Source organism: Agrobacterium sp. 20P9.1.2, assembly GCF_057799395.1.
The window spans coordinates 625458-846573 of sequence record NZ_JBYOKI010000001.1; the positions used below are offsets into that span (position 1 = coordinate 625458).

Genomic DNA, 221116 nt, shown 5'->3' on the forward strand with positions numbered 1-221116 from the left:
TTTTGATCAGACCAAGAGCCGTTTCCAGATTTTCATCCGTGCTTTCGCCCTGCTCGATGGCGCGTTTCCAGAACTCGCGCTCTTCCGCCGTGCCACGACGATAGGACAGAATGACCGGAAGCGTGATCTTGCCTTCGCGGAAATCGTCCCCGGTGTTCTTGCCGAGATCAGCGGATTTTCCGCCGTAATCCAGCACGTCGTCCACCAGCTGGAAGGCAAGGCCAAGATTCATGCCATAGGATTTCAGTGCGCTGCGGGTCGCCTTGTCTGTCTTGGCAACGATGGGGCCGACTTCGGCGGCGGCGGCAAACAGCGCAGCCGTCTTGGCGCGGATGACCTGCAGGTAATCATCCTCGGTCGTTTCCATGTTCTTGGCAACGGACAGCTGAAGAACCTCGCCTTCGGCAATGACGGAAGCGGCGGTGGACAGCACATCCAGCGCATCCAGCGAACCGACATCCACCATCATGCGGAAGGCCTGACCGAGCAGGAAATCGCCGACCAGAACGCTGGCCTGGTTGCCCCAGATGGTGCGGGCGGTGGACTTGCCACGTCGCAGATCGCTTTCATCAACCACGTCATCATGCAAAAGCGTTGCCGTGTGCATGAACTCGACGCTGGTCGCCAGCTTGATGTGGTGGTCGCCCTGGTAATCGAACATGGCAGCGGATGCGAGAGTCAGCATCGGGCGCAGGCGCTTTCCACCCGAGGAGATCAGATGGTTGGCCACTTCGGGTATCATCTGGACATCGGACCCGGCTTTGGAGAGGATAAGCTGATTAACCCTTTCCATGTCTGGACGGGTCAGGTCGACAAGCGGCTTGACGGATGCGAGTTTGTTTTTGCTTTCTTCAAGCGGTATGACGACGCCCAACGGACCGGACTCCTGTTCGATATTGGGGCCGACAATAGAAAGCGGCGGTGCAAGCGGCAAGGGGCGATTTGCCTCACACCGTTCAAAAAGATGGGATTTGGGGTGGAAACTGACCTATGCGTGAACTGATCCGTACCAACGACGCCGTTCTGCTCTCCTTTGCGCAGAGCCTGATGAAGGATGCCGGCATCCACAGCCTCATTGCCGATCAGGGAATGAGCATTCTTGAGGGCTCGCTGGGGCTGCTGCCACGCCGTTTTCTGGTGGAGGAGGAACGCGGCGACGAGGCCCGCCGCATCCTGACCGATGCCGGACTGGCCGACGAGCTGCGCGAAGACAAGGCCTGAAACGCCATGGCCTCGACCGTTTCCGAAACCGTCGATGCGTTTCATCGCGGCCGCTTCGAGATTTTGCAGCCGAAGGGCAGGGGCCACAGGGCGGGCATGGACGCCATGCTGCTTGCCTCTCTGGTCGTGGACGACACCGCCTGCCGCATCGCCGATCTGGGAGCAGGTGCGGGGGCTGCAGGTATGGCGGTGGCATCGCGCCTGGAAAAGGCTGAGGTCACGCTGTTCGAGTTTTCACCCGAAATGGCGGATTTCGCTGAACGTAGCCTGCAACTTCCCGCCAATAAGGCTTTTGCGGGTCGCATTCACGTCAAACAGGCGGATGTCACCCTGCGTGCGGATGCCCGCAGGCAGGCAGGGCTGCTGGACAACCATTTCCACCACGTCATCATGAACCCGCCCTATAATGACGCGGGCGACCGCAAAACCCCGGATGCGCTGAAAGCCACCGCCCACGCCATGACGGACGATCTCTTCGACCATTGGCTGAGAACCGCGTCCGCGATCCTGATCCCCGGCGGCCAACTCTCCCTCATCGCCCGCCCGCAATCCATCGCCGACATCATAACCGCCTGCGGCCGCCGCTTCGGCGGCCTGGAAATTACGCTGATCCACCCGAGATCAGGCGAGGATGCCGTCCGCATGCTGGTCACCGCCATCAAAGGTTCCCGCGCAAGATTGACGTTTCGCGCGCCGTTGACGATGCATGAAGATGGAAGTCATGCGTTTTTGCCGATGGTGGATGATTTGAGCAATGGGCGGATGGGGTATGGGAGGAATGACGCAAATACGCCGGGCAAGAGATAGTAACCCTCATCCTGAGTTACGTAGCCCAACTGCGGAATCGCCTCAGCAGTTGTGGACCGAGAGCTAGGGCTCAACGGTAGCAGCCCTCATCCTGAGGTGCCCCGCAGGGGCCTCGAAGGACGAGGGTTGCGGGATTTCTGCTACGAAGGGCAAAAATCCCATAGTTTTCAGTGTTGAAATGTTTTTGCGGGCACAGCAAAATTCCCGCCATGGAAGTAACCGTCTATATCGTTCGTTGCTGTGATGGATCATATTATACCGGACTGACCAAGCAGTCCGTTGAAGCCCGTGTATGGGAACACAACGCCGGTGTCTATGATGGCTACACCTCCAAACGACGCCCGGTGGAACTGGTGTTTACTGAGACGTACGACCGCATTGTCGACGCCATCGAGCGGGAGCGCCAAATCAAGGGCTGGTCCCGGCGCAAGAAGGAAGCTTTGATCGCGATGGCCTATGAAATGCTGCCGGAGCTTTCGCGCAGGGGACCAGCGGTCGCTAAGCAATCAGCTTGAACCAGTGGCCGCCCCCGATGGTTCGAGGCTCCGCCCTTCGGGCTGCGCACCTCACCATGAGGGCGGGGAGACGCTGCGGCACCGTCACTCCGGGCCGGCCTAAGAAAAGGTGTTCTCTGAGCCGGGCACACCGCAGCAACCCTCATCCTGAGGTGCGGAGGCGAAGCCGGAGCCTCGAAGGACGAGGGTTGCGGGCAGATGGCATGATGTCGTTCAAGGGCTCACCCAACCACCCCTCACCAAATTATCACCACCCCCACCATTGTCTTTGCCCCGGCCATACCCACATCGGTTCACACGAACGAATGAATGACGATGAGGACGACATGGCTGGATTTTTGAAGCGACTGGTGCCCAAGCGGTTTCGCAAGACGGAGCTGATCATTCCCGTGGTGCGCATGCATGGCGCGATCATGGCGGGCGGTAGTCAGTTTCGTCCGGCACTGAATCTCGCATCCTACGCGCCGTTGCTGGACAAGGCGTTCGGCATGAAGGAAGCACCCGTCGTTGCCATTACACTCAACTCCCCCGGCGGTTCGCCGGTTCAGTCGCGGATGATCTATAACCGCATCCGCCAGCTGGCCGAGGAAAAGAACAAGAAGGTGCTGATCTTCGTGGAAGATGTGGCAGCATCCGGCGGGTACATGATTGCGCTTGCGGGCGATGAGATCATTGCTGACCCGACCTCTATCGTCGGCTCCATCGGCGTTGTTTCGGGCGGCTTCGGTTTTCCGGAAATGCTCAAAAAGATCGGCGTCGAGCGGCGCGTCTACACGGCAGGTCAGAACAAGGCGATTCTCGATCCCTTCCAGCCTGAGAAGGAAGGCGATATCAATTATCTGAAATCGCTTCAGCTCGAAATCCACAATGTTTTCATCGATATGGTCAAGCTGCGTCGTGGCGGCAAGCTGAAGGACGATCCGGCGATTTTCTCCGGCCTGTTCTGGACGGGCATGCGCGGCCTCGACCTTGGCCTCATCGATGGTCTGGGCGATATGCGCGACGTCCTGCGCCGCCGTTACGGCGACAAGGTCAAGCTGCAACTGGTCAGCGGTGCGCGCAATTTCTTCGGCAAGAAACTGCCGGGTGTCGATCTCCATGCGCAGTCGATTGCCGCATCCGCCGCCTCGGGGCTTGCGGAAGTGGCGGAAGAAAAGGCATTGTGGGCGCGTTACGGATTTTGATGGACAAACGATAGATGGCCCAATTGATAACCATCGCCCTGCTCGTTTTCGGGGCGATCATTCTTTACAAACGTTTCGTGAATGATGCCGAAAAACTGTCCGCCAAATCCAAACGGCAGGAAAAAGAGCGCGAAACCGGTGCCACCGGCACGCTGATCAAAGACCCTGAGACGGGTGAATATCGCGTCAAAAAGGAAGACGAGGTCTAAAAGACCCAGCGGCTGGCCTACCAGCCGCCCCCTCCGCCACCACCGCCGCCAGACCCCGAAAAACCGCCGCCACCGGAAAAGCTCGATGAAGACGAGCTGACCGGTGCCGGAATCGTCGAGGCGATGGTGGAGGCCATGGAGGAAGAGAAGCCGCCGATGCGGCCTCCGAAATTGTGGTAATCTCCCATATACCAACCCGGTGCATAGGCCGCAGCAGCAGCGCCCGCCGCAGCACTCGCCAGCCATGTCTCGAATGTTGCGCTCCAGGGCTTTTCAACACCAAGCGCCACGGCATAGGGCAACAGCGTTTCGAAATGCTGTGGCGACATGTCAGGTGCGCCCTGCATGTTCATCCGGTCTTTTTCGGCCACGGTCAGGTAGAGGCGCAGCCCTTCGATTCCGTCCATCAGTTTGCGGCCCAGCGGTGTGGGAGCGCCCATCAGGAACAGGAACAGCACGTTGATGAGAACGATCAGCCCGATAGAGGCAACGGCAAGCGAGCCGCTATCGTGGGCATGGTCGAGAAACAGCGTCGCCATTAACCCAGCAATCACGCTGAATCCTACAAAGCCCGCAACCGCCATGAAGAAAATACTGCCGATGCGCGACAGCAGGGATTTGCCGCTCCTGCGCATCTTGCCGAAGGTCGTCGCGCCGATGGCAAAAAAGACAGCCGTTATCACCAGTGTAATGATGCCGCCAATCTCGTTCTCATCGAAATTGCCGGTAATCAGCGTCGCCATGATGATGGTGATGCTCATCATCAGACCGCCAACGATATAGCCGAAATTGCTGCGATAATACTTGCCGCGATGTTCTTTTTCGATGGCTGCGCGAAAAGCATCACCCGCCTTCTGAACCTTGACACCATTCGCCTTGTCGATGGTCAGGCTGTCGCCCGGAGCGCCGATCGAGGAGAGCAGCATACGCTGGCCGACGGGCAAGCTGTCCTCGATCTTTCTATCCGTGCGGCGGATGACGATGGAATTTTTCAAGTCCTCCAGCACCACATAACCATTGACGGCCAGATCCAGAGCCGTGGCGGAAATGGCCGTCCAGCCTGCGCCGGAAAAACCTCTGTTGTCGATATAGTTGACCAGCGCTGGCGAAACGCCCTCCGGCGGGTCCCAGCGCGGCACGATGACACCTGCTGCCGGATCGCGCCCAACCGCCGCCCAGGCCTTGTAGTAATAAGCAAAGACCAGCAGCAGACCGATGCCGGAAATCAGCAGGCCGAGATTGTCGCGAAACCACCAGCTTCGCTCCTGCGCCGCTGTCGGCGAGTCGATGGTACCCTTCGGCAGTTTCACAGCAACCGTCATGCCTTCGCCCTGATAGAAGGGGCGCGTCGAGGCGAAGAAGACTTCGTTGCCCTCCGTCATCATGCGCGCGTCTTTCCCCTTCGCACCGAGAGGTCCGGTGAAAACGGCGGTGTCTGTCGGCTTCACACCTTGCGGGAGGGAAATGGTGGCGGAGATATCGCGCATGGGAAACTGCCAGCCATTGCCGGTCACGTTCCAGGTCAGCTCATCATAGGTGTCGAAAAAGCGGATTTGCCGGTCGGTGGTGTAGGTGATCTGGAAGACGTGATCGCCGGTGGGCAGGAACCGGTCGGCATTGCCGGTATAGATGCGAATGCCGCCATCGATGTTTTCGGTGCGCCAGTCCTCCGGCGAACCATCCCGCTCCACCGAGAGAACCTTGAAGCCGACGTTGGTGCGGTTGCCATTCTTGTCGAGCGCATAGAGCGGGAAGTCGCGAAAAATACCGCGCTTGATCTGGTTGCCTTCGGCCCGCGCGGTGATGGTCTCGGTGACCGTCAGCTCACCGCTTCTGGCAACATCCACGACTGAATGATAGGAGTTGATAAACTCCTCAGCTGCAGCTGGCAGAGCCGCAAGCATGAAGACGAAAAGTGCGAGACATCTTGCAGCAATGGTCTTCACGGGCGGTCCTTTCTGACGTTTCAGTCCTGTCCGGTTTCGCTATAGCCAACACCAAGCGAGGCCAGCGCCTTCCAGTAGCCGGGGTAGGTCTTGCCCACGCAAGCCGGGTTTTGAATGGCAATGCCACCGGTCTTCAGACCCGCCAGCGCAAAGCTCATGGCAATGCGGTGGTCGTGGAACGTATCGATGGAGGCAGACATCGTCTGCCCCGCCAGGGCTGGATCGGCATGTACGATCAGATCGTCGCCGTCCTCTTCCGCCAGTCCCTCGCGAATACCGTTGAGGCCGAGCGATAGCGCCCTGATACGGTCGCACTCCTTCACCCGCAGATTGGAAATGCCGACGAAGCGCACCAGCGTGGTGTTGTAAGCCGCTAGCACCGCAATCGTCGGAATGGCGTCCTGCATCTGGCTGCCATCGATTTCAGCGGGCAGGTTGGGAAATTGCGCCATCACGGCATAGGCCTTGGCATCCGGCTGGGTGAAGGCATCCGCAGGCGTGCCGATATCGATCTTGCCGCCGGTCAGCAGCTCCGCACCCCAGAGATAGGTGGCGGCGGACGCATCCGGCTCAATGTGAAAATCGGTGGCCTTGTAGCCGGTTGGGTGCACGCGCCAGATGGCGTTGCTCACCCGCTCTACCTTTGCTCCGAATGCTTCCATGGCAGACACAGTGAGGTCGATATAGCCCTTGGCGCCAATGTCTTCACCCGCCAGAATGATATCCAGCGGCTTTGCACCGCAAGGTGCTGCCATCAGCAGCGCCGAGACATACTGGCTGGAAAGATTGGCGTCGATGGTGACGCTCTCCTTGGTAAAACCCTGCCCATTGCCCCTCACCGTTACCGGCGGGCAGCCCGTTGCCGCTTCCGCCTCGATGCCGAGCGCGTTCAGCGCTTCCACCAGCGGCTGGATAGGGCGCTTGCGCATATGCTCATCGCCATCCACCACGACAGTGCCATCCACGGAGGCAACCGCTGCCGTCAGAAATCGCGTCGCCGTGCCTGCATTGCCGAGGAAAAGCGGCTTGTCCGGTGCGGCAAGCACGCCATTGCTTTCCACCACGAAACTCGTCGCATCCGGCTCGGTCACTGTCACGCCCATGGCGCGCAGGGCCTCTGCCATATACAGCGTGTCATCGCTTTTCAGCGCGCCCGTTAGCACGCTGCGGCCCTTGGCAAGACCCGCCAGCAACAACACGCGGTTGGTGATGGATTTGGAACCGGGCGGCTCCACCTTGCCGGACAGCGGATGGTTTGGCGGGGTGATGGTCAGTTCGATCATGGCTTTATCGTTTCTCAACCAGCCGGGGCCGGTTCTTTGGCTCAGAATTTCACGGAAGGAACGGCGCGGTCCGCCTCGTTGGTGATCTCGAAAAACGGCGCTTTGGTAAAGCCGAAATTGCGGGCCACGAGGTTGGAAGGGAAGCTCTCCACCTTCACATTCAGGTCGCGTGCCGAACCATTGTAATAGCGCCGCGACATCTGGATTTCACCCTCTAGCGTCTCCAGCGACGCCTGCAATTCCAGAAAGCCCTGATTAGCCTTGAGGTCGGGATAGGCTTCCGCCAGCGCAAACAGCTTGCCCAGTGCCTGGCTCAGCAACCCTTCCGCCTGCGCACGTCCCTCGACATCACCCGCAGGCACGGCCTGCGCGCGGTTGCGCATGGCCACCACCTCTTCAAAGGTGCTTTTCTCGTGCGCCGCATAACCTTTGACGGTTTCGATCAGGTTGGGAATGAGGTCGGCGCGGCGCTTAAGCTGCACGTCGATACCGGACCACGCCTCTTCCTTCATCTGCCGCGCGGTAACGAGGCCGTTATAGATGAAGACGACATAGACGGCGATTGCCGCGATGATTGCCAGTGCGATATACATGTCCCAGTCCCCCTCATGAAACCTTATGGTCAGGCCGGACGATAGTCGTTCCGGCCCGCCCTGTCATCGCCCGTCAAAACAACGCGTCAGGCCGCGTCCTTATTCCAGTTCGCGCCACCAGCATCCGTCATCAGGAAGGCCTCGCCGCAGGCCTTGGACAGCGTGCGAACACGCAGGATATAGCTCTGCCGCTCGGTCACGGAAATCACGCCGCGCGCATCCAGCAGGTTGAAGACGTGGGATGCCTTGATGCACTGGTCATAGGCCGGAAACACGCATTTGTGCAGCATCTGGTTGGCGTTATCACCCGGTGCACCGGCATCCAGCAGTGCCTTGCATTCTTTTTCCGCATCGATAAAGTGGCGGTGCAGCATGGCGGTGTCGGCATATTCGAAGTTATGGCGCGAATATTCCTGCTCGGCTTGCAGAAAAACATCGCCATAGGAAATCTTCTCTTCGCCTTCGCGGCCATTGAAGTTCAGGTCGTAAACATTGTCCACGCCCTGCACATACATGGCCAGTCGCTCAAGACCATAGGTCAACTCACCGGCAACCGGCGAGCATTCGATACCGCAGACCTGCTGGAAATAGGTGAACTGCGACACTTCCATGCCGTCGCACCAGCATTCCCAACCCAAACCCCAGGCGCCCAGCGTCGGGCTTTCCCAGTCGTCTTCCACGAAGCGGACATCGTGCAGAAGCGGATCAAGCCCGATGGCCTTCAGCGAGCCGAGATAGAGTTCCTGCAAGTTGGAAGGGTTCGGCTTCAGGATGACCTGATACTGGTAATAATGCTGCAACCGGTTCGGGTTTTCACCATAGCGACCATCAGAAGGGCGGCGCGATGGCTGTACATAGGCAGCCTTCCACGGCTTCGGCCCCAGCGCGCGCAGCGTCGTTGCCGGGTGGAACGTGCCCGCGCCCACTTCCATGTCATAAGGCTGCAACACCGCACAGCCCTTGTCCGCCCAGTAATTATGCAGCGTCAGGATCAGCGCCTGAAAGGAACGCTTCGGGTTCATATGGTCTGGAACGTCGGTCATTGCAGTCATCACGGCCATCGATTGTTGTCAGTAAGTGCTTGCGCACTTTGGATGCGGACAGGTGCCATGGGTAGGGGCTGCGGGTCAAGGCTTCTGTGCGGGAGAGGTTGCCTTGCGCGGATGCGACGGTAGCTACCCTCATCCTGAGGTGCCCCGTAGGGGCCTCGAAGGACGAGGTAGCGGGATGAGACCACAGAGTGTGCGGCGGATGCTTCGAGGGCGCTACGCGCCACCTCAGCATGAGGGCGGAGGGTGAGGCGCCCTTCGCCACGCGCGCCCAAGATGACGCAACTGATATTACCATTGTGCACCCACCGCAAATTTTGCTAGCAGAGGCCAATGAAAATCCATGACACCGGAAAATAGATATGCCTGATCTTCTGCTCGAACTTCGCTCCGAGGAAATCCCCGCCCGTATGCAGCGCAAGGCGGCTGGTGATTTGAAGAAGCTTGTCACTGATGCGCTGGTGGAACGAGGGTTGACCTATGAGGGTGCGCGCGAATATTGGACGCCGCGCCGCCTGACGCTGGATATTCGCGGGCTGAATGCGCGCTCTGCCGATGTGCGCGAAGAAAAGAAAGGCCCCCGCACGGATGCCAATGAAAAGGCCATCGAGGGCTTTTTGCGTGGCGCGGGTCTCAGCGATATTTCGCAGGCGCAGGTCGTGTCCGACCCGAAGAAGGGTGATTTCTATATCGCCATCGTCAACAAGCCCGGTCGTGCGGCAGAAGAGATCATTGCCGAAGTGATGCCCGGCATCATCAGGGGCTTTGCATGGCCAAAATCCATGCGCTCCGGCCCGGCCTCCATGCCGAAGGGTTCGAGCTATGGCGGCATCGAGGGCAAGGGTTCGGAGAGCCTTCGCTGGGTGCGCCCGCTGCAATCCATCGTCTGCCTGTTCGGCCCCGAACATGACGAAACGCAGGTCATTCCCTTCGAGATCGATGGCATCGTGGCCGGCAATGTGACCTATGGTCACCGTTTCCACGCGCCTGAGGCCATCACCGTGCGCCGCTTCGAGGACTATGTATCGAGCCTCGAAAAGGCCAAGGTCATCTTGGATGCGGAGCGCCGCAAGGACATCATTCTGCACGATGCCAAGGACTTGGCTTTCGCCAACGGCCTCGACCTTGTGGAAGACGAAGGCCTTCTGGAAGAGGTCTCCGGCCTCGTGGAATGGCCGCAGGTGCTGATCGGCACGTTTGAGGAAGATTACCTCGAAATCCCCGCCGAAATCATCCGCCTGACAATCAAGACCAACCAGAAATGTTTCGTTACCCGCCCTCAAGGCGCGACGGAAGGCCTGTCCAATCGCTTCATTCTGGTCTCCAACATCGAAGCCAAGGATGGCGGCAAGGAAATCATGCACGGCAACGGCAAGGTCGTGCGCGCCCGCCTGTCGGATGCCAAGCATTTCTGGACCCGTGATCAGGGCGATCTGCCGGACCTTGAGACGCTGAAAGATTCCGCCGCAAAGTTCGACCTTGATCTGAAAAAGCCGCTAGATCAGCGCATGGCCAAGCTCGATGCGCTGAACGTCACATTCCACGCCAAGCTTGGGACGCAGGGCGAACGCGTCGCCCGCATCCGCGAACTGGCCAAGCAGCTTGCCCCGGTGATCGGTGCCGATGCAGCCCTCGTAGATCGCGCTGTGGTTCTGGCCAAGGCCGACCTGCGCACCGAAGCCGTCGGAGAATTCCCTGAATTGCAGGGTCTTATGGGCCGCAAATACGCAGCGCGTCAGGGTGAACCATCATCAGTCGCCGCCGCGATCGAAGATCATTGGAAGCCCAATGGTCCTTCTGACCGCCTGCCCGAAGATAAGGTTGGCCTCACCGTGGCACTCGCCGACAAGCTCGACACCCTCGTCGGCTTCTGGGCCATCGATGAAAAGCCTACGGGTTCGAAAGACCCGTTTGCGCTGCGCCGCGCGGCTTTAGGTGTGGTGCGGATGATTTTGGAGCGGAATATTCGGCTGCCTATTTTAGCAATGATCTACCTATCTCAAAAAGAGATATTTAAGAAAATTCAAGCTGAGGCCGTTTTTGTTCGTGAAGACAATAAAATTACTTCGGAGCCTTTCGAGTTCGCCGATGAGAATGCTTTTTCCTTAACTCGACGTCAGGACACCGGTAAAGAAACAGCACTTGCGGGGAATTATGAGTCATTCGCTGATCAAAGAAGGGCTCTCCTCTCCTTCTTCCACGATCGCCTGAAAGTCTACCTCCGCGATCTCGGCGCCCGCTACGATCTCATCGAAGCCGTGCTCACGCCTGAGACCGACGATCTCCTCATGGTCGCCCGTCGGGTCGAAGCGCTGACGGCTTTCGTGACGGATCAGGATGGCATCAACCTTCTGGCCGGCACCAAACGCGCCACCCAGCTTCTGGCTGCGGAAGAAAAGAAGGGCACCGTGGTAGCGAACAGCGTTTCGGAGGAGCTGCTGAAGCTCGACGCCGAAAAGGCGCTCTTTGCTGCCATCAAGACCGCCTCTGCCGATGCCGCCAAGGCAGTCGAGGCGGAAGACTTCCGTGCCGCCATGCAGGCGCTCTCGACGCTGCGCGCACCGGTCGATAAGTTCTTCGAGGACGTGCTGGTCAACGACGAAGACAACTCCATCCGCGCCAATCGCCTTGCCCTGCTCAAGGCCATCCGCGAAGCGACGGGGACGGTTGCGGACTTCTCGAAGATCAGTGGATGAGTTGGATAAAGGGGGCGTTGTGCGTGTGGCTCACCCCCCTCTGTCCTGCCGGACATCTCCCCCACAAGGAGGGAGATTGGCTGGGCGGACGCTCTGCGGTTCATCCGCACCGACACCACGAAACGCGTTCGCAACGTGCGAGATGGTCGAACGCTATCCGCGGTCGATCTCCCCACCTGTGGGGGAGATGCCCGGCAGGGCAGAGGGGGGCTAGCCGCACGTGAAAACATCTAACGATCAGCCTACTAAAATTCTCATCAGCGCCTGCCTCCTCGGCCATGCCGTACGTTACGACGGCAAGGGCAAGCCTCTTTCGCATCCGGCCATCGAGCGATGGAAAAACGAGGGCAGGCTGGTGACCATCTGTCCGGAGATGGCGGGTGGCATGCCGGTGCCGCGTCCGCCTGCGGAAATCGAGGGTGGGGCCTCCGGGCTCGATGTGCTGGAGGGCCGCGCCCGGGTGATCGAAATCACCGGCGGTGATGTGACGGCGCAGTTCATTGCGGGAGCGGAAAAGGCGCTGGCTTTCGCCAAGGACAATGGCTGCCAATACGCGTTGTTGATCGATGGCAGTCCGTCCTGCGGGTCAGTCGCGGTATATGACGGCTCTTTTTCGGGCCGCAAACATGCGGGCAATGGCGTCACCGCTGCATTGTTTCAGCAGGCGGGCATCGCAGTTTTTTCGGACACGGACATCGATGCGCTTGTCGCAGCGACAGAGCGGTCTTCGCCATCTGACTAGGAACGTCGCCGTTTCTGCTGCATAATCTGCCTGCCATATAAAATTCAGGGAGGGATGCACGATGGCCAAGAATACGATTTGCGTCTGGTATGACAAGGATGCGGAAGCTGCTGCCCGCTTTTATGCGCAGGTGTTTCCAGATAGCGCAGTGACGGCCGTGCATCGCGCGCCGGGTGATTACCCCGCTGGCAAGGAAGGCAATGTGCTGACCGTGGAGTTCACCGTCGCCGGTGTCGCCTGCATCGGCCTGAACGGCGGCCCTATGTTCAAGCACACCGAAGCTTTTTCCTTCCAGATTTCAACGGAAGATCAGGAAGAAACCGACCGCTACTGGAACGCCATCGTCGGCAATGGCGGGCAGGAGAGTGATTGCGGCTGGTGCAAGGACAAATGGGGCATTTCCTGGCAGATCACCCCGCGTGTGCTGATGGAGGCAATAGCCGCGGGTGGCGAGGAGGCGAAGCGGGCTTTCGAGGCCATGATGACGATGAAGAAGATCGATGTGGCGAAGATCGAAGCGGCGCGGCGGGGGTAAGTGAGGGCGGACCTGTGCCGAGAAGTGGTAGCTCGTGCGGTCACCTTAAGTTCCGTCTTCCCGCACTTGATGCGGGATCCAGGCGACCCAAGTCATTGGGTTGAAAGAGTCTTTCGCACCGCAGACGCGGCGCTGCTGGGTACCGGGTCAAGCCCGGTATGACGGAAGATAGGGTTGTGCTCCATAGGTCGGCCGCCCAGCACCTACCCATGAAAAAACGCCGAGGATCTCTCCCCGGCGTCCATTTAAAAATATCCCGCTAAGCGATCAGCTTGCCATCCGCATCTGCTGCGCCATGCCGTGCAGGCTGCCATTCTGCGAGCTGGAGACGCGGAAGGTGCGGATGAGGTTCAGCAGTTCCTCCGTGTCGGCGGCCAGTGCCTCGGCAGAGGCCGTGGTTTCTTCGGCCATCGCGGCATTGTGCTGGGTGGCGGCATCCAGCTGGTTGAGCGACGACGAGATGGAGCGCAGTGTGCTGTCCTGCTCGGCAGCCGAATGGGCAATCTTGCTAACGATTTCGCTCGAAGATTTGATCTGGTTGGAGATGCGTTTCAGCGCATCGCCTGCCTCGCCCACCAGACGAACGCCATTTTCCACCTGCGTCGAGGAGCGGGCGATCTGCGTCTTGATTTCCTTGGCTGCTGCTGCGGATTTCTGGGCCAGTTCGCGCACTTCCTGGGCAACGACGGCAAAGCCCTTGCCTGCTTCGCCCGCACGGGCGGCTTCCACGCCCGCATTCAGAGCCAGAAGGTTGGTCTGGAAGGCGATGTCATCAATGACGCCGATGATTTTGGAAATCTCTTCGGCTGATTGTTCGATGCCGCTCATCGCGCCGATGGCTTCTTCCACGATCTGGTCGCTGCGGTTCGCATCTGTGCTGATCGAGGTTACGCGCTTTGATGCTTCCGATGCGCCATCTGCGGTCTGGCGCACGGCAACCGTAAGCTCGTCCAGCGCCGCCGACGTTTCCTCAAGGCTTGCAGCCTGCCGCTCCGTGCGCTGCGAAAGTTCGTTGGAGGCCTTGCGGATTTCATCCTTGGAACCGCCGATATCGATGCTCTTGGCGTTGACCTTGGCCATGGCCGCATCCAGCTGCGAGAGCGCTTCGTTGAAATTGTCGCGCAGGTCGGCGTAGCGGGAGCCCAGATCGTGGCAGCGAACCGTCAGGTCGCCTTGCGCCAGCTGTTCCAGTGCAGAGCCGATGGTTGCGACGACGCGGGCCTGAAGGGCTGCTTCGTCGCGCTGCATGTCGAGATTGGTCTGGCGCTCGCTGTCCAGCTGCAATTGCTGCTCTTCCTGACGCTGCTGCATCATGTGGCGCTCGCGCACCTTCTGTTGCAGCGCCTGGGTTGCTTTGGCCATCAGGCCGATTTCGTTCTTCATGCCGGTGTGGGGAATGGCCAGATCGACATTCTCGTTCGCGACTTCGCCCAGCGCCTTGTGCAGGTCATCAAGCGGTCTGGAGATGCCGCGAATAACCACCCAGGCAGCGGCAAGGCCCAGCAGAAACACGCCGACGCCAACCGAGATGGCGTTGATGATGGTGGAGCGAACCTGTGCCTGAAGGTCATCGACGTAAACGCCTGTCACGACCACGACCTGCCAAGGCTCGAACGCCATGGCGTAAGAGCTTTTCAGAAAATTGTCGCCTTCCGCGCCTGGCTTGGGACCATAGAAGCTGGTTTCGCCGCCGCCCGCGCGGCCCAGACGAACCAGTTCGTCGCGGTAGTTGAAGCCCTGGCTGTCCGGTTTGCCCTTGTAGCTTTGCCCGACGCGCTTGGCTTCCGGGTGAAACAGCATCTTCACATCGTAATCATAGCCGAACATGTAGCCGTCAGGCGTGTATTTCATGGCGGTGACGATTGCGAAGGCCTGTGCCATGGCCTGCTCGCGGGTCAACGTGCCAGCCTTTTCCTTGTCGTAGAAGGATTGCAGGATGGAGATGGAGGACTGCACCTGCGTGCGCAGCATTCCATAGCGCTCTTCATAAATGGCGTTGACGGACGATCTGATCTGGAAGTAGGTCGCAAGGGTAAATGCCGCCATCAGCGCCACCACAAGCAGGATCAATTGTCGGGAAATCGGCAAATTTTTCATAAGAGCTCACAGGGCTACAGCGCCGCTGCAAGGGTGCAGCAGGACGATTTTGAAATCTTCTAGGAATAAGCGCCTGATGCGCAATACAGGTGCATATCATCGCACCATCTGCGACAGATGAAGCTTTAGAAATTTGAATAAATATTTAAGTTTTACCCGACAACGAAGGGTCTGGAGAAAATAATTTGCGTTTTGTCAGAAATATGACAAATTTCTTCCATCGTTAGTTGCCGATAATATTCGAACGTGACTCTGGATGGTTGCTTTCGCATTTATTGTTGAGACTGGCGCAAAGTCAGGCCATCCAGCGATAATGGCGTGGTCGTGTCTGCGGCCACGGGAATGACGGCCTCATTGTTGATGACGTTTTCCACGGCGGAAGTCTTGACCAGCGCATCGATGGTCGTTGGCTGTTCGGCGGCCACGGCATTGGCATCTTCGGATGGAAGCCATGCGGGATTGTTGCTGACATAGGTCACGGGCGAACCGCCAAGCCAAGCTTCGCGGCGCACGATCTGCTTCTTTCCATGGACATCACGAATGGAAATATCCTGCGTGCCAGGTGCCAGTGTGGGGGCGGTTTCCGCGCGCGGCTTAACCTTGGCCGGTGGGCAGGCTTCGCATTGAACGGAAATGACGCTGTGGTTTGCAGCGCGGTTTCCGCGGATGACTTCGATGGAGGAAGCCATGGCAGAACTGCTTGCCAGCACGATTGTCACTGTCAGCAAAATCTTGCGCATAAAAACCCCCGTTTCCCACAGCCATTCTGCTGCGTTGACGGGTGGGATTTTACCGGAACTTCCTTTCCATAGGGTCAGGAATTTTGGTAAATATTGAACGAAATCCGGTGCTATCGATCTTGTTTTTCGCGGGCCACGGCCTGCCAGCCAATGTCGCTGCGGTTGAAACCATTGTCCCATTTTACCTCTTTGGCGAGGGCGTAGGCACGGGCTTGGGCTTCCGTTACGGTCTTGCCGAAGGCCGTCACGTTCAAAACGCGACCGCCGGTGGCAACCAATTGGCCGTCTTTCAGCGCCGTGCCAGCATGAAACACCTTGGCGCCTTCGCGTGCATCTGGGACATGGTCAATCGGCGTGTTCTTGTCATAAGACGCAGGGTAGCCCTTGGAGGCGAGAACGATGGTCAGCGCCGCATCGTCGCGCCATTCTGCGGTCACCCGATCCAGCGTGCCGGTGGCCGTGGCATAGAGGATGGGCAGCAGGTCGCTCTTCAGGCGCATCATCAGCACCTGACACTCAGGGTCGCCGAAACGGACATTGTATTCGATCAGTTCAGGGCCTTTGGCGGTGATCATCAGGCCCGCAAAAAAAACGCCGGAAAACGGGTTGCCATCCTGCGCCATGCCTTTGATCGTCGGTTCGATGATCTCCTTCATCGTTCGCTCGACCATTTCGGGTGTCATGACCGGGGCAGGGGAGTAAGCGCCCATGCCGCCGGTGTTGGGGCCGGTATCGCCATCGCCCACGCGCTTGTGGTCCTGCGCAGTGGCCAGCGCCAGAGCGGTTTTGCCATCGGAAAGGCAAAAGAAGCTTGCTTCTTCGCCATCCAGGAAGGCTTCGACAACGACTTCCGCACCGGCGGCGCCAAACGCGCCGTCAAAGCATTCGTCAATCGCGGCAAGCGCCTCGGCTTCCGTCATCGCAACCGTCACGCCCTTGCCAGCCGCCAGACCATCCGCCTTGATGACGATGGGTGCACCCTGTTCGCGCACATAGGCCTTAGCCGGTTCGGCAGACTTGAAGCGCTGGTAGGCGCCGGTTGGGATGTCATAACGGGCGCATAAATCCTTGGTGAAGCCCTTGGAGCCCTCAAGCTGTGCTGCGGCCTTGGACGGGCCGAAGGTGGCTATGCCAGCGGCGCGCAGATCATCCGCAAGTCCGGCGACCAGTGGTGCTTCCGGTCCGACGACCACGAAGTCGATGGAATTCTCCTGACAGAAGGCGATGACCGCAGGATGATCTTCCACGTTGAAGTTAACCAGCGTCGCATGGTCGGCAATGCCGGGGTTGCCGGGGGCGGCATAGAGCTTCGTCAGCAGGGGAGACTGGGCGATTTTCCATGCCAGCGCATGTTCGCGTCCGCCGGAACCGATCAACAGAACATTCATGGTCGACACCCCTGTCATCTCGCGTTTTCTCGTGATGCTGGGGCGTTAAGGGCCAAGGGCTGAAAGGTCAAGCGCAACCCATGCTTTTCTGTGGAATCGCGGAAGCTTCTTGTTGTCATGCCATAATCAGCATCTATGTTCGGGCAGATTTTTAAAACAGTTCAGAGAACCATATGTCCGCAGATAATGCCCGCATCGCCCCGACAATCGCTTCCGAGATCAATGCCCGCGCCGAACAGGTCAAGGCGGCGATTGCGCTGCTGGATGAAGGTGCGACCGTTCCCTTCATCGCCCGCTATCGTAAGGAAGTGACCGGCGGGCTTGATGATACCCAGCTTCGCACGCTGGCGGAACGGCTGTCCTATCTGCGCGAACTCAACGCCCGCCGCGCCTCGATTGTCGATTCCATCACCGGTCAGGACAAGATGACCGATGAGCTGATGGTCAAGATCGTCTCGGCCACGACGAAGGCGGAACTCGAAGACCTTTACCTTCCCTACAAGCCCAAGCGCCGCACCCGTGCCGAGATTGCCCGTGAGCGAGGACTCGGGCCGCTGGCACAGGCCATCTGGGATGATCACGCCGCCGATCCGGCCAAGCTGGCGCAGGCCTATGTTCAGGGCGAGGTCGCGGATGTGAAGGCGGCGCTCGAAGGCGCACGCGACATTGTGGCCGAAACCATGACTGAGAATGCCGATCTCTTGAAGCGGCTGCGTGATTACATGCGCCACAACGCCACCTTCCGCGCCAAGGTCGTGGACGGCAAGCAAGCGGCGGGCGAGAAATTTTCCGATTACTTCGAGCACTCCGAAAAATGGGCCACCGTGCCGGGCCACCGCGCGCTCGCCATGCTGCGCGGCTGGAATGAGGAAGTGCTGACGCTGACGATCGATGTCGATGCGGATGATCCATCACCCGTCAAACCGGCGCAGCGCACCATTGCCAGCGCCTTCGATATCCGCAGCGCTGGTCCGGCTGATGTGTGGCTGATGGAAGTCGCGGGCTGGACATGGCGCGTGAAGCTTTCCATGTCGCTTTCGCTCGACCTGATGCGCGAATTGCGCGAGCGGGCGGAAGAAGAGGCCATCCACGTCTTTGCCCGTAACTTGAAGGATTTGCTGCTGGCAGCCCCCGCCGGTTCGCGCGCCACCATGGGTCTCGATCCGGGCATCCGCACCGGCGTCAAGGTGGCGATTGTGGATGGCACCGGCAAGCTGCTGGAGACCACCACTGTCTACCCATTCCCGCCCAAAAACGATATTCGCGGCACGCAGGCGGAACTCGCAAGCCTGATCCGCAAGCACAATGTCGAGCTGATTTCCATCGGCAACGGCACTGGCAGCCGTGAAACGGAACGTCTGGTGGCGGACATGCTGGGCCAACTGACCGGCGCAAAGCCCACCAAGGTTATCGTCTCGGAAGCCGGTGCGTCGATTTATTCCGCCTCGGCCAGTGCCGCTGCCGAATTCCCCAATCTGGACGTTTCGTTGCGCGGTGCCGTCTCCATCGCCCGCCGTCTGCAAGACCCGCTGGCGGAACTGGTGAAGATCGAGCCCAAGTCCATCGGTGTTGGCCAGTACCAGCACGATGTCGATCAGGGCAAGCTTTCGCGCTCGCTGGACGCTGTCGTGGAAGATGCGGTGAACGCTGTCGGCGTCGATCTCAACACGGCGTCGGCTCCGCTTCTGTCGCGGGTTTCCGGCCTTGGCGCATCGATTGCCGACGCCATCGTTCTGCACCGCGACCAGACAGGGCCCTTCGCTAGCCGCAAGGAACTGCTGAAGGTTCCGCGTCTGGGACAGCGCACATTCGAACAATGCGCGGGCTTCCTGCGCATTCCCAATGGCAAGGAGCCGCTGGATTCGTCCTCCGTGCACCCGGAAGCCTATGGTGTTGCCAAGAAGATCGTCGCCGCCTGTGGCCGTGACTTGCGTTCGGTGATGGGTGATAGCGCGGCGTTGAAGTCGTTGGACCCGAAACAGTTCATCGATGAGCAGTTCGGTCTGCCGACCGTCAAGGACATCATTGCCGAACTGGAAAAGCCGGGCCGCGACCCGCGCCCGAGCTTCAAGACTGCGACCTTTGCCGATGGTGTGGATGAAATCACCGACCTGAAACCCGGCATGGTGCTGGAAGGCACGGTGACGAATGTCGCCGCCTTCGGCGCTTTCGTGGATATCGGCGTGCATCAGGACGGCCTCGTTCACGTCTCGCAGCTTGCAGACCGCTTCATCAAAGACCCGCATGAGGTGGTGAAGGCTGGCGACGTTGTGAAGGTCCGCGTGGTGGAAGTGGACGTGAAGCGCAAGCGCATCGGGCTGACCATGCGCAAGGATGGTGGGGAGGCGGCTCCGCAGCCGATGCGCGAAAAGGGCAACGCTAACGCCATGCGGCATGCTAGTGCAAAGCCGCAGACGCGCAACGATACGTCGCAACCCGGTGGGGCATTGGCGGCGGCTTTGGCTGAGGCGATGAAGAAGCGGTGAGGGGTGAAACGCCTTCTTTCAGGGTGTGCGGGACGCGGATTGAGAGGGAAGTGGGTGTGGCTTACCCCCCTCTGCCCTGCCGGGCATCTCCCCCACAAGGAGGGAGATTGGCTGGGCGCACGGCCCCCACTCAGCCGCAGCGTTCGAGATGGCCGCGAACTATCCACGAGTCGATCTCCCCACCTGTGGGGGAGATGCCCGGCAGGGCAGAGGGGGGTAAGCCACACCCACCACCCTTTCCATCCTTCAACCCCAAAACAACCCAAAAAACCAATCTGAAATCATTCAATATTTTTGAAAATACCCCCGCTTGAAACTTTGCATGAAAGCGGTAGCTTAGCATTCAATTGATAAGTGAGACTTAGCTTATTGGGGGTGAAATGGCCTCGTCTTTGCATGCTCTGCTTGGAAAAATAGTCAAGACCGGCAATCTGGTCGTTACCGGCCCGGGAGGGCTGCAGGTTTACGGTGATGGCACGGGAAAACGGGTCGGCCTCAACTTTACCGATGATGCGGCGATGGACGAGATTGCCGCCGATCCCGCGCTGAAGTTAGCGGAAATGTTCATGGAAGGGCGCATGGCTGTCGTTGAAGGCGACATCTATGACTTTCTGGCGCTGATCAAAAGCAACACGCTGAGCGAAGCCCTGACTTTCGGCATGATCTGGCGCGGCATGGCGCGCATTATCGCGGCCCGCATCAAGATGCATCTGCCGGTCAATCACAACAAGGACAATGTCGCACACCATTACGATCTCAGTGCCAAGCTGTTCGATCTGTTTCTGGACGAGGACTGGCAATATTCCTGCGCCTATTTCAACCCGCCGGGCATCAGCCTGTACGAAGCGCAGGTCGCCAAGAAGCGGCACATCGCGGCCAAGCTGATGCCGGAACCAGGCCAGCGCATTCTCGAAATCGGCTCCGGCTGGGGCGGTATGGCCATGTATCTGGCCGAAAGCTCCGATGTGGATGTGACAGGTATTACGCTGAGCGAAGAGCAGTTGCGGGTCTCACGCGACCGGGCGCAGAAACGCGGGCTGGCGGATAAGCTGCGTTTCGAATTGCAGGATTACCGCTATCTGTCTGCCGCGCAACCTTTTGACCGCATCGTTTCGGTTGGCATGTTCGAACATGTCGGGCCAACCCATTACCGCGAATATTTCAGCAAGGCGGCGGAATTGCTGGATGAAAACGGCGTGATGGTGGTGCATTCCATCGGTCAGCCCTATCCGGCGCTAGCGACCAATCCCTTCATCGAAAAATATATTTTCCCCGGCGGCTATATCCCCTCGCTGGCAGAGGTTTTGCCAGCGGTGGAAAAATCGGGCCTGCTGGTGCGGGATATCGAAATCCTGCCGATGCATTACGCCCATACGCTGCGCAAATGGCGCGAACGGTTCGTGGCGAACAAGGCAGAGGCGGTTGCCATTTATGACGAACGTTTCTTCCGCATGTGGGAGTTCTATCTGGCCGGGTCAGAAATGGCCTTCACGCATGAGAACTTCCACATTTTCCAGATTCAGTTGGCCAAACGCGGAGATGTGGTGCCTGATAATCGCGACTATATTGCCAAAAACGAGGCGCGATTGCTGGAATTCGAGAAGACGCGACCACCGCTGGAAAAGGTGAGCTTTTAAAAAGCCGCAAAGGCGTCCAGATTTCGCCCTGCTGGTTAACAGGATGGAAACGGAATCTCTCTAATTCTACAGACCTCCAATGTATTGCGTTTTTCGGGGTCTTGTTATGGTCAGTTCAAAGACGGTGATTGCCGCCTGTGTGTTTTCGCTTTTTGCCGCTGGCCAAGCCTCGGCTGATGGCTGGTTTTCCGGCGACTGGTATTTGAAGCTGGGTGGAAAAGGGTTTTCCGCACCGAAATATCAGGGTGATAACAAGAACGAATTCCGTTTCGCACCCATCATCGCTCTCGGTCGTGCAGGGCAGGGTGCCCGTTTCACCTCGCAGAACGACAGTGCGTCGGTCGCCCTTCTCGACAATGGCCCGATCAGCATGGGTATTGCAGGCCGGTTCGTGCCATCGCGCGATTCAGGCGATTCCCGTGATCTGACCGGCATGCGCTCCATCAAATGGGGCGCGGAAGTCGGCGGTTTTGCCGAAGCCTATCCCACTGACTGGCTGCGCATTCGCGGTGAAGCGCGCCAGGGCATTCGCAGCCACACGGGTATCGTGGCCGATCTGTCTGCCGACGTCTTTACCGATCTGACGCCGGATATTCAGATTTCGGCTGGCCCGCGTGCCACATGGGTCACCAAAAAATACAATGAGCGCTATTACGGCGTCGATTCCGCGCAGTTCGCAGCCGGTGCACCTTCGCCCTATTCGCCGGATGGCGGCCTGCATTCGGTGGGCGTCGGTGCGGCCATCAACTGGAAAGTCACCGAGAAGGCAGAGATCGGTTCCTTTGCCGAATATCGCCGCCTGATGGGTGATGCGGGCGACAGCACGCTGGTCAGCGAGCGCGGCTCCAAAAACCAGTTCGTGGTCGGCGTTCAGGCCAGCTACAAGTTCGGCTTCGGCCTCTGAGAGCCGTCTGATCGCTTTTGCTTGACGCTTCGTAAATGCCAAGCGTAGAACGCTGGCATGGTTGACCAAAGCGATCTTTCCGGCCGCGTCTCTGACGCGCCATCCAACAATTGGGTCTATCGGATGTTGCCGAGGACCCTTTGGCCCTATGCGCAACTGGCCCGCTGGGACCGCCCCATCGGCTGGGAATTGCTGATGTGGCCGTGCTTTTGGTCGGCGGCGATGGCGGCCAATGCCGCGATGCATCTCGGCACCTTCTCATGGAGCCTTCTGCTCTTTCATCTCTTCCTGTTTTTTGCCGGTTCGGTCGCCATGCGCGGTGCGGGCTGCACCTATAATGATCTGGTCGATCACAAGATCGATATGGCGGTGGCGCGCACCCGCTCACGGCCCCTGCCATCCGGCCGGGTCAGCCGTGAACAGGCGAAGATTTTCATTGTCATTCAGGCGCTGGTCGGGCTTGCGGTGCTGTTGTGCTTCAACAGTTTTGCCATTCTCGTCGGCCTGTCGTCGCTGGTCTTCGTGGCGATCTATCCCTTCGCCAAGCGCTTCACCAACTGGCCGCAGTTTTTTCTCGGCCTTGCCTTTTCCTGGGGCGCGCTCATGGGCTGGGCGGGTCAATTCGGGTCGCTATCCGTCTCGCCGGTTCTGCTGTACGTCGGTGCTATCGCCTGGACGATCGGTTATGACACAATCTACGCCCATCAGGATCGAGAAGACGACACGGCAGCCGGCATCGGTTCCACCGCGCTTTTGTTCGGAGACAGGACACATGGCTGGCTGATCGGTCTTTATGGCACAGCCTTGGTCTTCATCTTTCTGGCGTTCCTGATGGCGGGTGTTAACTGGATCGGCTATCTTGGCCTCTTCGTTTCCGCCTTCCTGCTGTTTCGGCAGGTAAAGGTGCTGGATATCAATAATGTCGAACAATGCCTGGCGCTGTTCAAATCCAACAACCGTGTTGGGCTGTTGATTTTTGCCGGTCTGCTTTTGCCGCTGGTGATTGGCTGATACGAAAAACCCGGCTGCGTCTTTCAACGCGCCGGGTTTTTCTTTTATCCGCAGCATGGTGGATCAGCTGCGGGCGATGATTTCCTTGCCCTGAATGCGCATGGTCATGCCCAGCGAACCGGTGCTGCGGCGCACAAGGAAGCGCGGGCGGCGGTCTGCGAAATAGGAATGACGGCGGCGCGGGCGGGTGGTCTCGGTGCGGACATTGCCGAGATGATCTTCCAGCGGACGGGCAACGCCATCTGCTTCGACCATCAGCATGGGAATGCGATACTTTTCCGACCAGCTGCGCCAATCGGCAGCGATGTCGCACAGGTCGTGCGCCACCAGCAGCGGAATGCAGAGGTCTGGATCGTCGTGGTGAAGTTCGAGCGTCACGGTGACCTGTCCGTCACCATGGTCGATGGCGCGGGCAGCAACACCCTTGAAGGCGCGTGCCGGAAGCGCGAAAGAAAGCGGAAGGCCGCTGGAGTTCAAAACTTTGCGAAGGACTGCGCCGCGCTCGTCGAGCGTGATAGCGACATCGGCTGAACCCTTGTCCTTACCGTAGGTGAGCTGCTGCGGAAACCGCGTTGGGTCTAACCGGAGAGTAGCGCCTGCCCATTCGGGCTTCAGAACAGTGTTGGTCATATCATGCTATCCTTGTTTTACCTGAGAGCCGTTTCATGGTCTCGTCCGGGACTTTTCGTCCTCTGATAGGGAGAAGATAGCGGGCGCTTGTTCGATACAGCTTAAAAATCGAGGTTAAGAAAACTTTGCATTCCCAAATGGTTAGCAAAACGCAGCCTGATAGGGTTTCGAATTCCTGAATTGATACGCAGGCCTTTGAGCCAGCGCGCACAGCAATATTGCCCATCCCCGTCACCCCGTTTGGTTGCGGTGCACGGCATTGCTGCCGCGCAACCCCTGCGTTTGAACTACGTTGCGCAGGGGAAGTCGGTTTCGACAATTGCCAAAAAGCTGAAAGCCAAAAATGAGCGGGGATTAGGTGGTCAGCGGGGAATTTGTGATCGGATGCGCAGCGGCGCTCAATCTCTTCCGTGATACCGGCCTTTGAGCCAATATGATGCAGCACAGGGTTTGCGACGCGGAAGAGTCTTTTGCGATCAGAGACTTGATCGCACTGGATACCGGGTCGAGCCCGGTATGACGGTTTTGGTGTTGAGTCCTATATTTTAACAACCTTGCCGGGGTTCATGACACCCGCCGGGTCGAAGGCTATCTTGATTCGGCGCATCAGGTCCATTTCGATACCGGGGCGGATATCGGCAAGCTCGTCACGTTTTAACTGACCGATGCCGTGTTCGGCAGATATCGAACCGCCGTGGGAAAGCACGATCCCGTGGACGATGTGGTTGATCTCGCGCCAGCGGGCGATGAACTCGGCCTTGTCCGCACCAACTGGCTGGGAGATGTTGTAATGGATATTGCCATCGCCCAGATGACCGAAGGCGCAGATGCGCGCGCCGGGAATGGCCTGCAACACGCCAGCTTCGGCTTCCGCCATGAAGTCAGGGATTTTCGAAACAGGCACGGACACGTCATGCTTGATGGAGCCGCCTTCCGGCTTTTGCGCATCGGACATGCTCTCGCGCATGTGCCACAGTGCCTGACGCTGCGCTTCGGAGGCGGCAATCACCGCATCCTGCACGATACCGGCTTCAAAACCTTGCTCCAGCAGGGTTTCGATCATTGTCTGCGCCGTTTCTGCGGTGTCAGAGGTCGAGACGTCGATCAGCGCATACCACGGATGCGGCGTTTCCAAGGGATCGCGCACGCCGGGAATGTGCTTTGCGGTGAACTCGATGCCAATGCGCGGCATCAGTTCGAAGCCGGTCAGCGCCGCACCGCACAGCGTCGAGGCGCGATCGAACAGGGTAAGGGCATCTGCTGGCGAGTTGAGACCGGCAAAGGCCACTTGATGGCCTTTAGGCTTCGGGAAGAGTTTCAGCACGGCACCGGTGATAACACCGAGCGTGCCCTCCGAGCCGATGAAAAGATCGCGCAGATCGTAACCCGTATTGTCTTTCTTCAGGCGGCGAAGGCCGTTCCAGATTTCACCGGTCGGCAGAACGACCTCAAGGCCGAGGCACAATTGCCGCATATTGCCATAGGCCAGAACGGCGGTGCCGCCCGCATTGGTCGCGAGGTTTCCGCCGATGCGGCAGGAGCCTTGCGAACCGAGCGAAAGCGGGAACATCCGCTCTACCTTGTCAGCAGCCTGATGGACCGTATCCAGAATGCAGCCGCCATCCACGACGATGACATTGGCGACGGGGTCGATGTCGCGAACGCGGCTCATGCGCTCCAGTGACAGGATGACGTCGCTGGCATCGCTGCGGGGCGTCTGCCCGCCAACAAGACCGGTGTTACCCGTTTGCGGAACGATGGCCGTGCCGGTTTCACTGGCAAGTTTCATGATGGCGGCGACTTCTTCCGTCGTGGCCGGTTTCAGCAGCAGCGGCGAGGCACCTTTATAAAGGCCGCGATTTTCCACCAGATGCGGGGCGAGATCGGCCTGATCGCGCACGGCATTCTTCTCACCGACGATGGTCACGAAACGCTGGATCAGATCATCGGGCAGAGCAATCGTCGTCATGAGGTCCTCACGGGGATTTGTCAGGGGCGGGGGGCTGCGGCACGGGCCAGCCGGTCGTTGATGGCTTCGCCAAGCCCTGTCTCAGGAATGGGCGTAATCGCGATGCTACCAGCACCGCTGGCATCGGCGGTTTTGAGGTGATCAAAGAGATTGGTCGCCGCTTCCGCAAGATCGCCGCTGGCGCTGAGATCGAGAACGATTGCGGCACTTTCTTCCCCGGCAATAGGCTTGCCACCGAAACGGATCAGCGCCTCGCCTTTTTCGACGGAGACGGCGTTCAGCCGCACGGATGCGCCGGGCGCGTAATGTGAGGCCAGCATGCCGGGGGCTTCGATGGTTGCGGATGCCTTTTCCGGGCGGATGAGCGTGAGGCCGATGACCCGTTCGATCTCCCCTGCGACGAGCCCACCGGGCCGCAACAGCCTCACGGTGCCGTTGGCCTCTACCTTGACGATGGTGGATTCCACGCCAACCGGTGCCGAGCCGCCATCCAGGATTAGGCTGACCTTCTCGCCCAGATCCGCCTCCACATGGGCGGCACTGGTGGAGCTGATCTTGCCGGAACTGTTGGCGCTGGGAGCCGCCAGCGGCTTGCCGAAGGCGGCGATCAGGTCACTGGCGAAACCCTTGGGAATGCGGATACCGACCGTATCAAGTCCCGCCGTCGCTAGCGCATGGATCATGCTTTCCGGTTTCAGCGGCAGGATGAGTGTCAGCGGTCCCGGCCAGAACGCTTCCGCCAGCTTGCGCGAGATCGGATCGAAGATCGCATAGTTTTCTGCCATGGCGATGTTGGCCATATGGCAGATCAGCGGGTTGAACTGCGGGCGGCCCTTGGTTTCGTAGATGCGGGTAATGGCGACGGGGTTGGTTGCATCGGCGGCAAGGCCATAGACCGTCTCTGTCGGAATGGCGACCGGATGGCCGGACGACAGCACATCGACGGCGTCGCGAAGCGCCGTCTGCCTGTCCTGCTCGATGTGAATATGACGCGCCATAAATGCTGCACCCAATGATGCGCGTCGCTGACAAGCTCCGCACGGTTTTGCGCGGCATGCTTTAGAGGTTTTCAACCGGCTTGGAAAGCCGTTTGCGGCGCAGGCTTAGAGTGTGCGGATGAACTTGCGCATTTCGTTGGAGCGCGTACCCAGCATCAGCACGTTCTTCAGTGCGATTTTCGGGTCGCTGGTGCGAAACAGCAGACCATCGCGGTGCACGGATTTGTTGATCTGCACCGTTTTGTCACCGGCCATATCCATGGCGATGGCGAAATACATGCGCGACTGGCGCGGATCGATATTTTCGAAGAATTGCTCGTCGCCGCACAGTTCGGAAAAGAAATTGGCAAAGTAGAAGGAAAACAGCACCGGTGTCTTCGCATCGAAACTGGTGCGGGATGCCGTTACATGGCAATAGCCCAGATGCGGGAGTTCTTCGATGGTGCGGTGAAACACCATTTTGGGAAAGCGGATCGAACTGTGAAAGGAATCAAGCCGGGAATGAGTCATTTCTCCGGCAGCCTGAAGCTTGCGACCGGTGATTTCCGCAACCTGATCATGCGTCAGATAGCGTGGTTCGCGGGGAACCCACTTTTCTTCGTAGCGGGCGATCTTGCCAGTGCGCAGGAAATCCGAATGAGCGGTTTTCGAACGTGTCGGAGCCGCCTTGCCTGCGTTCGCATCGAAGTAGCGGATTTGCGTTCCCTTCTCCATCGGGAGAACTCCTGTTGCCTGTCCCCATGTTTTTACGGGAAGGGGGTTAAAAATCCCTTGTTGCGGCATGGTAGATGTTAAGGATTGGCACCGGCGGCTTTCGTGTCATATTGCGACGGATTTTTCCGGTAAACGGAGAATAAGCCGCTGTTTTCCTAACGAAATTACGGGCTATTGCCTTTATGCGACATGTCGCAAATTGTCGCCAATGCGGAAGCCGATGTCGCTGTATGTGGTGCTGAAACGCGGTGCGAATGGTTAGATAATTCCGTGTGAAGCGGCATAGGACTGGAAGCTCGCCGCGACTTTTCGAGGACATGGCCATGGATTTGCGTGAAACCGTATTGCGCCAACTGAAAAACCGTCGTGAGGGCTTCACGCTGGAGCAGCCTTTCTACGTGGATCAGGACTATTTTCAGCTGGACATGGAAAACATCTGGTACCGCGACTGGCTCTTCGTGGCACATGATTGCGAAGTGCCGAAGGCTGGCACCTATCTAACCGTGCAGATCGGCGAATATGCCGTCGTCATCGTCCGCGGCAAGGATGGCACCATCCGCGCCTTTCACAATTCCTGCCGTCACCGCGGTTCGCGCGTCTGCACCAGCCAGAAAGGCCAGTCCGCCCGCCTCGTCTGTCCATATCACCAGTGGACCTATGATCTGGATGGCAAGCTTCTGTTTGCCCGCCACATGGGCGAGGATTTCAACAAGGAAAACTTCGGTCTGAAGCCAATCGCCTGCGAGACCGTCGCCGGTTACGTCTTCATCTGTCTGGCAAATGAGCCGATGGATTTTGCGCCGGTGCGCGCCGAAGTCGAAGCCTATATGGCGCCGCACCGCATCTGGGAGGCCAAGGTCGCCCATGAAAGCACCATCATCGAAAAGGGTAACTGGAAGCTGGTGTGGGAAAACAACCGCGAGTGCTACCATTGTGCCGCAAACCACCCGGAACTCTGCCGCACCTACCCTGAAAACCCCAGCGTTACCGGCACAGATGGCGGCGCGAGCGACCCGGAAATCGGCGGCCACTGGGCGCGCTGCGAAGCCGCCGGTCTGCCCAGCCGCTTCAAGATTGACCCCAAGGGCCAGTTCCGCGTGGCCCGCATGCCGCTGATCGGCGAGGCCGAGAGCTACACCATGTCCGGCAAGCGCGCCGTGCGCCGCCCGCTGTCTGACGATGTGACCATCGACCATATCGGTGCACTGCTTCTGTTCCACTACCCCACGACCTGGAACCACTTCCTGGGCGACCACCTGATTTCCTTCCGCGTGTTGCCGCTGGGGCCGCAGGAAACGCAGGTCACGACCAAATGGCTGGTGCACAAGGATGCCGTAGAGGGGGTGGATTACGATCTGGAAGACCTGACGCATGTCTGGAACGAGACCAACGATCAGGACCGCCGCATCGTCGAAGAGAACGCCTTCGGCATCCGCTCGCCTGCCTATGAGCCCGGCCCCTATTCGATGGAAGACGAAGGTGGCGTCATGCAGTTCGTCAACTGGTATTCCGATTTCATGATCGACCGTCTGTCGGGCGATAAGCAAAAACTCTCGGCTGTCGCATGACCGCGATCAACATGAAGACGACATACAAGCATATCGATGAAATGAAGCCGTGGAGCGACAAGCTCCATATGCTGGAATGCATTTCGGTGACGCCGGAAACGCCTGACGTGATGACCTTCCTGTTTCGCTCCGAAGGCCCGAACTGGTTCCGCTATCTGCCGGGCCAGTTCGTGACGCTGGAACTGCCGGTGGGGCCGGAGCCGTTGTTTCGCACCTATACGCTGTCGTCCAGTCCGTCGCGTCCTTATGCGCTGGCCGTCACCGTCAAGGCGCAGGCCACCAGCATCGGTACGCGCTGGATGTTCAATAACCTCAAACCCGGCATGCGCATTCGCGCGCTCGGGCCGCTGGGGGACTTTTCCTATGTGCGCCATCCGGGCGACAAGTATCTGTTCATCTCGGCAGGCTCGGGCGTCACGCCGATGATGTCGATGGTGCGCGATATGAGCGACCGCGCGCCGCAAAGCGATATCTCCTTCATCAACTGCTCGCGCTCCCCATCCGACATCGTGTTCCGACATGAGCTGGAATATCTCGCCCGCTTCATGCCCAACCTGTCGCTGGGCTTCATTGTCGAGAACTGCGGACGTACCGATCTCTGGTCGGGGCTGAAGGGTATGGTGGATAAGGCAAAGATCGCGCTGCTGTCGCATGATTTCATGGACCGCACCGTGTTCTGCTGCGGACCTGAGCCCTTCATGGCCGCTATTCGCTCCATGCTGGAAGCCTCCGGCTTCGATATGGCGCGCTATCATCAGGAAAGCTTCTCCCCGGCCATGCCATTTGCGGTTGGCGAAAGCGATCTGCCTGACGATGGCGAAGTGCTGGCCAAAATCGGCTTCACCCTGTCCGGCAAGGATGTTCCATGCCAGCCGGGCCAGACCATTCTGATGACGGCGCGTGCTGCTGGCGTGCGCATCGGAGCTGCCTGCGAATCCGGCATATGCGGCACTTGCCGGGTACTGAAGCTCTCGGGCGAAGTCGAGATGAGCCACAATGGCGGCATTCTCGATGAAGACATCGAGGAAGGTTATATCCTCGCCTGCTGCTCGCGCCCGCTGACGGATGTGCAAGTAGAAGCGTGATTATACTTGGTTCGATTTTGCACAATGGAACCAATAACGAATTTTCCCGTTAGTTGATCATCGAAGCGCGGTTTCAACGCGTAGTGTCATAACACGGAGGAAATTCATGCTGAATTTGCGCAAGACGAGCGTTGCTACAGCTCTTATCATGGTTTTGACGAGCTTTACGCCGTCTCAGGCATTCCAGGTCCCGCTTCCCATGCCGAAGCCTGTTCAGGCATCGACTGAGAATGTCGTGCAGGTGCAGTATCGCGACGGCGAACGCCGCTTCTATCGCGACCGTTCCTACCGTCACCGCGACCGTGACTTCCGCCGTCCTTCGCGTGAAGGCTATTACAACGGACATCGTGGCTACCGCGAATACCGCCGTGGCTACCGTCAGCATAATGGCTTCTGGTTCCCGCTCGCAGCATTCGCCACAGGCGCGATCATCGGTGGCGCAGCATCGCAGGCCCGTCCGTCTTACGGCAGCAGCCACCAGCAATGGTGTGCGAGCCGCTACCGTTCTTACCGCGCGTCTGACAATACGTTCCAGCCGAACAATGGCCCACGCAGACAGTGCGTTTCCCCATAAACTGAACGATTTCAAAGAAAGCCCGGCATATGTCGGGCTTTCTCTATTTTATTTATTGTGAGCCATCAAGTTAGTGTGAACACGTTGTTAATGCTGGGTTCAGATAGCCATTTATAATCTAATAACATATAAATAATCCCGCATTTCGTGGGAACCAATACACAAGAAGAACGTCGTTATTCACAATGTGCCGGCAGAGTATCCGGCCGTGGATGGAGGAAATCAGATGCAGAATTATATGAAAACTATTTGGGCTGCCGGCTTCTCGGTTCTCGCTGCTGCGGGCTCCGTCGTGCCTGCACAGGCCATGCCCATTTCCGTCACTCCGCCTGCGGTTGATAAGGCCGACACTGGCGTGGTGAATGTTCAGTACTGGCGTGATCGCGGTTACCGTCGTGACTATCGTCCGGGCTATTACGGTGGCCACCGTGGCTATCGCGAATATCGCCCTGGCTATCGCCACCACAATGGTTATTGGTTCCCACTGGCGGCCTTCGGTGCCGGTGCGATCATTGGCGGTGCGCTTGCCCAGCCGCGTGAAGTCTACCGCCCAGTGCCGGAATATCGCCCACGTCCGGTCTACCGTGCGGCTCCCCGCGCTGGCCTCAGCCAGAGCCATGTGAACTGGTGCTTCGGTCGCTACCGCTCTTACGATGCCTATAGCAACACGTTCCAGCCTTACAACGGCCCGCGTCAGACCTGCTATTCGCCCTACGGCTGATTGATTGATTACCTGAAGCGAGAAACGCCGTCCGGCTCCATCCGGGCGGCGTTTTGCATTTAGAGGATGCCGACCCGCCGCAGGATGACCCAGGCAAACAGGATCGAAGCCACGATAAAGCTCGCCGCATAGATCGTACCGCTTGTGCCTTCGGTAAAGGGCAGGGCGCCGGTGTTCATGCCGAAGAAGCCGGTGACCAGTGTCGGCGGCAGAAGAAACGCCGTCATTAGAGAGAGAATATAGAGATGTCGGTTGGTTTCGGAGGAGAGCTTCGAATCCACTTCTTCATGCAACAGTCTCGCCCGCTCCTGAAGCGCATAGACATCGTGATCGATGGATTCCAGCCGGCCGGTCAGCCGCGCAGCAATCTCTTCAAAGCCGAAAGGCATTTCCTCGTCATCCGCCGCGGACGCCCTGCGCATCAGGGTCAGCACCGTGCGCAAATGCCGGTGCAGGCGCACGACCGTACGGCGCACTGGCGCAAGCCTGCGGCGTTCATCGCGCGGGGTGCTGTCATAGACGAAGTCCTCGATGGCATTCAGCTCTTCTGTCGTTTCCATGACGAGCGCAATCAGGCTGCGCTGAAATTCCGCCACCAGCCCCTCAAAGACATGGGACGGCGTGGAGTAGCGCTTCGGGTTCTTATCGATGGCGGCTCGCAGCCGATCCACGGAGCGAAGCGGTTGAAGGCGCGTGGTGATGATGTAGCGTTCACCCAGCGCAAAATGCAGCCAGCCGATATCGCGGGTTTCCTGATCGAACTCGCGCTGGAAATCCACCAACGTTCCATAAAGCGCACCATCATCTACCACGATGGAGGGGTGGGTCTCATGGGTCGTCAGATTGCCTTTGATGCTCTCATCCAGCCCCTGCATGTTCTCCAGAAAGCTGGCAACCCGGCTATCTGCGAGATTGAGGTGTAGCCAGAAAAAACCGTCTTCCGTCTGAAGCTCGGCCAGTTGCACATCCGGCGCAAGCCGGGTGCAGGGCTCTATGCCGGGGCGAAAGCGATAGGCCCAGACGAGACCGGGAATGGCGGGATGCGGAATATCCATGGGCGTTATCCTGAACGGGCAATCGCGGCGGGCAGCGGTAAAATATCCCGCTTTTGCGACGATATCATGCAGACCAGAGTTTTGTGACAGTTTGATTACAAGTGCAGCGAATGCTGTGCGCAGTGGCCGCCGATGAATACGCGATGACAGGGAAGTTGATCGCAGTGCAACTTTTTCAAATTGACGTTTACGTAAAAATCATTTAGCCCCGAAGGCTATCGTATTGCAGGCAGACGCTTCGGGAGGAGGCAGGATGTATACCGCACCGGTCGACGATATCGCTTTTACGCTCAAACATGTGGCAGGTCTCAAATCAGCACTGGATGACGGCGCGTTCGGTGATCTCGACGAAGATACCGTCGATGCCATTCTTTATGAAGCCGGTCGTTTCGCCACGGATGAGGTCGCACCCCTTGCCGAGATTGGCGACAAACAAGGCTCCAAGCTGGTGGATAGCGCTGTGCGCACGCCGGATGGCTGGGCCGATCTCTACCGCCGCTGGGCAGAAGGCGGCTGGAACGGCCTGACCGCGCCGGAAGAATTCGGCGGGCAGGCGCTGCCGCATCTGCTGAATGTTGCTGCGCTGGAAATGTGGAACTCCGGTTCCATGGCCTTTGCTCTGTGCCCGACGCTCACCATGGGGGCAGTGGAAGCCATCGCGACCCACGGCAGCGACGATCTCAAGGCAACCTATTTGGAAAAGCTGGTGTCCGGCGTCTGGACCGGCACCATGAACCTGACCGAGCCGCATGCCGGCTCTGATCTCGCCGCGCTGAAATCGCGGGCAGAACGCGTCGGTGACGGCAGCTACCGCATCTTCGGTCAGAAGATTTTCATCACCTGGGGTGAACACGACGCAGCCGACAACATCATTCATCTGGTGCTGGCACGCCTGCCGGACGCGCCAGCGGGAACGCGCGGTATCTCGCTCTTCCTCGTGCCGAAATTTCTTCCCGATGCGGCGGGCAATCCGGGTGAACGCAACGACCTGTTCTGCCATGCGCTGGAACACAAGCTCGGCATTCACGGGTCTCCCACCTGCACGATGATTTTCGGCGATGGTCGCTACGGCGCTGAAAAGGGTGCCATCGGCTGGATTGTCGGTGAAGAGAACAAGGGCCTCGCCTGCATGTTCACCATGATGAACAATGCGCGTCTGGCTGTCGGCATGCAGGGTGTTGCCATCTGCGAAGCGGCGACGCAAAAGGCCATCGCCTATGCCAAGGATCGCACGCAGGGCAAGGCACCCGGCACCAAGGCGACCGGCATGAGCCCTATTATCGAACATCCCGATATTGCCAGAACATTGTTGACCATGAAGGCGCTAACTCAAGGGTCTCGCGCCATCTCGTTCTCCTGCGCCCACGCCATCGACATGAGCCACGCCAAGACGGATGCGACGGAGCGGAAATTCTGGCAGGAGCGTGCAGCCCTTCTTACGCCGATTGCAAAATCCTTCTCCACCGATGCCGGTGTGGACGTGGCATCGCTTGGCATTCAGGTCCATGGCGGCATGGGCTTCATCGAGGAGACGGGTGCTGCCCGTTACCTGCGCGACGCCCGCATTGCGCCGATTTACGAAGGCACCAACGGCATTCAGGCCATCGACCTCGTCATGCGCAAGTTGCCGCTTTCCGAGGGCGCGCAGGTTCGTGGTTTCATCGCGGAACTGAAGGAACAGGCGCAGGCCGTTCACGCCTCCAACACGCCAGAGCTTGGCGAGACGGGGCGTTATCTCGACCAGAGCATCACCGATCTGGAAGACGCAACCGAGTGGCTGCTGGATGCGGTCGCGAAGGGCGAAACATCGGCGGCGCTCGCCGGTGCCACGCCGTATCAGCGTCTGTTTGGACTTGCGCTGACGGGAGCCTATCTCGCCAAGGGTGTGCTGGCGTCGGTTGCTGACGGGCAGGGGGCGAGCCGCACAGCGCTGTGCCGCTTCACCGCCGAAAACCTGCTGGCGGAAACGTCTGCGCTGAAAGACCGCGTGATTTCGGGTGCCGCGAGCCTTGAAGCGGCTCGTGCCGTGCTGGGTTAAGGAGTTCCCATGTCTGCCGACCATATTCTTGTCGAACGTCCTGCAACCGCACCCGGCGTGATGGTCATCCGCTTCAACCGCCCGGACAAGAAGAACGCCATCACGGATGCGATGTATCGCAGCATGATCGAGGCCTTGGAGGCGGCAGATGCCGATGCGGACATCCGTGCCATCGCTTTCCTCGGCTCGGAGGGCTGCTTTACAGCGGGCAACGACATGGCTGATTTCATGGCCTTTGCCATGTCCGGCGGCAAGGGTCGGCTGGCAGCGGGGGATTTCCTGCATGCGCTGGTCAGCGTCGGCAAACCTATCGTCTCCGGCGTCGATGGGCTGGCCATCGGCATCGGCACGACGCTCAATCTGCATTGCGACCTGACCGTTGCTTCCAGTCGCAGCCTGTTCAAGACGCCGTTCGTCGATCTTGCGTTGGTGCCGGAAGCGGCGTCCAGCCTGCTCGTACCGCGCATCATGGGCCATCAACGTGCCTTTGCGCTGCTGGCGGCGGGCGAAGGCTTTTCGGCAGATGAGGCATTGCAGGCCGGTTTGATCTGGAAAGTCGTGTCGGAAGCTGAGGTCGAAGTGGAAACTTTGAAGATCGCCGCAAAGCTTGCCGCAAAACCACCGCAGGCACTGAAGATCGCTCGTGATCTGCTGCGCGGCGATGGCGCGGAGGTGCGGGCAAGGATCGATGCGGAAATCGTGCATTTTGCGGCGCAATTGCAGAGCGCCGAAGCCAGAGCGGCGTTCGAGGCATTCATGCGTCGTTAAGCGTGGCTGGTGAAAATTGGCATCTCTTATGGAATTGCAAAACAAGGCTGTTTAGTCTTTGCGCAACAACGCCCGCCTTTCAAGAAAGCCGCCACCATGCGCAATATCGTTTTCGCAACGCTCGCCCTCGTCTCACTTTCCAGCCTCGCGGAAGCGGCCAGCTTTCAGCCGCCGCTGATGTCGCAGCCAGCGCAGAGCGATGTCATTCAGGTGCAGAATTTTAACAGCCAGGCCGGGCAATCCAACCGCAACAACAATGACCGCCGCCGTCCGCGCTTCGTTTGCGTGATCACACCGCCCGATAGCGCCAATCGTTCCCGCCCCTACGTTTGCCCCATTCAGCAGGGCCGCGTCGGCGGTCGCTGCCGTTGTGATGGCGTGGTGGGGAATGGCAATATCGATACAGCTTGGTGATGAGGGAAAAGTAGCTTACTTCTCCAGCGTCGCAACCGCTTCCACATGCGGCGACCACAGGAACTGGTCGATAGGCGTTACCTTGGTCAGGCGGTAGCCACCCTCGACCAGAATGGCCAGATCGCGGGCCAGCGATAGCGGGTTGCAACTGACGGCAACGATCTTCTTGACGCTACTCTTCGCCAGTTCCTTGCATTGGGCTTCGGCCCCCGCGCGCGGCGGATCGAAAACCACGGCGTCGTAGTTCTTCAGTTCCTTGGTGGTCAGCGCATGGCGAAACAGGTCACGCTTTTCAATCGTTACGGGCTTCAGGCCTTGCGTATTGCGTGCTGCGAGATCCAGCGCCTTCAGCGCCTTGTCTTCTGTTTCCACCGCATGCACCTTGCCAAGACGGGCAAGCCGCAGCGCGAATGTGCCGGAGCCGCAGAAAAGGTCGGCGATGCGCTTGGATTTGCCGACATGCGCCAGCACCAGTTCCGCCATCGCATCTTCTGCTTGCTTGGTGGCCTGCGCAAAGCCGCCAGACGGTGGCGAAATCATAACGCCGTCGAAATCGATCATCGGCTTTTGCGGTTCGATCAGGATTTCACCAGCAATCGAAACGCGCGCAATGCCGCGTGTGGCCAGCGTTATTTCCGTTGCCGTTCTGCGCTGCTTGTCGTTTGGCGCCTTGATGCCTTCAAAGGAAATATCGAGCCCGGTCCGCGTTTCCATAACGGTGATGCGGAACGGCTCCGCGCTTGACGCTAGCGGCAGACCAATGGCCCGGATGGTGTCTAGACGCGAGATGATACCATTCGACGCGATGGGGCATTCTTCGATGGCAACGATGTGATGGCTGCCTGCCTGGCTGAAACCCAGAAGCAGACCTTTTTCCGTTTTGCGGGCGGTAAAGACGACGCGGCGTCTCTCGCCCGGACGACAGTGCACCAGCGCATCGACTTCGGCCTCTAGCCCCTTGGACTTCAGCGCGGCAACCACAAGGCTGCGCTTGAAGACATGGTAGGGCTCATCGGCCATATGCTGCAACGAACAGCCGCCACAGGTGCCGTTCTTGCCATCTGGTCCAAAGTGACGGCAGGCAGGCTCACGCCGTTCCGGGGCGGCCTCGGCAATGGACATGACCATGCCCTGGTCCTTGACGCGGGCAATGGCTACCGTTTCACCCGGCAATGCAAAGGGCACGTAGACCGTGCCATCGGGACAGTGCGCGATACCATCGCCCTGCGCGCCCAGACTTTGTATCTTCACAGTCTGTGTGCTCATGGCTTTTTGCCTCCGAGAAGGAATTCGACATTGCCATCACCGCCTGCAATGGGTGACGGGATAAGGCCAAGACTGACCCAGCCCATGTCCTCCACCAGCCAGCGCTCAAGCTCTGCGGCAACATCGGGCGCGGTTTCCGGCTCCTTCAAAAGACCCGCCTTGCTGATCGCATCACGACCGGCCTCGAATTGCGGCTTCACCAGCAACACGGCAAGCGCGCCGGGCTCTGCCAGTTCAAGGGCAGGGGCGAGCGCCAGCTTCAGCGAGATGAAGGACACGTCCGACACGATGAAGCTGATCGGTCGATTGTCGATATCGTCGCGGGTCAGAAAACGGGCGTTGAAACCTTCGATGCTGGTCACGCGCCGGTCGTTTTCGATACGCGGATGAATCTGGCCGTGGCCGACATCGATGGAGGTCACGTGGGACGCGCCGCGTTTCAGCAGAACTTCCGTGAAGCCGCCCGTGGACGCGCCGACGTCAAGACATTCGAGATTACGGGGCTCCAGCTGGAAATGGTCGAGCGCGGCGACCAGTTTCAAGGCCGCGCGCGAGACATAATCCTGCGCGGGATCGCTGACTTCGAAGACGACATTTCCGGGAAATGTCAGGCTGGGCTTGGTGACGATCTTGCCGTTGACGCGCACTGTACCGCGCTCCACTGCATCGCGTGCGCGGGAGCGGCTGGCAAACAGGCCGCGGGATACCAGAAGCTGGTCCAGCCGGTGATTTTCAGATGAATTAGACATGGCCGTGTCAATGACTGTCAAATGCCCGCAAGGCAAGCATTTTATGCGTGTGAGCCCTGAGACAAAGGGCAGACTGCCATGTGAATATGCAGCATCCATAACTGATGTCCGCAAGTTTAAGCGAAAATAAACGGCTTTATTGCAGTCTAGGGCTAAGCTGAGTTGATCTCATCACGTCTGCCATGAAGGCGGCCTCCAGAAAAAATACAGTTCCCCATAGGCTGATTTGAAACAGCCTCACCGAAGCGTGTCGAAAGAGCACTCGATGTCTTTGAAAAATCTACCCATTAACCTCAAGCTGGTCGCCACTTTCATTGCACTGATGGGTGTCTGCCTTGTGGCCTCCGCGTTCGTCTTCCTGCAAACGATCGATGCCAAGCGCATCTCCGACCAGCAGACCAACACCGGCAAGATCATGTCGAGCATCGATGACGCAAAAGCTGCCATGCTGGAGCAGGCTGTCAATCAGCGTGGCTATCTGCTGTTTCGCAGCGACAGCACCTATAATGACGTGTTTGCTCAGCGCGATTTGATGTTGAAGAAGCTGGATGAGGCACGCGGCTATGCCGCTGGTCAGCCGGAAATCCTGAAATCCATCGATGACATGCAGGCAACCGCCACCGTGTTCTACACGCAGCTTGCCGAGCCGCAGATGGCCGCGCGCAAGACCACGGAAGCACCGATTTCCGAAGTCATCGAGATTGGCCGCAATCAGGCAAAAGGTCAGCTGGATGGTTTCCGTGCCGCTGCCGCTAAGATCAAGGAGCAGCTGTCGGTTGCTTCGACAAGCCAGATCGCCGCGCAGTCCAGTGCACACAGCAATCTCGAACTCGCGCTCCTGGGTGGCGGTGCTGCCGCGGGCGTCGTCGCCGTGCTGCTCATCTGGGCCCTGTCGCGCGCCATCGTTTCCCCAATCGTCGGTATGACGAATGCCATGAGCCGCCTGGCCGATGGTGATACGTCCGTGGAAGTCCCCGCACTCGACCGCGGCGATGAAGTCGGCAAGATGGCCAAGGCCGTGCTGGTCTTCAAGGAAGCCGGTATTGAAAAATCCCGCCTGTCCGATGAAAGCGACCGTCTGCGCACTTCAACGGAAGCCGACCGCCGCCGCAACGAAGCCGACAAGGCCCGCGCCGAAGCCGAACAGATGTTTGCTCGCGAAGAGCTTGCCAAAGGTCTGCAGGCGCTGGCCGATGGCAATCTGGTCTACCGCATCGAAACGCCATTCGTAGAATTCATCGAGCCGCTACGTCTCAACTTCAACAGCTCTCTGGAGAAGCTTCAGGAAGCGCTGCGCAACGTTGGCGAAAATGCTTCGGCCATCAATGCCGGTGCATCTGAAATGCTGGCATCGGCAGATGATCTCTCCCGCCGTACCGAGCAGCAGGCAGCCTCCATCGAAGAAACCGCAGCTGCGCTGGAAGAAGTCACCACCACCGTGCGTGACAGCGCCCGTGGTGCGGAAGAGGCGAGCGCACTGGTTCAGCGCGCACGGGCAGGGGCTGAAAACTCCGGCACCGTCGTTCGCAAGGCCGTGGCCGCCATGCAGGAAATCGAAAAATCCTCAGGCGAGATCACCAACATCATCGGTGTTATCGACGACATCGCCTTCCAGACCAACCTTCTGGCGCTGAACGCCGGTGTGGAAGCGGCGCGTGCCGGTGAAGCAGGCAAGGGCTTCGCGGTCGTGGCGCAGGAAGTGCGTGAACTCGCACAGCGTTCTGCCAATGCCGCCAAGGAAATCAAGGCCCTGATTGGTGCGTCCAGCCAGCAGGTCGAAAACGGCGTGAACCTCGTCGGCGAAACCGGCAAGGCTTTGCAGGCGATCATTTCCGAAGTCGAGGAAATCAACTCTCACGTCAGCACCATCGTCACCGCTGCCCGCGAACAGGCAACCGGCCTTCAGGAAATCAACACCGCCGTCAACACGATGGATCAGGGCACGCAGCAAAACGCCGCCATGGTGGAACAGCAGACCGCTGCAAGCCATGCTCTGGCCCGCGAAGCCGAAGCCCTGAACGGACTGATCGGCCAGTTCAATCTCGGTGGCGGCGTGCGTGGCACGACGGTCTTCGCACCATCGGCTGCACCACGCTCGTCTTCTGCACCGGCACCGAAGCCAGCCTTCTCGGTAAAGCCACGCCCTGCTGCCAAGATTGCCCAGCCAACCGCCCGTCCGGTTTCTTCGCCCGCTCGCGCTCTCGGACAGAGCCTTGCCAAGGCCTTCGCGCCACAGGCAGATACGGCGGCCAAGCCATCCGCACAGGATTGGGAAGAGTTCTGAGAAGAACAAACCTCTGAAACACAAAACCCGCCGGAGCAATCCGGCGGGTTTTGTTTATGGGGATATCGTTGTCAGCTTGATCAGACGGCGTAACCGACGCCTGCCTGCTTCTGGCCCAGAGCATTGAACACGGTGGAGACGATGCCAGCGCGGTCCAGCCCTGCATTGGCATACATGATTTCCGGCTTGGCCTGCTCGACCCATTGATCGGGAAGCGTCAATGTGCGGACCTTGAGGCCCGTATCCAGAAGACCGGCGCTGGCCATGAAATGCAGCACATGTGCGCCGAAGCCGCCCGCCGAACCTTCTTCAATGGTAATGAGAACTTCATGGTGGCTGGCGAGCTGGCGAATGAGATCGAGGTCCAGCGGCTTGGCAAAGCGCGCATCCGCCACGGTCGTGGAAAGGCCAGCGGCATCCAGATCTTCCGCCGCCGCCAGGCATTCCGCAAGACGCGTGCCGAAGGAAAGCAGCGCGATCTTCGTGCCTTCCTTGACAATGCGGCCCTTGCCGATTTCCAGAATTTCACCACGCACAGGCATCTCTATGCCAACGCCTTCGCCGCGCGGATAGCGGAAGGAAATCGGGCCTTCGTCATAGGCAGCAGCCGTGCGCACCATATGTTTCAGTTCCGCCTCATCCGAAGCCGCCATCACCACCATGCCAGGGAGGGTGGCGAGGAAGGTCGTATCGAACGAACCGGAATGGGTGGGGCCGTCAGCCCCGACGAAACCGGCGCGGTCTATCGGGAAGCGGACGGGAAGCCCTTGGATGGCCACGTCATGCACCAGCTGGTCGTAACCGCGTTGCAAGAAGGTGGAATAGAGGGCGCAGAACGGCTTATAGCCATCCGCAGCAAGGCCCGCCGCAAAGGTCACCGCATGTTGCTCGGCAATGCCGACATCGAAGCTGCGTGTTGGGAAGAGTTCGGCCAGCTTGTCCAGACCGGTGCCGTTCGGCATGGCGGCGCTGACGCCGACGATCTTGTCGTCCAGCGTGGCTTCCTGGATCAGCGCTTCGGCAAAGACGCTAGTATAGCTCGGTGCATTCGGCTTGGCCTTGGCCTGCGCGCCGGTAATGACATCGAATTTGTTGACGCCGTGATACTTGTCGGCAGCAGCTTCGGCAGGCGCGTAACCTTTGCCCTTCTGCGTTACGACATGGATCAGCACTGGGCCCTTCTGGTTGTCGCGGACGTTGCGCAAAACGGGCAGCAGATGTTCGAAGGAATGACCATCGATGGGGCCGATGTGGTAGAAACCAAGCTCTTCGAACAGCGTGCCGCCGGTGACATATCCACGCGCATGGGTCACGGCGCGGGTAATGGCGCGGTCGATGGTCTTGCCGAGATAGGCCGTCAGTTTCTTGCCGAAATCGCGGAAGCCCATATAGGTGCGGCCAGACGCCAGACGCGCCAGATAGGCGCTCATGGCACCCGTCGGCGGGGCAATCGACATGTCGTTATCATTGAGAATGACGATCAAGCGCGCATCCAGCGCACCGGCATTGTTCAGCGCTTCGAATGCCATGCCTGCCGACATGGAGCCATCGCCAATGACGGAGATGACCTTGCGGTTGCTGCCATCCAGCTCAGCCGCCACGGCCATGCCGAGACCGGCGGAAATGGAGGTTGAGGAATGGCCAGCGCCGAAATCGTCATATTCACTTTCCGCACGGCGGGTGAAGCCGGAAAGGCCGCCTTCCTGCCGCAGGGTGCGGATGCGATCACGACGACCGGTCAGAATCTTGTGAGGGTAACATTGGTGACCGACATCGAAGATCAGCCGATCCTCGGGCGTGTTGAACACCTTGTGAATGGCAATGGTCAGTTCGACGACGCCCAGCCCTGCACCCAGATGCCCGCCTGTCGTTGAGACGGCATCGATCATCTCATCGCGCAATTCCCTAGCCAGTTGTGGCAGGTCGCGATCTTCGATGGACTTGAGATCGGATGGGAATTTCACCCGGTCAAGCAATGGTGTCTCTGGCATTCCGGTCAATCGTTCGGCCTTCGTATCTGGTGTTCGATCTGCCGCTTCCAGATGGTGTGCATTCTGGTCTCCGACAAGACTAAAATCGTTTTAACGAATTTCAACCCTGCGGCAAAGGGACAAACTCTTCCTCATCCCCCGGTACGATGTCGAAGCGCCCGGTTCTCCACTCTTCCTTGGCTTTTTCTATGCGTTCTTTTGATGACGAAACGAAATTCCACCAGATATATCGCCTGGAATTCAGCGCCGCGCCGCCAAAAATCATGATGTGGCAACCAGCAATGCCGCCTTTCAGTGTAATGTCATCGCCCGCGCGAAACACGATTAGCTGATCTGCCGCAAACACATCTCCGGCCACTTCCAGGCAGCCAGAGAGAATATAGATCGCCCGCTCCTCATGATCGGCAGGGAAGGGGAATTTCACACCAGCCTCCAGCGTCAGATCGACATAGAGCGTATCGGTAAAGGTTTTGACCGGCGACGACGACCCAGCAAAGGAGCCGATGACGACGCGGCCCGATGCCCCTTTCGTGTCGATGACAGGCATGGCTTCGCGCCCGGTGTGGGAAAAATCCGGCGCGATCTCTTCCTTGTTGTCGGGCAGGGCAAGCCATGTTTGCAGCCCGGACATGGAGAGCGGATGGCCACGCAGATTTTCCGGTGTCCGCTCCGAATGCACGATACCGCGCCCCGCCGTCATCAGGTTGATGTCGCCCGGACGAATGGTGAGTTCGGTACCGAGACTGTCTCGATGCTTGATCTCGCCATCGAACAGATAGGTGACGGTGGAGAGCCCGATATGTGGATGCGGCTTCACATCAAGCGCTTCCCCCGCTTTGAGAATGGCCGGACCCATGCGGTCGAAAAAGATGAAGGGACCAACCAGCCTGCGCTCCCGCGTCGGCAGGGCGCGCCGCACGGCAAAGCCACCAATATCGCTGGAACGCGGAATGATCAGGTTTTCGATGGCATCGCAGGCAAAGGCATCACCTGCTGCGGGGTCATTTCCGGGAAAAAACGACATGGCAAATCTCCTGCGTGACTGGCGGATAGATTACCATGATTTGGGACGTTGGTTGAGGGTCTGATGCTGAACGCTGTGTTCTTATGTCGCGGGAGGGTGGGCGACGTATGTTGACGACGTTCCCTCTCTCTCTCCGCCGTCATGCTCGGGCTTGTCCCGGGCATCTAACGAACCCCAACGTTAAACGTGGTTAGACCCTCGGGACAAGCCCGAGGGTGACGGATATGTATGTGGGTGCCGCTCTGAGTAAAAACCTCAGCGCTTATTCGCCGTCCAGCGGCTCTACGCCAACCGGCTTACCCGCACGGTCCAGACGAATTTTCTCGATGCGCTTTTCAGCAGCCGTCAGCAGGGTTTCGCAATGTTTCTTCAGGGCTTCGCCGCGCTCGTAAATGGCGATGGATTCGTCCAGCGCCACATCGCCGCGTTCCAGACGGGCGACAATGCTTTCCAGCTCGGCGACAGCCTTTTCGAAAGAATAACCGCTGACATCGGCTGTGTTGGCATTTTCCGTCATGTTCAACCCTTCATCATTCTCAAAATATGCATGGCTGCCGATTCCGCCAGCCCTTCCAGATCATAACCGCCTTCAAGCAGGCTGACGACCCGGTTGGCGGCAAATTTGTCGGCCATGTCAAGAATTCGGCCCGTTGCCCAGTCGAAATCGTCCCCCACCAGATTGATCTGTGCCAAGGGATCGCGGTGATGCGCATCGAAACCCGCCGAGATGATGATGAGATCGGGCGAGAAATCGGCAAGCGCTGGCAGCACGCGGGATTTGAACGCCTCGCGAAAATGGTCGCTGCCGGTGTTGGGTGACAGCGGTGCGTTCACCACGTTGTTCTTGATGCCGGTTTCTTTTTTATCGCCGCTCCATGGGTAAAGCGGCATCTGGTGCGTGGAGCAGAACAGAACCGAGGTGTCGTTCCAGAAAATGTCCTGCGTGCCATTGCCGTGGTGCACGTCCCAATCGACGATGGCGACGCGTTCCGCACCATGGACCTTCTGCGCATGGCGGGCGGCGATGGCGGCATTGTTGAACAGGCAAAAGCCCATGGCTTTTTCGGTTTCGGCGTGATGTCCGGGCGGACGGCTGGCCACGAAGACATTGTCGGCGGCACCGCTGAACACATCATCCACCGCCGCCATGGCGGCACCGATGCCGGTGAGCGCCGCTTGCAGGCTTTTGGGCGAGGCATAGGTATCGGCCTCGATGCGGTTGATCTCGCCATCCTCTTCCGGGATTTGCCGCATGATCGAGATCAGATGGCTCTCGGGGTGGGCAAGTAACACGGCATCTTCATTCGCCTGCGGTGCTTCTTTCCGCTCCAGCCGCTCGAAATTCGGATGCTCCAGCGCAATGTTGAGCGAACGCAGCCGATCGGGCCGCTCCGGGTGGCCCGCAGGTGTAATGTGTTCCAGGAATATCGGGTGCTCGTAAAGCCGTGTGGCCATGGCGGTGACTCCTGAACGTGGGCAGTTGGAAGACTTATGCGCGTTGCGGCAGCAGCGGATACCCGGCCATCACGGCGCGGCCAGCGAGAGCTGCGAGAACGGCCTTGAGAACATCGCCAGGAATGAAGGCCATGGAGCCGACAAAGGCCTTCTGAAAACCGATGCCCGCTGCAAAGCCGAGATAGGTGATGCCGAACGCATACAGCACGATGACGCCACCGGCGACGCTGGCCAGAAAGAAGCCAACACCCTGCACGATTGCAGACTGATCCCGATTGACCAGACGCTCGGACAGATAACCGGTGGTGAAGACAGCAGCGATCCAGCCGATCAGAAAGCCGGTTGTCGGCGTGTAGAAGATCGAAAGCCCACCGCGACCGCCAGACAGAACCGGCAGGCCAATGGCGGCGATGAGAATGGTGAGCAGAACGGCCAGCGTGCCGCGCTTCGCCCCCAGTACCACACCAGCCAGCATGACGCCAAGCGACTGCGCGGTAATGGGCACGGGAATGAAGCCAAGCGGAAGCGGCGGCAACAGGCCAAGCGCGATGATGATGGCTGAAAACAGCGAGATCAGAACGAGGTCACGGGTTTTCATTCTCAAGAGGCTCCCATCTCTAAATATCAGGAGACGAGGTTTGGCCTCTGAAACCGCGCGCGTCAATGGCATCCGCAATCGCATCGGCATCCTTCAACGTCATAATGATGAGCGGAACAAGGATCGTATGCAGCCTCACCTTCATTCCGCGCGCACGGTGAGCATCGCGCAGCGTCTCGTAGCGATTGATGACTTCAGGCACGAAACGCACGACAAGCCCAACTGCCAGACCCACATCGGCAGCCTTGGCAAGGCCCAGTCTTTCCAGCGGACGCAGGGCAAAGGTGATTTCATCCATGAACTGCGAAATGCTGACACTCGCTGTAATCGCCGTCGCCAAAAGCGTCAGGGCAGTCAGCCGCAAGAGGGCCACCATCGCATCCAGCGCGGAAATCAGCAGGAAGCTGAAAACGGCGATGATGGCGATGGTCAGCAGAACGGGCCGCGCCCGTGCCACGGTTTCTCGAAACCCCAAATGCGCCTGCCACAGCACCAACCCTGCAATCAAAACGGCAGCGAAGAGGAGGAGGGGATCACGCGTGAGAAACAGGGCGATGCTGAACAGCGCAAGGCCCGCCAGCTTGATGCGTGGCGAGAGGCTGTAAAGCCACCCTGCGCCTTCGACATGGAGGCTTTTCATGTCAGTGCCACTTCGCGGTAAAGCCGGATGGCGTCAGCAGGAGATGCATCGGTATGAAGCCTGTTTTGATGAAACAGCAAAACGCGGTCGAAACTCTCCAGCAGCGGCAGATCGTGGGTAATGACGATCAAATCCTGCTCCAGCCCCGCCATGGTCCGCTCCACCAAGGCGCGGTTCTTGAGGTCGAGCTGGTTGGTCGGCTCGTCCATGATGAGGATTTTTGGGTTCGTGATGGTCAGCGCTGCCAAGGCCGAAAGCTGCAATTCGCCGCCGGAAAGCTCGTGCGCGCGCCGTTTGGCCAGATGCTGGATATCGAAGCGCTGCAAGGTCGCATCCACCGCCGCATCGATGGCGGCCTTGTCCAGCCCCTTGTTTTTCAGGCCAAAGGCGACGTCGTCTCTGATAATGGGCAGGATGATCTGGTTTTGCGGGTTCTGGAAGATGAAGCCGACATCCTTCAAGACATCGGACGCATCCTTGATAGTATCCAGCCCGTTGACGCTGACATGGCCGCTGGTCGGTTTCGTCAGACCATTGATCATCCGTGCAAACGTCGTCTTGCCGGAACCGTTAAGGCCGATGATGCCGATGCGCCGCTCGGTGAGGGCAAGCGTCAAGGGCTCGACCGCCGCTCTGCCTTCAAAGGCCACACCCGCATCGTGAAAACGAATATCCAACTGCCAGTCCCCAAAATGCTGTCGACGTTTCTATAAACGTTGGAGACACCAAACAAAACAAGGAACAAAAAAAGAACATTGATTTTTCAGCTGCGCAACCATAGGCTTTTGCCATGGCGATTCTGATTTCAAGCGAAGCAGCACGACGTATCTTTCTGGCGCGACAGGGGCTGTCCGGATCGCCCAGCCGCGCCATGGGCAAGGCCGATCTGTTGAAGCTGATCACCGATATCGGCTTCGTGCAGGTGGACAGTATCGCTACGGTGGAGCGGGCGCATCACCAGATCATCTTTTCCCGCAACCAGACCTACAAGCGCCATCACCTGACGGAACTGCTGGAAAAAGATCGCGCGCTGTTCGAACACTGGACGCATGACGCCTCCATTCTGCCCGCGAGCTTCTACCCCTATTGGAAACACCGCTTCCGCCGCCGCGAACCGATCATTCAGGAGCGCTGGCGCAACTGGCACGGGGAGGGCTTCGATTCTGCCTTCGAGGAAACCTATCGCCGCATTGCCGAAAACGGCCCCACCATGTCGCGCGATATGAAGGCGGAGGGGCACCAATCCGGCGGTTGGTGGAACTGGCATCCGTCGAAGACGGCGCTCGAATATCTCTGGCACACCGGCAAGCTGGCGGTGGCAGGGCGCGTCAACTTCCAGAAGGTTTATGATCTGGCGGAACGGGTGATCCCATCCGAGCATCACGACCTGGATGTGCATCATGACGACTTCGTAGACTGGGCCTGCCGTGAAGCGCTAACGAGGCTTGGCTTTGCAACATCAGGCGAAATCTCCGCCTTCTTCGACATCGTCACGCCGCAGGAAGCCAAGCAGTGGGTAACAGATCACCGCGATGAACTCTGCGAAGTCTCGCTCGCTTCTTCCGATGGTGCAAAGGAGCGTATTTCCTACGCCTTCGAAGGCTTCACAGGCGAGGCGGAAGCCAACATCGAGCCGCCTAATCGCATCCGCGTGCTCAGCCCCTTCGATCCGCTGCTGCGCAACCGCGCCCGCACCGAGAGGCTATTCGGCTTCTATTACCGCATCGAAGTCTTCGTGCCGGAGCCGAAGCGGCAATACGGCTATTATGTCTTCCCGCTTCTGGAAGGGGACAGGCTGATCGGTCGCATCGACATGAAGGCGGAGCGTAAAGGTGGGGCGCTGGATGTAAAGCGCCTGTGGCTCGAAAAGGGCGTGCGTCCGTCTTCGGGCCGGTTGGCGAAGCTGGATGCGGAACTGAACCGGCTGGCGAAGTTTACCGGTGTTGAGAGTGTGCGGTATCTGGATGGCTGGTTGGGGTGAATTGCCGATGTTGCGCCACGGTCTTCCTCATTCCTGTGCTTGTCACAGGAATCCAGCCGACGCGCGTCTGCGCGGCGGAAAGACGCCTTTCAGTCCGAGGACTCGGGCTGGCTGGATTCCTGTCACAAGGACAGGAATGAGGGGCCAGGGGGATACTCTAAACTCACCCAATATCCGTCGAGCTGATCTTGATGCCAAAACCCTCTAGCCCGACATAGTGTCGCTCGCGTGAGGTGAGCAGCTTGATGGAGCTAATGCCAAGCTCTTTCAGGATTTGTGCGCCGAGACCGATTTCCAGCCATTCGTCGTCGCGGGTGCGGGCCTGTTCGTGGGCTTCATCCGGGTCGCGGGATTTGCGGCGTCCGGCGACTTGTCCCACGCCGACCGAGCCTTCACGCAGATAGATGATAACGCCACGGCCTTCGGCTGCGATCTTTTCCATGTAATGCTGCACGGGCTGTTTTTTGCCGAAAATATCGTCAGCCACGTTTTCCGGGTGAAGGCGCACGGGAATATCGACGCCATCGCGAATATCGCCGAAGATCACGGCCATATGCTGCATCGGGTCCCAGGGCAGGGAATAGGTCTGGGCTTTGGCGGGGCCGAACGGCGTGTCGAGGGTGAATTCCGATTCTTTTTCGACCAGCGTTTCCTTGCGCTGGCGATAGGCGATGAGATCGGCAACAGACACCTGCTTCATGCCATGCGTTTCGGCAAAGGCGGAGACCTGCGGCCCGCGCATGACGGTGCCGTCATCATTGACGAGTTCGCTGATGACGCCGATGAGCGGCAGGCCTGCGAGTTTGCAAAGATCGACTGCCGCTTCCGTATGGCCGGAGCGCATGAGAACGCCGCCTTCGCGCGATACCAGCGGAAAGATATGGCCGGGGCGGGTAAAATCGGCAGCACCCGCATTGGGGTTGGCCAGGTTGCGAACCGTCACATTGCGGTCGCTGGCGGAAATGCCCGTCGTGGTGCCGTGCTTGAAATCTACCGAAACAGTGAAAGCGGTCGTATGCGCGCTGTCGTTTTCCGCGACCATGGCGTTGAGGTTGAGGCGTTTCGCCTCTTCCCGCGGCATGGGGGCGCAGACGATGCCGGAAGTGTGGCGCACGATGAAGGCCATCTTTTCCGGCGTGCAATGCACGGCGGCAACGATGAGATCGCCTTCGTTTTCGCGGTCGTCGTCATCCATGACAACAACGATCTCGCCTGCCTCGAAGGCGCGGATAGCTTCAACGACACGCTTTTGATCGTAGGTCATGGTGGTTCGCGTTCCTATTTCAGGCGGCCGGTCTGGCCACGGTCTCTCAGGTAATGATCGGCAACCGTGCAGGCCACCATGGCTTCGCCAATCGGCACGGCGCGAATGCCGACGCAGGGATCATGACGGCCCTTGGTGCGCACATCGACATTGTTGCCATCGGCATCGATGGATTGACGCTCGGTCAGAATAGAGGAGGTCGGCTTGATGGCGAAGCGCGCAACGACAGGCTGACCGGTGGCGATGCCGCCCAGAATGCCGCCTGCATGGTTGGACAGGAAAAGCGGCTTGCCGTCATTGCCCATGCGCATTTCGTCGGCATTTTCCTCGCCGGTCAGTTCCGCAGCGGCGAAACCTTCACCGATTTCCACGCCCTTGACGGCATTGATGGACATGAGGTTGGAGGCGATATCCTGATCGAGCTTTGCATAGATCGGCGCACCGATACCGGCGGGAACGCCGTCAGCCACGACTTCGACCACCGCACCGATGGAGGAACCGGCCTTGCGGATGCCATCCAGATATTCTTCCCACACAGGCACCATTTCGGCATCCGGGCAGAAGAAGGGATTCTGGTCCACCTGGTTCCAGTCCCAGTTGTCGCGATTGATCTTGTGCTTGCCGATCTGCACCAGCGCACCGCGCACGTCGAGGCTGGGCACCACCTTGCGGGCCAGCGCACCGGCAGCCACACGTGCAGCGGTTTCCCGCGCAGATGAGCGACCGCCGCCGCGATAATCGCGAATGCCGTATTTCAGATCATAGGTAAAGTCGGCATGGCCGGGGCGGAAACTTCTGGCGATCTCACCGTAATCCTTGGAGCGCTGGTCGGTGTTTTCGATCATCATCGACACCGGCGTTCCGGTCGTGATCATCGTCTCGCCGTCTGCATCCATCATCACGCCGGAGAGAACCTTGACGATATCGTCTTCCCGACGCTGGGTCACGAAACGGCTCTGGCCGGGCTTGCGCTTGTCCATCCACGCCTGCACCTCGGAAAGCGTGAAGCGGATGCCCGGAGGGCAGCCATCGATGACGCAGCCAAGTGCCGGGCCGTGGCTTTCGCCCCAGGTGGAAACGCGGAAGAGATAACCGAATGTATTATGCGACATATGATCAGACCGAGACAGCGGCATTCCGCTGGCGGAACGCATTTCTAAAAAGAGGCGGGTTTTTCATAGTGCAAAAGGCACGGAAGGCAAAAGCCTTTCTTTTGCCAAATCGGTTCCCTCCGCGGCGTGCCTCCCGGCGTCAGGACACCTTGCGCCATTGTTCGCCGGTTGCGAAAGCCGAGAAATCTTCCGGCGGCAGCGGTTTGGCGAAGGCGTAACCCTGAACCATGTCGCAGCCCAGTTGCCGCAGCAGCAGCGCATGGTCCTGCGTTTCCACGCCCTCGGCAATGGTTTCCACACCCAGCGAATGGGCGATGTCGATGATGGAGCGTACCAGCGACCGTTCCTGCGGAGAGGTGAGAATGGGCATGACCAGCTGCCGGTCTATCTTCAGCCGCTTGGGCTTAAGCCGCAGAAGGCTGATGATGGAGGTGTGGCCCGTGCCGAAATCATCGATTTCGATGTCGATACCCAGCGCCTTGATCCGCTCAATATTGCTGGCGGCAACATCCTCGTTCTCATCAAGGAAGATCGATTCCACCAGCTCGAAGGTTATTTCGCCCGGCCGGATGGAAAGTTCCTTGAGGCTATCGATGAGGTGATCGTCATGCAGGCGGCGCACGGAGACGTTGACGGAGACGCGCGGCACATGAATGCCCTTGATGCGCCAGATTTCCTTATCTTGCAGCGCCTGTTGCAGAACGACCTGATCGATCGTCGAGACGACGTTGATTTCCTCGGCAATCTTCAGGAACTTATCCGGGGTCAGAATGCCTCTGACAGGATGGCGCCAGCGAACCAGTGCTTCGACGCCGGTCAGGGCATGCGTGTTGGCGCAGAATTGCGGCTGGTACCAGGCTTCAAATTCCCCTCTTTCCAGCCCGGTCAGGATCTCGTCAGCCGTCCGCTTGTGGTTGACGATTTCGGCCTGAAGGTTCTGGGTGAAGAATTCGTAACGGTTTCGCCCCGTTGCCTTGGCGCGGTAAAGCGCAAGGTCGGCATTGATCAGGGTGCGGCGGGCGTCTGTGGAACTGGTCTCACCGAAGGCGATGCCGATGGACACGCCGCAGCGGCAGGTGAAACCATCGAAATCGAAGGGCTTGCTGAGCGCGGCAATGATCTTCGCGGCAACCGCCTTGATGTTGTCCTTGTCATGCAGCTGGCGCATGAGAATAACGAATTCGTCGCCGCCGATGCGGGCGACCACATCGGTCTCGCGTACATTGGCGGTCAGTATCTTCGCTGCGTGAACAAGCACCGCATCGCCAGCTGCATGGCCCAGCGTATCGTTGATCTGCTTGAAGCGGTCGAGATCGAGATGCAGGATCGCAAAGCGCTTCCGCTCCAGAGGGAAGGGTGACGACAGGGCGTCCAGCTCGTGGTCCAGCTTGCGGCGGTTGGCGAGGCCTGTGAGGGGATCGTGCAGCGCATTGTGCTCGATACGGGTTTTGGCCTGCTCCAGCTCGGCGTTCTTGGCCTCCGCCTCGTTCTTGGCATTTTTCAGCTGTTCCGACAGCAGGACATCCGCCGTAACATCGAAGGCGATGCCGACGATCTTCTTGTGGCCATGGCGGTTGACGTGAAGACGACCAACGGCTTTGACATAGTGCAGACTACCATCGGGTAGGATCACGCGCTGCGTCGAAGCCCGGTAGGGATCGTCTTCGCTTCGCGAGCCATCGCCAAAGGCGTTCTCCAACTCGTCCGGGTGCAGGCAACGGAGGAAGTCTTCCCGCGTCACATGCCGCTCCGGCTGCGGCGGCAGGCCGTATAGCTCGCACATACGCTCGTTCCAGATCGCGTGCGAATAGTCATGCGTCGCTTCCCAGATGCCGCAGTTGTAGGATTCGAGCGCAAGTCGCAGGCGACCGGACAGTTCTTCTAGCTCGTGCTCACGGCTGGAAAGCTCGTGCAGCGCAAGTTCAAGCTCGGCATTCTTGATGTCGGTGGTGTCCTTTGCCTCACGCAGCTTGTGCGCCATCAGCATATCGGAGGTAACATCCCAGAGAATGCCGGTGGTCTGGTGCGATCCATCCGGCTTGATATAGCTCGAACCGGCAGAGCGCAGATAGCGCACGGTGCCATCAGCCACGGGAACGCGGTAAACCTCGGAAGATGTCTGTTGGCCGGAGGAGCAGTTGAAGAAGAAACGCGCCGCTTTCGACCGATCCTCAACAACCAGCGCCGTCAGCCATTCCGTCAGCAGCAGGCGCTGTTCCAGCATCGGAAATCCGTGCAGGCTTGCGGCCCGGTCATCCAGATAACAGCGCGACGTATCGTTTTCGATTTCCCAAATGCCGATATTGGAGGAATCCATCGCCAGCTTGAAGCGCTGGGAAAGCTCCAGCAGCCGGGTTTCGCGCAGGCGAAGCGTCTGGATATTGCGGTTGCGCTCGGACAACAACAGCGCAGCAACAATGATCGGCAGCAGCATGGAAATCGCCGCAATGGCCAGCGTGGTGCGCAGCGACCGGTAATATGGCTTGACCGCATCCCATCCGGACGCGGGTGTTGCGCGGATTTCCCAGCTCGAGCCCGGCAAATTCACGGACCGGACGACGGGGTCTTCGTGAAGCGGCTCAAGAACCTTGCTTACGATTTCATTGGTGACGGTGTCCCTGATTTCGAAGCGGATGTCGCGCGATGTTTCATCCAGCGGGGCCTGCGTGTCGTAACCGATGGAGTGGAGAAGCTTGCGGCGATCGACGACGGCCAGAACCAGATCGTCCTTCGAGGCGTTGCCCGCACTTGCCGGCGGCATGGTGACGATGACCATGATAGTGCCGCCTTCGGCAGCTTCGAAGACCTGCGTTTCCGGCAGGCGATCTTTCTCAGGCATGGCGGCCAGTTTCGCCAGCCGGTCGCTCAGCATCGCGCTGATCTGGTCGGCGGGGAAATCAGTGGGCGTTTCGGAAGCGTAGAGCTTTTGCAGCTGGAAATCGCGCGCAAAGCCCAAGGCAATGAAATGATAGGAATGCTGGAGCTGATAGTCGGCAATCTTGTCCAGTTCCGGCGAAGGATTGCTTGCAGATAATCTTGCGTAATGCCCAAACGACGTCAGCGTCGCGACATCCGTCTTCAGCCGCATCACCAGACTGTCATGCAGCATATCCAGCGCATAACGGGCGTGCATTTCCAGATCTTCGCGAATGGACGCGGCGCTCCGGTGGTCGATAAGGTTGAACGCACTCATCACAATACCGGCCATGGCCAAAGCCATGAGGGCTGCCATGATCCGTTTTTTTATGACTTCATTAAGGCGTTTCCCAATATTGGCCCAAACATTCACGCTGCATTATCCTTTGGAGGCACGTATTCCGCCTCTGCTATACAGCGTAAAACACAATATATTCTGAATCACTTGGTGTAACTTTGTGTATCTGTTATCGCTAAATTAACAATTATGGAACAAGTGGACACACGCGTCCTTCGCGCCGACGCCTTGCCTAAAGGCTTGATTAAAGGTTAAATTCCATTCATCAATTGGACTGAAAATGTCATGCTTGCGGGCGAATTCCGCCACATTCGGGAGGCAAATCTTGTCGCAGACGAAGTTTTTCAGCAGCCTTAAGAAAGCTATAGCGATGCGTTTCATGATTGCCGCACTTATGGCCACAGCAAGTCTGTTTGCACCCTTCAATGCGTTCTCGCAAAGCGTGGATGTTGAATCGACCATCAGCAAGGTCGATGTAAAGGGCCTCACCATCACGCTTGCCGATGGCAAGAGCTACAAAGTGCCGGAAGAGTTCAATTTCGATGGTTTGCAGGCCGGTGTGAAGGTCGTCGTGTTCTACACCGAAGTCGATGGCAAGCGCGTCGTGGACGACCTCGAAGTCGTCCAGTAAGTCGCCTTACGCTTCAATCGGCGCATCGATCCATTCGGCGATCCGCTTGTCCGTTTCCACGCGCAATATCCGGTCCTGCGGAATAGGAATTTCCGCAGCCTCATCCTTGTCCATGCCAGAGACGAGGCGGAACATGGAGCGAATGACGCCGCCGTGGCAGACACAGACCGTCCGGCGCTCCACCGAAGACAGCCACGCGCCGATCCGCCATGACAGGATTTCGTAGCTTTCCGCATCTTCGCCCGGTGGAATGAAGTCCCACTTGGCGGCCTTGCGGGCTCTTACTTTTTCAGGATGGGCAATTTTCAGTTCGGGAAGCGTGTGGCCTTCCCAATCCCCGAAGGAGACTTCGACAAGCCGCTCATCGGTGCGGTAGGCCTGCGGGTCTAGCCCCATGGCTCTTCGCACCAGTTCCATCGTCTCGCGCGTGCGACCAAGCGGGCTGGCGACATAGTCGAAATCCTCGGCAGTGTTTCCGAGAACGCGGGAGAGCGTCTTGCCGTTTTCGACCGCCTGTGAGCGACCGAAATCATTGAGGGGAATATCTTTTTGGCCTTGCAGCCTGCGGATCGCATTCCAGTCTGTTTGTCCGTGACGGATAACATAGACCAGCAAAGCGGCACTCCTGTCTTACTCTGTCATTCAAGGACGTTGCGCCGCGCTGGAAAATCCGGCGGCGCAATCGCTTTAGTCCTTTACGACAGAGATGTCGGGTGCGTCTACCGCTTTCATGCCGATTGTGTGGTAACCGGAATCCACATGGTGAACTTCACCCGTGACGCCGGTGGACAGATCAGACAGGAGATAGAGCGCCGACTTGCCGACTTCCTCGATGGAAACCGTGCGCTTCAGCGGTGCGTTATATTCGTTCCACTTCAGAATATAGCGGAAATCACCAATGCCGGAGGCAGCGAGCGTCTTGATCGGGCCAGCCGAAACGGCGTTGACGCGAATGCCGCGACCGCCGAGATCGACCGCGAGATAGCGAACGCTGGCTTCGAGAGCAGCCTTGGCAACGCCCATGACGTTGTAGTTCGGCATGACTTTTTCAGCGCCGTAATAGGTCAGCGTCAGCAGCGAACCGCCATCATTCATGATCGGGTCGGCGCGCTTGGCAACGGCTGCCAGCGAATAGACCGAGATGTCCATGGTGCGGTTGAAGTTATCGCGGCTGGTGTCGAGGTAACGGCCCGTCAATTCATCCTTGTCGGAGAAGGCGATGGCGTGAACGACGAAATCGATCTTGCCCCAATGGGCTTCGAGATTGGAAAAAACGGCATCGATGGTTTCAAGATCGGTCACATCGCAGTGTCCGGCCATAAACGCGCCCAGTTCCTGCGCCAGTGGTTCAACGCGCTTCTTCAGCGCATCGCCCTGCCAGGTGAAAGCCAGCTCCGCGCCGGCATCAGCGCATGCCTTGGCAATGCCCCAGGCGATGGAACGATTGTTTGCGACGCCCATGATGAGGCCGCGCTTGCCAGCCATGAGGCCGGATGTCTGAGCCATTGGATGCTCCCTATACTTAAATCGAACTTGCCTATGGCATAGGCCGAACGCCGGTTCAAGCAGGGCTCAGATCATCTCATGTGACGGAATGCAATAAAGGCGCGTTGTTCACGCCTTTCGGCACAATTGCGCTTTGTTAAGCGAATTTGTCATGGTGAAAGACGGAAAAACCGTGCCGAAAGCCGGTAATCGGCTCTACGGCACTAGTCACAGCCTAGAGATAAAGTCCTTCGCGCATGTGGCGCATCAGGTCCATGACCTTAGCATCCGGCGTATCCAGAAGCACGATGCGCAGTTCGACGACAAAATCGCCGTGACCGCCTGCGCCATCTGCCAGTCCCTTGCCTTCCACGCGAATGGCGCGGTCGGAGCCGGACCATGCCGGAACCGCCACCTTCAATTCGCCATGCGGCGATTGAACGGCGGCCTCACAACCCAGTACGGCGTCTGCTAACGAGATTGGCAAAGTCGTGTGGATATCGAAATTCTGAATGGAGAAGGGGCCTTCGCGGGAAGCAAGAAGCGTCACCACCAGATCGCCACGCGCGGCTTCGGGCAGTTTCAGGCCCTGACCCTTCAGCCGTGCGACGTAACCATCGGTCATGCCGGGTTCCAGCTGGAAGCGAACCTCCCGGTCCTCAGGCATGTTGATCGTCATCCATTTCTGCTCAATCAGATCGGTGACGGAAACAGTGGCTTCTGCGGTAATATCAGGCGCCTTTTCGGGAACAGCGGGTGCGCGGCGAATGCGGCGCAGCAGGGCTGCGAAGAAGCTGGTGGAGCTGGCCGATCCGCTATCCGTCTTGTCGCCATGCGTTGCCGAGCCGTCTTCAGCTGCAGTCTCGGATGCGTCAGCGCCAGTCTTGGTGGACGCCGCTTTCACCTTTGCTTCTGCGCCGAAAATGCGCTCCAGCATGTCCTCAGCCGATTCAGGCTTGGCATTGGTGTCTGTCGTTGCCTCGGCCTTGGTGGTGCGAGCCTGGGCTCTGGCCAGTTCTTCCATCAGCTTTTCAGCGGCTTTGGCACGCGCTGCTGCCTGTTTGGCCGCTTCGCGCTGCTGAATGATGGTCTGGTCGCGTTTCTTGTTTTCGGCTGCACGTCTGGCCTGATCGTAAAGACCGCGCTTCTTGGGGTCTTTCAACAAATCATAGGCCTGACCGACTTCTGCAAAGCGGGCGGTGGCATCGGGGTCTGTCTGGTTGTGATCGGGATGCACGGCTTTCGCCTGCGACCGCCAGGCCGCTTTGATTTCATCCGATCCGGCGTCTCTTTGAACGCCGAGAATAGAGTAAGGATCACGCATCCGAACCACCAATTACGCTTGTCGGCTGAGGCCCAATATTTTCATCATGAAAAGCCTGCAACACGAAGTACACCCGCCTTGAACGTGCGCAGCTTCAATTGCGTTGCATCGTTCGTTTTCAATTCGGATTGACTGTGGCAAGAAGTTGCTAATCAGACCTTTACGGGACCGCCCACAGCGGGGCTTGACCGGCCTGTTCTGAAAGACAGGGTAAACGCTTTATTTCTGGTTGAAGCGGGTCATTAGCCATTCACCCGTTTCGGAAAGACATGCCTGGCCGCTATAGCTGGCAACGCCCTCGAAAGAATGGCGGGTGGTGTCGAATTCGCGGCAGACGAAGCCGCTGGTGCGGTCTTCGCGAATGGCGGTGACGACACCGGCACTGCCGGTAGCCGCGTTGGCCCAAGGCAGGGGGGAATCCGAAATCTTGGCGAGATCGGCAGAGGTCACGGCGTTGCGGATGGTCGTGTCGTCGGACTGTGTCTGGGTATTCTGCTGGTTGGGAACGGAAGCCGTGGACAGGGATCGATCGACCTTCTCGCCACCGAACAGATCGAGGCTGACGCAGCTGGTCAACATGGCAGCCATGCAAGCAGTTGCGGAAACACCCACGACTGAAGACAAGAAGCTCTTTGTTCGACTGTTCGACTTTGCTATGACGTTCACCATCTATAAACCAGAATCCATCTCTGGTGTGCAAATCAGCTCAGGAGCATTTTATTCAATATGTCGGAAAGCGGGTTAACATCCAGTGACTTTACTGAGGAAAATGAACCTTTCTCACTTTTTGCGGACTGGTTGCGCGATGCAACAGCCGAGGAAATAAACGATCCGAACGCCGTCGCGCTCGCATCCGTGGATGAGGAAGGCATGCCCAGCGTGCGTATGGTTCTGTTGAAACATGCCGATGATCGGGGCTTCGTTTTCTATACCAACTTCGAAAGCCGCAAAGGCCACGAACTGCTTGGCCAAAAAAAGGCGGCCATGTGTTTTCACTGGAAAAGCCTGCGCAGACAGGTGCGCGTGCGCGGTCTGGTGGAGGTGGTGAGCGATGCGGAAGCGGATGAATATTACGCGTCGCGCCCACGCGGCAGCCGCATCGGTGCATGGGCGTCCAAACAGTCGCGTCCGCTGGAAAGCCGTTTCGCGCTGGAAAAGGCCGTAGCCGAATACACCGCCAAATATGCCATCGGCGATATTCCCCGCCCGCCACACTGGTCCGGCTTTCGCATTCAGCCGCTGACCATCGAATTCTGGCACGACCGCAAATTCCGCCTGCACGACCGCGTCGAATTCCGACGCGATACGGCGGAAGGACCATGGTCGAAGGTGCGGATGTATCCGTGATTGATCAACACGCGGCATGCTGAAAAAGTCGTGCCGCATGATCCTTATCGACACGACCAGAGAATCGTGATCAATAATGCTGCATGAACAAAGGAGGAACATATGCTTTCTCAACTCATGCAGCAATTCGAGTGGGCCTCGGAAGAATATGCGCGTGCCAATGATATCGAGCGAGACCCGGACTGGTTTCTTCTGAAATTGCAGGAGGAGGTCGGCGAGGTGACGCAGGCGTGGAACCGGCTAAGCGGTCGCGGGCGCAGCAAAGGCAAGACGCGGGAAGAAATGCATCAGGATTTGTCGGACGAAACCGCCGATCTGCTCGGCCACGTGCTGCTTCTCGCCCACAGCAGCGGGCTTGATCTCGAGGCATCCATCAAACGCAAATGGCGTTTCGAGCCCGGTGCTCTCTAGTTCCGTGTGGATTTCAGAAGCGTCGCAACGTCGAAGAGACTGTCGCAGATCGCCACGCATTTCTCGCGCATCGCTTCCGTTGCGGGCGCGACATCCGGCACCATGATCGTTTGCGTCCCAGCGCTCCATGCGGACTGAACGCCGTGATAGGAATCCTCAAGCGCTATGCAATCCTTGGGATCGATGCCGAGACGTTCGGCGGCGGTTAGATAGGGCAGGGGCGATGGTTTCGGCTCGGCGTAATCGCCACGCGCGAGAACGTGGTCGAAGCGACGCAAAACATCGAAAGGGCCGAGGTGACGATTGACGGATTCGTGGCCGGACGAGGTGGCAATGGCGCGCGGCAGGCCGAGTTCATCCAAGAGATCGAGGATTTCGAGGACACCGGCTTTCAGTGCCACACCATCCGCCATCTGGATCGCCAGATGCCGAAGCCAGGCATCGCGAAAGGCATCCATTGGAAAATCCTCACCATATTCGGTGCGAATGGTCTTGGTGATCACATCCCACGGACTGCCGCAGACCCGTTGATAGACATCGACAGCCATGCCATGTCCGCCCTCGTCGGAAGCGGCCAGAAATGAATCCCGGTAGTGCTTCTCGCTTTCGATCAGCAGCCCGTCCATGTCGAAAATGACCGCTTTTGGTCTGCGCAACATCCCCGCCATCGTTTAGCCGAACCGGAATGGGCGCTCGCCCAGGCTTTCGAATGGCCGGATGAGGTAACCGTCCGGGTCGGCGACGACGAATTGCCGGTTGCCGACTTCGGTCTCACCGCGCCGATACCACTTCTCTTCCAGCGGCAGAAACAGCGAAATCTCCGCGCGCTCCAGCCGCTCGAGAATGGCCTCCAGCGATGGCACCACCAATTGCAGGTTCATGCCTTGCCCCAGTGGATATGTCATCGGTCTGGTTTCGTCTTCGAAGGTACGCCCGGCACCGATCTGGTCGATCATCAGCTGCGCATCGCCCAGCGCCAGATAGGTGAAACCTTCTTCAGGTCTTTCATAAACGACATGAAAACCAATGAGATCGCAATAAAAAGACCGGCTTCTCGGCCAATCACTCACGGCCAGTTCAGGAACAAGGGCATTATCTGTAAAAGTCATTTTTGGGCCATGTCACCTTTAAAAACACAATTGCTATAGCGCTTATGCGCAGCAAAGGTAACTCCGTTGCGGCGGAAACGTTGCAGTTGCGAAGAGACTGGCAGCAATGTCTTTCTGCACAGAAGGCTTTCCTTAAGCCTTCGTCCCGCCCACGGTAATCTGGTCCATGCGCAGATGCGGCTGGCCGACGCCGACGGGCACCCATTGGCCTGCCTTGCCGCAATTGCCGATGCCGGTGTCGAGCTTCATGTCGTTGCCGATCATCGTTACGCGCTTCATCGCATCCGGCCCGTTGCCGATCAGCATGGCGCCCTTGACCGGTGCGCCGATCTTGCCGTTTTCGATGAGATAGGCTTCCGTGCAGCCGAAGACGAATTTGCCCGAGGTGATATCCACCTGGCCACCGCCGAAGGACACGGCATAGATGCCCTTCTTGACCGATGCGATGATTTCTTCCGGTGTCTTGTCGCCGCCCAGCATGTAGGTGTTGGTCATGCGCGGCATGGGCACGTGCGAGTAACCCTGACGACGGCCATTGCCGGTGGCTTTCATGCCCATCAGGCGAGCATTCTGCCGGTCCTGCATGTAACCGACCAGCTTGCCGTTTTCGATCAGGACATTGTAACCTGAAGGCGTGCCTTCGTCGTCGATGGTCAGAGAGCCGCGACGATTGTCGATGGTGCCGTCATCCACCACGGTCACACCGGGTGCTGCCACCATTTCTCCCAGCAGGCCCGCGAAAGCTGAGGTTTTCTTGCGGTTGAAATCACCCTCCAGACCGTGGCCAACGGCCTCATGCAACATCACGCCCGGCCAGCCGGAGCCCAGCACCACATCCATGGTGCCCGCGGGCGCATCGATGGCGGTGAGGTTCACCAAAGCCTGCCGCAGGGCTTCATCCGCGCCGCGCTGCCAGTTTTCGGTTGTTATGAAATCGCCGAAGCCAACGCGACCGCCGATGCCATAAGAGCCGCTTTCCTGCCGGTCGCCTTCGCCAGCCACAACGGAAATATTGATGCGGGTCATGGGGCGGATATCGCTGACGCGATGGCCATCGGCGCGCAGAATATCCACCACCTGCCAGCTGGCGGAAACGCTGGCCGTCACTTGGCGGACCTTGGGGTCCTTGTCGCGCAGATAGGCATCGATTTCGGTGAGAAGCTTGACCTTTTCCTCAAAGCTCGGCGCGCCAATCGGGTTCTCGTCGCCGTAGAGCTTCTTGTTGGTGCGCTGCGGGGCTGCGGCATAGGAGCCGGAATAGCCTTTGGTCACCGCGCCAACAGCGTCGGATGCACGCTTCAGCGCACCCAACGATAGCTCGCCCGCATGCGCATAACCCACGGTCTCGCCAGCCACGGCGCGAAGCCCGAAGCCTTGGTCCGTGTTGAAGCTGCCGCCCTTGAGGCGACCATTGTCGAAGGTCAGCGATTCCGACTGGGCGTGTTCCACGAACAATTCGCCGTCGTCAGCACCGGAAAGCGCATCGGCGATCTGGGCGCGCAACTGTCCTTCATCGCAATCGAACAGGGTCAAAAGGTCTTGGGTCATCGCAGGCTCCAGTCGTGGCTGTTAACAGCGCATTTAAGTGCTGGAGCCGCAAGGCGCAAGATTGCTTATGGCAGTGCGTCGTAGCCTTCGGCAAAGCCGCGAAGTTCGATGGGAATGCCGACGCGGTCCTGATCGACGGATTCACGCAGCGCAAACACGGCATTCTTGCCAGCGCGCAGAACCTTCAGCAACTCGTCATCGATATCGACTTCCACATAGCAGCCTTCGGAGAAGCAGCGGGTGAAATAGGCGCGACCGATATTATTGTTATCGATGTAAAGCTCCATCCCGTCCTTCAGCAGCACGCCGAGCGGTGCGAGAATGCGTAGGATGCGGGATTTGCGATCCGCCGTTTTCAGAATGACGACGGATAGGCCGACTTCCGGCCGGTCGTCCGCGATCACGTTCTGCATCAGCGCGCATTGTTCTTCGGATGCGCCAGCGGGCTTGTCGCAAATGACAGACCAGGCGCCATGCGTCGATTTTGGCGTACCCGGCTGCTGTTGGGCAAAACCCGCAGCGGGAACGATAATGGAAAGACCGGCGGCGATAAGAAAAGCGCGCGCAATCGGAGACAGACGCATGGATACCTCTGGAATTCGAATCAGTGCGGCTATTTTGACTTGCCGTTCGGGAAAGGAAAGAGCCGCCGTCCTCAATTCCAAGGGAGTGCGGCCAAAATAGGACTTCGCCGTGCTCTGTATGTCCCGGTTTGGCAACCGGCGGTGGTTTTGAGTGCCCATTTGCCGGGCTTCGGCGCATTTAACACAGAGAACGTATAGCGTTAAAAATGCGTGGCCTGCCAACCAAGGCGATATTGCGGCGAAGGGCAAACTATGATTTGAAGTCTACTCTATAAGCATGGATTCTGCGTTTGAGATTGATCATGATCAAACGCGTGAGGGAGAGGTACCGTGACTAACAGAATTTACGCAAGCTTGGTGGGCAGTATCTGTCTGCTCACGGTTGCCAGCGCGCACGCTGACCAGCCGAGAGAGTGGCAGATGGGGTTGCAGGAGGCGGCAACGCCCATCATGCATGAGATTCGCTGGTTCGAACAATATACGCTGTGGTTTATCGTTCCGGTCACGCTGTTCGTGCTCGCTCTGTTGATTGTCGTTGCGGTCAAGTTCCGCGCCCGCGCCAATCCGGTTCCTTCAAAAACCAGCCACAACACGGCCATCGAGATTGTCTGGACGCTGGCGCCGGTTCTCATCCTGATGTTCCTGGCATTCCCGTCCTTCAACCTGCTCAATGCGCAGCTGACGCAGCCGGAAAACCCGGACCTGACGCTGAAGGCCACCGCGACGCAGTGGCAGTGGAACTATGAATATGCTGCCGTTGAAGGCGGCGAGGCGCTGGCTTTCGACAGCTACCTTCTGAAGGAAGTCGACCGTGCCGCCGCTGGCAAGGAAGACAAGGCCCGTTATCCGCGTCTTCTCGCCGTCGATAATGAAATGGTCGTTCCTGTCGGCAAGACGGTTCGCCTGCTGGTTACCGCAGCGCCGACCGATGTCATTCACGCTTTCGCCATGCCTGCATTCGGCGTCAAGATCGATGCCGTGCCGGGTCGTCTCAACGAAACATGGTTCAAGCCTGAAAAGGAAGGCCTTTATTACGGGCAGTGTTCCGAGCTTTGCGGCAAGGATCACGCCTTCATGCCAATCGCCATACGTGTGGTTTCCGAAGAGCAATACAAAACCTGGCACGATGCCGCCGCTTCCGATCTGAGCGGTGCCAACCGGGCGCTCATGGCTTCTGTGGATGGTGCGCCAAGCGCCGTTCAGGTCGCCAAAAACGAAACCAAGTAACGTAAGGAGTGAGGACAATGGCTGGACCTTCCACACACGACGATCACTCACACGACCATGCGCATGGGCACGACGCGCATCACGATGATCACGCGCACCATGCACACAAGCCGAGCTTTGCTCAGCGCTGGTTGTTTTCAACCAACCACAAGGACATCGGAACGCTCTATCTGATCTTCGCGATCATCGCCGGCATCATCGGCGGCGGCCTTTCGGTCGTCATGCGTATGGAGCTGCAGGAGCCGGGCATTCAGATTTTCCATGGTCTTGCTTCCATGGTTTACGGTTTCGAAGGCGACGCTGCCATTGATGGCGGCAAGCACATGTTCAACGTGTTCACCACCGCACATGCGCTGATCATGATCTTCTTCATGGTCATGCCTGCCATGATCGGCGGTTTTGCCAACTGGATGGTGCCGATCATGATCGGTGCGCCGGATATGGCTTTCCCGCGTCTGAATAACATTTCTTTCTGGCTCATCGTGCCAGCCTTCATCCTGCTGCTTCTGTCGCTCTTCGTTGAAGGACCGGCGGGTGCTTACGGTGTCGGTGGCGGCTGGACCATGTATCCGCCGCTCTCGACCAGCGGCATGCCGGGGCCGGCGGTGGATCTTGCGATCTTTGCGCTGCACGTTGCCGGTGCATCCTCCATTCTCGGTGCCATCAACTTCATCACCACCATCCTCAACATGCGTGCGCCGGGCATGACCCTGCACAAGATGCCGCTGTTTGCCTGGTCTGTGCTGGTCACTGCGTTCCTGTTGCTGCTGTCTCTACCGGTTCTCGCCGGTGGCATCACCATGCTTCTGACGGACCGCAACTTCGGCACGACGTTCTTCTCTCCGGAAGGCGGCGGTGATCCGATCCTGTATCAGCACCTGTTTTGGTTCTTCGGCCACCCTGAAGTCTACATTCTGATCTTGCCCGGCTTCGGCATCATCAGCCATATCGTTTCGACCTTCTCCAAGAAGCCGATCTTCGGTTATCTCGGCATGGCTTACGCCATGGTCGCCATCGGTGCCGTCGGCTTCATCGTGTGGGCGCACCACATGTATACGGTCGGCCTGTCGCTGGAAGCACAGCGTTACTTCGTCTTCGCAACCATGGTCATCGCGGTTCCGACGGGTATCAAGATCTTCTCGTGGATCGCGACGATGTGGGGCGGTTCGCTGACCTTCACCACGCCGATGATCTGGGCCATCGGCTTCATCTTCCTCTTCACGGTGGGTGGCGTCACGGGTGTTCAGCTGGCCAATGCCGGTCTCGACCGTTCGCTGCATGACACCTATTACGTGGTGGCGCACTTCCATTATGTGCTGTCGCTGGGTGCCGTGTTTGCTATCTTTGCTGGCTGGTACTACTGGTTCCCAAAGATTACCGGCTACATGTATAGCCAGAAGATCGGTAATTTGCACTTCTGGGTCATGTTCGTCGGCGTCAACCTCATCTTCTTCCCGCAGCACTTCCTAGGTCTGGCCGGCATGCCGCGCCGTTACATCGACTATCCGGATGCCTATGCGGGCTGGAACATGGTATCGTCCTACGGTTCCTATATCTCGGCGGTTGCCGTCGGTATCTTCCTCTTCGGCGTCTGGGAAGCCTTCGCCAAGAAGCGGGTGGCCGGTGACAATCCTTGGGGTGAAGGTGCGACCACGCTGGAATGGCAGCTGTCTTCGCCGCCGCCATATCACCAGTGGGAACAGCTTCCCCGTATCCGCTGAGGCATTTTGTCCAAGCGTGTATCCCGACTGAACATGATAAATGCCAGTTTCACGCTGAGACAAAACACAATGGAGCGCCGCAAATATGCGCGGCGTTTCCCATGAAGGCAGGAAAAATGACCGTTATCGACAATCGCGACACGCTGGGAATGGAAAGCCTCGAGCTTTCCGAAGCGGGTGCGCGCGATTATTTCGAATTGCTGAAACCCCGCGTCATGTCGCTGGTGGTCTTCACCGGTTTTGCGGGGCTCGTTCTCGCACCGGGGACGATCAATCCCGTGCTGGCCGTGGTTGCCATTCTCTGTATTGCCGTGGGTGCTGGGGCGTCCGGCGCCCTGAACATGTGGTATGACGCCGATATCGATGCCGTCATGACCCGCACCGCCAAGCGCCCGATACCATCTGGTCGGGTTGCGCCGGGCGAAGCGCTGGCTTTCGGTTTGACGCTGTCGGTCTTCTCGGTCGCCATCCTCGGCCTTGCGGTCAACTGGTTCGCGGCTGGCCTGCTTGCGTTTACAATCTTCTTCTATGCCGTCGTCTACACCATGTGGCTGAAGCGCTCTACGCCGCAGAACATCGTCATCGGCGGTGCTGCCGGTGCATTCCCGCCCATGCTGGGCTGGGCCTGCGTTACCGGCGGCGTGTCCATCGACAGCACCATTCTGTTTCTCATCATCTTCCTCTGGACGCCTGCGCATTTCTGGGCGCTCGCTCTGTTCAAGATGCGTGACTACGGCTCTGTCGGCATTCCGATGATGCCGAATGTTGCAGGCGAACGCTCCACCAAGAACCAGATGATCGCCTATGCCGTTCTGACGGCAGTTGCGGCGGTTGCGCCTTACTTCACCGGTCTTGCTGGTGCGGGCTACGGAATATTCGCGGCGGTTCTCAGCGCCATTTTCATATACTGTTCCATCTCGGTCAGACGCATGCCTGACGGTGATGAGCGTATGGTGCAGGCGAAGAAGATGTTTGCCTATTCGGTATTTTACCTGTTCGCGATTTTCTCCGGCCTGCTGGCAGATCATCTCGCACCGTCATTTCTGACGTTGTTCGGAGGAGCGGCATAATGGAAACCATCAAGCTGAACGAAGCACAAAAGCGGTCGAGACGCGGGCGCAACATTGCGCTCGGCCTCCTGCTGGCGGCGCTGGTCGTGCTTTTCTACATCATCACCATCATAAAAATCGGCGGTTTCTGACCGCAGGACGAAAAGAGGGGGAGGAGACATGGCAACAACAGGAACGACGGGCAAGAAGACGAGCAACAGCTCGATTCTCGTGCTGTGTCTGGTTTTTGTCTGCGGCATGGTCGGCATGGCCTATGCCTCGGTGCCGCTCTATCGCCTGTTCTGTCAGGTGACCGGCTATAACGGCACCACCCAGCGCGTCGAACAATATTCGGATGTCATTCTCGACAAGACGATGAAGGTGACCTTCGACGCCAACACCTCCACCGGTCTCAACTGGGATTTCCGTCCGGTCGATAAAATGGTTGAGCCACGCATTGGCGAAACCGTGCAAGTGACCTTCAAGGCGACGAATCGCTCGCCAGTCGCCACAACGGGCAGCGCAGTGTTCAACGTGACGCCCATGGAAGCCGGTGCCTATTTCAACAAGGTGCAGTGTTTCTGCTTTACCGAAACAACCTTGCAGCCGGGTGAAACACTGGAAATGCCGGTGGTATTCTTCATCGATCCGGAGATCGTAAAGGCTCGGGAAACCAAGGGCATCCATACTTTGACGCTGTCCTACACTTTTTATCCGTCCAAGACGGAAAAACCGGTTGCGTCCTTGCCGGCAAAGATCGAACGTGACGAGACGAAACTTTGAGAGAGGGAGGTGCGGCCGGTTTCGGTCGTGCTGCATGAGGTGGGCTTTTAACGAAGACCACTGTATCGAGTGAGACTAGGGAAGAGCCTGCGGGGATCGATCACATGGCAGACACACATCAGAAAAACCACGACTACCATATCATAGACCCCAGCCCCTGGCCGCTTCTGGCCTCGATTGGTGCTTTTTTTCTAACTTTCGGTGGCGTCTGTTACATGCGCTATCTGCATGGCGGCTCCTTAAAGCTGTTCGGTCTGGAATGGGCTCATCCATGGCTATTCTTTATCGGTCTCGCTATCGTGCTCTACACCATGTATGCGTGGTGGGCAGATACTGTGAAAGAGGGCAATGAGGGGCACCATACCCGCGTTGTGTCGCTGCATCTGCGCTACGGCATGATCATGTTCATCGCGTCCGAAGTCATGTTCTTCGTGGCGTGGTTCTGGGCCTATTTCGATGCCAGCCTCTATCCGCATGAAGCCATTCAGGCGTCACGCGTAGAGTTCACCGGTGGTCAGTGGCCGCCAAAGGGTATCGAGGTTCTCGACCCATGGCATCTGCCGCTCTACAACACCGTCATCCTGCTTCTGTCCGGTACCTGCGTGACCTGGGCGCACCATGCGCTGCTGCACAATGATCGCAAGGGCCTCATCACCGGGCTTGCGCTGACGGTTGCGCTCGGCGTCTTCTTCTCCACGGTGCAGGTATACGAATACATACACGCGCCATTCGACTTCAAAAATTCCATCTATGGCGCGACGTTCTTCATGTCCACGGGCTTCCATGGTTTCCACGTCTTCGTGGGCACCATCTTCCTGCTGGTTTGCCTGTTCCGCGCCATCGCGGGCGGTTTCACGCCGAAACAACATTTTGGCTTCGAAGCCGCTGCTTGGTACTGGCACTTCGTGGACGTGGTCTGGCTGTTCCTCTTCTTCGCCATCTACGTCTGGGGTGGCTGGGGCGCACCGCTGGCACATTGATGTGAAACGACGGATTGAGCAAAGGGCGGCGCGTGCCGCCCTTTGTTTTTCTGCGGCCTGATGGTTCGCAAACGGGGAGGGTATGATGACGCAGGAAAACGAGGCGCTCTATCCGCCTGTTGACCCGGTAAAAGTGGGCCTGCGCGGCTGCTGTCCGCGTTGCGGCCATGGCAGGTTGTTTCAGGGGTTTCTGACGCTGAAACCCAAATGCAGTGCCTGCGGCCTGAATTATGCTTTCGCGGATGCGGGCGAGGGGCCTGCGGTCTTCGTCATGCTCATCGTCGGCTTTCTCATCATCGGCATGGCGCTGTGGTTCGATGCGCGCTTCGCGCCACCCGTCTGGCTGCACGCCTTGATCTGGATTCCGACCGCCATTATCCTTTCGCTCGTTCTGCTCAAGAAAATGAAGGGCATCATGATCGCTCTGCAATATCGCAACAATGCCAGTGAAGGCAGGCTTGATCGTGACTGATAGCGTCAGCGCCAAACCATCGCACCGGGGCCTGTGGTTCGCCGCACCGCTTGTCCTGCTTGCCCTGATCATTCTGGTTGCGCTCGGCACATGGCAGGTTAAGCGCATGTACTGGAAAGAGGGCTTGCTGGCCGATATCCAGCAGCGCATCCACGCCGCGCCCGCACCGCTTTCGGATATTGAAGCGCTGGCGGCATCGGGTGGCGATATCGAATATCGCACCGTTGCGCTATCAGGCACCTTCGATCACACCAAGGAGCAGCACTTCTTCGCGACCTTCGAGGGGCAGACCGGATATTACATATATACCCCGCTTCGCCTTTCCGATGGCCGGGCGATTTTTATCAATCGCGGCTTTGTACCTTACGAGATGAAAGAGCCTTCGAAACGGGAGGCAGGCGAAGTGGCCGGTGTCGTTTCGGTGGAAGGGCTGGCGCGTGCCCGGCTCGCTGCAAAACCCTCCAGCCTGCTGCCGGAAAACGATCTGGCGAAGAACATCTATTACTGGAAAGACTGGTCGGCCATGGCCAGCCGCGCTGGTATTCCGCCTACCCAACTCGTTCCGTTTTTCGTGGATGCCAATGCCGCGGCCAATCCCGGTGGCTGGCCGAAGGGCGGCGTGACGCTGATCGATCTGCCGAATAATCACCTTCAATATGCGATTACATGGTACGGATTGGCACTCGCCCTTGTCATCGTGGTCGGTTTTGCCTATGTCCGGGGCGTAAGAAATTCCAGAGAATGACGCACGGGAGGCTGAAGGAGAAGGAATGAATATTGCCGTTTCCAAACCGCCTCTGACGATCAGGCTTTGCGGCCCGCGTGGCTTTTGCGCCGGTGTCGATCGCGCCATCCAGATCGTCGTTCTGGCCTTGAAGGCCTATGGCGCCCCCGTCTATGTGCGCCACGAGATCGTCCATAACCGCTATGTGGTCGAAGGGCTGGAAGCCAAGGGCGCGATTTTCGTTGAAGAACTGAACGAAATCCCCGCGGAACATCGCCAGCAGCCGGTGGTGTTTTCCGCGCATGGCGTGCCGAAATCGGTGCCAGAAGATGCGCAGGCCAGAAACCTGTTTTATCTGGATGCGACCTGCCCGCTGGTGTCGAAAGTTCACAAGCAGGCCATGCGCCACCAGCGCCTCGGCCGCCATGTCATCCTCATTGGCCATGCTGGTCACCCGGAAGTCATTGGCACCATGGGGCAGTTGCCGGAAGGGTCAGTTTCACTGGTCGAAACCATCGAAGATGCCGCACGCTATCAGCCCGTCGATAAGGAAAATCTCGGTTTCGTAACGCAGACGACGCTGTCTGTGGATGATACGGCAGGCGTGATCGCCAAGCTTCAGGAACGTTTTCCGGCCATGCAGGCGCCTGCGGCAGACAGCATCTGCTACGCCACCACCAACCGTCAGGATGCGGTCAAGCAGGCGGCTCCCGGCTGCGATCTGTTCATCGTCGTCGGTGCGCCGAACTCCTCCAACTCCAAGCGACTGGTGGAAGTGGCGCTCCGCGCCGGTGCCAAGCGCTCCGTGCTGGTACAGCGTGCCGCCGAAATCGACTGGAATGAGATTGGTGATGTGCAGACGGTTGGCCTGTCTGCAGGTGCGTCTGCCCCAGAGGTCATCGTTGATGAGATCATTCAGGCCTTCAAGGCACGTTATGAGACCACACTTGATCTGGCCGTGACGGTTGAGGAAACCGAGCATTTTTTGGTCAATCGCGAGCTGCGCGATATTGAGTTGACTGTGCAGGACATGGCCTTCGTCAATGGCACCGCAAGAGATGCCCTGCCGCCAAAACCGGCCACTGGCGCCTGATCTTTTCCATCTCCGCCCTTTCAGCACCGCAAGAGATCATAAATTGGCAGTTTACACCGATATCAGCGAAGACGATCTGAAGAATTTTCTCGGCCAATATGATGTCGGCGCGCTGACCTCCTATAAGGGTATTGCCGAAGGTGTCGAAAACACCAATTTTCTGCTGCACACCACCAAAGACCCGCTGATCCTGACGCTTTACGAAAAGCGCGTGGAAAAATCCGATCTGCCATTCTTTCTGGGTCTGAAACAGCATTTGTTTGCAAAAGGCCTGTCGTGCCCCCTGCCATTGCCGCGCCACGATGGCGAACTTCTGGGTGAATTATCTGGCCGCCCCGCCGCGCTGATCTCGTTTCTGGAAGGCATGTGGCTGCGCAAGCCCGAGGCCCGTCATTGCCGCGAAGTGGGCAAGGCGCTCGCCGCCATGCATCTGGCCGGGGAGGGTTTTGAACTCAAACGCCCGAACGCTCTATCCGTCGAAGGCTGGAAGGTGCTCTGGGACAAATCCGAAGCCCGCGCCGACGAGGTCGAAAAGGGTTTGCAGCAGGAAATCCGTGCCGATCTCGATGATCTCGCTGCCCATTGGCCGAAGAATTTGCCCGCCGGCGTCATCCATGCCGATCTGTTTCAGGACAATGTCTTTTTCCTTGGCGATGAGCTGTCCGGCCTGATCGACTTCTATTTCGCCTGCAATGATTTCCTGGCCTATGACGTCTCGATCTGCCTCAATGCGTGGTGCTTTGAGAAAGACGGTTCCTACAATGTCACCAAGGGCAAGGCGCTGCTGGAAGGCTACCAGTCCGTGCGGCCTCTAAGTGAGGCGGAGCTTGATGCGCTGCCGCTTCTGGCACGCGGTTCGGCGCTGCGCTTCTTCCTCACCCGTCTCTATGACTGGTTGACGACACCGGAGGGTGCGCTGGTGGTGAAGAAAGACCCGCTGGAATATCTGCGCAAGCTGCGCTTCCACCGTGCGGTTTCCAACGTTGCGGAATACGGGCTGGCAGTCGCATGAAGCATGTCGATATTTTCACCGATGGCGCCTGCTCGGGCAATCCGGGCCCGGGTGGCTGGGGCGCGGTTCTTCGCTACGGCGAAACCGAAAAGGAACTCTGCGGCGGCGAGGCGGAGACCACCAACAACCGCATGGAGTTGATGGCTGCCATCCAGTCGCTGAACGCGCTGAAAGCGCCCTGCGAGGTCGATCTTTACACCGACAGCGCCTATGTGAAGGACGGCATTACCAAGTGGATTTTCGGCTGGAAGAAAAAGGGCTGGAAGACTGCTGACAATAAGCCCGTCAAGAATGTCGAGCTTTGGCAGGCGCTGGAAACGGCGCGGGAGCGTCACAAGGTAACCCTGCACTGGGTCAAGGGCCACGCCGGCCACCCGGAAAACGAACGTGCCGATGAACTGGCCCGCAAAGGCATGGAGCCGTTCAAACGGCGGTGATGAATAGGTGCTTTACTGGGGTTGCGCATCGCCATTAGCGACCTATCTTCCCTAAGCCTTGTTATTCCAAAGGCTATAAAAGCATAAAGCCTGTGTAGTCAGGCATGAGAGGGACACCCCATGATCTTGCATTGCGTTTTCGTGCGCTTCAAATCTGCCGCAACGACTTCCGAAAAGCAGGCGATCTACGAAGCGATCACCGCCCTCAAGGATGTCATTCCGGGTATTGTCGAGGTGAAATGCGGACAGAACGTCTCGTCCGAAGGGCTGAATGGCGGCTTTCTGGATGGCTTCATCATCAAGCTGGAAAGCATCGAGGCCCGCGACGAATATCTCGCCCATCCCCAGCATATCGATGTCGGCGAACGCCTGATCGGCCTGACCGATGGCGGCGCAGCGGGATTGCTGGTTTTCGATATGGCGGAGTGAGTCGGCAAACTACCCTCACCATCACTTGATCCTCGCCACAAGGGCGAGGATAACGGGTGCAGGGGCGCTGGCGCGCCCCTGCTATTCCCGACACGGTCTGACCGCGCCGCCGTTATCAGCTGGACTTGTTCATTGCCGTCGCGATCTGCTCGACATTATAGCGGAACATCTTCTCATAGGTCGGCGCAGGGCCCTTGGCCTTGGAAAGCGATTCCACGTAAAGTTCGCCGCCCGGCTGCGCACCGGTTGCCTTGGCCACCTGCTTGACCAGACGTGGATCGTTGGAATTTTCGAAGAAATAGGTCTTCACATGCTCGGCCTTGATCTGCTCGATCAGCTTGGCCACGTCTCCGGCAGAGGCTTCGGTTTCGGTTGAAACGCCCAGAGGCGACAGGAACGTCACCTTGTATTCGCGCCCGAAATAGCCGAAGGCATCGTGGCTGGTCAGCACCTTGCGGCGATCTTCCGGGATGCTGTCGAATTTCGCATGGGCAAAGGTGTTCAGCTCATCCAGTTTCTTCAAGTAGGCCTCGGCGTTGGCCTTGAAATCCGCCTTGTCTGCCGGGTCGGCGGCAGAGAGGGTGGTTTCGATGTTCTGTACCCAGATTTTGACATTGACCGGGCTGTTCCAGACATGCGGATCGGTCACGGTCTTGCCGTCCTCTTCCATGCTGCGCGTCTTGATGCCTTCGGAGACATTGACCGGCGTTCCCTTGTAACCGGAGGCGGAGATCAGCCGGTCCATCCAGCCTTCAAGGCCAAGACCGCTGACGAAGACGACGTCGGCGGCTTTCAGGCTTTTGGCATCGGATGGAGAGGGCTCGAATTCATGCGGGTCGCCATCCGGCTTGACGAGGCTGGTGACGGTGACGTGGTTGCCGCCCACCTGCTTGACCACATCAGCCAGCACGGTGAAGGAGGCGACGGCCTTCAGTTCCGCCGCAGAAAGCGGGGAGGCGAAGGCAATGAAGGCGGGTATTGCGGCAGTCAGCAGAAGATTACGGGACAACATTGGCAGGTCTCCAGTTAGCCCTTCAAATGCGGGCGGGTGAAAAAACGTCCTGCAAGACCCGCCGGCGCTGCCAGAATGGACAGCCCGTAAAGGCAGGTTGCAGCCATGATGATGGTGGGGCCAGAGGCCAGTTCGAAATGGTAGGACACGACAAGGCCGACATAGCCGGAGATGGCAGCACTCAAGGCGGCAAGGATCAGCATGGCGGGCAGGCTGCGGGTCCAGAGTTGGGCGATAGCCGCAGGCAGCATCATCAGCCCCACCGCCATCAAGGTGCCGAGCGCCTGAAAGCTCGCGACCAGATTGATGACCACCAGTACCAGAAAAATGACGTGATAGACCGGCCCACGTCCACCGACGGCCCGCAGGAAACCGGGGTCGAAACATTCGCTGACCAGAGGACGGTAAATGATGGCGAGAACGATCAGCGTCAGGGAGGTGATGGCGCCGATCTGGTAGAGCGCTGGCGCATCGATAGCGAGAATGGTGCCGAACAGCACATGCAGAAGATCGACATTCGACCCATGCAGGGACACGATCAGCACGCCGAGCGCCAGAGAGGCCAGATAGAAGCTCGCAAAGCTCGCATCCTCCTGCAATGGGGTGATGCGACTGACGATGCCGGATAGGAGCGCGACGGAGAGACCGGCAATCAAGCCGCCGAAGCCCATGGCCGTCAGCGAGAGCGACCCGGCGATGAGGTAGCCGATGGCGGCTCCCGGCAAAATGGCGTGGCTCAGCGCATCGCCCATCAGGCTCATACGGCGCAGCATCAGAAACACGCCGATTGGGCTCGCCCCAGCAGCAAGACAGAAACAGGCCACGAGCGCGCGGCGCATGAAGCCGTAATCCTGAAACGGCGCGAGGAAAATGTCATAGGCCGTCATGCTGCTGGCTCGCAAATCTCGCTATTGTCATCCCAGCGTTCAGCCATGATGCGGGCGCGCATGAGATTGACCGGCGACATAACCTGCTGGGTCTGGCCCCAGGCGATCAGCTCGCGAGCAATCAGCAATGTCTCTGGGAAATGCGCCCGCACCTGATCGAAATCATGCAGCACCGCAACCACGGTGCGGCCTTCGCCATGCCAGCGGGCAACGATGTCCAGAAGGTCACGCGTGGTGCGCGCATCGATAGCGGTGAAGGGCTCGTCCAGCAAAATGACGCTGGCATCCTGCATCAGAAGCCGGGCAAACAGCACGCGCTGAAACTGACCGGCAGACAGCGCGCCAATCGACCGGCGCTCGAAGCCCGCAAGACCGACGGTGGCGAGAGCCTCTTGCGCACGCGCCTCCTGCTGCTTGCTGATAGAGCCGAAGGCGCCTGCGGTTTTCCATGTGCCCAGCAACACGGTTTCCAGAACCGAAATCGGAAAGCGCCGGTTGATATCGGCTGCCTGCGGCAGATAGCCAAAGTCGGTTCGCTTCAGCGCATGGGTAATGGTGCCTTCGGACAGCTTGATGTCCCCGATGATGGCCCTCAGCAGCGTGGATTTCCCCGCCCCATTAGGCCCGGCAATGGCCGTCAGGCTGCCCTTGGTAAAGCTGCCGGAGACGTGATGCACCGCCGGATGTCGGTCATAGGCCACAGTCAGATTGTCGATGGACAGAACCGCAGCGCCACTCATGACAACAGCACCGCCCAGTGAATGGCAAGCCAGAGCGGGAGGAGGATGACGAGAGCGATGAGAAGGCGAGTGACGGCGGACTGCCGCAACAGGTGCCGTGGAGAGAAATGATGCAGCATGGAATGCTCACAATAATGTTATATAATTACTGTAATGATATAACAATTACGGCGAAAGCATGGCGTGTTTTGCGGGGAGGTGGGGGTAGTGATGTCGCGTGTTTCTCTGACGTCATCCTCGGGCTTGACCCGAGGATCTAACCACATTTGACGTCGGGATTCGTTAGATCCTCGGGACGAGCCCGAGGATGACGAAAAGCACTGCAGCGGCATTGGAATTCACCTGGCACCGCCGAGCATAGGCCGAGGCGAGGGTGCGTTAAAGTTGGGAAATCCCAAGCGCGAGCCCAGGGTAAACCCAGAAAAATCAGATCAAAGCTGCTCGATCATCGTCGCAGCCGAAGAAACCGTGGCCTGGCCAGGATTTTCTTCGACATTCAGAGACTTCACCACGCCGTCTTCTACCAGCATGGAGTAACGCTTAGAGCGCACGCCGAGGCTGCCTGCGGAGAGGTCGGCGTCGAGGCCGAGTGCCTTGGTGAAGGATGCGTCCCAGTCTGCGAGGAAGTGGATTTTGCCCTGTCCGCCAGAAGACTGCGCCCATGCGCCCATGACGTGCCAGTCGTTGACCGAGATCACGGCAATATCATCCACGCCACGCGACAGGATGGTGTCGCGGTTTTCGAGATAGCCGGGCAGGTGGTTAAGCGAGCAGGTGGGGGTAAATGCGCCGGGAACGGCGAAGACGACGACTTTTTTGCCGCCGAAAAGGGCGTCCGTGGTGGTTTCAACCGGGCCGTCTGCGGTCTTTTCCTTGAATGTCGCGGATGGAAGTTTGTCGCCAATCTTGATGGTCATAATATCGCTCCTGTGGCAATGATGCGGCGCGACTATAGAGGATGAAATCGCCAACTTGCCAGCGATTTTCCGCATGTCTTATTGCGGAAAATCAAGCGGGGCTTCCATCACTCGCTCACCGGATTTGACCAGAATGGTCCAGCGCTGACCCTTTGGATTATAGGATTTCGGCAGACCCTTGATGTTCATGTAAAAGGTCAGCTTGCGCTTGTCGCGCACCATGTTCTGCGGCTCGAAATAGGCATAGCCGGATGGGCCAGCGACGAAAATATCCGTTTCTTTCGGCGCATCTTCGGGCAAGCGCAACTCTACACCCAGCAGGGTCTTGTCAGGCGTGATGTGGAAGCTTTGCACCTTGAAGTCATCCGTCGCCTCTTCCGGCAAGGTAGCCTTTGCGGTCTGCACGGCTTCGGTCTCTTCTGCCGTCGCCATCTTTCCATGGTCCTTGCGGATTTCGAAGCTGGCTTCGAAAGGAATGCAGATGTTCAGGCACACACCGATGAAGGCTGTCATACGCGCATTGGCATCATCCGAGCCGGGTTGTGCCTGAAGCACGAACGGCAGGCTGACGGAGCGGTCGTAGCCGATATCCTTGAGGTCGCCATTCTCTATGAGCTTGGGGACCGGGAAGGAGAGGGAGGACAGGGTCGCGCCGCTTTCCGGATCGAGCGTGATCTTGGGCGGAATGCCCGCTTCGCCCGGCTCTCGCCAATAGGTGATCCAGCCGGGTTTGAGGTCGATCTGCAATGCCGCTTCGATGCGGCCATTGGCATCAGCGGGAAGGCTGACGACGCGCATGCGCCCGCCTTCGCTTTGCTCCCAGTCGGTTATATCGGCATGAGCCAACCGGGGTGTGGATGCCGTTGCAAGCATGAGAGCAAGCGCTGACAGGGATGCACGTATGGAGATAGAGACCTTGGCGTTCATGTTTTCGGTCTAGCCTAACATCCGCCCCCGGACCAGTTACGATTTTAACTCATTCATCATTTTCGGTTGATTGATTGGCATCTATGCCGCATCCTTGGCCGATGACCAACCACTATGCCGTACCTGTGTCACGCCAGAGTACCGCAGACCGGAGGCGCCAGTGACCTTTTCTACCCTGATGGACAAGAGAGAAAGAGGCTTCCTGGACGGCCATTTTCTCATCGCTATGCCGGGACTGGAAGGCGGCGCGTTCGAGCGGTCCGTGGTCTATATCTGCGCCCACTCCGATGCGGGCGCCATGGGCTTCATCATCAACCGCTCCCAGCAGATCACCTTTACCGATGTGCTGCTGCATCTGAAGATGATGGACCGCAACGATGCCATCATGCTGCCCAACCGCACCCGCGAATTCCCAATCCAGTGCGGCGGGCCGGTGGAATCCGGTCGCGGCTTCGTGCTGCATTCGGATGATTACAACAGCGAATCCAGCATTCCCGTCAGCGATGATATTTCGCTGACCTCGACGCTGGATATCGTGCGTGCGATTTCCAGCGGGCGTGGGCCTGACAGGGCCACCATGTTGCTGGGTTACGCAGGTTGGGCACCGGGGCAGCTGGAAAATGAAATCGCCAGCAATGGCTGGCTGAACTGCCCTGCATCGGAAGAACTGATCTTCGACCGCACGCTGGATAACAAGTATGAGCGCGCCCTTGGCCTGATGGGCGTCGACCCGCGCATGCTCTCTGCCGAAGCAGGTCATGCTTGAGGCAAATAAAATTTAGCGGAACCAAACGTTATGCCTGACGTTTTTACCCCGGTTGCCAGCGCCATGTCTGGTTAGAAACTAGGGAGAAATACCATGGGTAGCACATCCGATAAAGTCGCTGGCACAGCCAATGAAGTTGCTGGCAAGGTAAAGAAGAGCGTCGGCTCTGCCACAGGTAATGACCGTATGCGCGCCGAAGGTGCTGCACAGGAAACCAAGGGCAAAGTTCAGAAGACGGTTGGCAAAGCCAAGGACTCCGTCAAGGGCGCCGTAGACCGTATGTAATACGTCCTGTCACGTCGGCCCTCGGGCCGTGGCAGTTACAAACAAAACGCATGTGCCTGATACCGGCACATGCGTTTTTTCATCTCTGTTCACCCAATTTCCCAGCGCCGGATCGTTTGAAAGCAGTCTTTCAAGTCCTTGGCGCTCGCTTCTGGAGCGGTAAATGCAGCTTTTCTCTTGCGCTGCCTGTGGGCAGCCCGTCCATTTCGACAATCGTTCTTGCGTCAAATGCGGCCATCGTCTGGTCTTCGTGCCGGAAACGCTTTCCATGGAAGCCGTGGAGCCTGCGGGTGATCCGAACTGGTCGCTGGTCTCCAATCCAGACCGGCAAATCCGCTATTGCGCCAACGAGGTCAACGACATCTGCAACTGGTCGGTGCCTGCGCAGAGCGATCACAAATTCTGCCCGGCCTGTAGCCATAACCGCCTCGTTCCAGATGCTTCGACGGAAGAGGGTATTGAGCAATGGCGGCGGTTGAGCCAGGCACAGCGTCATCTGTTCTATTCCATGCTGCGGCTGAACCTGCCGCATCCCAACCGCGATGTGGACCCACAGGGCGGTCTCGTTTTTGACTTCCTGGTCGATGAAGTCGCGCCTGACGGTTCGATCATTCCGGCCATGACCGGCCATGACGAGGGCCTGATCGCCATCCGCGCAGCCGAATCTGACGATGCGACGCGTGAGCAGATCAAAAGCAACATGAACGAGCCATACCGCACCATGCTCGGTCATTTCCGTCACGAAGTCGGCCATTTCATCTGGAACAAGCTGGTTCGCGATGCCAATCGGCTGGAGGCCTGCCGCGCCGTCTTCGGTGACGAGCGCGAGGATTATGGCGAGGCGTTGAAGCGCAATTACGAGCAGGGACCGCAGCCCGGCTGGCAGCAGACCTATATCAGCTCATACGCCTCGGTTCACCCTTGGGAAGACTTTGCGGAGTGCTTCGCGCATTACCTCCACATCGTCGATACGCTGGAAACAGCGCATGCTTTCGGCATCGCCATTGAGCCGGAGGGACACGAGGAGCTGGAAACGGATGTGGCCTTCGAGCCCTATAGCGCGAGAAGCGCCAAGCAGCTGGTCAGCGCCTGGGTTCCGCTCAGTGTCGCGCTGAATTCCATGCAGCGCAGCATGGGGGAGGCCGACCTATATCCTTTCGTGCTGACGCCAGCCGTAGTGGACAAGCTGGAATTCCTGCACAAGCTGCTGCACGGCCGCGTGCCGGAAGACCAGCAGCAGAGCTGGAAGCCAGCTCCGCAGCAGCAGGCAGAGCAAAATCAGGCTCTCTTGACCACCTGAAAACGCTCACGCAGCAGCCGCAGCGCCGCATCCGGCGTATCCGGCGTGCCGAACAGGAAGCTTTGCCCGTAGTGACAATTCATGCGGGCAAGCTCTGTCGCATCTTCCGGCGTCTCGATCCCTTCGGCTACCACCTGCATTTCCAAAGCACGCGCCATGGCGATGATGGAGCGCAGCAGCACGTTGCGCTTGTCGCTGGTATTGGCCACCAGCGCCTTGTCCAGCTTGATCGTGTCGAATGGGAAGCGCGTGAGATAGGCAAGCGACGAATAGCCGGTACCGAAATCATCCAGCGCGAGGCTAAGGCCGGTTTCTTTCAGCTTCGCCAGCACCAGTCGCGCCTGTTCCGGGTTTTCCATGACAATGGATTCCGTCAGTTCGAGCTTCAGCTGTGCCGGGTTGCAACGGGTCCGCTGCAACATGCTGCGCACATCGTTATAAAGCTCGTTGTTCAAAAGCTGGGCGCTGGAAATATTCACCGAAATGAAGATCGGCAGCTTGTCGATGGCGTGTTGCCAGTCCATCAGATCGGTCGCGGCTCGCTCCAGCGCAAACATGCCCAGCGGCTCGATCAGCCCCGATGCTTCGGCCACAGGAATGAACTCGCTCGGCGGAATATTGCCGCGCTTGGGGTGTTCCCAGCGCATCAATGCCTCGAAACCGGCAAGATCGCCATTATCGAGCTTAATGATCGGCTGATAGGCCAGCGAAAGTTCCTTGCGCTCGATGGCGCGGCGAAGATCGCTTTCCATTTGCAGACGGTCTGTGCCTGACGTGCGGAAGGCAGGGCGGAAAGGCTCCACCCGGTTGCCGCCCGCGCGCTTTGCCCGGTACATGGCAAGCTCGGCGTCGCTCAACAAACCCGCGGCATTTTCCTGCTGGTCGATCCATGAGACGAGGCCTATGGAGGCGGTCAGAATGATTTCGCGATTGGCGAAATTGATCGGCACCATGATGGCCTTGTTCACCGCATCGGCAAAATCCGCCACGCGCTGGGGATCACGTTCCGATACGAGGATCAGGCCGAATTCATCGCCGGAAAGGCGCGCCAGCGTATCCTGCGGCTTCAGCAGACGACGCAGACGGCGGGTCAGCGCAATCAGAATATTGTCGCCAGCGGCAATGCCCAGCGTGTCGTTGACCAGCTTGTAGCGGTCGATGTCGATTGCCATCACCGTCGGGCGCACGGTTTCGCCATCCGGTGCAAGGTTCAGCACGGATTGCAGACGGTCGAGGAAGACCTGACGGTTGGGAAGACCGGTCAGATTGTCGCTCAGCGCATCCTGCAACAGCCGTTCGACGGAATTCTTCTGTTCGGTGATGTCGGTGATCGTGCCGACGCAACGGATGATTTCGCCGTTGGAGCCCAGCACCGGCCGTGCACGGATTTGCAGCCAGTGGAAATGCCCGTCTTCGGCGCGAATGCGGAATTCGTGGTTGAGGCGGCCCTTGCGGTGGTCCAGCAGTACATCCAGCGTGGCCTTGAAGCGGTCGCGGTCATCCGGGTGCAGGCGCGGCAACCAGTTGCGGGCGGCGCCGTGCATGGTGCCGGGCTGAAGCCCGAGTTTGGCTGAAACATCCGGTGTCGTGACGATACGGTCGCGCGTTACGTCCCAGTCCCATACCGTATCGCCGCTGCCGGTCAGCGCCAGAGACTGCCGTTCCAGATCGGAGAACAGCCCCTGTTGATAGGCACTGCCAGCAAAGGCATGCTGAATGACGGTAAAGCCGATCAGAAGCACGATCAGAACGAGACCGCCGCCAAGGGCTGGTTGGACGATATCATTGTCCAGTTGACCGGTTACCGTCAGCCAGCTTCCAAACAGCCAGACCAGAATGAGTGCCCAGGATGGCACAAGCAGGATCGCGCGGTCGTAGCGGTTGAAGCCGAGATAGATGATCAGCACGATACCGGCAGTCGCCGTCAGCGCGAAGGAGAGGCGGGCGATACCGGATGCGATGGAAGGATCGTAGATGGCGACACCGAACAGCGCACCAAGCCCTATGATCCAGGCAAATGTCGCGTAACCCAGATGTGCGTGCCATCGGTTCAGGTTCAGATAGGTGAACAGGAAGACCACGAAACTGGACGCGAGGGCGACCTCCGCACCCGCGCGCCATATTCGCTCGTCGCTGGAGGTAACGGTAATCAGCTTCTCCAGAAAGCCGAAATCCACACAGATATAGGCCAGAACAGCCCAGGAAAGAGCCGCGGATGCGGGCAGAACGGACGTGCCCTTGACCACGAAGAGAATGGTGAGGAGGACGGCGAGTAGGCCTGCAATGCCAAGAACGATGCCGCGATACAGTGTGAACGCATTGATCGTGTCTTTGTAGGCTTCCGGTTCCCACAGATAGATTTGCGGCAGCTGCGGTGTGGAAAGCTCTGCCACGAAGGTAATGACGGCGCCGGGGTTCAGCGTGATGCGGAACACATCCGCATCGGGGCTGGGTTGCCGGTCCAGCGCAAAGCCTTCGCTGGGCGTGATCGCGATGATGCGTTGCGAGCCGAGATCCGGCCAGAACAGTTTGGAATTCACCAGACGAAAGTGTGGTGCGACGATGACGCGCTCCAGCTGCTCTTCCGACACGTTGGCGAGCGCAAACACGGCCCAGTCACCCTGATGCGAGGGGGAGGAGGCGCGCACTTCGATACGGCGGCGAATGCCATCCGGGCCGGGGGCGGTGGAAACCTGAAAGGCTTCACCCTGATTGGCGTAAATGTCGGTGGTTGCGGTCAGATCAAGCGCGGTGTCGTCGCGGGAAATCTTGACCGGCTCGAAAGCATGGGCTTCAGCGGCGAAAAATACGCAGAGCAACAACAGGGTCGTGAAGCGCGCTGCGGCCACAAGACGTCCAAAACGGCGCAACGCAAGGCTAATATATGTCATCTATCCTACTGCGTCCCGCCGGGATTTGGCTTGTCGGAGATGAGGGAGAACATGACATGGTCCCGCCACTCGCCGTTTATTTTCAGATATTCCCGCAAGAGACCTTCCCGCTGAAATCCGGCGTTTTCAAGCAGCCGTATGCTTTTGAAGTTCTCTGGAATACAGGCTGCCTCAATACGGTGCAACTGAAGTCCGTTGAAGATGTAGGGTATTACCAGCTTTAATGCGGCAGACATATGGCCTTGGGCGGCGTAAGGCTGGCCCATCCAATATCCAATCATGCAGCTTTGCGCCGCACCCCGCCTGATATAGCCAACGGTGATGCCGCCCAGAAGCGTGGCATCCTGCCTGAACAGCAGCATGGAAATAGCAAGGCCGGAGGAAAATTCCTGACCGTTGCGGGTGACCCGCACGCGAAAGGAGCTTTCCGTCAGCTCGTCGCTGCGCCATGTTGGTTCCCATGGCTGAAGGAACTGCCTGCTTTCCGACCGCAGCTGATACCACTGCCTGTAGTCGGAATAGCGCGGCAATCTCAGCAGGTAATCTGCACTGCGAAGTTCCGGCGTATCACTGTTACGGGAAAGAAAACGTAGCATTTTGTCGCCCAACACCACGCTTCAGGACATGCCCTTGGCCTTCAGCCGTTTGCTTGTATCTTGATGGATGGCGACGCAGAAAGCTCCGCCGTAATGTCCGAAAGCGGCGAGAGGTTTTCCAGCGGGCCGATGGCGGACAATGTCGGAACTTTATCGAAAAACAGCCGTCCCGCAAGATCGGTCAGACGTTCTGTCGTGATGTCGCCCAGACGCGTCATCATTTCGTCGTTCGGGATCGGGCGACCATAAAGCATCATCTGGCGGGCCATCTGTCCGGCACGCGCCGCGGGGCTTTCCTGACCCATCAATAGCTGAGCGCGGATTTGCGCGCGGGCACGGTCGATTTCTTCCTGATGGATGGTCTGCGACGACTTGCGAAGCTCATCGATGATGACAGGCACCAGTTCTGGCAGGTCGCTGCTGCCGGTGGCAGCATGAATGCCGAAAATGCCGGTATCGGAAAAGCCCCAATGGAAGGCATAGACCGAATAACACAGGCCGCGATATTCGCGCACTTCCTGGAACAGCCGCGAAGACATGCCGCCGCCCAGAATATTGGCCAGAATTTGCGAACAGTAGAAATCGCGGGCGTGGTAAGCCTTGCCTTCGAAACCGAGAAGGACCTGCGCATCCATAAGGTCGCGCGATTCGCGGATTTCGCCACCGGTATAGATGGCTTTTTCCATAACCGGCGTCGCAACAGGCAATTGCGGCAGACCGGCAAAGCGCTGCTCCACCTGCTTGACGAAGCTGTCGTGATCCACCGCACCGGCGGCCACGACGAAAATACGATCTGTGGTGTAATTGCGCGCCAGATAATGGCGGATCTGGCCGGTGGTGAAGGATTGCACCGTGTCCGGCGTGCCGAGGATGGGGCGGCCAATGGTCTGGTCGCGATAGGCGACACCGGAGAAATTGTCGAAGATCACATCGTCAGGCGTGTCGGTCGCTGCACCGATTTCCTGAAGGATGACGTTCTTTTCACGCTCAAGCTCTGCCTCTTCGAAGGCCGATTCCGTCAGGATATCTGCAAGGATATCGACGGCGAGCGGAACATGGTCTTTCAGAACGCGGGCATAATAAGAGGTGGTTTCGGTGGATGTCGCAGCATTGACCTCGCCGCCGACATTCTCGATCTCCTCGGCAATCTGCCGCGCCGTGCGCCGGGCGGTGCCCTTGAAAGCCATATGCTCGAGAAGATGGGCGATGCCATGCTCGTCATCGGTCTCGTTGCGGGAGCCGGATTTGATCCACACCCCAAGAGCAACGCTTTCAAGGTGTGGCATTCTTTCCGTAACGACGGTCAACCCGGATGAAAGCCGGGTTACATTTACACTCATATCACGTCTTTCCGCGCTACTTAACTCTTGGCGCGAGCATGGTTGCCGATGAATGTTTCCACGGCGGTCAGCTCAGCATCCAGAATATCGAAACGCTCCTCCCGGTTCATAAGATCAGCAAGCCATAGTGGAAGCGCGGGATCGATTGCGCAAGCGGATTTTACAGCGGCAGGAAATTTCGCTGGATGCGCAGTGGACAAAGTGACCATCGGCGCGTTTGATTTTTCATGCTTTTTCGCCACGAAAACGGCAGTCGCCGTGTGCGGGTCCAGAAGATAGCCCGTCTCCGCCAGCGTATCGCGAATGGTGGCGGCGACCTGTTTTTCCGTGGCGCGACCAGCGCGAAAGTCACGCTTGATGAACTTCATGGCCTTTTCGGAAATGTCGAAAGCACCGGATTGCTTCAGCCCATCCATGGAGCGTTTGACGGCGGAAGAATCGCGATCATAGGCTTCGAACAGCAGGCGCTCGAAGTTGGACGAGATCTGAATATCCATCGAGGGCGAGGTCGTGGCGTGAACGCCGCGCATCTCGTAGCGACCCGTCTTCAGCGTGCGCGCCAGAATGTCGTTGTCGTTGGTGGCAATCACCAGCTTGTCGATGGGCAAGCCCATCTGCTTGGCGACGTAGCCCGCGAAAACGTCGCCGAAATTGCCGGTGGGAACGGTGAAGGAGACCTTGCGATCCGGGCCACCCAGCGAAAGCGCTGCGGTGAAATAATAGACAACCTGCGCCATGATGCGCGCCCAGTTGATGGAGTTCACACCCGACAGCTTGACGCTGTCGCGGAACTTGCCATCGTTGAACATCTCTTTGACGAGGGTCTGGCAATCATCGAAATTACCGTTGACGGCGATGGCATGCACGTTGGACGCCGTCGAACTCGTCATCTGGCGCTGCTGCACCGGCGAGACCTTGCCGTGCGGGAAGAGAATAAAGATATCGGTGCGGTCACGGCCTGCGAAGGCGTCGATAGCGGCGCCACCCGTGTCGCCCGATGTTGCGCCAACGATGGTTGCGCGCTCATCGCGCTGCGTCAGCACATAGTCCATCAGCCGGGCAATGAGCTGCATCGCCACGTCTTTGAACGCCAGCGTCGTGCCGTGGAAAAGCTCCAGAATATAGGAGTTCGGGCCTGTCTGTACCAAGGGAACGACCGCCGGATGACGGAAGGTGGCATAGGCATCGTCGATCATCGAGCGGAACGTGGCTGCCGGAATTTCGCCGCCGGTGAAACGATAGAGAACCTCGAAGGCGACTTCCTGATAGGACTTGCCGCGCAGCGCACGAATTTCCTTTTTGGACATGGTCGGCCATTTGCGCGGAACATACAGTCCGCCGTCACGCGCCAGACCCGCCAGAAGCGCGTCGGAAAAACCCAGCGATGGGGCGCTGCCCCTGGTCGATACATATTCCACGAGATGGTCCCTTGTCGTCTTTCAGGCAAATGTCGTCAGCATCTTATCCGCCGGATGCCTCTGGTTTGGGCGGTTTCGGAAGCATTTTGCAAAATTCAGGCAAATCCGAACACAACCAATCGATTTTTTCCAGCGCCGCTGCTATAGACCATCGCCGACAGGCATGAAAGGCCAATAAACAGGTCTCCGGTCCTGTATAGGGATAGTTTTTAGAGGGTTGAACAGAGTGACAAGTAATATTCTGCGTTTGTCTGCCGCCATATCGCTTCTGGCCGTCCTTGCTGGCTGCAACTCTTCCAATCCATCGGACTCGCTGGCCGTCAATGCACCAGCCGCGCAGGCCGTTGCCCCCGTCGTGCAGGCCAATTGCCCACCCATTACCATTCTCGATTCCAACGCCGTTCACCGCGTTTATGCTGGTGGCGCGAAAGACGATGCCTCCAAACTGGTCTATCAGGCCTCCCTTTCCGACACGACACGTTCCTGCAGCATGAGCGACGCGACACTGACGGTCAACGTTCTCGCCCAAGGCCGCCTCGTTCCCGGCCCGGCCTCCAAGCCCGGCCGCGTCAACCTGCCCATCCGCGTCACGGTGAAGGACGGCGACGGCGAAATCTACTCGCAGGTCACCAATTTCCCGGTCGATGTTCCAGCAGGTTCCGCAGGCACGCAATTCATCTTCAACAACCCCAACGTCGCCATCCCCAACGCCCCCGGCGGCGCATCGCGCCAGACGAATGTGTTTATTTCGTTTGATGAAGCCGGTGCAAAGGCGGGTACGAAGAAGGGTCGGCGCGGGTAAGCTGACCTCGGAGCATCCCCCGCTTCAAGCGATGTGGCCACCAATGACGTGAGGTACCGTTCTTGTGTAATTATCGCATATCGGCTATATTGCGCGAATGAGATGGTCTGTCGAAACGCACGAAGCGGCAGATTCTGAGATCGAAGCGCTGCCCGTCGGGCTTCAGGCACGACTTGTTCGTTTGATGGAGGCTGTTGAAAATATCGGTCTCGAGCACTTACGCGAGCCCCACGTCAAGCATCTCGAGGGCAAGCTGTGGGAGCTGCGAGCCAAAGCAAGTGAAGGTATCGCGCGCGGCATCTACGTAACCATGACGGGCCGTCGAGTCATTGTCCTCCATGTGTTCGTAAAGAAGTCGCAAAAAACTCCCGCAGGTGCGTTGGCAATTGCCAGACAGCGAATGAGCGAGATAAAGCCATGACGAAAATTGCCGATCTTAAAAAGAAACTGATGAGCAATCCGGAATTCCGGGCTGAATATGAGAAGGCTGACGCCGAGTTTCAGCTTATCGAGGCGCTTGTTGGTGCGCGTACCCGCGCAAAGCTATCTCAGTCTGAGGTCGCACGTCGTATAGGAACAACGCAGTCTGCAATCGCGCGACTTGAGGGCGGCGGTGTGTCGCCTTCAATCGACACTTTAAGGCGTTACGCGGAAGCGACAGGTGCCAAGTTGGAAATTAATCTGGTCGGCCATTAAACTGCAGTTTCTTACATTAGGCTGGCCGCGAAAGTTCACTCACAGCCCTGCGGCTTTGCGCAGGGCGGCGTTCATGCGGCCTTGCCAGCCTTTCCCACCTTCACGGAAGCGGGCGACCACGTCTTCGTCCAGCCGCAACGTGATCTGTTTTTTCGTATTTTCCAGTTCCGGACGTCCGCGTGTCGCACGAACCTCGTCCATCGCTTTGAAAAACGCAGCAGGCAGAACATCTTTGGCTGGCCGGGCGCTGTCCAGCTCAGCCTCCGTCATTTCCGGAAAATCCACGGCATTCCAGTCAGCTTCGCTGTGGCCGCGTCCAGCGTCAAAGGACTTCACTTTAGATGTCTTGGCCATGGCAGCATCCTTCTTTCCTTCTCGCTGGCCTGTCTGAAGCTCGCAATGGATATTGCCTCAGACCCCAGCGTTGCGAAGATGACCGCAGCCGTTCCCTTGCGGAAATAGCCTGTGGCCTTGAAACGCCCGCCGCTAGGCGTCTCTGCCGGGCTTTCCGCAACAATCGTGCTTTCCCAATCGAACTCGCCGATATCTGCAAAGTCCAGACGATGCTTGTCGATATTGGCAAGCCGCTTCGGCTCGTCCCAGATGGTCTTCATGAATTAATGTAACTACATTTATTAAAATATCAATGCCGTTACTCAATCAGGAAAACATCTGCATAGCAATTCACGCCACGCCAGCCCATTCCGACAATGCCTCAATCGTTGCTGGCAAATCCTGCATGCGGGCGATCACTGTTTCAGCACCGGCATCCGTCAGGCGGTCGGCGTGGCTGGGGTAGGTGTGGGATGCGCCGGTGAAGCCGATGACGCGCATACCGGCTGCCCGTGCACCGGTAATACCGTGGACGGAGTCCTCGATGACGACGACGCGGTCAGGCGAGATGTTGAACTGCTGTGCGCCGTGCAGGAAGATATCCGGCTTCGGCTTGACGCGATCTGCACCCAGATCCTTGGCGGAATAGATGTGGCCATCGAAATAGGGCTTGAGGCCGACCTTGGTCAGCATCATCTCCAGACGTGCGCTGGAAGAGTTGGAGCAGATGCAGCGTGGCAGCGTCAGTCGTGACAACGCCGTTTTGACGCCTTCGATGACCTTTACGTCACGTTCCAGCCGGGCATCCAGAAGCTTTTCGGATTTCTCGAGCAGCGACGCGGAAAGAGGAATGCTGGCCTCACGCTCGACTTCCAGAAGAATGTTCTTCCACGTCATGCCGGAGAAGCGTTCGCCCATCTCTTCGGTCGAGATCGGGTAGCCGGCATCCGTCAACAGGCGCGATTCCACCTGGGCGGCGATGATTTCGGAATCGACGAGAACGCCGTCGCAGTCGAAAATGATGAGGTCAAAGCCGCTCATGGGCTCTCCTTGGCAATTTGGTATGGAGGAACTTGGTATCGGAAGAGTTGGGCGCTTTTAGCCCATGTGGGCCATAAGCTCAACCGATGCCGTTGCAAACGAGCCTTGCAGATGCCCGCCACCCACGCACCTGCGTCTTGCTCGACAATGTTCATGCAGCCCTTTATGTCAGACCAATGGCCAAAACTGCGAAAACCAAACCCGAAGACACCATCGCCGCAAAGATCAGCCGAACGCTGGCGGATCGCATCGTGCGCGGCGAGCTTTCGCCGGGTGCGCGGCTGCGGCAGGATCATGTTGCCGAGGAGTTCGGGGCCTCACATGTGCCGGTGCGAGAGGCTTTTCGTCGGTTGGAAGCGCAGGGGCTTGCGGTCAGCATTCCGCGCCGTGGCGTGCGGGTGGCGGATTTCGGTCTGGCCGATGTGCAGGAAGTGGCAGAGATGCGCGCTGCACTGGAAGTGCTGGCGCTGCGCCACGCCATTCCCAACCTGACTGCCGCCATTCTGGATGAGGCGGAGGCGGCAACGCTTGCGGGTGACAGGGCCATGGATGTGCAACAATGGGAAGAGGCCAACCGCCGCTTCCACCGGCTGATTACTGCGCCCTGCAACATGCCGCGCCTGATGGAGACCATTGACGGGCTGCATGCCGCCAGCGCCCGGTTTCTGTTTTCCGCATGGCGGGCAGGGTGGGAACGGCGCACCGATACGGACCACCGCGCCATCATAGATGCCCTGCGCGGCAACCGCGCGGAAGAGGCGGTGCGCATCCTTGATGGCCACGTCCAATGGATTGGCCGCACCGCAATCCGCACGCCGACGGGCTCGACACGCGATGCTTTTGCAATTGTCGGATAAATTATAGATAATTTTATTTCGCTCTATCGTACTGAAATCAATGTACTTATGTGGAATCTATTCACATGAGGCACGCAGGCGCGTGCGATTTTTTCTTACTGCATGTGGATTCTCGAGAGTTTTACGATATCAATCATGCCGTCTTTGTGAATTATCTATAATTTGAAAAGGAAGACATCATGACGGCTCACATTCGAACCTTTCCCACCGGTTTCCTCGATCTTTCATCCAGGTCTTACGTCCAGCAGGCGCTGTTCGTCGTTGCCGGCACGCTGGTGCTGGCGCTGGCGTCCAAAATCGCCGTGCCGATGATCCCGGTGCCGATTACCATGCAGACATTCGCGGTGACGATGATCGGCGCGCTCTATGGCTGGCGGCTTGGCAGCCTCACAGTGCTGGCCTGGCTGGGCGAAGCCATGCTCGGCCTGCCGGTTCTCGCCGGTGCCTCATCCGGCCTTGCGCCCTTCGTCGGCCCGACTGCCGGTTACCTCGTTTCCTTCCCCATCATGGCCGCTCTCGTGGGCTTCATGACGGAAAAGGGCATCAGCGGTCACCGCCCCGTTGCCGGTCTCCTGTTGCATCTCGTTGCAAATGCCGTGGGTCTTGCTCTTGGCTGGGCCTGGCTTGCTGGCCTTCTGGGTGCTGAAAAGGCCTTCCTCGCGGGAGTAGCACCCTTCATTCTCGGCGCGGTGCTGAAATCCGCGCTTGCCGCCACCGTGCTCAAGCTTCTGGCATCGCGTACAGAGGCCGCCCGGTGACGGTTCGTCTCAGAGCGCATCATCTGCTCTGCATGCTGACCTATGTCGGCAAAGGCTATACGCCCGGCTTCACGGTCAATTACGACCGTGTGGCCGAGCGGCTGAACCGCGGTGAAGAGATCGAAATCGTATCCGGCCCGGATGATATCTGCGCGCCGCTGCTGGCAGACGAGGCGGCTCATTGCTTTAAAGACAGCATCAACAAGCGGGACGCCAAAGCACTGGCATTGGTCACTGAATGGCTGGGGCAGGCAACGGAAACCGGAAGCGGTATTGCACCAGACAAAGCTTTCATCGAAAAGCTTCGCTCAGGCTTTCAACAGGGCCATCCGCGGTCTGCATGTTCCGGCTGTGAATGGATGAGCCTCTGCGACCGCGTTTCAACGAGCGATTTCTGCGGCGTGAAAATCGCGCCGCAGGTCACTAGTACGGTCAATCGGTGACGTTGAGTTCGGTGCGCTCGCCAGCCGTTACCGTCGCCGTCACTTCTTTGGGCTCACGGCTGGTTTTGTCATCATAGGTCACCTTCACGGAGTAATTTCCGGGATGCAGCGTTTCCTGATGCGTGGTGCCATAGCGACCTGAAATTTCCTTCTGGGTGCCCTGCAAATCCTTGGTGGTTTCCAGAATATCGATGCGCTGCGCGTCCTTCGCCGTCACGGCCAGCACGCCAGCATCCAGATTGACGGTCACATTCGTGCGCTGGCCAGCCGTCACGCTGAACGGCGTTTCGACAACGACCTTGCCCAGACGCGCCCGCATGATGAAATTGCCCGCTGGCATCTGCATCAACTTGCCCACGCCATAGGTACCAGTCAGTGTCTCGCGTGTGCCGTCCAGAGTTTCATCGGGAGAAACGGTCTCGAAGCGGATATTGTCCGTCTCCACCGCGCGACCGCCATCCTTGTAGACGGCGTTGGCGATGACCACGCCGCTCGGAATGATCAGGTCATGGCTGACGGTTTCACCCGCCGTGACATTGATCGTCTCCTGCGCCTGCGCAGGCCCGATGCGGCCTTCCAGCGTCAAAGCGCCAGCGGGTACGAAGATTTGCTTGGCCCCATAGATGCTGTCGCTGAAAGTCGCGCCCTGTTTGACATCCACGCGCGCCTGCGGTTCGGCTTCCTTACTGTCCACGCTACGCTTGGGCACGATGGTCAGTTGGGCTGCGTTGAAGTCGGCGGTGATCTCCGCCACTGCGCCGTCCTTCACCTCCACGGGAATTTCCCGGGTGATATTGCCCAGCGCCGCCACGGCCACATATTTGCCGACCGGAATTTTCTCTTCGAAGGTCGCATCGTACGCGCCGCCGACATTTTCGTCGCTACGTCCGCCCGTGCTGTCCGCCTTGTAGAAATCCCAGCGCACCCGGTCGCTGTTACCAAGCGAAGGCCCGCCTGTGACCAGCACGGCATCGGTTTTGACATTGATCTGTGGTTTGGGAACCGGTGGCTTGGCATCCTGCGCAAAGGCAGTGCTGGCAAACAGCATGGAAACGATAATGAGAGAAACGCGCATTCTGAACTTACCCCTGCAACCCAAACCCTTTGGCCCCACCATACAGATGGCGCGCAAAATTCCGAAATCACAACGTTAAAAGTGGCGTCTGGTTCCATTGCGCACCATTGAATATCGTCAGGGTGGCAAATAGGCAGCGGAAAGGTCGTGGGCTTGCCCGGACTCGCTGGGTGGCTGAATGCCTTAAACGGCAGATTGCTTAACCCTGATAATTGCCGCCTTTTGCGCAGTTCGCGTATTTTTTTACGCACTTAGCGTGATTTTGTATCCCGCGTTCAGTCTTTGATAACCAACTTCGGTAACCATAAGCGTCAGTTCAGTCGAGTAAGCGTATGGAGCGAGTACCTATGGCATCAGTGTTTCCGCTGGCCGATTTTCGGCGTGCCGGTTTTGACCTTGCAGGTGAAAGCGACGCCTGGAAAGACAGCATCATCAAGGGTGATTGCGTTGCTGCGCTTGAGGCACTCCCCAGCCAGTCCGTCGATGCGATTTTTGCCGATCCGCCATATAATCTTCAGCTTGGTGGCACGCTTCACCGCCCGGACCAGTCTCTGGTCGATGCTGTCGATAATGATTGGGACCAGTTCGCATCCTTCGAGGCTTACGATGCCTTCACCCGCGCCTGGCTGCTGGCCTGCCGTCGTGTACTGAAGCCCAATGGCACCATCTGGGTCATCGGCTCATACCACAATATCTACCGCGTCGGCTCCATTCTTCAGGACATGAATTTCTGGATTCTGAACGACATCGTCTGGCGCAAGACCAACCCGATGCCAAACTTCAAGGGTCGCCGGTTCCAGAACGCGCATGAAACCATGATCTGGGCCAGCCGCGATGCCAAGGCCAAGAGCTACACCTTCAATTACGAAGCGATGAAGGCATCCAATGACGATGTGCAGATGCGCTCCGACTGGCTGTTTCCGATTTGCAGCGGCGGCGAACGCCTGAAGGGCGATGACGGCAAGAAGGTCCACCCGACCCAGAAGCCGGAAGCTCTGCTGGCCCGCGTCATCATGGCCTCGACCAAGCCCGGCGATGTCGTGCTGGACCCCTTCTTCGGCTCTGGCACCACGGGTGCGGTGGCAAAGCGTCTGGGCCGTCATTTCGTCGGCATCGAGCGTGAGCAGGATTATATCGATGCGGCATCTGCCCGCATCGCAGCCGTCGAGCCGCTCGGCAAGGCAGAACTGACCGTCATGACCGGCAAGAAGGCAGAGCCGCGTGTTGCTTTCAACGTGCTTCTCGAAAGCGGCCTGGTGCGTCCCGGTCAGGTTCTGACGGATGCCAAGCGTCGCTACAGCGCCATCATTCGTGCCGATGGTACGATTGCGTCCGGCGGTGATGCCGGTTCCATCCATCGTCTCGGTGCGAAGGTGCAGGGGCTGGATGCCTGCAACGGCTGGACCTTCTGGCATGTCAGCGAAGGCGATACGCTGAAGCCTATCGATGATCTGCGGACCGTGATCCGCAACGAAATGGCAAAGGCCGAATAGAAAGCGATCCACCGCTTCGCCTTACCAGAAAGGCCCTTTGCGGCCTGACATACTTCATCCGGTTTTAGTACCTTCAGTCCCGGATGAAGAGTGACCAATGCCCGGCGCTCCCTGATCGCCGGGCATTGGTATATTCGTTATTCATTATAACCGCATTTTCCAAAATATATCAATTGCATGGCAAGTTTGGAGCAAGTAAGGGTGTGTAGCTATTTTGTCCAAGGGAGAGACAATCAAGCCGCATAACGCATCGATACCGAGGTCCCGCCGGGCTTCGTGTCATTCAGATGCCAGAATAAGAAAGCGGCATTTTTCCCAATATGACATTAACAAATCTGGCCGCTTGCGGCCGGACTGGTGCAGGTTGAAGACCGCCATTTTCGCCTGCACCAGACATTCTCTTTCCCACGCTCTGTAATGTCTATTCGCCTTTGCGAATGCTGTAATCGCGTGGAATTCCCTGCGTCACCGCAAACCATGCTGAGCTTTTGATGCGCTGTTGATGGGCGTCGAAAGCCGCCTGATCCGAAAATATCTCCGAGACGATATATCGCCCTTCGATAACAGGGCTGGGTAAGACTTCGAAGGCCATGCAGCCCGGTTCGGCAAGGGTGAGTTCTATGTGCAATGGCAATGCGTCGGCCACGGCTTGCTGCGATCTGGCGGAACGTCGATATGGCCTTGCAGATAAATCTTTTCGTCTGACATGGTTTTGTCCCCGGATCAGGCCTTGATGCCGAATTCGGCCAGATCTGCCTTCAGCTTCTCAGCACCGGTAAAATGCACGGCCTGCCATCCGGCAGCTTTTGCACCTTCGACATTGGGCAGCGAGTCGTCGATGAAAATGCTGCTCGCCGGGTCGAGGCCAAAGGTTTCCGCATGCAATTCATAAATCGTCACATCAGGCTTGATCAGTCCGACATCGCCCGACACGGTCACGCCGCGTGACAGTGTAAGGAAGGGGTACATCTTCTGCGCTTCGCGAAATGTATCTGAGGCGAAATTGGTCAGCATGGTCACATCGTAACCGCTATCGATAAGGCCGTTGAGGATCGCGACCGAATCGTCATAGGAATGCGAGACCATTTCATGCCAGTGCAGGCGAAAGGCGCGGATCGTCTCTTCATGGTCCGGGTGGTCCTGCAAAAGCAGCGCTTCTGCGTCGGCCCATGTGCGGCCTCGGTCCTGCTCCAGATTCCATTCATGTGTGCAGACGTTTTCGAAGAACCATGCCCGCTCTTTCTCATCGGGAATGAGGCGGCTGTAAGGAATGTTCGGGTCGTAATGTATCAGAACCTTGCCGATGTCGAAAACGATGTGATTGATCTTGGTCATCAATTTTTCCTGCTTTTATCGAATGCGAGAGGAATAGCCTGAGAGATGGCTTTTTTCATCACCGTCGGCAGGGCCTGCGCATCAAGATTTGTGACTGGCTCCCACCATTCGTCATTGGCGCCCGGTTTCACGCTGCCGGAAACCTTTGCGCGGAAAATGGAAAGCCGAAGCTCGAAATGGGTGAAGACATGGACGATTGTGCCCGCTGCCTCCCAATCCGCATCGAAGGGTGCATGGTCTGTGCCGGTGCCGCCATCGATCCGCGCTGTCCATGCGGTTGTCGGCACCTCCGTCATGCCGCCCAGCAGGCCGATTTCGATCCGGCGGCGCAGCAGAATTTCGCCTTTGTCGTTCACCGCCACGAAGGCGGCACCCACGCGCACCGGCTTGTCCTTCTTGGCTGCCTTCACCGGAAAACGTTCCGGTTCATCCTGCGCCAAAGCCAGACAGTGGCTGTTGTAAGGACAGAGCGCGCAGGCCGGACGCTTCGGCGTGCAGATAGTCGCGCCAAGGTCCATCATCGCCTGCGCAAAATCCCCCGGACGGTCGGCAGGCGTAATTTCCGCCACCTTCGCCCGCATCACGCCCTTGGAGCCGGGTAGGGGGGCATCGATGCAAAACAGGCGCGAAATCACCCGCTCCACATTGCCATCCAACACCGCTGATTGCCGGTTGAAGGCAATGGCCGCAACGGCTGCGGCCGTATAATCGCCAATGCCGGGAAGCTTCTTCAAACCCTCTTCGGTATCGGGAAACACCCCGCCATGTTCATTGGCAACGGCTTCGGCGCATTTCTTCAAGTTACGCGCGCGGGCATAATAGCCGAGCCCGGCCCAAGCCGCCATCACGTCCTCGCTGGGAGCGGCGGCCAGATCCTCGACCTTCGGCCACAGCGCCAGAAACTTGGCGAAGTAGGGCTTCACCGCCTGCACGGTGGTCTGCTGCAGCATCACTTCCGATAGCCAGACATGGTAGGGATTGGCCCGCAAACCCTTGGCCGTCATCGGAGGCGAGGTGCGCCAGGGTAGGTCGCGGTGGTGCCGGTCGTACCATGCCAGCAGCATGTCCGCATAAGGCAGGTTTTCGATTTTATGAAGCATGGTTTGCTGTGGCCCTCGTATTGCGCCTATACTTGGTTCATCCGCTTGCGCTGATCAAGCCCATCGCTTCCGGGTAAAAAGAGTTGCAGAGGTGAGAATGAAAAAGCCCCGCAAAGGCGTTATACAGATTGCCGAAATCGCAAACGGCATCATCGATCCGGTTCTGGCAAAAAGAGCGGGAATCAGTACGTCTTTGCTTGGCTCGTGGGATGAAATTGCAGGAAGTGATTTTGCCGATTGCACGCGCCCGGAAAAAATCACCTGGCCGCGCCGTGACGAGGGGCCGGATCGCGGAGGCTATCAGCCGGGCGTTCTGACCATCGCTTGCGAAGGTGCGCGTGCGCTATTTCTGACCCATGCGCAGGGTGAGCTTATTTCCCGCATCAACGGTTTTTTCGGCTTTCCCGCCGTGCGCCAGATCAGGATCGTCCAGAAGCCCGTATCGCAAACGCTGAACCGTCGCCCCAAGCCGCAGCCCTTGCGCGGCGATGCCGCCAGACGGCTGGAAGGCATGATGGAAGGCATAGAGAGCGAGGCTTTGCGCAAGGCGGTGGAGCGTTTGGGAACCGCCGTTATGCAGAAGCGAAAAGCAGGCCGGACGATTTGAAGCAGGCTGAAAATCAGCACTGTCCTTGACTGGTCACAATTCTTTGACAAGAAGAAAAGAAATGGCCGCTTGTTATGAACAGGTTGCCGCTATATCGGAATCGCAGACAATTGAGTCTTTCACAAACAGGTGCTTTCATGCATTTTCCCGAATTTAATATCACCCGCCGCAGCCTTCTTGGCGGTGTTGCTCTTGCTGCAGTTGCCGCGGCACTTCCTTTTGCCCTGACACCAACTGCGGCCCTTGCACAGGATCTGCCTGAATCCTCCGGCAATGTGGACATGGCCGAAGTGCTGAAGCCGGGTCCGCTGCCGGACCGTGCGCTGGGTGATGCGAACGCACCAGTTAAGATCGTCGAATATATGTCGATGACATGCCCGCACTGCGCGCATTTCCACAACACGACCTTCGAAGAAATCAAGAAGAAGTATATCGACACCGGCAAGGTCTACTTCATCATCCGCGAATTCCCGTTCGATCCGCGCGCTGCCGCTGCCTTCATGCTGGCCCGTTGCGCACCTGAACAGCAGTATTACCCGTTCGTCTCCATGCTGTTCAAACAGCAGCAGACATGGGCAACTGCGCAGGATGCACGCGCAGCACTGCTGCAAATGTCGAAACTGGCCGGTTTTTCACAGGAGACATTCGAGGCCTGCTTGACGAACCAGAAGCTTCTGGATGATGTGAACGCAACGATGCAACGCGGTGCGACGGAGTTTGGCGTCAACTCGACCCCAACCTTCATCATCAACGGAAAGCGCTACGCTGGAGACATGTCTGTTGAATCCATGTCGGCTCTTGTCGACAGCCTTCTCTAAAAGACGTTACCGGTTAAAAACGGGCGACGGATGTTTCCGTGCGCCCGTTTTTTTCGTTGTTGAGGCCGCAGCATGAAGTTCAACAAGCTGCGCCTGCTCGGCTTCAAATCCTTCGTGGAGCCATCCGAATTCATCATTGAGCCGGGCCTGACCGGCGTCGTCGGCCCCAATGGCTGCGGCAAGTCCAACCTTGTCGAAGCGCTTCGCTGGGTGATGGGCGAGAATTCCTATAAGAACATGCGCGCATCCGGCATGGATGACGTCATTTTCTCCGGCTCCGGCAATCGCCCGGCTCGCAATACCGCCGAAGTCGGCCTTTACCTCGACAATTCCGACCGCACAGCGCCCGCCGCCTTCAATGATGCCGATGAAATTCAGGTCACGCGCCGCATTGAGCGCGAGAACGGTTCGGTTTACCGCATCAATGGCAAGGAAGCCCGCGCCAAGGATGTGCAGCTTCTGTTCGCCGATGCCTCTACCGGCGCACGCTCGCCGTCCATGGTGGGGCAGGGGCGTATCGGTGAACTCATCAACGCCAAACCACAGGCGCGCCGCCAGCTGCTGGAAGAAGCAGCGGGCATTTCCGGCCTGCATTCGCGTCGCCACGAGGCGGAACTTCGTCTGCGCGCCGCAGAGGCCAATCTGGAACGGCTGGAAGACGTCACCGCGCAGCTGGAAAGCCAGATAGAAAGCCTGAAACGGCAGGCGCGACAGGCCAGCCGCTTCAAGATGCTGTCGGCGGATATCCGCGCCCGTGAAGCGACCTTGCTGCACATTCGCTGGGTTGAGGCCAAGCACGCCGAAGGCGAGGCGGAGAGTGCGCTCAATCAGGCCACCAATGCAGTGGCCGAAAAGGCGCAACGGCAGATGGAAGCGGCCAAGGCGCAGGGGCTTGCCAGCTTCAAGCTGCCGGAACTGCGTGAAAACGAGGCGAAGGTTGCCGCCGCCCTGCAACGTCTGCAAATTGCCCGCACGCAGCTGGATGAAGAAACCAACCGCATCCTGCGCCGCCGCGATGAGCTTGCCCGTCGTTTGGCGCAACTGGGTGAGGATATCGAGCGCGAAAAGCGAATGGTGTCCGACAATGCCGAAATCCTTGCGCGTCTGGATTCGGAAGAAGCCGAAATCCTAGAAATTCTGGCTGACTCGGGTCGCACCTCCGAAGAAACCCGCGAGGCTTTCGAGGAAGCCGCTGCCAAGCTGGCCGAGAGCGAACGCGTTTTCACCGCCCTGACCGCAGAGCGTGCCGAAGCCTCCGCCAACCGCACGCAGCTGGAACGCACTATCCGCGATCTGGCCGACCGGAAAGCGCGGTTGGAGCGCCAGTCCTCGGAAGCGTCGGCGGAAATCGACAATATAGACGAAAAGCTCTCCGGCCTGCCTGACCCTTCGGAAAAACGCGAAAGCGTGGAAGCCGCCGAGATATCAGTCGAAGATGCTTTGATCGTGGTGGAAGAGGCTGAAACTGCGGTAGCAGAGGCCCGTTCTGCAGAAGCCATGGCGCGTGGCCCGGTGGAAGCCGCCCGCAGCCGCCTCAACGCGCTGGAAACCGAAGCGCGCACCATCTCCAAAATGCTGGCTGCCGGTGTCGTCGCCGGCTCGTTTACGCCGGTGGCGGAAGAGCTGAAGGTGGATCGCGGCTTTGAAGCGGCGCTGGGTGCTGCCTTGGGCGATGATCTTGAAAGCCCTCTCGACCCCGCCGCTCCGGCCTACTGGACCGCCAATGGCGAAGGTGCCGCCGACCCGGCGCTACCGGAAGGTGTTCCCTCCTTGCTTGCCCATGTCGCAGGCCCGGATGCGCTTAAACGCGCGCTTCGCCAGACCGGCATTGTCTCCAGCGCCGAAGACGCCAAGCGCCTGATGCCCGCACTGAAACCCGGCCAGCGTCTCGTCACCAAGGATGGCGCGCTGTTCCGCTGGGATGGCCATATCACCAGTGCCGACGCGCCCGGAAACGCCGCACTTCGGCTGGCCCAGAAAAATCGTCTGGCCGAGTTGGAAAGTGAAGTCGAAGAGGCGCGCTACGCCTTGGAGGAGGCGGAAGAGCAGCTTGCCGCCAGTGCCGACGAGGTCCGTCTGGTCGAAGGTCAGCTTGCCGATGCGCGCGAACGCAGCCGCCTCGCGTCGCGCCAACTGGTCGAAGCCCGCGATGCACTGTCCATGGCCGAACGCGCCTCCGGTGATCTGCTGCGCCGCCGCGATATTGTCTCCGAAGCGATCAACCAGATTAGCGGCCAGATCGAGGATATCGCCGTACAGGAAGAAAATGCCCGTATCGAGCTGGAAGACGCTGCCGATCTGTCTGATCTCGATCTGCGCCTGCGCGAAAGCCAGTTGGAAGTCGCAACCGACCGCAGCCTTGTGGCCGAAGCTCGCGCAAAGCATGAAGGCCTGAACCGCGAGGCCGAGGCCCGCCAGCGCCGCATCAATGCGATCGCGCAGGAACGTGCCACATGGCAGGCTCGGGCCGTCAGCGCCAGCGGTCACATCGCCACCCTGCGCGAACGTGAAGACGAAGCCCGCGAAGAACTTGCCGAACTCGATATTGCGCCGGAAGAATTCGATGAGAAGCGCCGCGATCTCCTGACGCAATTGCAAAAGACCGAGGAAGCACGGCGACAGGCTGCCGACCAGCTGGTCGAAGCCGAAAACCTGCAACGCGAGGCAGACCGCACCGCGACCATCGCGCTTTCCGAACTGGCGGAAGCCCGCGAAAAACGTGGCCGTGCCGAAGAGCGCCTCGTCTCCGCCCGAGAGAAACGTCAGGAAGGCGAGCATCGTATCCGCGAAGCGCTGAATGTCGAGCCTCATATGGCATTCCGTCTGACGGGCCTTGCCATCGATGCGCCGATGCCCGAAATACGCGATGTCGAGCGCGATCTCGACCGTCTGAAGATCGAGCGCGAACGACTGGGTGCCGTCAACCTGCGCGCCGATGAGGAGCAGGCCGAGCTTTCCGAAAAGCTGGCGGCGTTGATCAAGGAACGTGATGACATCATCGATGCGGTGCGCAAGCTGCGTGCGGGCATCCACAATCTCAACCGCGAGGGTCGCGAGCGTCTGGTTGCCGCTTTCGATATCGTCAACACGCAGTTCCAGCGGCTGTTTACCCACCTGTTCGGCGGCGGCACTGCGGAACTGCAATTGATCGAATCCGACGATCCGCTGGAAGCAGGCCTTGAAATCCTCGCCCGTCCGCCCGGCAAGAAGCCGCAGACCATGACGCTGCTGTCAGGCGGCGAGCAGGCGTTGACCGCCATGGCGCTGATCTTCGCCGTCTTCCTCACCAACCCGGCGCCCATCTGCGTGCTGGATGAGGTGGACGCACCGCTCGACGACCACAATGTCGAGCGTTACTGCAACCTGATGGATGAAATGGTGGCCTCCACCGAAACGCGCTTCGTCATCATCACCCACAACCCCATCACTATGGCCCGCATGGACCGCCTTTTCGGCGTGACCATGGCTGAGCAGGGCGTCTCACAGCTGGTATCGGTCGATTTGCAGATGGCCGAACGGTTGATAGAGACTGTTTGAGATCAAAAGCGGCTCATTTTCCGATCCGTAGACAGGTCAGCAACGCCTCTTCGCCTCAAAAATCGGCATTTTTTAAAAAAAGAACACGGGAGCTTTTCGAACTCACGTAAGGCAAAGTATTAGCGCAGCGCTACCTTTGATTAAATCGACATTATATTTTCTCTTGGAAGTTGGATTTTCATCGTCCTGAGTAAAATATTATTCGCCTTACGATGGGTTTTGAACGCTCCATCCTTCTCCAAATGACTAAGCTGCGAGCATTTTGCCTAAATTATCATCTTAAATATTAGGTTTCACATTTAATTAATGGGTCAAGATCAATTATTGCCCATAACTTTCTATGCTCCAAGGACTATTCGGAAGAGAATGTCCGGTTTCCGTGGTCGATGTTCGAATCAAGAGGATCGTCATGTCTATTCGCATAAAGCTTCTGTCCTGCGTGTTCTTTTTGGTGGCAATACTTGCCGCAACATCTCTATTCTCTCTTTACTCCGTCAATGAAACCTCGTCTCTCTTACGCAGTGTCGTGATGGACCGCGTCGTTCCCATGGGGCAGCTGAAATCCATTTCCGATGACTACGCCGTCAAGATCGTAGATACGGTTCACAAGGTGAGTGGCGGCACCTTGAGCGGGCAGGAGGGTGCGCAGAATATTCGCGATGCCCTGAAGGATATTGATACGTCGTGGTCTGCTTATATCGCTACCTATCTCACAGAAGAGGAAACACGCCTCGCCACAGAGTTTCAACGGCTTCGCCAGGCTGCCGATGTAAAGATCAGCGGAATGGCTACGCTTTTGACCAGCGGGGACAAGGAAGCCATCGGGAATTTTGCCGATAGTCAGCTTTACGCGATCATCGATCCGTTGAGCGATGCCACCTCCAAGCTGATCAATCTTCAATTGTCCGTCGCTGAAGAAGGCATGGAAACCGGCAACCAGCTGGAAACATTTCTGCTCACCACCCTCGCCATTCTCGGTGCGATTGCGCTGGCTCTTGCCGCTGCCTCGGTCTTTGTTATCGTGCGGGGGGTGATCAAACCTTTGCAAATCATGACGGAATCGATGTCTCTGCTGGCATCTGGCCATGTCGATCAGGAAATTCCGGGCGCTGACCGCAAGGATGAAATCGGCAAGATGGCGCAAAACGTCGTCGTCTTCCGCAACAATTCCTTGGAGCAAATCCGTCTGGAAGCCGAAGCCGAGGCCAACCGCAGCCTTTCCGAGAAAGAGCGTATTGCTCGCGAAGAGCAGAAGGCCAAGGAAGCAGCAGACACCAGCTTTGCGGTCGATAATCTCGCTGCCGCCCTGTCTCGCCTTTCGGATGGTGATGTGTCCTATCGCATCAGCCAGCCGTTTGCCGCCCACCTGGATGCTGTCCGTAGCAACTTCAACTCCTCTGCCGAAAAGCTTCAGACGGCCCTGAGCCGCGTGGCGGAGAATGCCCGGGGTATCGATGCCGGTGCCAATGAAATTCGCTCGGCTGCCGATGATCTGGCCAAGCGTACCGAGCAGCAGGCAGCGTCTGTTGAAGAAACCGCAGCGGCTCTCGAAGAAATCACCACGACGGTGAAGGATTCGACCAAGCGTGCACAGGAAGCCGGTCAGCTGGTCGCCCGTGCCCGCACCGGTGCGGAACAATCCGGCGATGTCGTCCGCAAGGCCGTGGTTGCCATGGAGCAGATCGAGAAATCGTCGTCTGAAATCTCCAACATCATCAGCGTCATCGATGAGATTGCCTTCCAGACCAACCTTCTGGCACTGAACGCCGGTGTTGAAGCCGCGCGTGCAGGTGAGGCAGGCAAGGGCTTTGCCGTTGTCGCACAGGAAGTGCGTGAGCTTGCTCAGCGGTCTGCCAGTGCAGCGAAGGACATCAAGGGCCTGATCACGACATCCAACGCGCAGGTCGAGCAGGGCGTTCAGCTGGTTGGCGAAACCGGTCGTGCGCTGGAAACCATCGTGGCGGAAGTGCAGGAAATCAACCGCCACGTCGTGGCCATCGTAGATGCGGCGCAGGAACAATCCTCTGGTCTCCAGCAGATCAACACAGCTGTAAACCAGATGGATCAGGATACGCAGAAGAACGCTGCGATGGTGGAAGAGCAGACGGCGGCCAGCCATGGACTGGCACGCGAAGCTGCCTCGCTCAATCACCTGCTGGGTCAGTTCAAGCTGGCGGACGGAGGTCACGAAGCACCGGTACGCCAAGCCACTTCAGCGGAGCGTCCGGTTCAGTCTCCCGCCCGCGCGCTGTGCCGCAAGGTTGCTGCAGCTTTCAACGGCAATGCCGCTGTTAAATCCGATTGGGAAGAGTTTTAAGCCGGATCGTTTCGCAGCCCTGATTCACTGAGAAACGATCCATTCCGCCCGCGCTTGCCGCGGGCGGTTTTCATTTTATCGAAACACACGCCGCATTTATGCTGCACTGCGGTGGCAAGCTGTACGAACGGGCGTTCCCAACAATGTAACAATGCTGTAAAGGGTTGAAAAACAAGAACGCTTCTGGGTGGAGAGCGTAGAATGAAAAAATGGGTTTATACCTTTGGCAATGGTGCTGCCGAAGGCCGCGCGAGCGATATCGCCATATTGGGCGGCAAGGGTGCGAACCTTGCCGAAATGGCGAGCCTCGGCCTGCCTGTTCCCCCCGGCCTGACCATTATCAGCGAAGCCTGCGCCCGTTACCATCAGGGCGGTCGCTCTTTGCCAGAAGAACTGAAATTGCAGGTCACCAGCAGCATTTCCGGCATGGAAGCCATCACAGGCCGCAGCTTCGGTTCCGGCTCGCAACCGCTTCTGCTCTCCATTCGCTCCGGCGCGCGCGCCTCCATGCCCGGCATGATGGACACGGTTCTCAACCTCGGCCTCAATGACGAGACGGTGCAGGCGCTGGCCAGCGATTCCGGCGACGCCCGCTTTGCCTGGGATAGCTATCGCCGTTTCATCCAGATGTATGCCGATGTCGTCATGGGCCTCGACCACGAAATCTTCGAGGAAATTATCGAAGACGAAAAGGGTCGCCTTGGCTACGAATACGATACCGAGCTTTCCGCCGCCGAGTGGCAGCATGTCGTCTCGCTTTATAAAAGCCTGATCGAAGAAGAACTCGGCGATCCCTTTCCGCAGGACACACAGGTGCAATTGTGGGGCGCCATCGGCGCCGTCTTTGCCAGCTGGATGAACACCCGCGCCGTGACCTATCGCCATCTGCACAATATCCCCGGAGACTGGGGCACGGCGGTCAATGTCCAGGCCATGGTGTTTGGCAATCTGGGCTCGTCCTCGGCCACCGGCGTTGCCTTCACCCGCAATCCCTCCACCGGCGAAAAAGAGCTTTACGGCGAATTCCTCGTCAATGCGCAGGGCGAAGATGTGGTGGCGGGCATTCGCACGCCGCAATCCATTACCGAGGAAGCGCGCATCTGTTCCGGCTCCGACAAGCCATCGCTGGAAAAGCTGATGCCGGAGGCATTCGCGGAGTTCCTTGAAATTTGCAGGCGGCTGGAAACCCATTACCGCGATATGCAGGATATGGAATTCACCATAGAGCGCGGCAAATTGTGGATGTTGCAGACCCGCTCCGGCAAGCGCACAACCAAGGCGGCGATGAAGATTGCGGTCGATATGGTGGCCGAAGGTCTTGTCACCACCGATGAGGCGATCTGCCGGATCGAGCCGTCCTCGCTCGATCAATTGCTGCACCCGACCATCGATCCTTCCATCGAACGCCCGATCATCGGCTCCGGCCTTCCGGCCTCGCCGGGTGCTGCATCCGGTGAGATCGTCTTCACCTCTGAGGAGGCGGTTTCTGCCAAGGCCGAGGGACGTCGTGTCATTCTCGTGCGCATGGAAACCAGCCCGGAAGACATTCACGGCATGCACGCCGCAGAAGGCATTCTGACCACGCGCGGCGGCATGACCAGCCATGCGGCAGTCGTGGCGCGCGGCATGGGCATTCCTTGCGTTTCCGGCGCGGGTTCTATGCGCGTGGATGTGCGCAACAACGTCCTGATCGGCGTCGGCTGCATGTTGAAGCGGGGTGATGTCATCACCATCGACGGTTCGTCCGGTCGCGTGATGAAGGGCGAAGTGCCGATGACGCAGCCGGAACTCTCCGGTGATTTCGCCAAGCTGATGGAGTGGGCAGACGCCACCCGCCGCATGACGGTGCGCACCAATGCCGATACGCCTGCCGATGCGCGTGCCGCCCGTGCCTTTGGTGCGGAAGGCATTGGCCTTTGCCGCACCGAACACATGTTCTTCGAAGGCGACCGCATTCAGGTCATGCGCGAAATGATTCTTGCCGAACATGAAGAGGGCAGGCGGGCTGCGCTCGACCAGTTGCTGCCCATGCAGCGGCAGGATTTCACCGACCTCTTCTCCATCATGCACGGCCTGCCGGTCACTATTCGCCTGCTGGACCCACCCCTGCACGAATTCTTGCCGAAGACCGATGGCGAGATTGTCGAGGTCGCAGCGGCCATGGGCATGTCGCAGACGCTGTTCCGCCAGCGGCTGGATGCCCTGCACGAGTTCAACCCCATGCTCGGCCATCGCGGTTGCCGCCTCGCCATTTCCTATCCTGAAATTGCCGAGATGCAGGCCCGCGCCATTTTCGAAGCCGCCGTGGAAGCCGCACGCCAGACTGGCGCGCCCGTCGTGCCTGAGATCATGGTGCCGCTGGTTGGTCTGAGGTCTGAGCTGGATTACGTCCGCGCCGTCATCGACCGCGTGGCGGCAGCCGTTGCCAGTGAGACTGGCATGGCGCTGGAATATCTGACTGGCACTATGATCGAGCTGCCACGCGCAGCGCTCCGCGCCCATGTCATTGCCGAGGCCGCCGAATTCTTCTCCTTCGGCACCAACGACCTGACGCAGACGACATTCGGCATCTCTCGTGACGATGCTGCCCGCTTCATCGAAACCTATCAGCGCAAGGGCATCATCGAGCGTGACCCGTTCGTATCCCTAGATTTTGATGGCGTCGGTGAGTTGATCCGCATCGCCGCAGATCGTGGCCGCCAGACCCGCCCGGAACTCAAGCTTGGCATCTGCGGCGAACATGGCGGCGATCCGGCCTCCATTCATTTCTGCGAGGATGCGGGTCTGGATTACGTGTCCTGCTCGCCCTTCCGCGTGCCGATTGCGCGGCTGTCTGCCGCGCAGGCAACGCTGGCGATGGCGCAGAAGCGGGACACTGAGACCACCTCGAAGGTCGTCCCACTCCGGGCCATTCCGGCGAAAGTGTAAGGCTTAGCGGTTCTGCAAGATGATGCGGCGCTCCACCACGACTGGACGATAGAACATGTCGCGGCTGGATTGTGCTTGCCATGCGCGGGCATCGGCACGGCGGTCAAGATCCAGATCCAGCAGGCAACCGGCCATCTGGTCTGTATTAGGGCGGAAGCCATAGCCGCGGCAGGTGGTCTCGTCACGCGCTCGCCGTTCTTCCGGGCTCAGCGTCTGGCACGCAGAAAGCGCCATGGTTGCCGCAAGTGCGCCGAGAACGATGGAAACACGCATGATGATAACTCCCTGGAATGCCAGCTTATCGCTGTCTTGTGTTTCACTGATACGATTGTTTGAGCCCGGAGAAAAGTCTGCCGCGGGGCAAAGGTTGCGTTTGGAAAACACGTCGCGGAAAAGTGTTTGCCGGGCCGCGATGAGTGGAGGGACAGATTCCATTCGCGGCCAAAAGGCTTTATGACATGCTGTACCGGCGATTCCTTGCGAAACCCAGCTTTTGCACGGAGTGCCTTCATTGCAAAACGACAGCATGTCGCGGAGATGTCGCTATGATCTTTCCGCATCGACATGCGCATCCGGGTGCCGCTTTATGACTGTGCGTTTCGTTCGGCCCGTGTCCTATGCGGCATATTTGTCCCGATATCTCGGGCTGTCGGCGCTCGTCCTGTTTCTCATCGCCGCACCTTTGCACCGCTTTGGCCCGCTGACGCTGCCGGACTTCATCTCGCTGACCCTCATTTCCGCCGCCATCGCTACTGTTGCGCTGCTGCTCGCCATCATCGGCTTGCAGCGTCTCTGGTCTGCGGGTGCAAAGGGCGGCATGTGGTCGCTTTATGCCATTTTTCTGGCAGCCATTCCGCTTGGAGTCGTGGGCTTTGCGGCCTTTCTCTACTGGCAAAAACCGCCCATCTATGATGTCTCTACCGATGTCGCCGATGCGCCCAAATGGCTTTCCATTCCCACCGCCAACCAGCAATGGCTGCCGCGCCCTGCCATCATATCCAAGGCTGACCGCGACGCGCAGGTGGCAGCCTATCCAAGCCTTGCAGGCCACCGGTATGAAGGCGCCATCGACCGCGTCTACACCGCCGCCCGCAAGGTCGCGAAAGCCCAGCGCATTCGCATTGCCTACACCGATGGCCTGATCGGCTCTCTGCCGGATGTTCAGCCCGGCGTGCCCAAGCAGGACCAGGCCGAGGGCGCCAACGACACACCCATAGACGAATTGCCCACCAACGTCCCTGTGCCACTGGCGCGCCCGGCAGAGGCTCCGGCCCCGACCTTCTTCAATGGCAGCGGCGTGGTGATGCTACAGGGCGAAATGCGCAGCCTCATCTGGGGCCTACGCTTCGATGTCCTCATCCGCCTGCGCGAAGACACTGAAACCACGCTGGTCGACGTTCGCGTCGCCTCCCGCTTCGGCCCGCATGATCTGGGCATGGGCGCGGATATAGCAGAAGCCTATCTGGATGCGCTGGACGCGGAAATGCAGGGTTTGAACGATAATTGAACGTGATCAGATAAAACGATCGCGGTCCTCAGCCGTCGGCATCCGGCAGGTCTGACGCCGTCCGGCAATTTTCATGCGGTTTCTCGCGACAATATCGTAAACGCCGTCTCGAAGAATTCGCGGCACGAAGCGTAAAAGTGACATCAGGCCAGCGAAACCGCCCAAAAGCTGAAGCACGCGCAAGGCACCATCGGAGCGCGGATAGGCAATGCCGTTTTCAATCAGCAGGCTGGTTTCGTAATCATCTGTTCTATAGCCGTAATGGCGCATCAGCGCAGTACCGAGTTCAGACTGCGCCGGGGTGAAGCGGAAAAGCCCGTGCTTATCGCGCTGCAGGACAAGATCGACGTCTCGCGAGCAAAAGCCGCATTCGCCATCAAAAACGATCAGCGGCCTGTCGTCGGAGAACTCCGGCACCGATGGATCATCGCGGTAGCTATAGGCAACAGTCATGGTCTCAAATCCTATACCGAAAAATAAAGCCCATTCAGCGAAGGCGGTCCATCCGTCTGCACTTCGTCCTTTTCGATAAGATCTTCTATATGCGCGAGAACGGAAAGCGCTGCGGCGCCGTGCAGGCGCGGATCTGTGCTTCGGTAGATGATCTTCACCATATCGGGTATGGTTCGGTCGCCCGCCTTGATGCGCGCCAGCACGGCCTTTTCCCGCATACGCCTGTGCGCCCGCAGCCCGCGCATGAAGGCCGTGGGGTCGTTGACCGGCCCGCCATGACCGGGCAGAAACAGCCGGTCCTTGCGCTTCAGAAGCTTCGCCAGCGAGGCCATGTAATCGCTCATCGATCCATCCGGCGGCGCGACGATGGTCGTGGCCCAGGCCATGACATGGTCGGCTGAAAAGACGATGCCGGTATCATCTAAGGCAAAGGCCGAGTGGTTGGCGGCGTGGCCGGGCGTATGCAGCGCGGTCAAAGCCCATCCGTCACCGGAGATGCTCTTGCCGTCCCCCAGCGCGATATCAGGAACGAAAGCCGTATCGGAACTCTCGGCGAATGGGTTGCGCTCGCCCTCATGCAATGGACGTGCGGCACGATGCGGGCCTTCGGCCACCGTCAAAGCGCCGGTTGCCAGCTTCAGTCGCGCTGCCAGAGGCGAGTGGTCGCGATGCGTATGGCTGACGAAAATATGCGTCACCTCGCGTCCCTCAAGCGCTGCCATCAGAGCCTGAAAATGCGCCTCGTCATCAGGGCCCGGATCGATGACGGCCACGGATTTGTCACCGACGATGTAACTGTTCGTTCCATGGAAGGTAAATGCCGAGGGATTATTGACGGTGATGCGCTGCACACCATCTGCCACAGGCACGGCAATGCCATAGGCGGGGTCGAAGTCACGGTTGAATTCCGGGTCTGCCATCGGCTTAGTCAATGCTCACTTATATTCGATCTCGATGAAGGACATCGGCTCGCTGCCCGCATTGACTACATTGTGCGAAACGCCTGCCTCACGGCGATAGGGCATACCCTTTGGCGTATCGACACGGCGACTGCCATCCTCATCTTCGATCAGAAAATGACAATCCGTCATCGGCACCACAACGTAACCAAGGCCATGGGTGTGGTGGCCGGTATCCGCACCCGGCTCGAAGTCCCAACGGATGATCCGCACCACGGCATCATCAAGCAAAGTCGTGGGTATCGCAGGTGGACGTGCACTATATTTGCTCATGGGCGCTTTCACCAAAAAGCCTGAAGACCGGATATATCCTGACGTAACATGAAGCTTAGCCCGCACACACAAGAAATATTGTTCATCCATCAACTTAATCATTGCCGCTGCCGCCCCGCTTTGCTAATCAGGCGCCGTTCAGGCAGTGGCGCTTCGCCAATCTGCCCTGGTGGGGCGTCGCCAAGCGGTAAGGCACCGGTTTTTGGTACCGGCATTCCCAGGTTCGAATCCTGGCGCCCCAGCCATGTTTGAAAGAGCTTCATTTCGCGGCAAGTTGTATTGGGTAATCAACCTTTTGTTGATTTTTGACCGTGAACGGCTTACGTTGGGTTTGTGAATATCCCAACCCGTCGCAGGGAGTTTCGATGATGAATATAAAATCAGCAGCTTCCAAGCTGGTCGATAAGCCTAGCTATGAACCGCGCCCGCAAAAAGAGCCGGTGGATTACGCAGCCTTAGGTCAGTTGGCAATCAAGCGTTTCCCCAAGACTTTGGCTGAACTTGCCAAGTGAACCAAATTGGTTGCCCGTAGAAGCGATCATTGAGTTCAATAGACAGCAAGTAGCGCTGACTGAAGAAAACCACGCTTTATTGTTTCCTGAGAAGCTCGATGGTGCCATCATGCGCCCTAAAAACAGCTTCCATTACGACGGAAATTCAGACACCGTTTCTCTGTCCGTAAATCTCATGATTTCAGTTGCAAGCGCGCACGCGTTTGAGCAGGGCAACAAACGAACTGGCTTCGTTTCAGGATACGCGTTTCTCCTGTCAAATGGCTATGATATTCGCGCCGATCTACTGGACAGTGCATATTTGGGTCAGGCTTTTACTGATTTAATCAAGCGTGTCCGTAGCGCTTCGGAATTCGAAGCCATTCTCAAACCGAATGTTTTTGCGGTATAGGACCGGGCACTTCACGAATTGATCTATACATAAGAAAAGGCACGCCCGTAGACGTGCCCTAGTATTTTGATATTTTCGACAGGCAATGACGCCCACCAAAACCGCTCGTTAAAGCGCCATGTCCGGGCGCTTCACACCGGGTTCGCTTGTCGCGCCCGGCGCTGCGTTGATTGCACTTACATCAATCTGCGGCGGTGTTGGCAGTTGCAGGTGTTCTGCGGTGTAAGCCCATTCCTGGCTGACCTTTTCAGGGTCTGCATTCAGCTTGGTGCCGTAGCTTGGAACGATCTGGCGGATTTTGGCCTGCCATTCCGGAGTAGCGACCTTTTCCTTGAACACCTTTTCCAGCACGTTGAGCATGATGGGGGCTGCCGTGGAGGCGCCCGGGGAGGCACCCAGCAGGGCTGCGATGCTGCCGTCCTTGGCGCTGACGATTTCGGTGCCGAGCTTCAGCACGCCGCCCTTGTCCTTGTCGCGCTTGATGATCTGCACGCGCTGGCCTGCCTGCCACAGACGCCATTCTCCCTGCTTGGCACCGGGGAAATATTCCTGAAGCGCTGCGAAGCGGTCGTCGTCGGAGAGCATCAGCTGACCGGCCAGATATTCAACCAGCGGATATTCATCGATGCCAACGCTCATCATCGGCCATGCATTGCTCATGGTCGTGGAGGTCAGCAGGTCGAAGTAGCTGCCTTCCTTGAGGAACTTGGTGGAGAAGGTCGCAAACGGTCCGAACAGGATGACGCGCTTGCCGCCGATAACGCGGGTGTCGAGATGCGGAACAGACATGGGCGGAGAGCCGACCGATGCCTTGCCATAGGCCTTGGCCAGATGCAGCATCGTCACGTCAGGGTTTTCGTTGACGAGGAAGGAGCCACCGACGGGGAAGCCCGCATAATCGTCACCTTCCGGAATGCCGGACATCTGCAACAGGTGCAGCGCGCCGCCACCGGCGCCGACGAAGAGGAACTTCGCATCGACGGTGTGGGTGCTGCCATCCTTCGTGTTGCTGTAGCTGACGCGCCATGTGCCATCGTCATTGCGCTCGATGCCATCGACTTCGCTGGAAACCTGAAGGTTGAAGTTCTGCTGGCTCTTCAGATGGGCAACGAACTGGCGGGTAATTTCGCCAAATTCCATGTCGGTGCCGAGCGGAGACCATGTCGCGCCGATCTTCTGGCCGGGATCGCGGCCTTCCATCATCAGCGGAACCCATTTCTTGATCTGCTCCGCGTCGCTGGAATATTGCATGCCGGCAAACAGCGGGCTGGCCTTCAGGGCCTCGAAGCGCTTTTCCAGATAGGAGATGTTTTCGTCACCCCACACGAAGCTCATATGCGGCGTGTGGTTGATGAAGGAGCGCGGGTTTTTCAGCACGCCATTGCGCACCTGCCAAGCCCAGAACTGTCGGGAAATCTGGAAGGATTCGTTGATTTCGATCGCCTTGGAGATGTCGATGCCGCCATTGGCGGTTTCCGGCGTGTAGTTCAGTTCCGCAAGCGCGGAATGTCCGGTGCCGGCATTGTTCCAGCCGTTGGAGCTTTCCAGCGCCACCGCATCCAGACGCTCCAGCATCTCGATGGACCATGTCGGCTCCAGCTCATGCAGCCATACGCCGAGCGTCGCGCTCATGATGCCGCCGCCGATCAGCAGGACATCGACCTTCTTATCTGCAGCCTGCGCCAGCGCCGGTGCGCCCGGTACTGCGGCAGCAGCCAGACCGGCAAGCGCGGTGCCCAATACCTGGCGGCGGTTCATGGTGAAATTGTCGTGCGAAAATCCGGTGTTAAGGCCGTTGCCCTTGTCGTCTTTGGTCACGTCTTTTCCTAAACTATTGATGATTTTCAAATTGTGCGGCGCAATAACGCAAACAATCCCGCAACACAACGTCGGGAAAACACGCCAGGGTGGCGGCGAGGCAGGACTACAAGAATTTAGAGAAAGCGAATATGGAGTGGAAAAAGGCGAGGCAAAACATCGCAGTGCGACATTTTGCCTTAGTTTTCCGCATCATACAGCATCAGCTGTTTTACGCGGTCAAGGCCAGAGATAAGACCTCAGAATTCAAGCTAATCGATTGTATAATATGTCCTGCGTGAAATGCATAACAGATGTGCGGGCTCAAATCAGGCGCGCATGGCAGTGCAAAAGCGTGAAGGCGCACAGGTAAGAGCAAAAAAAAGCCCGCCGAAAATGAATTCGACGGGCTTTTGAAAGGGTTCTCTTCCTGCCTTAGTTGGCGGCGAGGAACTCTGCGCAATAGCTTGGGCCGTTGACGCCTGGGCGGTCAGACACGGTGCGGATGGAGCGGATGTTATAATCGCTGCCGACAACCAGCTGCACGGTGCAGGAGAGGTAGACCTTGCGGGCAGACGATGTCTGGCGGCCGCGCTTGCCATCCTTGGTCTCGTCATACTTCGCGGGGATCGTGGTGGTCTTGTAACCGCCGCGCCAGTTATAGGTCGTGGTGCTGCCGGAATCGACATCGCTCAGCGGCGGGCCGAACTTGGCGAAGAAGACGCCAGCCGACTGGCCGACCCAGCGGGTTTCAACAGCGCTTTTGGGAGCAAGCGAAGGAGTGGTGGTGGTGCAAGCGGAAAGGGCAATGGCCAGCCCTGCCAATGTTACGCTGCGAAAACGCATGTCGAAATTTCCTTGTTGTGCCGTTTCCGGTGTTTTGCGGGAGGATGATGTTCCCTAGCAGATTTGTGACGAAGCGGCAGGGCCAGCGAACGCCGCGAAGCATATTTTTTGCCACAATTGTTTTTTTGTAACGATTTTGTCTCCGGAACAGATGGCAGCAGGCCACTTTATCGACCCCAAAAAGCCGTCACAAAAAATTCAAACAGGCTTCTTGTCGAAAACAGGAGGCTGGTTTATAGAAGCGCCGCTGGTCACGGAGTGTAGCGCAGTCTGGTAGCGCACGTCGTTCGGGACGACGGGGTCGGAGGTTCGAATCCTCTCACTCCGACCAGGTAAGGCCTTAAAATTCCAAGGTTTTATTGGTTTGTCCAAGCTTTTTTCCACCGCACGAGATCTCGTCAATTTTCAGCTAACGTTCTCTAGTCGGCTAAAATTTTTCTTAGACCATCGCTTTTCGCATGAAGTTACCGTCGTCATGTGAATTCCTGTTGCTAGCAGCACAGCCAGCGCGACTATTTTTGGGCTAATGGCCGTTTCTGATAGGTTTTTAGGCGAAAGCCGTTGGAATCTCCCGATAGGGCTATGGTGTATTAGCAAAAATGATAGTGTAATCAGATACCGCATGCGAGTTAGGAAATAGCTCACTGTAACGTTTCAGAATAGTCATCTGCCCAAGCTACTAAGCCCAAGGTGTATGGATGTCATACCGAAGTAAACGTGGTGCTTCTGGCAAGGTCACATTGCAGGACGTTGCGAAAGAAACCGGAGTCAGTGCGATCACGGTTTCCCGCGCCTTGCGAGAACCGGGTAAGGTCTCTAACGCACTTCGCGACCAAATTCTCAATGCCATCGAAAATATGGGTTATGTGCCGGATTTGAATGCCAGAGCCCTGGCCAGCGGAACCAGCGCCTTCATCGGTGTTCTTCTGCCATCTCTGTCCCATCCAGCTCTTAGCGCCGTACTCAGCGGCATCGAGGCGCGGGTGAGGGGCACGGATTATCGCATTCAATATTCAAACACTCATTACGACCCGGAAGAAGAGGTCAAGCAGCTGCGCGCCTTTGCCGCCCAGCGCCCCGCCGGCGTCATTGTGGCTGGCACGGAACGGCTGGAAAACCTGAACACGATTGTGAAAGAAGCGGGCTGTCCCGTGGTGCAGACCATCGATTCCTCCTTGAAGATGGATGGCATCGCCGTCGGCATCGACCACAAGCAGGCTGCCATGGCGGCCACCCGTCACATGCTGTCGCAAGGTTATCGCCGCTTCGGCATACTTGGTTGCGGCCATGATATCAGGGTGCGCCTGCGCCAGTCCGGTTATTGCGAAGTCATGCAGCAGGCGGGCCTGTTCGATGAGAGCCTGATCATCTGGCAGGACGCGCCGCCCAGCATCCATCTCGGCTCGCGCATGATCCGCCGCTTCATCGAATCCCGTCCCGATGTGGACGGCGTGCTGTGCCAGAGCGACGATCTGGCGCTGGGCGTGATCTTCGAAAGCCAAAGACTGGGCATTCGTGTGCCGGAAGATTTCGGCATTTGCGGCTATAATGATCTGGACTACGCCGTCTCCACCGAACCGCCGCTGACCACCGTGCGCGTGCCGCGCTTCGACATCGGCTACAAGGCCGCAGATATCGTCATAACCCTCGGGCAGGGTGGGCTGATCAAAGAGCGAATCTTCAATATGGGCTTCGAGATGGTGGATCGTCAGACCACACGGCGCTTGAAAGCCGCAGCGTCTGCCTAGAGCGAGACATTTTCGAGCACTGAGTTAGCGCAAAGCCTGTCAAAGCGCCCATAATTCCTCATCGACAAGTAGCAAACGGGCTTAATTGCGAAACGCAGGGTCGCTTTTCGCAAGGAACTTTTGGCTTCGACGACGCGTTAGGTCAGCAAGTCAAAAGGAGAGATATGATGCTGAAAGCTATGGTTTTGTGGGCAATGGGCGTGCCCTTGTTTATCGTTGTTCTGATCTGGATGTTCTTCTTTTAATCGACAGTTGCCATCAAAAATATCCATCAAAAAGCGCCGGTTTCGACCGGCGTTTTTCGTTTGTCTGGAGTGGGCGCGCGCGCGAAGTCCCCTGCTGATTTGGCATAAGCTTCGCGAAAGCCGGGCCTTGTAGTCCTTTGCTTATAATCAGTCGGAATTGTTCTTCATGATGAGGGCAGGGCTGGCGCAGCAAGCAAGAGACTCATCCCGCATCTGTCCTTGGGCTCGAGAATTTCCTGTCGGCGACGATGCCTTCTGTCGATGTCAGAGCGAATTCTCCCCTGAGGACGATGCCCAGTCGTTACTCACAGGCGGTCGTCGCGATGTCCAGTTCAGAAATCCTTCTCTCCATTTGCGTTCCTACATATAACAGACAGTTCCTGCTGGAGAGGAACGTCAATTTCCATCTGGAATGGTTTCGGCGGCTGGGCATGTCGTTTGAGATCGTCATCGTCGACGATTGCTCGACCGACGGCACTGCGGACTATATTCAAACGCTTTCGCAGGTCCCTGAAGTCAACGCCTACCGTCGCATCAAGAATTCCGGCTTTGTCAGCAATTATGCTTTCGCCATGCGCCGTGCGCGTGGGCGTTACGCTGTCTTCCTAGGCGATGACGACTTGCTCATTCCGGAGAAGGTCAAGGAATATGTCGAGATCATGCAGGCGGACTCCGGCATCGGCATGGTGCAGGCGCCGTGGATGCTGGTCGATGCACGCAACGGTCAGCGCGATATCTCGCCGTTCTACCGTATTCCCGGCCCGACCCGACACTCCAAGGGAGATTTCTCCTCCTTCCTCAACTTCATCTTCAACCACCACGTCTTTCCTGAATTCCTGATCGTTCGTCGCGACGTCCTCGCTCGGTCGATTTCAAGCGCAACGCCCTTCATCTTCTGGGCTTACCTCTACACGGGCCGCGCACTCGAACATGCCGATGTCCTGTTCATGCCAGAGCCTTTTGCGCGCGTGACGGCAGTCTCCGACGATCCGAGAATGCAGCAGGGCAACAATGAGTGCATGTTCCAGTGGGACACCTATCGCGGCGGCATCGAGTTTCTGGCGGCGCAGATGTGGAAAAATAAAACGCCTTCGACCCACGAGCGCAGCGACTTCTTCCAACGCCTCGTCGGCTTCATGATGCAGCGGCAGGGCGTTGCCTTGCGCTTGCACATCGAATCCCGCAACTGGCCGGAAGCCTATATTCTGTATAATCGCATGGCTGCTTATCAGAACGTTCCTATGACGGGCACCTCGATCGACACAATCCAGAAGCTGGCCGGGCTCGTCGTTGCCGGAAAAGAGGCAGCGGCATTCAGCGATCTTCCGATCATCGTCGATCCGGCTGTCGGTGACGAAATCGTCACTCTCCTGCCCGCTGCAATACAACAGCGACTGACGCGCGTAACACCAACGTCCGATGATGGCCCTCGCGCATGGCTTCGTTTCGATCCAAAGTTCGGAGAGCCCATGGCCCGCACCGACGCGGCTTTTGATCTTCAGGCCTATATTGGGCAGTTCATCTAAAAACGACGACGTGACTTACGTGCCGGGGCTTTCTACCGGCATGCAAGTCACGTCCAAATTTCTGTTTAAAATATTGCGGCTCAGGCTCTCGTAAGCTCTGTAAGGGTAGCCGCCATCAGCAACTCCCTACTCGAGATAGTTACTCCGATGGCGCGCGCAGCTTTTGAAGCGTTTCGTTGATGAGCGTGGACGAGGTGGACTTGGTGTAAGGGAAATAAATGATCCTGACGCCCACTTCCTTGAACTGATCCTCGAATTCCTTCCACTTCGGTGTGTTGTACCAGTCATCACCCACGAACATGACGTTGAAACCGTATCGTTTCCAGGCGTCGAATTTGTCACGGGAAAATTGCGGTACGGCAACGTCGACATATTTGATGCCTTTGACGATCTCCAACCGCTCGTCGAATGAGATGACGGTGCGCTTCCCCTTGTATTCGCCGACGAGTTCATCTGTGCTGACGCCGACGACAAGCTTGTCGCAGAGAGCCTTTGCGTTGCTGAGCATTCTCATGTGCCCGACATGAAACAGGTCGAAGACACCCGCCGTGTAACCAAGGATCATCTGCTAAAGCTCCAGTCAAATCAGTGTTGATATATGAGGTCTGAGATATCCGCCCAGGGCGCGTCCAGCAACGTTTCAAGGTTGAAGCGCAGCCACTTGTCCATTCCAGACCCTTCGCCCGCAAAGAGACGATCCGTCGGCACGGGAAAGCCGACTTTGGGACGGTCGATGATGGCGTCCGGCAATATGTTCCGGCACAGTCTTTTCAGCGGAGCCTTCGCTACGCCATTTTCCAGTCTGTAAGAGGCCGGGGTGCCGTACATCAGTTCGACTAGCCGATGATCGACGAAGGGCGTGCGCGCCTCCACCGAACACATCATCGTGCTGTTATCCAGTCTGCGAAGCAGACCGTGCAGATGGTGAATCTGGAAAAAAGCAGCTGTCCGGTCCAGCGCAGTGGTGCGATGCATGACGGGTGCGAGGATATCCTCCAGGATTTCTCGATCCTCATGTTTGCCATAGCTGTAGAGCTGATCGAATTTTTCGATATCCCACGGATTTTCCGCCGCCCATCGGAAGATGCGATCATAGCCGAAAAACAACTCGTCCGCGCCTTCTCCACTTAAGATGACGGTGTTGAATTCCTTTGCGACTTTCGTCATTTTGTAGATCAGGACTTCATTGGGCACCGACAGCGGCTCGCCTCTGTGAAGGATAAGCATCTTTGCGATGTCTCGGAACTCCTGATCTCCGATGGTGATGGCGTGATGGTTGAAGGAGAATTTTTCAGCCGCGAGTTCGGCCCAGTCGAACTCGTTATTATCCTCAAATCCAACGGTCCATGTATGCGGGCGGGAGCTGAGAGCGGCGATCAGCGTGCTGTCCACGCCTCCACTCAGGTAGCTGCCCACAGGCACGTCTGCGATGCAACGGAGATCGACCGCACTTTTCAAAGTGTCCATGATCTCTTCGTCAGAGACTGATTTATCGTAGACATCGCGTTCCGGAAGGTCCCAGTAGCGCGTGAGCTTGCCATTGAAATAATAATGGCCAGCGGGAAACAGCGATATACCCTTGTACATCGTGCGACCGTTGAAAAAGCTTCGGGCTTTTACGTATTGCCGCAGGGCAAAAGGGTCGATTGCCGTCAGATCGTGAAGCTGCTTCAGCGGCTTGATCTCGGAGGAGAACGATACGAAAGAGCCATTCTCATGGACATACAGCGGCTTCACGCCCAGGCGGTCTCTGGCTGCAAAAATGTCGCCCGTCAGCATGTCATGGATGACAAAGCTGAACATGCCGTAGAATTCCTTGAGCGCGTCAGGCCCGAGTTTGACATAGAGCTCGATGAGAACCTCGGTGTCGCACGAGGTTTTGCAGTCGATGTCGTGTCGGGTTGCCAGCTCTTGGAAATTGTAGATTTCGCCGTTGAATATGATCCGGTAGCGCCCGTTGGATGACACGAATGGCTGGTTGGCGCGCGCATCGAGATCGACAATTTTCAGGCGCCTGTGTCCTAGCTTGACGTGGTCAAGGCAGACAATCGATCCAGCATCCGGACCACGGTGATGCATCAGGTCGAGTGCGCGTTCAAATGCCGATCTATCGATCTCGGGAAAATTGGAGAATAATATTCCGCACATTTGAAATCCTCAGAATCGGAAAAAAAGAACGCGCGCCCCTCATAGCTTGGATTTGTCTCAGCCCGAAGGGCTGCTCACAAGACTATAAGAGGAACGGCCATAATGAGAAGCGGCGGCGCTGTTAAACGCCGATGCCGCTGGCAATGGAATCGAGAACGATTTCCGTCGAAGGACGCTCATTCGGCAATAATTTCTCAAGCAGGCGTTCACGCGCCTCCACATTGCCCCATGGCTTCCCATTGGCATAGGCGAGAACCGCGTTTTCTATTTCTTCCATGGTCGTCACGGTTTCAGCACAGGCGTGGGCCAGTTCACCGAGAGCATTGAATGGAACGCGCCGTTGTGAATCGATGAAGACCAAAGGCTTATTGAACAGCTGGTATTCCGTCAAAAAGGAAACACCGTCCGTCAGCATCAGGTCAGAGGCAGCGAAGAGGTCGCCATATTGTCCCTCAATGATCGAGCAATTGGGCAGGCTGTTCCAGCGCGCTTTGAAACCATCAACATCCGCTTGCGTCATCAAGCCCATTTTCACGACCAGCGCAAACAGGGCAGGGTGAGGCTTCAGCGCAAACTCGATATTCGGCGAGCGCTGCGCCCAGGCCAGCATGTCTCTGTAGATGCGGTGGAATACGCCGAACGCAAGCCAGTCGTTGCCGACAGAGTGATGCGGCGCCCAGATGACGCGGAACGCCTTTTCCTCACCGCTATGGATGGGCCAGGATCCTTTTCCGATAAAGCTCACCAGTCTCTCATGTTTCGGGTAACCTGAAAGCACGAATTTGGATGGATCCGAATGCTGGAAACTGCGGAAATAGGACTGTGTCTGCTCGGTTTCGCAAAACACACGCCAGGCTGACCGGTGATAAGGCTGATCGAACGCCATGGGCGATATTTCGGCCACGTCTCGCTCGGAGTGGCTGAATTTCGAGACGAGAGAGGTTCCATAGGTGATGGCGCAAAGCCGCGCGAAGCCCAATTCCTCAGTGCGAAACGCGGCCGGGTAATCCCGGTCCCATTGCGACTGACGGAAAATCACGTCGGGAGCCAGCGCGCGAAGGATATCGAGCCCCTCGAATGAATTGGGCATACCCAGCCGAAGATGGGCGATCCCAAGTTCCGTCAAGGCCTCGCTCACCGAGCTCTCACCGCCGCAGGCCTTGTCGCCCGGGAACACTCTGTCGATGCTGACCACGAGAGGATCGAAGCGTCCATCATTCTTCATGGCATGGAAAATATCGATTTGCGCGTCCCAGGCCTCGATCATGTGAACCAGAAATACGCAACGGATTTTGCCGGAGGCCGGAGGCATTTTGCGAATGCCCGCATGCATGACCTGACGCAACTGGCCGAAGTTGCTTGCAATATGCTCGCTTTTCACCGCGAGGCCTTTGAAGCTTTCAACGAGGTTGTTTGCAAAGGATGCGTTTGATTGGGAGAGCTCTCGAATATTGCTCGATGTGACCTGCACGGCCTCATGTAGCTTTTGAGCGTGGGCGTGCTGAACGCCAATGGCATCTTCTCGGAATTTCGCCAAAAAGTTGACCAGCTCCAGCATGATCTCATCCTGAATCTGCTGTCTTTGTGCCAAGGCAGAAATATCTGCAATCACTTGGTCAAGCTTGTCACTGACGGACGCAGACGATGCGGTGTTGGCGGCCATATCCATATTAAAACTCTCACCCTGTTTACCCAAGTATTTCAGCGTTTGCTTGCGCCGAACTGACCCTTGGTTTGCAGGCGGAGTGTCGCATTCCCATATCTTTAAGACTGGAAAAGAGAAAGCGCTAGAGATGGCTCCAGCGCTTTCGAGATATCAATCAAGCTCGTCGAAAAGACGGGAAGCCGTCGCTGCACTCGTCCGGCGTACCTCGATTTCGTCTCTGCGGCTGGAGAGCTGTTCGCTGGCCAGAAGCGCTTCGGCGAGATCGGCGGGCAGGGAAATCAGGACACGTTCGCCCTGGGCAATCTTGCCGGTGTCGCTGCGTTTGCCGAGGATCATTCCCCCCGCGACCGTGTTGTTGGTGTCGGGGTCGATTAGGATGAAAGAGCCGGTCGAACGGTTCTGGTCGTAGGGGTCGAAGATGGCCGTTTCATCGAAGGACAGGCGCACCTTGCCGATGGCGTTCATAGGCAGCGTGTCGGCATGCGGCAACCATTGGCCGTTTTTCAGGTCCAGCTGCGTTGTCGGCTGCACCGTCACACGCTGGCGGCGGCTGCCGCTTTTCAGCCAGTAGCGTTTGGAAGGTTCGATACCGCCCGGCTGCAATGCCACGATCTGCGCGTCGAAAGCATGGCCCGTCTGCGGCTGCGCTTCAATGGACACGATCACATCGCCGCGCGACACATCCACCTGACGGTCGAGGACGAGGGTGATCGCATCGCCGGAGACTGCTGCATTGCGCACCAGATCGAAAGTCACGATCTGCTTGACGTTGGCCACCATGCCAGATGGCAGGATGACGACGCTATCGCCCGGCTTGACGGAGCCGCCAGCCACCGTGCCCTGATAGCCACGGAAACTTTCGCCCGGGCGGGACACGCGCTGAACAGGCAGGCGGAAACCACCGGTCTGCGTGGTTCGAACCGTTGCCAGTTCCAGCGTTTCGGCAAGCGTCGGGCCATCATACCACGGCATGGAGGACTTGCCGGAGAGAACGACGTTCTCGCCCTTCAGCGCCGACATGGGGATGGAGGTGATCTGCTTGATGCCGAGGGACAGCGCAAATTCGCGGAAGTCGTGGGCAATCAGCTCGAAACCGGCCTTGTCGTAGTTGGTCAGGTCGATCTTGTTGACGGCCAGAACGAACTGGCGAATGCCCATCAGGGCGGCGATCGTCGCGTGGCGGCGGGTCTGTTCCAGAATGCCGGTGCGGGCATCCACCAGCAGCACGGCGAGATCGGCCGTCGATGCGCCGGTTGCCATGTTGCGGGTATATTGCTCATGGCCGGGCGTGTCGGCAACGATGAAGGCGCGCTTTTCGGTGGCGAAATAGCGATAGGCGACATCGATGGTGATGCCCTGTTCGCGTTCCGCCTGAAGACCATCCAGCAGCAGCGCGAAATCGGGCAGGCCGAGATCGTTCTGCTTACCGCTGTCACGGTGCAGCGTCGCGGCCTGATCTTCCTTCACCGCCTTGGTGTCCCAAAGCAGGCGGCCGATCAGCGTGGATTTGCCATCATCGACGCTGCCGCAGGTGATGAGACGCAGCGGGCGCGTGTCGCGCACCGCCCTTGCGGGCTCGACAAAAGGCAGAATGGTGGCGGATTGTGCGTTTGCGTTCTGTGTCATCAGAAATAGCCCTCGCGCTTTTTCTTTTCCATGGAGCCGGACTGGTCGCGGTCAATGGCGCGGCCCTGACGCTCGGATACGGTTGCGATTTCAAGCTCGGAGATCACCTCGTCCAGTGTGGTTGCCTCCGAGTTGATGGCACCGGTCAGCGGGAAGCATCCCAGCGTGCGGAAGCGGATCATGCCGTGCTGAACTACTTCGCCGGGCAGCAGCTCCAGACGCTCGTCTTCTGCCAGGATCATCATGCCGTCGCGCTCGATATAGGGGCGTTCGGCGGCGTAGTAGAGCGGCACGAGTGGAATGTTCTCGGCCTGAATGTAGCGCCAGATATCGACTTCGGTCCAGTTGGACAGCGGGAAGGCGCGCACGCTTTCGCCCTGACGAACCATGCCGTTATAGATATTCCATAGTTCCGGGCGCTGGTTGCGCGGGTCCCATTTGTGGTCGGGCGTGCGGAAGGAATAGATACGCTCCTTGGCACGGCTGGCTTCCTCATCGCGGCGCGCACCACCGAACGCGGCGTCGAACTTGCCCGCATCGAGCGCCTGACGCAGCGCTTCCGTCTTCATGATATCGGTATAGAGCGCCGAACCGTGGGTGAACGGCGTCACGTTTTCGCTCGCGCCACGCGGGTTGGTGTAGGAGATGAGGTCGAGATCGTATTCCTTGACGATGTTGTCGCGGAACTCGATCATTTCCTTGAACTTCCAGCCCGTATTGACATGAAGCAGCGGGAAGGGGATGCGACCCGGGAAGAACGCCTTGCGCGCCAAGTGCAGCAGCACGGACGAATCCTTGCCGATGGAATAGAGCATCACTGGATTGTCGAATTCCGCCGCAACTTCGCGGAAAATGTGAATGGCTTCGTTTTCGAGGGCCTTCAGGTGGGGATCGAGCGGCTGCTTTGGTGTGCTGACATTGCTGCCTTCCGTTTCCGGAACTGCATTGGACATTTTAAACTCCGGCGATGTACTGATTTCAATTATCGTTGTGAAGCGGCGGATACCGTAGAGGCTTGGCGCTCCTCGGCCACATGCAGACCGCACTCGCGCTTCTCGTCATTTTCCCACCACCACCGACCGGCGCGTTCTGGTTCGCCGGGCTTGATGGCGCGGGTACACGGCTCACAGCCGATGGAGGGATACCCGCGGGCGTGGAGCGGATTGACGGGAATGTTTTCCGCTATGACATGCGCCTTGATCACATCGATATCCCAGTCCGCAAGCGGATTGATCTTGATCAGATTGCGCTCGGCATCGAATTCGGCAAAGGGCGTCGTTGCCCTGTTGCCTGACTGGCCACGACGAAGGCCAGTAATCCAGAAACTTGCACCATCCAGCGCTTTGGCCAGCGGCACCAGCTTGCGTACATGACAGCAGGCATGGCGAGCCTCGACGCTGTCATAAAATCCATTCAGACCATATTTCGCAGCATAAGCGTCGATGTCATCCTGCTCTGGATAAAAGCGCTTGATGGTGATGTTGTAGCGCTCTTCGGTCTCGCCGATCAGCGTCACGGTTTCTGCAAACAGGCGTCCCGTTTCCAGTGTCGAGACGTCGATTGGCAGGCGATGTGTGCCTATTGCGGCGGTGATGACCTGATCCTCGATGCCGAGGCTCGTTGTGAAAACCGCTCGTCCACCCAACCCGGCAACAAATGCAAGCCGCCCGGCTAGATCAAGGCTGGCGAGCGTTTCATCGAGCGATGCAACATCATGGCTGGAAAGACTATGCGATGGGGTGTTGATGGTCATTTCACGGGTCCGAAACTCTACTGCTTCGAATAATCCCTGAAATGCGGGTTTTTTGACAGGAATGGCTATGCTTGTGCATGGCCTTGGGGAGCAAATATCTCTCTTGCACGTAAGTTACGCGCAAAAGAGTCCCAGTCTGGCGAAATCAGTCCCGATTTGTGTTCGTATAAAAACTGCGCTAATCGAAAAAAGCAACCCCATTCATGATATTTTCGGTAATTTTAGTATGATTTCCCAAAAGGCGAAATATGCGTTACGTGCGCTGCTGGCGTTGGCGAGAGCCGACGGGAACTGTCCTGTGCAGATTTCCGATATCGCCCGCACCCAGGCCATCCCTAAGAAGTTTCTGGAGCAGATTCTTTTGGAACTGAAGCGCGCGGAGATCGTCACCAGCCGTCGCGGCAAGCAAGGTGGCTATCTGCTTCAGCGCCCGGCGACAGAGATATCATTCGGCGAAGTGCTTCGGCTGATAGATGGGCCGGTGGCGCCGCTGCCGTGCCTGTCGCAGACGGCTTACCGGCGCTGCGAGGATTGCGACGGCGAAACGCAGTGCGAAATCCGCCACGTCTTTGCGCAGGTGGCAGATGCGACGCGCAACATTCTCTTCAACACGACGATTGCAGATGCCATCAGCGGTGCCGATGTGGCCGAGCTTCTGACCGCGTAAACCTTGAGCGACACGGAAAAATTATCCCTGATGACGGATTTTTTCATCCGTTCGCGGCGAAAATACGGTAAAAATACGAACTGGTTTTGCGTAAAGCCCTGCATTTCTATGGCACTTGTTGCGCATTTTCAGCATGCGGCGTTGCATTTGTTGCCGCTGGTGCCAAGCGAAGGGAAACACTTTTGCGATCGTGATCGCCCTGATTGACCAACTCTACTGAACCGGTAGTGTTAAGCGCAATGCATCTAGGAGGGATACCGATGTCGAAACTTCTTTCCAGCCTCAGCGCCGTAGCGCTCAGCCTGTCAGTCACTCTCGGTGCTGTCGGAATGGCCCGCGCGGAGACCACGCTTCTCAACGTGTCCTATGATCCGACCCGCGAACTCTACAAGGACTTCAACGAAGCCTTCGCCAAGAAGTGGAAGGCCGATACCGGCGAGGACGTCACCATCAAGCAGTCGCATGGCGGCTCCGGCAAGCAGGCCCGGTCGGTCATCGATGGTCTTGAGGCCGATGTTGTCACACTGGCCCTTCAGAGCGACATCGACGCCATCGTTGCCAATGGCGGCAAGATCAACAAGGACTGGCGCACCCGCCTCCCGCACAATTCCTCGCCTTATACCTCGACAATCGTCTTCCTCGTCCGCAAGGGCAACCCGAAGGGCATCCATAACTGGGGTGACCTCGTGAAGGGCGATATCCAGATCGTGACGCCGAACCCGAAGACATCGGGCGGTGCGCGCTGGAACTATCTGGCCGCATGGGCATGGGCTAACGAAGAGTACAAAGGCGACAAGGACAAGATCAAGGCCTATGTCGGTGAACTCTACAAGCGCGCTCCGGTGCTGGATACGGGTGCACGCGGCTCCACGGTCACCTTCGCACAGCGCCAGATCGGTGATGTGCTGCTGGCGTGGGAAAACGAAGCCTATCTGGCGGGTGAAGAATTCGGCAAGGACGCCTTCGACATCGTCGTTCCGCCGATCTCCATTCTGGCAGAGCCGCCGGTTGCCGTGGTTGACGCCAATGTCGATGCTAAGGGCACCCGCAAGCAGGCCGAAGCCTACCTGCAATACCTCTATTCTGACGAAGGCCAGAACATTGCTGCCAAGCACTTCTACCGCCCGTCCAATCCGTCTGTTGTTTCAAAGGATTTGCTCAAGCAACTGCCTGACATCAAGCTCGTCACCATCGACGATCCGCAGTTCGGCGGTTGGGCCAAGGCACAGCCGGAGCATTTCGGTGATGGCGGCATCTTCGACCAGATTTACAAGCCCGCAAAGTAAGCGGATGATGTAACACGCCGAACAGGTCGCCCGCGCGTCCTGTTTGGATTGGAGACAAGATCGACCGGCCCCGAGCCGGTCGATGGCGCATAAGAGGGTGGCTGTCGATGGCCCCCATTTTACCCGGAGCCCTGATGAGCAAAACCCCATCGCCCGCAAAGTCGAAGTGGCGTCAGTCCAGCGTCTTGCCGGGATTTGGCCTGACGCTTGGTTACACCATCACCTACCTGTTTCTCATCATTCTCATTCCTTTGGCCGGTCTGGTCTGGTCCACCGCAAAACTCGGTTTTGCGGATTTTTTCGCCATCGCGACCGATAGCCGGACGCTGAATGCGCTGCGCATCTCCTTTACCACCGCCTTTCTGGCGGCCTTCGTCAATGCCATCTTCGGTGTGCTCATTGCATGGGTGCTGGTGCGTTACCGCTTTCCGGGCCGCCGCTTCGTGGATGCCATCGTAGATTTGCCCTTTGCGCTGCCGACAGCCGTTGCCGGTATTGCGCTGACCGCGCTTTATTCCAATCGCGGCTGGGTCGGCCAATTGTTCGAACCCTTTGGCATCAAGATCGCGTTTACGCCGACGGGCATCGTCATTGCGCTGATCTTCATCGGCCTGCCTTTTGTGGTGCGCACGGTGCAGCCGGTCATGGAAGAAATCGACCGTCAGGTGGAGGAAGTGGCCGCAACGCTGGGTGCCAACCGTTTCCAGACCATCACCCGCATTTTGCTGCCAAGCCTCACACCTGCCATTCTCACCGGTTTCGCGCTCGCCTTTGCGCGTGGGGTGGGGGAATATGGCTCGGTCATCTTCATTGCCGGTAACATTCCCTACGTCTCGGAAATCGCACCGCTTCTGATTGTCATCCGGCTGGAGGAGTTCAACTATGCGGCGGCCACCGGCATCGCCACGATCATGCTGATCATCTCGTTTGCCATGCTTTTCGTTATCAATCTCATTCAGGCGTGGAGCCGCAAGAGGTACGGTTATGCCTGATCACGCGCGCAGCCTTCCATCCACCAAGCCGTTCCGCGATCCCGCCAGCGAGGCTTTGCCTGCTCGCATCGTACTTATCGGGCTGGCCTTCCTGTTCCTTGCATTGTTCCTCGTGCTTCCGCTGGTCGCGGTGTTCGTCGAAGCGTTTCGAAAGGGCATCGGCTCATTCTGGGAAGCGATTGTCGAGCAGGATGCGCTATCGGCCATTCGCCTCACGCTTCTCGTGGCGGCCATTGCCGTGCCGCTCAACCTCGTCTTCGGTATTGCCGCTGCATGGTCGATTGCTAAATTCGAGTTCAAGGGAAAGGCGTTTCTCATCACGCTGATCGACTTGCCATTCTCCATCTCGCCGGTCATTTCCGGTCTCGTTTATGTCATCCTGTTTTCATCCCACAGCGTGCTTGGTCCGTTCCTCAAAAGCTATGGCATCGAAATTCTCTTTGCCGTCCCTGGCATCGTGCTGGCCACCATCTTTGTGACCTTTCCCTTCGTCGCGCGCGAATTGATCCCGCTGATGCAGGATCAGGGCACGGGCGATGAGGAAGCGGCCATTTCGCTGGGTGCATCCGGCTGGCAGACCTTCTGGTTCGTCACGCTGCCCAATATCAAATGGGGCCTGCTCTACGGCGTGCTGCTGTGCAATGCCCGCGCCATGGGTGAGTTCGGTGCCGTTTCGGTGGTTTCTGGCCATATCCGTGGTGAAACCAACACCATGCCGCTGCATGTCGAAATCCTCTATAACGAGTACAATATCGGCGCGGCCTTTGCCGTGGCGACATTGCTTGCGGGTCTGGCGCTCGTCACCCTTGTTCTCAAAACCATTCTTGAAATACGCTTTGGCGCGGGCAACGCCGCCGGCAAGCATTGAAGGGCATATCAATGGAAGTGAAAGTTTCCGGTATCACCAAGCAGTTCGACCGCTTTCCCGCCTTGAACGATGTGTCGCTGAACATCCGTTCTGGTGAGTTGATCGCACTGCTTGGCCCATCCGGCTCCGGCAAGACGACGCTGCTGCGCCTCATCGCCGGTCTGGAACAGCCGACGCAAGGGCAAATCTTCTTCGGTGACGAAGATGCCTCGCACCGTTCCGTGCAGGAGCGCAATGTCGGTTTCGTATTCCAGCATTACGCTTTGTTCCGCCACATGACGGTGGCTGACAATATCGGCTTTGGCCTCAAAGTCCGCCCATCCTCCAGCCGTCCGCCAAAGGCGGAAATTCGCAAACGTGTGTCGGAACTTCTGGATATGGTGCATCTCCAAGGTCTGGAAAAGCGTTATCCCAACCAGCTCTCCGGCGGTCAGCGTCAGCGCGTGGCGCTCGCCCGCGCCGTCGCCATCGAGCCGCGCGTGTTGCTTCTGGACGAACCCTTCGGTGCGCTGGATGCCAAGGTGCGCAAGGAGCTGCGTCGCTGGCTGCGCGAGTTCCATGACCGCACCGGCCATACCACTGTTTTCGTGACCCACGATCAGGAAGAAGCACTGGAACTGGCCGACCGTGTGGTCGTCATGAGCCAGGGCAAGATCGAGCAGGTCGGCACGGCGGATGATGTCTATGACACGCCCAACTCACCCTTCGTTTTCTCCTTCATCGGCGAATCCTCCAACCTGCCGGTGACGATCCGTGATGGCCATGTGCTGTTTCAGGGAGAAAGCATTGGCATTAGAGAGGCGAATGACGGCGAGGGCGATCTGTTCTTCCGCCCCGAAGATGTTGTTCTGACGGCTGAGAAGGACGCACTTTACGGCAAGGTCACCACCTGTCGCCGTCTGGCTGGCACGCGCATCGCCGAAATCGACATCGCCAACAACGGCCATGAGCCCTACCATCTGGAGATCGAAGTTCCACTGGACGCCTCTGTCGCCGTCGGCAACGAACTCCGCTTCCGCCCAACCCGCTGGAAAATCTTCCGCAAGTAGAAACGCGGACAAAGGAAAAGGGCCGCTTGGTTAGCGGCCCTTCCATGAGTTTGGTCGTTGTTACAGACCTGGAAACGTTTATCAACGTCCCGTTGGAAGGCGGATCAAGCCGAGGGCTGCCTCGTCAAAATCAAATCCTTTCCACTGTCACGCACCAAGACCGAAATCTCACTAGACATTGGATCACCTTCCTTTCGCTACGTTGAACATAAGAAGAAGGTAATACGATTCGCGGGGATTGCAAGGGGTTGGAAAACTCACGCCGCCTTTTCAGCCTTCATGTCGAACTCGAAATGAATGTTGTCGTAAGGAAATTCGACGCCGTTTTCGTGCTTGTCGATAATGCCCGCATTGATCAGCGTCGTGACATCCCGGTGCACCGCCTGCACATCACGGCCTACACGCCGCGCCACTTCGCGAATGGCGAGCGGGCCCTGGCCCACGAGGCTTCTGACAATACTCAGTCGCAAAGGCGCCAGAATACGATGCAGATCGTCGTAGCTGGAAAATTCGATGGATGGTGTCGCCTCTACCGCATTGCCGGAAAGGGCGAGCTTCCCAGCCGCCGCGAACCGCGCCTTCATATCGTCCATCGTGCTCAATCGTATCGTCAAACTCGTCATTTCAGAATCCTTTCCATGTCGGTTTGAAAGTCGTCGAAGAGCGCTTCAAGCGTGGTGAATATGATTGCTTCTTCACGACCACCGATGTGGCGATGGTCTCCTTTGCCGCGCTCATTGTCGTAGCGAAGAATGCACTCGCCATTCACGACAAGCGCCAATCGATATTTGAATGGATGGACGCTGCCGGGTACCGGCTCGGGCAAGTGCCATAACACCACTTCAAAAAAGGTCTTTTCATCAATGACCTTTCTGGATTTTTCTATCAACGTCGCACCCATGTTGTTATTGTTAACAACACAGCGGACTGTTGTCAATGATAACAACAGTCCGGATCATGTCTGATCAAGAAACCCGCATCACAATCTTCCCAATATGGCTGCTGCTTTCCATCAGTTTATGCCCATCCGCCACATGGTCGAAATCGATCACGTCGTGAATGACAGGCGCGATCTTGCCTGCTTCCAATAGCGGCCAGACTTCGGCCACCAACTCATCGCGGATCGCGCGTTTTTCGTCTGCTGTGCGCGGGCGCATGGTGGAGCCGGTGACGGTCAGGCGTTTGACCATGATGGGGCGCAGATCGACCTTTTCGGCAATGTTGCCGCCGAGAAAGGCGATGATCGAAAGACATCCGTCCTTGGCGAGCGAAGACAGGTTCTTGGCGAAATAAGAGGCGCCGATCATGTCGAGGATGACATCCACGCCCTTACCGTCGGTCTCAGCCTTGATGACCTCAGCGAAGTCCTCGTCGCGGTAATTGATCGCCCGCTTTGCGCCGAGCTTTACGCAGGCATCGCATTTTTCCTTGGAGCCAGCGGTGGCATAGACCTCTGCGCCGAACGCCTTGGCCAGCTGAATGGCGGTTGTGCCGATGCCGCTGGTGCCGCCGTGGATCAGCACGCTTTCGCCCTCGGTCAGCCCCGCCATCTGGAACAGATTGGCCCAGACGGTGAAGAATGTTTCCGGCAGTGCCGCCGCTTTCACGGCGTCATAACCCTTGGGGAAGGGCAGGGCCTGGCCCGCAGGCACGACGCAATATTCCGCATAACCGCCGCCATTGGCCAGCCCACATACATTGTCTCCGACGCTGTATTCGGTGACACCTTCGCCCAGCGCCACCACTTCACCGGCAATTTCCAGCCCCAGAACCGGGCTTGCATCCTTCGGTGCCGGATAGTTGCCCTGCCGCTGCGCCACATCCGGTCTGTTGATGCCCGCCGCCTGCACCTTGACCAGAATCTCACCCGCCTTTGGCGTGGGAACAGCGCCCTTTGCAAAGACCATCACTTCCGGTTCACCGAAGCTTGGCAGATCAACAAATCGCATCGTCGTGGGCAAAGTCATGGCGGGCCTCCATTGTGTTTCAATGGCAGGGAAACTAGGCGAGATGCCGCCCGGAGGGAAGGAGGCGTTTTGCCGCTACGGCGAAAGTTAGGCCATAAATCGGCGCTCGCCTCCTAATGCGCGTCGCCAGAACTGCGGATGATAAGGCCGGATTCGCTTTCCTTGGCAGCTTTCTTGATGGCCGCGATCTCGCCCCCGATCCGCTCAGGATTACCCAAAAGCAGGCCCCTGGGCAGTTGAAGCACGCCGATGGAGCAGCGAAGCAGCGCAAACTCACGTTCATTGCCAAAGCGGTCATGACCAGTGATCAGCCCTGCAGCCCGGTCTTCTTCCGAATAAAGCTGCACCACGTCGTCGTGGAAATCGCTGAGCAGACGCTCCAGAATTTCCGTCACCTCATCCTGCTGCCAGTCGCGAACGCCGATGAAGAAATCGTCGCCGCCAATATGGCCAAGGAAGCAATCGCCGGAGAAGAAATAACGCTTCATCAGTGCTGAAAACAGCGTGATGGCATGGTCGCCAACATGGAAGCCGTATTTATCGTTGAAGGGTTTGAAATTGTCGAAATCGCAATAGCAGAAGAAGCGGTTGTCATCGCTGTCGCCGCAGCTGGCTTCGATGAAGCTGCTGATGGCGCGATTGCCGGGCAGGGCCGTCAGCGGGTTCTGCTCCTGTGCAAGCTTCAACTGCTTTTCATTGATGACCTTGATGAGCGATGCAGCGGAAACCACGCCGATATAGCGCATATTCTCGGTCAAAATCACACAGGCGCTGCCGCCAGTATTGGCAAAGACATTCATCAACTGGTCCGCATCCGCATCCAGCCCGACAATCGGCGCGCCGTCCACGAAATGCGAAATCGTGCGTTCATAGACCTTGTTTTTCAGCAGGTCGCGGCCGAAGGGCTGGTAGATATATTCTTTCAGGTGATGCTCGTTGATAACGCCGCGCGGCTCACCATTGGCGTTGAGAACCGGAAAGAAGGCCTGCGCCGGGTTGCGGCGAAACAGCTCGAACACGCTGTCGATGGTGTCGTTTTCAAACACGGTTGGCAGCCGCTCGATCTGGCGGCGAATGAGGATTTCATCCAGCGTCTGGCTGCTGCGACGGGTCTCGCCCAGGTGCTGCAGATGCGGAAAGGCGCCTTGCAATTCACTGACGAAAGTGGTGGGCCGGGAAATAAACCAGCCCTGCACCAGATCCACACCATGTTCGCGGCAGGCCAGAAACTCCGCTTCGGTCTCGATACCCTCGGCAATCACCCGCACACCCAGCGTGTGGGCAATGTTGACGATGTTCTTCACCAGATGGCGCTTGCGCGGATTGCGGTCCATGCCATCGATGAAATAGCGGTCGATCTTCAGGTAATCGACCGGGAACTCGCACAACAGCTTCATTTCGCCATGGCCGACGCCGAAGTCGTCGATAGCCAGTTTGAAGCCTTCCTTACGCATACGGGCAATCAGTGCGCTGAACTCCGGCACGCTGGTATTGTCGAAACGCTCGGAGAGTTCGAAGCAGATGGAAGAGGGCGGTATCGAGGCCTTGGCCAGATGCTCCAGAAGCTTGTTCAGAATCGCATCGCCATGCGGAATAAGGCGAACATCGAGGTTGAGAAATAGTGTGGCGGAAGAGAACTCCGGCAGGGTGGAAAATTTGGCCAGCGCCCGGCCTGCCAGCATCTGCTCGACGGCAACCAGCTGGCCATCGGCTTCAATGTGGTCCAGAAGGTCCAGCGGGCTGGAAAAACCGATGCGATCGAAACCGCGCATCAGGGATTCGTATCCGAAAACAGTGCCTGTCGTGGCTTCGACAATCGGCTGAAAAGCCGTTTCAAGAACGAGTTTCGCCATGGAAGCCATTTGCCCGGTTGCAAATCGCCGTATGACGTCAGGGTCGATCGCCGTCGACTGCATGAATTTTCTCCACCATTGCGCCCATTTTTAAAGGCACTTTTTGGGTGGGAGAATGCTCGAAACTCCTCAACAAAAGCTTTCTGGCAGATGAAGCTTTCTTGAAGTTTTTATGACGCAACCGCGACGCGCTAAAATAGCTCTCATGCACAAGCCTTAACAGCTCAGGCGTGACGCCGTTTGAGCGAATGCGCAGCATAAAGTTCGGCTACATTCAGATGCTCACCGCTTGCATGTGCATCCGTGCCACTCTTGGTGGTGCCTTCCCTACCAGCAGTTTCCACCCACAGGCGAAGGGCGGCACGCACAACTTCGCTTCCCGAGGCGTAATCCCCGCTATTCACCGCTTCGCGCATCTTCGCGGCCTGCTCTGGGGAAATGGATACAGTCACCATTGGCATCGTGTCTCTCCCTATCATGGCGGTTCTCGTCCCTGACAATCATGTCGAAGCTGAACCGTCCTTGGCCATTTTATGCATCCGCTCCCGGCCAGTTGTGAGCGGACTTAAGTGGTTATTATATTAGCACATCTGTCATGCGCGCCCGAAGGAACGCCCACCTTCGTTTTCGGTTCCGAAGGAAACGTCGTTTTATGAAAATGAGAAGGGGCGGCAAAAACCACCGGGCTGCCTGTCACGGCGCAGACATGCAGCTGCGCTAGTGGACGCTGAAGGCTTTTCAAGCGAATGCAATCGGTCATGCCTGCGACCTTTCATTTGCCAGTTGGCGCGACCCTAGCACATTTGGGCGAGCGGGCAAAGTTTTCCGGCATGTTTGACATGGCGCAAGTCACACGATTGCGTGTCGCATTTATTATTGATTGATCAGTCAATCAATAATAAATTGCCTGTAAAGGAGAATGCCGATGCCGAAGCTTGGAATGGAACCGCTGCGCAAAAAGGCGCTGATGGATGCCGCATTGCGGGCCATCGGCCAGACCGGTTCGCTGAATGTGACCATGTCGGATATCGCCCGTGAGGCGGGTGTGTCGGCGGCACTGGCGCATCATTATTTCGGCAGCAAGCAGCAGCTTCTTCTGGAAACCATCCGCAGCCTGCTGCGCGCCCTTCGTCGCGATGCGATTGCGGCGCTGAGCCAGGCATCGGGCCCGCGGGCGCGGTTGAGCGCCATTGTCCGCGTGTCGTTCCAGAGCGATCAATTCACCAATGAAACCGTGGCCGCATGGTTGGCTTTTTACGTGGAGGCGCAGCGCTCTGAAGAAATGCGCCGCCTGCTGGTGACCTATACGCGCCGCCTGCGCTCCAACATCATGGATAGCCTCAACCGCCTCTGCCCGCCGGATGATGCCGCCCGCATCGCCGAAGGGGCCGCCGCGCTGATCGACGGGCTCTATATCCGCCACAGCCTGCAGGCCGCACCGCTCGGCCTTTCTGCCGCGCCTGCACTGGTGGAAAACTATTTCGACACCCAGCTCAAACCCTTTTCTGACGCGCCTTCTCAAGAGGGCAAGCCGTCCATTCGTATTCTCTGAGGACCTTTAGATGACATTGAAAGCCCAGCCGAAAGCCTCCCATTTCATCGATGGCGATTATGTCGAAGATACCGAGGGCACGGTCTTTGAAAGCATTTATCCCGCTACCGGCGAAGTCGTTGCAAGGCTGCACGCCGCCACGCCGGCCATCGTGGAACGCGCCATTGCTTCTGCCAAGAAGGCGCAGAAGGAATGGGCGGCGATGAGCCCCACAGCGCGGGGTCGCATTCTTCGTCGCGCCGCCGATCTCATCCGTGAGCGCAATCGTGCTTTGTCGGAGCTGGAAACACTAGATACGGGCAAGCCCATTCAAGAAACCATCGTTGCGGATTCCACCTCCGGCGCGGACGCTTTCGAATTCTTCGGCGGCATTGCGCCCTCGGCCCTGAACGGTGATTACATTCCGCTGGGCGGTGATTTTGCCTATACCAAACGCGTGCCGCTCGGTGTTTGCGTCGGTATCGGGGCGTGGAACTATCCGCAGCAGATCGCTTGCTGGAAGGCTGCCCCAGCGCTGGTCGCTGGCAACGCCATGGTTTTCAAACCCTCGGAAAACACGCCGCTTGGTGCCCTGAAGATTGCGGAAATTCTGATGGAAGCCGGGCTTCCCAAGGGTCTCTTCAATGTCATTCAGGGAGACCGTACGACAGGCCCGCTGCTGGTGGAGCACCCGGATGTCGCCAAGGTCTCGCTCACCGGGTCCGTGCCGACAGGCCGCAAGGTGGCCGCTGCCGCTGCCGGTCATCTCAAACACGTCACCATGGAACTCGGCGGCAAGTCTCCGCTGATTGTCTTCGATGATGCCGATATCGAAAGTGCTGTCGGCGGCGCGATGCTGGGCAATTTCTACTCCTCCGGTCAGGTCTGCTCCAACGGGACCCGCGTTTTCGTCCAGCGCGGCGCAAAGCAGCGTTTCCTCGAAAACCTCAAGGCTCGCACCGATGCGATGGTGATCGGCGATCCCATGGATGAGGCAACCCAGATCGGCCCGCTGGTCTCCAAGGCGCAGCAGGAAAAGGTTCTGGCCTATATTGAGAAGGGCAAAGCCGAAGGCGCGACCCTTATCACCGGCGGCGGCATTCCCAATCATGTGTCGGGCCAGGGCGCTTACGTGCAGCCCACCGTGTTTGCCGACGTGACCGATGGCATGACCATCGCCCGCGAGGAAATCTTCGGACCTGTCATGTGCGTGCTGGACTTCGACCATGAGGACGAAGTCATCGCCCGCGCCAACGCCACCGAATTCGGCCTCGCGGGCGGCGTCTTCACCGCCGACATCAACCGCGCGCACCGCGTGGTGGACCAGTTGGAGGCGGGGACGTTGTGGATCAACACCTATAATTTGTGCCCGGTGGAGATGCCGTTTGGTGGGTCGAAACAGTCCGGCTTCGGGCGGGAGAATTCGGCGGCGGCGCTTAATCACTATAGTGAGTTGAAGACGATTTATGTGGCGACGGGGAAGGTCGAGGCGCCTTACTAAATCCGTGCGCTCCCCTGCTAAGGGAGTATCGGAGTCAGTGGCTCATCCTCGTCCTTCGAGGCCCGTTTCACGGGCGCCTCAGGATGAGGATGAGAGCAAGCGTTTCGTCCTCCGTCATTTCACAACGCATGTTTTCAACTAGACAATGCAACGTCCCTCCACCTCATTTTTCGAGGCTCGTTTCAAGGGCACCTCAGGATGAGGATGAGAGCAAGCGTTTGCCCTCAGGCACCCTTTAGCAGCGCACGTTCGTCAACGAAATAAATGCACAACCTCTCTCCACCTCATCCTGAGGTGCCCGTGAAACGGGCCTCGAAGGACGAGGTGGCCACAGCAAAGAGCAACCACAATGCAACAAGCAGATTTCGTGATCGTCGGTTCCGGTTCCGCAGGCTCTGCCATGGCCTATCGCCTGTCGGAGGACGGCAAATATTCCGTCATCGTCATCGAGGCTGGCGGCTCCGACTTCGGTCCCTTCATCCAGATGCCCGCCGCTCTTGCCTGGCCGATGAGCATGAAACGCTACAATTGGGGCTACCACTCGGAACCGGAGCCGAACCTCAACAATCGCCGCATCACCGCGCCGCGCGGCAAGGTCATTGGCGGGTCGTCTTCCATCAATGGTCTTGTCTATGTTCGCGGCCATGCGGAGGATTTCAATCGCTGGGAAGAGCTTGGCGCGCATGGCTGGGCTTACGCCGATGTGCTGCCCTATTACAAGCGCATGGAAACCAGCCACGGTGGCGAAGAGGGCTGGCGCGGCACGGACGGGCCGCTGCATGTTCAGCGCGGACCGGTCACAAACCCGCTGTTCCACGCCTTCGTCAAAGCCGGTTCACAGGCCGGTTTCGAACTGACGGATGACTATAACGGCTCCAAGCAGGAAGGCTTTGGCCTGATGGAACAGACCATCCACAACGGTCGCCGCTGGTCCGCGGCCAATGCCTATCTGCGGCCCGCGCTGAAACGACCGAACGTCTCTCTGGTGCATGGCTTCGCGCGCAAGATCGTCATAGAGAATGGCCGCGCCACGGGTGTCGAGATCGAGCGCAGGGGCGGGGTGGAAACCATCCGCGCCAGCCGTGAGGTTATCGTTTCGGCCTCGTCCTTCAATTCGCCCAAGCTGCTGATGCTCTCGGGCATCGGCCCCGCCCAGCATTTGCAGGACATGGGAATCGAGGTCATCGCTGACCGTCCCGGCGTCGGTGCCAATCTTCAGGACCATATGGAGTTCTACTTCCAGCAGGTCTCCACCAAGCCAGTTTCGCTTTATTCATGGCTGCCATGGTTCTGGCAGGGTGTTGCCGGTGCCCAATGGCTGGTGACAAAGGGTGGGCTGGGTGCGTCCAACCAGTTCGAGGCCTGCGCCTTCCTGCGGTCCGAACCGGGCCTCAAACAACCGGATATCCAGTTCCACTTCCTGCCCGTCGCCATTTCCTATGATGGCAAGGCGGCGGCGAAAAGCCATGGTTTTCAGGTCCATGTCGGTTTCAACCTGTCGAAATCGCGCGGCAATGTCACGCTGCGCTCGACCGATCCAAAGGACGATCCGGTCATCCGTTTCAACTATATGAGCCACGCCGAAGACTGGGAGAAATTCCGCCACTGCGTGCGCCTGACGCGGGAAATCTTCAGCCAGAAAGCCTTCGATGATTATCGCGGCCCGGAAATTCAACCGGGCGAGGGTGTGCAGTCGGATGAGGACATCGACGCATTCCTAAGGGAACATCTGGAAAGCGCCTATCACCCCTGCGGCACCTGCAAGATGGGTGACCGCAACGACCCGATGGCCGTGGTCGATCCCGAATGCCGTGTCATCGGCGTGGAAGGACTGCGCGTCGCCGATAGCTCGATCTTCCCGCATGTCACCTACGGCAACCTCAACGGCCCCTCGATCATGACGGGCGAGAAGGCGTCGGACCATATCCTAGGCAGACAGCCACTGCCGCGCTCCAATCAGGAGCCGTGGGTCAATCCGCGCGCGGCGGTGAGTGATCGGTAGGGATCAGTGGTAATCGTCTTCGCGCTGGTGGCGGATGGCGAGGATGGTGATTTTTTCTGAAGTCTCAACTTCAAACAAGACGACATATCCTGAAGATCCAAATGGAATGATCAACTCACGCAAGAAAGGATTTTCGGGATCGACCTTGCGGAAACTCATCGGGAAATCACCAAGCGCGCTGATGCCCTTTTGGATGGCATTGTATGCGCGCTGTGCAGCGTACTTATCGTAATCAAGAAGATATCTGTAGAGGCGGGTAATATCATCGCGCGCTTTGTCTGCGAGAAATATTTGATACGTCACTGCTTGTTGTCTTCCGCAAGCTTTGCATCCAGCATGGATTTCAGTTCTGCAAGAACATCTTCCGCCCGATGATAAATTCCCGTCCGCTTCGATTCTTCTCTTGCAGCAAGCCCACGCGCAATAAACTCCGCCTGGGATTTGCGAATTTCCACCTGTTGGCGAACGGCCTCTTCCATGAAAGCGGACAGCGTTTCGCCGTCCTTTAAAACACTCTCGGCCCGGTCGCGAAATTCGGGCTCGACGCGGAGGGACGGCATCGTTGCGGTTTTCATCTGGCAACTCCATGCATTGCAATTGCGATGCGTGATCCTGCTCCATTCCGTGGCAATTGTCAAAGACGAGGTTGCAATCACGGCGTCGCAGGTCGATAAGTGAGCCTTCCCCGGACGACAGAAAAGTTGCCATGCCTTCCAAATACAAGAAAATGAAGATGTTTCGCCGCTCTCGCGTCATGTGGGGTTCGTGGCGGATATGGAAGCCGCGTGCGGTGTTCTGGACCGGTGCTCTGGCCGTCGGTGTCATCAGTGTCGCCTTTGCGAAGATGGCGGATTGGGCGCAGCACCTGTTCTTTTCCGTCACATCGTCGGGGCAATGGGCCTTTCTTCTGCCGCTCATCATCACGCCGCTCGGCTTTGCGCTTTGCGCGTGGCTGGCCATTACCGTGTTTCCCAATTCCGGCGGCAGCGGCATTCCGCAGGCCATTGCGGCACGGCATTTTCATGACGATGAAGATCGCTCACGTCTGTTGTCTCTGAAACTGGCGGTGGGCAAGATCGTGTTGACCATTGCCGGGCTGCTGTCGGGAGCATCCATCGGTCGTGAGGGGCCGACGGTACAGGTGGGCGCGTCGATCATGCTTCAGGCCGCACGCATCGGCGGCATGGCGCAGGCGAGGGGCTTGATTCTGGCCGGTTCTGCCGCAGGCATCGCCGCTGCTTTCAACACGCCTTTGGCAGGTATCGTCTTTGCCATCGAGGAAATGAGCCGTACCTACGAGTCGCGCTCCAACGGTCTGGTGCTGACCGCCGTTATTCTGTCGGGTCTCGCATCGCTGGGACTAGTCGGAACCTACACCTATTTCGGAACGAGCAACGTCGTGGCCCAGACGGCGGCGGATTGGGGACTGGTGCTGATCTGCGGCATTGGCGGCGGCGTGTTCGGCGCGCTGTTCAGTGCCGGTGCGCTCAAAGCCTCGCAACGCATTCGTCGCTGGAGTCACAGCGTGCCGTTAAAGCGGATGTTGATCGTGGCCGCCGGTTGCGGTCTGGCCTCCGCCATCATCGGTGTGGCAACGGGTGGCGCGACCTTCGGCACGGGTTATGAGCAGGCGCGCTCCGCCATCGAGGGGCAAGCCGCTCCGACATTCTTCTTCATCGAAAAACTGGCCTCAACCTTTCTTTCGATGATGTCAGGTATTCCCGGCGGTATTTTTGCGCCATCGCTGTCGGTGGGTGCAGGTTTCGGCAGCACGGTGTCGTCCATTCTCGGCACCAGCATCGGGCTCGGCGCGATACTTGGCATGGCAGGATATTTCGCGGGCGTGGTTCAGGCACCAATGACGGCTTTCGTCATCATTCTGGAAATGACCGGCAACCACGAAGCCGTCATTCCCATCATGGCGGCGTCCATGCTGGGTTATATAACGTCGCGCATGATCTCAGCAGAGCCGCTGTATCACGGCCTGTCCCGGGTCTTCATCGCGCAGGGCATTCGCGCCAAGCGCGCGCACCGTAGCGGCGATGATCACACACCCAGCCGTGAGCCCGTACCGAAATAACCCAGCCCCGGTATTTTGATGCCGGGGTTCATGACGTCGATACCGGCGACCAGCCCGAGGAAATTGACCTCCAAGCCACTGCGTTGACCGGCTGACACGCCAAAGAAGCCGCCGAGTGAAAGGCTGATATCCTTCCAGTCATCGGCAACGTGGATGAATTCGCCATTGGGCAGGTAATCGCGGCCCACCGCATCCGGCGGCAACACGACGCCGAGTTCCGGCACGCTACGCAGCACATGGGCCACGAAGGTGTTGGAGTTGGGACCGGGATAGATGCGATAACCGCCTGCCTTGCCATAGGGGTAATCGGCAATGGCTTTTTGCATTTTCGGGATCAGCTTTTCGGCTTCCTCGCCGTGTAGCTCCACCACAAGGCGCGGCATGTTGGAATACCAATAGGCGTCCGGAGCATAGGCGTTACGGCGAATGGGCGTGCCCCAGCCGACCTTGTCGTAGCGCTCATAGCTGTCGGCCCCTTTCTCCTTCATCACGATCCAGGCATGGCTGGCAATCGAGCCTTTGAAGCCGCCAGTCATGGCGGAATAGACATAGATCGCCGCTGGCTTGTCCGCTGGTGCCTCGGGCAGAATACCGGCGGAAGACCAGCGCGCATTGCGATAGCCGGTCGGGTGCTCTTTCATGACCCACAGGCCAGCCGAAGCCAACGCGGGCAGCAGGTAGATAATGAGAATGGCAAGCAGCAAACGTTTGGCAAGTTTCAACTGTGGGCCTCGTGCATCGATAAGAGAAGTTGGATAGAACAGTCTCAATTTCGTATTTTTTGAGGCCATGGTCATGCACAACCCCGTTACCGTCGAAGTCACCAGAGGAAATCTCGTCGAAAGCCGCCATCGCGGCATGGCCGTGGTGGTCGATGGGGATGGCGCTGTCCTGTTTTCCGCTGGCGATATTGAAAGCGGCGTGTTTCCACGCTCCGCCTGCAAAGCCATGCAAGCACTGCCGCTGATGGAAAGCGGGGCTGCGGATGCTTACGGCTTTGGCAACCAGGAACTGGCGCTCGCCTGCTCCTCGCATTCTGGCGAAGATGCGCATGTGCAACTCGCTGCCGCGATGCTGGCCAAGGCGGGAAGGGATGTCGAGACGCTGGAATGTGGCGCGCATTGGTCATCCGACCAGAAGACCATCATCCATCAGGCCCGCACGCTGGATAAGCCAACGGCCCTGCACAACAACTGCTCCGGCAAGCATTCCGGCTTCGTCTGCACCTGTGTCCACACGGGCACTGACCCGAAGGGCTATGTCGGCTATGACCACCCGCTGCAGCAGGACATCCGCGCGACGATGGAGAGCCTGACGGGCACGGCGCTTGGCCACGACAATTGCGGCACGGATGGCTGCTCCATTCCCACTTACGCCGTGCCGCTGAAAAATCTGGCGCATGGCTTTGCGAAGATGGCGACGGGGCAGGGGCTTGAGGCAGGTCGGGCCAAAGCCTCCCGCCGCCTGATCGATGCCTGCATGGCGGAGCCCTTTTACGCGGCCGGAACGGGCCGTACCTGCACGCGGTTGATGGAACTCGCGCCCGGCCAGATCTTTGCCAAGACGGGTGCGGAAGGTGTGTTCGTCGCGGCCTTGCCGGAACAGGGCATCGCCATAGCGGTGAAATGCGAAGACGGCACCACGCGTGCCGCCGAAGCGATGATTGCCGCGCTTCTGGCCCGCTATTCCGAAAAGGACAGCGCCCGGCAGCAGGCGCTGTTGGGCATGGCAAACCGTTCCATGAAGAACTGGAACGGCATCCATGTCGGCGATATCAGGGTGACGTCGGCGCTGTGATTACGCCACTTCGCTGTCGCGGGCGCTCCACATGGCCTTGAAGGCCGGGCGGGACTGGCAGCGTTCCAGCCAGGCCCGGACAGCTGGATTGGCGTCGAACAAGGGCACATGCGCCTGCGCATAACGCACGACTTCGGCGGCGTTGATGTCTGCGACGCTGAAACGGTTGCCGACCAGATAGTCATTGCCGGACAGATGCTGCTCGAGAACCTTGAACGGGCGGCGCAGCATGCGGGCCGCAACCTCGATCACGGCTTGGCCGGCATCGGTGCCTGCCAGCCCCTCGGCCACGGTGGAGGAAATCTTCAGCGCATTGGTTTCGATTTCGGTCGCAGCAAAGAAGGACCACTGCATCATCAGCGCGTCTTCGGCCAGATCGGCAGGCGCAAGCGCCGTGCCATGCTTGCGGGCGAGATACATGTTGATGGCCATGGATTCGTAGAGAACCATGCCGTCATCCTCGATGCAGGGAATGGTGCCCATGGGGTTGATTGCCAGAAAGGACGGCGTCAGCGTGTTGATTGGCGCCTCTGCGGCCAGCGGATCGGTCACGCGTCTGGCCTGAATGACAGGCACATGGCGGAACTCGAGCCCGAGTTCTCCCGCCAGCCAAAGTGTGCGCGTGGCGCGAGAGCGATAAACCCCATAAATCGTCAGCATTCCAGATCCCCTTCAATTGCTGGAGGGCAACCTATTGCTGCCGCTTGCAAAACGGAAGCCGGAATAGTGATGGGATAGCCGATTTTTTCTTAAAGCTCTGTGCATCTTTCGATTGCATTTAAATCGAATTAGAGCTATCTGCGGCTATATTGCACCAATATTGTTCACGCATAAATATATTTCCCGTTACAGACAGTGTTACGACTCATTTTAATGGGGCATAAGTATTTTTGCTCCATGGTCGTGCAAGCTGAGCTGTTACCGTGAAGTATGGCATTCAGTCGCAAGAGCAATTGCAAGCAGGAAAGACTGGGTTCGGTAGGGGTTGTTGCGCGATGCGTGAAGAAAATGGCGCTCGTTCGTTTGGCGTGCAAGCATTGGCAACGGATTTTCTGACGAACGGCCTTGCGGATGCAAGGCTGGCCTATCTGCTCAACAATATTCCTGAAATGGTCTTCCTCAAAGACATAGATGGTTACTACACTTATATGAATGCGGCAGCGCTCGCCTGTCTTGGGCGCCCTGCCGATTTCATGCAGGGACGCCGCCTTACCATTTATGACATGGCACCACCCGATGTCGCACGCCGGATCGACGTGATGGATCGTCACATCATGACCACGGGCGAGGGTCTTTATGAGGCCGAAGAACGTGCGGCGATGGATGGCCATGTGCGATGGTACTCCGGCACGCGTATTCCTATTCGGGACGACAAGGGCGAGATCGTTGGTCTCGCCGGTATTTCCCGCGATATCACCGCCGCCAAATGGCAGGAGACGCTTCGCCACAGTCATGCAGCACTTCTGGAAATGATCGTACACGGCCAGCCGTTGACGACCATACTGGAAGCCGTGGTCAACACGGTGGAGAACATGCTGGACAATCTCACCGGCTCCATTCTGCTGCTGGAGCAGAACCGGCTGTGGAATGGCGCGGCTCCCTCTCTTCCCGATAGCTATACCTCGTTGATCAACGGCGTCGAAATCGGCCCGGGTATCGGCTCGTGCGGGGCGGCGGCGTGGCACCGCGAAGCCGTCTATGTCAGCGATACGTTTCAGGACCCGCGCTGGACGGAATCCGTCGATGTCGTCATGCGCTATAACCTTCGTTCCTGTTGGTCCACACCGGTCCTGGGCAATGGCGGCGTGCTGCTGGGCACCTTCGCGCTGTATTCCGGCACTGTGCGTATGCCGACCGATATCGAAAAAGAAATCATCGATATGGCGACCAACATCGCCGGTATCGCCATCGACCGCCGCCGCGCCGAAGAGCGCGTGAATTTCATGGCTCACCATGATCCGCTGACGGGGCTTTCCAACAGAAACCTGTTTTGGAGCCAGTTCCGCCGCGCCATTCATGAGGCCAGACGCGAAGACCGGCTGGTGGCCATCACCTATATCGATCTCGACAATTTCAAGCAGATCAACGATGTCCACGGCCATGCCGTGGGGGATGAGGTTCTGCGTAGCCTGGCAGAGCGCATCACCAGCTGCATTCGCGCATCCGATATCGCCGTGCGGCTGGGTGGCGATGAATTCGCCATCATCTTCAGCAACCCCAAGCATGATGAGCCCGGCATTTTGCGGAGGCTGGAAGCCATTCGTCAGCGCGCGGCAGAGCCGATTGCGCTGGAAAGCGGCTCGATCAGCGTTACCTGTTCCTCCGGCACGGCCTTCTACCCCGGTGATGGCGAAACACCGGAAGCCCTTCTGGCCAAGGCCGATGCTGCCATGTACGAGGCCAAGAAGCAGGGCCGCAACAGCGTGCGGGTCTTCGAGCAGACGTTTGGCGATGGCATCTGACGCCTGCGGCACATTGCCTCAACGTTCAGAGAAATAGCACAAGTTACTGAAATTAAATGATTTAATATACTCTCGAAATAACCGGGGTTTGCGCCGTGCTGCCCGGATTTGATCTTGCGCAAATCGAGCAATCCCGGCCCGTTCTAATCTGCCTCCATCAACCCGATGGAAGTTCCTATGACCAATACCGACACCATTTTCGATGCAATCTCGACCCCGGTTTATGCGGGCGCAGCTATCGTGCTGCTGCTATCTGTCCGCCAGATGGAAGGCTGGAGGGCTAAGCGCGGTCACCATGAGAAGCCGGATGCGGCGCGGCGGGATGGGCCAGTCAGAGTTCTGCGGGCAGCGCAAAGTCGGAAAGCGTCGGCGTTCTGAATATTGCGTGGAGTTTCTCCCGCCTAACGGCTCTCCAGCGCTTTTGCCGTCAGAGCCAGGGCATCCGGTGCGAGGCGCTTTTCGAACCGACCGATGAACCGGTCGAACAGCCGCGAGAAATCCGCCACGTCCTGCTCTGGCCAGTCGCTGACGACTTCGCGGATAATGCTGAGTTTGGCGCTGCGCATTTCTTCCAGAATGCTGAGGCCGAGGGGCGTGATATCGATAACGCTGCGGCGGCCATCCTCTTGCGAGGCCTCCCGTTTCAACAGACCGCGCCCCACCATTTCCGCCACCACCCGGCTTCCGCGCGATGGGTCGAGACGAAGCGCTTCGGCAATGGCACCAACCGTCGCAGAGGTGCCAGCACGCTTGACGATATCCAGCACATCGATATGCGAAAGCTCCAGCCCCGGTGCCAGCTTGGCAATGGCCATGCGGCCAATCACACGCCGCCCGATCATCAGGCGCATACGTGTCATGGTGTGGCTGATATCCAGCACGTCATCGCGATCGGTGTTTTCACACTCTTTCGACAGTGATGCGTGCTCGTTCATATCTGCGATTCCCCGATAATTTCACCCACCATAGCACAGACACAGAAATGTGCCATTGACATATATGTGCGAAAGGCACATAAATTACCCATCAAGCGTGAGACCCTCCCATGGATATGTCCGTTACGCCTGTGGCGCCCCTCGTCGCGGATCGCCGTCGCAGGCTTGTTGTTTTCTTCTTTCTGATGTTTGCCATGTTCATGGCGACGCTCGACAACCAGATCGTATCGACGGCTTTGCCGACGATCGTGGGTGAGTTCGGCGCGCTGGAACGTTTCGGCTGGATCGGCTCTGCCTATCTCTTGGCAACCAGCGCCGTCATGCCTGTTTATGGCAAGCTGGGCGATCTTTTCGGGCGCAAATACGTCATGATGGCCGCCATCGTCATCTTTACGCTGGGCTCGCTCGCCTGCGGGCTGGCCTGGTCGATGGATTCGCTGATTGCTGCGCGCGTGCTGCAAGGCCTCGGCGGCGGTGGCATCATGGTGTCGATCTTTTCCGTCAATGCCGATCTGTTCGAGGCACGGGAGAGGGCGCGTTACCAGAGCTATTCCAGCCTCGTTATCATGGCATCGGGCAGCGTCGGGCCAATCCTCGGCGGCACGATGAGCGACCTGTTCGGCTGGCGCTCGATCTTCCTCATCAACCTCCCCATCGGCATCATCGTGCTGACAGGCCTTGCTTTTCTTCTGCCCTATCGTCGCCCGGAACGTCAGCCCAAGATCGATTATCTGGGTGCTATCCTTCTGGCGCTGACAATTTCCAGCGTCGTGCTGTGGGCGGATAGTTCGCAGCTCTTCGGTTCGATCTTTGCCTGGAAGAGCCTCTGCATCGTCGCCTTTGCCGCCATCACAGCCTATTTGTGGGTGCAGGTGGAGCGTCGCGCGCCGGAACCTGTCGTGCCGCTGCGGCTGTTCAAGGACAGCACCTTTCCGCTGTTCATGGTCATTTCGCTGGTCAGCGGCGGTCTCGGTATCGGCATGGTCAACTACTACGCGCTGTTCCTGCAAACGACGACCGGGCTTTCTCCATCGTCTGCCGGCCTGTTCTTCATTGCCGTCACCGGCGGTATCGTTATGGGCTCTTTGACAGCGGGGCGGCTGATTTCCAAAACGGGCAGCTACAAGATATTCTCCGTCATCAGCCTGTCCATTGCAGTGTTGGCCATGCTGTCGCTCTCGCAAATGCATGCGGGAACGCCGCTCTTCGTCATTGCCATCATCCTGTTCGCACAGGGGCTCGGCGTTGGCCTTGGCCAGCAGGCACCGATCATCGGCGTGCAGAATTCGGCGCCAAAGGCAGATATCGGTGCAGCCAGCGGCGCGGTCTCGCTGACGCGCATGGGTGGGGCGGCGATTGTGATCTCGATCTATGGCGCGATCATTTCGGCCAATCTCAAGGGCGTCGGTGTGGATATTCCCGGTGTCGGCAAGATACAGGAACTGACACCCAAGATGCTGGCAGAACTGCCTGCCGCATCGCAAAGCGCTGTCGCCAATCTCTATGCGGGTGCCTTCACGCCGCTGTTTTACGCGGCGGCAGTCACCGCAGTCATCGGCCTCGTTGCAGCACTGGCCTTGAAGAACGTCAGACTGCCCGCAGCAGTCGTCGAAAAGCCGGTCGCGGCAGTCGAATAAGGCCAGGCGCTGAAAAGTTGTGGCGGGAGGAACGTGTTGCTTTGACAAACGTTTCTTCCATCCACGCCGCAATCGATAGCGCTTATGAAACCAGAGAAGTTGCTCTATCCCACGCCTAAGGGGCTCTATTGCTCCGTCGGCGATTTCTACGTCGATCCCGTGCGCCCCGTACCACGGGCGCTGATTACCCACGGCCATTCCGACCACGCTCGTGCCGGTCACGAGAAGGTGTTGGCCACCCGCCAGACGCTGGATATCATGCGCATTCGCTACGGCGAGGATTTCACCGGCAGCGAACAGGCCGTCGGTTTTGGTGAAACGGTAGAGATCAACGGCGTGACGGTCGGGTTTCATCCTGCCGGTCACGTTCTCGGTTCGGCGCAGATTTCCATCGAACATGGCGGTACGCGCATCGTCGCATCCGGCGATTACAAGCGCGGTATTGATCCCACCTGCGCGCCCTTCGAGCCTGTGAAATGCGATGTCTTCATAACGGAGGCCACCTTCGGCCTGCCTGTGTTCCATCACCCAAAACCTAGCGTGGAAATCGGCAAACTGCTGACCTCCATCAAGCAGTTCCCCGAACGCACCCATCTGGTCGGTGCCTATTCGCTCGGCAAGGCGCAACGCGTGTTGCGGCTGCTGCGCGACAATGGTTACGCAGAGCCCGTCTATATCCACGGCGCGCTGGCCAAGCTCTGCGACTACTATGTGTCGCAAGGCATCGACCTCGGCGATCTTCGCCCTGCAACGCTGGAAAAGAGCAACCCCGCCCAGTTCAAAGGCGCCATCGTCGTCGGCCCGCCCTCTGCCTTTCAGGAAAAATGGGCCCGCCGCTTCAATGAACCGCTGATCTCCTTCGCCTCCGGCTGGATGATGGTGCGCCAGCGCGCCAAGCAGGGTGGCGTGGAACTGCCGCTTGTTATCTCCGACCATTGTGACTGGCCGGAACTGCTCGAGACAATCAAGGAAGTTGCGCCGTCACAGGTCTGGGTGACCCATGGCCGGGAGGAGGCGCTGGTGCGCTGGTGTGAGTTGCAGGGCATTCCGGCCCGGCCACTGCATCTGGTGGGCTATGAGGATGAGGGGGATTGATGGTGCCATTCGTTTCCCACGGCAAGACCCCTCCCCAACCCCTCCCCACAAGGGGGAGGGGCTTAACCCAGCCGCGCCCTCTTCAGCGATTTGAAATTCAGTCCTTGCGGCACGGTGTCTCCCCCCTTGTGGGGGAGATGGCCGGCAGGCCAGAGGGGGTCTTATCCCGCGAGGTCCACCCATGAAATCCTTCGCAACCCTCCTGGACCGTCTCGTCCTGACGCCATCCCGCAACGGCAAACTCAAACTGCTGACCGACTACTTCCGCGATACGCCCGACCCGGACCGGGGCTATGGCCTTGCCGCCATTGCAGGCACGCTGGACCTGAAAAGTGTCAAACCAGCCATGCTGCGCGAACTGGTGCTGGAGCGGATGGACGATGTGCTGTTTCGCTATTCCTATGATTACGTTGGCGATCTGGCCGAGACGATCTCTCTTGTCTGGGATACCAGTCAGAATACCAACCCGCCGGACATCCAAGACCCCGGCCTTGGCGAAATTGTCGATCTGATGAACTCGCTGGGCCGCACGGAGGTTCGCTCAGCGTTGCGCGATCTCTTGGATCGGCTGGAAACGTCTTCGCGTTTCGCCTTCCTGAAACTCGTCACCGGTGGCCTGCGCATTGGCGTGTCCGCCCGGCTTGCCCGACAGGCGCTGGCAGATTTTGGCGGGCGGGATATCACCGAGATCGAAACACTTTGGCACGGCCTGACGCCGCCCTATGAGCCGCTTTTCGCATGGCTGGAAGGCAAGGCCGAGCGCCCGGTTCTGGCAACGCCTGCGATTTTTCATTCGGTCATGCTGTCGACGCCCGTCGGCGATAACGATCTGCAAAACCTCGATCCCAAGGACTTCGTCGCCGAGTGGAAATGGGATGGTATCCGCGTGCAGCTGTCGCGCTCCGGCGAGACCAGAAAGCTTTATTCCCGGTCAGGCGATGATATTTCCGGCGCCTTTCCAGACGTTCTCGACAGAATCAATTTCGAAGGCGTGATTGATGGTGAATTGCTGATCGGCGGCACCGCCCGTTCCAACAATTCCACCCGCACCTTTTCCGATCTCCAACAGCGTCTGAACCGCAAGACCGTGACCGGCAAGATGCTGGAGGAATACCCCGCCTTCATCCGCGCCTACGACCTTCTGTTCGAGGGCGATGACGATATTCGCGGCGAGATTTTTCTCAAGCGCCGGGAAAAGCTGACCCATCTCATCGAGAACGCCCCGCATGACAGGTTCGATCTGTCGCCGCTGGTGCCCTTCGACAACTGGGATGAGCTGGAAACCCTGCGAAAAGCGCCGCCAGATCCGGTCATCGAAGGCGTGATGATCAAGCGCAAGGACAGCATCTATCAGGCAGGCCGCGCCAAGGGCCCGTGGTTCAAGTGGAAGCGTGATCCCTTCAACATCGATGCCGTGATGATGTATGCCCAGCGCGGCCACGGTAAACGCTCCAGCTATTATTCCGACTTCACCTTCGGCGTCTGGTCCGAAAACGAGGATGGCGAGCAGCTGGTGCCCGTCGGCAAGGCCTATTTTGGCTTTACTGATGCGGAACTGGAAGTCTTGGACAAGTTCGTACGCGAGAACACGGTCGAACGTTTCGGCCCCGTCCGCGCCGTGCGCGCCACGCCCAGTTTTGGTTTCGTGCTGGAAGTGGCCTTCGAAGGCATAAACCGCTCCAACCGCCACAAATCCGGCGTAGCCATGCGCTTTCCAAGAATCGCCCGCCTCCGCGCAGACAAGCTGCCATCAGAGGCAGACAGGTTATCGACGCTGATGGCGATGATTGAGGAGAAAGAGTGATGATATCATTGGTTTCTCAAAACAGTGAGTGGACAACCGAATGGGTCAATGGTGAAATTGAAATGTGCGCAACGCTGTTTAGGGTCATCGCATATGGTCGATAAAATCTCCTCCACCGACACCGTTTCCAAACGCCTGACGCGCCGGACCTTGCTGGCGGGGGCGGCGGGGCTGTCTGCTGCTGCGCTGCTTGCGCCGCATGCGCGCGCCAGCCTGACGATGCCGGAGTTCATGCCGCTGGAGGCTGTGGATTATGCCGATGCGCGCAAGCGGTTTCACACGCATCTGCTGCGCAAGATTTCGGCACCGGAAAAATCTTCGCCGCTTGGTACGCCGGATGGCGGGACGCGGGTGACGTATCCCGGTGGGCCCAATGGTTCTATCGAGCTTGTTGCGTGGCTATCTGATTACACGCCGTCCAGCACGCTGAAACCGGCGGTGCTCTTCCTCCATGGCGGCAATGCCACAGGGGACGGGCATTGGGCTTTGATGAAACCCTATTGGGACGCGGGCTTTGTGGTTCTCCTGCCATCTTTCCGGGGTGAAAACGGCCAGAAGGGCAATTATTCCGGCTTTTACGATGAAACATCCGATGCGCTGGCGGCAGCCTCCTATCTGGAAAACCTGCCGGGTATAGACAAGGATCGCCTCTATCTCGCGGGCCATTCCAATGGCGGCACGCTGTCTCTGCTGGCGTCCATGACGCGGAAATTCCGGGCTGCGGTGCCGATTTCAGCGGGTGTGAATTCCTGGCGTTATTTCAACCGCTATTCGGACGAGCTTTGCTTCGATGGCAGCAATCCGCAGGAGTTCATCATGCGCTCCTCTGTCTGCTTCGGGCCGAGCCTGAAATGCCCGGCGCTGCTGCTGCGCGGAACGGAAGAGCGGCCCTTCGATGACGACCACAAGCTGTTGATGGAGCGGGTGCGCTCCGCTGGCATGCCCATCGACAACATGCTGCTGAAGGGCACGCATAATGGCGTGGTGCCGGGGGCGGTGGTGGAAAGCATTCGTTTCTTCAATCAGTTTGCCTGACGTCGCTCCGAACTGACCATTCCTCCAGCTTCGCGCCAGCCGGGCAGGGCATTGTCATCGCAAAGATGACTCCCTGTGAAGCGGTTCAATGACAGTTCTATCCCTGAAACACTGCCGTCGCCTTGTCTCCCTCGCGGTGCTCTCGTTCATGCCGATGTTGAGCGGGTGCCTGTTCGTGACGGATACAAGCCGCATGAACCCGGATGTGTTCGTGCAGGAAACGGCGCCCGTCTTCAATTACAACAATGTCGGCTCCATTCCGCGCCAGCCGCTGCCACCGACGCCGGGGTCGATCAATAGCCGCCCGCCGGATCTCTTCCGCTCACAGTTCCAGCAGCATTACGGCCCGCCATCCACCGCCCGGCCAACGGGGTCTGGCCTTTCGCCCGCTTACAGCAACAATCAGACGCTAGGCTACGGTCTGCCGGTGTCGAACCCGCTGCACCGCGTGATGTATGATCAGCTGAGCGATGACGGCCACACATTGCCCGCCATCCCCTATTCGCGGGTCGATCCGCGGTTTCTGCGTCAGGATGTGAATTACCAGACGGCGGAAGCGCCGGGCACGATCGTGGTCGATACCAAGCAGCATTTTCTCTATCTGGTTCAGCCGGGCGGCAAGGCCGTTCGTTATGGCGTGGGCCTCGGTCGAGATGGGTATGCCTGGGCCGGTCGCGGCAAGATACAGTGGAAGGCCAAATGGCCGCGCTGGACGCCGCCGGACGAGATGGTGCAGCGACAGCCGGAACTGGCGTCGATATCGGCTGCCAATGGCGGCATGGTTCCCGGTCTCAACAATCCGCTCGGTGCCCGGGCGCTTTACATTTTCAAGGACGGCAAGGACACGCTGTATCGCGTGCACGGCACGCCGGACTGGCAGTCGGTGGGTAAGGCGACATCGTCCGGCTGCGTGCGCATGCTCAATCAGGATGTCATCGATTTGTACGACCGCGTGCCGCAGGGCGCGCCGATTGTGGTTATCTGATCACGCAGGACAGGAAAGCTTGCGCAAACGGGCCATGTTGCAGATCGGCAACTGGCCTTTAGTTATGTATTAACTACTATACCACTACGTGATCTGCTGTGGAACAAATGACGTACAGCGAGATTGAAGGATGGTTCTGCAACCCCGCTAACATCCGCCTAGTCGCTTCGATGTGAGAAAAACGGCCTTATGATGAGCACCGACACAGATCTTTCCAGACGCACTTTCCTTTCCCTTCTCGGCCTTTCCTCTGCATCGCTTCTGGCGGGCTGCGCCTCTTCCGGCGTTCGTCCCTATAGCAGCGTGCAGCCGGGCACCATTGCCAGCAACTTTGCGGGCGATTTCCGCTCCATGTTTGCAGGCGGCATTTCCGACGCCGAGCTTGCCGTGATGTACGGCACCGTAGAGGATGGCGGTTACGTCATTCCCGCCGTGCCTTACCAGAAAATCGACCGCCGCTATTATCGCCAGCGTGTCGTGGACCCAACGGGCGAACCTGCCGGCACCATCGTCGTCGATACGCGCTCGCGCTTCCTCTACGTCGTCGAGCCCGGCGGCTCCGCCATGCGCTACGGCGTCGGCATCGGCCGCGAAGGTTTCGCATGGTCGGGTGAGGGCGTCATCCAGTGGCGTCAGAAGTGGCCCAAGTGGACGCCACCAGACGAAATGGTTGCCCGCCAGCCAGAACTCGTCAAGTTCTCCTCAAAGAACGGCGGCATGCCACCGGGCCTCAAAAACCCGCTTGGCGCCCGCGCGCTCTACATCTTCCAGAACGGCAAGGACACGCTCTACCGCCTGCACGGTTCGCCAGAATGGAACTCCATCGGCAAAGCCGTCTCTTCCGGCTGCGTCCGCCTGATGAACCAGGACATCATCGACCTCTACGACCGCGTGCCGAACAAGGCGCGGGTTGTGGTTTGGCAGTAAGCTGATCACATAATCTAAACCAAAGCCCAGACGGCTCACCGAGCCATCTGGGCTTTTCGTTGTAGAAATTGTCTAAATTCAATTTTTGATTGATATTCTCGCTATTGACGCGATAATTCTCTGGTGAATCCATTTGGAGAATGTGTCATTGGTCAAGGTGCCTAAAATTTCCGGCAGTGCCGCTAACTCGTCCGATCAAGCGCCTTACTGGACAAAGCTTCCTGATCGTAAGATCACATGGGTCGCCTACCTTCTTTTCTTAATGGGCGGTGGTGGTTGTCTGGGATTTCACCGCTTTTATCTGGGTTACAAGAGATCTGCAAAAATACAGCTCGCGCTAGGCGTGAGCGTCCTGTTCCTGCCGTTCCTCACTGGCTGGAATCTTGTTCTTGAGGTCCTTTATCACGTCGCACTCGTTTGGTATTTCGTGGACATCTTTTTGATACCGAAGATGGTGCGCGAGGCTAATGGCACTCTGATTATGGATGATCGCTGACGCCAGCGATTTATAGTCAGGCTTTAGAAAGCGCCTGACATCTTCTGCAGCCGCTTAGCACACATGGCGCAGGTTGCAGGGTAGCCGTACGAGCGAACCTCACGTCTCTACGTCGCAGATGATCGCGTTTCGTCCGATACTTTATGATTTCACTCGCTCAAAGCGCGTCTATCTTCCGGTATCGGATATTGCTCTCCGTCATAGACCAAACGCAGTGTCTGCGGCTTGCTGGTGACGGTCTTGTCTTTGCATTCATTGTCTTTTTCGACGAAGCTGGTCTTTGTCGATTTCGTTTCAACCACGGTTATGTCTGCGTAACCGTGGGTTCTGTTAGAGCTTATCGAAAGCGTGCTTTCGCTCGACTGAAACTCACCGGCGCAATTCGTGTCCCATTCGCCTCCATTCTGTGAGACGACCAATCCATCCAGTAATGGGCGGAGCGAACCCTTTTCTATGACGTAAAGCCACAGGCCCACGCCATCGTAAGGGTTTGGTCTTGAGCTGCCTGAAGTCGATATGCGCAAGCCGAAGGCCGTCTGGTCTTGCGTCAGCCTGTAGCGCCCTGTGTCGAATTCGACTGCGCTGATGCTTATCGCGTCGTCATTCATTCTATCGGCAAGAAGCAGGCGATATTTTACCGCTGAACTGGCTGTATCGATCGCCAAAAGCTCCAGGTCGCCCAAGGTGCCATCTTCATCTGCGGACTTGATCAGCGGCACTGCGACGAGCGTAAGTTGAGGATTGGCCGGCCAGACACGGCATTTCATCGTATGCGGCGTGTCAACACTGGTTTCGCCGTCGTTGATCTGGATTGTCGATCCGCCGAACTGGAATGTTTGCTCGTTGCTCTTCTTAGCATCAGGATAGGCGTGGCGGACTATGGCCTCAGCCCAGCCATCGCAACTCGAACCATCTTCTGCCTGCGCCTTGTCGATTGCGAGGAAGCCCGGAATTGCGATGAATAAAACGACCCTGATACATTGAGCTAACATTGGTGCGTTCCATGAGGCTTGATTGGGCGTGCGCTGGACAGTATCGCAACACCCCAAGGTCTCAAGCCTAATCCTTCACCAAATTCTCCTTCAGCGCGTTCAACCGATCCCGCAACTGGCCCAACTCCTCCAGGCTGCAGCCCGTCGCCTCGCCAATCGAGCGCATGACGTTGGCGGCTTTCTTCTTCAAATCCGCACCTTCCGGCGTCAGTGCAATCAGCACCTGACGCTCATCCACCGTGCCGCGCTTGCGGGTGATCAGGCCTGCCTGTTCCAGCCGCTTGAGAAGCGGGGAGAGGGTGCCTGAGTCCAGTCCCAGCATTTCGCCCAGGGTTTTGACGGTTGCCGTTTCCTTTTCCCACAGCGCCATCATGACCAGATATTGCGGATAGGTCAGACCCAGCGGCTCTAGCAGCGGTTTATAGGCGCGGTTGAAGGCGTGCGCGGCGCCATACAGCGCGAAGCATATTTGCAGGTCGAGCCTCAAAAGGCCTTCCATCGTCCCGTCGTCCATAATGTGAGCTCCAAATGCGGCTGGAGAGGGAACAATTTATCCCGTCACTCGGTTCCTGCCCCATGCACAAGGCAACGCAATCTCCTCAATATCTATTGCAGAAATTGAAAAATTTCTCAATGTGCAAAATTGTATTGCGCGCAATTTAATTGTGAGCTATATGATATTCAACAACAACCGAAGGAAATGAATGACATGGCTATTCTCTACACCACCCAGGCAACCGCAACAGGCGGCCGTGCAGGCAACGCCAAGTCCGCAGACGGCGTTCTCGACGTCACGCTGACCGTTCCCAAGGAGCTTGGCGGCGACGGTGCAACCGGCACCAACCCTGAGCAGCTCTTTGCCGCTGGCTATTCCGCCTGCTTCCTCGGCGCGTTGAAGAACGTCGCTGGCAAGGAGAAGGTAAAGATCCCTGAAGACACGACCGTGACGGCAAGCGTTGGCGTTGGCCCGCGTGAAGACGGTGGCGGTTTCGGCATCGACGTATCGCTGAAGGTCAACATTCCCGGCCTCGACAAGGCCACAGCAGAGGATCTGGTCAAGAAGGCGCATATCGTTTGCCCTTACTCCCACGCGCTGCGCACCTCCACTGAGGTTCCTGTTTCTGTCGCCTAATCTCGTCCCCGTGATTAACGACACAGCAAGGGCTGGCTTCACCGCCAGCCCTTCTTGTTTTCAGAAAGAAATTTGCTATATTCTTTCCAAGGAAAGGGTATGATCATGAATATCCAGGTTAGACCAGCAGCCGATCCATCGGAGCAGGGCAGGGTCGTCACCAAGGCGGTGGTATCAGCCGCAGAGCGCCTAGGCATCAATGCGGCCCGCGTGGCCGATATTCTCGGCGTTTCCGCCCCCACCGTGTCGCGCATGAAGCGGCTTGATTTCGTACTGGAGCCGGGCGCCAAGTCCTTCGAACTGGCCGTCTTGCTGATCCGCGTTTTCCGCTCGCTCGATGCCATCGTTGGCGGGGATGAGGCGGTGGCGCGCGCATGGCTGCGAAACCACAATGATGCGCTGGGTGCCGTGCCCGCCGAAAAACTCACAACCATTACCGGATTGCTCGATGTCCTTGCCTATCTGGACGCCAGACGCGCTCCAATCTGAAAAGCGTGAGATATCCGGCCACTGGTGGCGGTTGGTGGAGGCGCAACACCACGTCTCCACCATGAAGCTTGTCGATACGGTAGATGAGCAATCGCTGCTGGAAGACATTCTGGAAGGCAGCAAACGTCGCTTTCCGCCGGAATGCGCAGGACTTGATTATCTGCTGGCGACGCCTTTTCGCTACGATGCCGCCTATCCCTACGACTCCCGTTTCCGCCGGGCGGGATGGACCAAGGGCGTTTATTATGCGGCAGCCACGGTAGAAACGGCGCTGGCCGAAATGGCATTCTACCGCCTGCTGTTCTACGCCGAATCCCCCGCCACACCGCTGCCTGCCAATGCCGCCGAATACACCGCCTTTTCCGCCGAGATCGCCACGCCTGCGGCCATTGATCTGACCACGCCGCACCTGTCGGATGACAAGACGCTGTGGACGCACCCGACGGATTATGAGCCGTGCCAGGCGATGGCAGACACGGCACGCGCTGCGGACGTCGAAGCCATTCTCTACCAGTCCGTTCGCGATCCGCAGGGTGGGCTGAACATCGCGCTTCTGACGCCGCTTGCCTTCAAGAAGAAGCAGCCGGTGGAGCGGGTAAGCTGGCGCATCCGGCTGGCGAAGACCGGCATTCAGGCGCTCTGCGATTTTCCCATGCGGCGCATTGGTCTTGCGGTGGAGGATTTTGCGGGAGACCCTCGGATTGCGGGGTTGTTGAGGGGGTAGAGCTACCCCAAATCCACAAGGTCACTCCGCAACCGGTCCGCATCACCACTGCCGATCTGTGCTTCCACCTCGCCATGCGTCCGCGTCCAGATGGGAACGGCGGAGGCCAGTATCGCCAATCCTTCCGCCGTCAGCTTCAACCGTTTGCCGCGCTTGTCTTTCGGGTCGGGCTCTATGGAGAGCAGCCCGCGTTTTTCCAGCGGCTTCAGCGCCGCCGTCAGCGTCGTGCGGTCCATGGCCAGCAGGTTGGCTATCGGCCCCATGGGTGGCGGTTCGGGGCGGTTGAGGGACATGAGCAGCGAGAATTGCCCATTCGTCAGTCCAATCGGCTTCAGCGCCATGTCAAAACGACGCGCCAAGGCACGGGCGGCGCGCTGGGCATGCAGGCACAGGCACGTATCGCGCACCAGAAGGGTTGTCGAAAAAGGAATCACCGACGTATTTGACATGTGGAATATATGTTGATATCAACGTAAATAGTCAAGCAAAATCGTTTTGGTGACTTGGGCGGACATTAGCCAAACCAAGCCGCGCCATAAGCGTTGTTTGTGCAGCTGTAAGATCGAAGGAGGATGAGATCATGCCGCATGCTATCGTTTCCAGAGATGAGTGGTTGGAGGCCCGCAAGGCGCTTCTGGCGCAGGAAAAAGAACTCACCCGCGCCCGTGATAGGCTGAACGAAGCGCGCCGCGCCCTGCCGTGGGAGCCGGTGACGAAGAACTATATTTTCGATACGCTTTCCGGCCCGAAGTCGCTGGGTGAGCTGTTCGGCAATTGCAGCCAGCTCATCGTCTATCACTTCATGCTGGCGCCGGATTGGGAAGAGGGCTGCGTCGGCTGCTCCTTCTTTGCTGACCATGTGGATGGCGCAATCGTTCACTTAAAAGCAGGCGATGCCGCTTTCGTTGCCGCATCCCGCGCGCCGCTGGACAAGATCGAGGCTTACAAGGCCCGCATGGGCTGGAAATTCCCTTGGGTGTCGTCCGAGGGCAGCGATTTCAATTATGATTATCAGGCCTCGTTCCGCGATGAGGACGTCGCCTCCGGCACCATCACCTATAATTACACCGATATGCCCGCCATGGGCGATCTGAAGGATCTGCACGGCACCAGCGTCTTCGCCAAGGGTGAGGATGGCAGGATCTATCACACCTATTCCACCTATGCCCGGGGTGCCGAGCAGACGCTGACAACGCTGATGCTGCTGGACCTCGTGCCCAAGGGCCGTAACGAGGAAGGCACGATGAACTGGGTGCGCCGTCACGACCAATATGAGGAAGCACCCAAGGTCGCCAGCTGCTGCCATTAACATCACAGGGAGAGACGGCATGGAAAGCGCAAAGCCGCAGACGGAACACGCATTTCTGGAACGCCTGGTGGGCGAGTGGGAAATGGTGTCCAGCACAGGCTATGAAGGTTACGATCCCGATGATTCCGAGCAGCGTTTCACCGAAAGCATCCGCTCTGTCGGCGGGCTCTGGATTGTCAGCGATGGCAAGGGAAAGATGCCGGATGGATCGCCGATGGAAGCGATCATCACGCTTGGGTTCGACCCCGCCAAGGGCCACTATGTCGGCTCATGGATCGGCTCGATGATGACGACGCTCTGGGTCTACAAGGGCTGGCTGGAGGCCGATGGAAAGACGCTTGTACTGGAGGCGCAAGGCCCGAAATTCGATGGCAGCGGCGAATTCGCCACCTATCATGATATCATGACGTTGCATGATGATAATAGCCGCACTTTCTCCGGCAGTGTGCTGCAGCCGGATGGAAGCTTCAAACAATTCATGTCGTCGGAATTCCGCCGCGTATAGAGAGGGAGAGAAGCGATGTCTGATACCCATGGAAAATTCATCTGGGCGGAATTGATGACGCCGGACAAGGACGCCGCAGGCCGCTTTTACAGCCATGTCGTGGGCTGGGAGCTGAAGGATTTCGGCTCGCCGGAAATGGGCTATAAAATCTTCGAAGCCAATGGCGTCGGCGTTGGCGGCATGATGGAACTAACCGATCAGCATAAAAGCGAGGGAATTCACCCCAACTGGACGCGATATGTGGCGGTGGATGATGTGGATGCGACGGCTAAACGCTTCGAGGAAAAAGGCGGCAAGATCATGCGCCCGCCAGGTGACATTCCGGAGGTTGGCCGCTTCGCCGTGGTGACAGACCCTTCGGGCGCGGTACTGTGCATCATGAAACCGCTGCCGATGGATACGGGCAGTTTTCCCGAAGAGCCGCAGCACCTCACCGGCCATGTCGGCTGGAACGAACTTTTCACCGATGATGTCGATAGTGCCATGGCCTTTTACGGTGATCTCTTCGGCTGGACCAAGGATCATGATTTCGACATGGGCGAAATGGGGCCATACCGCATCTTCGCCTATGGCGGAAAACAGCTCGGCGGCATCATGAAACGCCCTCCGCAAGTGCCCGTGTGCCACTGGGGTTACTACTTCAACGTCGATGGCATCGACGACGCCATCACCCGCGTCAGCACCGGCGGCGGTAAGGTCGTGAACGGCCCGATGTCCGTGCCGGGCGACGCCTGGATCGTCAACTGCCAGGACCCGCAGGGCGCGTATTTCTCGCTGGTGTCACCGCGGAGGTAATCACCCGCCCCTCGGCAGCCGCACATGATCGACAAAAGCGCGCAGCTTCGGCGCCAGATTGCGGCGGCTGGGGTAGTAGAGGTAGAAGCCTGCGAAGCTGGGGCAGTAGTCTTCCAGCATGGACAGCAGTTCGCCGCGCTCGATAAAAGGGCGGAAGGATTCTTCCATGCCGAAGGTGATGCCGGCACCGGCGCAGGCCAGCTTGATCATCAGCTGCATGTCATTGGTGGTGAATTCCGGTTGGACGGCGACGGCGAATTCGCGGTCGTTTTCTGCAAATTCCCAGCGGTAGGGCGCGACGCCGGGGCTGGGACGCCAGCCGATGCAGCTGTGGTCGATCAGTTCCGCCGGATGTGATGGCAGGCCGCGCTGGTTTCTGTAGGCCGGTGAGCAGACGGGAAGCTGCCGCTGCTCGACCGACACGGGAACGGCGATCATGTCCTGCGCAATCAATTCGCCCAGCCGCACGCCCGCATCATATTGCTCGGCGACGATATCGAATTCCTCATCGGTCACGACAATATCCAGCTGAACCTCGGGGTAGGCAGCCGCAAAACTGGCCAAAAGCGGGCCGGAGAGGAAGCGTTCGGCGATGGATGACACGGCCAGCCGCAACTGCCCGCGCACGGCGCCGCCCAGCGAAGAGGTTGCAAGGGCAGCCTGCGCCAGATTGGCGATGGAGGGCGACACATCGGCATAGAGCCGCTGGCCTGCTTCGGTCAGGCTGACGCTACGCGTCGTGCGCTGCACCAGCGCAATCCCCATCATCTCCTCCAGCTTGCGAATGGTCTGGCTGACGGCGGAACGGGTTACGCCCAGACGGTCGGCAGTTGCGCGGAAATTCCGCTCCTCCGCCACCATGCAGAAAATCGAGAGCGCGTTGAGGTCGATATTCATTGGTTAGATTTTCTATCCACTGAAGTAAGAATTGAGGCAGTTATCACGACAATGCCATCGAACTATCTTGCTTGCAACAGCACCGCTCCAACAGGGGCGGGCTGTGAAACAAGGAGATACATCATGGCATTGAACAAAGTTGTTCTCATAACAGGTGCATCGAGCGGTATCGGCGAAGGCATCGCCCGCGAACTCGCCACCGCAGGCGCAAAACTGGTTCTCGGCGCTCGCCGCCTGGACCGTCTGGAAGCGTTGGCGCAAGAGCTTCGCCAGTCCGGCGCAGACGTCGTTGCCCAGCAGCTCGATGTGACGGACCGGGAAAGCGTCGCTGCTTTTGCCGAGGCAGGCCGCAAGGCTTTCGGGCCAATCGACGTCATCGTCAACAATGCGGGCATCATGCCGCTGTCTCTCATGTCGTCGCTCAAGGTCGATGAGTGGGACCGCATGATCGACGTCAACATCAAGGGCGTGCTGTACGGCGTTGCTGCCGTTTTGCCTGAGATGACCAGCCGCAAGTCCGGCCAGATCATCAACATCGCATCCATTGGCGCACTCGCCGTTTCGCCCACGGCGGCGGTCTATTGCGCGACGAAATTCGCGGTGCGCGCCATTTCGGATGGTCTGCGTCAGGAAAACAAGGACATCCGCGTGACCTGCATCCACCCCGGCGTGGTGGAAAGCGAACTGGCAGGCACCATCACTGATCCCGCCGCTGCGGAGCTGATGAAGGGTTATCGCTCCGTCGCACTGAAACCCGAAGCCATTGGCCGCGCCGTTCGCTTCGCCATCGAGCAACCTGACGATGTCGACGTCAATGAAATCGTCGTTCGCCCAACTGCAAACCATGGAGGCTAAAATGAAAATCATCTTTCCATTCGCCCTTGCCGTCGTAACACTGGTGGCTGCCACTGCGGCCTTTGCCAATCCGGAGCAGCTGGAAGACCGGCTGCAACGCGGGGATCAGGTCATCCGTACGCTCAACAACGGCGAGCCGCAGCAGACTCTCGAACGCATGCGGCAGGAATTTCCGTTCCTTGCCGAAGCGACCGAAGGCTATGCGCTGGGCGAAGTCTGGTCCCGTCCGGGGCTGGACAACCGCACTCGCCAGCTCGCCACCGTCGCCGTCATGGCGGCATTGGGTGAGCGGGATCTGATGAAGGTGCATGCCGGATACGCGCTGAATGTCGGCGCGACCGATGACGAACTGAAAGAGATGATCTACCTCGTCACGGTCCCGGCAGGCTTCCCGAAGGCAATTGCGGCCTCGCAGACGCTTTCCGAGCTTTTCGAAGAACGCCGCAATCAGGCCAGCAGAGGAGCAGGCGAATGACCATTCTCTCTACATCCATCGCTGTCGCCCTGGCGGCAGCATCTATTGAAGCCGACCCGCAGCGGTCGGCTTCAGCCCTGAAAACCAGCGCGGCGGGCCAAACCGCTCAGGCGCAAAGCCACCCCTATATCGGCATGTGGGTAACGGGCGATGGCCGCATCCGGCAGGAGCTTTTGACAAACGGGCGCTATGACGAAGCGCGCGGAAACCGCAAGAGTGCCTATCAGGGCCATTACGAGGTGAAGGGCAACCGAATCGAGTATTGGGACGATACGGGCTTTACCGCGGACGGAGAGTTCCGTGACGACGTGTTGTACCACGGCGGGATGGTGTTTTACCGGGAGAGGTAGTGTGCCCCGGCACCGTCACCCCGGCCTTGAGCCGGGGTCCGGTTGCCGCGCGTCTGCGCGGCAGAAAGAGTTTTTTGCGATCAAAGACTTGATCGCACTGGATCCCGTATCAAGTACGGGATGACGGTGGAGGGCAACCCTACCGCCGCAAACTTCCCAAAATCCCGCGCACCAGCGCACGTCCAACCGACGTCGCCACAGACCGGGCCGCGCTTTTCATCGCCGCCTCGATCACCGTTTCACGCTGATACCCGCTGGATTTGCGGGCACCGCCGGTGGTGGAGGTCTGCTTCGGCTCTTCGTCGCCGAAGCCCGGAAGCTTCCAGCGGCCTGCGGCAGTGTCGGGTTGCTGGCTTGCCTGTTCTTCCGCAGCACGCTTTGCGGCCTCTGCATCAGCGGCTTTCTGGGCGCGGGCGGCCAGAAGTTCGAAGGCGGATTCGCGGTCCAGGTCGGTGTCGTAGATACCGGCAACCGGACTTGTGCTCATGATGCTGCGGCGTTCATCGTCACTCACAGGGCCAACACGGCCCGATGGCGGGCGAACCAGCGTGCGCTCCACGATGGAGGGTGCGCCCTTGTCGCCCAGCGTCGAGACCAATGCTTCGCCGGTGCCGAGTGTGGTGATGGCGTCTGCCGTGCTGAAAGCCGGGTTCTGGCGGAATGTGTCGGCCGCCGTCTTCACCGCCTTCTGCTCGCGTGGCGTATAGGCGCGCAGCGCATGCTGCACGCGGTTGCCCAGCTGCGCCAGTACGGTTTCCGGCACATCCAGCGGGTTCTGCGTGACGAAATAAACGCCCACACCCTTGGAGCGGATAAGGCGGACCACCTGTTCCACGCGCTCCACCAGCACACGCGGCGCATCGTTGAACAGCAGATGCGCCTCATCGAAGAAGAAGACGAGCTTGGGCTTGGCGGGATCACCCACTTCCGGCAGTTCCTCGAAGAGTTCCGAGAGCATCCACAGCAGGAAGGTGCCGTAAAGACGCGGGTTCATCATCAGCTTGTCGGCGGCCAGAACCGAAATCGTGCCGCGACCATCACTGGTGGTGCGCATGATATCGGAAATCTTCAGCGCCGGTTCGCCGAAGAAATGTTCCGCACCCTGCTGTTCCAGCACCAGCAGACCACGTTGCAGCGAACCGACCGAGGACTTGGAAATCAGCCCGAACTGGTTTGACAGCTCCGACGCATGTTCACCCATGTAGTTGAGCAGCGCCTGCAAATCCTTGAGATCAAGAAGCGGCAGACCGCCCTGATCGGCAATCTTGAAGGCAATGTTCAGCACGCCTTCCTGTGCTTCGGAGGCATCCATCAGCCGCGCCAGCAGAAGCGGCCCCATTTCAGCGATGGTGGCGCGGACGCGGTGGCCCTTTTCGCCGTAGAGATCCCAGAAGATGACCGGAAACTGCTCGAAGGCGAGATCGGTAAAGCCGATCTGTTCGGCGCGTTTCGTCACCCAATCCTTGGCATCACCCTTGGCGGCAATGCCCGAGAGGTCGCCTTTGATATCGGCGCAGAACACCGGCACGCCCGCCTTGGCGAAGCCTTCCGCCAGCACCTGAAGCGATACGGTTTTACCCGTGCCGGTGGCGCCGGTAATGAGGCCGTGGCGGTTGCCGAATCTTAAGTCCAGATATTCGCCCTTGTTGAGGGTGTCGTCGGGATTGCGGCTCGTGCCGATATAAAGCTTTCCGTCCTGCAGCATCGTGGCGATCCCTCCGGTATAGCGGGCAATGGCTGCCCTTTATCCATTCTTTGCAATATACTTATAGGAACTGTTTCCGCCCTCAACAACTGTTTGATAGGGATGTTGAAGAAGGGCGGCGAAACTTGTTTTTTCCGGCTTTTCGCCAGCTTGAAACACGGCATCAATTGTTTTACGTTGACGTGAACGTAATTTTATTCTCCAGGAGGAAGACTATGAGCGAGATCGTCACCCAGGTGGCTGACAGGGTGGGCATTGCCCCGGACGTGGCGGAAAAAGCCCTTGGCATGATGCTGGGTTTCCTCCAGCGCGAGGCCGATGACGCGCCGGTTGCCAAGATGATCGAATCCATTCCCGGCGCACCGGAACTGGTGGCCCGTTTCAACGGCGAAGGCCAGGGCGGCGGCGGTTTGCTGGGCGGCCTGATGAGCGCCATCGGCGGCGGCGGCATCATGGGTCTTGGCCAGCAGTTGATGAGCCAGGGCCTCGGCATGGGCGAAATTTCCGCTCTCGCCAAGGCGACGATTTCCATTGCGCGCCAGCATGCAGGCGACGAAGTGGTCGATCAGGTTATCGCCTCGGTTCCAGGCCTCAGCCAGTTCGCATAATCAAACTGCCCGGCGCGGAGGGTGTTCGCTGAACGCTTTCCGCGCCTTTTCTATGTCCGCATGGTGCGTCTCGGCCCATATCCATACGCCGCAAAATGCGGCGCCGAGGCTCTTGCCCAGCGGGGTCAGGCTGTAATCCACATGCGGTGGAATGACCGGGTGAATGACACGTTTCACCAGCCCGTCGCACTCCATTTGCCGCAAGGTTTTTGTCAGCATCTTCTGGCTGATGCCGCTGACATGATGGCCGATCTGCGTGAAGCGCAGCGTGCCGTTTTCTTCCAGAACCTCCAGAATCAGCATCGTCCACTTGTCCGCAACCTTGGCGATGATGTCACGCACCAGCGCCTCGATGACCGGATCGGTTTCATCAGGCGGAGGTGACTTGCGCTTTTCCTCGATGATGTCATCGGCCAGATGCCTTTTCATCCAGACACTCTCCTTCGGGTAAGTATAAATCTTTCGGGTGCCTTCTACCCATTGGAGAGCAATCTACCTACTTTCCGGTAAGACAACAAGGAAAGGCATTCCCATGAACGTCACAGGCAACACCATTCTCATCACCGGCGGCGGTTCTGGCATTGGCCGGGCGCTGGCGGAAGCATTTCATGCGCTTGGCAACAAGGTCATCATCTCCGGTCGCCGCGCTGAGGTTTTGAAAGAGGTCTCCGCTGCCAATCCGGGCATGGCATGGGCCACGATGGATGCGACCGACGCTGCGGGCATCAAGGCTTTCGCCGACAAGCTCATCGCCGACCACCCAGACCTCAACGCCGTCATCAACAATGCCGGCATCATGAAGAATGAGGATATCAAGGCAGCACCCGATTATCTGGAGATCGCCGAAGAAACCATCGCCACCAATCTCCTCGCGCCCATCCGCCTGACGGCGGCGCTACTGCCGCATTTCCTGACGAAGCCAAAGGCAACGGTGTTGACCGTCTCATCCGGCCTTGCCTTCGTGCCGATGGTCGCCACACCCACCTACAGCGCCACCAAATCCGCCATCCACGCATATTCCATGACCATCCGCGAACAGCTCAAGGGCACCCCGGTCGATGTCATTGAAATCATCCCACCCTATGTGCAGACCACATTGCAGGGCGACCACCAGGCCACCGACGAACGCGCCATGCCACTCGACGCCTATATTGCCGAGGTCATGGACATCCTGACCAACCAGCTGGAAGCAACGGAAGTGGTGGTGGAGTGCTGCAAGCCGCTGCGTTTTGCCGCGCAAAACGGCAATTTCGATCAGGTGTTTGGCATGGTGAATGGGTTGCACTCTTGAAAGATTGGCAATCGCCACACAGGCCGCTCCTCTCCCTCGACGTCACCCTCGGGCTTGTCCCGAGGGTCTAACCACATCTCAAAAAATGCAACTTAGCAGATGTCAGGGACAAGCCCTAGCATGACGAATAGCGGGCGTTCCAGACACGGTCAACTCACTGATCGTTTTGCATTTTCTAACTTAAGCCTACTGATCCCATTCCGGCGCCAAGTGACCCGGATTGACGATTCTGCCATCCGCCTTCGCCAGCGCAAAAATCGCCTGCATCTCATCGTCAGACAGCTCAAAATCGAAGATGTCGTAATTTTCCTTCAACCGGCTTTCCGTCGCCGTCTTGGAAAGCGCAATCACATCCGGCTGCTGCACGGCCCAGCGTAGCGCGACCTGCGCGGCGGTCTTGCCGTGTTTTGCGCTGATGTCCTTCAGCACCGCATCCTGAGGCACCTTGCCGTCAGCCATCAGGTAATAGGCGGTGATGGAGATGCCATTCTTGCGGGCGGCTTCAATCACCTTGGTCTGGTCGAGATAGGGGTGATACTCGATCTGGTTGTTGGTAACAGGCGCGTCGGAAAGCTTTACGGCTTCTTCCGTCAGTGCGACGTTGAAGTTGGAAATACCGATATTGCGAACCTTTCCAGCCTTGTGGACTTCGTTCAGCGCGCCGATACGCTCTGCCAGGGGCACATCGCTCTTTGGCCAGTGCAATAGGAGAAGATCGACATAATCCGTCTTCAGCTTGGTCAGGCTCTCATCCACGGATTTGATGAAGTCGGCGTGCTTGTACTGGTCGACCCAGACCTTTGTCGTGAGGAAGATATCGCCGCGCGCGATCCCGGAATTGGCGATGACTTCGCCGACGGAAGCCTCGTTCTTGTAAATCTGCGCCGTATCGACATGGCGGAAGCCGAGCTTCAGAGCTTCGGGCAAAATGCGGTGGACGTCTGCATCCGGCATGCGGAATGTGCCGAAACCGAGAGCGGGGATATTTGCGCCATTGGCGTTCACTGTGTGCATGGTTTTCTCCATTTTGGGAGGGGGCCCGCGAAGATGCGGTGCGGGAATGGTATAGGGATAAGTGTGTCGGCAGCGGTTTGGTTCAAGCCGCGCGGGCGAGATTTGTTTGGAGCCTACAAATGGGCCGCCACCTCGATTTCACCAAAACAGCGATTAAAGGTTGTTAATTTCACAGAAAGAAAAAGAAATATAATTCTAGGTTGAGACAAGCTTCGAATGGCAACTTGGGCAAATAGCCACTTGGAGTTTTGAAAATGACATCCGTTGCAGCAAACTCACAATACAACACCGTTACGACATCACGCTCCGCCGACAAGGATCAAACAGCATCCGAAAATTCTGACGGGTTCGGCGCACTGGTTGCAGAAGGCGATACGCCTTCAGCAAAAAATACAGTCACGGTTTCCGATGCCGTCACCGTTGGTCCTGTCACCACATTGCAGCTTGCCAACGGCGAAACCTTCGTTGGGCAATCGCACCGGGTTGATTTTTCCCGCATTCAATTCAGCGTCGCGCAACAGCCAGAAGATAGATACCAAGATTATATGAGCGTCACAGAAGAGACGATTGAAACGACACATGATGCGCTGGAGCGGAGTTTTGAGCTAGATTATGCGACGGTCGTTTCCAACGGGAAAATGGTCGCGAGAATCGATAATCGCGGAGAGGTGATCAGCTTCAGCGACTATTCTGCTGCCATCAACGACCTTTTGCCCAGCGTCGATGGGGCGGCGGGGCCTGATCTGGCGCAGAAGAGAGCAGACGCTATTGCTGGTCTATTCGGAGCCGAGGTCATCAAGTCGGATGCCGCCATGACGCAGGAAGACTTCGACGTGATTGCCGCATTCGACATGGACAGCCCGGTTCAGTATCAGGACGGCTTGGGCGAAACTACCGATGACCTGCTCAAGATGCTCGACAGCTTTCAGAACGTCCAGAAAGATCGAGCCGATTATCTGGCGCGACAGGCAGTTGCTGACGTGGCGTTGTAATCACTGGATTTGAAACGATGAAGCATCTCCCACCCTTTGGATGGGAGATGCCTAACCCAATCAGCTCGTCAACCGTGGCGATGTGATAACCCGCTTGAACAGTGCGGACATGGCGTCGCTGATGCCTTCTGTGGGGCTGACTTCGAAGTAGAGGCCGGGGGAGGCGCAGTCCTGCATCTTGGTGCCGATCTGCGACTGGAAAGGGCTGATCCAAGTGTTGTACCAGTCGTTGGTCGGCAGGGGCAGGTAGGTGGTGTAAAGCACCGCGATGCGATAGCCCTTGTTTTTCAGGGCTGTGCACAGCTTGGTGTCGATGGGTTCCTGACAGCGACCGCCGGTCAGCTTCTTGGTGCAGCCGGAGGGTTTGTAGCTGTCGCCGACGCCGTCGGAGACGAAGAATACGACCTTGTCGGGGGTGGCGGCGCTTGTGCCATTACCCGGCTTGCCGATCTTGTCGGCGATCTGCGTCATTGCCCGGTCGAAATCCGTCTGCTGATCGTTGTTGTAGCCCTGATAGGGAATGGACATGAGGTCGATATCGGCAGCCTTCTTTTTGGCGGTTGCGAGATCGGAGCTCAGTGGCGAAACTTCCAGAAGCTTGGTGTCTTCCGCCTTCTCACCAAATGTGTAGACCGCCATTCGATACTGGTTGACGTTCTTTCTGGTGGCGACGGCGGTGTCCATCAGGCTCGCCGTTGCCTTGGCCACGACGTTGATGCGCGTCGTCACGCCCAGTTTTTTCGCCTTGAAATAATAGCTGTTCTGGTCAGCCACACCGTCCTTGACGATGTGACAGGCAAAGGCGCATTTATCGCTCGTGTTGGCCACCAGTTTGGAAACGTCTGATGGCGTTGCGCCCACGCCCATTGAAGGGGTGTTGTCCAGCAGCAGATAGAAATCGCTGAACATTTCCGTTTCGTATTTCGCCGTCGCCTTGCCGGAAACGGTGACGAACTGTTTGCCCAGAATGCGCGTCAGCGAGGTGTTGACGGTGGCCTGAAAGGCGACGGCGGCCTGCACCACATTGCCGACCTTTTCCACCGACACATCGACGGATTCGACCTGGAAGTCGTCGCGGCCCACCGCATCGCTTTTGAAAAAGTTCATGGCTTCGTCATCGGGAAGAACGATTGCGCCATCGCCAGACATTTTTCTGGCCGCTTCCACATGCGCGGACATTTTTGCCACCGCAGACAGCACGGCGGCATCGGCTGCCTGCTGCAAATCGGCCTTGACCGCCATGGCCTGGCTGATATCCAGAGCAGCCCCGGCAGCGCCAAAAATGGGCACAACCATGAGTGCGGTAAGAATACCGAAGTTACCTGATTTATCTTGCCAGAAATTTCGCACGTTCTACCCCAGCGTTCGAATTTTTCGCAAGAATAGCCGTGTAGGATTGAAAACTGGTTTCCTAAAATAACTAATGGCTGGTGAAAATATTGCATTAATATATTGATATTGATGTATTATATGATGCTTTTAAAGTTTTGTGGCAATAGCAAACGCGGCGCAAGGAAACATCGTGTCACGCTCCCAGCGTCTTCTAGACCTTCTTCAACTCCTGCGCTCGCATCGCAGACCCGTCAGCGGCGCAGAACTGGCGCAGGCGACGGGCATCAGCCTGCGCACGCTTTACCGCGATATCGCAACCTTGCAGTCGCAGGGTGCCAATATCGAAGGCGAGGCGGGCGTAGGTTATGTTCTGCGGCCCGGCTTTTTGCTGCCGCCTTTGATGTTCAGCGAAGCGGAAATCGAGGCGCTGGTGCTGGGCTCGCGCTGGGTGGCGGGCAGGGCGGATGGGCCGATGGCGAATGCTGCGCGCGCTGCCCTGACAAAGATCGCCGCTGTCTTGCCGGAAGAACTGAGCGAGGAGCTTGAAAATTCCACGCTTCTCATCGGCCCCGGCAAGGTGCTGGATATGGCCCATATCGATCTGGGCAGTGTGCGGGCGACCATTCGCAGCCAGTTGAAGGCGCAGATCGATTATGGTGATGAGAGCGGGCAGGGCACGCAACGCACTATTTGGCCTTTTGCGCTGGCTTTTTTCGATCAGGTCCGTGTCGTCCTGGCATGGTGCGAGCTGCGGCAGGATTTTCGCAGCTTTCGCGCCGATCGGATTACGGCGTTTCAGCCGCTTTCGACACGATACCCCCGCAATCGCCAATCGCTTTTGAAGGAATGGCGCGCGCGTCAGGCAATCACTGCTGACAAAAACTGACAGTAGCAAGGTCTAGGCTCACTCCATCGTCAACAAGGAGACAGAGCGATGACCCACCCCAACTTCACCATCCTGTTCGTGGAAAACCCGGTGAAAAGCACCGAATTCTATAAGGATCTGTTCGGCACGGCACCTGTGGAAGCGTCCGAGACTTTCGCCCTGTTCATTCTGCAAGGCGGCCTGAAATTCGGCCTCTGGTCACGCCACACGGCAGAACCCGCCGTCACCGTAACCGGCGGCGGAATGGAAGTCGTCTTTCAGGTTGCGTCAGATAGCGATGTCGATGCGCGCCACCGGGAATGGAAGGCCAAAGGCCTGAGCATTCTTCAAGAGCCGACAGCCATGGATTTCGGCTATACATTCACCGCCGTCGATCCCGACGGGCACCGTCTGCGTGTTTACGCTTTCAACGGTTGATTACCAGATTTGCAAGGGTTCGGAGTAGCCCACAAACTGCTCCTCTTCCGTCATGCTCGGGCTTGTCCCGGGCATCTAACCACCTCGAGACAGCCGAGAGGGTAGTGGATCCTCGGGACAAGCCCGAGGATGACGAAAGTGGGAGTTCAGCAGTTACTTCTTCACCGCCACGATGAACAGTCGTGGGAACCGCAGCAACCGCCGCCCGTCTGCCATGGGTGGATAGGCGGCGTCGATGCGGGCCAGATAATCGGCCAGAAACGCCTCGCGGTTTTCTGCGCCTGCGGCTTCCAGATAGGGTCGAAGGCCGGTGCCTCTGACCCATTCCACGATGGCTTGGGCATTCTGCATCGGGTGGTTATAGATCGTGTGCCAGACATCGACCCTTGCCGATTTCGGCGAGAGCCGGTCGAAATAGGTGGCAGGAGATGGCAGGGCGCGGCGACGCAATCGGTTGCCTTCGAAGGCGGCGCTCCATGGTCCCGCAGCGCCGGTTTCTTCCATGGCAAGATGGGTGGGTTCACCCAGATTGTCCGGCATCTGCACGGCCAGCACGCCGCCGGGCTTCAGGTGATCCATCAGCGCAACAAGAATATCCAAATGGTTCGGCAGCCATTGAAAAACGGCGTTGGCATAGAGCAGATCGGCTTTCTGCTGCGGCTTCCATGTGGCGAGATCAGCCCTCTGGAAGGTGGTGTTGGGCAGCCGAAGCCGCGCCTTTTCCAGCATGTCCTGATCGCTATCCACGCCGGTGATGACGTTGACGCCGTAGCGTTCGGCGAGAAGTTCCGTGGAATTGCCGGGTCCGCAACCCAAATCGTAACCCGCCGTCAGCCGCTCCAGCGGCACCTGCGCCAGAAGATCGCTGGCGGGGCGGGTGCGTTCGTTCTCGAATTTCAGATATTGCTGCGCCGACCACACCATGATGCACTCCTCGATTGATGTGAACATCGCATGGCGAAAGCATGCGGGCCAGCCACTTATTCATCAAAAAGCGTGATGGGTGTATCGATGCCGCTTGCGGATGGCGCAATAAAATCCAAGCGAAGGGCCGTTTTTCCGTAACTTTCCATCAATTTCGGAAATCGGCGGAATTTGGTCTTGACGCTCAAGGGCGAGAGGCATTCATTCCCCGGCACATCTACCAAGGAGAATGTCATGTCCGTCGATACCGCTCCCCGCTCCCCCACCTGGACCTATGTCGATGGCCAGTGGCTTCCCGGCAACCCGCCGCTGATCGGGCCGACCTCGCACGCCATGTGGCTGGCATCCACGGTGTTTGACGGCGCACGCTGGTTCAACGGGCTGGCGCCGGATCTGGATTTGCACTGCCAGCGCGTCAACCGCTCCGCCATCAACATGGGCATGAAGCCGACCATGACGGCAGAAGAGATCGAGCAGCTGGCGCTGGAAGGTGTCACGAAATTCGACGGCAATACGGCCATCTACATCAAGCCGATGTATTGGGCAGAACACGGTACGCCGGGCAGCATCGTCGCCCCGGATGCGGCCTCCACCCGCTTTGCGCTGTGCCTGTTCGAAGCGCCGATGGATGCCGGTGCGCCAATCACACTCACCGTCTCCCCCCTTCGCCGCCCATCGCCGGAAACGGCCATGACGGATGCCAAGTCCGGTAGCCTTTATCCCAACAGCGGACGCGCCATTCTGGAAGCCCGCTCGCGCGGCTTCGGCGGCGCGCTGATGCTGGATATGAACGGCAATGTTGCCGAGACATCCTCTGCCAATGTCTTCATGGTCAAGGACGGTGTCGTCTTCACCCCCGTCCCCAACCGCACCTTCCTCGCGGGCATCACCCGCGCCCGCGTCATGATCCTGCTGCGCCAGGCCGGTTTCGATGTACGCGAGGCCACGCTTTCGGTGCAGGATTTCCGCGAGGCAGATGAGATTTTCTGCTCCGGCAACTATTCCAAGGTCTCGCCCGTCATCAAGCTGGACGAGCGGGAACTGCAGGCTGGTCCGGTGGCGCGCAAGGCGCTGGATTTGTATATGGAATGGGCGGGGTCCGCGAATGTTGAGGCGGAGTGAGGTTTTAGCTCCCTAGCGAAGACCCCCTCTGCCTGCCGGCATCTCCCCCACAAGGGGGGAGAAAGCTGAAGGCACCACATTCGTTCTATTTCAAGCGTCAGTCATGGGCAAAAGAGAGCCACAATCTGTCTCCCCCCTTGTGGGGGAGATGCCGGCAGGCAGAGGGGGTGTTCTTGCTCACCCCTGCACCAATACCCCCCGCGCCACATCCACCACCGCCTGCGTCAGTGGCTTCAACTTTTCCGCCGCCAGCCTGTTCACCTGCCAATAGAGCGGAATATCCAGCGGCGTATCGGCCACCAGTTCCAGCAAACGACCCGAGGCCAGATGCTGGGCCACAAGCGCGTGCGGGTTCATGCCCCAGCCCATGCCCAGAAGCGCTGCATCCACGAAGCTTTGTGTGGAGGGCAGCCAGTGGGTGGGGTGAACGACGGGAGCGCCGAAGACATTTGATACCCACTGGTGTTGCAGCCGGTCTTTCTGGTTGAAAGTTAAAGCCGGTGCCTGTGAAAGCCGTGCTTCCGTCACCCCGCCTGCGAAATATCGCGCCATGAATTGCGGGCTGGCGGTCGCGTGGTATCGCAGGGACCCTAGCGGCGTGACGCGGCAGCCCTGCACCGGCTTTTCAAGGCTGGTCACGGCAGCCAGAACCCGCCCGCGTTGCAGCCATTCCGCCGTATGGTCCTGATCATCGACCGCGATATTCAGCAGATAATGCTGCTCGGTGGCAAAGCCGGAGATGGCATTGAGAAACCACGTGCCGAGGCTATCGGCATTGGTTGCGATGTGTAGCGTGACCTGTTGCCCCGGCTGGTCGGGCGAGAGCAGCGCAGGCAGTTGCCCGAACAGTTCCGTTTCCAGCATGCCCACATGCTCCATGTGGCGGCAGACCCATTCACCCTTTTCCGTCGCCGTGCAGGGGTTGCCGCGCAGGATCAGCACCGCACCCAACCGTTCTTCCAACTGCTTCACCCGCTGGGAAATCGCAGAGGGCGTGACGTGCAAGGCGAGCGCTGCCTTTTCAAAGCTACCGGTCTGCACGACCATTGAGACCGCGCGCAGCGCTGCATAATCCAACATGACATTAGCCTGACTTAATCCAGATAAGAAAGCTTAACTGGATTAACTTGGCCGCGCCACCTATTCAAAGCCCGAAACAGGGGCAGGGTACATGGATTTTTCGACCTATATGACGGGCTTGACGATGGGGCTGACGCTGATCGTCGCCATCGGCGCGCAAAACGCCTTCGTGCTGCGGCAGGGGCTGCGCAGTGAGCATGTGTTTGCCGTGGTTCTCGCGTGCGCCGTGTCGGATGCGATACTGATCACCGTCGGCGTTACCGCATTCCGCCAGATTGCCGCCGTGATGCCAGCGCTCGAGCCCGCCATGCGTTACGCCGGTGCGGCTTTTCTCTTCTGGTATGGCGCAAAAAGCCTGCAATCGGCGCTCGGCGCATCGAATATTCTCGTTGCCGCATCCGGCACCGTGACCTCGCTCGGCTCGACACTCGCCACCTGTCTTGCGCTCACATGGCTCAACCCGCATGTCTATCTGGACACGGTGGTTCTGCTCGGCACCATCTCCACGCAGTTTCCGGGCTCTGAAGCAGCATTCTGGGCCGGTGCCGTCACCTCCTCCTTCGTCTTCTTCTTCTCCCTCGGCTACGGCGCCCGCTGGCTGCGGCCCATCTTCGCCAATCCGCAGGCGTGGCGCATACTGGAAGGCGTCATCGCGCTCACCATGTGGTTGATCGCCATCAAACTGTTGACCGGTGGCTGAGAATGGCGGAAAGCGCCCGCAAGGGCGCGGTCATATGCTTGTCGCGGCGCAGGCCAAGTGCCAGCCTGCGTTCAAGCCTAGGAGATAAAGAGCGGATCGTCAGCGGTGACGATGCCGCCTCATTCCGCATAGCCATGGCCGGGACAATAGCCACGCCCAGCCCAGCTTGCGACAGCTTCTTCAAGGCTTCGACGCTGCCAAGCTCCATCACCGGCTGAACCCGTTTGCCGCCCGCCTTCAGCCAGTCATCCACCAGCCGTCTGGTGTTACCGCCTTCATAAAGCAACAGCGGCTGACCGGAGAGAAAATCGGCGGTGATCTCGCCTGCTGGCAGCGTGGCATCAGGCGGAAAGATCGCCACCAGCTCTTCACAGTGGATGTCGCGCAATTCGATGCTGCGCCCGCTGGCGGGCAGGGTCACAATGGCCGCATCGATCATATTCTCTTCCAGAAGCCGCAGAATATCCGGCGTGTTGCCGGTCTGAACCTTGATCTCGATATCGGGCATGGCATGGCGGATTTGTCCCAGAATGGTAGGGAGAAAATAGATCAGCGCCGTCGCACCGGTGCCGATCCGCAACCGACCGGCAGCACCACTGCGGTGCGGGGCCACCGCCTCCATAGCCTGCGCGACATCTTCGGCAATGCGCCTTGCATGGATCAGCAGATCGCGCCCCGCCGATGTCGGCTGTGCCCGTCGCCCCACGCGCTCCACCAACCGGGTGCCCAACTGTTTCTCCAGCAGACGAATATGCAGGCTGATCGCGGGCTGGGTTACGCCAGCCTTTTGCGCAGCGGCGGAAAAACTACCAAGATCGGCCACATCCATGAAGCTGCGCAGCTGCTTGAGATCGAAATCCATCACCAAAGAATTCCTTATGGTTTGCATAAGATGGATAATCTTTATTTTGGTTTTCGTCTGGTGCAAACTACGCGAAGAGAATTTCCCAGGATATTGAAATGCTGTCCCAGCCAAAACCCACTGTCACCATCCGCCCCTGCGAAGAGGGCGATATCGAAACCATTACCGAAATCTACCGCCATGCAGTGCTGCACGGCACGGCCAGTTTCGAAATAGAGCCGCCATCCGCAGACACGATGGTCGAGCGCAGACGGGTGCTGGTTGCGGGCAACTTTCCTTACATTGTCGCAGAGGTGGAGGGCGCGGTTGCGGGTTATGCCTATGCCGGACCCCACCGCGCTCGACCGGCCTATGGCGCGACGGTGGAGGACTCCATCTATGTTGATCCGGCGCGCAAGGGCCTCGGCATCGGAAAATCCCTGCTTCTAGCCTTGATCGATCAGGCGAGTGCGCGGGGTTTCCGCCAGATGGTCGCCGTCGTCGGAGATGCCGACAACGCCGCCTCCATCGGCGTCCACCGCGCCACCGGCTTCGAAATGGTCGGCACCCTGAAATCCGTCGGCTGGAAGCACGGCCGCTGGCTGGACATCGTGCTGATGCAGCGCCCGCTCGGTGAGGCGGATGCGACGCCGCGGTTCTAGACTCCATCAATTCGGATACGAGACGCTAGCGTCATACGGTGGCACTTGACTGAAGAATTTTCAGCGCGTTACTCATCAGTATTAAAGCTGGGGGTAATAATGATACTGACTAGGATTGGTCTCGCAGGGGCTTGGCTGGTTTTGATCTCGGGCGGATTGCGGTTGGCGATGGCGTTTTATGTCGCCTCGTTGGATGATGTGGCTCAAGCCGCGATGCTGAAAGCGCGGTACCTGGGATCAAGGCAAATCGGCGAAATAATTGATAGAACGACGATTGTTATGGTGTGCGCCATAGCGCTGGGAATTCTTGCAGAGATTAGCAAATCCATCCATCGTAAGGGATAAATAGCGAGGCAGCTGGGCTGCGGAACAGATGACTGCTCTCGGTTCTACCTACTCTTACAAAAATGGGACAGGCCTTCCGACGCCGCCCCTTTTATTTTTGCGCGTTAGTTCCGCAGAGTAACCTTGACGTCTAGCATTGTTTGTCAGGGCTTGGTGGAGCCCGGCAGTTCCACCTTCACGGAGTCGCTCGAGAGTTCGCTGCCGAGTTCTACGGCCTTGGTTTTCTTGTCGTAAACGCAGATATGACTGATAACAGTTTCGGTGCCCTTGGCCTTGCCGGTCAGGATGGCGAGGCCGTAATGTTCGCTGCCGGTTGGATCGACCACTGCCTTTGCGTCCACGATCGCGTCTTTCGATGCGGCAAGGCACTTGGCCTGAACATCGGCTGCAAATTCCTGCCAGGCATCGCCGGAGGATGCGGCGGCGGGCAGGGCGATGAGGCTGGCGAAAGCGGCGGCGAGGAACTGTCGTCTCATGGCAATATCCTTGGTCTATGGTCCGCAAAGCGAACGGATTTTCTTTGATCGGTACGCCAACCTTGAGGTGAAAAGTGTTTTTCGAGGGGCATGAGTGGAATTTTCTCTTTTGCCGGAACATTTTGATATTTCACAGGTTGCCTCCGATGACGTCCGCTCTTATGGTCCGCGCACACGGTTTCAAGGAGCGGTCACGCCGCTGCAACAAGGAGTAAAACCATGGCCTTTGAACTTCCCGAACTGCCTTACGATTACGATGCGCTGGCGCCTTACATGTCGCGCGAAACGCTCGAGTTTCACCACGACAAGCACCACAAGGCCTATGTAGACAACGGCAACAAGCTTGCTGCTGAAGCTGGCCTTGCAGATCTTTCGCTGGAAGAAGTGGTCAAGAAGTCCTTCGGCACCAATGCCGGCCTGTTCAACAACGCTGCCCAGCACTACAACCACGTCCATTTCTGGAAGTGGATGAAGAAGGACGGCGGCGGAAACAAGCTGCCCGGCAAGCTGGAGCAGGCGTTTTCGTCTGACCTCGGCGGCTACGACAAGTTCAAAGCAGATTTCATCGCTGCCGGTACCACGCAGTTCGGCTCCGGCTGGGCATGGCTGTCCGTCAAGAACGGCAAGCTGGAAATCTCCAAGACACCAAACGGCGAAAACCCACTGGTTCACGGCGCAGACCCGATCCTCGGCGTCGACGTATGGGAACACTCCTACTACATCGACTACCGCAACCTGCGTCCGAAGTACCTCGAAGCCTTCGTCGATAATCTCATCAACTGGGATTACGTTCTGGAGCGTTACGAAGCCGCTTCCAAGTAAGGTCTGCCTTACGAAATTCTGCAAACACCCGGCCTCAGCGCCGGGTGTTTTCGTTCTGTCATATGCGTGTCATTCGCCCGGCCTATGCGGGGGCATCATGACAGACACATCCGCACCGCTCTTCTCCTTCGGCATCGTTGCCGATCCCCAATATGCCGATATCGCGCCACGCCCGGACATGGGCCGTTATTACGCGGAAAGCCCGCGCAAGCTGGCGGAAGCCATCGATGTGTTCAACGCCCAAGACCTAGCCTTCGTCGTCACGCTGGGCGATATCATCGATCGCGGTTGGGAGAATTTCGATGCGATTTTGGGCTGTTATGACAGTCTTAAACACCGCTCGGTTCTCTTGCCCGGCAACCATGACTTCGCCGTCGCGCCGGAATATCTGAGCCAAATCCATGCACGCCTCGGCATGCCGTCTGCATGGTATGATTTTTCCATCGGCCATTTCCGTTTCGTGGTGCTGGATGGCAATGACGTCAGCCTGTTTGCCCCGCCACCCGGCGACCCGCGCCGCGCGCTGGCCGAGAAGAGACTGGCTGCTTTGCAGGAGGCCGGTGCCATCAATGCGCAGGACTGGAACGCTTCTTTCAGCGACGAGCAATTGCATTGGCTGGCAAAAACGCTGGATGCAGCCGATGCGGCGGGCGAACATGCCATTCTGTTTTGCCACTATCCGCTCTATCCCGAAAATTCGCACAATATGTGGGACGCGCCTGATGTGCTGAACCTGCTGGCCGCGCAACCAAGCGCCAGAGCCTGGTTCTGCGGCCACAACCACACCGGCAATTACGGGCAGCTGGGACATACGCATTTTCTCAACTTCAAGGGCATGGTGGATACGCTAAGCGAAAACACTTTCGCGATTGCCGATCTCTATGCAGATCGCATCGAGATTCGCGGATTTGGCCGCGAAGACAGCCGCACGCTCACGCTGTGAACGCCTTATCTCACGACATGTTCGGTGCAACACGCTGTTGCGCGGGCAGGCGAAACGTATCGCCAGCGAGATGAAATCACCACACTTATTCATTTGATATTCCCCGGAAAAACGGATGACTTGGCGCGATATGGCGACACCATTTTGCGACTGTTATATTTTCAGGAATACTCACGATGACTTACACCGAAAATCTCTGGCTTTATTTCTCGCTCCTGTTCGGCATCATCATCTTGCCGGGCATCGACATGCTTCTCGTTCTGGCAAGCTCGCTGACCGGAGGCCGAAAGGCAGGACTTGCGGCCACATCCGGCATCATGGCAGGCGGGGTCGTGCATTCGCTTTACGGTGCCATCGGTGTCGGGCTTCTTGCCAGCCTCATGCCCAAGCTGTTCACGCCACTGATGATCTTCGGTGCCGGCTATATGATCTGGGTCGGCATCGGCCTCATGCGCAGTTCCATCGTGGTGGAGGGGGATGAGGTGAGTGCCAGCGCGTCGGCCCGCCGGGCGTTCCGGCGTGGCATCGTGACATGCCTGTCCAACCCCAAGGCCTATCTTTTCATGATGGCCGTCTACCCGCAATTTTTAAAGCCGATCTATGGCCCTGTCTGGATTCAGGGCATCATCATGGGGCTGATGACGGCGGCAACGCAGCTTGTGGTCTATGGTACTCTGGCGCTGACAGCGGGCAAAAGCCGGGATTTGCTGGTGTCTTCACCGCATGTGACGATTTTCATCGGCCGCGCCGCCGGTTTGCTGCTTATCGTGGTTGCCGGTTTCACGCTGTGGGAAGCTATCGCACATCGCTGATATGCGCCTGATTTCGCTCCAGAAATCACCGGAATGTGACTTCTTTTTGCCATGGGAAGCGGGCATCTTCTTGTGCGTTCGTCGCGCCTGTCGAAAAGCTGTGCAGTGAATTTGCGATAGGCATGAAGCGATACGAAGCATACACCCCGCCAGCATGCGGATCAGGAGAGAGATGATGAAGCTTAGAACCATTGCCGCGTCCATAATGATAGGCTGTCTGTGCGCCGGTGCGGTTTCCGCAGCCGGCGAGGTCGAAAAGCGCGAAGGCTTGATGAAGGGTATCGGCGGTGCCATGGGCGCGCTGGGTTCCATCGCCAAGGGTGAAAAGCCCTATGATGCGGACGTGGTCAAAACCGCCGTCACCACCATCAGTGCCAATGCCAAGGCGTTCCCGGACCAGTTCCCTGCCGGTTCTGAAGGCGGCGCCGCCGCACCTGCCATCTGGCAGAACTTTGCAGACTTCAAGACGAAGTCCGAAAAGCTCGGCACGGATGCGGATGCGGTTCTGGCGCAATTGCCAACGGATCAGGCCAGCGTGGGCGCAGCCCTCAAGACGCTGGGTGCCGATTGCAGCAGCTGCCACCAGACATACCGTCTGAAGAAGTAATCTGTCATCGCCAAGGTCCGCCATTCAACCGGCGGGCCTTTTTGCATTTTGAATTTTGATTGAATCGGAGAAGGCGATGGCTTCCATCTGGGCGAAGCTGGCGGGTGGCGCTGTTGTTGCGGGCGTTGCCGGGTTCGGCATTTTCATGTGGGTCACAGCGCCTCAGCGCCAGCCACCGAGCCATTGGGCCAATCTGGGCGAGCCCAATCTCGCCAATGGTGAAACCCTGTTCTGGGCAGGCGGCTGCGCCAGCTGTCACGCCGCGCCGGATGCCACCGGCGATGCGCTAAAGACGCTGTCCGGCGGGCAGGCGCTGCCAAGCCCCTTCGGCACCTTCCACATGCCCAACATCTCGCCCGATCCGCAACACGGCATCGGCAGCTGGACGGTGGCGCAATTCGGTGATGCGATGACGCGCGGCGTGGGCAGACAAGGCGAACATCTCTATCCGTCCTTCCCTTACGCATCCTATGCGCGGATGACGCCGCAGGACATCAACGATCTCTTCGCCTATCTGAAAACCCTGCCCGCCAGCAGCAATGATGCGCCCGGCCACGATCTGCCATTCCCCTTCAACATCCGCCTCAGCCTCGGCGGCTGGAAGTTCCTCTATTTCGACAAGGGTCAGCCGCGCGTGGAGCTCGCCAATGCGGATGCAGAGGTCGTGCGCGGCCAATATCTTGTAGAAGGCCCCGGCCATTGCGGCGAATGTCACACCCCGCGTGATGCGCTGGGCGGTTTCCTGAAAGACCAGTGGCTGGCCGGTGGACCGAACCCGGAAGGTGAGGGGCGCATTCCCGATATCACGCCCGGCTCGCAGGCCATCGGCTCATGGACGAAAGCCGATATCGCCAACTATCTCGAAACCGGCTTCACCCCGGATTTCGACAGCGCCGGCGGCTCCATGGTCAAGGTCCAGCAGAACATGGCACACCTGACAGCCGAAGACCGCAATGCGATTGCGGCCTATCTCAAGGCAGTACCGTCGCGGTGACTTTCGTCAACCACGACGGTATATGCGGGGACGTGCTTAGGCTGGTTGGACGTAAAGCCCGATAGACTCCCAACTGATCGTGATGTCGATTTTGGCAGAGATGACCGGCCATGTGCCGTTGTTTTGTGTCAGCGTGAGGGACAGGCTGCCTCCTTGCTGATCAAGCCTGACGGAATGTGCATTGACCTGCGTTGCAGTCGCAGCAAACTTCCGAGATTGATCGGCGTAGTCACCCGTGATGGTCACTGCAACTTGGAACAGATTGCCATCGGGCGTTACGCTGATGTCAAATTTCCCGTTCTTGCCGAGTTTGTCATAGCTGCCTGCTGCATGAAGTTCATTGCTGGTGAACGTCGTGAGCTGTCCCGTTCCTACGGCAACATAGGCAACTTTATAAATGCCTAACTCCATTTTATCATTGATGCTCTTGCCCGTATGAAATCCGCCGGACTTTGGATTGACGGTCGTAAAATCTGCCACGCTAGCCTCGCTCGATAGGAGTGGAATGTTCAGGTGCGGGTAAATTCAACTTTAAGTTTGTTAAATTTATAAGAACACCTAATGATATATTTTGCAGGTCGGCTATGGTGCTGCCGGCTTGACTCGCTCCCTACGACAGCGCATGAAATAGGTGTGATGGTCTTTCCGGGTTCGCCCGGAAAGTGAAAAGGGAACACGATAGAAGCCTCACGCTTTGATTCGTGGCTGCCCCCGCAACTGTGAGCGGATAGCCTGAAAACGAAATGCCACTGGTCTGGCGCATCGACGCGAAATCATCTTCGATTTCGTAAAGTACGATGCGAAACAGAAGGATCGGGAAGGTGTTTTCAAGGTTACGACCCGCAAGCCAGGAGACCTGCCATTGCGTGAAGTGTCGTCAATACCGGCGGGGTGTCCGGGCAAGCACGGTTGGCAGGTCGGTTCGCCCGACCTTTAAAACCCTGTGTCTCTTTTCCCCGTGGTGAATGTTGAATGCGGTCGTGCGGCGTTTGATCAGAACAGCGCCCACCCGCACAGGAAAGGGTCACCATGTCTATCCAGCAGAATACGGCATCATCTGCCGTCTCATCCAAAACATCGAAAATCGCGCAATCGCTGACGGCAGCCGCGCTCGGCCTGTTCATCGTCGGCTTCGTGGGCTTTTCGCATGTCGAAGCCGTGCACAATGCGGCGCATGATACGCGCCATGCCAACGCTTTCCCTTGCCATTGAGGGGAGATCAACCATGCCATTTTTCCGTAATATCGTCTTTTCTGCCGTTCTGGTGGGGCTGATTGCCGGTCTCGCCGTCAGCGCCATGCAGGCCATCGGCACCACGCCGCTCATTCTTCAGGCGGAAACTTTTGAAAGCGCTGGTGGCGAAGCAGCCCCCGCCCACAGCCATGATGCGGCAACACCTGCTGACCATCATCATGATGCAGAAGCATGGGCACCTGCCGATGGTTTCGAGCGCAACGCCTATACCGTCGCCGCCAATGTGCTGACATCAATCGGTTACGCGCTCGTTCTGACAGCGCTGATTTCGCTGCGCAGCACGCAGGGCGGCTGGCGGGAAGGTCTGTTCTGGGGTCTCGCCGGTTTTGCTGCGGTCATGCTCGCCCCGATGATCGGCCTGCCGCCGGAACTACCGGGCAGCCCGGCTGCTGCGCTTGAAGCACGGCAGATCTGGTGGATCGCAACCGTTGCCGCAACGGCGGGCGGCATTGCGTTGCTGGCCTTCAAACGGGGTGAGCCATGGGCGATCATTCTTGCCCTGGTGCTCATCGTCGCGCCGCACATCATCGGCGCTCCGCTGCCGCCGGAAGGTGACCACGCGCTGGCGCCTCTGCCGCTGGAGCGCCGTTTCGTGGTTCTCGCCACCGTTACCAGCTTCGTATTCTGGCTGATCCTCGGCTCGTTGAGCGGGTTGTTCCTCAAGCGTTTCGAGACGGCCAAGTAACATGACGCAAGCTCGGGAAAACGCAGTGGAATGGAGTGATGAGCTTCAAGCCCTGCGTTTTTCCGTCCCCGGTCATGGCGCGCTCTGCGCCATGCACCGGCTGGCCTTCAAGTCGCTTCTGCCGCAAGAGCCGGGCACGGAGGCCTGCCTTATATTCTTCGCGGAACACCAGCAGGCATTCTTGAGCGCAGCCGCCACCAAGATCATCCGGCTCGCTCTACCCTTCGACCGCAGCCTGCACATCAACAGCCGCGATCTCAGACGGGCGATGACACATGCGCTTCCAGATGGGCCAGTCCCCTCCTGCCGCGTGCTCGATCGCGGCTAAGGCGGATATCAACGCTATCCTGCAAGCCCCTTCGCCACATCGGCCAGCGTGACCTGTGAAAACCGGCTGCGCAACAGTTGCTCAGCCTCATCGAACACGCCCTTCAGTGTCGCGTTGACCGCCTGCTCGATCTGGCATCCCGGCATGTCATAGGCAGGTCCAACAGCGAAGATGGATGGCTCGCCAACGGCGCAATAAATATCGAGAAGCGTTAGCTGATCGAGAGGGCGAGCAAGCCTCCAGCCGCCGCCATGGCCTTTTTCTGACAGCACAAAACCCTCATCGCGCAGGCCCGCCATCGTGCGGCGGATCACCACGGGGTTGGCGTCCAGCATCTGCGCGATCATCTCCGATGTCATCGCCCCATCGTGTTTGTCCATGTGGATCAAAACATGCAGCATACGCGAAAGCCGACTGTCCTGCCTCATCCTCAAATTCCTTCTGCAAATCGCGTCGATCTATAGCACGATTGCTTCATGATACAAATGAAGTGTCGTGACTATTGACTCTGCATGATCACGACACTTATGTTGTTGCGAGAAAAGGAGCCAGCCATGAACGACCCGATCTACGACGTCATCATCATCGGAGGCAGCTATGCTGGGCTATCGGCTGCACTACAACTGGGCCGCGCCCGCAGAAGGGTGCTCGTCATCGATGACGGCCTGAGGCGCAATCGGTTCGCCTCACATTCCCACGGCTTCATCACGCAGGATGGTGTCGATCCGGCCGTCATTGCCGCGACGGCGCGCTCGCAGGTGGCGCAATATCCAACTGTGCAATGGTTGTCTGGCCGGGCGGATGCGGCTCGACGGATATCGCAGGTGGGTGATACGGCAGCAGGCTTGTTCGAAGTCATGGTTGCAGAGACGCGAATTCTCTCCAAAACGCTGATACTCGCCGTCGGCGTGAAGGACATTCTACCCGGCATCGAAGGTCTGGCGGAACGTTGGGGAAAAACCGTGTTCCACTGCCCCTATTGCCATGGCTACGAACTGAACCAGGGACAGATCGGCGTCATTGCCGGATCGGAACTGTCCATGCACCATGCCCTGATGCTTCCCGATTGGGGGCCAACGACGCTTCTTCTCAATGATGCCTTCGAGCCCAACGCCGATCAGCTCGCAGCGCTTGCCACCCGTGGTGTCACGCTTGAGCGCAGTGCCGTGCAAGCACTCAAAGGTCATGCCGATGTGCAGCTTGCCAATGGCCGAACGCTCTCCTTTGCCGGGCTCTTCGCCCTTGCGTCGATTGAGATCGCCACCACGATCCCGAACCAACTTGGCCTCGATCTGGAGCCCGGGCCGCTAGGCTCCATCATCAAGACGGACGCGATGAAGGAAACCAGCATATCCGGCGTGTTTGCCTGCGGCGATGCTGCGCGCGCCATGGCGTCCGTAGCGCTGGCTGTCGCGGATGGAAACCTTGCGGGCGTCAGTGCCCACAGGTCTCTGATGTCAGGGATGATCGCTCACAGGTAAGTGGCTTTGCGTCATCGATGCTCAGCGGAAAACACTGAAATCTCGGCTTCCGCTTCCGGCCCCCAGAGGTCGAGCGCCTTCAGCACTTCGGCGGTGAATGTTACCGGTGCGCTGCCGGGGGCGGTGACGATGCCTTCGTGGCTCACCGCCTGTGGCTGGTCGCGATAGTGGTCCGCGCCCTGATAGGTCTCGTATTTACCGTGGGACTCCAGCGAGTTGCCGGTATGGGCCACATGATTCAGCACGCCGGTTCCCGCCAGCGCGCTGGCTGCGGCACAAATGCCTGCCACCACGCGGTGCTGGGCGCGAAAGCGGTGGACGAGATCGGTAAAGTCAGGCGCGGCACCCTTTTCCCAGATCAGCCCGCCGGGAATGACTAGCGCATGGATCGTCTCCGGGTCGAGTTCATCATAGGCCATGTCAGGCGTCACGTTGAGGCCACCCATGGAGGTCACAGGCGCGCCATCCGGCGACGCGGTGATGATATCGACGCCCAGATAACCGCGCGCTGCGGCGGCCAGCAAAGCGGGTTCCCAGTCGGCAAAGTCCTCGGTCAGAGCCAAGGCGATACGTGGCATTGTCTTCTCCTGCAATCAAAGACATCAAGATCAGCGGACGGATGTCCAGCCGTCAAGCAAAACCTGAAAACGGCGGTGTCGGTTCCGTCCCCTCGGGCGCTTTAAGCCAGCGCCTGCATGAAGCGCATGCCGGTGACCGGGCGCGGCACGAAGTCCATGTTTTCGTAGAATTTATGGGCAGCGAAGTTTCCGGTCGCAGCACCTACGGAGAGGTAGTCGCAGCCGCAGCGCTTGGCAACGTCGCGTGCGCGGGCCACCAGGTGCTGGCCGGTGCCGTGGCCGCGGTGTCCATCCCGCACGAACAAATGATGCAGATCCATGCCGCGACGACCTTCCTGCGCGCGGTACTGCGGCACGAGAATGGCGTAACCGATAAGTTCGCCATCCGCCTCTGCCACCAATGCGGTGATCCAGGGCATCTGTGCGAAAAGATCGCGCTCCAGCTTCTCCGGCGTGATCGCCGCCGCATCGCCATGGTAAGCGGCCAGCAGGGTGATCATCTCGTTCAGCTCAGGCAAATCGGCCTTGCGCGCACCACGAATGGTCACGACGGGCGGTCTCGGCAGGGTCAGAAGGCTGTCTTCGGTCATTGTCTCGTCCTTCGGTTTCTTGGTGTAGTGCCGTCAGGACGTTTGAAAACAACAAAGCCGCCTGACGGCGGCTTGTTGACAAAGTGATCTGTCGAGCCGCCCTTAAAGGAAGGCCCAAAAATACGTGCAGGAAATGGGTGCGCGTGCGTTGATCATGTGTAGGTAGATGCGCTCGAATCGAAAAACTGTCAAGTGGATTTGAAACGCCTTAACGAAAAACGCGATCAGGCCAGCCGCCGAGGTTGAACGCTCACTTGAAATAAGAAAATAATCCTCTTTCTCTATATAGAGAAGTTTTTATCCATCATTTTTCGAGCCTATTTCTGAGATTGATGCTGCCGATTTGATGGTGTATGAATTAATTCCTATTTAGTCAGGAGTTGCATCATGCCCTTCCATCTTGAAACCTTCAGCGCGGAACCGGCCTTTGGCCCGGCTTATTCCGCCAGCCTCAGCCCGCCACCAGCGGTTCCCATGGCGCATCGCGCTGCCTGCCAGCGGGTGCGCGAAATCACCTATGAGACATTTGCGCAGATCGTGGATCGCGACATGATGCGGCGGGATCGTCGGCATGCCATGCTGCATATCCGCCAGATCGCGCTTTATGTCTGCCATGTCACGCTGTCTCTGCCCCTCCCAAATGTCGCCGTCTGCTTCGGGCGGGACCGCTCCACTGTCAGCATCGCATGCCAGCGGGTGGAAGACCGCCGTGACGATCCGGGTTTCGATGAATTCGTGACGGCTGTCGAGGATCAGGCAAAGCCGCTTCTCGCAACGCTTCAGGCAGGTGACCATGACTGAGGGAAAGAGCAAGCAAGAGAAGCACATCGAACGCGGGCTGGTGCGCCTGTTGCGTTTCATCGGGCGCGGCCCCGCGCAGGTGAAGGATTGCGGCGCGCAGGTCGAAATCAACGTCGATCACACGCCGGAGCCTCGGAGCATGGAAAAACAGGTGCTGGAGCAGGGTCTTGCCTCCGGCTTGCTGCGCATGGAGGAAAACCGGCTCACCCCCTGCGACACCGCCAGCGCTTTCCTCAAACGCGCCATGGTCAAGGAACGCGACGAGATTTTTCAGGAGCAGCACCGTCTTTGCGATCTGGTCTCTGTGGAAATCGAAGGCGCGCGCCAGACCGCGCGGCGCAACGAATTGTCCTCGCCGCTTCTGGCCCTCTTGCGGCTGAAAGATCGCGACGGCCAGCCCTTCTTCCCCGCAGAAGCGCTGGACGCAGGCGAAAGACTGGCCAGCGATTTCCACCGCGGCCAACTCAGCCCCCGCATCACCGCCTCCTGGGAGCCGCGCCTGTCGAAACGCGTCAAAGGCCAAGCCAACGGCGCCCAAGACCTAACCGACACCGCCATGGCCGCGCGCAACCGCTTCTCAAGAGCAGCGGACGCGATGGGCCCGGAACTGTCAGGCGTCGCCATCGATGTCTGCTGTTTCGAAAAAGGGCTGGAACTGGTGGAACGCGAACGCCAATGGCCCGTCCGCTCCGCCAAACTCATGTTACGCACCGCTCTGCTGGCCCTTGCCCGGCACTATAACCCGCCACAGCCCGCAGCGCGCAAACGGGAGAGCCACCACTGGGGTGCGGAGGGGTATCGGCCGCGTGTGTGAGGTAGCCGGTGGGTGGAGCGATGGTCTTTACGCCTTCTTCCCTTTCGCGGAATCGAAGGCCGTATCGAGACGCTTTTCCACACTGCTGTCCGATGTTGCTTTGAGCAGCCTTTCCCACTCATCCGGCGAGTTGCCATCATTGAGCATGTCTTTGAACACGGCATACGCATCGGTTTTGGCACCATATGTTCGCAGCGTGTTTTCATCATTCACCCACGCGAAGATGATGACTTTCGCCTTGGTGCTGTAGCGAAAAAACAGGCGAAATCGCCCGCCGCCGAATTTGGCTCGAAACCAGTGGCGGCGGGTCGTGCCAAGTGTGTTGCCCTGCACATAGGATGTGGCGGTTGGGTCTTGCGGAATCTTGTCGAACAGGAGGGACTGAAGTGCTGCCAGCAACTTGGTGTTGGCATTGTTGCGATAGGTTTCGGGGTCTTTCCGAGCCAGATGCTCTACGCTTGCCGTCAGCTTTTCAAGCTGGTCGAGCAGAAGCGGATGCGCACGGACGGTCCAGCCATCAATGACAGGCATGTCAGATCGTCACATCGCCATCGATCGGCGCATCGAGATCGACTTCGACACCCTCCGTCAGTTCCATCATTCGCTGGCGCAGCGCCTCGGGAAACTCCTGAATATGTTCGGGATGCTTTTCCATGTCTTGCGAGAGAAATGCGAGAAAGCCGTCGATGACGGGATCGTCTTCCTCGTCCACTTCCTTCTCTATCGAGACATGTCTGTTTTCATCGATGTAGAAGGCTATGCGCCCGCCATATCCCAGGCCAAGCGCATCCCGCACGGATTTCGGCACAGTGACCTGGCCCTTTTCCGTAATCGTGCTGACTTTTTTCAACAAAGCGGGCATTTCGAACTCCATTGCGAGCCCAAAAAGTAAGGAAAATTCCTTACTTTGTCAATGCGGATATGCTCACGCTGCCAGCAGCTGCGCCTCTGCTCTGATGCGGTTGATCATGGAGCGCAGGCCGTTGGCACGCTGGGAGGAGAGGTGTTCGACAAGGCCGATCTTGCCGAAGACTTCGATGGCGTCGAGCCCGGCGATTTCGGAGGCGTGTTTGCCGGAGTAGACGGCCATGACGATGGCGACGAGGCCGCGCACGATATGGGCGTCGGAATCGCCCTCGAAGGTGAGGATCGGGTCGGCCGAACCATCGCTATGGCTGACGAGCCAGACCTGGCTTGCGCAGCCTTGCACCTTGTTCTCGGCGGTCTTCTTGTCTTCGGCCAGATCGGGCAAATCCTTGCCAAGCTCGATCACGTAGCGGTAGCGATCCTCCCAATCATCGAGAAAGGCGAAGTCGTCCATGATCTTGTCGAGAGAGGCCATCTGTCCATTATCCGTTCGTTTCACGCTGCAGTCCTGCTTCTCCTCATTCCTGTCCTTGACAGGAATCCAGTCGACGCGCGTCGGCGCGGCGGGAAGACTCTTCTCAGCCCAAAGACTTGGGCTGGCTGGATTCCTGTGACAGGCACAGGAATGAGGGAAGCGGGATGCTTACATGCTTTGCATATAGGTCAAACCATCTCCGAATTGAACCGCCAGATCAGCGAAAAAAAGCCCTGCGACGAAGGGAAATTCGTGCAGGGCCCAGGAGTCGGGCAGTCAGGCGGCTCGATCACGAGCCGCAAGGGCGGGCAGGAGGCGGGTGGCCTCACCTGAAATCGGAATTGTCTGTGCTGCTCAAGGTGCCGGGCGGCGCAGGGGCAGGGGCACGTAGGGCTGGGATTTGATGGTACCGGTTTTGATGTCGTCGCTTTCCTGCGCCACGTCGATGGTTGCGGCAGGCACGGTGACGGCGGGTGCGGCAGGGGTGGTATCGGCCAGCTTGGCGGCGGGTTCGCTGCTGCCAGCCAGCTGTGCGTCGATTAGCTGATAGGCGACTTTTGCGCCTTCGCGGGCTCTTTCACCCAGCGCATGAAAGGTTTCGGCGCCCTTGACGCAGACATCAGGCTTTTCCACGCAGATGGCGCTGACATAACGGTAGGCTTCGCTGGCAGCCGAAACGGCGCCGGCCACGTTCATCTGCGACGTCTGCGAAGTGCTGTCGCTCGACCCACCGAAGTAGGACAGCGCCACCAGAACCAGCGAAAAGAAGATCGATGACTTGATCAAAAACCACATTGCGAAACTACCCTGTTCAAACGTCGCCCTTTTCGGGTCGTCCGTGTTTGCCCTGTTGTCCGGGCTTGGAATCACCCTAGAACCAAGAGACCAACAGCCATTTGCGAAAACCGGCAGGATTTAATTCAAATTGTATCTATTTGTTCCGTGACAGGACTAAGAATGACGTTTCGCTCAAACTTTAACGGTCCATGTTAAGCATAATTGCGGCGGTGGCCCACAAAAGCAGGGGATAGCGGCACATGCCGTTGCCACAAAGATTAACGCAATGGGAAAAATATAACGAAATCCTTCGCTTACCCGTCGTTAACCATGAAACACAAAGTCTGCCGCAAATGCCCCGAAATGGGATTCGGCCCTGCTTTAAGCCCGGTAGCGGTGCCTGCTTTTAGCCTTTCCTTAAGTCGCAGGCCCCTATTGTCGGGCATGGTTAAGGGCGCTCTCGCCCCTTTGGAATTCGGTGTTCAGGTATTGCGTAATATAACGGAAAAAGCGATTGCGTTGATCGATCATGCCACCGGCATGTGGCTTTCGCGCATGGAAGAAGACGCCAGCGTGCGGACCGCCACGGTCCATGCCCTGCGCCGTCTGGTGGCATTCGGTCTCACCGCGCTGTTCGTCGTTCCTGCCGTTTTCTGCCTTGCCTTTTCCGTCTCCGTTGCGCTGCCGCTGGGCGTTGCCACCGTCATCGCCGTCTTTCTTGCCGCCGCCGCCTCGCTCATCGCTTTCCGCAAACCGCTGAAGCTGGAAGAGGTCGCTGCTGCGCCTGCACAGAACATGGTGCTGGCAAGCCAGGTTCCCGGCCTGCTGCTGGTGTTCGATGAGCATGGCGTCGTCAAAAGCGTTTCGGGCCGCGATCTCAAGCAGTTTCCCGCCCATTTCCAGAGCTGCACCGGCCACCTCTTTGCCGAACTGGTGCATGTTTCCGACCGTATCGGCCTGATGCAGGCTTTCGATGCGCTGCGTCAGGGCAACGATAACGCCATTGCCGATCTGCGCTTTGAAAACGCCATTGCCGCGCGCCAGACGCAGTTCATTCATGCGCGCATGGATATCACCGCCGAGCGTGACCGTTTCGGCAGGCTGACCAGCGTTATCGGCCAGCTGCGTGATGTGACCGAAAAGGAACTGCTGCGCAACGAGGTTGCCCGCAAGGCTGCGGAGGCGGAATCGGCCAATGATGCCAAGTCGCGCTTCCTCGCTGCCGTCAGCCATGAATTGCGCACGCCGCTCAATGCCGTGCTGGGCTTTTCGGATATTCTGGCCGGTGAATATTTCGGCAAGCTGGAGAACGATCGCCAGCGCGAATATGTCTCGCTCATCCGCCAGTCCGGCGCGCATCTTCTGTCTGTCGTCAACACCATGCTGGATATGAGCAAGCTGGAAGCGGGCCGTTACGAACTGCTGATGGAGCCTTTCCGCATTGCAGACGCCATCGCCACCTGCGAAGGCATGTTGGGTCTTCAGGCCCGCCAGAAGGGCCTGACGCTGACCAGCCGCATTCAGCGCGATATCGGCGAAGTGGTGGCAGATCAGCGCGCCATCCAGCAGGTTCTCATCAATCTGGCTGGCAATGCCATCAAGTTTACCGAATCGGGTGGTGTGGTCTCCATGGACGCATCGCTGGAAGGCCGCATGCTGAAACTCACCGTCAGCGATACCGGCATCGGCATCGAAGCGGACAAGATTGCGTTTCTGGGCCAGCCTTTCATGCAGGTGCAGAATGAATATACCCGCCGCTATGAAGGCACGGGTCTGGGTCTTTCGCTGGTCAAGGGGCTGGTGGAATTGCATGGCGGCAGCTTTGCGATTTCCAGCCGCGCCGGTGAAGGCACCGTCGTGACGATCCTGTTGCCTGCGGATGGCTCCGGCCAAACGAATGGCACGGATGGTGACGATGGCAGAGGTCCCGTGGAGTTTCCGCCACGCCTCAAGCAGCAGGCTGCCGGTGCGGTAAACATGATGAAGGAGGATGTTGCGGATGGCCGCGCCAAAGCGAAAATCGCCTAGGAAAACACCTGCCCGCAAGGAGCCCGGTTTCGTTTCTGTGGCAGCACTCGCCATAGGACAGGAAATTCTGCGCCATCCCAAACTGGTTGGCGGCTGCACGGCCTTTTTCGTCGTCTTCGGCTTCGTTGCCGCCAACGCACTCTGGTACCAGCCCGGCCACCACCCGTCGCCCTTCCTGCGCACGCGCGATGAGGAAAACCCCAACGGCATTCCCGGTTATCGCCTGGCCTCGGGCCTGGGAGACCACGGCAACGTCACCACCTTCCGCATAGAGCGCCAGACCGATACGCCGCAACCACAGGCACCGGCGGCAGCACCCGCTGCCCAGCCAGCGGACCCTGTGGCAAATGCCATCGCACAGGCCACGCCGCATCCTCCCTCCGAACTGGTGGCAGAAATCCAGCGTGAACTCGCCCGTCGCGGTCTTTACGAAGGCCCGGCAGACGGCATGACCGGACCACGTACCACTGCGGCTATTCTCTTCTTCGAGGAAACGGTCGGTATGGAGCAGACCGGCGAGCCTACGAGCCGCATTCTCTCCGCGCTGAAAATCGACAGCGCCACCACGGTTGCCGCTATCCCCAAGGCCTTGCCGAAGGATCGGCCCGCCAGCGCCAATACCGGCGGCGTGGCCATCGATCCCGTGGCCGCCGCCATCCGCAATGCCGAAGCCAACGCGCCCAAGCCGCAATCCATCTCGCTGACCTCAGGCGGATCTGCCAAGTCAGTGACGAAGGATCTGGTGGCCAAAATCCAGCAGGGCCTCGTCAACATCGCCTATGCCGATGTGAAGGTGGATGGCATGGCAGGCGAACAGACCCGCACCGCCATTCGCAATTTCGAAAAGCACTACCGCCTGCCGGAAACCGGTGAGCCGAATGAAGCGGTGCTGAAAAAGCTGAAATCCATCGGCGCTTTGTGATACTGCGTCGCTATGCGCTTAAAATCTGAGATATTTGTCTCCGCCCTGATCCGCCGCGTCTTTTCCGCAGGCGATTTCGCCGCCGTGGAGCGCAAGGGCGCAGATGCCGCAGGTGCCATCTTCATCCGCCAGCGCCTGCGTGGCGGGCTGGAAAACCTCTACGGCCCCGCACCGCAAAGCTTCTCCGACGACGAAGAGGAAAGAGCCGAACGCCGCTTCGAACGTCGCCTGACGAATGCCGAAGGGCAGGATGTCGAGGCGTTGCTGGAGAAGGAACGGCGCTTCGATAGTGATGTGTGGGTGGTGGAGCTTGAGACGGAGAGTGTGGAGGGGTTGTTTACGGTTGTTGCTTGAGGCGGCAGCGCCAGCGGGTGGGGCTCACCCCCCTCTGTCCTGCCGGACATCTCCCCCAGAAGGAGGGAGATCGACTCGTTGAGACCTCTCGCCAATCTTAAACGTTGAGGATAGAGCGACGGGTAAGCGTTTAGCCGATCTCCCCACCTGTGGGGGAGATGCCCGGCAGGGCAGAGGGGGGCTAGCCCCACCCACCGCCCTACAATACCGGGCAGAAAAACCCTACCAAACTAAACCGTCTGCGCATCCCAGCTTTCAGGATCGGCCGTGGCGAAGATGGCGTCGAGGTTGAGGAAGCAGATCATCACCTTGTCGCGGGCGAAGATGCCTTCGGCGAAGCCCGTGGTGGCCAGACCGGCGGCGGCGGGGACTGGCTGCAGATCCGCGGCGGAGACGGTGAGGATGTCGGACACGCGATCCACCATCATGCCGATTGTCCTGCCCTTGACGCTGGTTACGACGATGGCGCTGCGTTCGCTGGCTTCCGCAGGCGGCATTCCCAGTTTGCAGGCCAGATCGATGATGGGGATGACCGTGCCGCGCAGGTTCATCACGCCCACCACTTCCGGCGGCGTGTGCGGCAGAGGTGTGACGGGGGCCCATCCGCGAATTTCGCGGATGGAGGTGGTGCGCACGGCGAACTGCTGGTCGCTGAGCATGAAGGCGATGATTTCAAGAGCGCCGTCGCCGCTAGTGATCGGTGCGTGATCCATCAAAATTCCTCCCAATTGCTCTTGGATGTGTCGAGCGCGGCATTGCCGGAAAAGGCAGCGCTGATCTTGCGGCCAAGCGCGCGGGCAGGCGAGGCGGATGGCCGGTCATGGGATGAGGCGGCACGCATTGGAGCTGCGTTTCCGGCATGGCTGCCGTCGGAAAGCTTGAACTGCGCCAGCAACTGGTTGAGCGAGTGGACTTCCTGCGCGAGACCGTGGCTGGCCGCGGTGGATTCCTCGACCATAGCCGCGTTCTTCTGCGTGTCCTGGTCCATCTGGTTGACGGCAGTGTTGATCTGCTGAAGACCGGAAGACTGTTCCTGTGCCGATTCCGCGATGGCTGCGACGTGGCGGTTGATTTCCTGAACCTCGGTCACGATGGTTTCCAGCGCAACGCCGGTTTCGCCAACCAACTGCACGCCCTGCGCAACCTGCGTGTTGGATGTGGTGATAAGCGCCTTGATATCCTTGGCCGCATTGGCGGAACGCTGCGCCAGTTCGCGAACTTCCTGTGCAACGACCGCAAAGCCCTTGCCGGCCTCACCGGCACGTGCCGCTTCAACACCGGCATTCAAGGCCAGAAGATTGGTCTGGAAGGCGATTTCGTCGATAACGCCGATGATGTTGGAAATCTCGCCGGAGGATTTTTCGATCTGCTCCATGGCGGTAACGGCCTTGCGCACGACGTTACCCGATTGCTCGGCGCCAAGCTTTGCGCGGCTGACCAGCTGTCCGGCTTCCTGGGCGCGACGTGTCGCGTCCTTGACCGTGGTTGTGATTTCTTCCAGCGCGGCGGCTGTTTCTTCCACGGCGGCGGCCTGCTGTTCGGTGCGCTTGGCAAGATCGTCTGCGGCAGAGCGGATTTCATTGGCACCGGAATCGATGCCCCGTGCATTCTGCGCCACGCGGTTCAGCGTGGACTGAAGCCGTTCTGCGGTGCTGTTGAAGTCATTGCGGACGCCATCCAGCGTTTGCGCGAAAGGCTCGCGCAGGCGGTGCGTGGTGTCGCCGTCGGCAAGCTTGGAGAGGGCGGAAGCCAGATTGTCCACGGCGAACTGCACGTCTGCCGCTTCTTGCGCCTTCTGCTTTTCGCGCGCGATACGCTCCTGCTCGGAAGACGACCGGTTGGCCTCGGTTTCGCGCTCCAGACGGATGCGCTCGATGGCGTTTTCGCGGAAAACCTGCACGGCAGCGGCCATCTGGCCCACTTCGTCCGTGCGGTCCATGCCGTCGATTTCAGCCTTTGTCTCACCGGTTGCCAGCGAGGCCATGCGTTCACGAAGCCTGGCTATGGGTGCGGTAATGCCCTGAATGGAGATATAGAGGCCAAAGGCCACGAGCAGGGCGGAAACGAGGATGATGCCGATAAGGCCGGTGAGGATAGTGTCATCAGTGTTTGCACTCAGCTGATCACTGCCGTCGTTTACGGACTTGATCAGCTGTTCGGTCGCCGCGCTTATTTTTGGGGAAACTTCAGTAATCTTGTACATCAGATCCAGAGCCGTTTGCTGGGCCTGTGCCTGCTGACCGCTCTGGGCGAGGGAAACGGTCTTGTTTATGATCGTTTCAATTTCTGCAAAGCCCTTCAGAACTTCGCGCGAGCTGTCTGTCTTCTCCGGGACCAGTTGTGCCATTTGCGTCTGGCGGTCATTTGCTTGTTTGAAATTCGCCGTAAAGGTCTTGAGAGCCTCCGCGAAAGCAGGGCTTGCGGGATCGACTATGGACACGCGAAGAGCCTGCATCCCCAAGCCGTTCAAGTTACCGCTCGTGCGTGCGTTTAGCACCGCAGCATAGGCGGTTTTGCTGATGAAGTCGCTGTACTGGTTGTCCGTGTTTTTGTACTGCAGGCTGACATAGGCCAATCCGGCGATGGACGCCGCGCTCATCAAGGCAATGACCGAGATGACCTTGGTTTTGATTTTCGTGTTTTTCAGAAATGACATGATTTCCTCAAGGCAGTGGTCAACCGCCTCATAGGCGGTCTGGAATAAATTTTTGAAACATCGCGCGTAGCCGTCCCCTGCATCGGGGCAGCAAGCAGTTACCAAATCGCAATCTTTGGTTGATTGCGCTCCTCCGCTTGGTCTACTGGCTCCATGTTTGAATGAAGTCTGCGGCGCAACAGTTCATTATTTTATCTAAATTTTGAGTTACTTTATTATGCGAATAATTACCGTTACGTGAGGTTGTGAGGCTGTTTTGAAATCACAACGGTTTTCGCGCTCTGCCAGTTCCGGCACTCGCAAAAGGGGCGGTGGAGCTTCCCTGGCGGTAGTTTGGCCAGAGGCCGGGTGCCAAAACCAAAAAGCGCCAGCGTTGTGGCGCTGGCGCTTGTGTCAAAAATACAATCTTTGGGGGCATTAGCGTGTGGTTGATAAGACGGCTCAGCGTCTGACCACCAGCTTCTGAACCGTGGCTGCTTCTTCGGCAACTGAGGCTTCCTGACGGCTTGGATCGACCGTGTAGCGGTCAGCGCGACGCCAGTTTTCAATGCGGTCTTCGCACTGGCCGGGGTCGAGCTTTTCAAGCATGGCTTCCGCCTTGGTCATGTCGCCATCACGCACCTTCAGGTGCGGATAGAAACATTCCAGCACGAAAGCCGCATCGGCGAAGTCCATGCCGAGGCCTGTCATGGTGGTGGCCAGTTGCTGACCGGAAATATCCAGCATCACCCGTTCGGACAGCCAGTGGCTGGCCGAAAGCGAATCCGAAAGCGCCATGGAAAACTGCCGCGCATTGCGTTCGCGGGCAAAGCGCACCAGCAGAGCTTCCTGTACATCCGTCAGGCGGCGTGCTCCAAGGTTGTCGCTGTGCGGACGGTTGAGCTGGCGTGCCATGGTGCGAAGCTGGCGGCGCAAATCCTCTTCGCGGTCGGCAATGGTCTTCTGCAAGGAACGCGATTGCGCGGGCAGGGCAGCGGCGTCCTGCTCAGAAGGACGTGTCGGCGCATGGCGGGAATGGCGCAGGCCCACAAGCGCATCGATAACGGTGGGCGACAGGTCGTCGCGGCGGACGATGGTGCGGGCATGCGCACCACCCTGGGTGCGGGCAATCGCAATCAGCGTGTCGTCGTTCAGAGCCTTTGAAGAGACCAGAAAGGGGGCCGATAGCCCAATGGGCTGGCTGGCAATGAAAAAGGCGACTGCCGATGGCACATTCGGGTTTTGAGAGAGTGCGGCCACGGCTTCCCGTTTCGCTTCCGGCGTGGAGGCGGTGAACAGGGGCATGAACAGTTCCGCAAACTGGCGAAGCTCGGACTTGGACGGGTGCGAAAGCCCTTCAAAACTCGATACAGTGGCCATTAGCACCACATCTTTCTTCCTCTCGGCACTGGGCCTTTCTAATTCTCGAAACCGGTCGGTCAACGCAATACCCAATGAGACGCAAAACAAAACGATCCGTTCAAATTAGAGCAAACGTGTTGACGCCCTGTTAACCAGCAATGTCGCAAAGCGGTTTTTTGTGCTTATGCACAGTGAATTTTTAAGAAAAGAATTTTGGAAAATTCCGCGCCATTGAAAGATGCACATTGCTGCGCTAGCGGGAACTCGCCTGCCGTGTCGATAACACGGGATGGCGAGCCCCTGACCGCTATCATGGCGGCTAAGTCCCTTTAAACACGGGGAAAATGACAATGGTCAAACGTGATCTTGTGGAAATCTGACCTGTTACTTTTTCGGTCTTCGGCAAATAGTTATAAAATACAATGACTTTGTGCGACGCGCTTGAGTTGTGTTCACAGGACTGTGAGAAGTGCCCCTGTTAATAAATGCTGCATCGCAATAAATTTTAATGGGTTTTGTGTCATGGCAAGAATATTAGTATTAACGAATAATTAACCTCCACATGTTTGTAATCCCATAGGCAGTTATGAGATTCGGTGTTAGATTTGGGGTATGAAATCTAGCATTCTGGGTGGCAAGCAATGTTGCACCCGCAGCTGCCTCTCGTCTCCCATGCCAGTCTGTGGACTGGAAATGCACAATGTTGTGGTGATGGCATTCCCGCGCGTCGCTTGAGCGTCCGCGCGTTTATTCAACAAAACAAGCGTCATGCCCCTGAGAGGAGAAGACAATGGCAGACATCATTTCGTTCTATGCGGCGTGGCGCCGCTTAAGCAGACCGGCAGATGCGCACAGGCCTCCAACCGGACCGGCACAATTGCTGTTTTTCACCGGCGTACGGTATGAGCGTCCCATCATCGACATCAAGATGGAAACGCGAAAGAAACCACGCAAGCGCAAGACGGTGGTCGCTCCTACGGATGCCGCTATCGGTTCCTGATCTGACGGGTCTGAAGACCGCTCAAGACCACGGCGTTGGCTCGCATTTGGCTTCGCCCAGAAATCTGGTCGCTTCTTCCACGAAGCTTAGCTGTGGCACCATGGTGCGCAACACGGCATAACCCTTGTTCTGGCCCGCTTCCACCAGAATGGATTGCGCAAGCCCCTCCGGCTTTGCCTTGCGGATGGCCGCAAGCTGCACCTGGTTTGCCACCAGAATATCCAGCTCTCCACCCGCCGATGTGCGGTCGTTCATGCTGAAGATTTCATTGGACGCACTGTCGAAAATCGCCACCGACCAGAATGGCACGGCCCCGAATGCCGCCAGCCGTACCGGCTTGTCTGTAATGTCGAAAGTGCAGACGGCAACCCGCATGAAGGGATCGCCACTGCCAAGCTCGGTCTTTTCACGGCTGTCATCCAGCAGATGAAACACATTCGCCCTGCCTTCCGCCACCGAGCGCGTATAAGCATCGCGGTTGGAAAAATGCGGGATCGACAACAAGATGATCAGATGCAGAACCGCTGCACCCACAAGACCGACAAAAACGGCAAAGAGAACCCTAAGCATTGCCGCATCCTGTTTTCTGGATTTCCGGCATCTTGATGTCGATAAGACCGGTGCTGCCAGCGACAGGCGTATCGAGCAGCGTCAGCACCAGCTTGAAATTGCCACCCTTCGGCACGGCCAGCCAATTGTAGGTCTGGGCAGTCGCAGCCACGCTGATATCCATGCTGCCATCCGGCGCATGCAGCAGCGTGCGGGAATTGAGCGCGATGGGACGGCCCGAGCCGTCATCCAGAAGATTGCCCTGCTGATCGGCGGCATAAAGCGTCCAGAAGCGGGAAGGGGGCACGGTGCCAGCCAGTCGGTAACGGCACTCGCCCGTCAGGCGCTGGCCAGCGCTATCGATGGAAGCGGTAAAGCTCAGGCCCTCGGCTGTTCCATAGAGCAGCTTGCCCGCATCCGCCCGGTGCGACTTGGCATAGGGGTCGGCCTCGATTGTCTGCGCTTCGGGAAAGGCATCCCAGGCCCCGATCTTGATCGAGCCGAAACCATCGGTCGCCTCCAGCGCCGCAAGCGTGGACAGTATGCCGCCGCCAAAGGCGATAATGAGCGAGATTGCAACAAGAAATGGAACTCGAAACACGCTGTTTTCCCGTTTTGGAACAGGTGAGCGTTAGCATTGATTTTGCTTCGGGGAAATGGGCAGAACGCGACGCACACAGGGCTTTGCATAAATCTCCACGCTTGTTGCTGAGGATGTGCTAATTTGTGGCCCGGAACCGCCGCCTGATGTTTGCCGAGGATGCCCATGGCCAGCAAAACCAATCCCGTTTCAGCGCAAGACGCCACGCTTCTGATCGACAAACGCATCGCCGAACTGAGCGATTGGCGTGGCGAAACATTGTCCCGGCTGCGCACCATCATCACCGAGGCAGACCCTGACATCACCGAGGAATGGAAGTGGCGCGGTGTGCCCGTCTGGTCCCATCACGGCATCATCTGCACCGGCGAAACCTATAAGTCCGTCGTCAAGATGACCTTCGCCCACGGTGCATCCCTTGCCGATCCCCACAACCTGTTCAATTCCAGCCTGGACGGCAACACCCGCCGCGCTATCGATGTGCATGAGGGGGAGGGGCTCGATGAGCAGGCACTGACCGCGCTTGTTCGCGCGGCTGTGGCGTTGAACCTCGCGAAAAAGAAGTAGACGGCTTTACCCGGCAGTCGCGTCCGCGCGCTGATCGCGCTGCGCCGTGAAGCGAATTTTCGAGGATAACCTGTGCATCGGTTTTTCCAGCAGCACATAAATGACGTAACTGGCCAAACACATCAGTGGCATCGAGACCAATGCGACGCCGACGCGCCCTATCTCCGGCACCAGAAGACGGTCGCATATCTTGATGATGAAGGCCACTATGAAGAAGTGGAAGAGGTAGAGCGAATAGCTGGCATCGCCAAGCGCGGTCAGCCAGTTGCGGCTTGTTGCGCGCCCCGCCTTTTCCAGCAGAACGGCCCCCAGAACCAGCATGGCAGCCGGTGCGCCCTGTGTGAAAAACGTGTTGGTGATGGGCGCTATCGTATAGGCAGGGTCGAAAATCTTGTTCAGGCTGAACATCAGCACCAAGCCGACGAAGCCCAAGCCGACATAAAGACTGGTGTTTCTGTTGGTCCTGGCGAGAAGTCCATCCGCGCTCTGTGCAATCAGCATTCCCAGCACAAAATCCAGCATGATCGGCCGTGTGTAGACATAGGCCAGAATGCCGTATTCATCGGCGTGGATGAACAGCCCGGCGATGGTGAGTGCCAGAATGATGGCGGAACAAATGTAAGTGCGCAGCTGGTAGCGGAGCCAGATCGTGATGCTGAACATCAGATAGAAGAACATCTCATAATTCAGCGTCCAGCCCAGATAATAGAGCGGATAGATGCGTCCCTCGGACTTCTGATAGGGAATGAAAAGTGCACTTTTCACCATGGAAGGCAGATCGACCTCTGTCGATTTGAACGCTGCTGGCATGACAAGAAAGATCAGGATGACCAGCAACGTCGCGATGTAATAGAGCGGCGCAATTCTGAGAAATCGTCTGAACAAAAAGGCCAAAGGTCCGGTCACGCGCTGGCTTGTCGTATAAACCATGATGAAGCCGCTGATGACGAAGAAGAGATCGACACCTTCCAGCCCATAGGGTGTGTATCTGAGCAGCGACGAGCCGGGAAACAATTCGCTGAGATGTGCCCAGACGACGAGGCATGCTGCAAATGCTCTCAATATCTGGACATTCATCAGCATGGGCAGGTTCTCTCGCGTGCGTGATGCTATCGTAAGTGGAATTTAATTACATTCTCCTACTCTGTAATTTCAAGATTTTTGTACGGGTTCTAAAAAATATCCCGACATATTGGGAATGTTTTTGAAATTCTGCTTATTCGGATATTTTTTACTTTAGTAAAGTCAGGGCAAGGGAGAGCCTGGAACGATGGCGCAGCCTCTTTTGCACGCGTCGGGTATAAAAGCATGTTTCGGATTGTAGTCGTAGATATCCACGACCTTGTCAGTTGGTGCGAACCATGACGGGCTGATACGCTCTCGGCTCATCTTCGCCATTTTGCCATTTTGCGAAATCCACATCGTCCCGTTGCCCTCAAACGGTAGAGACTTCCAGACGAAGTCGTAGATTTTCTCGCCTTTTTTGCCCTTGAGCGAGGAAGGGGCACAGGATGAGAATTTGGTGTAAGTTCCGCCGTCAAGCGTCCATCCCGAGTCGGTTTCTTCCCAACGCTTAGCGCCGTCATCCCGCTGGATTGCCGAGCCGCCATTCAACTTCAATTCTCGCAGGAACTTTGACTCGCCCTTCGGCATAATGCCGACTTGACGCACACTGAATCTATTGGTGCTGCGCCCAGCAATGTAAGCATTGTTTACATCCAGGCAGGCTGCTTCTTGATCCATCGCATAGGGCGTGCCGGTAAACGGTAAAAGCAGAGATAAAAAAATCAAGGTTTGGACGGTGTATTTCATTCCATCTCGCATGCAGTTGCCGGGCCACAGACATGCGAATAAAAGCAGTTTTTGTCTTCAAAAACGAGACCAAACTTAAGGGAGCAACTTGAGATTTGAGGTTCGCGACTGGACCTGCGTCGCCTGAGTAACCGGCGACGCATTCGTCCGCTTTTTGCCTATGGCGCAATTGCCGGAGCCGATGGCGCTACCGGGGCTGCCGAGGCAGGCGCCATCGGGGCAACGCCACCAGCGGAGACGTCATCCGTTGCAACAGGGGCAGGTGTTACTTTGACATCCGCCGCCGCCACGCGCCAGACTGTGTTGCCCGCATCATCCGCCACCAGCAGCGCACCGGTGCCGTCTATGCCGACACCCACGGGGCGACCACGGGCCTTGTCGCCCTGGATGAAGCCGGTGACCACATCCTGCGTCTTGCCCGCTGGTTTGCCGTTTTCAAACGGTACAAAGGTCACGCGGTAACCGTTGAAGGCATTGCGGTTCCAGCTGCCGTGTTCGCCGATGAATGCGCCGTTGGAATAGGGCGCTGGCAAAGCAGAGTTGAGAGAGAAGGTGAGGCCGAGGGCTGCGACGTGGCTGGAGAGCGCGTAATCCGGCTTGATGGCTTTTTCCACCATATCCGGACGCTGCGGGTGAACGCGGGTGTCCACATGGTTGCCGTAATAACTCCATGGCCAGCCGTAGAAGGCGTTCTCTTTCACCGAGGTCATGTAATCGGGCACGAGGTTCGGGCCCAGCTCGTCGCGCTCGTTGATGACGGCCCAGAGTTCCTTGCTTTCAGGGTTGAAGGCAAGGCCATTCGGGTTGCGCAGGCCGGAAGCGAACAGCTTGAAGGCACCGGTCTGGCGGTCCACCTGCAAGATAGCCGCACGGTTCTTCTCTGCCTCGATGCCGTTTTCCACGATGTTGGAGTTTGAGCCGACGGAGACATAAAGCATCTTGCCATCGGGGCTCAGCGCCAGATCCTTCGTCCAATGGTGGTTGATCGGCCCGCCGGGAAGCGGGGTCAGGATTTTCGGCTCAGCGGTAATCTCGTTCTGACCCAGTTGGTAGGGGTAGGCGAGAATGTTCGAGGCCGTAGCGACATACAGCGTATTGTCGGCAAAGGCGACACCGAAGGGCGAGTCGAGGTTGGTCAGCAACTCGTGCCGCTCATCCACCGTGCCATCGCGGTTGGTATCACGCAGCAGGGTGATGATATTGCTGGGTTTCTGCGGTCCGGTTTCACCATGGGCAATTGACATGATCCAGCCGCGAATAATGTCCTTAGGGCGCGATGGCGGCTCACCTTTTGGCCCGCGAGACTGCACCACCAATACGTCGCCATTTGGGAGCGTGTGCACGGTGCGTGGATTGACGAGGTCTTTCTGATAGGCCGTGATTTTCAGGCCCTGCGGCACGGTTGGCGCTTCGCCATCCTTCCAGCCGACGACCTTGGCCACCTTCAGGTCGGGAATGAGGCTAGGCGAAGGATCTGGCAGAACCGGGTCGGCCCCGATCTGCTGCGAAAGATCGAAATTGCTGTTCTGCTCGCTGCACGCGGGCAGAATGACGGCGACGCTGCCGAGGAGGATAGAGGTGAGGAAAAAGCGCGGCGTGACCATCATACTCTCCAAGCCAGTCTTGCATATTTGCGTGTAGAAGCGGCAACCGCCATCAGCGACACGACGAAAGTGACAGCCGAAAGAAGAAGCCCGTAAGGCACAACGGCGGTCCAGCCATCACCGGCGTGAACAAGGCTGTTGACGAAGGCCAGAAGCAGCATGACGATGAACAGAAGAATTGCAAAAAACGAAGGCCGCATGGGCCGCGTGCGCGCCCGCAACAGATCGATCAGCCCCGCCAGCAAAGCCAGACCGCCGATGACCAGCCCGGCAAACAGCAGCCAGGCCGAAAAATTCTGCCACATCAGATTGCCGGTCTGCCAAAAGGCAATATCCGTTCCCAACGCCAGCGAAAAGCAGACGAAGGGAAACGGCACGAACAGCAATTGAAAGGGATATGCAGAGGCTTCTCTGCGAGACGAGACATCATTCATGGAGAAGGCTCCGAAACTCAAGACGAATATGGCAATTGCGCTGCATCGGCCAAATCCGGCAGCGCTTGAGAAATCAACGGTTTGGAGGGGATTTGGTTGCACCGTGCCATGATGCGCAAGCCGAGGCCGGGCATGGCGCAGCCGCGCAAGCCTAATCGCCAAAATCCGTGGCATGCGGAACTGCATTCCCGCTCACGCCGTTACCCGGCCATGACCGACACCAATCTCGCCGCCACCTACCGCGCCTATATCGCCTGCCTCAATGCGCAGGACTGGCAAAATCTCGGAAATTTCGTTGCCGAAAATGCCGTGCATAACGGGCGTGCGCTGGGCCTCAGCGGCTACCGCGCCATGCTGGAAAACGACTTCCGCGAAATCCCGGATCTGCGCTTCAACATCGAGCTTTTGGTCTGTGACACACCGATGGTCGCCAGCCGTCTGCACTTTCATTGCACACCAAAAGGCACCTTCTTCGACCTGCCTATCAACGGCAAAACGGTTACCTTCTGCGAAAACGTCTTTTACCGGTTCGAGGCAGGCAAGATCGAAGAAGTCTGGTCGGTCATCGATACGGCGGCTATTGCGGCGCAGTTGCAAGCGTGAGGCTTATTTCCCCAGTTCCTTCGCCAGAAAATCCCGCACATCGTTGAATGAGTTTTGTGCCTCAACGGCATTGTATTCTTCTCGATGGCCCAGAACCATTCGCCCACCCGCGTTCTGGGGTGAATCGAAGCCGTGATAGGCATTTGGGTAGATGTTGAGCTGAATATGTGACGTGCCGTCCTTCAGTTTCTCGACCCTTCGTTCGCACCGCGTCGCAAGGCTCCAGTCATCAAGCTCACCGGATAAGATCAGCGTCGGTATTGTCGCATCGCCATCGGTTGCGGAACAGACGGGATAATAGGCGACGGCGGCCTTGAATTTCTGCTCCATCAACTGCTCGTCACCGCCGGCTTTTGTTGCTTGCAGCGTGGTGATACCGCCCGCCGAAAAGCCCATCAGGACGATGCGATTAGCATCGACATGCGGGTCTTTCGAGAGAAAATTCAGCGCGCCATAGGCATCATAGACACGCTCCGGCAGATAGGTCTTGCAGCTGTTCTTGATGCCGCGCGTGATGAAACTATCGACGACAAGCGCGGCATAACCCCAGGACGCAAGCCGCTCCGGCCACTGCTCTTTAACACTGGCATGAATACCGCCGCAGCCATGCAGGAGTATGACTGCTGGAGCGACGCTATCGCCCGGTGGTCGGGTCAAATAGCCGATCAAAGGCGTGCCGTGTGGAGTGAGCAATGGCTGACCCTGCTCCTCGGCCCTGCGCTGCTGAAGCGCGCTCGGCACCACTGGCGCGCTCTCGAAGTGCACCAGTTCATCCGCCACAGCCGGTGGCACGGTGGAAAGAAAGGTGATGATACAGAAGATAAGGGCAGGAACTTTCACGGGCATAGCTCCCCGAAACAATCGTTCGTCGCTCCACATTAACGCTCTTTGCGTTGTGTTCAAATATGCGATGATGGCGCTGTTTTTTGCGAGACCTGTCGGCAACCCGCTCCACCATTCGTCTTTCATCCATATCAGCCAAGGGAGAACGGCCATGACGATAACAATCACTGCTTTTGAACGCTCGCCGGATCGCGGCAAGGGGTTAGCGCGGGATATGCGGGTGCGTTGGGCGCTGGAGGAGGTGGGGCAGCCTTATGAGGTGCGGCTTTTGTCGTTTCAGGCAATGAAGGAGCCGGACCATCTGGCGCTGAATCCCTTCGGGCAAATCCCGACCTTCGAGGAGGACGATCTTGCCCTGTTCGAATCCGGAGCCATCGTCTTCCATATTGCCGAGACCCATTCTGGCCTATTGCCGACGGAAGCGAATGCACGGGCGCGGGCCATCGGCTGGATGTTCGCCGCGATCAACACCGTCGAGCCACCGCTTATCGACCGCGTGGTCGCCAAAATTCTGGAGGGAGACCGCAGTTGGGCGGATGAGCGTTTGCCGTTGGTCGATGCGCGCATTCACCAACGCCTGCGCGAGCTTTCCGCCCGCCTTGGCGATGCCGAGTGGCTGGATGGTGGGTTTAGCGCGGGTGATTTGCTGATGGTAACGGTGCTTATGCGCGCAAAGGCTGGGGGCTTTCTAAGCGACTACCCCAACCTCGCCGCCTATGTTGAACGCGCCGAAGCCCGCCCGGCCTATCAGCGCGCATTTGCTGCGCAACTGGCAGTTTTCAGGGCTTCCGCGGGGTAGCGCAATTTGTTGGAACCGTCTCCAATGCGGCGGTTTTGAACTCATCTCAGGTTCTACCGCTTCACCCCGTCACTCCCCACGTCCGCAACCTTCTGCACCGTCAGCGCCGGAGCGGACGCTTCCTTCAGCTTCTTGCCGATCGAGCGGATAACCCGTGTCGCTTCGGTGGAAAGGGAGCGGGGGCGGGTGAGGGCGGGCATGGCGTTGGCGTCTGCGGAGGCGACGAGGGCGCCGTTGGCGGGTTTGGGGTGGGTGCCTGAGGGCAGCGGGTTCTGGATGCCGGGAATGGGGCGCAGTTCCATGCCCTGATGGGCATAGTCCATCAGCCGCTTGAACGTCATGGCGGGCAGGGCGCCGCCGGTCATGTTGTTCATGGAAGTGAAGTCGTCGTTTCCGAACCAGACAGCAGTGGTGTAATTGCCGGTAAAGCCCACATACCAGGCATCGCGGTAGGACTGCGAGGTGCCGGTCTTGCCGCCGGAGACGATGCCATTGTCCAGCGCGCCGCGCCTTGCCGTTCCCTCGACGGGAATGGTCACCAGCATGCGGTTCATTTTGGAATTTGCCTCTTCGGAGAGCACGCGATGCGCTGGCGGTTCGTCACGGTCGAAATCGTAGAGAACCTTGCCTTCGTAATCCAGCACCTGTTCGATGCCGTGGCGGCGTGATTGCATGCCGTCTGCCGGGAACACGGCATATCCAGTGGCCTGATCCAGCACCGTGACTTCGGATGTGCCGAGCGGAATGGTCTTGTCGGTGCGAAGCGGCGTGGCCACGCCCATGGCTTTCGCCGTATCGGCAATGATCTGCGTGCCCAGAACATCCTTGGCAAGCCGCACCGGCACGGTGTTGTAGGACTTGGCAAGCGCGGTTTGCAGCGTCACCTTGCCAGCGTAAGAGCGGCCATAGTTTTGCGGAGACCAGCCGCGCCATGTCACGGGCGCATCTGAAATCAGCGTTTCCGGCTTGTAACCCTTCTCCATGGCAGCGGAGTAGGTGTAGACCTTGAAGGAGGAGCCCGGCTGGCGAAGGGCCGCCGTTGCGCGATTGAACTGGCTTTCACCATAATCCCGACCGCCGACCATGGCGCGAATGCCGCCGCCATTTTCAATGGTCACCATCGCGCCCTGCTTGACGCGGTAACCCTCGCCAAACTCGCGAAGACTGCCTTCCATCGCCTGTTCGGCGGCCTGCTGAAGACCGGTGTCGATGGTGGTGCGCACGACCACCGTGTGGTCCTTGATCTTGCCTTCCTTGGCCAGGCGCTGCACTTCGTCAAAGGCCCAGTCGAGGAAATAGTCCGGTGCCTTCACGTCTTCGCGGTCGATGACAGTGGCCGGGTTGCGGCGTGCGCCGACGACCTGTCCTTCGGTCATCAAGCCGCCCTGCACGAGGTTGGAAAGGACTGTGTTTGCACGGGCGCGGGCAGCGGGAAGGTTGACGTGCGGCGCATATTTCGCCGGCGCCTTGAACAGACCGGCGAGAATGGCGGATTCCGCCAGTGTCACATCCGTGAGGTTTTTGCCGAAATAAAACTGCGCTGCCGCAGCCGCACCAAAGGTGCCGCCGCCCATATAGGCGCGGTCGAGATAAAGGCTGAGGATTTCCTTCTTGGACATGTTGGCCTCCAGCCACAATGCCAGAAAGGCTTCCTTGATCTTGCGCTCCAGCGAGCGTTCGTTGGTCAGGAACAGGTTCTTGGCCAACTGCTGCGTCAGCGTGGAGCCGCCCTGCACGACGCCGCCTGCGCGGGCGTTCTCGCTCATGGCGCGGGCAAGGCCGATGAAATCGATGCCGAAATGGTCGAAGAAACGACGGTCTTCGGTGGCCAGAACCGCCTTGATGAAATGATCCGGCATCTGGTCGATCGGCACGGAATCTTCGTGAATAATGCCGCGATGGCCGATTGTGTTGCCGTAACGATCCAGGAAAGTGACAGCGAAATCACCGCGATAGCGCCAGTCCTTCTTGGTTTCCTCGAAGGCGGGAAGGGCCAGCGCCAGCATCAGCACGGTGCCTGCGGTGCCGACGGTCAGAGCGTCATCGGTGATGTTGATGAGGAATTTCTTCCAGCCGCGCACATGCAGCTTGCGCGATGCGATGGTGACCTCTTCCCAGAAGTCGAAAACGCGGGATGCAGCTGTCCAGAGGCCGGAATCGATAAAGGAATCGATCCGCAGCAGAATGTGGCGTTTACGGCGCGCTTGTTTCTTGTCTTTATCTTCCTGCACCTGAAACGAATTCCTGTTCGATATGGCGAGTGGATGCTTGACGCAGCAACCTTGCGCGGGTCATTCCTCACCACTACTCCGCCGGATTTAAGAATTATCTTATAATCTCGCGGAATGCGATATGACAAAAAGGGCTAGAGCGCCGTGTGTCCTTTTGGACGCATATAACACGCTCTAACTTTCTCAATCGGCACATCGTGCTATACGATGCGCCAGGGCCATGTTGCCGCCCGATGCCCCAAAATGAAACGGAAATGTTAACGATGAGTGACGCGCCATTCTGGAAAACTAAATCGCTGGCGCAAATGAGTAACAGCGAATGGGAAAGCCTGTGCGATGGCTGTGGCCTGTGCTGTCTCAACAAACTGGAAGATTGGGACACGGGCGACGTGGTCTTCACCTCCGTTGCCTGCCAGTTGCTGGATGGCGACAGCTGCCAGTGTTCGGACTATCCCAACCGGCGCGATACGGTGCCGGACTGCATTCAGCTGAGCCTGAAACTCGTCAACGAAATCGGCTGGCTGCCACCCACCTGCGCCTATGCCTTGGTGCGTGATGGCGAAGACCTCTACTGGTGGCACCACCTCGTTTCGGGCGATCCTGAAACGGTGCACATTGCCGGTATTTCCGCACGCGGACGCACGGTGAACGAGCTGGATGTGGAGGTGGATGATTTCGAAAATTACGTGGTGGACTGGCCTTTGACGGTGGGGGAGCAGCCGGAGGCGCAGCGGCGGTGAGGGCGGAGAAAACCCCTCACTTGCGATTTCTAACACTTAGCTAACGCTAAGATGTTGAAATCGCTTTCTCTCCCACAAGGGGAGAGATAAGGCGAACGCCGTGCCGCTTGCGCCAATACCTCTCCCCATGTGGGAGAGGATAGAAAATCATGATCTTAGCGGAGCTAAGTCATAGATTTTCTTGGTGAGGGGTCGAGCCGCGGGTGAAGCGTCAATGGTTCGCCCGTCCTATTCCTGCCGCATCAAGCGTTTAATCCGCCCCTCTCTTTTCTTATGCCAGTTACCGGCTATGATGCATCGCCGGATATTCAAGGAAAATGCATGCGCAATCGTTTCGCGCTTCTTCTGCCAATCTGCCTGATCGCAATGAGCGCGTCCGCGCGCGCTCAACCAATCCAGCCATATGAATGCACCTTCGTGACATCAGTGGAAACCGGTGCGGTCATTACCCAGCAGGGCACCTGCGACCGGCGCGTGTCTCCTGGCTCCACCTTCAAGGTGCCGCTGGCGCTGATCGGCTTCGATTCCGGTATTTTGCTCGATGAGTTCAATCCCGTATGGGATTGGCAGAGGGGCACGGAGGCCAAGCCCGAAGAGCGCAAGAAGGTGGACCCCACGACGTGGCAGAAAGAGGGTATTCGTTGGTATTCCCGCGAAATCACCCGCCGCTTGGGCCAGGAAAAATTCGCCGCCTATGTCAAGCGTCTGGGCTTCGGCAACGCCGATGTGGCAGGTGACGCGGGTGAAAACAACGGCCTGACGGATGCATGGGTCGGCACCTCGCTGGAAATTTCGCCAGTGGAGCAGATCGGCTTCATGCGCCGCCTGCTGGCCAACAACCTGCCATTTTCCCGCGATGCGCAGAACAAGACCAAGGCCATTATTCCAGTCTATGACGGTGCCGAAGCCTGGAGCGCCCACGGCACCACAGGCACAGGCAACCTCAAGGGCGATGACGGCAAACCAGACCCCAACCGCCCCTTCGGCTGGTTCGTCGGCTGGGCCGAACGCGAAGGCCAGCACATCGTTTTCGTCCGCTTCCGCTTAAGCGACAAACCATCGGACAAGCCCATGGGGCAGGTGGTGCGCGAAGAGTTCTTGCGGGATATTCCACGGTTTTCGGTGCATCGGTAAGGGTCGCGGCACCTACACTTGTTGAATGTTCGGCGTGAATACAACATTGCGCGAAAGTCTTCCGCGCAATGTTGTCAGTAATCTGGATTAGAAGCCGAACAATCCTGGAAACTGTTGTGCGGTCAATGAAGCTACAAAGGGTTGGCCGGACGGACCTATGTCGCCTTTGACGCCGGCTGTGCCGTTACCACCAAATTGCCCCGCAGGTCCGTTGCGACCGGCAGACCCGCACGCCGTCGCAAGTGGGCCCTCCGGGCCGCCTGGACCCGAATTTCCTCCGGAACCTCCTGGACCGCCGGTGCCGCCATCACCCCCGCCATTTTTGACGCGGATGATTTGAAACAATGTCGGGAGGTTTTCAGGGATTGATACAAGGGAGACATTGCCGCCGGCACCGCCCTTGCCACCTTTGCCGCCCGGCCCACCGGTGCCACCGTCGCCTCCCTTGCCACCCCAACCGGGGCCGGACTCGCAATAGGGCAGCCAGATTGTAATACCCAAGCGGCTCTCACGCGCTTGACGTGCAGCGCTTCCCTGCGCTCCAGGGCCACCTTGGCCGCCCTTTTGTCCTATGCCGCCAGCACCGCCGTCGCCGCCGCTCATGTCTATTACGAGACCACCGTTTTCGATTGTCTTCGTCACCAACGTCAGCTTTGGTGCGTCATAACCCAAGCTGCCTGCCGTACCCACTGCGCCGCCAGCACCTTGTCCGCCTCCAAATGGCCCTGCCGGTGCTTCTCCTCTATCCGGCGGCGTGGTTGGAACAGTTTTCGCCCACGTTATCATCCCAGGATTGTTTGGGTCTTCCACAACGATCGTTTCAGCAACCACAAAAAATTCACCAGGGGCATATGGCGACTCCTTATTCAGGATAAGCCGAGAACCAGGCTTGAAAACAATTTTCCGCGCACCTGTTATCATCGCACTCCAGATCATGTCGCCTTCAACAATGATTGTTCTTTGCGGGCTAAGTATCATCGTTTTTTCAACGACAGACGCGACAGGCGCGATTTCACTAGACCGGTCTTCGACGTCGAATGCGTTAGGCACATCCTGTGCGGATGCTGAGCACGACAAAAGGGCAAGTGTTGTGACTGCGGTTATCGAAATAAATTTACTCTTCATAACAGCTACCTCCTGGTTGGCAATCTAAGGTAGATGAGTATATAAATACACCAATAAGTAAAGAGTAGATTTTGTGACAATCTTGGGATGCTGGTCCGTAAATGGAAATCTCTGTCGGGCTTAAGGCAGGTCTTCAAGGCTACTCTCGTCGCGTCATGGGTAGCCACGCGGAAATTCGGTGATTTATTGATAAAAACGCATTCTCTCACCCATTCGGGCGATGTACCTTGCCGCCACCGCTGCTAGTTAAGACATTATTAAGAGGTTGGGGCTGTTGGAATTTTTGAAGCATTTATCGGTGCAGTATATGTTTTGCATGCGGGCGTTTTTGCCATGTTCGTTGTTGTGGAGCGCAACAGGAATGGTGGCGCGTGGCGGCTGAAGCATGTGGTGCTGATGGTAGGGGCCGCCACTTGGCCGTTGCTGATTGCTGTGGCCTTGGTGGCGGCATCTTTCAAGGCCGGTTCGGCGGCGTTTTCTGCTGTTGCTTTGATGATGTCCCGGGCCGAGGGCTCAAACATCGAAGCTGGAAATCGAGGACAATAGCGCGGCAAGTTCCGACTGGCGCGCTGTGCCGGTCTTGCGGAAGATCGATTTGACGTGGGTGCGAATGGTTTCCGTGCCGACCGCCAGATGCTGTGCGACGGAAGGGATGTCGTTGCCGGTTGAAATGAACTGCGCGACCCGCGCCTCTGCGGCGGAAAGGTCGAAAAGCCCCTGAATGACGTTAGCGGTCGGCACCTTTTGCCTATCGACAGGCGTGACCAGCAGGAAGAAGGCGGCAGAAGCAAAGATATCGCGGGCATTGCCGCGAATGGGCAGCAGATGGGCCACTGCTGCAGGCGTGTCATCGATCTGCGGCAGGGGAAAGGACTGGCAGGCCTGTAACGGCGCAGTCTTTGCAAGCCGGAACTGCTGCAAAGCCTCTGCAAGCTGGGTATTGGCAGCGGAGGATGCAAAGCTGAACTTGTTGAAAGCCTGCAAGGAAATCTGTTTTCCCAGTGTCGCCAGCAAGGTGTTATGGGCCAGAATGGTGCCGCGCTCCGTCAGTACGGCGGAGGGCAGGCCGGTCACCTCAAGCGCTTGCACTGCGGCGTTGATACGCTCGAATTCCAGACGCCCCGCCATCATCGCGGCGCGCGCCAGATGCGGTCTCAACCCATCCAGAAACGAAATATCCGCGCTGGTCATCGGCCCACGGGCACGCTTACGTTCCACCGAAAAAACAATGTGATCGCCGCTCGGCACCGATATCGCGGTTCCCGCGCCAAAACCGTAACCCAGCGGCTGCATCAGATCGGTATAGATCGGGAAGGTGTTGTACTCTTCGTCGGTGAACTCCTCCGCCTCGTTGAAAAAGCCGCTGTAAGGTTTGCCCAGAAGGCGCTTTGCCCGATCGTTGCGACTACCCCAATCCTCCCGCAAAATGCGGTCGATCATATCCATGATACCAGCAGATGCCCGCCATTTTGTGGAAACGGCATTGGAGTTGAAAAGAACAGTCCCCGCGCCACCAGCCTGTAACGCCATGTCGTTCAACACCGTTTCCCAATGATCGGGAAGAAACGCGGCTTCATAAATAAGATCGATGAGGTGATGCGGTGCGCTCATATGCTTTGACCGTTCAATGAAATAGTAAAAACAGAAAATTCTATATGCAATGATCGTGAATAAATGCCTGAATGACACGCCTATTCAGACACGCTTTGTGCTGCGATGCAATATTTCTTGTCAGGCGGCGCATGTCATCACCCATTTGGGTGAACTGGTATCCGCCTGCGCGCGAAACCCGGCAGCCAAAATCGTCGGATTCTCCCTTGACCTTCCCATCATGGGAAGCCTTACATGAGGTCTCGAAAGGGGAAATCCCATGAATAAGACAGTCAAGACCATCCCGGCAGAGCCGATTTCCGTATCCGTGGAAGGCATGACCTGTGCGTCCTGCGTGCGGCGCGTTGAGGTGGCGGCGGGGAAGGTGCCAGGGGTGGTGGCCAGTTCGGTGAATTTTGCGACGAAGCGACTGACGGTGGAACCGGGGCAGGGGTTTTCGGCAAAGACGCTGGCCGCAGCGGTGAAGAAGATTGGTTATGAGGTTGCGCCGCAGACGATTATGCTGGTGGCGCATGGCTTGAAGGGGGCGGACGATGCGGCGCGGTTGAAGGCCGTGCTGGAAGCCGCGCCGACCACTATAAATGTGGAGGTGGATGCTCAGAGCGGGGCGGTGACCATTGAGAGCATGGGCGGTGCGCGGCAGCGCGAGGTGCTGGTGGAAACGGCTCGGCTTGCCGGATTTGCGCTGAAGGTTCCGGGTGCTGTTGGCCACGACCACGCGGGGCATGAGCATAGGCACCATGCTGGTGACGAGGCGACGCTGAAGCGGGATGTCGTTCTGGCGGCCATCTTCACCACACCGCTTTTCGTGCTGGAAATGGGTGGGCATCTTTATGCGCCGATGCATCATTGGCTGATGGGCGTTATCGAGACGCAGACGCTGTATTACGTCTATTTTGCGCTGGCGACGGTGGTGATTTTCGGGCCGGGCTGGCGGTTCCTGAAGTCCGGGTTTCCGGCCCTTGCGCATGGCGCACCGGAGATGAATTCGCTGGTGGCGCTGGGGGTGAGTGCGGCCTATCTCTATTCGCTGGTGACGACGTTTGCGCCCGGCCTGCTGCCCGACAATGCCCGGCATGTCTATTACGAGGCGGCCACCGTCATCGTCACGCTGATCCTGATCGGGCGGTTGCTGGAGGCCCGTGCCAGCGGCAAGACGGGCGATGCCATCCGCAAACTGGCGAGCCTTCAGGCGAAGACAGCACGGGTGGAGCGGGACGGGCAGACGCTGGATATTGCACCGGACGAGGTTGTCGTAGGCGACCTCATCATCATCCGCCCCGGCGAGCGCCTGGCCGTGGATGGCGAGGTGGTGGAGGGTGCGTCTTATATCGATGAATCGATGATTTCGGGCGAGCCGGTGCCGATGGAAAAGACTGTGGGCGCGCATGTGACCGGCGGCACGATCAATGGAAATGGCACGCTGAAATTCCGGGCGACGAAGGTCGGGTCCGATACGATGCTGGCGCAGATCATCGCGCTGGTGGAACAGGCGCAGGGCGCAAAACTGCCGATCCAGCTGCTGGTGGACCGGGTGACGGCTCTGTTTGTGCCTGTCGTGATTGGTGTTGCGGTGCTGACTTTTGTGGTCTGGGCGATCTTTGGGCCGCAGCCTGCCTATACCTACGCGCTGATCAATGCCGTCGCCGTCCTCATCATCGCCTGCCCCTGTGCCATGGGGCTCGCCACGCCGACTTCGATCATGGTCGGCACGGGGCGGGCTGCGGAACTGGGCGTGCTGTTTCGCAAGGGTGAGGCTTTGCAGGCCCTGCTGTCTGCCGGGATCGTGGTGGTGGACAAGACCGGGACGGTGACGAAGGGCAGGCCGGAACTGACCGATCTGGTGGTGGCCGATGGGTTTGAGCGCCGGGAGGTTTTGAGGCTGGTGGCAGCGGTGGAAAGCCGCTCGGAGCATCCGATTGCGGAGGCGATTGTGCGGGCGGCAAGGGGGGAAGAACCCCTCCCCAACCCCTCCCCACAAGGGGGAGGGGCTAACCCGGCTGAACCGTTTGATGCTGGAATGGTAAGCTCGCCACTTGGTCTCTCCCCCCTTGTGGGGGCAGAGGAGCGGTCTGCGCAGCAGGGCAATCGATCCAGTGAATCGATTGCAGCGACGAAGCCCGGCAGGGTAGAGGGGGTCTTCTCCTCAACAATCACCAACTTCCAAAGCATTACCGGCTACGGCATCTCGGCCACTGTGGATGGCCGCAAAATCGACGTTGGCGCAGACCGCTTCATGGTGAAACTCGACCTTTCCGTCGCACCATTCGCAAACACCGCACAAAAGCTGGGCGATGAAGGCAAGACACCGCTTTACGCCGCCATCGATGGTCAACTGGCAGCCATCATCGCAGTGGCAGACCCGCTGAAACCATCCAGCATCCATGCTATCAAAGCCTTGAAATCCATGGGCATAGAGGTGGCGATGGTGACGGGGGATAATGCCCGCACGGCCAAGGCCATCGCCAGCCAAGTAGGCATCGAAACGGTGGTGGCCGAAGTATTGCCCGAGAGCAAGGTGCAGGCCATCCATGATCTACGGCAGGGCGGTAAGACACTGGCCTTCGTGGGAGATGGCATCAATGATGCACCGGCGCTGGCTGAGGCCGATATCGGTATCGCCATCGGCACCGGGACGGATGTGGCCATTGAAAGCGCCGATGTGGTGCTGGTGGGCGGTGATCTGATGGGCGTGGTCCACGCCATCGAGATGAGCCGTGCCACCATGCGCAACATCCGCCAGAACCTGTTCTGGGCCTTCGGGTACAACGTCGCGCTCATTCCCGTGGCGGCGGGTGCGCTTTATCCGGGTTTCGGCATCATGCTGTCACCCATGGTCGGGGCTGGCGCCATGGCGCTGTCTTCCGTCTTCGTGCTGGGCAATGCGTTGAGATTGAAAACAGCGAAGGTATCGACATGAACATCGGTCAGGCATCTGAGGCGTCGGGCGTATCGGCCAAGATGATCCGCTATTATGAACAGATCGGCCTCATCACGCCTGCGGCCCGCACGGGTAATAATTACCGCGTCTATGGCGAGCAGGATGTGCACAATCTGCGTTTCATCAAGCGCTCCCGCACGCTGGGTTTTTCGCTGGAGGAAACGGAAACGCTGCTGAAACTCTGGCAGGACAAAACCCGCGAAAGCTCCGCCGTGAAGGACATAGCGCTCGCCCACATCAACGATCTTGAGCGCAAGATCGCGGAGATGAAAGCCATGGTCAAAACGCTCTCCCATCTCGCCCACTGCTGCGGCGGCGACCACCGGCCGGACTGCCCCATTCTGGACGATCTGGCAGGCATCGACGCCTTAGTGACGCATAAGTAATTGGAATATAGAGGAAATCAGCATGACAACCACCACCTTCACCGTACACGACATGACCTGCGGACACTGCGAGAAAACGATAAGGGGCGCCCTGACAGAAGCGCTTCCCGGCGCGGAAATCGGTATCGACCTTTCTATGCACAGTGTGACGGTGACTGGCGATGCCGCGACGGCTGAGGAGGCGATGCGGGAGGTTGGGTACAGCCCGGAGCGAGTGGGGTGATGTTCTGGCAAAGGAAAGACGAGTATGCTACTGAGTAGTAGTCGTTTTCCCAACGGAGAGTGGTCATGTCGGTTAAAGCGTCGGTTTCCATTTCAGATCAACAGGATAGCTTTGCACGCCAGCTTGTTGAGGATGGTAGGTTCTCCAGTCTCAGTGCTGTGGTTCAGCGCGGAATAGAACTTCTGCGTCAGGAGACGGAGTTACATGACGCCGAATTGGCAGCGCTCAAGGCACTGCTGGAAGAGCGCAGCAAAGGTCCGTTTATATCTCAGGAAGAAGGGGAAAAGCGTACCGAGGCAATGATTGCAGCGAAAAAGGCTGCTTATGGCGTATGAGATTATTCGCTCGGAGGATGTCGAGCGTGATCTAGAATTGCTCTTCGATCATCTCCTAGAGTCGTACTTAGCTTTTGGGGACGAGTTAGGGGAGGCTTTTGAACGGGCGAGCGTCAGGCTCAGGTCGATCGACAAAGAGATTGAGCTTCTGGGGCACGCACCGTTTCAAGGAACATTATCGACTCATCTTTTGCCCGGCTTGCGCAACGTCACGAAAAACAAAGCCATATTCTATTTCGAGGTTTTTGAGGATCGCCAGCAAGTCAAACTCCTTGCGGTTTTCTTTGGTGCCCAAGATCATCAACGGCATATGCTGAAGCGATTTTTGGCGCGCGGAGCAAACGAAAAAGGGTGATCCGAGATCACCCTTTAAAACCATCAGAACTCCTCGACGATCAAACCTCGTCGAACTTTCCACCCTCGCGGGATGGATTGCGATCCAGAACCTTTTCCTCGACATCATCTGGCAGAGCGTCGTCGCTTTCCTGATAGGGATCGTCGTCGGTTTCGGCTTCTTCTTCGCGCAGTTCCTGTTCGATCTGCTGCGAAAGTTCGCCGTCTTCGTGGAGGTCGTCTACTTCAACGTCTACGATATCCTGATCGAGGGCGTCTTCGTTTTCTGTGAGGGGCTTGCGCGGGTCCATGGTCGTGTTCCTGTCTTGTTTGGGGAAGGGGAGGATACACGCAGTCCTTAAGACTGCGTGGTCATGAACACGATCATTGCCAGATAGATGACGAAGGCCAGAATGCCGACGCCAGCGATGATGAGGATGATACCGCGGCCGGCGCGTGTTTTTTCGCCTTTGTTCTCATTGGCCTCGGATGGAAATAGAATGGGATCGGTTCCCTGAATCTTGGTCACGAAGCTCTCCTCTGGATAAGTTTCTTACCAAGACAACGATGCAGGGAGGCGAATGTTCCTGAGCGCTTACTGTTTTAGCGCCCAGATCGTGGCGTGCGCCACCGCCCCATCGATGCTTTTCAGATGGGCTGCGCGCACCGGCTCGAAGCTTTCGAGGCGCTTGGTGCCGACATGACGGCCATAGTCGGCAAAGACTTCGATGGAGCCGTAATCGAGGAAAATGCGCAGGCGGAACGGGCGTGCACCCTCGGAAATATAGCGCGGCGAAGGGCCTTCGCGACCGTCTTCATGGCGAATCCAGAGGCCCGTTTCATCGCAGACGACACCGAGTTTCACGCCGGGGTGGTCGAGTTCGAGTTCGAAGGGTAGGCCGGGCTTGGTGAGTTCGAACAGGAGTTCGACGGCGCCCGTCTGGAGCTCTACCCGCTCTCCCGCCGCCAGCCGTGTGCGGTCCAGAATGCGGTGGCGCAGGCTTTCTGCCGCACCGATGGGTGGTGTCAGCAGCGCACCGTGCGAGAAATGCATGCGGCGCGGCAGGGTCATGGCGGTGGGAAAATCGATTTCCGGCGTCGCATCCGCCCAATTGGCCAACCAGCCGATGCCGACGATGGTATCGCCATCCAGAAAGGCCTGGAAGGCGTAATTATCCGTGCCGAAATCCAGTTCCTGGCCGAATTCCTTGACGAAAGTCTTGCCATCGAACCAGCCGACATCGGCCATGGTCAGGTTCTTGCGACCGGTGGCGGCATCTTCCGAATGCATGAGGCCATAGGTCAGCACCCAGCGGGTGGAGCGGGCATTGGCCGGGCCGTCCAGAGGCAGCAGGCAGGGGCATTCGATGGCCGTGGTCTTGTAACGCGTTTCCACCCACAGCTTGCCTACATAGGTCCAGCCGGAGGCGGCTGTCGGGTCCTGCGTTTCATAAAGCAGAATGACGCCGCCGCCATCGCTCTGGCTGCCCAGCAGCATTTTCCAAAGGCCATCCGGCCCGCGCACCACATAAGGGTCGCGGAAGTCAGGCGTCAGGCCTTGATTATCCGGGCGGTGGCCGAGAATGACATCGGCCTGACCGGCCATGATGAGATCGGAGGAGGTCGCGGTCAGCTGGATCTGCTGTTCCGGCACGCGGTCCTGCACCTGCTCGGTAAAGAACACGCGGATGCCGGTGCCTTCCACCAGCGGGATGGTGGAGCCGGAATAGGCCCCGCCGCGCTTGTCCGGACGTGTCGTCAGGTCTTCGGAGGGGAAGAGGAAGATCGGCAAATGCCGCCAGCGCAGGTAATCCGAGGATACCGCATGGCCCCAATGCATGGTGTTCCAGCGCAGGCCGTGGGAATAATGCTGATAAAACAGGTGCGGGCGCCCCTCGAAACGGCCAAAGCCGTTGGGATCGTTCATCCAGCCGAAGGGTGGGCGGAAGTGGTAGCTATCCGGCAGATCGGGCGCAGCGTTATCCGGCTTGGTGTGGACGACTGTAATGCCGGTTTCCAGCACGTCAGACTGGACGAACCAGTAGATGACGGAGACGGCTGTGGTGACCGTATCGTAGCTTAGCTCGACGCGGCCGCCGCCAAAGACCTGATAGATGCGGAAATTATACTCATCAATATTGGTGGACGAGACCTCAGCGAACTTGCCGTTATGGTTGGAAAACGAAACAGCCCCCGGCTCATCGGCCTTCTTCGCCTTCAACCAGATATGGAATGTGGCATTGACCGGAAGATCGGTTTGAATGGTGCGGATTGCGCTCTCGATCTCTACGGGCAAGGCGGTATCGTTCATTCCACTGTCCTTTCGTCTCTGTGTCTCAACAGAATAGGAACGAAAGTGGCAGGTTAAAGTTCATCCGCGCCAAACTGTGCGGAGATTTCAGAGGCTTGTGCGCGAGCGCCGTTCAGAAAGCGCCTTTGCCGACGGAGGCGAACTGCGTTTTGACATCCACCAGAAGACCCTGGAAATTCAGCGATTTCTGCCCGGTTTCAATAAGGGACCCGGTGCCGGAAGCCGCATTGTCGCGCGGCGGACACGTAAAACAGGTTAGCCCCGCCATATGCGGACCGGCACCCGTAACCGGAAAACCCAAGGCCAAATCCCGCGCCGAGCCCTCCATGGGTTGATAGCCGTAACGGGCAAGGCCAACGGGCTGAAAACTCCTGATTTCGGGCTGTTTCAGCACCTGTAACCACGAAACGGCAATGAGCCGCGAGCCTTGCGCCTGCGTGTAATGCAGCCTGTGCGTTTCCGCAGTTCTCTCACCATTTTCCACCGCCAAAACGCCGGTGGACAGAAGCGATAAAAGCCCGCAGGCCGCAATTGCTCTCCTGAAAACGAACCCCATCATCCGAAAGTCCCCAAACGAATCACCCAGCCGCCGTGATCGGCAGATTTTGTCAGGGTGCTACGATTGGTTAATAATTTCAATTAAAAATAATTTAGAAAATGCTTTCGCACGGATTGCGTGATTAAGATTTATCTAAAAATTGTTGTGAGGCAAAAGCTTTTGGATGAAAAATGACCATGTCAGCATAGGTTGCGTCGTCAAATAAAACGATGATAAATTGAAAAAATACAATTGCCGCCCAAATGACTTTGCCGATGCTCCAGCAGGAATTTCCATGACGTCAATAGCGGCACTGCGAAATGACGGCTTCCATGCCAGCGGCTGGAATATTGGGGTAAAACCGCCCATATAGATGGAAACAGGGAGATTACCCGTGATCCATTTTGACAATTCCTATGCGCGCCTGCCGGAGCATTTTACCGCCGCTGCCTTGCCCACGCCGGTGGCGACGCCGGTGTTGATTGCGTTCAACAGGCCTTTGGCGGACGAGCTTGGGCTCGAGCTTGCTGATGTGGATGATGCGCGCTTGGCGGCGATCTTTTCCGGCAATGTCGTGCCGCCGGGGGCGGAACCTTTGGCGATGGCCTATGCGGGGCATCAGTTCGGCAATTTCGTGCCGCAGCTGGGTGACGGGCGGGCGATTTTGTTGGGGGAAGTGGTTGATATCAATGGCAAACGCCGGGATATTCAGCTGAAGGGTTCCGGGCCGACGAAGTTTTCAAGGCGTGGCGATGGGCGTGCGGCGCTTGGTCCGGTTCTGCGGGAATATATCGTTTCCGAGGCCATGCATGCGCTCGGCATTCCGGCCACACGCGCGCTGGCAGCAGTAGCGACGGGCGAGCGGGTGCAGCGCGAAACCGGTCTGCCCGGCGGCGTGGTGACGCGGGTGGCGGCGAGCCACATCCGGGTTGGGACGTTCCAGTATTTTGCGGCGCGTGAGGACCATGCGGCCATCAAGGTGCTGGCGGATTATGTGATTAACCGGCATTATCCTGAGGTCAACCGGGCAGAGAAGCCCTATTTTGCCTTGCTGCAAGCCATTGCGGAGCGGCAGCGCGAGCTTGTTTGCCGCTGGCTGATGGTGGGCTTCATCCATGGGGTTATGAACACGGACAATGTCGCGATTTCCGGCGAGACGATCGACTTCGGGCCTTGCGCGTTTATGGATGAATATAATCCTAACAAGGTATTCTCCTCCATCGATGCGCAGGGGCGCTACGCCTACAACAGCCAGCCCGGCATTGCGCAGTGGAACATAGCCCGGCTGGCGGAATGCCTGCTGCCATTGCTGGATGATGATGCCGACACGGCAGTGGAGCTGGCCAATTCGGTATTGGCGGAATTTGCCAGCGACTTTCCCAAACGCTGGCTTTCCGGCATGCGGCAGAAGCTGGGGCTCAGTACGCAGGATGATTCCGATGAGCAACTGGTGCAGGATCTGCTGGGTTTGATGCAGCGAAACGAGGTGGACTTTACACTGACATTTCGCAGGCTATGCGATGCGGCGGATGGCAGCCCCGAGGCGTTTCGCGGCATGTTCACCGATCTGGCCGGTGCGGATGAATGGCTGGCGCGTTGGCGGCAGCGGACGTGGCGCGAGAGCGAGACGGAAAGCGCCCGGGCGCAGGCTATGCGGGCGGTGAACCCGGCGGTTATTCCCCGCAACCATCGCATTGAGGAAGTGATTGCGGCGGCGGTGGAAGATGGGGATTTCGAGCCGTTCCATGCGATGGTTCGGGCAACGGCCCGGCCATTTGAGGAGGTGCCGGAGTTTGCAGTTTATATGCAGGCGCCGATGGGGCACGAGCGGGTGTTTCGGACGTTTTGTGGGACGTGAGGTGGGGGGCGGCGAGGTGACGTTTGGCGAAGTGGGTGGGGCTTACCCCCCTCTGTCCTGCCGGACATCTCCCCCTCAAGGGGGGAGATTGGCTGGGCGCACGAACCCCGCTCTATCCGCAGCTTTTAAGATGGGCGAGAGGCCTCAACGAGTCGATCTCCCCACCTGAGGGGGAGATGCCCGGCAGGGCAGAGGGGGGTGAGCCACACCCGCTGTGGCTAATTTACGAAGGAAGTGACTACCCCACCTTCGCCAACCCCTCCCGAAGCGCATAAAACTGCCCGAACCGGTTGGCCAGAAAATCCGCCAGACCGATATCCTCCTGTTTCACAAAGCCTTTCTGCGGCAGCTTGCCTTGGCTCAGCAAATCCAGAACCGTTGTAATGCCGGCGGCGGTGGTGATCTGGATGGCGCTCATCATGCGGCCGGAGGCGGGTCCGGCGTAGACTTTGTGGGCGTAGGTTTCCTGCATGAAGCGGCCATTTTTCGTCCCGCAGACGGTAACGAATACGATGACGACATCCTGCATGGTGGCGGGCAGGGCGTTTTCGAAGAGGTCTTTCAGCACATCGCGGCGGTTGCGCAGGTTAAGGTCGTTGAGCAGCGCCTTCATGATGGCGACGTGCCCGGGATAGCGGATGGTGCGGTAGTTCATGGTGCGCACCTTGCCCTCCAGCGTGGCGGCCAGTGTGCCGAGGCCGCCCGATGTGTTGAAGGCCTCGTAGGTCATGCCGTCGAGCGAGAATTCCTCGCGCTCTTCCAGGGCAGGCACGGCGGTGAGGCGGCCCTCGACGATGGCTTCGCAGGGCTCGATATATTCGTTGATGAGCCCGTCCGTGCTCCAGGTGAGGTTATAATTCAAGGCGTTGGACGGGTATTGCGGCAAAGCGCCGACGCGCATGCGCACGCTATCCAGCTTGTCGAAACGAGAGGCGAGATCGGCAGCGACGATGGAGATGAAGCCCGGCGCAAGGCCGCATTGCGGGATGAGCGCGCTTTCTGCGGTTTCAGCCAGTTTCTTGACCTTGCGGGTAGATTCGACGTCTTCGGTGAGGTCGAGATAATGCGTGCCGACCGCGACTGCCGCTTCGGCTATGCCCGCGGTGAGGTGGAACGGGGCAGCGGAGAGGACCGCGAATTTATCCTTCAACAGCGCCTGCAAGCCGAGGCGATCGGTGATGTCGACGATCTCGGTATCGACCCGCTCATGGCCGGGGACGTTAGCGAGCTGATCTGCGGAACGGTCCGCGACGGTGACGCGGTAATCGCCTGTAACGGCGAGCATCCATGCGATGGCGGAGCCGATATTGCCTGCGCCGATGATAACGATATGTTTCATTCTGTCCCCCTTGAGAAATGCTATTGAGGTAACAGAATGCCGCTTTTTGCACACGATTCGTAGCTTCACTTTGCGCGAAAGAACGATTAGAATTATGCATATCGCCAAAAGGATTGTGCAGAATGCTAAGTGAAAAAGACCGGGCGCTGCTCTCGCTGCTGGGAGACAATGCACGTATGCCGGTGGCCGAACTGGCGCGCAAGCTTGGCCTTTCCCGCACCACGGTGCAGGCGCGCATCGAGCGGCTGGAGGCGGACGGGGTGATATCCGGTTACGGCATCAAGCTGTCAGACGCCTATCTTTCCGGGCTGGTGCGGGCGCATGTGCTGATTACGATTGCGCCCAAGGCGCTGGCGGGCGTGACGGCTGCGCTGGCCGCAATCAAAGAGGTCACGACGCTACACTCCGTCAGCGGCAGCTTCGACCTCATTGCCATTCTCACCGCGCCTTCGATTGCCGATCTGGACCGGCTGATCGATGGCATTGGGGCGCTGGATGGGGTGGAACGGACGCTGTCTTCGGTGATTTTATCGACGCGGATTTCACGGTGACGTGGGCGGGTCTGTTGCTTAGGCCCGCTTGAGGCCCTCGACTTCTTCCGGGTGTTTTTCCAGCATGCGGAAGAGATTGATGACGGCAGGCGTCGGCGTCACTTTGCCTGTTTCGTAACGAGAAAAGGCATTGTGCCCACCGCCGGTAAGTTTCGATGCTTCCGCCTGATTGATGCCGAGCTTTTTACGGATGCGCCGCAACTCCTCACCGGTGGAACGGCGGGCTTCCAAGACCAGTGAATCACTGGCAGCAGCGTAGCGTTCTGCGCTTGGTTGGTCATATTCGATTTCGCCGCAGGCAGGGCAGCGAAAGCCTGAGAGGCCGTCGACATCGATTACCAGGCCACGATGTTCGATGCGGTGGGTTTCGTTCGAGAAGGCGCTCATTTTTGCGCCAGAATCGCAGCACATGCAGATGTCGCTCATGACTCCAACTCCTTGAATT

General features: G+C 58.2%; 235 protein-coding genes, 2 tRNA genes and 1 riboswitch (2 of these 238 only partly in view). Of the genes, 124 read left to right on the forward strand and 113 right to left on the reverse strand.

Annotated features, from left to right (window positions below; all coding sequences use genetic code 11):
- Positions 1-874: the 5' portion of a polyprenyl synthetase family protein gene (locus AC27VJ_RS02985; protein ID WP_488683176.1), read on the reverse strand. The gene continues 143 nt to the left of window position 1, outside the view; 874 of the gene's 1017 nt are visible here — the first part of the coding sequence; the start codon lies at positions 872-874; the stop codon falls past the left edge of the window.
- Positions 875-990: 116 nt separating this feature from the next.
- On the opposite strand from AC27VJ_RS02985, the gene AC27VJ_RS02990 reads away from it, so the two are divergent.
- The 5 genes from AC27VJ_RS02990 to AC27VJ_RS03010 all read left to right on the forward strand — a co-directional run bounded on the left by AC27VJ_RS02990 (position 991) and on the right by AC27VJ_RS03010 (position 3936).
- The gene (locus tag AC27VJ_RS02990) at positions 991-1221 is read left to right on the forward strand and encodes a putative signal transducing protein (protein WP_062450762.1); all 231 of its coding nucleotides are present in this window, start codon (positions 991-993) and stop codon (positions 1219-1221) included.
- Positions 1222-1227: 6 nt separating this feature from the next.
- Positions 1228-2028: a tRNA1(Val) (adenine(37)-N6)-methyltransferase gene (locus AC27VJ_RS02995; RefSeq protein ID WP_488682741.1), complete on the forward strand. Its 801-nt coding sequence runs from the start codon at positions 1228-1230 to the stop codon at positions 2026-2028.
- Between the two features lie 209 nt (positions 2029-2237).
- Positions 2238-2543: a GIY-YIG nuclease family protein gene (locus AC27VJ_RS03000; protein WP_488682742.1), complete on the forward strand. Its 306-nt coding sequence runs from the start codon at positions 2238-2240 to the stop codon at positions 2541-2543.
- Between the two features lie 326 nt (positions 2544-2869).
- Positions 2870-3727, forward strand: coding sequence for a S49 family peptidase (locus AC27VJ_RS03005; protein WP_488682743.1), 858 nt, complete (start codon positions 2870-2872; stop codon positions 3725-3727).
- 14 nt (positions 3728-3741) lie between these two features.
- Complete coding sequence (locus tag AC27VJ_RS03010) at positions 3742-3936, forward strand: hypothetical protein (protein WP_113088687.1); 195 nt, start codon at positions 3742-3744, stop codon at positions 3934-3936.
- A gap of 17 nt (positions 3937-3953) precedes the next feature.
- Here AC27VJ_RS03010 and AC27VJ_RS03015 read toward each other — a convergent pair whose 3' ends face one another.
- The 4 genes from AC27VJ_RS03015 to AC27VJ_RS03030 form a co-directional block, all read right to left on the reverse strand.
- The gene (locus tag AC27VJ_RS03015) at positions 3954-5882 is read right to left on the reverse strand and encodes a DUF2207 domain-containing protein (RefSeq protein ID WP_488682744.1); all 1929 of its coding nucleotides are present in this window, start codon (positions 5880-5882) and stop codon (positions 3954-3956) included.
- A gap of 20 nt (positions 5883-5902) precedes the next feature.
- Positions 5903-7165 carry a 3-phosphoshikimate 1-carboxyvinyltransferase gene (gene aroA / locus AC27VJ_RS03020; protein WP_488682745.1) on the reverse strand — a complete coding sequence of 421 codons (1263 nt, stop codon included), beginning with the start codon at positions 7163-7165 and terminating at the stop codon, positions 5903-5905.
- 41 nt (positions 7166-7206) lie between these two features.
- Positions 7207-7758, reverse strand: coding sequence for a LemA family protein (locus AC27VJ_RS03025; RefSeq protein WP_113088684.1), 552 nt, complete (start codon positions 7756-7758; stop codon positions 7207-7209).
- Between the two features lie 86 nt (positions 7759-7844).
- Entirely contained in the window at positions 7845-8801 is a 957-nt protein-coding gene (locus AC27VJ_RS03030) for a glycine--tRNA ligase subunit alpha (protein WP_111840739.1), read from the reverse strand.
- 368 nt (positions 8802-9169) lie between these two features.
- On the opposite strand from AC27VJ_RS03030, the gene glyS reads away from it, so the two are divergent.
- From glyS to AC27VJ_RS03045, 3 genes are all read left to right on the forward strand, one after another.
- The gene (gene glyS / locus AC27VJ_RS03035) at positions 9170-11503 is read left to right on the forward strand and encodes a glycine--tRNA ligase subunit beta (RefSeq protein WP_488682746.1); all 2334 of its coding nucleotides are present in this window, start codon (positions 9170-9172) and stop codon (positions 11501-11503) included.
- A gap of 220 nt (positions 11504-11723) precedes the next feature.
- On the forward strand, positions 11724-12245 hold the full coding sequence (locus AC27VJ_RS03040; protein ID WP_488682747.1) for a 2-thiouracil desulfurase family protein: 522 nt from the start codon (positions 11724-11726) through the stop codon (positions 12243-12245).
- Between the two features lie 61 nt (positions 12246-12306).
- Positions 12307-12780 (forward strand): VOC family protein, encoded by a 474-nt coding sequence (locus tag AC27VJ_RS03045; RefSeq protein WP_488682748.1) that lies wholly within the window; start codon positions 12307-12309, stop codon positions 12778-12780.
- A 267-nt stretch (positions 12781-13047) separates the two neighbouring features.
- Here the strand turns inward: AC27VJ_RS03045 and AC27VJ_RS03050 are convergent, their stop codons facing one another.
- The 3 genes from AC27VJ_RS03050 to purD form a co-directional block, all read right to left on the reverse strand.
- Entirely contained in the window at positions 13048-14877 is a 1830-nt protein-coding gene (locus tag AC27VJ_RS03050; protein ID WP_113088680.1) for a methyl-accepting chemotaxis protein, read from the reverse strand.
- A 272-nt stretch (positions 14878-15149) separates the two neighbouring features.
- Positions 15150-15617: a plant virulence effector HPE1-like domain-containing protein gene (locus AC27VJ_RS03055; protein WP_488682749.1), complete on the reverse strand. Its 468-nt coding sequence runs from the start codon at positions 15615-15617 to the stop codon at positions 15150-15152.
- 110 nt (positions 15618-15727) lie between these two features.
- A complete protein-coding gene (gene purD, locus AC27VJ_RS03060) occupies positions 15728-17005 on the reverse strand; it encodes a phosphoribosylamine--glycine ligase (RefSeq protein ID WP_488682750.1) in 1278 nt (425 codons plus the stop codon).
- Positions 17006-17178: 173 nt separating this feature from the next.
- Here purD and AC27VJ_RS03065 point away from each other — a divergent pair, with 173 nt between their 5' ends.
- The 4 genes from AC27VJ_RS03065 to ubiA all read left to right on the forward strand — a co-directional run bounded on the left by AC27VJ_RS03065 (position 17179) and on the right by ubiA (position 23043).
- A complete protein-coding gene (locus tag AC27VJ_RS03065) occupies positions 17179-19491 on the forward strand; it encodes a Tex family protein (protein ID WP_488682751.1) in 2313 nt (770 codons plus the stop codon).
- 380 nt (positions 19492-19871) lie between these two features.
- Positions 19872-21128 carry a cyclopropane fatty acid synthase gene (locus AC27VJ_RS03070; protein WP_488682752.1) on the forward strand — a complete coding sequence of 419 codons (1257 nt, stop codon included), beginning with the start codon at positions 19872-19874 and terminating at the stop codon, positions 21126-21128.
- A 106-nt stretch (positions 21129-21234) separates the two neighbouring features.
- Entirely contained in the window at positions 21235-22032 is a 798-nt protein-coding gene (locus tag AC27VJ_RS03075) for a MipA/OmpV family protein (RefSeq protein WP_353576056.1), read from the forward strand.
- 57 nt (positions 22033-22089) lie between these two features.
- Positions 22090-23043, forward strand: a complete 954-nt coding sequence (gene ubiA, locus AC27VJ_RS03080; RefSeq protein WP_488682753.1) for a 4-hydroxybenzoate octaprenyltransferase — start codon at positions 22090-22092, stop codon at positions 23041-23043.
- A gap of 63 nt (positions 23044-23106) precedes the next feature.
- On the opposite strand, the gene AC27VJ_RS03085 is transcribed toward ubiA, so the two are convergent.
- The 4 genes from AC27VJ_RS03085 to AC27VJ_RS03100 all read right to left on the reverse strand — a co-directional run bounded on the left by AC27VJ_RS03085 (position 23107) and on the right by AC27VJ_RS03100 (position 27354).
- The gene (locus tag AC27VJ_RS03085; protein ID WP_113088675.1) at positions 23107-23673 is read right to left on the reverse strand and encodes a DUF6101 family protein; all 567 of its coding nucleotides are present in this window, start codon (positions 23671-23673) and stop codon (positions 23107-23109) included.
- Between the two features lie 538 nt (positions 23674-24211).
- Entirely contained in the window at positions 24212-25642 is a 1431-nt protein-coding gene (locus AC27VJ_RS03090) for an FAD-binding oxidoreductase (protein ID WP_488682754.1), read from the reverse strand.
- Positions 25643-25662: 20 nt separating this feature from the next.
- The gene (locus AC27VJ_RS03095) at positions 25663-26640 is read right to left on the reverse strand and encodes an L-threonylcarbamoyladenylate synthase (protein ID WP_488682755.1); all 978 of its coding nucleotides are present in this window, start codon (positions 26638-26640) and stop codon (positions 25663-25665) included.
- Between the two features lie 105 nt (positions 26641-26745).
- Positions 26746-27354, reverse strand: coding sequence for a DUF6656 family protein (locus tag AC27VJ_RS03100; RefSeq protein WP_113088673.1), 609 nt, complete (start codon positions 27352-27354; stop codon positions 26746-26748).
- 323 nt (positions 27355-27677) lie between these two features.
- On the opposite strand from AC27VJ_RS03100, the gene AC27VJ_RS03105 reads away from it, so the two are divergent.
- From AC27VJ_RS03105 to AC27VJ_RS03120, 4 genes are all read left to right on the forward strand, one after another.
- Entirely contained in the window at positions 27678-28922 is a 1245-nt protein-coding gene (locus AC27VJ_RS03105; protein WP_488682756.1) for an aromatic ring-hydroxylating oxygenase subunit alpha, read from the forward strand.
- 11 nt (positions 28923-28933) lie between these two features.
- The gene (locus tag AC27VJ_RS03110; protein WP_488683177.1) at positions 28934-30007 is read left to right on the forward strand and encodes an FAD-binding oxidoreductase; all 1074 of its coding nucleotides are present in this window, start codon (positions 28934-28936) and stop codon (positions 30005-30007) included.
- Between the two features lie 106 nt (positions 30008-30113).
- Positions 30114-30581, forward strand: coding sequence for a BA14K family protein (locus tag AC27VJ_RS03115; RefSeq protein ID WP_488682757.1), 468 nt, complete (start codon positions 30114-30116; stop codon positions 30579-30581).
- Between the two features lie 226 nt (positions 30582-30807).
- Positions 30808-31302 (forward strand): BA14K family protein, encoded by a 495-nt coding sequence (locus AC27VJ_RS03120; protein WP_353576063.1) that lies wholly within the window; start codon positions 30808-30810, stop codon positions 31300-31302.
- Positions 31303-31361: 59 nt separating this feature from the next.
- Here AC27VJ_RS03120 and AC27VJ_RS03125 read toward each other — a convergent pair whose 3' ends face one another.
- Positions 31362-32357, reverse strand: coding sequence for a transporter (locus tag AC27VJ_RS03125; RefSeq protein WP_488682758.1), 996 nt, complete (start codon positions 32355-32357; stop codon positions 31362-31364).
- A 253-nt stretch (positions 32358-32610) separates the two neighbouring features.
- On the opposite strand from AC27VJ_RS03125, the gene AC27VJ_RS03130 reads away from it, so the two are divergent.
- The 3 genes from AC27VJ_RS03130 to AC27VJ_RS03140 all read left to right on the forward strand — a co-directional run bounded on the left by AC27VJ_RS03130 (position 32611) and on the right by AC27VJ_RS03140 (position 35577).
- Positions 32611-34395, forward strand: a complete 1785-nt coding sequence (locus AC27VJ_RS03130) for an acyl-CoA dehydrogenase (RefSeq protein WP_488682759.1) — start codon at positions 32611-32613, stop codon at positions 34393-34395.
- A 9-nt stretch (positions 34396-34404) separates the two neighbouring features.
- Positions 34405-35163, forward strand: a complete 759-nt coding sequence (locus AC27VJ_RS03135) for a crotonase/enoyl-CoA hydratase family protein (protein ID WP_488682760.1) — start codon at positions 34405-34407, stop codon at positions 35161-35163.
- 96 nt (positions 35164-35259) lie between these two features.
- Positions 35260-35577 (forward strand): hypothetical protein, encoded by a 318-nt coding sequence (locus tag AC27VJ_RS03140; protein WP_488682761.1) that lies wholly within the window; start codon positions 35260-35262, stop codon positions 35575-35577.
- A 15-nt stretch (positions 35578-35592) separates the two neighbouring features.
- Here AC27VJ_RS03140 and AC27VJ_RS03145 read toward each other — a convergent pair whose 3' ends face one another.
- Both AC27VJ_RS03145 and AC27VJ_RS03150 read right to left on the reverse strand, forming a co-directional pair.
- The gene (locus tag AC27VJ_RS03145) at positions 35593-36843 is read right to left on the reverse strand and encodes a class I SAM-dependent RNA methyltransferase (protein ID WP_488682762.1); all 1251 of its coding nucleotides are present in this window, start codon (positions 36841-36843) and stop codon (positions 35593-35595) included.
- Positions 36840-37592: a TlyA family RNA methyltransferase gene (locus AC27VJ_RS03150; protein WP_488682763.1), complete on the reverse strand. Its 753-nt coding sequence runs from the start codon at positions 37590-37592 to the stop codon at positions 36840-36842. The genes AC27VJ_RS03145 and AC27VJ_RS03150 overlap by 4 nt, the downstream gene beginning before the upstream one ends.
- A gap of 265 nt (positions 37593-37857) precedes the next feature.
- Between AC27VJ_RS03150 and AC27VJ_RS03155 the strand changes: the two genes are divergently transcribed.
- The gene (locus AC27VJ_RS03155; protein WP_488682764.1) at positions 37858-39876 is read left to right on the forward strand and encodes a methyl-accepting chemotaxis protein; all 2019 of its coding nucleotides are present in this window, start codon (positions 37858-37860) and stop codon (positions 39874-39876) included.
- Positions 39877-39956: 80 nt separating this feature from the next.
- Here AC27VJ_RS03155 and dxs read toward each other — a convergent pair whose 3' ends face one another.
- The 7 genes from dxs to AC27VJ_RS03190 form a co-directional block, all read right to left on the reverse strand.
- Entirely contained in the window at positions 39957-41867 is a 1911-nt protein-coding gene (dxs, locus tag AC27VJ_RS03160) for a 1-deoxy-D-xylulose-5-phosphate synthase (protein WP_488682765.1), read from the reverse strand.
- Positions 41868-41967: 100 nt separating this feature from the next.
- Positions 41968-42891 (reverse strand): pirin family protein, encoded by a 924-nt coding sequence (locus AC27VJ_RS03165; protein ID WP_488682766.1) that lies wholly within the window; start codon positions 42889-42891, stop codon positions 41968-41970.
- A gap of 262 nt (positions 42892-43153) precedes the next feature.
- Positions 43154-43408 carry an exodeoxyribonuclease VII small subunit gene (locus AC27VJ_RS03170; RefSeq protein ID WP_042618153.1) on the reverse strand — a complete coding sequence of 85 codons (255 nt, stop codon included), beginning with the start codon at positions 43406-43408 and terminating at the stop codon, positions 43154-43156.
- Between the two features lie 2 nt (positions 43409-43410).
- Positions 43411-44346 (reverse strand): histone deacetylase family protein, encoded by a 936-nt coding sequence (locus tag AC27VJ_RS03175; protein WP_488682767.1) that lies wholly within the window; start codon positions 44344-44346, stop codon positions 43411-43413.
- A 34-nt stretch (positions 44347-44380) separates the two neighbouring features.
- The gene (locus AC27VJ_RS03180; protein ID WP_488682768.1) at positions 44381-44944 is read right to left on the reverse strand and encodes a biotin transporter BioY; all 564 of its coding nucleotides are present in this window, start codon (positions 44942-44944) and stop codon (positions 44381-44383) included.
- 19 nt (positions 44945-44963) lie between these two features.
- The gene (locus AC27VJ_RS03185) at positions 44964-45584 is read right to left on the reverse strand and encodes a CbiQ family ECF transporter T component (protein ID WP_488682769.1); all 621 of its coding nucleotides are present in this window, start codon (positions 45582-45584) and stop codon (positions 44964-44966) included.
- Positions 45581-46261, reverse strand: coding sequence for an energy-coupling factor ABC transporter ATP-binding protein (locus AC27VJ_RS03190; RefSeq protein ID WP_488682770.1), 681 nt, complete (start codon positions 46259-46261; stop codon positions 45581-45583). The genes AC27VJ_RS03185 and AC27VJ_RS03190 overlap by 4 nt, the downstream gene beginning before the upstream one ends.
- Before the next feature lie 113 nt (positions 46262-46374).
- Between AC27VJ_RS03190 and AC27VJ_RS03195 the strand changes: the two genes are divergently transcribed.
- On the forward strand, positions 46375-47565 hold the full coding sequence (locus AC27VJ_RS03195) for a winged helix-turn-helix domain-containing protein (protein ID WP_488682771.1): 1191 nt from the start codon (positions 46375-46377) through the stop codon (positions 47563-47565).
- 163 nt (positions 47566-47728) lie between these two features.
- Here AC27VJ_RS03195 and ribB read toward each other — a convergent pair whose 3' ends face one another.
- The 3 genes from ribB to AC27VJ_RS03210 form a co-directional block, all read right to left on the reverse strand.
- A complete protein-coding gene (gene ribB / locus AC27VJ_RS03200; protein ID WP_113088657.1) occupies positions 47729-48829 on the reverse strand; it encodes a 3,4-dihydroxy-2-butanone-4-phosphate synthase in 1101 nt (366 codons plus the stop codon).
- A 14-nt stretch (positions 48830-48843) separates the two neighbouring features.
- The gene (gene aroC, locus AC27VJ_RS03205; RefSeq protein WP_488682773.1) at positions 48844-49941 is read right to left on the reverse strand and encodes a chorismate synthase; all 1098 of its coding nucleotides are present in this window, start codon (positions 49939-49941) and stop codon (positions 48844-48846) included.
- Positions 49942-50080: 139 nt separating this feature from the next.
- A complete protein-coding gene (locus tag AC27VJ_RS03210) occupies positions 50081-53173 on the reverse strand; it encodes a bifunctional diguanylate cyclase/phosphodiesterase (protein WP_488682774.1) in 3093 nt (1030 codons plus the stop codon).
- Between the two features lie 352 nt (positions 53174-53525).
- On the opposite strand from AC27VJ_RS03210, the gene AC27VJ_RS03215 reads away from it, so the two are divergent.
- Positions 53526-53786: a DUF1344 domain-containing protein gene (locus tag AC27VJ_RS03215; protein ID WP_113088760.1), complete on the forward strand. Its 261-nt coding sequence runs from the start codon at positions 53526-53528 to the stop codon at positions 53784-53786.
- 6 nt (positions 53787-53792) lie between these two features.
- Here AC27VJ_RS03215 and AC27VJ_RS03220 read toward each other — a convergent pair whose 3' ends face one another.
- The 4 genes from AC27VJ_RS03220 to AC27VJ_RS03235 all read right to left on the reverse strand — a co-directional run bounded on the left by AC27VJ_RS03220 (position 53793) and on the right by AC27VJ_RS03235 (position 57183).
- Positions 53793-54401, reverse strand: coding sequence for a histidine phosphatase family protein (locus AC27VJ_RS03220; protein WP_488682775.1), 609 nt, complete (start codon positions 54399-54401; stop codon positions 53793-53795).
- Between the two features lie 72 nt (positions 54402-54473).
- On the reverse strand, positions 54474-55292 hold the full coding sequence (gene fabI, locus AC27VJ_RS03225; protein WP_113088654.1) for an enoyl-ACP reductase FabI: 819 nt from the start codon (positions 55290-55292) through the stop codon (positions 54474-54476).
- 214 nt (positions 55293-55506) lie between these two features.
- Positions 55507-56595, reverse strand: a complete 1089-nt coding sequence (locus tag AC27VJ_RS03230; protein ID WP_488682776.1) for a DnaJ C-terminal domain-containing protein — start codon at positions 56593-56595, stop codon at positions 55507-55509.
- A 219-nt stretch (positions 56596-56814) separates the two neighbouring features.
- Complete coding sequence (locus tag AC27VJ_RS03235; RefSeq protein ID WP_353576082.1) at positions 56815-57183, reverse strand: RT0821/Lpp0805 family surface protein; 369 nt, start codon at positions 57181-57183, stop codon at positions 56815-56817.
- Between the two features lie 138 nt (positions 57184-57321).
- Here AC27VJ_RS03235 and pdxH point away from each other — a divergent pair, with 138 nt between their 5' ends.
- Complete coding sequence (pdxH, locus tag AC27VJ_RS03240; RefSeq protein ID WP_488682777.1) at positions 57322-57942, forward strand: pyridoxamine 5'-phosphate oxidase; 621 nt, start codon at positions 57322-57324, stop codon at positions 57940-57942.
- A gap of 102 nt (positions 57943-58044) precedes the next feature.
- Positions 58045-58353: a pyrophosphohydrolase domain-containing protein gene (locus AC27VJ_RS03245; RefSeq protein ID WP_488682778.1), complete on the forward strand. Its 309-nt coding sequence runs from the start codon at positions 58045-58047 to the stop codon at positions 58351-58353.
- On the opposite strand, the gene AC27VJ_RS03250 is transcribed toward AC27VJ_RS03245, so the two are convergent.
- From AC27VJ_RS03250 to AC27VJ_RS03265, 4 genes are all read right to left on the reverse strand, one after another.
- Positions 58350-59012 carry an HAD family hydrolase gene (locus tag AC27VJ_RS03250; RefSeq protein ID WP_488682779.1) on the reverse strand — a complete coding sequence of 221 codons (663 nt, stop codon included), beginning with the start codon at positions 59010-59012 and terminating at the stop codon, positions 58350-58352. The two genes, AC27VJ_RS03245 and AC27VJ_RS03250, sit on opposite strands and share 4 nt — an antisense overlap.
- A 12-nt stretch (positions 59013-59024) precedes the next feature.
- Positions 59025-59462 (reverse strand): bleomycin resistance protein, encoded by a 438-nt coding sequence (locus AC27VJ_RS03255; RefSeq protein WP_113088650.1) that lies wholly within the window; start codon positions 59460-59462, stop codon positions 59025-59027.
- A gap of 132 nt (positions 59463-59594) precedes the next feature.
- Positions 59595-61010, reverse strand: coding sequence for a metalloprotease TldD (tldD, locus tag AC27VJ_RS03260; RefSeq protein WP_488682780.1), 1416 nt, complete (start codon positions 61008-61010; stop codon positions 59595-59597).
- 65 nt (positions 61011-61075) lie between these two features.
- Positions 61076-61594: an invasion associated locus B family protein gene (locus AC27VJ_RS03265; RefSeq protein ID WP_113088758.1), complete on the reverse strand. Its 519-nt coding sequence runs from the start codon at positions 61592-61594 to the stop codon at positions 61076-61078.
- Positions 61595-61924: 330 nt separating this feature from the next.
- Here AC27VJ_RS03265 and coxB point away from each other — a divergent pair, with 330 nt between their 5' ends.
- The 12 genes from coxB to AC27VJ_RS03325 all read left to right on the forward strand — a co-directional run bounded on the left by coxB (position 61925) and on the right by AC27VJ_RS03325 (position 71521).
- Complete coding sequence (gene coxB / locus AC27VJ_RS03270; protein WP_488682781.1) at positions 61925-62821, forward strand: cytochrome c oxidase subunit II; 897 nt, start codon at positions 61925-61927, stop codon at positions 62819-62821.
- Between the two features lie 17 nt (positions 62822-62838).
- Positions 62839-64542: a cytochrome c oxidase subunit I gene (gene ctaD / locus AC27VJ_RS03275; RefSeq protein ID WP_488682783.1), complete on the forward strand. Its 1704-nt coding sequence runs from the start codon at positions 62839-62841 to the stop codon at positions 64540-64542.
- A 116-nt stretch (positions 64543-64658) separates the two neighbouring features.
- Entirely contained in the window at positions 64659-65612 is a 954-nt protein-coding gene (locus tag AC27VJ_RS03280) for a heme o synthase (protein ID WP_113088646.1), read from the forward strand.
- The gene (locus AC27VJ_RS03285; protein WP_113088645.1) at positions 65612-65743 is read left to right on the forward strand and encodes a hypothetical protein; all 132 of its coding nucleotides are present in this window, start codon (positions 65612-65614) and stop codon (positions 65741-65743) included. Before AC27VJ_RS03280 ends, AC27VJ_RS03285 begins: the two co-directional genes overlap by 1 nt.
- Before the next feature lie 28 nt (positions 65744-65771).
- On the forward strand, positions 65772-66374 hold the full coding sequence (locus tag AC27VJ_RS03290; protein ID WP_488682784.1) for a cytochrome c oxidase assembly protein: 603 nt from the start codon (positions 65772-65774) through the stop codon (positions 66372-66374).
- A gap of 104 nt (positions 66375-66478) precedes the next feature.
- Positions 66479-67354 (forward strand): cytochrome c oxidase subunit 3, encoded by an 876-nt coding sequence (locus tag AC27VJ_RS03295; RefSeq protein WP_488682785.1) that lies wholly within the window; start codon positions 66479-66481, stop codon positions 67352-67354.
- Positions 67355-67439: 85 nt separating this feature from the next.
- Positions 67440-67826 carry a DUF983 domain-containing protein gene (locus AC27VJ_RS03300; protein ID WP_113088642.1) on the forward strand — a complete coding sequence of 129 codons (387 nt, stop codon included), beginning with the start codon at positions 67440-67442 and terminating at the stop codon, positions 67824-67826.
- The gene (locus AC27VJ_RS03305; protein WP_488682786.1) at positions 67795-68571 is read left to right on the forward strand and encodes an SURF1 family protein; all 777 of its coding nucleotides are present in this window, start codon (positions 67795-67797) and stop codon (positions 68569-68571) included. The genes AC27VJ_RS03300 and AC27VJ_RS03305 overlap by 32 nt, the downstream gene beginning before the upstream one ends.
- Before the next feature lie 25 nt (positions 68572-68596).
- Positions 68597-69643: a 4-hydroxy-3-methylbut-2-enyl diphosphate reductase gene (gene ispH, locus AC27VJ_RS03310; protein ID WP_488682787.1), complete on the forward strand. Its 1047-nt coding sequence runs from the start codon at positions 68597-68599 to the stop codon at positions 69641-69643.
- A gap of 43 nt (positions 69644-69686) precedes the next feature.
- On the forward strand, positions 69687-70655 hold the full coding sequence (locus tag AC27VJ_RS03315) for a homoserine kinase (RefSeq protein WP_488682788.1): 969 nt from the start codon (positions 69687-69689) through the stop codon (positions 70653-70655).
- The gene (rnhA, locus tag AC27VJ_RS03320) at positions 70652-71092 is read left to right on the forward strand and encodes a ribonuclease HI (protein WP_113088638.1); all 441 of its coding nucleotides are present in this window, start codon (positions 70652-70654) and stop codon (positions 71090-71092) included. Before AC27VJ_RS03315 ends, rnhA begins: the two co-directional genes overlap by 4 nt.
- A gap of 120 nt (positions 71093-71212) precedes the next feature.
- Positions 71213-71521: a Dabb family protein gene (locus AC27VJ_RS03325; protein WP_353576092.1), complete on the forward strand. Its 309-nt coding sequence runs from the start codon at positions 71213-71215 to the stop codon at positions 71519-71521.
- A gap of 115 nt (positions 71522-71636) precedes the next feature.
- Here the strand turns inward: AC27VJ_RS03325 and AC27VJ_RS03330 are convergent, their stop codons facing one another.
- The 6 genes from AC27VJ_RS03330 to AC27VJ_RS03355 all read right to left on the reverse strand — a co-directional run bounded on the left by AC27VJ_RS03330 (position 71637) and on the right by AC27VJ_RS03355 (position 76004).
- Positions 71637-72533 (reverse strand): metal ABC transporter substrate-binding protein, encoded by an 897-nt coding sequence (locus tag AC27VJ_RS03330; protein ID WP_113088636.1) that lies wholly within the window; start codon positions 72531-72533, stop codon positions 71637-71639.
- Between the two features lie 14 nt (positions 72534-72547).
- A complete protein-coding gene (locus tag AC27VJ_RS03335) occupies positions 72548-73420 on the reverse strand; it encodes a metal ABC transporter permease (RefSeq protein WP_113088635.1) in 873 nt (290 codons plus the stop codon).
- Positions 73417-74160 (reverse strand): metal ABC transporter ATP-binding protein, encoded by a 744-nt coding sequence (locus AC27VJ_RS03340; RefSeq protein ID WP_488682789.1) that lies wholly within the window; start codon positions 74158-74160, stop codon positions 73417-73419. Before AC27VJ_RS03340 ends, AC27VJ_RS03335 begins: the two co-directional genes overlap by 4 nt.
- Positions 74157-74279: a hypothetical protein gene (locus AC27VJ_RS03345; RefSeq protein ID WP_488682790.1), complete on the reverse strand. Its 123-nt coding sequence runs from the start codon at positions 74277-74279 to the stop codon at positions 74157-74159. Before AC27VJ_RS03345 ends, AC27VJ_RS03340 begins: the two co-directional genes overlap by 4 nt.
- A 312-nt stretch (positions 74280-74591) precedes the next feature.
- Positions 74592-75077, reverse strand: a complete 486-nt coding sequence (locus tag AC27VJ_RS03350) for a peroxiredoxin (protein WP_353576096.1) — start codon at positions 75075-75077, stop codon at positions 74592-74594.
- Positions 75078-75155: 78 nt separating this feature from the next.
- A complete protein-coding gene (locus AC27VJ_RS03355; RefSeq protein WP_488682791.1) occupies positions 75156-76004 on the reverse strand; it encodes a protein-disulfide reductase DsbD domain-containing protein in 849 nt (282 codons plus the stop codon).
- A gap of 160 nt (positions 76005-76164) precedes the next feature.
- Here AC27VJ_RS03355 and AC27VJ_RS03360 point away from each other — a divergent pair, with 160 nt between their 5' ends.
- The 3 genes from AC27VJ_RS03360 (at position 76165) to AC27VJ_RS03370 (ending at position 78355) form a co-directional block, all read left to right on the forward strand.
- Positions 76165-76770, forward strand: a complete 606-nt coding sequence (locus AC27VJ_RS03360) for a YqgE/AlgH family protein (RefSeq protein WP_113088632.1) — start codon at positions 76165-76167, stop codon at positions 76768-76770.
- A gap of 93 nt (positions 76771-76863) precedes the next feature.
- Positions 76864-77055 carry a CsbD family protein gene (locus AC27VJ_RS03365; protein WP_111840630.1) on the forward strand — a complete coding sequence of 64 codons (192 nt, stop codon included), beginning with the start codon at positions 76864-76866 and terminating at the stop codon, positions 77053-77055.
- A 163-nt stretch (positions 77056-77218) separates the two neighbouring features.
- Positions 77219-78355 carry a zinc-binding metallopeptidase family protein gene (locus AC27VJ_RS03370; protein ID WP_488682792.1) on the forward strand — a complete coding sequence of 379 codons (1137 nt, stop codon included), beginning with the start codon at positions 77219-77221 and terminating at the stop codon, positions 78353-78355.
- Here the strand turns inward: AC27VJ_RS03370 and AC27VJ_RS03375 are convergent.
- From AC27VJ_RS03375 to thrC, 4 genes are read right to left on the reverse strand one after another with little or no spacing between them, the layout of a single operon-like run.
- On the reverse strand, positions 78334-81246 hold the full coding sequence (locus AC27VJ_RS03375; RefSeq protein ID WP_488682793.1) for an EAL domain-containing protein: 2913 nt from the start codon (positions 81244-81246) through the stop codon (positions 78334-78336). The two genes, AC27VJ_RS03370 and AC27VJ_RS03375, sit on opposite strands and share 22 nt — an antisense overlap.
- 5 nt (positions 81247-81251) lie before the next feature.
- Positions 81252-81842 carry a GNAT family N-acetyltransferase gene (locus AC27VJ_RS03380; protein WP_113088756.1) on the reverse strand — a complete coding sequence of 197 codons (591 nt, stop codon included), beginning with the start codon at positions 81840-81842 and terminating at the stop codon, positions 81252-81254.
- Positions 81843-81883: 41 nt separating this feature from the next.
- Positions 81884-83182 carry a M16 family metallopeptidase gene (locus tag AC27VJ_RS03385; protein ID WP_488682794.1) on the reverse strand — a complete coding sequence of 433 codons (1299 nt, stop codon included), beginning with the start codon at positions 83180-83182 and terminating at the stop codon, positions 81884-81886.
- 20 nt (positions 83183-83202) lie between these two features.
- Positions 83203-84600, reverse strand: a complete 1398-nt coding sequence (gene thrC / locus AC27VJ_RS03390; protein ID WP_488682795.1) for a threonine synthase — start codon at positions 84598-84600, stop codon at positions 83203-83205.
- 247 nt (positions 84601-84847) lie between these two features.
- Here thrC and AC27VJ_RS03395 point away from each other — a divergent pair, with 247 nt between their 5' ends.
- From AC27VJ_RS03395 to AC27VJ_RS03405, 3 genes are all read left to right on the forward strand, one after another.
- A complete protein-coding gene (locus tag AC27VJ_RS03395; protein ID WP_162727835.1) occupies positions 84848-85402 on the forward strand; it encodes a PilZ domain-containing protein in 555 nt (184 codons plus the stop codon).
- A gap of 97 nt (positions 85403-85499) precedes the next feature.
- A complete protein-coding gene (locus AC27VJ_RS03400; RefSeq protein ID WP_353576102.1) occupies positions 85500-85823 on the forward strand; it encodes a type II toxin-antitoxin system RelE/ParE family toxin in 324 nt (107 codons plus the stop codon).
- The gene (locus AC27VJ_RS03405; protein WP_113088625.1) at positions 85820-86098 is read left to right on the forward strand and encodes a helix-turn-helix domain-containing protein; all 279 of its coding nucleotides are present in this window, start codon (positions 85820-85822) and stop codon (positions 86096-86098) included. Before AC27VJ_RS03400 ends, AC27VJ_RS03405 begins: the two co-directional genes overlap by 4 nt.
- A 39-nt stretch (positions 86099-86137) precedes the next feature.
- Here AC27VJ_RS03405 and AC27VJ_RS03410 read toward each other — a convergent pair whose 3' ends face one another.
- The 3 genes from AC27VJ_RS03410 to AC27VJ_RS03420 all read right to left on the reverse strand — a co-directional run bounded on the left by AC27VJ_RS03410 (position 86138) and on the right by AC27VJ_RS03420 (position 87472).
- Entirely contained in the window at positions 86138-86452 is a 315-nt protein-coding gene (locus AC27VJ_RS03410) for a BrnA antitoxin family protein (RefSeq protein WP_488682796.1), read from the reverse strand.
- A complete protein-coding gene (locus AC27VJ_RS03415; protein ID WP_488682797.1) occupies positions 86431-86712 on the reverse strand; it encodes a BrnT family toxin in 282 nt (93 codons plus the stop codon). The genes AC27VJ_RS03410 and AC27VJ_RS03415 overlap by 22 nt, the downstream gene beginning before the upstream one ends.
- A gap of 70 nt (positions 86713-86782) precedes the next feature.
- Positions 86783-87472 carry an HAD-IA family hydrolase gene (locus AC27VJ_RS03420; RefSeq protein WP_113088624.1) on the reverse strand — a complete coding sequence of 230 codons (690 nt, stop codon included), beginning with the start codon at positions 87470-87472 and terminating at the stop codon, positions 86783-86785.
- Between the two features lie 176 nt (positions 87473-87648).
- Here AC27VJ_RS03420 and AC27VJ_RS03425 point away from each other — a divergent pair, with 176 nt between their 5' ends.
- From AC27VJ_RS03425 to AC27VJ_RS03435, 3 genes are all read left to right on the forward strand, one after another.
- A complete protein-coding gene (locus tag AC27VJ_RS03425) occupies positions 87649-88329 on the forward strand; it encodes a GntR family transcriptional regulator (protein WP_488683178.1) in 681 nt (226 codons plus the stop codon).
- Positions 88330-88508: 179 nt separating this feature from the next.
- The gene (locus AC27VJ_RS03430; RefSeq protein ID WP_488682798.1) at positions 88509-89087 is read left to right on the forward strand and encodes a biotin transporter BioY; all 579 of its coding nucleotides are present in this window, start codon (positions 88509-88511) and stop codon (positions 89085-89087) included.
- Complete coding sequence (locus AC27VJ_RS03435) at positions 89084-89530, forward strand: DUF1284 domain-containing protein (RefSeq protein ID WP_488682799.1); 447 nt, start codon at positions 89084-89086, stop codon at positions 89528-89530. Before AC27VJ_RS03430 ends, AC27VJ_RS03435 begins: the two co-directional genes overlap by 4 nt.
- On the opposite strand, the gene AC27VJ_RS03440 is transcribed toward AC27VJ_RS03435, so the two are convergent.
- Positions 89520-90605, reverse strand: a complete 1086-nt coding sequence (locus AC27VJ_RS03440; protein ID WP_488682800.1) for a hypothetical protein — start codon at positions 90603-90605, stop codon at positions 89520-89522. The genes AC27VJ_RS03435 and AC27VJ_RS03440 overlap by 11 nt on opposite strands.
- Positions 90606-90952: 347 nt before the next feature.
- Between AC27VJ_RS03440 and AC27VJ_RS03445 the strand changes: the two genes are divergently transcribed.
- Positions 90953-92098, forward strand: a complete 1146-nt coding sequence (locus tag AC27VJ_RS03445; RefSeq protein ID WP_353576108.1) for a site-specific DNA-methyltransferase — start codon at positions 90953-90955, stop codon at positions 92096-92098.
- Positions 92099-92519: 421 nt separating this feature from the next.
- Here the strand turns inward: AC27VJ_RS03445 and AC27VJ_RS03450 are convergent, their stop codons facing one another.
- The 3 genes from AC27VJ_RS03450 to mutY form a co-directional block, all read right to left on the reverse strand.
- Positions 92520-92744 carry a putative quinol monooxygenase gene (locus AC27VJ_RS03450; protein WP_488682801.1) on the reverse strand — a complete coding sequence of 75 codons (225 nt, stop codon included), beginning with the start codon at positions 92742-92744 and terminating at the stop codon, positions 92520-92522.
- Positions 92745-92821: 77 nt separating this feature from the next.
- Positions 92822-93433 (reverse strand): HAD family hydrolase, encoded by a 612-nt coding sequence (locus AC27VJ_RS03455; protein WP_488682802.1) that lies wholly within the window; start codon positions 93431-93433, stop codon positions 92822-92824.
- Positions 93433-94533, reverse strand: coding sequence for an A/G-specific adenine glycosylase (mutY, locus tag AC27VJ_RS03460; protein ID WP_488682804.1), 1101 nt, complete (start codon positions 94531-94533; stop codon positions 93433-93435). Before mutY ends, AC27VJ_RS03455 begins: the two co-directional genes overlap by 1 nt.
- Positions 94534-94630: 97 nt before the next feature.
- Between mutY and AC27VJ_RS03465 the strand changes: the two genes are divergently transcribed.
- The 5 genes from AC27VJ_RS03465 to ppdK all read left to right on the forward strand — a co-directional run bounded on the left by AC27VJ_RS03465 (position 94631) and on the right by ppdK (position 104740).
- Positions 94631-95140, forward strand: a complete 510-nt coding sequence (locus tag AC27VJ_RS03465) for a DUF721 domain-containing protein (protein WP_062450493.1) — start codon at positions 94631-94633, stop codon at positions 95138-95140.
- 137 nt (positions 95141-95277) lie between these two features.
- Positions 95278-95958 carry a DsbA family protein gene (locus AC27VJ_RS03470; RefSeq protein ID WP_113088616.1) on the forward strand — a complete coding sequence of 227 codons (681 nt, stop codon included), beginning with the start codon at positions 95278-95280 and terminating at the stop codon, positions 95956-95958.
- A 72-nt stretch (positions 95959-96030) separates the two neighbouring features.
- Positions 96031-99495 (forward strand): chromosome segregation SMC family protein, encoded by a 3465-nt coding sequence (locus AC27VJ_RS03475; RefSeq protein ID WP_488682805.1) that lies wholly within the window; start codon positions 96031-96033, stop codon positions 99493-99495.
- Positions 99496-99904: 409 nt separating this feature from the next.
- A complete protein-coding gene (locus AC27VJ_RS03480) occupies positions 99905-101812 on the forward strand; it encodes a methyl-accepting chemotaxis protein (RefSeq protein ID WP_488682806.1) in 1908 nt (635 codons plus the stop codon).
- A gap of 201 nt (positions 101813-102013) precedes the next feature.
- Positions 102014-104740, forward strand: a complete 2727-nt coding sequence (gene ppdK / locus AC27VJ_RS03485; RefSeq protein WP_488682807.1) for a pyruvate, phosphate dikinase — start codon at positions 102014-102016, stop codon at positions 104738-104740.
- Between the two features lie 3 nt (positions 104741-104743).
- Here ppdK and AC27VJ_RS03490 read toward each other — a convergent pair whose 3' ends face one another.
- The gene (locus tag AC27VJ_RS03490; RefSeq protein WP_488682808.1) at positions 104744-105013 is read right to left on the reverse strand and encodes a hypothetical protein; all 270 of its coding nucleotides are present in this window, start codon (positions 105011-105013) and stop codon (positions 104744-104746) included.
- Between the two features lie 313 nt (positions 105014-105326).
- Here AC27VJ_RS03490 and AC27VJ_RS03495 point away from each other — a divergent pair, with 313 nt between their 5' ends.
- Complete coding sequence (locus AC27VJ_RS03495; RefSeq protein WP_488682809.1) at positions 105327-106247, forward strand: DUF1499 domain-containing protein; 921 nt, start codon at positions 105327-105329, stop codon at positions 106245-106247.
- Positions 106248-106253: 6 nt separating this feature from the next.
- Here AC27VJ_RS03495 and AC27VJ_RS03500 read toward each other — a convergent pair whose 3' ends face one another.
- From AC27VJ_RS03500 to AC27VJ_RS03510, 3 genes are read right to left on the reverse strand one after another with little or no spacing between them, the layout of a single operon-like run.
- Entirely contained in the window at positions 106254-106700 is a 447-nt protein-coding gene (locus tag AC27VJ_RS03500) for a thiol-disulfide oxidoreductase DCC family protein (protein ID WP_488682810.1), read from the reverse strand.
- Positions 106701-106711: 11 nt separating this feature from the next.
- On the reverse strand, positions 106712-107620 hold the full coding sequence (locus AC27VJ_RS03505; protein WP_488683179.1) for an MBL fold metallo-hydrolase: 909 nt from the start codon (positions 107618-107620) through the stop codon (positions 106712-106714).
- 15 nt (positions 107621-107635) lie between these two features.
- On the reverse strand, positions 107636-107932 hold the full coding sequence (locus AC27VJ_RS03510; protein WP_353576116.1) for a cupin domain-containing protein: 297 nt from the start codon (positions 107930-107932) through the stop codon (positions 107636-107638).
- 170 nt (positions 107933-108102) lie between these two features.
- Between AC27VJ_RS03510 and AC27VJ_RS03515 the strand changes: the two genes are divergently transcribed.
- The 3 genes from AC27VJ_RS03515 to AC27VJ_RS03525 all read left to right on the forward strand — a co-directional run bounded on the left by AC27VJ_RS03515 (position 108103) and on the right by AC27VJ_RS03525 (position 108835).
- A tRNA-Gln gene (locus AC27VJ_RS03515) sits at positions 108103-108177 on the forward strand.
- A 120-nt stretch (positions 108178-108297) separates the two neighbouring features.
- Positions 108298-108444: a hypothetical protein gene (locus AC27VJ_RS03520; RefSeq protein ID WP_162727641.1), complete on the forward strand. Its 147-nt coding sequence runs from the start codon at positions 108298-108300 to the stop codon at positions 108442-108444.
- Positions 108434-108835 (forward strand): type II toxin-antitoxin system death-on-curing family toxin, encoded by a 402-nt coding sequence (locus AC27VJ_RS03525; RefSeq protein ID WP_488682811.1) that lies wholly within the window; start codon positions 108434-108436, stop codon positions 108833-108835. Before AC27VJ_RS03520 ends, AC27VJ_RS03525 begins: the two co-directional genes overlap by 11 nt.
- Positions 108836-108943: 108 nt before the next feature.
- Here the strand turns inward: AC27VJ_RS03525 and mqo are convergent, their stop codons facing one another.
- Positions 108944-110593, reverse strand: coding sequence for a malate dehydrogenase (quinone) (mqo, locus tag AC27VJ_RS03530; protein ID WP_353576454.1), 1650 nt, complete (start codon positions 110591-110593; stop codon positions 108944-108946).
- Between the two features lie 474 nt (positions 110594-111067).
- Positions 111068-111478 carry a cupredoxin domain-containing protein gene (locus AC27VJ_RS03535; RefSeq protein WP_353576118.1) on the reverse strand — a complete coding sequence of 137 codons (411 nt, stop codon included), beginning with the start codon at positions 111476-111478 and terminating at the stop codon, positions 111068-111070.
- Between the two features lie 254 nt (positions 111479-111732).
- On the opposite strand from AC27VJ_RS03535, the gene AC27VJ_RS03540 reads away from it, so the two are divergent.
- The 3 genes from AC27VJ_RS03540 to AC27VJ_RS03550 all read left to right on the forward strand — a co-directional run bounded on the left by AC27VJ_RS03540 (position 111733) and on the right by AC27VJ_RS03550 (position 114997).
- Positions 111733-111809: transfer RNA gene (locus AC27VJ_RS03540), tRNA-Pro, on the forward strand.
- A 367-nt stretch (positions 111810-112176) separates the two neighbouring features.
- Positions 112177-113226, forward strand: coding sequence for a LacI family DNA-binding transcriptional regulator (locus AC27VJ_RS03545; protein ID WP_488682812.1), 1050 nt, complete (start codon positions 112177-112179; stop codon positions 113224-113226).
- Between the two features lie 568 nt (positions 113227-113794).
- The gene (locus AC27VJ_RS03550) at positions 113795-114997 is read left to right on the forward strand and encodes a glycosyltransferase family 2 protein (RefSeq protein ID WP_488682813.1); all 1203 of its coding nucleotides are present in this window, start codon (positions 113795-113797) and stop codon (positions 114995-114997) included.
- A 139-nt stretch (positions 114998-115136) separates the two neighbouring features.
- Here the strand turns inward: AC27VJ_RS03550 and AC27VJ_RS03555 are convergent, their stop codons facing one another.
- The 6 genes from AC27VJ_RS03555 to AC27VJ_RS03580 all read right to left on the reverse strand — a co-directional run bounded on the left by AC27VJ_RS03555 (position 115137) and on the right by AC27VJ_RS03580 (position 122190).
- Complete coding sequence (locus AC27VJ_RS03555; RefSeq protein ID WP_113086045.1) at positions 115137-115562, reverse strand: FAD synthase family protein; 426 nt, start codon at positions 115560-115562, stop codon at positions 115137-115139.
- Positions 115563-115582: 20 nt separating this feature from the next.
- On the reverse strand, positions 115583-117145 hold the full coding sequence (gene asnB / locus AC27VJ_RS03560; RefSeq protein WP_488682814.1) for an asparagine synthase (glutamine-hydrolyzing): 1563 nt from the start codon (positions 117143-117145) through the stop codon (positions 115583-115585).
- Between the two features lie 121 nt (positions 117146-117266).
- Complete coding sequence (locus tag AC27VJ_RS03565) at positions 117267-118814, reverse strand: hypothetical protein (protein ID WP_488682815.1); 1548 nt, start codon at positions 118812-118814, stop codon at positions 117267-117269.
- A 147-nt stretch (positions 118815-118961) separates the two neighbouring features.
- Entirely contained in the window at positions 118962-120437 is a 1476-nt protein-coding gene (gene cysN, locus AC27VJ_RS03570; RefSeq protein ID WP_488682816.1) for a sulfate adenylyltransferase subunit CysN, read from the reverse strand.
- Positions 120437-121390, reverse strand: a complete 954-nt coding sequence (gene cysD / locus AC27VJ_RS03575; protein WP_488682817.1) for a sulfate adenylyltransferase subunit CysD — start codon at positions 121388-121390, stop codon at positions 120437-120439. The genes cysN and cysD overlap by 1 nt, the downstream gene beginning before the upstream one ends.
- 29 nt (positions 121391-121419) lie before the next feature.
- Positions 121420-122190 carry a phosphoadenylyl-sulfate reductase gene (locus AC27VJ_RS03580; RefSeq protein ID WP_488682818.1) on the reverse strand — a complete coding sequence of 257 codons (771 nt, stop codon included), beginning with the start codon at positions 122188-122190 and terminating at the stop codon, positions 121420-121422.
- A 226-nt stretch (positions 122191-122416) separates the two neighbouring features.
- On the opposite strand from AC27VJ_RS03580, the gene AC27VJ_RS03585 reads away from it, so the two are divergent.
- From AC27VJ_RS03585 to AC27VJ_RS03610, 6 genes are all read left to right on the forward strand, one after another.
- Entirely contained in the window at positions 122417-122857 is a 441-nt protein-coding gene (locus AC27VJ_RS03585) for an RrF2 family transcriptional regulator (protein WP_488682819.1), read from the forward strand.
- 3 nt (positions 122858-122860) lie between these two features.
- A complete protein-coding gene (locus tag AC27VJ_RS03590) occupies positions 122861-123064 on the forward strand; it encodes a hypothetical protein (protein ID WP_488682820.1) in 204 nt (67 codons plus the stop codon).
- Positions 123065-123117: 53 nt separating this feature from the next.
- The gene (locus AC27VJ_RS03595; RefSeq protein WP_488682821.1) at positions 123118-124143 is read left to right on the forward strand and encodes a sulfate ABC transporter substrate-binding protein; all 1026 of its coding nucleotides are present in this window, start codon (positions 123118-123120) and stop codon (positions 124141-124143) included.
- Positions 124144-124277: 134 nt separating this feature from the next.
- Entirely contained in the window at positions 124278-125135 is an 858-nt protein-coding gene (gene cysT / locus AC27VJ_RS03600) for a sulfate ABC transporter permease subunit CysT (protein ID WP_113086037.1), read from the forward strand.
- Positions 125128-126003, forward strand: coding sequence for a sulfate ABC transporter permease subunit CysW (gene cysW, locus AC27VJ_RS03605; RefSeq protein WP_488682822.1), 876 nt, complete (start codon positions 125128-125130; stop codon positions 126001-126003). The genes cysT and cysW overlap by 8 nt, the downstream gene beginning before the upstream one ends.
- Before the next feature lie 11 nt (positions 126004-126014).
- The gene (locus AC27VJ_RS03610; protein ID WP_488682823.1) at positions 126015-127052 is read left to right on the forward strand and encodes a sulfate/molybdate ABC transporter ATP-binding protein; all 1038 of its coding nucleotides are present in this window, start codon (positions 126015-126017) and stop codon (positions 127050-127052) included.
- A 257-nt stretch (positions 127053-127309) separates the two neighbouring features.
- On the opposite strand, the gene AC27VJ_RS03615 is transcribed toward AC27VJ_RS03610, so the two are convergent.
- The 5 genes from AC27VJ_RS03615 to AC27VJ_RS03635 all read right to left on the reverse strand — a co-directional run bounded on the left by AC27VJ_RS03615 (position 127310) and on the right by AC27VJ_RS03635 (position 131333).
- The gene (locus tag AC27VJ_RS03615; protein WP_353576131.1) at positions 127310-127675 is read right to left on the reverse strand and encodes an HVO_A0114 family putative DNA-binding protein; all 366 of its coding nucleotides are present in this window, start codon (positions 127673-127675) and stop codon (positions 127310-127312) included.
- Entirely contained in the window at positions 127672-127953 is a 282-nt protein-coding gene (locus AC27VJ_RS03620; protein WP_488682824.1) for a toxin-antitoxin system TumE family protein, read from the reverse strand. The genes AC27VJ_RS03615 and AC27VJ_RS03620 overlap by 4 nt, the downstream gene beginning before the upstream one ends.
- Before the next feature lie 64 nt (positions 127954-128017).
- Positions 128018-129019 (reverse strand): NAD(P)H-quinone oxidoreductase, encoded by a 1002-nt coding sequence (locus tag AC27VJ_RS03625; RefSeq protein WP_488682825.1) that lies wholly within the window; start codon positions 129017-129019, stop codon positions 128018-128020.
- 113 nt (positions 129020-129132) lie between these two features.
- Complete coding sequence (locus AC27VJ_RS03630) at positions 129133-130935, reverse strand: GGDEF domain-containing protein (protein WP_113086033.1); 1803 nt, start codon at positions 130933-130935, stop codon at positions 129133-129135.
- 161 nt (positions 130936-131096) lie between these two features.
- A complete protein-coding gene (locus AC27VJ_RS03635; RefSeq protein WP_488682826.1) occupies positions 131097-131333 on the reverse strand; it encodes a ribbon-helix-helix domain-containing protein in 237 nt (78 codons plus the stop codon).
- A gap of 464 nt (positions 131334-131797) precedes the next feature.
- On the opposite strand from AC27VJ_RS03635, the gene betI reads away from it, so the two are divergent.
- From betI to betA, 3 genes are all read left to right on the forward strand, one after another.
- Positions 131798-132424, forward strand: coding sequence for a transcriptional regulator BetI (gene betI / locus AC27VJ_RS03640; protein ID WP_113086031.1), 627 nt, complete (start codon positions 131798-131800; stop codon positions 132422-132424).
- Between the two features lie 16 nt (positions 132425-132440).
- Positions 132441-133904: a betaine-aldehyde dehydrogenase gene (gene betB, locus AC27VJ_RS03645; protein WP_488683180.1), complete on the forward strand. Its 1464-nt coding sequence runs from the start codon at positions 132441-132443 to the stop codon at positions 133902-133904.
- 349 nt (positions 133905-134253) lie between these two features.
- Positions 134254-135906 carry a choline dehydrogenase gene (gene betA, locus AC27VJ_RS03650; RefSeq protein ID WP_488682827.1) on the forward strand — a complete coding sequence of 551 codons (1653 nt, stop codon included), beginning with the start codon at positions 134254-134256 and terminating at the stop codon, positions 135904-135906.
- A 3-nt stretch (positions 135907-135909) separates the two neighbouring features.
- Here betA and AC27VJ_RS03655 read toward each other — a convergent pair whose 3' ends face one another.
- Positions 135910-136209, reverse strand: a complete 300-nt coding sequence (locus AC27VJ_RS03655) for a type II toxin-antitoxin system RelE/ParE family toxin (protein WP_488682828.1) — start codon at positions 136207-136209, stop codon at positions 135910-135912.
- Positions 136206-136481: a YlcI/YnfO family protein gene (locus tag AC27VJ_RS03660; RefSeq protein ID WP_488682830.1), complete on the reverse strand. Its 276-nt coding sequence runs from the start codon at positions 136479-136481 to the stop codon at positions 136206-136208. The genes AC27VJ_RS03655 and AC27VJ_RS03660 overlap by 4 nt, the downstream gene beginning before the upstream one ends.
- A 131-nt stretch (positions 136482-136612) precedes the next feature.
- On the opposite strand from AC27VJ_RS03660, the gene AC27VJ_RS03665 reads away from it, so the two are divergent.
- Complete coding sequence (locus AC27VJ_RS03665) at positions 136613-137986, forward strand: chloride channel protein (RefSeq protein WP_488682831.1); 1374 nt, start codon at positions 136613-136615, stop codon at positions 137984-137986.
- Here the strand turns inward: AC27VJ_RS03665 and AC27VJ_RS03670 are convergent.
- Positions 137953-138708 carry a DUF3750 domain-containing protein gene (locus tag AC27VJ_RS03670; protein ID WP_353576139.1) on the reverse strand — a complete coding sequence of 252 codons (756 nt, stop codon included), beginning with the start codon at positions 138706-138708 and terminating at the stop codon, positions 137953-137955. The two genes, AC27VJ_RS03665 and AC27VJ_RS03670, sit on opposite strands and share 34 nt — an antisense overlap.
- Before the next feature lie 73 nt (positions 138709-138781).
- Between AC27VJ_RS03670 and AC27VJ_RS03675 the strand changes: the two genes are divergently transcribed.
- Positions 138782-139783, forward strand: coding sequence for an asparaginase (locus AC27VJ_RS03675; RefSeq protein WP_488682832.1), 1002 nt, complete (start codon positions 138782-138784; stop codon positions 139781-139783).
- On the opposite strand, the gene AC27VJ_RS03680 is transcribed toward AC27VJ_RS03675, so the two are convergent.
- On the reverse strand, positions 139784-140443 hold the full coding sequence (locus tag AC27VJ_RS03680; RefSeq protein ID WP_488682834.1) for a glutathione S-transferase family protein: 660 nt from the start codon (positions 140441-140443) through the stop codon (positions 139784-139786).
- A 335-nt stretch (positions 140444-140778) separates the two neighbouring features.
- Between AC27VJ_RS03680 and AC27VJ_RS03685 the strand changes: the two genes are divergently transcribed.
- Entirely contained in the window at positions 140779-142245 is a 1467-nt protein-coding gene (locus AC27VJ_RS03685; RefSeq protein WP_488682835.1) for a sensor domain-containing protein, read from the forward strand.
- Positions 142246-142422: 177 nt separating this feature from the next.
- On the forward strand, positions 142423-142623 hold the full coding sequence (locus AC27VJ_RS03690; protein ID WP_488682836.1) for a hypothetical protein: 201 nt from the start codon (positions 142423-142425) through the stop codon (positions 142621-142623).
- A 23-nt stretch (positions 142624-142646) separates the two neighbouring features.
- Here AC27VJ_RS03690 and AC27VJ_RS03695 read toward each other — a convergent pair whose 3' ends face one another.
- On the reverse strand, positions 142647-143105 hold the full coding sequence (locus tag AC27VJ_RS03695) for a MarR family winged helix-turn-helix transcriptional regulator (protein WP_488683181.1): 459 nt from the start codon (positions 143103-143105) through the stop codon (positions 142647-142649).
- Positions 143106-143290: 185 nt separating this feature from the next.
- Here AC27VJ_RS03695 and AC27VJ_RS03700 point away from each other — a divergent pair, with 185 nt between their 5' ends.
- From AC27VJ_RS03700 to AC27VJ_RS03730, 7 genes are all read left to right on the forward strand, one after another.
- Positions 143291-144817, forward strand: coding sequence for an MDR family MFS transporter (locus AC27VJ_RS03700; protein ID WP_488682837.1), 1527 nt, complete (start codon positions 143291-143293; stop codon positions 144815-144817).
- Positions 144818-144901: 84 nt separating this feature from the next.
- A complete protein-coding gene (locus tag AC27VJ_RS03705) occupies positions 144902-145912 on the forward strand; it encodes a ligase-associated DNA damage response exonuclease (RefSeq protein WP_488682838.1) in 1011 nt (336 codons plus the stop codon).
- Between the two features lie 181 nt (positions 145913-146093).
- Positions 146094-147716 carry a cisplatin damage response ATP-dependent DNA ligase gene (locus AC27VJ_RS03710; protein ID WP_488682839.1) on the forward strand — a complete coding sequence of 541 codons (1623 nt, stop codon included), beginning with the start codon at positions 146094-146096 and terminating at the stop codon, positions 147714-147716.
- Positions 147717-147809: 93 nt separating this feature from the next.
- A complete protein-coding gene (locus AC27VJ_RS03715) occupies positions 147810-148751 on the forward strand; it encodes an alpha/beta hydrolase family protein (protein ID WP_488682840.1) in 942 nt (313 codons plus the stop codon).
- Positions 148752-148839: 88 nt separating this feature from the next.
- Positions 148840-149736 (forward strand): L,D-transpeptidase, encoded by an 897-nt coding sequence (locus tag AC27VJ_RS03720; RefSeq protein ID WP_488682841.1) that lies wholly within the window; start codon positions 148840-148842, stop codon positions 149734-149736.
- A gap of 189 nt (positions 149737-149925) precedes the next feature.
- A complete protein-coding gene (locus AC27VJ_RS03725; RefSeq protein WP_488682842.1) occupies positions 149926-150663 on the forward strand; it encodes a L,D-transpeptidase in 738 nt (245 codons plus the stop codon).
- Positions 150664-150811: 148 nt separating this feature from the next.
- Positions 150812-151159 carry a TM2 domain-containing protein gene (locus tag AC27VJ_RS03730; RefSeq protein WP_488682843.1) on the forward strand — a complete coding sequence of 116 codons (348 nt, stop codon included), beginning with the start codon at positions 150812-150814 and terminating at the stop codon, positions 151157-151159.
- Positions 151160-151308: 149 nt separating this feature from the next.
- Here AC27VJ_RS03730 and AC27VJ_RS03735 read toward each other — a convergent pair whose 3' ends face one another.
- Entirely contained in the window at positions 151309-152151 is an 843-nt protein-coding gene (locus AC27VJ_RS03735; RefSeq protein ID WP_488682844.1) for a PA3715 family protein, read from the reverse strand.
- 67 nt (positions 152152-152218) lie between these two features.
- The gene (locus tag AC27VJ_RS03740; protein ID WP_113086014.1) at positions 152219-152665 is read right to left on the reverse strand and encodes a MarR family winged helix-turn-helix transcriptional regulator; all 447 of its coding nucleotides are present in this window, start codon (positions 152663-152665) and stop codon (positions 152219-152221) included.
- A 195-nt stretch (positions 152666-152860) separates the two neighbouring features.
- Between AC27VJ_RS03740 and AC27VJ_RS03745 the strand changes: the two genes are divergently transcribed.
- The 3 genes from AC27VJ_RS03745 (at position 152861) to AC27VJ_RS03755 (ending at position 154496) form a co-directional block, all read left to right on the forward strand.
- Positions 152861-153283, forward strand: coding sequence for an organic hydroperoxide resistance protein (locus tag AC27VJ_RS03745; protein WP_113086013.1), 423 nt, complete (start codon positions 152861-152863; stop codon positions 153281-153283).
- Between the two features lie 105 nt (positions 153284-153388).
- Complete coding sequence (locus AC27VJ_RS03750) at positions 153389-153772, forward strand: antitoxin Xre/MbcA/ParS toxin-binding domain-containing protein (protein ID WP_488682845.1); 384 nt, start codon at positions 153389-153391, stop codon at positions 153770-153772.
- Positions 153732-154496: an RES family NAD+ phosphorylase gene (locus AC27VJ_RS03755; RefSeq protein WP_488682846.1), complete on the forward strand. Its 765-nt coding sequence runs from the start codon at positions 153732-153734 to the stop codon at positions 154494-154496. The genes AC27VJ_RS03750 and AC27VJ_RS03755 overlap by 41 nt, the downstream gene beginning before the upstream one ends.
- A gap of 2 nt (positions 154497-154498) precedes the next feature.
- Here AC27VJ_RS03755 and AC27VJ_RS03760 read toward each other — a convergent pair whose 3' ends face one another.
- A complete protein-coding gene (locus AC27VJ_RS03760; RefSeq protein ID WP_488682847.1) occupies positions 154499-154945 on the reverse strand; it encodes a MarR family winged helix-turn-helix transcriptional regulator in 447 nt (148 codons plus the stop codon).
- Positions 154946-155076: 131 nt separating this feature from the next.
- On the opposite strand from AC27VJ_RS03760, the gene AC27VJ_RS03765 reads away from it, so the two are divergent.
- Genes AC27VJ_RS03765 through AC27VJ_RS03775 form a run of 3 tightly spaced genes read left to right on the forward strand, consistent with a single transcriptional unit; the run spans position 155077 to position 157105 of the window.
- Positions 155077-155805 (forward strand): DUF899 domain-containing protein, encoded by a 729-nt coding sequence (locus AC27VJ_RS03765; protein ID WP_488682848.1) that lies wholly within the window; start codon positions 155077-155079, stop codon positions 155803-155805.
- Between the two features lie 19 nt (positions 155806-155824).
- Positions 155825-156310 carry a DUF1579 domain-containing protein gene (locus AC27VJ_RS03770; protein WP_353576157.1) on the forward strand — a complete coding sequence of 162 codons (486 nt, stop codon included), beginning with the start codon at positions 155825-155827 and terminating at the stop codon, positions 156308-156310.
- Positions 156311-156325: 15 nt separating this feature from the next.
- On the forward strand, positions 156326-157105 hold the full coding sequence (locus AC27VJ_RS03775; RefSeq protein WP_488682849.1) for a VOC family protein: 780 nt from the start codon (positions 156326-156328) through the stop codon (positions 157103-157105).
- On the opposite strand, the gene AC27VJ_RS03780 is transcribed toward AC27VJ_RS03775, so the two are convergent.
- Entirely contained in the window at positions 157106-158002 is an 897-nt protein-coding gene (locus AC27VJ_RS03780; protein ID WP_488682850.1) for a LysR family transcriptional regulator, read from the reverse strand. It lies immediately after the preceding gene.
- 123 nt (positions 158003-158125) lie between these two features.
- Between AC27VJ_RS03780 and AC27VJ_RS03785 the strand changes: the two genes are divergently transcribed.
- The 3 genes from AC27VJ_RS03785 to AC27VJ_RS03795 are packed head-to-tail and all read left to right on the forward strand — an operon-like array spanning position 158126 to position 159682.
- Positions 158126-158857, forward strand: coding sequence for an SDR family oxidoreductase (locus AC27VJ_RS03785; protein WP_488682851.1), 732 nt, complete (start codon positions 158126-158128; stop codon positions 158855-158857).
- Between the two features lies 1 nt (position 158858).
- A complete protein-coding gene (locus tag AC27VJ_RS03790) occupies positions 158859-159332 on the forward strand; it encodes a carboxymuconolactone decarboxylase family protein (RefSeq protein WP_488682852.1) in 474 nt (157 codons plus the stop codon).
- Complete coding sequence (locus AC27VJ_RS03795) at positions 159329-159682, forward strand: Atu4866 domain-containing protein (RefSeq protein ID WP_488682853.1); 354 nt, start codon at positions 159329-159331, stop codon at positions 159680-159682. The genes AC27VJ_RS03790 and AC27VJ_RS03795 overlap by 4 nt, the downstream gene beginning before the upstream one ends.
- Positions 159683-159821: 139 nt before the next feature.
- Here the strand turns inward: AC27VJ_RS03795 and AC27VJ_RS03800 are convergent, their stop codons facing one another.
- Positions 159822-161387: a helicase HerA-like C-terminal domain-containing protein gene (locus AC27VJ_RS03800; protein WP_488682854.1), complete on the reverse strand. Its 1566-nt coding sequence runs from the start codon at positions 161385-161387 to the stop codon at positions 159822-159824.
- 215 nt (positions 161388-161602) lie between these two features.
- Between AC27VJ_RS03800 and AC27VJ_RS03805 the strand changes: the two genes are divergently transcribed.
- Positions 161603-161995: a hypothetical protein gene (locus AC27VJ_RS03805; protein WP_113086002.1), complete on the forward strand. Its 393-nt coding sequence runs from the start codon at positions 161603-161605 to the stop codon at positions 161993-161995.
- Here the strand turns inward: AC27VJ_RS03805 and AC27VJ_RS03810 are convergent, their stop codons facing one another.
- Positions 161996-162424, reverse strand: coding sequence for a winged helix-turn-helix transcriptional regulator (locus AC27VJ_RS03810; protein ID WP_488682855.1), 429 nt, complete (start codon positions 162422-162424; stop codon positions 161996-161998).
- 103 nt (positions 162425-162527) lie between these two features.
- Between AC27VJ_RS03810 and AC27VJ_RS03815 the strand changes: the two genes are divergently transcribed.
- Positions 162528-163286, forward strand: a complete 759-nt coding sequence (locus AC27VJ_RS03815; protein ID WP_488682856.1) for an SDR family oxidoreductase — start codon at positions 162528-162530, stop codon at positions 163284-163286.
- Positions 163287-163472: 186 nt separating this feature from the next.
- Here AC27VJ_RS03815 and AC27VJ_RS03820 read toward each other — a convergent pair whose 3' ends face one another.
- Positions 163473-164300 (reverse strand): aldo/keto reductase, encoded by an 828-nt coding sequence (locus AC27VJ_RS03820; RefSeq protein ID WP_488682857.1) that lies wholly within the window; start codon positions 164298-164300, stop codon positions 163473-163475.
- Positions 164301-164554: 254 nt separating this feature from the next.
- Between AC27VJ_RS03820 and AC27VJ_RS03825 the strand changes: the two genes are divergently transcribed.
- Positions 164555-165292, forward strand: coding sequence for a hypothetical protein (locus AC27VJ_RS03825; protein ID WP_488682858.1), 738 nt, complete (start codon positions 164555-164557; stop codon positions 165290-165292).
- A 60-nt stretch (positions 165293-165352) separates the two neighbouring features.
- Here AC27VJ_RS03825 and AC27VJ_RS03830 read toward each other — a convergent pair whose 3' ends face one another.
- Positions 165353-166642: a pilus assembly protein TadG-related protein gene (locus AC27VJ_RS03830; protein ID WP_488682859.1), complete on the reverse strand. Its 1290-nt coding sequence runs from the start codon at positions 166640-166642 to the stop codon at positions 165353-165355.
- Positions 166643-166814: 172 nt separating this feature from the next.
- On the opposite strand from AC27VJ_RS03830, the gene AC27VJ_RS03835 reads away from it, so the two are divergent.
- Both AC27VJ_RS03835 and AC27VJ_RS03840 read left to right on the forward strand, forming a co-directional pair.
- The gene (locus AC27VJ_RS03835) at positions 166815-167510 is read left to right on the forward strand and encodes a helix-turn-helix transcriptional regulator (RefSeq protein WP_113085995.1); all 696 of its coding nucleotides are present in this window, start codon (positions 166815-166817) and stop codon (positions 167508-167510) included.
- Between the two features lie 48 nt (positions 167511-167558).
- Complete coding sequence (locus tag AC27VJ_RS03840; protein WP_488682860.1) at positions 167559-167927, forward strand: VOC family protein; 369 nt, start codon at positions 167559-167561, stop codon at positions 167925-167927.
- A 153-nt stretch (positions 167928-168080) separates the two neighbouring features.
- Here AC27VJ_RS03840 and tam read toward each other — a convergent pair whose 3' ends face one another.
- Positions 168081-168851, reverse strand: coding sequence for a trans-aconitate 2-methyltransferase (tam, locus tag AC27VJ_RS03845; RefSeq protein ID WP_488682861.1), 771 nt, complete (start codon positions 168849-168851; stop codon positions 168081-168083).
- Positions 168852-168907: 56 nt separating this feature from the next.
- A complete protein-coding gene (locus AC27VJ_RS03850; RefSeq protein WP_488682863.1) occupies positions 168908-169087 on the reverse strand; it encodes a hypothetical protein in 180 nt (59 codons plus the stop codon).
- Between AC27VJ_RS03850 and AC27VJ_RS03855 the strand changes: the two genes are divergently transcribed.
- The gene (locus AC27VJ_RS03855; RefSeq protein WP_488682864.1) at positions 169086-169973 is read left to right on the forward strand and encodes a branched-chain amino acid aminotransferase; all 888 of its coding nucleotides are present in this window, start codon (positions 169086-169088) and stop codon (positions 169971-169973) included. The two genes, AC27VJ_RS03850 and AC27VJ_RS03855, sit on opposite strands and share 2 nt — an antisense overlap.
- Positions 169974-170150: 177 nt before the next feature.
- On the opposite strand, the gene AC27VJ_RS03860 is transcribed toward AC27VJ_RS03855, so the two are convergent.
- On the reverse strand, positions 170151-171053 hold the full coding sequence (locus tag AC27VJ_RS03860) for a LysR family transcriptional regulator ArgP (protein WP_488682865.1): 903 nt from the start codon (positions 171051-171053) through the stop codon (positions 170151-170153).
- A 91-nt stretch (positions 171054-171144) separates the two neighbouring features.
- On the opposite strand from AC27VJ_RS03860, the gene AC27VJ_RS03865 reads away from it, so the two are divergent.
- Positions 171145-171753 carry a LysE/ArgO family amino acid transporter gene (locus tag AC27VJ_RS03865; RefSeq protein ID WP_488682866.1) on the forward strand — a complete coding sequence of 203 codons (609 nt, stop codon included), beginning with the start codon at positions 171145-171147 and terminating at the stop codon, positions 171751-171753.
- On the opposite strand, the gene AC27VJ_RS03870 is transcribed toward AC27VJ_RS03865, so the two are convergent.
- The gene (locus tag AC27VJ_RS03870; RefSeq protein ID WP_488682867.1) at positions 171731-172618 is read right to left on the reverse strand and encodes a LysR family transcriptional regulator; all 888 of its coding nucleotides are present in this window, start codon (positions 172616-172618) and stop codon (positions 171731-171733) included. The genes AC27VJ_RS03865 and AC27VJ_RS03870 overlap by 23 nt on opposite strands.
- A gap of 95 nt (positions 172619-172713) precedes the next feature.
- Here AC27VJ_RS03870 and AC27VJ_RS03875 point away from each other — a divergent pair, with 95 nt between their 5' ends.
- The gene (locus tag AC27VJ_RS03875) at positions 172714-173256 is read left to right on the forward strand and encodes a GNAT family N-acetyltransferase (protein ID WP_488682868.1); all 543 of its coding nucleotides are present in this window, start codon (positions 172714-172716) and stop codon (positions 173254-173256) included.
- Between the two features lie 45 nt (positions 173257-173301).
- Positions 173302-173601: a hypothetical protein gene (locus tag AC27VJ_RS03880; protein WP_162727631.1), complete on the forward strand. Its 300-nt coding sequence runs from the start codon at positions 173302-173304 to the stop codon at positions 173599-173601.
- Positions 173602-173744: 143 nt separating this feature from the next.
- Here AC27VJ_RS03880 and AC27VJ_RS03885 read toward each other — a convergent pair whose 3' ends face one another.
- Positions 173745-174077 carry a hypothetical protein gene (locus AC27VJ_RS03885; protein WP_113085985.1) on the reverse strand — a complete coding sequence of 111 codons (333 nt, stop codon included), beginning with the start codon at positions 174075-174077 and terminating at the stop codon, positions 173745-173747.
- A 219-nt stretch (positions 174078-174296) separates the two neighbouring features.
- On the opposite strand from AC27VJ_RS03885, the gene AC27VJ_RS03890 reads away from it, so the two are divergent.
- The 5 genes from AC27VJ_RS03890 (at position 174297) to AC27VJ_RS03910 (ending at position 178255) form a co-directional block, all read left to right on the forward strand.
- Positions 174297-174899, forward strand: a complete 603-nt coding sequence (locus tag AC27VJ_RS03890; protein ID WP_488682869.1) for a superoxide dismutase — start codon at positions 174297-174299, stop codon at positions 174897-174899.
- A gap of 97 nt (positions 174900-174996) precedes the next feature.
- Complete coding sequence (locus tag AC27VJ_RS03895) at positions 174997-175842, forward strand: metallophosphoesterase (RefSeq protein ID WP_488682870.1); 846 nt, start codon at positions 174997-174999, stop codon at positions 175840-175842.
- Between the two features lie 176 nt (positions 175843-176018).
- Positions 176019-176654: a LysE family translocator gene (locus tag AC27VJ_RS03900; protein WP_488682871.1), complete on the forward strand. Its 636-nt coding sequence runs from the start codon at positions 176019-176021 to the stop codon at positions 176652-176654.
- A gap of 175 nt (positions 176655-176829) precedes the next feature.
- Positions 176830-177261: a c-type cytochrome gene (locus tag AC27VJ_RS03905; protein ID WP_353576182.1), complete on the forward strand. Its 432-nt coding sequence runs from the start codon at positions 176830-176832 to the stop codon at positions 177259-177261.
- 76 nt (positions 177262-177337) lie between these two features.
- Complete coding sequence (locus AC27VJ_RS03910; protein WP_488682872.1) at positions 177338-178255, forward strand: cytochrome c; 918 nt, start codon at positions 177338-177340, stop codon at positions 178253-178255.
- A gap of 36 nt (positions 178256-178291) precedes the next feature.
- Here AC27VJ_RS03910 and AC27VJ_RS03915 read toward each other — a convergent pair whose 3' ends face one another.
- Complete coding sequence (locus AC27VJ_RS03915; protein ID WP_488682873.1) at positions 178292-178735, reverse strand: hypothetical protein; 444 nt, start codon at positions 178733-178735, stop codon at positions 178292-178294.
- Positions 178736-178875: 140 nt separating this feature from the next.
- Positions 178876-179133, forward strand: a riboswitch (cobalamin riboswitch).
- 151 nt (positions 179134-179284) lie between these two features.
- Between AC27VJ_RS03915 and AC27VJ_RS03920 the strand changes: the two genes are divergently transcribed.
- From AC27VJ_RS03920 to AC27VJ_RS03930, 3 genes are read left to right on the forward strand one after another with little or no spacing between them, the layout of a single operon-like run.
- Positions 179285-179467 (forward strand): CbtB domain-containing protein, encoded by a 183-nt coding sequence (locus tag AC27VJ_RS03920; protein ID WP_062450401.1) that lies wholly within the window; start codon positions 179285-179287, stop codon positions 179465-179467.
- A 13-nt stretch (positions 179468-179480) separates the two neighbouring features.
- On the forward strand, positions 179481-180194 hold the full coding sequence (locus tag AC27VJ_RS03925; RefSeq protein ID WP_488682874.1) for a CbtA family protein: 714 nt from the start codon (positions 179481-179483) through the stop codon (positions 180192-180194).
- Between the two features lies 1 nt (position 180195).
- Positions 180196-180522, forward strand: coding sequence for a hypothetical protein (locus tag AC27VJ_RS03930; protein ID WP_488682875.1), 327 nt, complete (start codon positions 180196-180198; stop codon positions 180520-180522).
- Positions 180523-180536: 14 nt separating this feature from the next.
- On the opposite strand, the gene AC27VJ_RS03935 is transcribed toward AC27VJ_RS03930, so the two are convergent.
- Positions 180537-180950, reverse strand: coding sequence for an RrF2 family transcriptional regulator (locus AC27VJ_RS03935; RefSeq protein WP_488682876.1), 414 nt, complete (start codon positions 180948-180950; stop codon positions 180537-180539).
- Between the two features lie 126 nt (positions 180951-181076).
- Between AC27VJ_RS03935 and AC27VJ_RS03940 the strand changes: the two genes are divergently transcribed.
- The gene (locus tag AC27VJ_RS03940; RefSeq protein ID WP_488682877.1) at positions 181077-182003 is read left to right on the forward strand and encodes an NAD(P)/FAD-dependent oxidoreductase; all 927 of its coding nucleotides are present in this window, start codon (positions 181077-181079) and stop codon (positions 182001-182003) included.
- 11 nt (positions 182004-182014) lie between these two features.
- Here AC27VJ_RS03940 and AC27VJ_RS03945 read toward each other — a convergent pair whose 3' ends face one another.
- Together AC27VJ_RS03945 and AC27VJ_RS03950 are read right to left on the reverse strand one after the other, a co-directional pair.
- On the reverse strand, positions 182015-182581 hold the full coding sequence (locus AC27VJ_RS03945) for a type 1 glutamine amidotransferase family protein (protein ID WP_488682878.1): 567 nt from the start codon (positions 182579-182581) through the stop codon (positions 182015-182017).
- A gap of 101 nt (positions 182582-182682) precedes the next feature.
- A complete protein-coding gene (locus AC27VJ_RS03950) occupies positions 182683-183171 on the reverse strand; it encodes a GNAT family N-acetyltransferase (protein ID WP_488682879.1) in 489 nt (162 codons plus the stop codon).
- A 387-nt stretch (positions 183172-183558) separates the two neighbouring features.
- Between AC27VJ_RS03950 and AC27VJ_RS03955 the strand changes: the two genes are divergently transcribed.
- On the forward strand, positions 183559-183972 hold the full coding sequence (locus AC27VJ_RS03955) for a helix-turn-helix domain-containing protein (protein ID WP_488682880.1): 414 nt from the start codon (positions 183559-183561) through the stop codon (positions 183970-183972).
- Positions 183965-184786, forward strand: coding sequence for a DUF6456 domain-containing protein (locus AC27VJ_RS03960; RefSeq protein WP_488682881.1), 822 nt, complete (start codon positions 183965-183967; stop codon positions 184784-184786). The genes AC27VJ_RS03955 and AC27VJ_RS03960 overlap by 8 nt, the downstream gene beginning before the upstream one ends.
- A 27-nt stretch (positions 184787-184813) precedes the next feature.
- On the opposite strand, the gene AC27VJ_RS03965 is transcribed toward AC27VJ_RS03960, so the two are convergent.
- From AC27VJ_RS03965 to AC27VJ_RS03980, 4 genes are all read right to left on the reverse strand, one after another.
- Positions 184814-185317 carry a type II toxin-antitoxin system YhaV family toxin gene (locus AC27VJ_RS03965; protein ID WP_488682882.1) on the reverse strand — a complete coding sequence of 168 codons (504 nt, stop codon included), beginning with the start codon at positions 185315-185317 and terminating at the stop codon, positions 184814-184816.
- Between the two features lies 1 nt (position 185318).
- Complete coding sequence (locus AC27VJ_RS03970) at positions 185319-185648, reverse strand: type II toxin-antitoxin system PrlF family antitoxin (RefSeq protein WP_488682883.1); 330 nt, start codon at positions 185646-185648, stop codon at positions 185319-185321.
- A gap of 63 nt (positions 185649-185711) precedes the next feature.
- Positions 185712-186128, reverse strand: coding sequence for a SufE family protein (locus tag AC27VJ_RS03975; RefSeq protein WP_488683182.1), 417 nt, complete (start codon positions 186126-186128; stop codon positions 185712-185714).
- A gap of 354 nt (positions 186129-186482) precedes the next feature.
- Positions 186483-186923: a DUF5330 domain-containing protein gene (locus AC27VJ_RS03980; protein WP_488682884.1), complete on the reverse strand. Its 441-nt coding sequence runs from the start codon at positions 186921-186923 to the stop codon at positions 186483-186485.
- A gap of 480 nt (positions 186924-187403) precedes the next feature.
- Here AC27VJ_RS03980 and AC27VJ_RS03985 point away from each other — a divergent pair, with 480 nt between their 5' ends.
- From AC27VJ_RS03985 to AC27VJ_RS03995, 3 genes are read left to right on the forward strand one after another with little or no spacing between them, the layout of a single operon-like run.
- Positions 187404-188933 carry a sensor histidine kinase gene (locus tag AC27VJ_RS03985; RefSeq protein ID WP_488683183.1) on the forward strand — a complete coding sequence of 510 codons (1530 nt, stop codon included), beginning with the start codon at positions 187404-187406 and terminating at the stop codon, positions 188931-188933.
- The gene (locus AC27VJ_RS03990; protein WP_488682885.1) at positions 188905-189855 is read left to right on the forward strand and encodes a peptidoglycan-binding domain-containing protein; all 951 of its coding nucleotides are present in this window, start codon (positions 188905-188907) and stop codon (positions 189853-189855) included. The genes AC27VJ_RS03985 and AC27VJ_RS03990 overlap by 29 nt, the downstream gene beginning before the upstream one ends.
- 12 nt (positions 189856-189867) lie before the next feature.
- On the forward strand, positions 189868-190209 hold the full coding sequence (locus AC27VJ_RS03995) for a DUF1491 family protein (RefSeq protein WP_488682886.1): 342 nt from the start codon (positions 189868-189870) through the stop codon (positions 190207-190209).
- A 230-nt stretch (positions 190210-190439) separates the two neighbouring features.
- Here the strand turns inward: AC27VJ_RS03995 and AC27VJ_RS04000 are convergent, their stop codons facing one another.
- From AC27VJ_RS04000 to AC27VJ_RS04010, 3 genes are all read right to left on the reverse strand, one after another.
- Positions 190440-190922 (reverse strand): chemotaxis protein CheW, encoded by a 483-nt coding sequence (locus AC27VJ_RS04000; protein WP_488682887.1) that lies wholly within the window; start codon positions 190920-190922, stop codon positions 190440-190442.
- Positions 190922-192865, reverse strand: a complete 1944-nt coding sequence (locus AC27VJ_RS04005; RefSeq protein WP_488682888.1) for a methyl-accepting chemotaxis protein — start codon at positions 192863-192865, stop codon at positions 190922-190924. The genes AC27VJ_RS04000 and AC27VJ_RS04005 overlap by 1 nt, the downstream gene beginning before the upstream one ends.
- A gap of 441 nt (positions 192866-193306) precedes the next feature.
- Positions 193307-194224: a DUF2336 domain-containing protein gene (locus AC27VJ_RS04010; RefSeq protein WP_488682889.1), complete on the reverse strand. Its 918-nt coding sequence runs from the start codon at positions 194222-194224 to the stop codon at positions 193307-193309.
- A gap of 772 nt (positions 194225-194996) precedes the next feature.
- On the opposite strand from AC27VJ_RS04010, the gene AC27VJ_RS04015 reads away from it, so the two are divergent.
- Positions 194997-195206 carry a hypothetical protein gene (locus AC27VJ_RS04015; protein ID WP_353576201.1) on the forward strand — a complete coding sequence of 70 codons (210 nt, stop codon included), beginning with the start codon at positions 194997-194999 and terminating at the stop codon, positions 195204-195206.
- 21 nt (positions 195207-195227) lie between these two features.
- Here the strand turns inward: AC27VJ_RS04015 and AC27VJ_RS04020 are convergent, their stop codons facing one another.
- The gene (locus AC27VJ_RS04020; RefSeq protein WP_488682890.1) at positions 195228-195776 is read right to left on the reverse strand and encodes a DUF1254 domain-containing protein; all 549 of its coding nucleotides are present in this window, start codon (positions 195774-195776) and stop codon (positions 195228-195230) included.
- Positions 195769-196356 carry a DUF1214 domain-containing protein gene (locus tag AC27VJ_RS04025; protein ID WP_113085962.1) on the reverse strand — a complete coding sequence of 196 codons (588 nt, stop codon included), beginning with the start codon at positions 196354-196356 and terminating at the stop codon, positions 195769-195771. The genes AC27VJ_RS04020 and AC27VJ_RS04025 overlap by 8 nt, the downstream gene beginning before the upstream one ends.
- 165 nt (positions 196357-196521) lie before the next feature.
- Between AC27VJ_RS04025 and AC27VJ_RS04030 the strand changes: the two genes are divergently transcribed.
- A complete protein-coding gene (locus AC27VJ_RS04030) occupies positions 196522-196920 on the forward strand; it encodes a DUF1801 domain-containing protein (protein ID WP_488682891.1) in 399 nt (132 codons plus the stop codon).
- Positions 196921-196926: 6 nt separating this feature from the next.
- Here the strand turns inward: AC27VJ_RS04030 and AC27VJ_RS04035 are convergent, their stop codons facing one another.
- The 4 genes from AC27VJ_RS04035 to AC27VJ_RS04050 form a co-directional block, all read right to left on the reverse strand.
- Positions 196927-198003 carry an acyltransferase family protein gene (locus tag AC27VJ_RS04035; protein ID WP_488682892.1) on the reverse strand — a complete coding sequence of 359 codons (1077 nt, stop codon included), beginning with the start codon at positions 198001-198003 and terminating at the stop codon, positions 196927-196929.
- 162 nt (positions 198004-198165) lie between these two features.
- Entirely contained in the window at positions 198166-198732 is a 567-nt protein-coding gene (locus AC27VJ_RS04040) for a hypothetical protein (protein ID WP_488682893.1), read from the reverse strand.
- 158 nt (positions 198733-198890) lie between these two features.
- The gene (locus AC27VJ_RS04045; protein WP_488682894.1) at positions 198891-200336 is read right to left on the reverse strand and encodes a PQQ-dependent sugar dehydrogenase; all 1446 of its coding nucleotides are present in this window, start codon (positions 200334-200336) and stop codon (positions 198891-198893) included.
- Entirely contained in the window at positions 200336-200770 is a 435-nt protein-coding gene (locus AC27VJ_RS04050) for a DUF2231 domain-containing protein (RefSeq protein WP_113085957.1), read from the reverse strand. Before AC27VJ_RS04050 ends, AC27VJ_RS04045 begins: the two co-directional genes overlap by 1 nt.
- 210 nt (positions 200771-200980) lie before the next feature.
- Between AC27VJ_RS04050 and AC27VJ_RS04055 the strand changes: the two genes are divergently transcribed.
- Positions 200981-201373, forward strand: coding sequence for an ester cyclase (locus tag AC27VJ_RS04055; RefSeq protein ID WP_488683184.1), 393 nt, complete (start codon positions 200981-200983; stop codon positions 201371-201373).
- Between the two features lie 3 nt (positions 201374-201376).
- On the opposite strand, the gene AC27VJ_RS04060 is transcribed toward AC27VJ_RS04055, so the two are convergent.
- Positions 201377-202219 carry a dienelactone hydrolase family protein gene (locus tag AC27VJ_RS04060; protein ID WP_488682896.1) on the reverse strand — a complete coding sequence of 281 codons (843 nt, stop codon included), beginning with the start codon at positions 202217-202219 and terminating at the stop codon, positions 201377-201379.
- A gap of 148 nt (positions 202220-202367) precedes the next feature.
- Here AC27VJ_RS04060 and AC27VJ_RS04065 point away from each other — a divergent pair, with 148 nt between their 5' ends.
- Positions 202368-203015 carry a glutathione S-transferase family protein gene (locus AC27VJ_RS04065; protein WP_488682897.1) on the forward strand — a complete coding sequence of 216 codons (648 nt, stop codon included), beginning with the start codon at positions 202368-202370 and terminating at the stop codon, positions 203013-203015.
- A gap of 53 nt (positions 203016-203068) precedes the next feature.
- On the opposite strand, the gene AC27VJ_RS04070 is transcribed toward AC27VJ_RS04065, so the two are convergent.
- Positions 203069-205246: a transglycosylase domain-containing protein gene (locus AC27VJ_RS04070; RefSeq protein WP_488682898.1), complete on the reverse strand. Its 2178-nt coding sequence runs from the start codon at positions 205244-205246 to the stop codon at positions 203069-203071.
- Between the two features lie 263 nt (positions 205247-205509).
- On the opposite strand from AC27VJ_RS04070, the gene AC27VJ_RS04075 reads away from it, so the two are divergent.
- Entirely contained in the window at positions 205510-205986 is a 477-nt protein-coding gene (locus AC27VJ_RS04075) for a YcgN family cysteine cluster protein (protein ID WP_488682899.1), read from the forward strand.
- Between the two features lie 321 nt (positions 205987-206307).
- Positions 206308-207120: a class D beta-lactamase gene (gene blaOXA / locus AC27VJ_RS04080; RefSeq protein ID WP_488682900.1), complete on the forward strand. Its 813-nt coding sequence runs from the start codon at positions 206308-206310 to the stop codon at positions 207118-207120.
- An 87-nt stretch (positions 207121-207207) separates the two neighbouring features.
- Here the strand turns inward: blaOXA and AC27VJ_RS04085 are convergent, their stop codons facing one another.
- Positions 207208-208245 (reverse strand): collagen-like triple helix repeat-containing protein, encoded by a 1038-nt coding sequence (locus AC27VJ_RS04085; protein WP_488682901.1) that lies wholly within the window; start codon positions 208243-208245, stop codon positions 207208-207210.
- Between the two features lie 333 nt (positions 208246-208578).
- Between AC27VJ_RS04085 and AC27VJ_RS04090 the strand changes: the two genes are divergently transcribed.
- Entirely contained in the window at positions 208579-208791 is a 213-nt protein-coding gene (locus AC27VJ_RS04090; RefSeq protein ID WP_488682902.1) for a hypothetical protein, read from the forward strand.
- Here the strand turns inward: AC27VJ_RS04090 and AC27VJ_RS04095 are convergent.
- Positions 208759-209856 carry a helix-turn-helix transcriptional regulator gene (locus tag AC27VJ_RS04095; RefSeq protein ID WP_488682903.1) on the reverse strand — a complete coding sequence of 366 codons (1098 nt, stop codon included), beginning with the start codon at positions 209854-209856 and terminating at the stop codon, positions 208759-208761. The genes AC27VJ_RS04090 and AC27VJ_RS04095 overlap by 33 nt on opposite strands.
- Positions 209857-210115: 259 nt before the next feature.
- Between AC27VJ_RS04095 and AC27VJ_RS04100 the strand changes: the two genes are divergently transcribed.
- The 5 genes from AC27VJ_RS04100 to AC27VJ_RS04120 all read left to right on the forward strand — a co-directional run bounded on the left by AC27VJ_RS04100 (position 210116) and on the right by AC27VJ_RS04120 (position 214096).
- Positions 210116-212776: a heavy metal translocating P-type ATPase gene (locus AC27VJ_RS04100; protein ID WP_488682905.1), complete on the forward strand. Its 2661-nt coding sequence runs from the start codon at positions 210116-210118 to the stop codon at positions 212774-212776.
- Positions 212773-213183 (forward strand): Cu(I)-responsive transcriptional regulator, encoded by a 411-nt coding sequence (gene cueR / locus AC27VJ_RS04105; protein WP_488682906.1) that lies wholly within the window; start codon positions 212773-212775, stop codon positions 213181-213183. Before AC27VJ_RS04100 ends, cueR begins: the two co-directional genes overlap by 4 nt.
- A 22-nt stretch (positions 213184-213205) precedes the next feature.
- Positions 213206-213406 carry a heavy-metal-associated domain-containing protein gene (locus tag AC27VJ_RS04110; protein ID WP_488682907.1) on the forward strand — a complete coding sequence of 67 codons (201 nt, stop codon included), beginning with the start codon at positions 213206-213208 and terminating at the stop codon, positions 213404-213406.
- A 65-nt stretch (positions 213407-213471) separates the two neighbouring features.
- Positions 213472-213741 (forward strand): ribbon-helix-helix domain-containing protein, encoded by a 270-nt coding sequence (locus AC27VJ_RS04115; RefSeq protein WP_488682908.1) that lies wholly within the window; start codon positions 213472-213474, stop codon positions 213739-213741.
- On the forward strand, positions 213731-214096 hold the full coding sequence (locus tag AC27VJ_RS04120; RefSeq protein ID WP_488682909.1) for a type II toxin-antitoxin system RelE/ParE family toxin: 366 nt from the start codon (positions 213731-213733) through the stop codon (positions 214094-214096). Before AC27VJ_RS04115 ends, AC27VJ_RS04120 begins: the two co-directional genes overlap by 11 nt.
- Before the next feature lie 40 nt (positions 214097-214136).
- On the opposite strand, the gene AC27VJ_RS04125 is transcribed toward AC27VJ_RS04120, so the two are convergent.
- The 4 genes from AC27VJ_RS04125 to AC27VJ_RS04140 all read right to left on the reverse strand — a co-directional run bounded on the left by AC27VJ_RS04125 (position 214137) and on the right by AC27VJ_RS04140 (position 216944).
- Positions 214137-214385, reverse strand: coding sequence for a hypothetical protein (locus AC27VJ_RS04125; RefSeq protein WP_488682910.1), 249 nt, complete (start codon positions 214383-214385; stop codon positions 214137-214139).
- 47 nt (positions 214386-214432) lie between these two features.
- On the reverse strand, positions 214433-214603 hold the full coding sequence (locus AC27VJ_RS04130; RefSeq protein WP_488682911.1) for a hypothetical protein: 171 nt from the start codon (positions 214601-214603) through the stop codon (positions 214433-214435).
- A 66-nt stretch (positions 214604-214669) separates the two neighbouring features.
- Positions 214670-216385: a GH32 C-terminal domain-containing protein gene (locus tag AC27VJ_RS04135; protein WP_488682912.1), complete on the reverse strand. Its 1716-nt coding sequence runs from the start codon at positions 216383-216385 to the stop codon at positions 214670-214672.
- A 112-nt stretch (positions 216386-216497) separates the two neighbouring features.
- Positions 216498-216944 carry a hypothetical protein gene (locus AC27VJ_RS04140; protein WP_488682913.1) on the reverse strand — a complete coding sequence of 149 codons (447 nt, stop codon included), beginning with the start codon at positions 216942-216944 and terminating at the stop codon, positions 216498-216500.
- Positions 216945-217296: 352 nt separating this feature from the next.
- On the opposite strand from AC27VJ_RS04140, the gene AC27VJ_RS04145 reads away from it, so the two are divergent.
- The gene (locus tag AC27VJ_RS04145; RefSeq protein WP_488682914.1) at positions 217297-218781 is read left to right on the forward strand and encodes a protein adenylyltransferase SelO; all 1485 of its coding nucleotides are present in this window, start codon (positions 217297-217299) and stop codon (positions 218779-218781) included.
- Positions 218782-219019: 238 nt separating this feature from the next.
- On the opposite strand, the gene AC27VJ_RS04150 is transcribed toward AC27VJ_RS04145, so the two are convergent.
- Positions 219020-220120 carry a saccharopine dehydrogenase family protein gene (locus AC27VJ_RS04150; RefSeq protein WP_488682915.1) on the reverse strand — a complete coding sequence of 367 codons (1101 nt, stop codon included), beginning with the start codon at positions 220118-220120 and terminating at the stop codon, positions 219020-219022.
- Positions 220121-220242: 122 nt separating this feature from the next.
- On the opposite strand from AC27VJ_RS04150, the gene AC27VJ_RS04155 reads away from it, so the two are divergent.
- The gene (locus AC27VJ_RS04155; RefSeq protein ID WP_112501786.1) at positions 220243-220671 is read left to right on the forward strand and encodes an Lrp/AsnC family transcriptional regulator; all 429 of its coding nucleotides are present in this window, start codon (positions 220243-220245) and stop codon (positions 220669-220671) included.
- 18 nt (positions 220672-220689) lie between these two features.
- On the opposite strand, the gene AC27VJ_RS04160 is transcribed toward AC27VJ_RS04155, so the two are convergent.
- Complete coding sequence (locus AC27VJ_RS04160) at positions 220690-221097, reverse strand: type II toxin-antitoxin system MqsA family antitoxin (RefSeq protein WP_488682916.1); 408 nt, start codon at positions 221095-221097, stop codon at positions 220690-220692.
- Positions 221094-221116, reverse strand: the 3' portion of a protein-coding gene (locus AC27VJ_RS04165) for a type II toxin-antitoxin system MqsR family toxin (RefSeq protein ID WP_488682917.1). 286 nt of this gene lie beyond the right edge of the window; 23 of the gene's 309 nt are visible here — the last part of the coding sequence; its start codon lies beyond the right edge, outside the window; its stop codon occupies positions 221094-221096. The genes AC27VJ_RS04160 and AC27VJ_RS04165 overlap by 4 nt, the downstream gene beginning before the upstream one ends.

Coding starts and splice junctions, on each gene's coding strand:
- AC27VJ_RS02990 (WP_062450762.1), top strand. CDS start 991: ATGCGTGAACTGATCCGTACCAACGACGCCGTTCTGCTCTCCTTTGCG.
- AC27VJ_RS02995 (WP_488682741.1), top strand. CDS start 1,228: ATGGCCTCGACCGTTTCCGAAACCGTCGATGCGTTTCATCGCGGCCGC.
- AC27VJ_RS03000 (WP_488682742.1), top strand. CDS start 2,238: ATGGAAGTAACCGTCTATATCGTTCGTTGCTGTGATGGATCATATTAT.
- AC27VJ_RS03005 (WP_488682743.1), top strand. CDS start 2,870: ATGGCTGGATTTTTGAAGCGACTGGTGCCCAAGCGGTTTCGCAAGACG.
- AC27VJ_RS03010 (WP_113088687.1), top strand. CDS start 3,742: ATGGCCCAATTGATAACCATCGCCCTGCTCGTTTTCGGGGCGATCATT.
- aroA (WP_488682745.1), bottom strand. CDS start 7,165: ATGATCGAACTGACCATCACCCCGCCAAACCATCCGCTGTCCGGCAAG.
- AC27VJ_RS03025 (WP_113088684.1), bottom strand. CDS start 7,758: ATGTATATCGCACTGGCAATCATCGCGGCAATCGCCGTCTATGTCGTC.
- AC27VJ_RS03030 (WP_111840739.1), bottom strand. CDS start 8,801: ATGACCGACGTTCCAGACCATATGAACCCGAAGCGTTCCTTTCAGGCG.
- glyS (WP_488682746.1), top strand. CDS start 9,170: ATGCCTGATCTTCTGCTCGAACTTCGCTCCGAGGAAATCCCCGCCCGT.
- AC27VJ_RS03045 (WP_488682748.1), top strand. CDS start 12,307: ATGGCCAAGAATACGATTTGCGTCTGGTATGACAAGGATGCGGAAGCT.
- AC27VJ_RS03050 (WP_113088680.1), bottom strand. CDS start 14,877: ATGAAAAATTTGCCGATTTCCCGACAATTGATCCTGCTTGTGGTGGCG.
- AC27VJ_RS03055 (WP_488682749.1), bottom strand. CDS start 15,617: ATGCGCAAGATTTTGCTGACAGTGACAATCGTGCTGGCAAGCAGTTCT.
- purD (WP_488682750.1), bottom strand. CDS start 17,005: ATGAATGTTCTGTTGATCGGTTCCGGCGGACGCGAACATGCGCTGGCA.
- AC27VJ_RS03065 (WP_488682751.1), top strand. CDS start 17,179: ATGTCCGCAGATAATGCCCGCATCGCCCCGACAATCGCTTCCGAGATC.
- AC27VJ_RS03070 (WP_488682752.1), top strand. CDS start 19,872: ATGGCCTCGTCTTTGCATGCTCTGCTTGGAAAAATAGTCAAGACCGGC.
- AC27VJ_RS03075 (WP_353576056.1), top strand. CDS start 21,235: ATGGTCAGTTCAAAGACGGTGATTGCCGCCTGTGTGTTTTCGCTTTTT.
- ubiA (WP_488682753.1), top strand. CDS start 22,090: ATGGTTGACCAAAGCGATCTTTCCGGCCGCGTCTCTGACGCGCCATCC.
- AC27VJ_RS03085 (WP_113088675.1), bottom strand. CDS start 23,673: ATGACCAACACTGTTCTGAAGCCCGAATGGGCAGGCGCTACTCTCCGG.
- AC27VJ_RS03090 (WP_488682754.1), bottom strand. CDS start 25,642: ATGACGACGATTGCTCTGCCCGATGATCTGATCCAGCGTTTCGTGACC.
- AC27VJ_RS03095 (WP_488682755.1), bottom strand. CDS start 26,640: ATGGCGCGTCATATTCACATCGAGCAGGACAGGCAGACGGCGCTTCGC.
- AC27VJ_RS03100 (WP_113088673.1), bottom strand. CDS start 27,354: ATGGAGAAGGGAACGCAAATCCGCTACTTCGATGCGAACGCAGGCAAG.
- AC27VJ_RS03105 (WP_488682756.1), top strand. CDS start 27,678: ATGGATTTGCGTGAAACCGTATTGCGCCAACTGAAAAACCGTCGTGAG.
- AC27VJ_RS03110 (WP_488683177.1), top strand. CDS start 28,934: ATGAAGACGACATACAAGCATATCGATGAAATGAAGCCGTGGAGCGAC.
- AC27VJ_RS03115 (WP_488682757.1), top strand. CDS start 30,114: ATGCTGAATTTGCGCAAGACGAGCGTTGCTACAGCTCTTATCATGGTT.
- AC27VJ_RS03120 (WP_353576063.1), top strand. CDS start 30,808: ATGCAGAATTATATGAAAACTATTTGGGCTGCCGGCTTCTCGGTTCTC.
- AC27VJ_RS03125 (WP_488682758.1), bottom strand. CDS start 32,357: ATGGATATTCCGCATCCCGCCATTCCCGGTCTCGTCTGGGCCTATCGC.
- AC27VJ_RS03130 (WP_488682759.1), top strand. CDS start 32,611: ATGTATACCGCACCGGTCGACGATATCGCTTTTACGCTCAAACATGTG.
- AC27VJ_RS03135 (WP_488682760.1), top strand. CDS start 34,405: ATGTCTGCCGACCATATTCTTGTCGAACGTCCTGCAACCGCACCCGGC.
- AC27VJ_RS03140 (WP_488682761.1), top strand. CDS start 35,260: ATGCGCAATATCGTTTTCGCAACGCTCGCCCTCGTCTCACTTTCCAGC.
- AC27VJ_RS03145 (WP_488682762.1), bottom strand. CDS start 36,843: ATGAGCACACAGACTGTGAAGATACAAAGTCTGGGCGCGCAGGGCGAT.
- AC27VJ_RS03150 (WP_488682763.1), bottom strand. CDS start 37,592: ATGTCTAATTCATCTGAAAATCACCGGCTGGACCAGCTTCTGGTATCC.
- AC27VJ_RS03155 (WP_488682764.1), top strand. CDS start 37,858: ATGTCTTTGAAAAATCTACCCATTAACCTCAAGCTGGTCGCCACTTTC.
- dxs (WP_488682765.1), bottom strand. CDS start 41,867: ATGCCAGAGACACCATTGCTTGACCGGGTGAAATTCCCATCCGATCTC.
- AC27VJ_RS03165 (WP_488682766.1), bottom strand. CDS start 42,891: ATGTCGTTTTTTCCCGGAAATGACCCCGCAGCAGGTGATGCCTTTGCC.
- AC27VJ_RS03170 (WP_042618153.1), bottom strand. CDS start 43,408: ATGACGGAAAATGCCAACACAGCCGATGTCAGCGGTTATTCTTTCGAA.
- AC27VJ_RS03175 (WP_488682767.1), bottom strand. CDS start 44,346: ATGGCCACACGGCTTTACGAGCACCCGATATTCCTGGAACACATTACA.
- AC27VJ_RS03180 (WP_488682768.1), bottom strand. CDS start 44,944: ATGAAAACCCGTGACCTCGTTCTGATCTCGCTGTTTTCAGCCATCATC.
- AC27VJ_RS03185 (WP_488682769.1), bottom strand. CDS start 45,584: ATGAAAAGCCTCCATGTCGAAGGCGCAGGGTGGCTTTACAGCCTCTCG.
- AC27VJ_RS03195 (WP_488682771.1), top strand. CDS start 46,375: ATGGCGATTCTGATTTCAAGCGAAGCAGCACGACGTATCTTTCTGGCG.
- ribB (WP_113088657.1), bottom strand. CDS start 48,829: ATGACCTACGATCAAAAGCGTGTCGTTGAAGCTATCCGCGCCTTCGAG.
- aroC (WP_488682773.1), bottom strand. CDS start 49,941: ATGTCGCATAATACATTCGGTTATCTCTTCCGCGTTTCCACCTGGGGC.
- AC27VJ_RS03210 (WP_488682774.1), bottom strand. CDS start 53,173: ATGGCAGCCCTCATGGCTTTGGCCATGGCCGGTATTGTGATGAGTGCG.
- AC27VJ_RS03215 (WP_113088760.1), top strand. CDS start 53,526: ATGCGTTTCATGATTGCCGCACTTATGGCCACAGCAAGTCTGTTTGCA.
- fabI (WP_113088654.1), bottom strand. CDS start 55,292: ATGGCTCAGACATCCGGCCTCATGGCTGGCAAGCGCGGCCTCATCATG.
- AC27VJ_RS03230 (WP_488682776.1), bottom strand. CDS start 56,595: ATGCGTGATCCTTACTCTATTCTCGGCGTTCAAAGAGACGCCGGATCG.
- AC27VJ_RS03235 (WP_353576082.1), bottom strand. CDS start 57,183: ATGGCTGCCATGTTGACCAGCTGCGTCAGCCTCGATCTGTTCGGTGGC.
- pdxH (WP_488682777.1), top strand. CDS start 57,322: ATGTCGGAAAGCGGGTTAACATCCAGTGACTTTACTGAGGAAAATGAA.
- AC27VJ_RS03245 (WP_488682778.1), top strand. CDS start 58,045: ATGCTTTCTCAACTCATGCAGCAATTCGAGTGGGCCTCGGAAGAATAT.
- AC27VJ_RS03250 (WP_488682779.1), bottom strand. CDS start 59,012: ATGTTGCGCAGACCAAAAGCGGTCATTTTCGACATGGACGGGCTGCTG.
- AC27VJ_RS03255 (WP_113088650.1), bottom strand. CDS start 59,462: ATGACTTTTACAGATAATGCCCTTGTTCCTGAACTGGCCGTGAGTGAT.
- tldD (WP_488682780.1), bottom strand. CDS start 61,010: ATGACCCAAGACCTTTTGACCCTGTTCGATTGCGATGAAGGACAGTTG.
- AC27VJ_RS03265 (WP_113088758.1), bottom strand. CDS start 61,594: ATGCGTCTGTCTCCGATTGCGCGCGCTTTTCTTATCGCCGCCGGTCTT.
- ctaD (WP_488682783.1), top strand. CDS start 62,839: ATGGCTGGACCTTCCACACACGACGATCACTCACACGACCATGCGCAT.
- AC27VJ_RS03280 (WP_113088646.1), top strand. CDS start 64,659: ATGACCGTTATCGACAATCGCGACACGCTGGGAATGGAAAGCCTCGAG.
- AC27VJ_RS03285 (WP_113088645.1), top strand. CDS start 65,612: ATGGAAACCATCAAGCTGAACGAAGCACAAAAGCGGTCGAGACGCGGG.
- AC27VJ_RS03290 (WP_488682784.1), top strand. CDS start 65,772: ATGGCAACAACAGGAACGACGGGCAAGAAGACGAGCAACAGCTCGATT.
- AC27VJ_RS03295 (WP_488682785.1), top strand. CDS start 66,479: ATGGCAGACACACATCAGAAAAACCACGACTACCATATCATAGACCCC.
- AC27VJ_RS03300 (WP_113088642.1), top strand. CDS start 67,440: ATGACGCAGGAAAACGAGGCGCTCTATCCGCCTGTTGACCCGGTAAAA.
- AC27VJ_RS03305 (WP_488682786.1), top strand. CDS start 67,795: ATGCCAGTGAAGGCAGGCTTGATCGTGACTGATAGCGTCAGCGCCAAA.
- ispH (WP_488682787.1), top strand. CDS start 68,597: ATGAATATTGCCGTTTCCAAACCGCCTCTGACGATCAGGCTTTGCGGC.
- rnhA (WP_113088638.1), top strand. CDS start 70,652: ATGAAGCATGTCGATATTTTCACCGATGGCGCCTGCTCGGGCAATCCG.
- AC27VJ_RS03325 (WP_353576092.1), top strand. CDS start 71,213: ATGATCTTGCATTGCGTTTTCGTGCGCTTCAAATCTGCCGCAACGACT.
- AC27VJ_RS03330 (WP_113088636.1), bottom strand. CDS start 72,533: ATGTTGTCCCGTAATCTTCTGCTGACTGCCGCAATACCCGCCTTCATT.
- AC27VJ_RS03335 (WP_113088635.1), bottom strand. CDS start 73,420: ATGACGGCCTATGACATTTTCCTCGCGCCGTTTCAGGATTACGGCTTC.
- AC27VJ_RS03340 (WP_488682789.1), bottom strand. CDS start 74,160: ATGAGTGGCGCTGCGGTTCTGTCCATCGACAATCTGACTGTGGCCTAT.
- AC27VJ_RS03345 (WP_488682790.1), bottom strand. CDS start 74,279: ATGCTGCATCATTTCTCTCCACGGCACCTGTTGCGGCAGTCCGCCGTC.
- AC27VJ_RS03350 (WP_353576096.1), bottom strand. CDS start 75,077: ATGACCATCAAGATTGGCGACAAACTTCCATCCGCGACATTCAAGGAA.
- AC27VJ_RS03355 (WP_488682791.1), bottom strand. CDS start 76,004: ATGAACGCCAAGGTCTCTATCTCCATACGTGCATCCCTGTCAGCGCTT.
- AC27VJ_RS03365 (WP_111840630.1), top strand. CDS start 76,864: ATGGGTAGCACATCCGATAAAGTCGCTGGCACAGCCAATGAAGTTGCT.
- AC27VJ_RS03370 (WP_488682792.1), top strand. CDS start 77,219: ATGCAGCTTTTCTCTTGCGCTGCCTGTGGGCAGCCCGTCCATTTCGAC.
- AC27VJ_RS03375 (WP_488682793.1), bottom strand. CDS start 81,246: ATGACATATATTAGCCTTGCGTTGCGCCGTTTTGGACGTCTTGTGGCC.
- AC27VJ_RS03380 (WP_113088756.1), bottom strand. CDS start 81,842: ATGCTACGTTTTCTTTCCCGTAACAGTGATACGCCGGAACTTCGCAGT.
- AC27VJ_RS03385 (WP_488682794.1), bottom strand. CDS start 83,182: ATGAGTGTAAATGTAACCCGGCTTTCATCCGGGTTGACCGTCGTTACG.
- AC27VJ_RS03400 (WP_353576102.1), top strand. CDS start 85,500: ATGAGATGGTCTGTCGAAACGCACGAAGCGGCAGATTCTGAGATCGAA.
- AC27VJ_RS03405 (WP_113088625.1), top strand. CDS start 85,820: ATGACGAAAATTGCCGATCTTAAAAAGAAACTGATGAGCAATCCGGAA.
- AC27VJ_RS03410 (WP_488682796.1), bottom strand. CDS start 86,452: ATGGCCAAGACATCTAAAGTGAAGTCCTTTGACGCTGGACGCGGCCAC.
- AC27VJ_RS03415 (WP_488682797.1), bottom strand. CDS start 86,712: ATGAAGACCATCTGGGACGAGCCGAAGCGGCTTGCCAATATCGACAAG.
- AC27VJ_RS03420 (WP_113088624.1), bottom strand. CDS start 87,472: ATGAGCGGCTTTGACCTCATCATTTTCGACTGCGACGGCGTTCTCGTC.
- AC27VJ_RS03425 (WP_488683178.1), top strand. CDS start 87,649: ATGGCCAAAACTGCGAAAACCAAACCCGAAGACACCATCGCCGCAAAG.
- AC27VJ_RS03430 (WP_488682798.1), top strand. CDS start 88,509: ATGACGGCTCACATTCGAACCTTTCCCACCGGTTTCCTCGATCTTTCA.
- AC27VJ_RS03440 (WP_488682800.1), bottom strand. CDS start 90,605: ATGCGCGTTTCTCTCATTATCGTTTCCATGCTGTTTGCCAGCACTGCC.
- AC27VJ_RS03445 (WP_353576108.1), top strand. CDS start 90,953: ATGGCATCAGTGTTTCCGCTGGCCGATTTTCGGCGTGCCGGTTTTGAC.
- AC27VJ_RS03455 (WP_488682802.1), bottom strand. CDS start 93,433: ATGACCAAGATCAATCACATCGTTTTCGACATCGGCAAGGTTCTGATA.
- mutY (WP_488682804.1), bottom strand. CDS start 94,533: ATGCTTCATAAAATCGAAAACCTGCCTTATGCGGACATGCTGCTGGCA.
- AC27VJ_RS03465 (WP_062450493.1), top strand. CDS start 94,631: ATGAAAAAGCCCCGCAAAGGCGTTATACAGATTGCCGAAATCGCAAAC.
- AC27VJ_RS03470 (WP_113088616.1), top strand. CDS start 95,278: ATGCATTTTCCCGAATTTAATATCACCCGCCGCAGCCTTCTTGGCGGT.
- AC27VJ_RS03475 (WP_488682805.1), top strand. CDS start 96,031: ATGAAGTTCAACAAGCTGCGCCTGCTCGGCTTCAAATCCTTCGTGGAG.
- AC27VJ_RS03480 (WP_488682806.1), top strand. CDS start 99,905: ATGTCTATTCGCATAAAGCTTCTGTCCTGCGTGTTCTTTTTGGTGGCA.
- ppdK (WP_488682807.1), top strand. CDS start 102,014: ATGAAAAAATGGGTTTATACCTTTGGCAATGGTGCTGCCGAAGGCCGC.
- AC27VJ_RS03490 (WP_488682808.1), bottom strand. CDS start 105,013: ATGCGTGTTTCCATCGTTCTCGGCGCACTTGCGGCAACCATGGCGCTT.
- AC27VJ_RS03495 (WP_488682809.1), top strand. CDS start 105,327: ATGACTGTGCGTTTCGTTCGGCCCGTGTCCTATGCGGCATATTTGTCC.
- AC27VJ_RS03500 (WP_488682810.1), bottom strand. CDS start 106,700: ATGACTGTTGCCTATAGCTACCGCGATGATCCATCGGTGCCGGAGTTC.
- AC27VJ_RS03505 (WP_488683179.1), bottom strand. CDS start 107,620: ATGGCAGACCCGGAATTCAACCGTGACTTCGACCCCGCCTATGGCATT.
- AC27VJ_RS03510 (WP_353576116.1), bottom strand. CDS start 107,932: ATGAGCAAATATAGTGCACGTCCACCTGCGATACCCACGACTTTGCTT.
- AC27VJ_RS03520 (WP_162727641.1), top strand. CDS start 108,298: ATGATGAATATAAAATCAGCAGCTTCCAAGCTGGTCGATAAGCCTAGC.
- mqo (WP_353576454.1), bottom strand. CDS start 110,593: ATGAACCGCCGCCAGGTATTGGGCACCGCGCTTGCCGGTCTGGCTGCT.
- AC27VJ_RS03535 (WP_353576118.1), bottom strand. CDS start 111,478: ATGCGTTTTCGCAGCGTAACATTGGCAGGGCTGGCCATTGCCCTTTCC.
- AC27VJ_RS03545 (WP_488682812.1), top strand. CDS start 112,177: ATGTCATACCGAAGTAAACGTGGTGCTTCTGGCAAGGTCACATTGCAG.
- AC27VJ_RS03550 (WP_488682813.1), top strand. CDS start 113,795: ATGTCCAGTTCAGAAATCCTTCTCTCCATTTGCGTTCCTACATATAAC.
- AC27VJ_RS03555 (WP_113086045.1), bottom strand. CDS start 115,562: ATGATCCTTGGTTACACGGCGGGTGTCTTCGACCTGTTTCATGTCGGG.
- asnB (WP_488682814.1), bottom strand. CDS start 117,145: ATGTGCGGAATATTATTCTCCAATTTTCCCGAGATCGATAGATCGGCA.
- AC27VJ_RS03565 (WP_488682815.1), bottom strand. CDS start 118,814: ATGGATATGGCCGCCAACACCGCATCGTCTGCGTCCGTCAGTGACAAG.
- cysN (WP_488682816.1), bottom strand. CDS start 120,437: ATGACACAGAACGCAAACGCACAATCCGCCACCATTCTGCCTTTTGTC.
- cysD (WP_488682817.1), bottom strand. CDS start 121,390: ATGTCCAATGCAGTTCCGGAAACGGAAGGCAGCAATGTCAGCACACCA.
- AC27VJ_RS03580 (WP_488682818.1), bottom strand. CDS start 122,190: ATGACCATCAACACCCCATCGCATAGTCTTTCCAGCCATGATGTTGCA.
- AC27VJ_RS03585 (WP_488682819.1), top strand. CDS start 122,417: ATGATTTCCCAAAAGGCGAAATATGCGTTACGTGCGCTGCTGGCGTTG.
- AC27VJ_RS03595 (WP_488682821.1), top strand. CDS start 123,118: ATGTCGAAACTTCTTTCCAGCCTCAGCGCCGTAGCGCTCAGCCTGTCA.
- cysT (WP_113086037.1), top strand. CDS start 124,278: ATGAGCAAAACCCCATCGCCCGCAAAGTCGAAGTGGCGTCAGTCCAGC.
- cysW (WP_488682822.1), top strand. CDS start 125,128: ATGCCTGATCACGCGCGCAGCCTTCCATCCACCAAGCCGTTCCGCGAT.
- AC27VJ_RS03610 (WP_488682823.1), top strand. CDS start 126,015: ATGGAAGTGAAAGTTTCCGGTATCACCAAGCAGTTCGACCGCTTTCCC.
- AC27VJ_RS03615 (WP_353576131.1), bottom strand. CDS start 127,675: ATGACGAGTTTGACGATACGATTGAGCACGATGGACGATATGAAGGCG.
- AC27VJ_RS03620 (WP_488682824.1), bottom strand. CDS start 127,953: ATGGGTGCGACGTTGATAGAAAAATCCAGAAAGGTCATTGATGAAAAG.
- AC27VJ_RS03625 (WP_488682825.1), bottom strand. CDS start 129,019: ATGACTTTGCCCACGACGATGCGATTTGTTGATCTGCCAAGCTTCGGT.
- AC27VJ_RS03630 (WP_113086033.1), bottom strand. CDS start 130,935: ATGCAGTCGACGGCGATCGACCCTGACGTCATACGGCGATTTGCAACC.
- AC27VJ_RS03635 (WP_488682826.1), bottom strand. CDS start 131,333: ATGCCAATGGTGACTGTATCCATTTCCCCAGAGCAGGCCGCGAAGATG.
- betI (WP_113086031.1), top strand. CDS start 131,798: ATGCCGAAGCTTGGAATGGAACCGCTGCGCAAAAAGGCGCTGATGGAT.
- betA (WP_488682827.1), top strand. CDS start 134,254: ATGCAACAAGCAGATTTCGTGATCGTCGGTTCCGGTTCCGCAGGCTCT.
- AC27VJ_RS03660 (WP_488682830.1), bottom strand. CDS start 136,481: ATGAAAACCGCAACGATGCCGTCCCTCCGCGTCGAGCCCGAATTTCGC.
- AC27VJ_RS03665 (WP_488682831.1), top strand. CDS start 136,613: ATGCCTTCCAAATACAAGAAAATGAAGATGTTTCGCCGCTCTCGCGTC.
- AC27VJ_RS03675 (WP_488682832.1), top strand. CDS start 138,782: ATGCACAACCCCGTTACCGTCGAAGTCACCAGAGGAAATCTCGTCGAA.
- AC27VJ_RS03680 (WP_488682834.1), bottom strand. CDS start 140,443: ATGCTGACGATTTATGGGGTTTATCGCTCTCGCGCCACGCGCACACTT.
- AC27VJ_RS03685 (WP_488682835.1), top strand. CDS start 140,779: ATGCGTGAAGAAAATGGCGCTCGTTCGTTTGGCGTGCAAGCATTGGCA.
- AC27VJ_RS03690 (WP_488682836.1), top strand. CDS start 142,423: ATGACCAATACCGACACCATTTTCGATGCAATCTCGACCCCGGTTTAT.
- AC27VJ_RS03695 (WP_488683181.1), bottom strand. CDS start 143,105: ATGACACGTATGCGCCTGATGATCGGGCGGCGTGTGATTGGCCGCATG.
- AC27VJ_RS03700 (WP_488682837.1), top strand. CDS start 143,291: ATGGATATGTCCGTTACGCCTGTGGCGCCCCTCGTCGCGGATCGCCGT.
- AC27VJ_RS03705 (WP_488682838.1), top strand. CDS start 144,902: ATGAAACCAGAGAAGTTGCTCTATCCCACGCCTAAGGGGCTCTATTGC.
- AC27VJ_RS03710 (WP_488682839.1), top strand. CDS start 146,094: ATGAAATCCTTCGCAACCCTCCTGGACCGTCTCGTCCTGACGCCATCC.
- AC27VJ_RS03715 (WP_488682840.1), top strand. CDS start 147,810: ATGGTCGATAAAATCTCCTCCACCGACACCGTTTCCAAACGCCTGACG.
- AC27VJ_RS03720 (WP_488682841.1), top strand. CDS start 148,840: ATGACAGTTCTATCCCTGAAACACTGCCGTCGCCTTGTCTCCCTCGCG.
- AC27VJ_RS03725 (WP_488682842.1), top strand. CDS start 149,926: ATGATGAGCACCGACACAGATCTTTCCAGACGCACTTTCCTTTCCCTT.
- AC27VJ_RS03735 (WP_488682844.1), bottom strand. CDS start 152,151: ATGTTAGCTCAATGTATCAGGGTCGTTTTATTCATCGCAATTCCGGGC.
- AC27VJ_RS03740 (WP_113086014.1), bottom strand. CDS start 152,665: ATGGACGACGGGACGATGGAAGGCCTTTTGAGGCTCGACCTGCAAATA.
- AC27VJ_RS03745 (WP_113086013.1), top strand. CDS start 152,861: ATGGCTATTCTCTACACCACCCAGGCAACCGCAACAGGCGGCCGTGCA.
- AC27VJ_RS03750 (WP_488682845.1), top strand. CDS start 153,389: ATGAATATCCAGGTTAGACCAGCAGCCGATCCATCGGAGCAGGGCAGG.
- AC27VJ_RS03755 (WP_488682846.1), top strand. CDS start 153,732: ATGTCCTTGCCTATCTGGACGCCAGACGCGCTCCAATCTGAAAAGCGT.
- AC27VJ_RS03760 (WP_488682847.1), bottom strand. CDS start 154,945: ATGTCAAATACGTCGGTGATTCCTTTTTCGACAACCCTTCTGGTGCGC.
- AC27VJ_RS03765 (WP_488682848.1), top strand. CDS start 155,077: ATGCCGCATGCTATCGTTTCCAGAGATGAGTGGTTGGAGGCCCGCAAG.
- AC27VJ_RS03770 (WP_353576157.1), top strand. CDS start 155,825: ATGGAAAGCGCAAAGCCGCAGACGGAACACGCATTTCTGGAACGCCTG.
- AC27VJ_RS03775 (WP_488682849.1), top strand. CDS start 156,326: ATGTCTGATACCCATGGAAAATTCATCTGGGCGGAATTGATGACGCCG.
- AC27VJ_RS03780 (WP_488682850.1), bottom strand. CDS start 158,002: ATGAATATCGACCTCAACGCGCTCTCGATTTTCTGCATGGTGGCGGAG.
- AC27VJ_RS03785 (WP_488682851.1), top strand. CDS start 158,126: ATGGCATTGAACAAAGTTGTTCTCATAACAGGTGCATCGAGCGGTATC.
- AC27VJ_RS03790 (WP_488682852.1), top strand. CDS start 158,859: ATGAAAATCATCTTTCCATTCGCCCTTGCCGTCGTAACACTGGTGGCT.
- AC27VJ_RS03795 (WP_488682853.1), top strand. CDS start 159,329: ATGACCATTCTCTCTACATCCATCGCTGTCGCCCTGGCGGCAGCATCT.
- AC27VJ_RS03800 (WP_488682854.1), bottom strand. CDS start 161,387: ATGCTGCAGGACGGAAAGCTTTATATCGGCACGAGCCGCAATCCCGAC.
- AC27VJ_RS03805 (WP_113086002.1), top strand. CDS start 161,603: ATGAGCGAGATCGTCACCCAGGTGGCTGACAGGGTGGGCATTGCCCCG.
- AC27VJ_RS03810 (WP_488682855.1), bottom strand. CDS start 162,424: ATGAAAAGGCATCTGGCCGATGACATCATCGAGGAAAAGCGCAAGTCA.
- AC27VJ_RS03815 (WP_488682856.1), top strand. CDS start 162,528: ATGAACGTCACAGGCAACACCATTCTCATCACCGGCGGCGGTTCTGGC.
- AC27VJ_RS03820 (WP_488682857.1), bottom strand. CDS start 164,300: ATGCACACAGTGAACGCCAATGGCGCAAATATCCCCGCTCTCGGTTTC.
- AC27VJ_RS03825 (WP_488682858.1), top strand. CDS start 164,555: ATGACATCCGTTGCAGCAAACTCACAATACAACACCGTTACGACATCA.
- AC27VJ_RS03840 (WP_488682860.1), top strand. CDS start 167,559: ATGACCCACCCCAACTTCACCATCCTGTTCGTGGAAAACCCGGTGAAA.
- tam (WP_488682861.1), bottom strand. CDS start 168,851: ATGGTGTGGTCGGCGCAGCAATATCTGAAATTCGAGAACGAACGCACC.
- AC27VJ_RS03855 (WP_488682864.1), top strand. CDS start 169,086: ATGTCCGTCGATACCGCTCCCCGCTCCCCCACCTGGACCTATGTCGAT.
- AC27VJ_RS03850 (WP_488682863.1), bottom strand. CDS start 169,087: ATGACATTCTCCTTGGTAGATGTGCCGGGGAATGAATGCCTCTCGCCC.
- AC27VJ_RS03860 (WP_488682865.1), bottom strand. CDS start 171,053: ATGTTGGATTATGCAGCGCTGCGCGCGGTCTCAATGGTCGTGCAGACC.
- AC27VJ_RS03865 (WP_488682866.1), top strand. CDS start 171,145: ATGGATTTTTCGACCTATATGACGGGCTTGACGATGGGGCTGACGCTG.
- AC27VJ_RS03875 (WP_488682868.1), top strand. CDS start 172,714: ATGCTGTCCCAGCCAAAACCCACTGTCACCATCCGCCCCTGCGAAGAG.
- AC27VJ_RS03885 (WP_113085985.1), bottom strand. CDS start 174,077: ATGAGACGACAGTTCCTCGCCGCCGCTTTCGCCAGCCTCATCGCCCTG.
- AC27VJ_RS03890 (WP_488682869.1), top strand. CDS start 174,297: ATGGCCTTTGAACTTCCCGAACTGCCTTACGATTACGATGCGCTGGCG.
- AC27VJ_RS03895 (WP_488682870.1), top strand. CDS start 174,997: ATGACAGACACATCCGCACCGCTCTTCTCCTTCGGCATCGTTGCCGAT.
- AC27VJ_RS03900 (WP_488682871.1), top strand. CDS start 176,019: ATGACTTACACCGAAAATCTCTGGCTTTATTTCTCGCTCCTGTTCGGC.
- AC27VJ_RS03905 (WP_353576182.1), top strand. CDS start 176,830: ATGAAGCTTAGAACCATTGCCGCGTCCATAATGATAGGCTGTCTGTGC.
- AC27VJ_RS03910 (WP_488682872.1), top strand. CDS start 177,338: ATGGCTTCCATCTGGGCGAAGCTGGCGGGTGGCGCTGTTGTTGCGGGC.
- AC27VJ_RS03920 (WP_062450401.1), top strand. CDS start 179,285: ATGTCTATCCAGCAGAATACGGCATCATCTGCCGTCTCATCCAAAACA.
- AC27VJ_RS03925 (WP_488682874.1), top strand. CDS start 179,481: ATGCCATTTTTCCGTAATATCGTCTTTTCTGCCGTTCTGGTGGGGCTG.
- AC27VJ_RS03930 (WP_488682875.1), top strand. CDS start 180,196: ATGACGCAAGCTCGGGAAAACGCAGTGGAATGGAGTGATGAGCTTCAA.
- AC27VJ_RS03935 (WP_488682876.1), bottom strand. CDS start 180,950: ATGAGGCAGGACAGTCGGCTTTCGCGTATGCTGCATGTTTTGATCCAC.
- AC27VJ_RS03940 (WP_488682877.1), top strand. CDS start 181,077: ATGAACGACCCGATCTACGACGTCATCATCATCGGAGGCAGCTATGCT.
- AC27VJ_RS03945 (WP_488682878.1), bottom strand. CDS start 182,581: ATGCCACGTATCGCCTTGGCTCTGACCGAGGACTTTGCCGACTGGGAA.
- AC27VJ_RS03950 (WP_488682879.1), bottom strand. CDS start 183,171: ATGACCGAAGACAGCCTTCTGACCCTGCCGAGACCGCCCGTCGTGACC.
- AC27VJ_RS03955 (WP_488682880.1), top strand. CDS start 183,559: ATGCCCTTCCATCTTGAAACCTTCAGCGCGGAACCGGCCTTTGGCCCG.
- AC27VJ_RS03960 (WP_488682881.1), top strand. CDS start 183,965: ATGACTGAGGGAAAGAGCAAGCAAGAGAAGCACATCGAACGCGGGCTG.
- AC27VJ_RS03965 (WP_488682882.1), bottom strand. CDS start 185,317: ATGCCTGTCATTGATGGCTGGACCGTCCGTGCGCATCCGCTTCTGCTC.
- AC27VJ_RS03970 (WP_488682883.1), bottom strand. CDS start 185,648: ATGCCCGCTTTGTTGAAAAAAGTCAGCACGATTACGGAAAAGGGCCAG.
- AC27VJ_RS03975 (WP_488683182.1), bottom strand. CDS start 186,128: ATGGCCTCTCTCGACAAGATCATGGACGACTTCGCCTTTCTCGATGAT.
- AC27VJ_RS03980 (WP_488682884.1), bottom strand. CDS start 186,923: ATGTGGTTTTTGATCAAGTCATCGATCTTCTTTTCGCTGGTTCTGGTG.
- AC27VJ_RS03990 (WP_488682885.1), top strand. CDS start 188,905: ATGGCCGCGCCAAAGCGAAAATCGCCTAGGAAAACACCTGCCCGCAAG.
- AC27VJ_RS03995 (WP_488682886.1), top strand. CDS start 189,868: ATGCGCTTAAAATCTGAGATATTTGTCTCCGCCCTGATCCGCCGCGTC.
- AC27VJ_RS04000 (WP_488682887.1), bottom strand. CDS start 190,922: ATGGATCACGCACCGATCACTAGCGGCGACGGCGCTCTTGAAATCATC.
- AC27VJ_RS04005 (WP_488682888.1), bottom strand. CDS start 192,865: ATGTCATTTCTGAAAAACACGAAAATCAAAACCAAGGTCATCTCGGTC.
- AC27VJ_RS04010 (WP_488682889.1), bottom strand. CDS start 194,224: ATGGCCACTGTATCGAGTTTTGAAGGGCTTTCGCACCCGTCCAAGTCC.
- AC27VJ_RS04015 (WP_353576201.1), top strand. CDS start 194,997: ATGGCAGACATCATTTCGTTCTATGCGGCGTGGCGCCGCTTAAGCAGA.
- AC27VJ_RS04020 (WP_488682890.1), bottom strand. CDS start 195,776: ATGCTTAGGGTTCTCTTTGCCGTTTTTGTCGGTCTTGTGGGTGCAGCG.
- AC27VJ_RS04030 (WP_488682891.1), top strand. CDS start 196,522: ATGGCCAGCAAAACCAATCCCGTTTCAGCGCAAGACGCCACGCTTCTG.
- AC27VJ_RS04035 (WP_488682892.1), bottom strand. CDS start 198,003: ATGCTGATGAATGTCCAGATATTGAGAGCATTTGCAGCATGCCTCGTC.
- AC27VJ_RS04040 (WP_488682893.1), bottom strand. CDS start 198,732: ATGAAATACACCGTCCAAACCTTGATTTTTTTATCTCTGCTTTTACCG.
- AC27VJ_RS04045 (WP_488682894.1), bottom strand. CDS start 200,336: ATGGTCACGCCGCGCTTTTTCCTCACCTCTATCCTCCTCGGCAGCGTC.
- AC27VJ_RS04050 (WP_113085957.1), bottom strand. CDS start 200,770: ATGAATGATGTCTCGTCTCGCAGAGAAGCCTCTGCATATCCCTTTCAA.
- AC27VJ_RS04055 (WP_488683184.1), top strand. CDS start 200,981: ATGACCGACACCAATCTCGCCGCCACCTACCGCGCCTATATCGCCTGC.
- AC27VJ_RS04060 (WP_488682896.1), bottom strand. CDS start 202,219: ATGCCCGTGAAAGTTCCTGCCCTTATCTTCTGTATCATCACCTTTCTT.
- AC27VJ_RS04065 (WP_488682897.1), top strand. CDS start 202,368: ATGACGATAACAATCACTGCTTTTGAACGCTCGCCGGATCGCGGCAAG.
- AC27VJ_RS04075 (WP_488682899.1), top strand. CDS start 205,510: ATGAGTGACGCGCCATTCTGGAAAACTAAATCGCTGGCGCAAATGAGT.
- blaOXA (WP_488682900.1), top strand. CDS start 206,308: ATGCGCAATCGTTTCGCGCTTCTTCTGCCAATCTGCCTGATCGCAATG.
- AC27VJ_RS04085 (WP_488682901.1), bottom strand. CDS start 208,245: ATGAAGAGTAAATTTATTTCGATAACCGCAGTCACAACACTTGCCCTT.
- AC27VJ_RS04090 (WP_488682902.1), top strand. CDS start 208,579: ATGTTCGTTGTTGTGGAGCGCAACAGGAATGGTGGCGCGTGGCGGCTG.
- AC27VJ_RS04095 (WP_488682903.1), bottom strand. CDS start 209,856: ATGAGCGCACCGCATCACCTCATCGATCTTATTTATGAAGCCGCGTTT.
- AC27VJ_RS04100 (WP_488682905.1), top strand. CDS start 210,116: ATGAATAAGACAGTCAAGACCATCCCGGCAGAGCCGATTTCCGTATCC.
- cueR (WP_488682906.1), top strand. CDS start 212,773: ATGAACATCGGTCAGGCATCTGAGGCGTCGGGCGTATCGGCCAAGATG.
- AC27VJ_RS04110 (WP_488682907.1), top strand. CDS start 213,206: ATGACAACCACCACCTTCACCGTACACGACATGACCTGCGGACACTGC.
- AC27VJ_RS04115 (WP_488682908.1), top strand. CDS start 213,472: ATGTCGGTTAAAGCGTCGGTTTCCATTTCAGATCAACAGGATAGCTTT.
- AC27VJ_RS04120 (WP_488682909.1), top strand. CDS start 213,731: ATGGCGTATGAGATTATTCGCTCGGAGGATGTCGAGCGTGATCTAGAA.
- AC27VJ_RS04125 (WP_488682910.1), bottom strand. CDS start 214,385: ATGGACCCGCGCAAGCCCCTCACAGAAAACGAAGACGCCCTCGATCAG.
- AC27VJ_RS04135 (WP_488682912.1), bottom strand. CDS start 216,385: ATGAACGATACCGCCTTGCCCGTAGAGATCGAGAGCGCAATCCGCACC.
- AC27VJ_RS04140 (WP_488682913.1), bottom strand. CDS start 216,944: ATGATGGGGTTCGTTTTCAGGAGAGCAATTGCGGCCTGCGGGCTTTTA.
- AC27VJ_RS04145 (WP_488682914.1), top strand. CDS start 217,297: ATGGAAACAGGGAGATTACCCGTGATCCATTTTGACAATTCCTATGCG.
- AC27VJ_RS04150 (WP_488682915.1), bottom strand. CDS start 220,120: ATGAAACATATCGTTATCATCGGCGCAGGCAATATCGGCTCCGCCATC.
- AC27VJ_RS04155 (WP_112501786.1), top strand. CDS start 220,243: ATGCTAAGTGAAAAAGACCGGGCGCTGCTCTCGCTGCTGGGAGACAAT.
- AC27VJ_RS04160 (WP_488682916.1), bottom strand. CDS start 221,097: ATGAGCGACATCTGCATGTGCTGCGATTCTGGCGCAAAAATGAGCGCC.